Annotated in this window: 189 protein-coding genes, 3 tRNA genes and 1 pseudogene (1 of these 193 only partly in view); 90 read left to right on the forward strand and 103 right to left on the reverse strand. The window is 32.7% G+C overall.

Annotated features, from left to right (window positions below; genetic code table 11):
- Positions 1-4,262, reverse strand: the 5' portion of a protein-coding gene (locus RG22_RS08960) for an alpha-2-macroglobulin family protein (RefSeq protein ID WP_034042588.1). The gene continues 1,309 nt to the left of window position 1, outside the view; only the first 4,262 of its 5,571 coding nucleotides appear in the window; the start codon lies at positions 4,260-4,262; its stop codon lies beyond the left edge, outside the window.
- A 209-nt stretch (positions 4,263-4,471) separates the two neighbouring features.
- Positions 4,472-5,524, reverse strand: a complete 1,053-nt coding sequence (locus RG22_RS08965) for an isoaspartyl peptidase/L-asparaginase family protein (RefSeq protein ID WP_034042590.1) — start codon at positions 5,522-5,524, stop codon at positions 4,472-4,474.
- 121 nt (positions 5,525-5,645) lie between these two features.
- On the opposite strand from RG22_RS08965, the gene amaB reads away from it, so the two are divergent.
- A complete protein-coding gene (gene amaB / locus RG22_RS08970; protein ID WP_034042593.1) occupies positions 5,646-7,199 on the forward strand; it encodes an L-piperidine-6-carboxylate dehydrogenase in 1,554 nt (517 codons plus the stop codon).
- Positions 7,200-7,403: 204 nt separating this feature from the next.
- Here the strand turns inward: amaB and RG22_RS08975 are convergent, their stop codons facing one another.
- Together RG22_RS08975 and RG22_RS08980 are read right to left on the reverse strand one after the other, a co-directional pair.
- Positions 7,404-8,537, reverse strand: a complete 1,134-nt coding sequence (locus tag RG22_RS08975) for an ATP-binding protein (protein ID WP_034045909.1) — start codon at positions 8,535-8,537, stop codon at positions 7,404-7,406.
- Positions 8,538-8,579: 42 nt separating this feature from the next.
- Positions 8,580-9,332, reverse strand: a complete 753-nt coding sequence (locus tag RG22_RS08980) for an SDR family NAD(P)-dependent oxidoreductase (RefSeq protein ID WP_034042594.1) — start codon at positions 9,330-9,332, stop codon at positions 8,580-8,582.
- A gap of 286 nt (positions 9,333-9,618) precedes the next feature.
- On the opposite strand from RG22_RS08980, the gene RG22_RS08985 reads away from it, so the two are divergent.
- The 14 genes from RG22_RS08985 (at position 9,619) to RG22_RS09050 (ending at position 24,848) form a co-directional block, all read left to right on the forward strand.
- Positions 9,619-10,620, forward strand: coding sequence for an AAA family ATPase (locus tag RG22_RS08985; RefSeq protein ID WP_034042596.1), 1,002 nt, complete (start codon positions 9,619-9,621; stop codon positions 10,618-10,620).
- A gap of 78 nt (positions 10,621-10,698) precedes the next feature.
- Positions 10,699-11,565, forward strand: coding sequence for a DUF58 domain-containing protein (locus RG22_RS08990; protein WP_034042597.1), 867 nt, complete (start codon positions 10,699-10,701; stop codon positions 11,563-11,565).
- A gap of 74 nt (positions 11,566-11,639) precedes the next feature.
- Positions 11,640-13,274, forward strand: a complete 1,635-nt coding sequence (locus RG22_RS08995; RefSeq protein WP_052143837.1) for a hypothetical protein — start codon at positions 11,640-11,642, stop codon at positions 13,272-13,274.
- A complete protein-coding gene (locus tag RG22_RS09000) occupies positions 13,274-14,278 on the forward strand; it encodes a vWA domain-containing protein (protein ID WP_034042598.1) in 1,005 nt (334 codons plus the stop codon). The genes RG22_RS08995 and RG22_RS09000 overlap by 1 nt, the downstream gene beginning before the upstream one ends.
- A gap of 109 nt (positions 14,279-14,387) precedes the next feature.
- On the forward strand, positions 14,388-15,422 hold the full coding sequence (locus tag RG22_RS09005; RefSeq protein ID WP_034045912.1) for a vWA domain-containing protein: 1,035 nt from the start codon (positions 14,388-14,390) through the stop codon (positions 15,420-15,422).
- A 61-nt stretch (positions 15,423-15,483) separates the two neighbouring features.
- A complete protein-coding gene (locus RG22_RS09010; protein WP_034042599.1) occupies positions 15,484-16,317 on the forward strand; it encodes a tetratricopeptide repeat protein in 834 nt (277 codons plus the stop codon).
- A gap of 94 nt (positions 16,318-16,411) precedes the next feature.
- Positions 16,412-18,184 (forward strand): BatD family protein, encoded by a 1,773-nt coding sequence (locus RG22_RS09015; RefSeq protein WP_034042600.1) that lies wholly within the window; start codon positions 16,412-16,414, stop codon positions 18,182-18,184.
- 1 nt (position 18,185) lies between these two features.
- On the forward strand, positions 18,186-18,944 hold the full coding sequence (locus RG22_RS09020; protein WP_034042601.1) for an SH3 domain-containing protein: 759 nt from the start codon (positions 18,186-18,188) through the stop codon (positions 18,942-18,944).
- A gap of 60 nt (positions 18,945-19,004) precedes the next feature.
- Positions 19,005-19,289 carry a hypothetical protein gene (locus RG22_RS09025; protein ID WP_034042603.1) on the forward strand — a complete coding sequence of 95 codons (285 nt, stop codon included), beginning with the start codon at positions 19,005-19,007 and terminating at the stop codon, positions 19,287-19,289.
- Positions 19,290-19,382: 93 nt separating this feature from the next.
- Positions 19,383-20,951, forward strand: coding sequence for a SulP family inorganic anion transporter (locus tag RG22_RS09030; protein WP_034042605.1), 1,569 nt, complete (start codon positions 19,383-19,385; stop codon positions 20,949-20,951).
- Positions 20,952-20,983: 32 nt separating this feature from the next.
- On the forward strand, positions 20,984-21,613 hold the full coding sequence (locus RG22_RS09035; RefSeq protein WP_034042607.1) for a carbonic anhydrase family protein: 630 nt from the start codon (positions 20,984-20,986) through the stop codon (positions 21,611-21,613).
- A gap of 15 nt (positions 21,614-21,628) precedes the next feature.
- Positions 21,629-22,312, forward strand: coding sequence for a DUF2490 domain-containing protein (locus RG22_RS09040; RefSeq protein ID WP_052143688.1), 684 nt, complete (start codon positions 21,629-21,631; stop codon positions 22,310-22,312).
- 34 nt (positions 22,313-22,346) lie between these two features.
- Entirely contained in the window at positions 22,347-24,209 is a 1,863-nt protein-coding gene (locus RG22_RS09045; protein WP_034042609.1) for a SulP family inorganic anion transporter, read from the forward strand.
- A gap of 12 nt (positions 24,210-24,221) precedes the next feature.
- Complete coding sequence (locus RG22_RS09050) at positions 24,222-24,848, forward strand: carbonic anhydrase (RefSeq protein ID WP_034042610.1); 627 nt, start codon at positions 24,222-24,224, stop codon at positions 24,846-24,848.
- A 42-nt stretch (positions 24,849-24,890) separates the two neighbouring features.
- Here the strand turns inward: RG22_RS09050 and RG22_RS09055 are convergent, their stop codons facing one another.
- Genes RG22_RS09055 through RG22_RS09065 form a run of 3 tightly spaced genes read right to left on the reverse strand, consistent with a single transcriptional unit; the run spans position 24,891 to position 28,085 of the window.
- On the reverse strand, positions 24,891-25,340 hold the full coding sequence (locus RG22_RS09055) for a DoxX family membrane protein (RefSeq protein WP_034042611.1): 450 nt from the start codon (positions 25,338-25,340) through the stop codon (positions 24,891-24,893).
- Position 25,341: 1 nt separating this feature from the next.
- The gene (locus tag RG22_RS09060) at positions 25,342-25,980 is read right to left on the reverse strand and encodes an HmuY family protein (RefSeq protein WP_034042613.1); all 639 of its coding nucleotides are present in this window, start codon (positions 25,978-25,980) and stop codon (positions 25,342-25,344) included.
- Between the two features lie 20 nt (positions 25,981-26,000).
- The gene (locus tag RG22_RS09065; RefSeq protein ID WP_034042615.1) at positions 26,001-28,085 is read right to left on the reverse strand and encodes a TonB-dependent receptor plug domain-containing protein; all 2,085 of its coding nucleotides are present in this window, start codon (positions 28,083-28,085) and stop codon (positions 26,001-26,003) included.
- A 104-nt stretch (positions 28,086-28,189) separates the two neighbouring features.
- On the opposite strand from RG22_RS09065, the gene RG22_RS09070 reads away from it, so the two are divergent.
- The gene (locus RG22_RS09070) at positions 28,190-29,080 is read left to right on the forward strand and encodes a DUF6607 family protein (RefSeq protein ID WP_034045916.1); all 891 of its coding nucleotides are present in this window, start codon (positions 28,190-28,192) and stop codon (positions 29,078-29,080) included.
- A 35-nt stretch (positions 29,081-29,115) separates the two neighbouring features.
- A complete protein-coding gene (locus RG22_RS09075) occupies positions 29,116-29,472 on the forward strand; it encodes a hypothetical protein (RefSeq protein ID WP_034042617.1) in 357 nt (118 codons plus the stop codon).
- On the opposite strand, the gene RG22_RS09080 is transcribed toward RG22_RS09075, so the two are convergent.
- Positions 29,469-29,987 (reverse strand): CvpA family protein, encoded by a 519-nt coding sequence (locus RG22_RS09080; RefSeq protein WP_034042618.1) that lies wholly within the window; start codon positions 29,985-29,987, stop codon positions 29,469-29,471. The two genes, RG22_RS09075 and RG22_RS09080, sit on opposite strands and share 4 nt — an antisense overlap.
- Positions 29,988-30,178: 191 nt before the next feature.
- On the opposite strand from RG22_RS09080, the gene RG22_RS09085 reads away from it, so the two are divergent.
- From RG22_RS09085 to RG22_RS09095, 3 genes are all read left to right on the forward strand, one after another.
- Positions 30,179-30,535: a hypothetical protein gene (locus RG22_RS09085; RefSeq protein WP_034042621.1), complete on the forward strand. Its 357-nt coding sequence runs from the start codon at positions 30,179-30,181 to the stop codon at positions 30,533-30,535.
- Between the two features lie 223 nt (positions 30,536-30,758).
- Entirely contained in the window at positions 30,759-31,778 is a 1,020-nt protein-coding gene (gene pheS / locus RG22_RS09090) for a phenylalanine--tRNA ligase subunit alpha (protein WP_034042623.1), read from the forward strand.
- Positions 31,779-31,901: 123 nt separating this feature from the next.
- Complete coding sequence (locus RG22_RS09095) at positions 31,902-32,297, forward strand: hypothetical protein (RefSeq protein ID WP_034042625.1); 396 nt, start codon at positions 31,902-31,904, stop codon at positions 32,295-32,297.
- Between the two features lie 15 nt (positions 32,298-32,312).
- Here RG22_RS09095 and RG22_RS09100 read toward each other — a convergent pair whose 3' ends face one another.
- A complete protein-coding gene (locus RG22_RS09100) occupies positions 32,313-33,527 on the reverse strand; it encodes a glycoside hydrolase family protein (protein ID WP_034042626.1) in 1,215 nt (404 codons plus the stop codon).
- Between the two features lie 2 nt (positions 33,528-33,529).
- Positions 33,530-34,531 carry an NAD(P)H-dependent glycerol-3-phosphate dehydrogenase gene (locus RG22_RS09105; protein WP_034042627.1) on the reverse strand — a complete coding sequence of 334 codons (1,002 nt, stop codon included), beginning with the start codon at positions 34,529-34,531 and terminating at the stop codon, positions 33,530-33,532.
- Positions 34,532-34,662: 131 nt separating this feature from the next.
- Between RG22_RS09105 and RG22_RS09110 the strand changes: the two genes are divergently transcribed.
- Together RG22_RS09110 and lysM are read left to right on the forward strand one after the other, a co-directional pair.
- On the forward strand, positions 34,663-35,601 hold the full coding sequence (locus RG22_RS09110) for a hypothetical protein (RefSeq protein ID WP_034042629.1): 939 nt from the start codon (positions 34,663-34,665) through the stop codon (positions 35,599-35,601).
- A gap of 174 nt (positions 35,602-35,775) precedes the next feature.
- Positions 35,776-36,261, forward strand: a complete 486-nt coding sequence (lysM, locus tag RG22_RS09115) for a peptidoglycan-binding protein LysM (RefSeq protein WP_034042630.1) — start codon at positions 35,776-35,778, stop codon at positions 36,259-36,261.
- 84 nt (positions 36,262-36,345) lie between these two features.
- Here lysM and RG22_RS09120 read toward each other — a convergent pair whose 3' ends face one another.
- A complete protein-coding gene (locus RG22_RS09120) occupies positions 36,346-36,756 on the reverse strand; it encodes a BrxA/BrxB family bacilliredoxin (protein ID WP_034042631.1) in 411 nt (136 codons plus the stop codon).
- A 258-nt stretch (positions 36,757-37,014) separates the two neighbouring features.
- Between RG22_RS09120 and RG22_RS09125 the strand changes: the two genes are divergently transcribed.
- Positions 37,015-37,791 (forward strand): TerB family tellurite resistance protein, encoded by a 777-nt coding sequence (locus tag RG22_RS09125; protein WP_034042632.1) that lies wholly within the window; start codon positions 37,015-37,017, stop codon positions 37,789-37,791.
- Positions 37,792-37,822: 31 nt separating this feature from the next.
- On the opposite strand, the gene RG22_RS09130 is transcribed toward RG22_RS09125, so the two are convergent.
- Together RG22_RS09130 and RG22_RS09135 are read right to left on the reverse strand one after the other, a co-directional pair.
- The gene (locus RG22_RS09130) at positions 37,823-38,536 is read right to left on the reverse strand and encodes a hypothetical protein (protein WP_034042634.1); all 714 of its coding nucleotides are present in this window, start codon (positions 38,534-38,536) and stop codon (positions 37,823-37,825) included.
- Positions 38,537-38,716: 180 nt separating this feature from the next.
- Positions 38,717-39,733 carry a S66 peptidase family protein gene (locus RG22_RS09135; protein ID WP_052143689.1) on the reverse strand — a complete coding sequence of 339 codons (1,017 nt, stop codon included), beginning with the start codon at positions 39,731-39,733 and terminating at the stop codon, positions 38,717-38,719.
- A gap of 201 nt (positions 39,734-39,934) precedes the next feature.
- Here RG22_RS09135 and metG point away from each other — a divergent pair, with 201 nt between their 5' ends.
- From metG to RG22_RS09150, 3 genes are all read left to right on the forward strand, one after another.
- Positions 39,935-42,019, forward strand: coding sequence for a methionine--tRNA ligase (gene metG / locus RG22_RS09140; RefSeq protein ID WP_034042637.1), 2,085 nt, complete (start codon positions 39,935-39,937; stop codon positions 42,017-42,019).
- 206 nt (positions 42,020-42,225) lie between these two features.
- Positions 42,226-42,693 carry a lipocalin family protein gene (locus tag RG22_RS09145; protein ID WP_034042639.1) on the forward strand — a complete coding sequence of 156 codons (468 nt, stop codon included), beginning with the start codon at positions 42,226-42,228 and terminating at the stop codon, positions 42,691-42,693.
- A 9-nt stretch (positions 42,694-42,702) separates the two neighbouring features.
- On the forward strand, positions 42,703-43,410 hold the full coding sequence (locus tag RG22_RS09150) for a YiaD family glycine zipper/OmpA-like lipoprotein (protein WP_034042641.1): 708 nt from the start codon (positions 42,703-42,705) through the stop codon (positions 43,408-43,410).
- Positions 43,411-43,470: 60 nt separating this feature from the next.
- Here the strand turns inward: RG22_RS09150 and RG22_RS09155 are convergent, their stop codons facing one another.
- The gene (locus RG22_RS09155; protein WP_052143838.1) at positions 43,471-43,941 is read right to left on the reverse strand and encodes a hypothetical protein; all 471 of its coding nucleotides are present in this window, start codon (positions 43,939-43,941) and stop codon (positions 43,471-43,473) included.
- A gap of 66 nt (positions 43,942-44,007) precedes the next feature.
- Here RG22_RS09155 and RG22_RS09160 point away from each other — a divergent pair, with 66 nt between their 5' ends.
- A complete protein-coding gene (locus RG22_RS09160; RefSeq protein WP_034042643.1) occupies positions 44,008-46,155 on the forward strand; it encodes a Tex family protein in 2,148 nt (715 codons plus the stop codon).
- 52 nt (positions 46,156-46,207) lie between these two features.
- Here the strand turns inward: RG22_RS09160 and RG22_RS09165 are convergent, their stop codons facing one another.
- Positions 46,208-46,639: a tellurite resistance TerB family protein gene (locus tag RG22_RS09165; protein ID WP_034042644.1), complete on the reverse strand. Its 432-nt coding sequence runs from the start codon at positions 46,637-46,639 to the stop codon at positions 46,208-46,210.
- A 229-nt stretch (positions 46,640-46,868) separates the two neighbouring features.
- Between RG22_RS09165 and mfd the strand changes: the two genes are divergently transcribed.
- Together mfd and RG22_RS09175 are read left to right on the forward strand one after the other, a co-directional pair.
- Positions 46,869-50,285 carry a transcription-repair coupling factor gene (gene mfd / locus RG22_RS09170; RefSeq protein ID WP_034042645.1) on the forward strand — a complete coding sequence of 1,139 codons (3,417 nt, stop codon included), beginning with the start codon at positions 46,869-46,871 and terminating at the stop codon, positions 50,283-50,285.
- Positions 50,286-50,316: 31 nt separating this feature from the next.
- Positions 50,317-51,645 carry a TlpA family protein disulfide reductase gene (locus RG22_RS09175; RefSeq protein ID WP_034042647.1) on the forward strand — a complete coding sequence of 443 codons (1,329 nt, stop codon included), beginning with the start codon at positions 50,317-50,319 and terminating at the stop codon, positions 51,643-51,645.
- 69 nt (positions 51,646-51,714) lie between these two features.
- Here RG22_RS09175 and RG22_RS09180 read toward each other — a convergent pair whose 3' ends face one another.
- The 7 genes from RG22_RS09180 to RG22_RS09210 form a co-directional block, all read right to left on the reverse strand.
- Entirely contained in the window at positions 51,715-52,074 is a 360-nt protein-coding gene (locus RG22_RS09180) for a YraN family protein (RefSeq protein ID WP_034042649.1), read from the reverse strand.
- A 10-nt stretch (positions 52,075-52,084) separates the two neighbouring features.
- The gene (locus tag RG22_RS09185; protein WP_034042651.1) at positions 52,085-53,245 is read right to left on the reverse strand and encodes a metal ABC transporter permease; all 1,161 of its coding nucleotides are present in this window, start codon (positions 53,243-53,245) and stop codon (positions 52,085-52,087) included.
- A complete protein-coding gene (locus RG22_RS09190; RefSeq protein ID WP_034042653.1) occupies positions 53,238-54,365 on the reverse strand; it encodes a metal ABC transporter permease in 1,128 nt (375 codons plus the stop codon). The genes RG22_RS09185 and RG22_RS09190 overlap by 8 nt, the downstream gene beginning before the upstream one ends.
- 351 nt (positions 54,366-54,716) lie before the next feature.
- Positions 54,717-55,454: a metal ABC transporter ATP-binding protein gene (locus RG22_RS09195; protein WP_034042656.1), complete on the reverse strand. Its 738-nt coding sequence runs from the start codon at positions 55,452-55,454 to the stop codon at positions 54,717-54,719.
- Between the two features lie 180 nt (positions 55,455-55,634).
- Positions 55,635-56,546, reverse strand: a complete 912-nt coding sequence (locus RG22_RS09200; protein WP_034042657.1) for a metal ABC transporter solute-binding protein, Zn/Mn family — start codon at positions 56,544-56,546, stop codon at positions 55,635-55,637.
- 3 nt (positions 56,547-56,549) lie between these two features.
- Positions 56,550-57,347 (reverse strand): transporter, encoded by a 798-nt coding sequence (locus RG22_RS09205; RefSeq protein WP_034042659.1) that lies wholly within the window; start codon positions 57,345-57,347, stop codon positions 56,550-56,552.
- Entirely contained in the window at positions 57,334-57,993 is a 660-nt protein-coding gene (locus tag RG22_RS09210; protein ID WP_034042661.1) for a metal-dependent transcriptional regulator, read from the reverse strand. Before RG22_RS09210 ends, RG22_RS09205 begins: the two co-directional genes overlap by 14 nt.
- A gap of 122 nt (positions 57,994-58,115) precedes the next feature.
- Between RG22_RS09210 and RG22_RS09215 the strand changes: the two genes are divergently transcribed.
- Positions 58,116-60,143, forward strand: coding sequence for a S9 family peptidase (locus tag RG22_RS09215; RefSeq protein WP_034042663.1), 2,028 nt, complete (start codon positions 58,116-58,118; stop codon positions 60,141-60,143).
- A gap of 255 nt (positions 60,144-60,398) precedes the next feature.
- Here RG22_RS09215 and feoB read toward each other — a convergent pair whose 3' ends face one another.
- From feoB to RG22_RS09230, 3 genes are all read right to left on the reverse strand, one after another.
- Complete coding sequence (gene feoB, locus RG22_RS09220) at positions 60,399-62,498, reverse strand: ferrous iron transport protein B (protein WP_034042664.1); 2,100 nt, start codon at positions 62,496-62,498, stop codon at positions 60,399-60,401.
- A complete protein-coding gene (locus RG22_RS09225; RefSeq protein ID WP_034042666.1) occupies positions 62,491-62,727 on the reverse strand; it encodes a FeoA family protein in 237 nt (78 codons plus the stop codon). Before RG22_RS09225 ends, feoB begins: the two co-directional genes overlap by 8 nt.
- A gap of 72 nt (positions 62,728-62,799) precedes the next feature.
- Entirely contained in the window at positions 62,800-63,468 is a 669-nt protein-coding gene (locus RG22_RS09230) for an SCO family protein (RefSeq protein ID WP_034042668.1), read from the reverse strand.
- 185 nt (positions 63,469-63,653) lie between these two features.
- Here RG22_RS09230 and rseP point away from each other — a divergent pair, with 185 nt between their 5' ends.
- Entirely contained in the window at positions 63,654-64,994 is a 1,341-nt protein-coding gene (gene rseP / locus RG22_RS09235) for an RIP metalloprotease RseP (protein WP_034042670.1), read from the forward strand.
- A gap of 72 nt (positions 64,995-65,066) precedes the next feature.
- Positions 65,067-65,140, forward strand: a tRNA-Asn gene (locus RG22_RS09240).
- A 62-nt stretch (positions 65,141-65,202) separates the two neighbouring features.
- Here the strand turns inward: RG22_RS09240 and RG22_RS09245 are convergent.
- Positions 65,203-65,556, reverse strand: a complete 354-nt coding sequence (locus RG22_RS09245; RefSeq protein ID WP_034042671.1) for an arsenate reductase family protein — start codon at positions 65,554-65,556, stop codon at positions 65,203-65,205.
- Between the two features lie 107 nt (positions 65,557-65,663).
- On the opposite strand from RG22_RS09245, the gene RG22_RS09250 reads away from it, so the two are divergent.
- Positions 65,664-66,128 carry a DinB family protein gene (locus RG22_RS09250; protein WP_034042674.1) on the forward strand — a complete coding sequence of 155 codons (465 nt, stop codon included), beginning with the start codon at positions 65,664-65,666 and terminating at the stop codon, positions 66,126-66,128.
- On the opposite strand, the gene RG22_RS09255 is transcribed toward RG22_RS09250, so the two are convergent.
- Positions 66,108-66,827 carry a DUF3298 and DUF4163 domain-containing protein gene (locus RG22_RS09255; protein WP_034042676.1) on the reverse strand — a complete coding sequence of 240 codons (720 nt, stop codon included), beginning with the start codon at positions 66,825-66,827 and terminating at the stop codon, positions 66,108-66,110. The genes RG22_RS09250 and RG22_RS09255 overlap by 21 nt on opposite strands.
- Positions 66,828-67,024: 197 nt before the next feature.
- Here RG22_RS09255 and RG22_RS09260 point away from each other — a divergent pair, with 197 nt between their 5' ends.
- Entirely contained in the window at positions 67,025-68,164 is a 1,140-nt protein-coding gene (locus RG22_RS09260; protein WP_034042678.1) for a cystathionine gamma-synthase, read from the forward strand.
- 74 nt (positions 68,165-68,238) lie between these two features.
- Here the strand turns inward: RG22_RS09260 and RG22_RS09265 are convergent, their stop codons facing one another.
- On the reverse strand, positions 68,239-69,066 hold the full coding sequence (locus RG22_RS09265; RefSeq protein ID WP_034042680.1) for a THC0290_0291 family protein: 828 nt from the start codon (positions 69,064-69,066) through the stop codon (positions 68,239-68,241).
- A 200-nt stretch (positions 69,067-69,266) separates the two neighbouring features.
- Here RG22_RS09265 and gdhA point away from each other — a divergent pair, with 200 nt between their 5' ends.
- The 4 genes from gdhA (at position 69,267) to RG22_RS09285 (ending at position 76,201) form a co-directional block, all read left to right on the forward strand.
- Positions 69,267-70,610 (forward strand): NADP-specific glutamate dehydrogenase, encoded by a 1,344-nt coding sequence (gene gdhA / locus RG22_RS09270; RefSeq protein WP_034042681.1) that lies wholly within the window; start codon positions 69,267-69,269, stop codon positions 70,608-70,610.
- A 123-nt stretch (positions 70,611-70,733) separates the two neighbouring features.
- Complete coding sequence (gene porZ / locus RG22_RS09275; RefSeq protein ID WP_034042683.1) at positions 70,734-73,067, forward strand: type IX secretion system anionic LPS delivery protein PorZ; 2,334 nt, start codon at positions 70,734-70,736, stop codon at positions 73,065-73,067.
- Positions 73,067-73,786, forward strand: a complete 720-nt coding sequence (recO, locus tag RG22_RS17875) for a DNA repair protein RecO (RefSeq protein WP_034042685.1) — start codon at positions 73,067-73,069, stop codon at positions 73,784-73,786. Before porZ ends, recO begins: the two co-directional genes overlap by 1 nt.
- Before the next feature lie 3 nt (positions 73,787-73,789).
- Entirely contained in the window at positions 73,790-76,201 is a 2,412-nt protein-coding gene (locus RG22_RS09285; protein WP_034042688.1) for a TonB-dependent receptor, read from the forward strand.
- A 170-nt stretch (positions 76,202-76,371) separates the two neighbouring features.
- On the opposite strand, the gene RG22_RS09290 is transcribed toward RG22_RS09285, so the two are convergent.
- Positions 76,372-78,852, reverse strand: coding sequence for a T9SS type A sorting domain-containing protein (locus RG22_RS09290; RefSeq protein WP_081997698.1), 2,481 nt, complete (start codon positions 78,850-78,852; stop codon positions 76,372-76,374).
- A 106-nt stretch (positions 78,853-78,958) separates the two neighbouring features.
- Here RG22_RS09290 and RG22_RS09295 point away from each other — a divergent pair, with 106 nt between their 5' ends.
- The gene (locus RG22_RS09295) at positions 78,959-79,432 is read left to right on the forward strand and encodes a regulatory protein RecX (protein WP_034042694.1); all 474 of its coding nucleotides are present in this window, start codon (positions 78,959-78,961) and stop codon (positions 79,430-79,432) included.
- Here RG22_RS09295 and RG22_RS09300 read toward each other — a convergent pair.
- The 12 genes from RG22_RS09300 to RG22_RS09355 all read right to left on the reverse strand — a co-directional run bounded on the left by RG22_RS09300 (position 79,422) and on the right by RG22_RS09355 (position 90,475).
- Positions 79,422-80,294 carry a cupin-like domain-containing protein gene (locus tag RG22_RS09300; RefSeq protein WP_034042697.1) on the reverse strand — a complete coding sequence of 291 codons (873 nt, stop codon included), beginning with the start codon at positions 80,292-80,294 and terminating at the stop codon, positions 79,422-79,424. The two genes, RG22_RS09295 and RG22_RS09300, sit on opposite strands and share 11 nt — an antisense overlap.
- A gap of 191 nt (positions 80,295-80,485) precedes the next feature.
- A complete protein-coding gene (gene bioB / locus RG22_RS09305) occupies positions 80,486-81,580 on the reverse strand; it encodes a biotin synthase BioB (RefSeq protein WP_034042700.1) in 1,095 nt (364 codons plus the stop codon).
- 57 nt (positions 81,581-81,637) lie between these two features.
- A complete protein-coding gene (locus tag RG22_RS09310; RefSeq protein WP_034042701.1) occupies positions 81,638-83,071 on the reverse strand; it encodes a flotillin family protein in 1,434 nt (477 codons plus the stop codon).
- Complete coding sequence (locus RG22_RS09315; protein WP_052143690.1) at positions 83,040-83,672, reverse strand: hypothetical protein; 633 nt, start codon at positions 83,670-83,672, stop codon at positions 83,040-83,042. Before RG22_RS09315 ends, RG22_RS09310 begins: the two co-directional genes overlap by 32 nt.
- Positions 83,673-83,890: 218 nt before the next feature.
- Entirely contained in the window at positions 83,891-84,991 is a 1,101-nt protein-coding gene (locus RG22_RS09320) for a serine hydrolase (protein ID WP_034042703.1), read from the reverse strand.
- 31 nt (positions 84,992-85,022) lie between these two features.
- Entirely contained in the window at positions 85,023-86,177 is a 1,155-nt protein-coding gene (locus tag RG22_RS09325) for a beta-ketoacyl synthase N-terminal-like domain-containing protein (RefSeq protein ID WP_034042706.1), read from the reverse strand.
- 90 nt (positions 86,178-86,267) lie between these two features.
- Positions 86,268-87,533 carry an adenosylmethionine--8-amino-7-oxononanoate transaminase gene (bioA, locus tag RG22_RS09330; RefSeq protein ID WP_034045926.1) on the reverse strand — a complete coding sequence of 422 codons (1,266 nt, stop codon included), beginning with the start codon at positions 87,531-87,533 and terminating at the stop codon, positions 86,268-86,270.
- 91 nt (positions 87,534-87,624) lie between these two features.
- Positions 87,625-87,849, reverse strand: coding sequence for a GIY-YIG nuclease family protein (locus RG22_RS09335; protein WP_052143691.1), 225 nt, complete (start codon positions 87,847-87,849; stop codon positions 87,625-87,627).
- Between the two features lie 36 nt (positions 87,850-87,885).
- A complete protein-coding gene (bioD, locus tag RG22_RS09340; protein ID WP_034042708.1) occupies positions 87,886-88,494 on the reverse strand; it encodes a dethiobiotin synthase in 609 nt (202 codons plus the stop codon).
- 40 nt (positions 88,495-88,534) lie between these two features.
- Positions 88,535-88,948, reverse strand: coding sequence for a putative signal transducing protein (locus RG22_RS09345; RefSeq protein ID WP_034045928.1), 414 nt, complete (start codon positions 88,946-88,948; stop codon positions 88,535-88,537).
- A gap of 153 nt (positions 88,949-89,101) precedes the next feature.
- Positions 89,102-89,278 (reverse strand): GIY-YIG nuclease family protein, encoded by a 177-nt coding sequence (locus RG22_RS09350; RefSeq protein WP_244462136.1) that lies wholly within the window; start codon positions 89,276-89,278, stop codon positions 89,102-89,104.
- 42 nt (positions 89,279-89,320) lie between these two features.
- Positions 89,321-90,475: an aminotransferase class I/II-fold pyridoxal phosphate-dependent enzyme gene (locus tag RG22_RS09355; protein ID WP_034042710.1), complete on the reverse strand. Its 1,155-nt coding sequence runs from the start codon at positions 90,473-90,475 to the stop codon at positions 89,321-89,323.
- A gap of 381 nt (positions 90,476-90,856) precedes the next feature.
- Between RG22_RS09355 and RG22_RS09360 the strand changes: the two genes are divergently transcribed.
- Together RG22_RS09360 and RG22_RS09365 are read left to right on the forward strand one after the other, a co-directional pair.
- Positions 90,857-91,288 (forward strand): deoxycytidylate deaminase, encoded by a 432-nt coding sequence (locus RG22_RS09360; RefSeq protein WP_034042712.1) that lies wholly within the window; start codon positions 90,857-90,859, stop codon positions 91,286-91,288.
- Positions 91,288-92,877, forward strand: coding sequence for a S41 family peptidase (locus RG22_RS09365; RefSeq protein ID WP_034042713.1), 1,590 nt, complete (start codon positions 91,288-91,290; stop codon positions 92,875-92,877). Before RG22_RS09360 ends, RG22_RS09365 begins: the two co-directional genes overlap by 1 nt.
- A gap of 4 nt (positions 92,878-92,881) precedes the next feature.
- Here RG22_RS09365 and RG22_RS09370 read toward each other — a convergent pair whose 3' ends face one another.
- From RG22_RS09370 to RG22_RS09380, 3 genes are read right to left on the reverse strand one after another with little or no spacing between them, the layout of a single operon-like run.
- The gene (locus tag RG22_RS09370) at positions 92,882-93,484 is read right to left on the reverse strand and encodes an FAD-dependent oxidoreductase (protein WP_034042714.1); all 603 of its coding nucleotides are present in this window, start codon (positions 93,482-93,484) and stop codon (positions 92,882-92,884) included.
- Entirely contained in the window at positions 93,484-93,687 is a 204-nt protein-coding gene (locus RG22_RS09375) for a hypothetical protein (RefSeq protein WP_034042715.1), read from the reverse strand. The genes RG22_RS09370 and RG22_RS09375 overlap by 1 nt, the downstream gene beginning before the upstream one ends.
- A 57-nt stretch (positions 93,688-93,744) precedes the next feature.
- On the reverse strand, positions 93,745-94,332 hold the full coding sequence (locus RG22_RS09380; RefSeq protein WP_034045930.1) for a MarC family protein: 588 nt from the start codon (positions 94,330-94,332) through the stop codon (positions 93,745-93,747).
- A gap of 191 nt (positions 94,333-94,523) precedes the next feature.
- Here RG22_RS09380 and RG22_RS09385 point away from each other — a divergent pair, with 191 nt between their 5' ends.
- From RG22_RS09385 to RG22_RS09405, 5 genes are all read left to right on the forward strand, one after another.
- Positions 94,524-95,087, forward strand: coding sequence for a DUF3109 family protein (locus tag RG22_RS09385; protein ID WP_034042716.1), 564 nt, complete (start codon positions 94,524-94,526; stop codon positions 95,085-95,087).
- Positions 95,088-95,378: 291 nt separating this feature from the next.
- Positions 95,379-96,359: a ribonucleotide-diphosphate reductase subunit beta gene (locus tag RG22_RS09390; protein WP_034042717.1), complete on the forward strand. Its 981-nt coding sequence runs from the start codon at positions 95,379-95,381 to the stop codon at positions 96,357-96,359.
- Positions 96,360-96,556: 197 nt separating this feature from the next.
- Positions 96,557-99,049: a ribonucleoside-diphosphate reductase subunit alpha gene (locus tag RG22_RS09395; RefSeq protein WP_034042719.1), complete on the forward strand. Its 2,493-nt coding sequence runs from the start codon at positions 96,557-96,559 to the stop codon at positions 99,047-99,049.
- A gap of 135 nt (positions 99,050-99,184) precedes the next feature.
- Positions 99,185-99,712 carry an RDD family protein gene (locus RG22_RS09400; protein WP_052143692.1) on the forward strand — a complete coding sequence of 176 codons (528 nt, stop codon included), beginning with the start codon at positions 99,185-99,187 and terminating at the stop codon, positions 99,710-99,712.
- 21 nt (positions 99,713-99,733) lie between these two features.
- Positions 99,734-100,171: a nucleoside deaminase gene (locus RG22_RS09405; protein ID WP_034042720.1), complete on the forward strand. Its 438-nt coding sequence runs from the start codon at positions 99,734-99,736 to the stop codon at positions 100,169-100,171.
- A 6-nt stretch (positions 100,172-100,177) separates the two neighbouring features.
- Here the strand turns inward: RG22_RS09405 and RG22_RS09410 are convergent, their stop codons facing one another.
- Entirely contained in the window at positions 100,178-100,897 is a 720-nt protein-coding gene (locus RG22_RS09410; RefSeq protein ID WP_034045934.1) for a DUF6503 family protein, read from the reverse strand.
- A gap of 138 nt (positions 100,898-101,035) precedes the next feature.
- Here RG22_RS09410 and RG22_RS09415 point away from each other — a divergent pair, with 138 nt between their 5' ends.
- On the forward strand, positions 101,036-102,808 hold the full coding sequence (locus RG22_RS09415; protein ID WP_034042722.1) for a Na/Pi cotransporter family protein: 1,773 nt from the start codon (positions 101,036-101,038) through the stop codon (positions 102,806-102,808).
- A gap of 52 nt (positions 102,809-102,860) precedes the next feature.
- Here RG22_RS09415 and RG22_RS09420 read toward each other — a convergent pair whose 3' ends face one another.
- Positions 102,861-105,212 (reverse strand): inorganic phosphate transporter, encoded by a 2,352-nt coding sequence (locus RG22_RS09420; protein WP_034042725.1) that lies wholly within the window; start codon positions 105,210-105,212, stop codon positions 102,861-102,863.
- Between the two features lie 69 nt (positions 105,213-105,281).
- Entirely contained in the window at positions 105,282-106,472 is a 1,191-nt protein-coding gene (locus tag RG22_RS09425) for a porin (RefSeq protein WP_034042728.1), read from the reverse strand.
- Between the two features lie 396 nt (positions 106,473-106,868).
- Here RG22_RS09425 and RG22_RS09430 point away from each other — a divergent pair, with 396 nt between their 5' ends.
- Positions 106,869-107,192 (forward strand): toxin-antitoxin system YwqK family antitoxin, encoded by a 324-nt coding sequence (locus RG22_RS09430; RefSeq protein WP_034042729.1) that lies wholly within the window; start codon positions 106,869-106,871, stop codon positions 107,190-107,192.
- Positions 107,193-107,260: 68 nt separating this feature from the next.
- Here the strand turns inward: RG22_RS09430 and RG22_RS09435 are convergent, their stop codons facing one another.
- The 3 genes from RG22_RS09435 to RG22_RS09445 all read right to left on the reverse strand — a co-directional run bounded on the left by RG22_RS09435 (position 107,261) and on the right by RG22_RS09445 (position 112,001).
- Positions 107,261-108,478: a hypothetical protein gene (locus RG22_RS09435; RefSeq protein ID WP_034042732.1), complete on the reverse strand. Its 1,218-nt coding sequence runs from the start codon at positions 108,476-108,478 to the stop codon at positions 107,261-107,263.
- A 39-nt stretch (positions 108,479-108,517) separates the two neighbouring features.
- The gene (locus RG22_RS09440; protein ID WP_034042734.1) at positions 108,518-111,361 is read right to left on the reverse strand and encodes a TonB-dependent receptor; all 2,844 of its coding nucleotides are present in this window, start codon (positions 111,359-111,361) and stop codon (positions 108,518-108,520) included.
- Between the two features lie 253 nt (positions 111,362-111,614).
- Positions 111,615-112,001 carry a carboxypeptidase-like regulatory domain-containing protein gene (locus RG22_RS09445; RefSeq protein ID WP_034042736.1) on the reverse strand — a complete coding sequence of 129 codons (387 nt, stop codon included), beginning with the start codon at positions 111,999-112,001 and terminating at the stop codon, positions 111,615-111,617.
- Between the two features lie 160 nt (positions 112,002-112,161).
- Between RG22_RS09445 and RG22_RS09450 the strand changes: the two genes are divergently transcribed.
- On the forward strand, positions 112,162-113,502 hold the full coding sequence (locus tag RG22_RS09450) for a deoxyguanosinetriphosphate triphosphohydrolase (protein WP_034042738.1): 1,341 nt from the start codon (positions 112,162-112,164) through the stop codon (positions 113,500-113,502).
- Positions 113,503-113,550: 48 nt separating this feature from the next.
- Here the strand turns inward: RG22_RS09450 and dxs are convergent, their stop codons facing one another.
- Complete coding sequence (gene dxs / locus RG22_RS09455; RefSeq protein ID WP_034042739.1) at positions 113,551-115,317, reverse strand: 1-deoxy-D-xylulose-5-phosphate synthase; 1,767 nt, start codon at positions 115,315-115,317, stop codon at positions 113,551-113,553.
- Positions 115,318-115,380: 63 nt separating this feature from the next.
- Between dxs and RG22_RS09460 the strand changes: the two genes are divergently transcribed.
- Positions 115,381-115,830: a nucleoside deaminase gene (locus RG22_RS09460; protein ID WP_034042741.1), complete on the forward strand. Its 450-nt coding sequence runs from the start codon at positions 115,381-115,383 to the stop codon at positions 115,828-115,830.
- 172 nt (positions 115,831-116,002) lie between these two features.
- On the opposite strand, the gene RG22_RS09465 is transcribed toward RG22_RS09460, so the two are convergent.
- The 3 genes from RG22_RS09465 to aspS are packed head-to-tail and all read right to left on the reverse strand — an operon-like array spanning position 116,003 to position 119,874.
- Positions 116,003-116,239 (reverse strand): hypothetical protein, encoded by a 237-nt coding sequence (locus RG22_RS09465; protein ID WP_034042743.1) that lies wholly within the window; start codon positions 116,237-116,239, stop codon positions 116,003-116,005.
- Positions 116,240-116,284: 45 nt separating this feature from the next.
- Positions 116,285-118,072: a chloride channel protein gene (locus RG22_RS09470; protein ID WP_034042744.1), complete on the reverse strand. Its 1,788-nt coding sequence runs from the start codon at positions 118,070-118,072 to the stop codon at positions 116,285-116,287.
- A 47-nt stretch (positions 118,073-118,119) separates the two neighbouring features.
- On the reverse strand, positions 118,120-119,874 hold the full coding sequence (gene aspS, locus RG22_RS09475; RefSeq protein WP_034042746.1) for an aspartate--tRNA ligase: 1,755 nt from the start codon (positions 119,872-119,874) through the stop codon (positions 118,120-118,122).
- Between the two features lie 172 nt (positions 119,875-120,046).
- Between aspS and RG22_RS09480 the strand changes: the two genes are divergently transcribed.
- Positions 120,047-122,626 (forward strand): carboxylesterase family protein, encoded by a 2,580-nt coding sequence (locus RG22_RS09480; RefSeq protein WP_034042747.1) that lies wholly within the window; start codon positions 120,047-120,049, stop codon positions 122,624-122,626.
- An 80-nt stretch (positions 122,627-122,706) separates the two neighbouring features.
- Here the strand turns inward: RG22_RS09480 and RG22_RS09485 are convergent, their stop codons facing one another.
- Genes RG22_RS09485 through RG22_RS09505 form a run of 5 tightly spaced genes read right to left on the reverse strand, consistent with a single transcriptional unit; the run spans position 122,707 to position 129,825 of the window.
- Positions 122,707-126,240: an efflux RND transporter permease subunit gene (locus RG22_RS09485; RefSeq protein ID WP_034042748.1), complete on the reverse strand. Its 3,534-nt coding sequence runs from the start codon at positions 126,238-126,240 to the stop codon at positions 122,707-122,709.
- A 13-nt stretch (positions 126,241-126,253) separates the two neighbouring features.
- Entirely contained in the window at positions 126,254-126,637 is a 384-nt protein-coding gene (locus RG22_RS09490; RefSeq protein WP_034042750.1) for a four helix bundle protein, read from the reverse strand.
- 40 nt (positions 126,638-126,677) lie between these two features.
- On the reverse strand, positions 126,678-127,847 hold the full coding sequence (locus RG22_RS09495; protein WP_034045936.1) for an efflux RND transporter periplasmic adaptor subunit: 1,170 nt from the start codon (positions 127,845-127,847) through the stop codon (positions 126,678-126,680).
- Positions 127,848-127,879: 32 nt separating this feature from the next.
- On the reverse strand, positions 127,880-129,217 hold the full coding sequence (locus tag RG22_RS09500; RefSeq protein WP_034042751.1) for a TolC family protein: 1,338 nt from the start codon (positions 129,215-129,217) through the stop codon (positions 127,880-127,882).
- A gap of 2 nt (positions 129,218-129,219) precedes the next feature.
- Complete coding sequence (locus RG22_RS09505; RefSeq protein ID WP_034042753.1) at positions 129,220-129,825, reverse strand: TetR/AcrR family transcriptional regulator; 606 nt, start codon at positions 129,823-129,825, stop codon at positions 129,220-129,222.
- A 125-nt stretch (positions 129,826-129,950) separates the two neighbouring features.
- On the opposite strand from RG22_RS09505, the gene RG22_RS09510 reads away from it, so the two are divergent.
- The 6 genes from RG22_RS09510 (at position 129,951) to RG22_RS09535 (ending at position 134,295) form a co-directional block, all read left to right on the forward strand.
- Complete coding sequence (locus tag RG22_RS09510; protein WP_034042755.1) at positions 129,951-130,922, forward strand: polyprenyl synthetase family protein; 972 nt, start codon at positions 129,951-129,953, stop codon at positions 130,920-130,922.
- Entirely contained in the window at positions 130,922-131,269 is a 348-nt protein-coding gene (locus tag RG22_RS09515) for a hypothetical protein (protein WP_034042756.1), read from the forward strand. The genes RG22_RS09510 and RG22_RS09515 overlap by 1 nt, the downstream gene beginning before the upstream one ends.
- A 69-nt stretch (positions 131,270-131,338) precedes the next feature.
- On the forward strand, positions 131,339-131,773 hold the full coding sequence (locus RG22_RS09520; RefSeq protein WP_034042758.1) for an RrF2 family transcriptional regulator: 435 nt from the start codon (positions 131,339-131,341) through the stop codon (positions 131,771-131,773).
- Between the two features lie 51 nt (positions 131,774-131,824).
- A complete protein-coding gene (gene ric / locus RG22_RS09525) occupies positions 131,825-132,556 on the forward strand; it encodes an iron-sulfur cluster repair di-iron protein (RefSeq protein WP_034042760.1) in 732 nt (243 codons plus the stop codon).
- A gap of 157 nt (positions 132,557-132,713) precedes the next feature.
- Positions 132,714-133,862 (forward strand): hypothetical protein, encoded by a 1,149-nt coding sequence (locus RG22_RS09530; RefSeq protein ID WP_244462137.1) that lies wholly within the window; start codon positions 132,714-132,716, stop codon positions 133,860-133,862.
- Positions 133,834-134,295: a hypothetical protein gene (locus tag RG22_RS09535; protein ID WP_034042764.1), complete on the forward strand. Its 462-nt coding sequence runs from the start codon at positions 133,834-133,836 to the stop codon at positions 134,293-134,295. Before RG22_RS09530 ends, RG22_RS09535 begins: the two co-directional genes overlap by 29 nt.
- 17 nt (positions 134,296-134,312) lie before the next feature.
- Here RG22_RS09535 and RG22_RS09540 read toward each other — a convergent pair whose 3' ends face one another.
- The 21 genes from RG22_RS09540 to RG22_RS09640 form a co-directional block, all read right to left on the reverse strand.
- Positions 134,313-134,549, reverse strand: coding sequence for a cytochrome C oxidase subunit IV family protein (locus RG22_RS09540; RefSeq protein WP_034042766.1), 237 nt, complete (start codon positions 134,547-134,549; stop codon positions 134,313-134,315).
- A gap of 87 nt (positions 134,550-134,636) precedes the next feature.
- Positions 134,637-135,218, reverse strand: a complete 582-nt coding sequence (locus RG22_RS09545) for a cytochrome c oxidase subunit 3 (protein ID WP_034042767.1) — start codon at positions 135,216-135,218, stop codon at positions 134,637-134,639.
- Between the two features lie 24 nt (positions 135,219-135,242).
- Positions 135,243-137,018: a nitric oxide reductase activation protein NorD gene (locus RG22_RS09550; RefSeq protein WP_034042769.1), complete on the reverse strand. Its 1,776-nt coding sequence runs from the start codon at positions 137,016-137,018 to the stop codon at positions 135,243-135,245.
- 74 nt (positions 137,019-137,092) lie between these two features.
- A complete protein-coding gene (locus RG22_RS09555; protein ID WP_156113370.1) occupies positions 137,093-137,866 on the reverse strand; it encodes a CbbQ/NirQ/NorQ/GpvN family protein in 774 nt (257 codons plus the stop codon).
- A 157-nt stretch (positions 137,867-138,023) separates the two neighbouring features.
- Positions 138,024-139,364 (reverse strand): cbb3-type cytochrome c oxidase subunit I, encoded by a 1,341-nt coding sequence (locus RG22_RS09560; protein WP_034042773.1) that lies wholly within the window; start codon positions 139,362-139,364, stop codon positions 138,024-138,026.
- A 16-nt stretch (positions 139,365-139,380) separates the two neighbouring features.
- Positions 139,381-139,815: a c-type cytochrome gene (locus RG22_RS09565; RefSeq protein ID WP_034042774.1), complete on the reverse strand. Its 435-nt coding sequence runs from the start codon at positions 139,813-139,815 to the stop codon at positions 139,381-139,383.
- Positions 139,816-139,957: 142 nt separating this feature from the next.
- Positions 139,958-140,674 (reverse strand): SCO family protein, encoded by a 717-nt coding sequence (locus tag RG22_RS09570; protein ID WP_034042777.1) that lies wholly within the window; start codon positions 140,672-140,674, stop codon positions 139,958-139,960.
- A complete protein-coding gene (locus RG22_RS09575; RefSeq protein ID WP_244462138.1) occupies positions 140,671-141,369 on the reverse strand; it encodes a formylglycine-generating enzyme family protein in 699 nt (232 codons plus the stop codon). Before RG22_RS09575 ends, RG22_RS09570 begins: the two co-directional genes overlap by 4 nt.
- A 97-nt stretch (positions 141,370-141,466) precedes the next feature.
- A complete protein-coding gene (gene nirK / locus RG22_RS09580) occupies positions 141,467-142,933 on the reverse strand; it encodes a copper-containing nitrite reductase (RefSeq protein ID WP_034042781.1) in 1,467 nt (488 codons plus the stop codon).
- 182 nt (positions 142,934-143,115) lie between these two features.
- Positions 143,116-145,113, reverse strand: a complete 1,998-nt coding sequence (locus RG22_RS09585; RefSeq protein ID WP_034042783.1) for a TonB-dependent receptor plug domain-containing protein — start codon at positions 145,111-145,113, stop codon at positions 143,116-143,118.
- A gap of 120 nt (positions 145,114-145,233) precedes the next feature.
- Positions 145,234-146,076 (reverse strand): hypothetical protein, encoded by an 843-nt coding sequence (locus tag RG22_RS09590; protein WP_034042785.1) that lies wholly within the window; start codon positions 146,074-146,076, stop codon positions 145,234-145,236.
- 106 nt (positions 146,077-146,182) lie between these two features.
- Positions 146,183-146,581 carry a hypothetical protein gene (locus RG22_RS09595; protein WP_034042788.1) on the reverse strand — a complete coding sequence of 133 codons (399 nt, stop codon included), beginning with the start codon at positions 146,579-146,581 and terminating at the stop codon, positions 146,183-146,185.
- A gap of 54 nt (positions 146,582-146,635) precedes the next feature.
- Complete coding sequence (locus RG22_RS09600) at positions 146,636-147,073, reverse strand: hypothetical protein (protein WP_034042789.1); 438 nt, start codon at positions 147,071-147,073, stop codon at positions 146,636-146,638.
- Positions 147,074-147,094: 21 nt separating this feature from the next.
- Positions 147,095-147,877: an ABC transporter permease gene (locus RG22_RS09605; protein WP_034042791.1), complete on the reverse strand. Its 783-nt coding sequence runs from the start codon at positions 147,875-147,877 to the stop codon at positions 147,095-147,097.
- Positions 147,870-148,577, reverse strand: a complete 708-nt coding sequence (locus tag RG22_RS09610; protein ID WP_034042793.1) for an ABC transporter ATP-binding protein — start codon at positions 148,575-148,577, stop codon at positions 147,870-147,872. Before RG22_RS09610 ends, RG22_RS09605 begins: the two co-directional genes overlap by 8 nt.
- The gene (locus RG22_RS09615; RefSeq protein WP_052143693.1) at positions 148,571-149,806 is read right to left on the reverse strand and encodes a nitrous oxide reductase family maturation protein NosD; all 1,236 of its coding nucleotides are present in this window, start codon (positions 149,804-149,806) and stop codon (positions 148,571-148,573) included. The genes RG22_RS09610 and RG22_RS09615 overlap by 7 nt, the downstream gene beginning before the upstream one ends.
- 4 nt (positions 149,807-149,810) lie before the next feature.
- Entirely contained in the window at positions 149,811-150,248 is a 438-nt protein-coding gene (locus RG22_RS09620; protein ID WP_034045938.1) for a nitrous oxide reductase accessory protein NosL, read from the reverse strand.
- 61 nt (positions 150,249-150,309) lie between these two features.
- Positions 150,310-150,894 carry a hypothetical protein gene (locus RG22_RS09625; RefSeq protein WP_034042796.1) on the reverse strand — a complete coding sequence of 195 codons (585 nt, stop codon included), beginning with the start codon at positions 150,892-150,894 and terminating at the stop codon, positions 150,310-150,312.
- A gap of 138 nt (positions 150,895-151,032) precedes the next feature.
- Positions 151,033-153,000 (reverse strand): Sec-dependent nitrous-oxide reductase, encoded by a 1,968-nt coding sequence (gene nosZ / locus RG22_RS09630; RefSeq protein ID WP_052143694.1) that lies wholly within the window; start codon positions 152,998-153,000, stop codon positions 151,033-151,035.
- 27 nt (positions 153,001-153,027) lie between these two features.
- Positions 153,028-153,603 (reverse strand): fasciclin domain-containing protein, encoded by a 576-nt coding sequence (locus RG22_RS09635; protein WP_034042799.1) that lies wholly within the window; start codon positions 153,601-153,603, stop codon positions 153,028-153,030.
- 23 nt (positions 153,604-153,626) lie between these two features.
- A complete protein-coding gene (locus RG22_RS09640) occupies positions 153,627-154,130 on the reverse strand; it encodes a c-type cytochrome (RefSeq protein ID WP_034042800.1) in 504 nt (167 codons plus the stop codon).
- 120 nt (positions 154,131-154,250) lie between these two features.
- Between RG22_RS09640 and RG22_RS09645 the strand changes: the two genes are divergently transcribed.
- Positions 154,251-154,607, forward strand: a complete 357-nt coding sequence (locus RG22_RS09645) for an RrF2 family transcriptional regulator (RefSeq protein WP_244462139.1) — start codon at positions 154,251-154,253, stop codon at positions 154,605-154,607.
- Between the two features lie 75 nt (positions 154,608-154,682).
- Here the strand turns inward: RG22_RS09645 and RG22_RS09650 are convergent, their stop codons facing one another.
- Entirely contained in the window at positions 154,683-155,207 is a 525-nt protein-coding gene (locus tag RG22_RS09650; RefSeq protein ID WP_034042801.1) for a hypothetical protein, read from the reverse strand.
- Positions 155,208-155,373: 166 nt separating this feature from the next.
- On the opposite strand from RG22_RS09650, the gene RG22_RS09655 reads away from it, so the two are divergent.
- Positions 155,374-158,118 (forward strand): 2-oxoglutarate dehydrogenase E1 component, encoded by a 2,745-nt coding sequence (locus RG22_RS09655; RefSeq protein ID WP_034042803.1) that lies wholly within the window; start codon positions 155,374-155,376, stop codon positions 158,116-158,118.
- A 43-nt stretch (positions 158,119-158,161) separates the two neighbouring features.
- On the forward strand, positions 158,162-159,373 hold the full coding sequence (gene odhB / locus RG22_RS09660) for a 2-oxoglutarate dehydrogenase complex dihydrolipoyllysine-residue succinyltransferase (protein WP_034042805.1): 1,212 nt from the start codon (positions 158,162-158,164) through the stop codon (positions 159,371-159,373).
- 61 nt (positions 159,374-159,434) lie between these two features.
- Here odhB and RG22_RS17635 read toward each other — a convergent pair whose 3' ends face one another.
- From RG22_RS17635 to RG22_RS09680, 4 genes are all read right to left on the reverse strand, one after another.
- A complete protein-coding gene (locus RG22_RS17635; protein WP_204244199.1) occupies positions 159,435-160,337 on the reverse strand; it encodes an IS3 family transposase in 903 nt (300 codons plus the stop codon).
- The gene (locus RG22_RS17990) at positions 160,301-160,735 is read right to left on the reverse strand and encodes a transposase (protein ID WP_034040217.1); all 435 of its coding nucleotides are present in this window, start codon (positions 160,733-160,735) and stop codon (positions 160,301-160,303) included. The genes RG22_RS17635 and RG22_RS17990 overlap by 37 nt, the downstream gene beginning before the upstream one ends.
- Before the next feature lie 525 nt (positions 160,736-161,260).
- Positions 161,261-161,893 carry a response regulator gene (locus RG22_RS09675; protein ID WP_034042806.1) on the reverse strand — a complete coding sequence of 211 codons (633 nt, stop codon included), beginning with the start codon at positions 161,891-161,893 and terminating at the stop codon, positions 161,261-161,263.
- Positions 161,894-161,958: 65 nt separating this feature from the next.
- Entirely contained in the window at positions 161,959-162,399 is a 441-nt protein-coding gene (locus tag RG22_RS09680) for a retropepsin-like aspartic protease (protein WP_034042810.1), read from the reverse strand.
- A gap of 85 nt (positions 162,400-162,484) precedes the next feature.
- On the opposite strand from RG22_RS09680, the gene RG22_RS09685 reads away from it, so the two are divergent.
- The 8 genes from RG22_RS09685 (at position 162,485) to RG22_RS09720 (ending at position 167,707) form a co-directional block, all read left to right on the forward strand.
- The gene (locus RG22_RS09685; RefSeq protein ID WP_034042811.1) at positions 162,485-163,252 is read left to right on the forward strand and encodes a TatD family hydrolase; all 768 of its coding nucleotides are present in this window, start codon (positions 162,485-162,487) and stop codon (positions 163,250-163,252) included.
- A 5-nt stretch (positions 163,253-163,257) separates the two neighbouring features.
- Entirely contained in the window at positions 163,258-164,289 is a 1,032-nt protein-coding gene (locus RG22_RS09690; protein WP_034042814.1) for an asparaginase, read from the forward strand.
- A 77-nt stretch (positions 164,290-164,366) separates the two neighbouring features.
- Positions 164,367-164,454: transfer RNA gene (locus RG22_RS09695), tRNA-Ser, on the forward strand.
- A 75-nt stretch (positions 164,455-164,529) separates the two neighbouring features.
- Positions 164,530-165,306, forward strand: a complete 777-nt coding sequence (locus RG22_RS09700) for a MotA/TolQ/ExbB proton channel family protein (RefSeq protein ID WP_034042815.1) — start codon at positions 164,530-164,532, stop codon at positions 165,304-165,306.
- A gap of 21 nt (positions 165,307-165,327) precedes the next feature.
- Entirely contained in the window at positions 165,328-165,762 is a 435-nt protein-coding gene (locus RG22_RS09705; RefSeq protein ID WP_034042818.1) for a hypothetical protein, read from the forward strand.
- Between the two features lies 1 nt (position 165,763).
- Positions 165,764-166,390, forward strand: coding sequence for an ExbD/TolR family protein (locus tag RG22_RS09710; protein WP_034042819.1), 627 nt, complete (start codon positions 165,764-165,766; stop codon positions 166,388-166,390).
- 26 nt (positions 166,391-166,416) lie between these two features.
- Positions 166,417-166,896, forward strand: coding sequence for an ExbD/TolR family protein (locus RG22_RS09715; RefSeq protein WP_034042820.1), 480 nt, complete (start codon positions 166,417-166,419; stop codon positions 166,894-166,896).
- Between the two features lie 118 nt (positions 166,897-167,014).
- Positions 167,015-167,707, forward strand: coding sequence for a porin family protein (locus RG22_RS09720; RefSeq protein ID WP_034042822.1), 693 nt, complete (start codon positions 167,015-167,017; stop codon positions 167,705-167,707).
- A gap of 35 nt (positions 167,708-167,742) precedes the next feature.
- Here the strand turns inward: RG22_RS09720 and RG22_RS09725 are convergent, their stop codons facing one another.
- From RG22_RS09725 to RG22_RS09740, 4 genes are all read right to left on the reverse strand, one after another.
- The gene (locus RG22_RS09725) at positions 167,743-168,351 is read right to left on the reverse strand and encodes a hypothetical protein (RefSeq protein ID WP_034042824.1); all 609 of its coding nucleotides are present in this window, start codon (positions 168,349-168,351) and stop codon (positions 167,743-167,745) included.
- Entirely contained in the window at positions 168,348-169,808 is a 1,461-nt protein-coding gene (gene rpoN / locus RG22_RS09730; RefSeq protein WP_034042827.1) for an RNA polymerase factor sigma-54, read from the reverse strand. The genes RG22_RS09725 and rpoN overlap by 4 nt, the downstream gene beginning before the upstream one ends.
- Positions 169,809-169,889: 81 nt before the next feature.
- Entirely contained in the window at positions 169,890-171,323 is a 1,434-nt protein-coding gene (gene asnS, locus RG22_RS09735) for an asparagine--tRNA ligase (protein WP_034042828.1), read from the reverse strand.
- 40 nt (positions 171,324-171,363) lie between these two features.
- Entirely contained in the window at positions 171,364-173,763 is a 2,400-nt protein-coding gene (locus tag RG22_RS09740) for an efflux RND transporter permease subunit (RefSeq protein ID WP_034042829.1), read from the reverse strand.
- Positions 173,764-174,102: 339 nt separating this feature from the next.
- Between RG22_RS09740 and RG22_RS09745 the strand changes: the two genes are divergently transcribed.
- The 4 genes and pseudogenes from RG22_RS09745 to RG22_RS09760 all read left to right on the forward strand — a co-directional run.
- Positions 174,103-177,468, forward strand: a complete 3,366-nt coding sequence (locus RG22_RS09745; protein ID WP_156113371.1) for an RHS repeat domain-containing protein — start codon at positions 174,103-174,105, stop codon at positions 177,466-177,468.
- Between the two features lie 11 nt (positions 177,469-177,479).
- Positions 177,480-181,529, forward strand: coding sequence for a DUF6443 domain-containing protein (locus tag RG22_RS09750; RefSeq protein ID WP_162183645.1), 4,050 nt, complete (start codon positions 177,480-177,482; stop codon positions 181,527-181,529).
- Complete coding sequence (locus RG22_RS09755; protein ID WP_034042834.1) at positions 181,519-182,151, forward strand: hypothetical protein; 633 nt, start codon at positions 181,519-181,521, stop codon at positions 182,149-182,151. The genes RG22_RS09750 and RG22_RS09755 overlap by 11 nt, the downstream gene beginning before the upstream one ends.
- Positions 182,152-182,258: 107 nt before the next feature.
- Positions 182,259-182,576: pseudogene (locus RG22_RS09760) on the forward strand (IS982 family transposase); the annotation flags it as partial.
- 173 nt (positions 182,577-182,749) lie between these two features.
- Here RG22_RS09760 and RG22_RS09765 read toward each other — a convergent pair.
- The gene (locus tag RG22_RS09765; RefSeq protein ID WP_156113372.1) at positions 182,750-184,078 is read right to left on the reverse strand and encodes a DDE-type integrase/transposase/recombinase; all 1,329 of its coding nucleotides are present in this window, start codon (positions 184,076-184,078) and stop codon (positions 182,750-182,752) included.
- 188 nt (positions 184,079-184,266) lie between these two features.
- Here RG22_RS09765 and RG22_RS09770 point away from each other — a divergent pair, with 188 nt between their 5' ends.
- Positions 184,267-184,632: a hypothetical protein gene (locus RG22_RS09770; protein WP_034042836.1), complete on the forward strand. Its 366-nt coding sequence runs from the start codon at positions 184,267-184,269 to the stop codon at positions 184,630-184,632.
- 75 nt (positions 184,633-184,707) lie between these two features.
- On the opposite strand, the gene RG22_RS09775 is transcribed toward RG22_RS09770, so the two are convergent.
- The 9 genes from RG22_RS09775 to RG22_RS09815 all read right to left on the reverse strand — a co-directional run bounded on the left by RG22_RS09775 (position 184,708) and on the right by RG22_RS09815 (position 194,559).
- Positions 184,708-185,937 (reverse strand): hypothetical protein, encoded by a 1,230-nt coding sequence (locus tag RG22_RS09775; RefSeq protein WP_156113373.1) that lies wholly within the window; start codon positions 185,935-185,937, stop codon positions 184,708-184,710.
- 99 nt (positions 185,938-186,036) lie between these two features.
- Positions 186,037-186,594 (reverse strand): ribosome recycling factor, encoded by a 558-nt coding sequence (gene frr, locus RG22_RS09780; RefSeq protein WP_034045944.1) that lies wholly within the window; start codon positions 186,592-186,594, stop codon positions 186,037-186,039.
- Between the two features lie 43 nt (positions 186,595-186,637).
- On the reverse strand, positions 186,638-187,345 hold the full coding sequence (gene pyrH, locus RG22_RS09785; protein ID WP_034045946.1) for a UMP kinase: 708 nt from the start codon (positions 187,343-187,345) through the stop codon (positions 186,638-186,640).
- 177 nt (positions 187,346-187,522) lie between these two features.
- Entirely contained in the window at positions 187,523-188,497 is a 975-nt protein-coding gene (gene tsf / locus RG22_RS09790; protein WP_034042841.1) for a translation elongation factor Ts, read from the reverse strand.
- A gap of 83 nt (positions 188,498-188,580) precedes the next feature.
- Complete coding sequence (rpsB, locus tag RG22_RS09795; protein ID WP_034042842.1) at positions 188,581-189,402, reverse strand: 30S ribosomal protein S2; 822 nt, start codon at positions 189,400-189,402, stop codon at positions 188,581-188,583.
- A 202-nt stretch (positions 189,403-189,604) separates the two neighbouring features.
- Positions 189,605-189,991, reverse strand: coding sequence for a 30S ribosomal protein S9 (gene rpsI / locus RG22_RS09800; RefSeq protein ID WP_034042843.1), 387 nt, complete (start codon positions 189,989-189,991; stop codon positions 189,605-189,607).
- Entirely contained in the window at positions 189,991-190,446 is a 456-nt protein-coding gene (gene rplM / locus RG22_RS09805) for a 50S ribosomal protein L13 (protein ID WP_034042845.1), read from the reverse strand. The genes rpsI and rplM overlap by 1 nt, the downstream gene beginning before the upstream one ends.
- A gap of 150 nt (positions 190,447-190,596) precedes the next feature.
- The gene (gene polA, locus RG22_RS09810; RefSeq protein WP_034042847.1) at positions 190,597-193,443 is read right to left on the reverse strand and encodes a DNA polymerase I; all 2,847 of its coding nucleotides are present in this window, start codon (positions 193,441-193,443) and stop codon (positions 190,597-190,599) included.
- Positions 193,444-193,563: 120 nt separating this feature from the next.
- Entirely contained in the window at positions 193,564-194,559 is a 996-nt protein-coding gene (locus tag RG22_RS09815; protein WP_034042848.1) for an isoaspartyl peptidase/L-asparaginase family protein, read from the reverse strand.
- Between the two features lie 101 nt (positions 194,560-194,660).
- On the opposite strand from RG22_RS09815, the gene RG22_RS09820 reads away from it, so the two are divergent.
- The 3 genes from RG22_RS09820 (at position 194,661) to RG22_RS09830 (ending at position 197,153) form a co-directional block, all read left to right on the forward strand.
- On the forward strand, positions 194,661-195,383 hold the full coding sequence (locus tag RG22_RS09820; protein WP_034042849.1) for a copper homeostasis protein CutC: 723 nt from the start codon (positions 194,661-194,663) through the stop codon (positions 195,381-195,383).
- Positions 195,384-195,486: 103 nt separating this feature from the next.
- Positions 195,487-196,716, forward strand: a complete 1,230-nt coding sequence (locus RG22_RS09825) for a metallophosphoesterase (RefSeq protein ID WP_034042851.1) — start codon at positions 195,487-195,489, stop codon at positions 196,714-196,716.
- Positions 196,717-196,856: 140 nt separating this feature from the next.
- A complete protein-coding gene (locus RG22_RS09830) occupies positions 196,857-197,153 on the forward strand; it encodes a thioredoxin family protein (protein WP_034042853.1) in 297 nt (98 codons plus the stop codon).
- A gap of 105 nt (positions 197,154-197,258) precedes the next feature.
- Here RG22_RS09830 and RG22_RS09835 read toward each other — a convergent pair whose 3' ends face one another.
- Both RG22_RS09835 and RG22_RS09840 read right to left on the reverse strand, forming a co-directional pair.
- The gene (locus RG22_RS09835) at positions 197,259-197,963 is read right to left on the reverse strand and encodes a polysaccharide deacetylase family protein (protein WP_034045948.1); all 705 of its coding nucleotides are present in this window, start codon (positions 197,961-197,963) and stop codon (positions 197,259-197,261) included.
- A 19-nt stretch (positions 197,964-197,982) separates the two neighbouring features.
- Positions 197,983-201,294, reverse strand: coding sequence for a protein O-mannosyl-transferase family (locus RG22_RS09840; protein ID WP_034042855.1), 3,312 nt, complete (start codon positions 201,292-201,294; stop codon positions 197,983-197,985).
- A gap of 214 nt (positions 201,295-201,508) precedes the next feature.
- Here RG22_RS09840 and RG22_RS09845 point away from each other — a divergent pair.
- Positions 201,509-201,581 (forward strand) — tRNA-Gln (locus tag RG22_RS09845).
- 47 nt (positions 201,582-201,628) lie between these two features.
- Here RG22_RS09845 and RG22_RS09850 read toward each other — a convergent pair.
- Positions 201,629-202,453, reverse strand: a complete 825-nt coding sequence (locus RG22_RS09850; RefSeq protein WP_034042856.1) for a universal stress protein — start codon at positions 202,451-202,453, stop codon at positions 201,629-201,631.
- Between the two features lie 136 nt (positions 202,454-202,589).
- On the opposite strand from RG22_RS09850, the gene rimP reads away from it, so the two are divergent.
- From rimP to RG22_RS17640, 4 genes are all read left to right on the forward strand, one after another.
- Complete coding sequence (gene rimP / locus RG22_RS09855) at positions 202,590-203,051, forward strand: ribosome assembly cofactor RimP (RefSeq protein ID WP_034042858.1); 462 nt, start codon at positions 202,590-202,592, stop codon at positions 203,049-203,051.
- 9 nt (positions 203,052-203,060) lie between these two features.
- Complete coding sequence (gene nusA / locus RG22_RS09860; RefSeq protein WP_034042861.1) at positions 203,061-204,293, forward strand: transcription termination factor NusA; 1,233 nt, start codon at positions 203,061-203,063, stop codon at positions 204,291-204,293.
- A 63-nt stretch (positions 204,294-204,356) separates the two neighbouring features.
- On the forward strand, positions 204,357-207,125 hold the full coding sequence (gene infB, locus RG22_RS09865; RefSeq protein WP_034042863.1) for a translation initiation factor IF-2: 2,769 nt from the start codon (positions 204,357-204,359) through the stop codon (positions 207,123-207,125).
- 176 nt (positions 207,126-207,301) lie between these two features.
- Entirely contained in the window at positions 207,302-207,703 is a 402-nt protein-coding gene (locus tag RG22_RS17640) for a phage tail protein (RefSeq protein WP_034045949.1), read from the forward strand.
- Here RG22_RS17640 and RG22_RS09875 read toward each other — a convergent pair.
- Positions 207,700-208,092: an SPOR domain-containing protein gene (locus RG22_RS09875; RefSeq protein WP_034042865.1), complete on the reverse strand. Its 393-nt coding sequence runs from the start codon at positions 208,090-208,092 to the stop codon at positions 207,700-207,702. The genes RG22_RS17640 and RG22_RS09875 overlap by 4 nt on opposite strands.
- 214 nt (positions 208,093-208,306) lie before the next feature.
- On the opposite strand from RG22_RS09875, the gene RG22_RS09880 reads away from it, so the two are divergent.
- From RG22_RS09880 to RG22_RS17995, 9 genes are all read left to right on the forward strand, one after another.
- Entirely contained in the window at positions 208,307-209,602 is a 1,296-nt protein-coding gene (locus RG22_RS09880; RefSeq protein WP_034045952.1) for a c-type cytochrome, read from the forward strand.
- Positions 209,603-209,672: 70 nt separating this feature from the next.
- Complete coding sequence (locus RG22_RS09885; RefSeq protein ID WP_034042866.1) at positions 209,673-212,768, forward strand: TAT-variant-translocated molybdopterin oxidoreductase; 3,096 nt, start codon at positions 209,673-209,675, stop codon at positions 212,766-212,768.
- A 28-nt stretch (positions 212,769-212,796) separates the two neighbouring features.
- Positions 212,797-214,521, forward strand: coding sequence for an NrfD/PsrC family molybdoenzyme membrane anchor subunit (nrfD, locus tag RG22_RS09890; RefSeq protein ID WP_081997702.1), 1,725 nt, complete (start codon positions 212,797-212,799; stop codon positions 214,519-214,521).
- 9 nt (positions 214,522-214,530) lie between these two features.
- Positions 214,531-215,067 (forward strand): DUF3341 domain-containing protein, encoded by a 537-nt coding sequence (locus RG22_RS09895; RefSeq protein ID WP_034042868.1) that lies wholly within the window; start codon positions 214,531-214,533, stop codon positions 215,065-215,067.
- Positions 215,057-215,620, forward strand: coding sequence for a c-type cytochrome (locus tag RG22_RS09900; RefSeq protein ID WP_420804773.1), 564 nt, complete (start codon positions 215,057-215,059; stop codon positions 215,618-215,620). The genes RG22_RS09895 and RG22_RS09900 overlap by 11 nt, the downstream gene beginning before the upstream one ends.
- 13 nt (positions 215,621-215,633) lie before the next feature.
- Positions 215,634-216,986, forward strand: a complete 1,353-nt coding sequence (locus tag RG22_RS09905) for a hypothetical protein (RefSeq protein WP_034042870.1) — start codon at positions 215,634-215,636, stop codon at positions 216,984-216,986.
- Positions 216,987-217,016: 30 nt separating this feature from the next.
- Entirely contained in the window at positions 217,017-218,087 is a 1,071-nt protein-coding gene (locus RG22_RS09910; protein WP_034042872.1) for a cytochrome c oxidase subunit II, read from the forward strand.
- 27 nt (positions 218,088-218,114) lie between these two features.
- Entirely contained in the window at positions 218,115-219,908 is a 1,794-nt protein-coding gene (locus RG22_RS09915; RefSeq protein ID WP_034042874.1) for a cytochrome c oxidase subunit I, read from the forward strand.
- Between the two features lie 210 nt (positions 219,909-220,118).
- The coding region (locus RG22_RS17995; protein ID WP_204244181.1) for a hypothetical protein at positions 220,119-222,493 on the forward strand (2,375 nt) is incomplete at its 3' end.

The raw sequence follows: 222,493 nt of genomic DNA on the forward strand, positions 1-222,493 counted from the left end.
TGCGGAAATACGCTCGATGTGGTTTGCTCAACACAACCATGTGGATACTGAATTAAGTATTGCAATCTACGAGAAAAATCCATTGGTGGTAAGGTTGAAAACTCTAAGGTTGCTGAATTTGTTCCAGCAACACCGAAGGTTGAAAATGATAAATTTTCAGTAGCATTTGCAGCTAATGTTTTATCAATGGCTTTTGAGGTAATAGGATTAGGGTTAACCACATCCAACTCTACTTTATACGATGATTTTTCACCGTTTCCAGAAGCAATAACTTCAACCGTATTAATGCCTTTTGCTTTACTAACATCCAATTCAAAATACGTCATTTGCTCGTCAGGTTTCACAAAGCTTAAAGCTTTTGTTTTTGCGCCAACAACCGAAATGCCATCACTTAGTTTCAAGCTAATATTCACGTTTTTCACTTTAGGTTCCATTGCAAAAACGGTTACCGGAAGCGTTACTTTTTCACCTGGGCTTAATTTCCGAGGAAGCGTAGCTAAAACCATTAAGGGCTTTTTAACTTCAACAGATTTATCGGTGCTTCCGTAAGCTTCATTTTTATTGTCGCCCGCAATAACCATAGTACGTACTGCGCCAATGTAGTTTGGTAGTTTTATGGTATGCGATTTTTGTTCGCTTGCATTTAAATTAAAAGGCCCTAAATAAGTAACTACTGATTTAAATCGGTTTGCTTTTTTGTTTTTTCCACCAGCGGCATTTCCATCACCACCAATAGCAAATACTTGATCGATACTACCCGAATATGCGCCAATAACAGCATCAAAAACATCCCAAGTTTTTACACCTAAAGCTTCACGTTTGTAAAACTCATTCCAAGCATTGGGGGTTTTAAATCGGGTTAAATCTAGCAAACCTTCTTCAACCACAGCAATGGTATAGGTCATGGCTTTATTGTTTTTTTCTGAAATATTGACTTTAAAGGTTTCTTTAGGACGCAATACATCTGGCATTTTTAGTTGTGGTTCTAATTTGGTGTTTGGATCTTCCACCATGATAGGAATAACGCCAAATAAACGAATTGGTAAATCGTTTGCCGAAATAGCATGCGGTTGTAAAAGCGAAATATTTACAAACACATTTGGTGCCATTTCTGAAGTGATTGGCACATTAACCGTAGTTTCACCTTGTTGTGTTTTTACCCATTTATAGTCTAAAACTTCGGTGCCATTTTCAATACTTACTAAAGCACGACCTTCGCTACCAGATTGAAAGGTGATTTTTGCGGTTTCACCAACGTTGTACTTTTCTTTATCTGCTGAAAACACCAACATTTTTGCAGCTTCTTTATCTCCAGAACTAGAGTTGCCCCACCAATTTTTATAAAAATAAGCGGTTCTCCCTGTAGCGTGACCACTCTCAGGATCGATAATTCTGATGAGGTAACGACCGCGATCATTATCTGGAATATTTATTTTGAATGTGCTTTTTCCGTTAGTATCAGTGTTTATTTTTTGGCTTAAATATGGTCTGTGGTAGCTGCTAGACACATAACTTGATAGGTTATCGTAAGAGGAATTCCACCACCATCGCCATTCAATTTTATAGACTTTTACTTCAAGGTTGTCTCGTTTTACAGGTTTCCCTTTCGCATCAACCACAACCAAATCAAAGGTTTGGTTTTCATCCGTAAAAAACGAACCATAAGCATTTCCTTCTGGAGAACGTAAACCAACGAAAGATTTGTAAGGGGCGTATTGTTTAGTGAAAGCATCCATTGAGAAATCACCACCATTTTCGAAAGCGCGAACCAAAAATTGAGCATTTAGCATCCCCGGAGCATTTTTGCCAACATTTAATTTATTATTGATTTTTGCTAAACCATCAGCATCAACTTTACCTTCAAAAACATTAATTTCTTCAGTATTAAATTTACGAGTAGGGTCGTTAAAGATGTAATTTTTATAACCTTTAAAGCTGGTGTAAGACGGTGTGAATTTCGCTTTAATTTCTGCTTTTAAATTCTTTCCTGCTGCTCCATGAAGCCATTTTACATCTAATGTTCCTTTTAATGGTTCTGTACTAGTTAGGATGTCGTTTTCAAAATCTACTTTAATTTTTAATCGGTTTGGTTTAACAGTTTCAATTTTTAAACCTTTATAAAATGTAGCACCACCAACCGAAACTTTAGCGTTATAGTTTCCTGTTTTATCTTCTTGAGACGTTGGCACAGTGAATTTGTAAAAATTATTAAGATGATCTGCAGTTACCTTTTTATAAAGTAATTTTCCATTTGGGTTAGTGATTTCCATTTTAACAGGATGTCCTTTTGGTAGTTTATTGTCGGTATCGTTTAACATAAAAGTTAAATGCAAAGTATCTCCTGGTCGCCAAACACCACGTTCGCCATAAATGTAACCTTTAAGTCCGCGTTGTAAACGGTTTCCAGAAACATCAAACTTGCTTAGTGATAACGAATTACCATCGTAAAGTTTAACGTAGGTTGTGTTTTGTCCTTTTGTAACAATAGCAAAATTTGCATGCTTGTCAGAATCAATGGTGATTAAACCCTGCTCGTCAGTAGTTCTACTAGCCAATTCTTGCTGTTGAAAATTAAACAGCGTCACCTTTGCACCAGCTTCTGGATTCGTATTTAAAATGCTAGTCACTGCAAAATAATAGGAGTTGTTAGTACCTCGTTTTGCAATGACACCAAGATTTGATGCCAGTAGGTTTTGAGATACTATTTTACGTTCGTTATAATACGCATCGTGGCAGGGGTTGTTTTCTTCACGCCAATTGTAGTTGTAGTTTTTGTAGCGATATATTAAATTATCCCAGTATTGTTCTTCGCGTAAATCTTCATCTTCTGATGATATTTCGTCTAAATCATTTTCATAATTATCGTCTTCGTAATATGCATCGTATTCATCATTTTCGGTGTTTGTAATATTTGAGTTCGCTTCGCAATCATATAAAGAATAACTCTTATTGTAGCTTAATTCTATACGATAAATAGCACCAGCATCAGCTTTAAAAAACTTAGATAAATCTATACTGTAAGCTTTCCATTTACCCGTATTTTCTGCTGCTGTTTGGAGTTGAATTGTTTGTTTTGCAATACGACGCCCCACTTTTTTAATATCATATCTATTATCACTATTCAAATTGTTATCTTGTAAAAACTGAAGCACATTATCTTCAAAAATTTTGATAACCCTTACATCAACAGCACTTAAATTAACAGCTTCAAAATTGAATTTTAATTCTTGAGAATTTGGTAAAATTGAACCATTACTAATTAAACGTACTTGTGGTTTTAAGTCTTCAAAAGCAATAGTTTCAGAAAAGGGTTTCTTCAACTTATAATTATCGGTATTTTTTATGCCTTGAAAAACATCAACCTGAATATTGCCAACCAATTTACTATCTGGGTACACTTTTAGCACATTTCCATCTACGATATATTTTGGGTTTTTAACCTTTTGAATAGTAACTAAACCCTCAAAATTTTGCTGTTTTTTAAGTGGATCTGAAAAGTTGATCGATAGATGTTGTTCTGGCGACTGAATAACATCTACATCCACAATTGTAAAATTATTTATTCCAGGAATGTTAATGGTGTTTTTACCTTTGTTTGGTGCTTTTATAGGTTTCCCATTCCACTTTATATCAATGTTACTGTCTTCTATTTGTCGATTGATACTATCAATTTTAAATTCAAAATATTTAGAACTTTCGTTGGCTTCATTAAAAACGAGATTCAGGTTTTTACCGTTTTGAGATGCTTCAACTAAAGTTTTAGCATCGGCAATCGATATTACATCAGCAGATTTTATAACGCCTTCAAGGTATTGCCAATTTTTACTGTAAGATTGTAAATGATTGGTAACTACATTAAAATTGGGCGTGATGGTTTTAAACTGAAAGGTGTAATCTTTAAAACCATCGGGCATGTTTTTATAAATTGCCCCAAGCTTTACGATAACGGTATATTCGGTATTAGGTTCTAAATATTCATCTGGTGTAAAAACTAGTGTGTGTTTATTGGACGCAGTTAATTTGCCTTCAACATGTGGTTTTATGCTTACTATCTTATCTGTAATTTCCGCACCCATTTCCCAGCCTTCAACATCGTTAGCCAAATTAATTTGAACAGGACTAGCAACCGATGTCATTCCCGAAGTGGTATAACTTATATAGTCTCTAAATTTGAAAAGATTATCGGTTTCTGTTACTTTCTTTTTACAGGAGGCTACTAACGTAATAATCAAAACGAAAGTAAAAAGCTTTTTTAATGGCATAGATTGATGGATTTTAAATGAACAAAATAACTGAAAAAGAAAGCGTAGGTAGTTTCATTTGTAGATTTCTATTAATTTTATCTGTCAAATGTAACATCGAAATAGCTTTGTAGGAGAAAGATATTTTTATACACGATGTTTCTCGTTAATAAAAGTACGTTCAAGTTTTTACGTTTAGACTTAGTAGTTTTGTTAAAGTGTTCTTAAAGTTATTCCTCATTGTAAATCCCAATAGTCAACTCACCTTTATCATTCATAGTCGCTCTATACATACCAGCCGTATTAAATTCGGCTACCATATTGCCGTTCTTATCAATAGCAACAATACCACCAGTACCACCAAGATTGGTTAGCTTATTTTGAATGACTTCTTTTGACGCTTCTTTAAGCGATAATCCTTTGTATTCCATAAGCGCAGAAATGTCATAGGCGACCATGCCACGAATAAAGTATTCGCCCCAACCTGTGCTCGATACGGCGCAAGTACTGTTATTAGCATACGTACCAGCACCAATAATAGGCGAGTCGCCAATGCGTCCCCAACGCTTATTAGTCATGCCGCCCGTTGAGGTTCCAGCAGCTAAGTTTCCGTTTTTATCGAGTGCTGCACAACCTACCGTTCCAAATTTTGAATCCTTAATACCGCTATCATAAAATGAGACTTTAGTATCATGATCTAGTTCTGTATGTTCTTTTTCTTTTATGTTTTGAAGTGATTTATAACGTCTTTCAGTGTAAAAATAATTCGGGTCAACAATTTGTAAACCCTGTTCTTTGGCGAATGTGTTTGCTCCTTTTCCAGATAGCATCACATGAGGCGATTTATCCATAATCGCTCGTGCTAAATCAATAGGGTTTTTAACCGTTGTTGTTCCTGCGGAAGCACCAGCATTTAAAGTTTCTCCATCCATTATGGAGGCATCATGTTCGTTAGTTCCTTCATTTGTAAAAACAGCACCTTTTCCCGCGTTAAATAGTGGAGAGTCTTCCATAATATTTATGGTTTTAGTTACTGCTTCTAAACTTGTTCCTCCATTTTTTAAGATATCATAACCTATTCGAATAGCTTCTTCTAATTTTTGTTTATAAGCGGTTTCCATTTCAGAAGACATATTCTTTTTTAAAATAGTGCCTGCGCCTCCGTGAATAATTATGGAGAACTCTTGCTTAGGAGTTTCTGTAGTTATTTCTGTATTATTTTCAGCATTTTTACAAGCACTAAAAAGGAATAAAACGCATAATAAAAAGATGTTTTTTTTCATAATAAATTAATAGGTTGAATAGTTTTTAAAGATAGTATTTTAATGTAAAATTGAGAAAAATAAACACTATAAATTAGTATATTCGCAACAAAATTGAATAATAATATTAAAACAAAAATATATGGAAACGGTGACAACTGATTTCGGAATACAAGAAGCTTTAGAAGCATTGGGTGTAAAGGCTGTTAATGAAGGCACTTCAACAGGTTCAAACAATTTTTCTAATGGAGAAATTATAGAATCCTATTCGCCAGTTGATGGAAAATTAATTGGTAAAGTAAAAACGACTACCAGAGCAGATTATGACAAAGTAATGGAAACTGCTACAAAAGCATTTACATCTTGGAGAGATATTCCTGCTCCTCAACGTGGAGAAATTGTTCGTCAATTTGGAAACAAATTAAGAGACTTAAAAGAGCCATTAGGGAAATTAGTGTCTTACGAGATGGGTAAATCTTTACAAGAAGGCTACGGAGAAGTTCAAGAAATGATTGATATCTGTGATTTTGCTGTTGGATTGTCAAGACAACTAAACGGGCAAACCATTCCATCTGAAAGACCAGGGCACGTTATGAGAGAACAATGGCATCCAATTGGTGTTGTTGGTATTATTTCGGCATTTAACTTTCCAGTTGCAGTTTGGGCGTGGAACACAGCTTTAGCTTGGATTTGTGGCGATGTTTGTGTTTGGAAAGGTTCTGAAAAAGCACCGTTATGTACTATTGCTTGTCAAAATATTATAGCAGAGATCTTAAAAGAAAACAACTTGCCAGAAGGTATTTCGTGTATCATTAATGGCGATTATAAAGTTGGTGAAATGATGACTACAGATTCTCGTATTCCTTTAGTTTCTGCTACAGGGTCTACAAGAATGGGACGTATTGTTGGGGCAACTGTTGCTGAACGTTTTGGAAAATCTTTATTAGAGTTAGGAGGTAATAACGCCATCATTATAACTCCAACTGCAGACTTAAAAGTGGTAGTTCCTGGAGCTGTTTTTGGTGCTGTTGGTACTTGCGGACAACGTTGTACTTCTACAAGGCGATTAATTATTCATGAATCTGTTTACGATAAAGTTAGAGATGCCATTGTTGGTGCTTATGGTCAATTGACTATCGGAAATCCATTAGATGAAACCAATCATATAGGGCCATTAATTGATAAAGATGCCGTTAACACCTACTTAGCTGCTATCGAAAAAGCAAAAGCAGAAGGTGGAAACGTATTAGTTGAAGGTGGTGTTTTAGAAGGTGAAGGTTACGAAAGTGGATGCTACGTTAAACCAACAATTATCGAAGCAGAAAACCATTTTGAAATTGTACAGCACGAAACTTTTGCTCCTATTTTATATTTGATGAAATATTCGGGCGATGTAGAAAATGCTATTGCTAAACAAAATGGTGTAGCTCAAGGCTTATCGTCTGCAATTATGACCAATGAAATGAAAGAAGCAGAGAAATTCTTATCGTATGCAGGTTCAGATTGTGGAATTGCGAATGTAAACATCGGAACTTCTGGTGCTGAAATTGGAGGTGCTTTTGGTGGTGAAAAAGAAACTGGAGGTGGACGAGAGTCTGGTTCTGATGCTTGGAAAGTATACATGAGACGTCAAACAAATACAATCAATTATTCTGATGAGTTGCCATTAGCTCAAGGAATTAAATTTGATTTATAAGAATAAGATTTGAATTATATTTATTAAGCCACATCTTTTTGTGGCTTTTTTATTTAAAAAAACCTTGTCTCAAATTCCAGAAATGTACTGGCAGAAACAAGGTTTATATCTAATAAAAGATTAATAGCGATGCAAAAATGCTTATAATTAATGTGTTATGCAATAGTTGAAGGTTAAATTAACATTAATTTTATCAACAAGTAATCAACTGTATTTCACTTTTCTTAAAATACGTAATGCTTCTTTGTAAAGATTATATAATTCTTCACTGTAATGTCGCAAATAAGGTTTGGCTTCATTTAGCCTGTCTATAGCATCATGAAAAAGATTGAGATAACAAATTAAATACGTTACCGGTAAGTTTTTTAAATCTTGCTCTTCGTTTTTTGTAAAAGGAAGTCCCTTTTTGAGTTTTTCTAAAATAGCATTGTTAGAATTATAAATGTGATGTAGTATTTTTTTATCAAATTGAGGGGGCTCAAATAATAGCTTCGTTTCAATATTATAATTGGCATTATCTTCAAAACTAATGATGGTTTCTTCTAACGGATAATATTTATTGGTGTTTTGAAGCCCAAGGTTTACATATTCAATAATTTTAAAACAATCGTCATTAATGGATATTGAAACCTCATCTAAAGCCGAAAAAAACAAACGTACCTGTTCGTTAATCAATTCTATATCAACTCTAGAAAAAAAGGTTTCACCTTTAACTATTTTTTTTTGACCAGACCAACACACCACAAAGTATTCTTTAAAAACTTTATATTGCGCGTTGTAATCTTTACGGGTATTCATAAAATGAAAAACGGAATCAAGTGTGTGTTTAATATTGTTTTGCGCATGGTTTTCAATGGCTTCAACAATTTTAGAATTGATATCTTTTATTTCAATATCGAACACTTTTGGCATGCTCATACTGCCATCTCTAAAAAATACCGAGCCACCATAATATTTCCAAATGTTTTTTCTTAACGATGTTATTTTACCTGTGGGACGAATGGTTACTAAACCCACAACTTTATCGTCTGGTAAATGCGGAAACGGAATGTTTTCGTACTGTACAATGGGCGGATGACTTAAATAGGCGTTAATGAGGTTTTGAATTTTACTATCGTCAAAAAAATCGACCCCAATGATGTTATTATCCTCGTCTTCAACACCAATTACGATGTACGAGTTGTTTTTTGGATTGCTATTTGAAAGCGCACAAATATGTTTTAAAAACTTAGCTTTTCCTTCTTTTTGACTAATATCTATTTTGCGCTTTTTATCATAAAAACTGTTCTCATCGTTGTGAGCTAAAAGGTGTTTTATAAGTAAGCGTTTGTTAATCATAGCTTTCATTCCTGCGAAAGCAGGAGTCTCCTGGTTTTAAGTTTAAAATTCTTTTTTCACAATAGATGAAGATGCCTGCGCAGTCGGAAACACCAATAAATCGGCAATATTAACATGTGGTGGACGTGAAATAGCAAAATAAATAATCTCCGCAATATCTTCGGCTTGTAAGGCTTTAAAACCTTTGTAAACGTTATCGGCAATAACATCGCCTTTAAAACGCACTTGCGAAAATTCGGTTTCTACCAAACCTGGATTGATGGATCCTACTTTTATCCCAAACGGATTCAAATCAATACGCATGCCTTCAGTAATAGCTAAAACAGCGTGTTTACTAGCGCAATATACATTGCCTTTTGGGTACACTTCTTTCCCAGCGGACGACCCAATGTTTATAATATGACCAGATTGTCGTTCAGTCATTTGCGGAATAATAGTTTTACTCACATAAAGTAAGCCTTTTACATTAATGTCCATCATAGCATCCCAATCCTCAATACTTCCAGTTTGTATTGGGTCTAATCCGTGAGCATTTCCTGCGTTATTAATTAAAATGTCAATGTTTTCAAAATCTTTTGGAAGTGAAGCAATAGCTTTTAAAGTTTCTTTTTTGTCACGCACATCAAAATTTAAAATATGTACATTGGTTAACCGCTCTAAAGCTTTTTGTATGGTTTTTAGGCGTTCTAGTCGCCTTCCGCAAAGCACTAAATTAATACTATGTTTTGCAAGTTCGTAAGCGGTGGCTTCACCTATACCGCTTGTTGCACCTGTAATTAGGGCTGTTTTTGTCATTTTACTTATTTATTAAAATGGTGTTTGATTTTAATTCATCAATAAAAATACTTAAAACAGATTTAATATGCTTTAATTAAAAAATAGTATGTTATTAATTTTAAGATTTGTGTAGTAGAAAACGTCAATTATGAAAAACCAATAATAAATTTTTGTTAAATGGCGATTTTATTGATGTTGCTATTTATTTTTAACCAATTTTTAACAGCTTTACAATAAAAATTTTAACAATTTGCAATGCTCAAAATAAGAGTAGTATATTCGAGTTTTTTAAACAATAAAAATAATGGAAGAGACAGGTACAATTGATATTAAGACAATTAACGAGAAAATTGAAAAGGAAAGCGCTTTTGTTGATTTACTAATGCTAGAGATGAATAAGGTCATCGTAGGTCAAAAACACATGGTAGAACGTTTATTAATTGGCTTACTGGGTCAAGGACATATTTTACTGGAAGGTGTTCCTGGTTTGGCAAAAACATTAGCTATTAATACATTGGCACAAGCGGTTGATGGAAGTTTTAGCAGAATACAGTTTACACCAGATTTATTGCCAGCCGATGTTACAGGGACATTAATTTATAACATGAAGGTTAGCGATTTCTCTATTAAAAAAGGACCAATTTTCGCCAATTTTGTTTTGGCGGATGAGATTAACAGAGCGCCAGCAAAAGTGCAATCGGCATTACTAGAAGCGATGCAAGAAAAACAAGTAACTATTGGTGATGAAACGTTTATTTTAGATAAACCATTCTTAGTAATGGCAACCCAAAATCCTGTAGAACAAGAAGGAACGTATCCGCTACCAGAAGCGCAGGTTGACCGTTTTATGTTAAAAACCGTTATCGATTATCCTAAATTAGATGAAGAACAATTAATAATGCGTGCTAACTTAAAAGGTGCTTGGGATAAAGTAAATCCAGTAGTTTCTGTAGCACAAATATTAAAAGCACAAGAGGTTGTTCGTGAGGTTTATATGGACGAGAAAATTGAAAAATATATCCTCGATATTATATTCGCTACACGTTACCCAGAAAAATATAAACTAGCCGATTTAAAACCATTAATCTCTTTTGGGGCATCGCCTCGTGGGAGTATAAATTTAGCTAATGCTGCAAAATGTTATGCGTTTATTAAACGTCGTGGTTATGTAATTCCAGAAGATGTCCGTGCTGTAGTTCAAGATGTTTTAAGGCACAGAATTGGTATTACTTACGAAGCTGAGGCTGAAAATGTAACTTCAGAAGATATTATTAGCAAAATTGTTAATGAAATAGAGGTACCATAAATAGTTGGCAGTAGCTTGCTCGAATTCTGATTTTGTTTTGACTGCTTACTGAAGACTGCACACTGCATACTTAAAAAAATGGATACTAAAGAATTACTAAAAAAAGTACGAAAAATTGAGATTAAGACTCGCCGTTTGTCTGATCACATTTTTGGAGGTGAATATCATTCAACCTTCAAAGGACGTGGTATGACTTTTTCTGAAGTACGTCAGTATCAATTTGGAGACGATGTGAGAAGTATAGATTGGAATGTAACTGCTCGTTATAACGAACCTTATGTTAAAGTTTTTGAAGAAGAACGAGAACTTACCATGATGCTTATGGTTGATGTTTCTGGCTCTGAATTATTCGGAACAAAAGAGCAATTTAAAAATGAAGTGATTACTGAAATCGCTGCAACTTTAGCGTTTTCGGCAACTCAAAACAACGATAAAATCGGACTTATTTTATTTTCAGATAAAGTAGAATTATTTATTCCACCAAAAAAAGGACGCTCTCATGTGTTACGTATTATTCGCGAACTTATAGAGTTTCATCCAGAAAGTAGACAAACCAATTTAGCTGAAGCTTTAAAGTTCTTAACGAATGTGATGAAAAAGAAAGCGATTGTATTTGTAATGTCCGATTTTATTGCAGATGATTATCATCAAACCATGAAAATTGTATCAGGAAAACATGATGTTACGGGCATTCGGGTTTACGATAAACGTGAAGAACAAATTCCAAATTTAGGGATGGTTCAAATGGAAGACGAAGAAACTGGTGAATTGATGTTGGTTAATACATCTTCTAAAAAAGTAAGGCTTAATTATGGTAAGTTTTATCAGGAAAAAGTGAATTACTACAAAGATAGTTTTACAAAATCTGGAGCAGGAAGTATAGATTGTCGTGTTGACGAAAGTTATGTAAAAAAATTATTGGGCTATTTTAAAAGAAGAGGATAATGAGCACGAAGTGCGAAGTTAGAAGTATGAAGAAACCAAAAATGGAAAGTAAAATTAAGAGAAGTATTAAAGATATGAGTAAGAAAACTTTAGGTTTCAGGCTGCGGGCTTCAAGCTTTCTTTTCTTTTCTGTGTCTTCCTTCTTGTCTTTCGCTCAAGTCACTTCAGCAATCGATTCAACATCTATTAAAATTGGAGAACAAATAACATATCTTATTCAAGTAGAAACTGATACAACAAGTTTAGTGGTGTTCCCCGAAGGGCAAACTTTTTCGCCTTTAGAAATGATTGAATCGTATAAAGTTGATACATTAAAAAATAACGATAGATATAATCTTATTAAAAAATACGGCTTAACTCAATTTGATTCGGGAGCGTACACCATTCCAAGGCAAAAAGTTATTATTGGGAGCAAAACCTTTTTTACCGATTCTCTAAAAGTTGAGGTTAACAATATTGTGGTAGATACTACAAAACAAGGGTTGTACGACATAAAACCCATTATTGAAGTTAATAAAAGTGGAAGTAATTGGTGGAAATATGTGTTACTAACACTTTTAATAATTAGCGTTGTTGGATTTTTAATCTATTGGTTCATTTGGCGAAAAAAGCCATTAACAGAAGAAGAACAAATTGCTTTGTTGCCACCATACGATAGAGCAAAATTGGCATTAAAAAAGCTAGATGAAAGCCATTATTTAGAACACGAAAATTTAAAGGATTACTATTCAGATCTGACATTCATTATTAGAAAATATCTTGATGAAAGGGTTTACGATCGTGCTTTAGAAAGTACTACAGACGAATTGATTAGCAGATTAATATTGCTTAAAGAAGGCAATCAAGTCGATATAAGTAAAGAAGATATAAAAAACCTAGAAAGTATTTTAAAACGTGCCGATTTGGTAAAATTCGCAAAATCTGCTCCAGATGTTGAATTGGCAAAACTTGATAGAAATACTATTGATATAGAAATTGACCACGTAAAAGAAGCCTTACCAGAACCAACCGAAGAAGAAAAGCTTTTAGATATTAAATACAAAGCTGAGCAAGAACGTAAAAAGCAACGTAAAAAAGTTATTATTACAGTTGCAATAGGAGTATTTTTGTTGTTAGCAACCTTTGTTGGTTTTGGTGTAAAATATGGTTTTAGTTATGTTAAAGACACTATTACTGGGCACGAAAGTAAAGAGCTTTTAGAGGGTAATTGGGTAACTAGTGCTTACGGATTTCCGCCAGTAACTATTTCAACACCCAAAGTTTTAAAGCGTACAGATTTGCCTATTCCAGAAGAGATGAAAGCCCAAGTAAGCATGACATCTTTTATGTATGGTACTTTGTTGGATGTTTTTAGTGTGGGCATAACAACCTCTACCTATCAAAATATGGGTGAAAATAAAATCGATTTAGAAAAATCTTCTGAGAGAAGTATAAAATCGATGGAAGCTATGGGAGCAAAAGACATTGTCGTATTAAGAGATAAGTTTGTAACGCCAAATGGAGCAGAAGGATTAAAAACTTCAGGAACGTTAAAGGTACCTAGCTTAACTTCAAAAGAGTTTAAAGAAGCCAATTATGTGTTGCTTCAATTTACTTCAGATAATGTGTTGCAACAAATCATTGTTACTAGTCCGAAAGACGATACGTATGCAGATCAAATGGTGGAGCGTATTTTAAATTCAGTAGAACTTAAAGAAGCAGAAGAATAATGTTTGAAGGGATTCAATTTCTAAATAAAGAATTGTTTTGGTTAATGTTATTGTTGCCATTAGCCATATTGTGGTATGTATTAAAACATAAAAAGCAAACAGCAGAACTTAAAATATCAAGTTTAAAAGGTTTTAAAATAACGAACTCATGGTTGCCAAAAGTAAAGCATTTATTATTCGCTTTAAGACTCATAGCCTTAGCATTATTAATAACAGCTATTGCAAGACCTCAAACCGTTGATGTATCATCAAAAACAAAAACCACGCGAGGTATAGATATTGTCATGGCTATTGATGTATCGGCAAGTATGCTGGCTAAAGATTTATCACCAAACCGTTTAGAGGCCTTAAAAAAAGTAGCAGCAGAGTTTATTAAAGGTAGACCAAACGATAGAATTGGATTGGTTGAATACGCTGGTGAAAGCTTTACAAAAACACCAATAACTAGCGATAAATCTATTGTATTGCGGTCTTTAAAAGATATAAAGTACAATACTATTATTGAAGGCGGAACAGCAATAGGCATGGGTTTAGCGACTTCGGTAAACCGTTTAAAAGACAGTAAAGCTAAGAGTAAAATTATTATATTATTGACAGATGGGGTTAATAATTCTGGGTTTATAGACCCAAAGATTGCTAGTGAATTGGCTTTAGAATATGAAATAAAAACCTATACTATTGGTTTAGGAACTAATGGAACGGCACTTACGCCTGTAAGTGTATTGTCAAATGGTAATTTTCAATATGCAAGAGCACAGGTCGAGATTGATGAAGAATTGCTAAAAGAAATTGCTGAAGTTACGGGTGGAAAATATTTTAGAGCAACGAATAACAAAAAGTTAGAAGAAATTTATAACGAAATAAATAAGCTTGAAAAAACAGAAATTGAAGAATTCAAATTCTATAATTACGAAGAAAAGTATCGATCATTAGTGCTATTAGCAGGATTATTATTGCTTTTAGAATTACTATTACGCTATACTTTCTTTAGAAGTTTTGTCTAAAAAAGATAAATAATATATGTCACACTGAGCGCAGTCGAAGTGTTTTTTATAATAAAATATTAGTGAATTTGTGGCAGAAACAAATCCACGACAAACAAATAAACAATTAATGCAGTTAGAAGAAAAAATATGGTTTTGGGCATTGGGAATTATCCCAGTAATAATCCTATTCTTTTTGGTGCTTCAAATTTGGAAACACAAAGCACAAAATAAATTTGCCGATAAAAAGCTGCTTAAAAGATTAAGTCCAAACAGATCGTTATTCAAATCTATTTTAAAAATAGGAGTTCTAAGCTTAGCTTTTGCTTGTTTAGCAATTGCCTTAGTAAATCCAAAAATAGGAACTAAATTAGAAACTGTAAAGCGAGAAGGTGTAGATATTGTTTTTGCTATCGATGTTTCAAAGAGTATGCTTGCCGAAGATATTGCGCCTAACCGATTGGAAAAATCGAAACAGCTGGTTACGCAAATCATCAATAATTTAGCAAGTGATCGTGTGGGTATTATTGCTTACGCAGGAAAAGCATTTCCGCAATTACCAATAACTACAGATTATGCATCGGCTAAAATGTTTTTAAATAGCATGAATACAGATATGCTATCATCGCAAGGAACTGCTATTAACGAAGCTATTAAATTATCTAAAACCTATTTTGATGATGAAGAGCAAACCAATCGTGTGCTTATTATTATTTCGGATGGAGAAGACCATAGCGAAGATGCTGTTGCACTAGCAGAAGAAGCTAACGAAGAAGGAATTCGGATTTTTACCATTGGTGTTGGCGATGTAAAAGGTGGCCCAATTCCAGAAAAACGTAATGGCATTGTTTTAAATTACAAAAAAGATAACCAAGGCGAAACAGTAATAACACGTTTAAATGAAGAAACGCTAAAGGGTATTGCCGAAGAAGCCAATGGTGCGTATATAAATGGAAAAAGCACGAGCGATGTAGTTGAAAGCATCAGGGAGGTATTAAACAAGATGGACAAAACTGAATTTGAAGCAAAACAATTTGCAGAATATAAAGATCAGTTTCAATGGTTTTTAGGATTTGGCATATTCTTTTTACTCTTAGATATTTTTCTTTTAGAACGAAAAACGGCATGGTTAAAAAAGCTGAATTTGTTTAACGAGAATTTATAAAATTTTTAACGGACATACATTGAAAGGTTTTCTATATTAGAATTTAGAATTAATAAATAGAATGAAAAACATATTAATAATCATATTAACTTTATTTACTGCCTTTTCTTTTGCACAAGAAAAAGAGCAGTTATTGGCATTAAAAAAAGCTAATAATTATGTATATGAAGGTAATAGTTTAGTAAACGAAGACGATTTTGTTTCGGCAGAAATGGCATATAGAAAAGCCATATCAGAGCAACCAACCAGTATAGCAGGGATTTATAATTTAGGAAATTCATATTACAAAAAAGGAAATTACGAAGAGGCATTATATCGTCATCAACAAGCGGCAAAAAACGCAGTTTTAAAAACTCAAAAACACAAAGCATTCCATAATATTGGCAATATTTTAATGCAAAACAAAAAGTGTAAAGAAGCTGTTGAAGCTTATAAAAATGCATTAAGAAATAATCCTACCGATGATGAAACACGTTATAATTTAGGACTAGCAAAGGCATGTGCGGAGCAACAAAAAGATCAAGAAGATCAAAATAAAGACGACGAGAACAAAGACAATAAAGACGACCAAGAAAATAAAGAAAACGAGGATAAAAAGGATAAAGAAGGCGAAGACAAGGAAGATAAAAAAGACGAAGGCGATAAGGATAAAAAAGAAGGTGACGATAAAAAGGATGAGGAAGGAAAGCCTAAAGATGAAAAAGAAGATAAAGGAAAAGGAGAAGATGATAAGAAAAAAGATCAGCAAAAACCTAAACCACAACCTGGACAATTATCACCTCAGCAAATAAAAAGTTTGTTAGAAGCTATGAATAATCAAGAAAAAAAGGTTCAAGAAAAAATAAATGCAGAAAAGCAAAAAGGCGTGAAAATAAAAACAGAAAAAGACTGGTAAAATCTAAGATTTAAGAGAAAAGAATCAATAACAAAGACTTAAAAAATGTTTTTGTCATTCCAGCTAAAGCAGGAATCCATTTTTGAAAAGATAAATGAAATTTAAAAAACACATATCCATTTTAATACTAATGCTTGTAACAAGCTTTGCCTTTTCGCAGGTGAAATTTGAAGCTAAGGTTAGCAAAAAGAAGTTGGGAATAAATGAACGTTTACGTGTCGATTTTGAAATGAATCAAGATGGAGATAATTTTAATCCACCTAATTTTAATGGATTTACAGTTGTTGGCGGTCCAAATCAATCGGTAAGCAATTCATGGATTAACGGTGTCCGATCATACAAGAAAACATACAGTTATTTTTTAGCACCTAAAAAACAAGGTAACTTCACAGTAAGTCAAGCAACCATTTCTGTTGATGGCGAAACCTATAAAACCTTACCAATAAAAGTATTAGTTACCGCTGCAGTTGATAAGCCAAAAGACCCAAATAACCCTGATTATATTGCTTCAGAAAATATTCACTTAGTTGCTGAAGTTTCAAAAACAGACCCGTATTTAAATGAGGCTATTACTGTAGTTTACAAACTATATGTGTCGCCAAATACAGGTGTAAATAATTGGAGAGAAATTGATACCCCAAGATATAACGATTTTTGGAGTCAGAATATAAATATGAAAGGGCTGAAGCAGGAAAACGGAACTTATAAAGGTGAAGATTATAGATATGTGATTTTGCGAAAAACAGTGTTATATCCGCAAAAAACAGGAAAATTAAATATAGAACCATTAAGCTTAGATCTTACCGTACAAGTACCAACAAATAGACGCGATATTTTTGGAAGTCGTTTAATGACACGTGTTAATAGAACCGTTTCAGCTGGTAATAAAACTATTAACGTAAAACCTTTACCAGAAAAAGGAAAGCCAATAGATTTTACTGGAGCTGTGGGTGATTTTAATTTTAATGTATCGGCATCAAAAACCGAATTAGATGCTTCAGAATCGCTTCAAGTAAAAGTTGGTGTTAGCGGAAAAGGCAATCTAAAATTGTTTAAATTACCTAAAGTGTCGTTACCAAGCTCGCTAGAAGTATACGAGCCGGAACATACTGAAAACGTTAAAACAAACTTAGCAGGTATGCAGGGTAATATTTCAGATAGTTATACCGTTGTGCCTCAGTATAAAGGCAAATATCCAATACCTAGCATTTCGTTTTCATATTTCGATTTAAAGACAGAAAGTTATAAAAGATTGTCGTCTGATGAAATAGTAATTGATGTTTTAGATGGACCACTTAATAATGATTCAAATTCAAATACAACTAATACTAATTCAGGAAAGCAACGTGTTGTTTTAAATAACGACCAGTTTACATTTATAAAAACGAAAACAAATTTTTCATCAATAAATTCATCATATTTCTTTAAAACACCATTGTTTTGGAGCGTTTTATTATTACCATTTTTAGCCATTCCGTTAGCTATTGTTATTAGAAAGAAAAAAGCAAGTAGAGATGCCGACGTTTATGGTAATAAAATTAGAAAAGCTGATAAATTAGCTAAGAAATATTTAAGCAATGCCAAAAAAGCACTAGGCAAAAAAGAAGCCTTTTATATCGCTTTAGAAAAAGCGTTGCATAATTATTTAAAAGCCAAATTACATATAGAAACGAGCGATTTAAGTAAAGATAAAGTGGTTAGTTTACTTAAAGATAAGCAGGTTGATGACATCGCGATTTCAGATTTTGTAAGCATTATTAAAAATTGTGAATTAGCACGCTACACGCCTATTACAAATGTAGAAATGCAACAAGATTATGAAAAAGCAGCAAAAACAATTTCGTTAATAGATAAACAAGCACGTTAAAATGAAGAACATAATATACATTTTAGCATTTTTATTTAGCACTGTAGTTTTTCCTCAAAACGAAATGCTTTTCGAGCAAGCAAACACTTTATATAATCAAGGAAAATATGCTGAAGCTATAGATAAGTATACAGCTATTTTAGATACAGGAAATCATTCTACAGAATTGTATTTTAATCTAGCCAATGCACATTATAAATTAAATAATATAGCACCAAGCATTTACTTTTACGAAAAAGCATTACAATTATCTCCAAATGATAAAGAGATAAAAAGCAATATGGCATTTGCGAAAAACATGACTATTGATGCTATTGATGTTATTCCAGAAACAGGATTATCTAAATTGATTAAAAACATTACTAATATGATGAGTTTTGATGCTTGGGCAAAAACTGCTGTTGCTTTTGTATTGTGTTTTGTCATATTATTTTTAATTTATTATTTTGCTTATTCAACTATAAATAAACGACTCGCTTTTATAGGCAGTTTAATAAGTTTGCTATTATTATGTGTTTCTTTGGGCTTAGCATTTCGTAAATTTAGCATTGATAAACAAAATAAACCAGCTATTGTTTTTGCCCAAGAAAGCAAAGTAAAGAGTGAGCCAAATTACAGAAGCGAAGAGTCTTTTCGATTACATGAAGGCACGAAAGTTCAAGTACTGGATACAGTAAATAGTTGGAAAAAAATAAAACTAACAGATGGTAAAACAGGATGGGTGAATTCTGACGACATTAAATTGTTATACAATTTTTAATATATATTAAACAAAACAGATTAAAAATATTATATTTGCCCGCATAAAACGATAAAGTAAATGTCAAAAAAAAGAGTATCTATATTTTTTTCAGTAATCTTTTTACTGTTTATAGCTGCGCCAACTGTTATATTAATGGTTGATGATACAATTGATGTTTCTATAATTTTCTCTACTTCTGAAGAAGAAGAAAAGGGGTTTAAAATTGCATTTTCAAATGAAAAAGCTAATGAATCAGATTTAGCTTTAACTTTCACTGAAAATAACTTAGGATATTTTTTTAAAAATTATCCTAAACCACACTTAAACCTTATTTTCCCACCTCCCGAACAAAACATATTATAAGTCGGTTTTTTTGGCTATTAAGTTAGCCTTGAATTTATTTAAAAAATACTTTTAATCTTCTTTTATGATTAAGAGCTTAAGCGAATTTATTATATGTTTAAAACTATTAAGAATGACATACCAGCGAGTATTGTCGTATTTTTTGTTGCATTGCCATTATGTTTAGGTATTGCATTAGCAAGTGGTGCACCACTTTTTTCAGGATTAATTGCAGGAATTATTGGAGGAGTTGTTGTAGGGAGTTTAAGTGGTTCAAAAATTGGAGTAAGTGGGCCAGCTGCAGGTTTAGCAGCCATAGTATTAACTGCTATTGGAACTTTAGGAAGTTATGAGAACTTTTTAGTTGCAGTAGTTTTAGGAGGAATTATTCAACTTGTTTTTGGAATTTTAAAAGCAGGAATTATTGGATATTATTTCCCATCCTCAGTTATTAAAGGAATGCTAACAGGGATAGGAATTATCATTATTTTAAAACAAATTCCTCATTTTTTTGGTTACGATAAAGCATTTACTTTATTTAAAGTAGATGGAGAAAGTACAACTACACAAATATTAAACATTTTTGATCATATTCAACTAGGATCAACAGTAATAGGGATTATTGGATTAGCTATTTTGTTACTTTGGGACAAGGTGTTATCTAATAAAGGGAAAATATTTCAGATTATACAAGGACCATTAGTAGCGGTTGCAATCGGAATCATTTTTTATGTGTTAACACAATCTAATGATGCTTTGGTAATAACAAAAACACATTTAGTAAGCGTTCCAATACCAGAAGATGTAACATCATTTTTAGGACAATTTAGTTTTCCAAACTTTAAAGTGATTTTAAATCCAGAAGTCTGGATAGTAGCATTTACTATTGCTTTAGTAGCAAGTTTGGAAACGCTTTTGTGTGTAGAAGCTACAGATAAGTTAGATCCACATAAAAATGTAACACCAACTAACAGAGAATTATTAGCTCAAGGTACAGGTAACATTATTTCTGGAATGATTGGAGGTTTACCAATAACACAAGTTATTGTAAGAAGTTCTGCTAATATTCAATCTGGAGGAAGAAGTAAAATGTCTGCAATTATTCATGGCTTTTTATTATTAATATCTGTGATGATAATCCCTAGATTATTAAATATGATTCCGTTATCCGTTTTGGCAGCGATATTATTAATTGTTGGATACAAGTTAGCAAAACCAGCATTATTTAAAAAAATGTATATTTTAGGTTGGAAACAATGGGTACCATTTAACGTAACTGTTTTTGGAATTGTATTTATTGATTTATTATACGGAATCGGTTTAGGGTTAGCTGTTGGCATTGTTGTTATACTTATTAAAAGCTATCAAAACTCACACTTTTTGCATAAAGAAGGAGAAGGTGTTGACGATGGTAAAATAAAAATGACCTTAGCAGAAGAAGTAACATTTTTTAATAAAGGTGCAATCTTAAAAGAATTAGATAAACTTCCTAAAAATTCATTCTTAGAGTTAGATGTTAGAAAAACAAGATATCTAGATAACGATATTATAGAAATTTTGGATGATTTTGCGTTTAAAGCAAAAGAACGCAATATCACAATAAAATTAATTTCAGAACGTGGAATTATTGAAAACCCACCAAGTTATATCGAGTTTTTTAAACTAAGACCAAAATCAGCATAATTGTACAATTGTAAATTTAAAAATATAAACAAATGAAAGCACACACAAGAGAAACACAGGCTACAATGACTCCAGAAAAGTCATTACAATATTTAAAAGAAGGAAATGTAAGATTTCAAAACAATTTAAAAGCAAACAGAAACTTACTAGAACAAGTAAACGATACCAGCGATGGGCAGTTTCCATTTGCCACAATACTTAGTTGTATAGATTCGCGCGTATCAGCAGAATTAGTTTTCGATCAAGGTTTAGGCGATATTTTTAGCGTTCGAATTGCAGGAAATTTTGTAAACCAAGATATTTTAGGGAGTATGGAATTTGCATGCAAACTAGCAGGAACAAAGCTTATTGTAGTTTTAGGGCACACAGCTTGCGGCGCAGTAAAAGGCGCTTGCGACGATGCTAAATTAGGTAATTTAACAGATATGTTAGCAAAAATTAAACCAGCTGTAAAAGCGGTAACCGAACCTAAAGATGCAAGCTTAAGAAACTCTTCAAATTCTGATTTTGTAGATAATGTTTCTGCTAAAAATGTACAACTTACTATAGATAGGATTGTTGAAGAAAGTGATGTTTTAGCCGAAATGCAAACCAATGGCGAAATAAAGATAGTAGGAGCCATGTACGATATTAATACAGGTGCCGTCAATTTTTATGAGTAAACAATAAAACTTTCTATGAGAAATATTTATATGAAAAAGAAAGCAAGTTTGGTAGCATTAATCATTGTATTAATGCTACCTGTTTTTGCGCAAAGTCAAGAGAGTGATTTTGGTAATTGGCTTATTTATATTGGTAACAAAAAGTTAAACCAAAAATGGAATATACATAACGAAGTACAATACAGAAATTATAATGCTATTGGCGATCTTGAACAATTATTATTACGAACAGGGTTAGGGTATAGTTTTAATGAAAATAAGAATAATATATTACTTGGTTATGGTTATATTCTGTCTGAAAATTATGTGGGCAATACAGATGAAAAAGTGTCAGTAAACGAACATAGAATTTTTCAACAATTCACATCAAAACAAAATGTAGGTTTAGTAAAACTAAATCATCGTTACAGGTTCGAACAACGTTTTGTAGAAAATGATTTCAAAATGCGCTTTCGTTACTTTTTAGGACTAAATATTCCCTTAATTAATAAAGAAAAAGACAAAAACAACTATTATCTTTCAGCTTATAATGAGATATTTATAAATTCTAAAAGCTCAGTATTTGATAGGAACAGAGTATATTTAGGTTTAGGGTATAATATCAATAAAAATTTAAAACTCGAAGCTGGTTACATGAATCAGTTTTTTGAAACATCTAGTAGAGATCAATTTAATATAATTACGTTTTTTACTTTTTAGTAAAAACGCAAGTGTCTAATAAAAACTTTAAACTATGAAAAATTTATTTTCAAATATAAAAGGAGATGCCTTTGGGGGTATTACCGCAGGAATTGTAGCATTACCCTTAGCTCTAGCTTTTGGAGTGTCTTCAGGATTAGGACCAACAGCAGGATTGTACGGAGCTATCTTTATCAGTTTTTTCGCGGCACTTTTTGGAGGTACAAACACACAAATTTCTGGACCAACAGCTCCAATGACAGCGGTAAGTATGGTTGTTATAGCAGGAATTATTGCTACTAACGATGGTGATGTAAATAAAGCTTTACCAGTTATTTTAACGGTATTTCTACTTGCAGGATTAATGCAAATTGGTTTGGGAGCTTTAGGTTTAGGGAAGTACATTAGATATATTCCATATCCTGTAGTTTCAGGATTCATGACTGCTATAGGAGTTATTATTTTGTTAACTCAAATATTACCATCATTGGGATATTACCCTAAAGAAGATATGGAGTTTGTAAGCCAATTTAAACCACAAGCAGAAGAAGTTATACTTGAAAATATTTTAAAAGAGGAAGCTGGCGAAGGCATTTTAGTACTCGAAGATTTTAAAGAAACCATAGCTAGAGCAGATGAAGTTTCTCAAGATGCTATTTTAAAAGAATCACAAACACTTGCTGCTAAGGAAGCATCAGGAGCATTAGGTGCAATTAAAGCTTTCCCTCGTGCGCTTCAAAATATTAATTGGTTAGAGTTGATTCTTGCTTTAGGTACGATTTTTATTATCTATGGTTTTAAGCGTATTACAAAAGCGGTTCCAAGTACGTTGGTTGCATTAATTGTTATGTCTGGAATTGCGGTAGGTTTCGGTTTAGATTATAGACCAATTGAGGAAATTCCAAGTGCTCTTCCTATTCCAAACTTAGAAATATTCACAACTTTTAATCTTAGTAGTATTACACCTTACATTTTTACAGCACTAACATTAGCACTATTAGGAGCAATCGATTCATTGCTTACAAGTGTGGTTGCAGATAATATGACAAAAACTAAGCATAAACCTAACAAAGAATTAGTAGGACAAGGTATTGGTAATAGTATTGCAGCAGTTTTTGGAGGAATTCCAGGAGCAGGAGCTACGATTAGAACTGTTGTTAATATTACATCTGGAGGAAAAACGAAGCTGTCGGGTATGATTGCAGGTGTTATGTTACTTATTATTTTATTAGGTCTAGGTCCAGTTGCTTCACAAATTCCAGCAGCAGTATTAGCAGGAATATTAATTACTGTTGGTATTGGTGTTATGGATTATAAAGGCTTAAAAGCTATACCAAGTTTACCAAAAGACATGAAATTAGGACCATTAAAACTAAGCTCAGAGGTAGTAATAATGCTAATAGTATTGTTGCTTTCAACATTTTGGAATTTAGTATATGCAGTAGGAATTGGGTTGGTTATTGCATCGTTAATGTTTATGAAGAAAATAGGTGATTTAACTGCAGGAAGAAGTGACGTGAAAACATTAAAAGAAGAAGCTTGGAAAGACGAAATAGATTTCCCAGAGCACTTAAAAGAAGAGGTGTTTATTAAACATTTAAAAGGGCCTTTATTTTTTGGTTCTACAAGTGAATTTCAACAACTTACGTTACAAATTCCAGATACAGCATCTTATGTTATTATGCGTTTAGGACGTATGCAATATATGGATCAATCTGGGCTTTATGCGATGGAAGATATGTTACAAGATTTAAAAAAGAAAGAGATTGAAGTGCTTTTTGTAGGATTGTTAAAACAACCTAGGTACATGATGGAGCGTATTGATATTATTCCAGATTTTATCCCTGAGGAGCATATTTTCACTAAATTTGATAGTTGTGTAAAATGGATTAAACAACACGTTAACGACAAGTATTAAACTGTTAAAATTATGAATTTAGACAAAGTATTTGATAATAACGAAAAGTGGATTAAAGATAAACTAAAAGTTAAAGACAACTACTTTGAAGAACTAGGCAAAGGTCAAAACCCAGAACTATTATACATAGGCTGTAGCGATAGTCGCGTAACAGCAGAAGAACTTATGGGTGCAGAACCAGGTGAAGTTTTTGTGCATCGTAATATAGCTAATATGGTTATTAGTATAGATTTGAATGTAATGTCTGTTCTAAACTATGCAGTTGACCATTTAAAAGTAAAGTACATTGTTGTGTGTGGCCATTATGCTTGTGGAGGTGTAAAAGCGGCGATGCAATCAGCAGATTTAGGTATTTTAAACCCTTGGTTACGTAATATTCGAGATGTGTATCGGATACATAAAACGGAATTAAACACTATTGAAGATGAAGACAAGAAGTATGATAGATTAGTTGAGCTTAATGTAAAAGAACAATGTGTAAACCTCATAAAAACTGCAGCAGTACAAAAAGCTTACAGAGAAAGAGGTTTAAAAGTCCATGGTTGGGTATTCGATGTACATACAGGAAAGTTAATTGATTTAAAGATTAATTTTGAAAAATACCTAAAAGATATTATGGAAATTTATCATTTAGACTAAATAAAAAAGCCACTTAATTGAGTGGCTTTTTTATTGACTAACCTAAATAGGTTTTATCCAAAGTAAATGTTTCCATTTTTCTTTTTCACGTAATATTAAACCAATATTTATTGCAAATAATACTCCTGTTTGTATGAGTTCTCCAATATCATCGGATTCTAAAAACAAATGAAATAAGAAAATATGTAATGTTATAGGTAACAAAAATAATGCACCAATAAAACCTGTACCTTGAACAATTAAAAGTAATCCAAACAATAACTCACAGATTCCTAATACTTGCCAAAAATAGCCTGTTTGTTTCGTACCACTTATATATAGGATTTTTTGTAAGGTGTTAACTTTTTCAGGCGATGCAAATTTTTGAGCTTTCTCTACAACTTCAATAGGTTCGGGAATTGGTTTTTTGAATTTCTGAATACCTCCATAAATCATAAATCCACCTAAAAAAAGGCGACATACAATAAATAATACACCAATTGATTTTCCCATATTAAAAAGTTGTAATACCTATATTTGGTTGATAAACGTAGTTAAATGTATAGTATGGAGTTTCATCAACAAAAGCATCAGGATTTACTGGGGCATTTTCGTAGTAACTTAAAATTTCAACTTTTGCATAAGATCCATTTCGTGTTTTAAATATAAATATTTTACCTGGTATTGGCGTAATTAAGTGCGTTGGAGGTCCAGCATAAGAGTACCATCCATTATCACTTCCAGTTGGGATTGCATAACCTGTATCTGAATCTTGTGTAAATAATGATACATCAACACTAGTAACTGATGCCATAGTTCCATTTGCTATATAAACAGCAGCACCACCTGTACGATTTGGTTCATCAGTTGTTCCTAATGTTGTTCCTCCATTTACAATGATAGATGTTCCTCTAAAAGCAATATCCCAATCTGTATCACTTGTTGTTATCTGACCCGTTGCGAAATCAAACTTTACAAATACTCCTGAAACAGGTTGCCCTTGACCTCCTGTTTGTGGTGCATGTAAATTTGATACAGTTTCTGACTCTATTTCTAATAGAGGTGTAGAATTATCATCATCACTACTGCAAGAAGTAAAACCTATAAATAGTGCTGCTAATGTTAAAAATTTAATTGTTTTGATTGTTTTCATTTTGTTTATTTATTAAAGTATTAAAATTGAATATTAAGTTTTCCATATATAATTCGACCAGCTATATTGCTGATATTTTGTGTGTCAGTAAAATCAAATAGATTATCAATTCCGAAGCCTAATTGATAATTTTTATAAAACGTTTTATTAATTGCAAAATCAATAATAGTATAGCCATCGACAAAGTCATCGTAAGTATCTAAATAACTATTTCCGTTACTATCTAATAATCCATATTTACTTCGATAAGTACTTCTGATGTTGGTGTCTAAATCCCATTTAGGAATTGTATAGAATACTTTTAAATTTGCCATGTGACGAGACCGATTAAATAGCCCGAAATAATCATCCTTTTTAAGCTGAAATGATGGAGAACTTGGGTTTTCTCTGGCAAATACCTCTCCGTTTTTAAATGCATTTTCTGCAGCTGCATCTTTTGCAAATAAAAGTTGATAGCCTCCAGATATTTTAAGGCTATTTGTTGGTTTCCATATAATATTAAACTCTAACCCTTGTGTATATACCTCATTAACGTTATAGTAGCTAAATACATTTTGACCGTTGGTTTTATTAGCTATAATTCTGGTATCAATTAAATTGCTAATATTATTTCTAAAAAGATTTAAATCTAACTTTAAAGTAGATGAAAATTTATAGTTAAACCCAATATTAATGCTAATAGAATTTTCTGGGTTTAATTCATCTTCAAATTCAGATACAGGAACAATAATATTCGCTATTTGTCCTTGTGTTTCTAATTCTGGAATTGCTGTAGAAACTGCATTGTACCCTAAAACAGTATAACCTACTGTTGCATTTGTAAAATCGAAATATAATTGTCTAAAATCAGGTGCTTTAAAACCATGACCAACAGAGCCTTTTATAGCAAGTTTATCGTTTAATTGATATCGAATAGCTGCTTTAGGGCTAAACTGAGATTTATACTTATTATGACTATCAAAACGTGCTCCAATAATCACATTAAGCATTTCTGTTAGATTACCATCGTATTGAAAATAAACGTAAGGTGAGTTAAATTCTGGTTGAATAGTAAAATCTGTTCTATCTAAAGTTTCATGATTAAACCCTATTCCTCCTATTAAAGCGTCCTTATCATTAGGATTAAAAGTGCCTCGAATTTCTGGACGAATCAATAATTGATTATAATAACTATTACTAAATCGAGAGCCATTTTCATCATCTAAATAATCTTTTGCTTTATACCTTGTGGCATAAAATTCAAAATAACTACTCCATTTTTCAGAATATTTATGACTCAACTTTAAATGCGAATTCCACTCATTAATATCGCTTTCGCCTTTTAATGTTGATGAAGCGATATAATCTTGATTTTGAGTGTAATATTTCCCTGAGGTAAAGAGCTGAGTTGCATCAGAAAAATCATAAACAACCTTTGTATTAAAGGTGTAATTACTAAAAGGGTCAACTGTTTTCAATTCATCGGTTTTATTTAAATCATAGCCATCGCTATTATATCTATTAAAAAAAGCAGTAACCCCCAGTTTTTTCTTTTTATAATTAAGAGTTGTACTTAAATCGTTAGTATTAAATGCACCAATTCTAAAATTTGTGTTTCCATTAAAGCCATATTTTGGTATTTCTGTAATAATATTTATAACACCACCAAGAGCTTCATTACCGTAGAGGCTAGAAGAAGCGCCTTTAACGACTTCGATTTGTTTAATATTCCCAACAGTTATTCTACTAATATCTAAAGTGCCAGATGAGCGTCCAACCAAAGGAACACCATCTACAAGAATTAAAGTATACTGTGAATCTAATCCTTGCAATTGAATGTCTTCTCCGCCACCAAAATCTGGAATAGTAATTAGCCCTGTTTGTTCATTAAGAATATCATTTAATCTAATTGAACTTGAACGTTCTATATCTTTTTTAGATATGATTTGAGCTGGTAGAGGTAAAGACGATAATTGCCTTATAGTTCTAGTTGCAGTAATAATAACTTCATCTAAATTTTCTGTTTTAGTTGAATCCGTTGTTAATACCTTAGTTTCTTGCGAGAATGAATGGCAAATAAAAAAAAGTGAAAAATAAATACAGAAATATTTTTTATTTAGAATCATTCTTAATTAAATTTGTTGCAAATATATAAGTTATTTTAATTCAGTCTAAATAAGAATAAATAAATTTTAATTTTTTTTTAATTATGAAAAACAAACCTTTAAAAATGAAACGATTAACACTTTTACCATTATTAATTTTAATATTTTCAGTAATTGGGCAGGCTCAAAACAAGAAGGAACAAGACCAAAATGCCATAAAGGATATGTGTGGGTGCTATGAAATTAAGTTTAAATATGCTGAAACATTTTCTCCAGATATAGCTTATGAAAAAGCATATGATTATAGAGCTTCAGCTTTAGAATGGGCAGAATTAGTTACAGACAAAGATGATGAAATAACCATTCAACATCTATTGGTTGTTAACGATACTATGGTTATAAAACATTGGCGACAAGATTGGGAATTTGAGAACCAAAATGTATTTAATTATGAAGCTAAAAATACGTGGAGTGTAAATGAATTTTCCGAAGAAAATGTAAAAGGTCAATGGGCTCAAAAAGTATATCAAGTAGATGATAGTCCGCGATATTCAGGCTCGGCAACTTGGGTTCATGTAGATGGAAAGCACTTTTGGGAAAATAAAACCGATGCACCACTTCCTAGACGTGAATACTCTAAAAGAAGTGATTATAATATTATGGCAAGAGGCAATACCGTAAAACTCACAGATTATGGCTGGTTGCATGAACAAGACAATGACAAAATCATTAGGGAAACAGGTAAAGAAGATGTGCTTTTAGTGCAAGAAAAAGGATATAATGTTTACAAAAAAGTAGCAGACGAAAAATGTAAACTCGCGAGAAATTGGTGGAAAGAAAATGATGAAATTTGGAAAAAAGTAAGGCAAGAATGGGATAAAGTTTTTGCTGAAAACAAAGAAGTAAAACTTAAAGAAAAAGTTGATGATAAAAGATTGTATCAACACTTATTTACTTTAGATAATAAAGCCAGCAACAAAGACATTAGAGCTATAATTAATAAGTTTTTGAATTAGTTTAATTAAATCTTTAACAGCATATTTTTTGTATTATGGAAGATATATATACCATTTATTATAACAGTTTTGGAATAGCTTTTCAATGGAAAAGATGTGCTGTTAAAGATTTAAAAAAAATACAACTTGTTTTTAGAAATACTGGATTGTTCTTAACCCAAAATGAATTAATTCAGTTTTCTAAAAACATAAAAAAGTCATTAAATCAATCTTTAAAATGTGAAGATTGTAACAATCAAAATTCGTGTAAATCTATTTTGTTAGAAGCACCAAATATGCAAACAAGCTTTGCAATGAATTATAACGAATTAAAAGAAATTGACGATTTAGTCAATGGGGCGTGCTTTCAGTTAAATTTAAATAAACTACTAGAAAAGCTTATTATTTCTTAGGCATCATCATTTTCAGAAGAGATATTTTCGTCCTTAGGAGCTAATATATTAGGGAAAATCGTGGGTATTAAAGACTTTACAGGCTTGTAAAGTACGGTATCATTTATATCCTTTTTATCAACAAATGTAATAGTGCTGTTCATCTTGTCAAAAATATTTAAAACGACACTTAAAATAAGGGCGATTTTTAAAGCCCCAAAAACACCACCTAAAAATTTATTTATAATTCCCAATGCAGCAAAATCTGCTAATTTAGTAAGTGCTTTTCCGGCAAGAGCAATAGCTAAAACAATAATTACAAAGGTTACTGCAAATGCAGTAATATTAATAGTTTTCTCATTCCAATCCACTTTACTCTGTAAAAAATCGGCAGCAAAATTACTAAAATGTATAGCGCCATAAACGCCAGCAATTAAAGCAATAAGAGATGCTACTTCAACAAAAAGCCCTTTCATAAAACCACGAATAAGGCCAAATAAAATTAAAGCAGCCAAAACTATATCTATAACATTCATAATTAAACAATTTAAACAAATATAAAATAATAGTCACACTTAGGTTTATTAACTTTGCAACTTTAAATTAGTCAAACTAATATTAATAAGCGTTTATTGTATAATTAATGTTTTGGGTTGAACTAATCCCAAATTCTTATGCTGAATTTATTTCAGTATAAATTGGGTATCATCTATTTATATCATATTTAATGTCAAGAGACGAACAATTAAAAGAACGCTGGAGTTTGGTAGTTAATAAACTATCCGACCAATTTGCAGATGGAGACATTTTAGATCTCGACGCCATTATTTATTTAATAGGTGTGCAAGAACTTGGGCAGTTGAACAGAACTTATAAAAAAGACCAAAAACTAGATTTAATGCATATTGCCATTTGTAAACTACTCGTGCCTTATGGTTATTACGAACTCGATTTTGTAGATAACGATGGCTGGCCACACTACAAAGCATTAGAAACTTTACCACACTTAAAAGCAGGCGAACAAAGTATATTAATGAAAGAAGCCATTGTAAACTATTTTTTAGAAACCGATTATATCGTATAAATAATTTTGGCATTACCGCAAGGGTCGGGCTTTCACTAGTCGCTCTCTACAAGGAGCTCAAAGATGCCGTTCAACCCTTAACGTAATTCGCTTTTTACGTCATTGTGAAGCAAAAAAATTATTTGCTGTGGCAATCTGTTTCTTCTAAAAAGATTACTTCGCCGTTTACTCCTCGTAATGACGATATTTTGATTAAATTTGCATTCATTTTTTAAATGACGTTATGATAGATAAGATAAAAGAACTTATAGCCGAAGCCGAAGCCTTTAAAGCACAATCTAAAGAAGAAGTTGAAGCATTCCGTATAAAATATTTAGGTAAAAAAGGATTACTAAACGACTTTTTTGCTGAGTTTAAAAATGTAGCAAACGACCAGAAAAAAGAATTTGGTCAAACCATAAACAAGCTTAAAAAAACTGCTGAAGATAAAGTAAACGCTTTAAAAGCAGAACTAGAAATTAAAGAAGAAGTAAAAGGTGTTTTTGGCGATTTATCGCGCCCAGGCGAACCTATTCAAATAGGTGCACGCCACCCTATTTCTATCGTAAAAAATCAAATTATAGATATATTTTCGGGTATTGGTTTTAATGTAAGCGAAGGCCCAGAAATTGAAGACGATTGGCATAATTTTACAGCATTAAATTTACCAGAATATCATCCAGCACGCGATATGCAGGACACCTTTTTTATTCAAACCAATCCTGATATTTTACTGCGTACACATACCAGTTCTGTGCAAGTGCGTTATATGGAAAATAACAAACCACCTATTCGTACAATTTCTCCAGGTAGAGTATATCGTAACGAAGCTATTTCGGCACGTTCGCATTGTTTTTTTCATCAAGTAGAAGGGTTGTATATTGATAAGGATGTTAGTTTTTCAGACTTAAAGCAAACCTTACAATATTTTACAACTGAAATGTTTGGTAAAAGTAAAATACGTTTACGCCCGTCGTACTTTCCATTTACAGAGCCAAGTGCAGAGATTGATGTGTATTGGGGTTTAGAAACCGAAACCGATTACAAAATAACCAAAGGAACCGGTTGGCTGGAAATTGGGGGTTGCGGTATGGTTGATCCAAACGTATTAACCAATTGCAGTATTGATGCCGAACAATATTCAGGATTTGCATTTGGAGTTGGTATCGATCGAATTGCGATGTTGTTGCATCAAATAGGCGATATTCGTTTGTTAAGTGAAAATGATGTGCGGTTTTTAGAGCAGTTTAAATCTGCACTTTAATTCAAACGTCATTGCGAGAAAAGAAGCTACGTGGTAGTTTCTTGAGATTAAACTATAATTAAACAGGTTCTCACAACTTTTTTTAAAAAGCTTCACAACGACTTATCTTTTCAAATAATCAAAATGAAAAAAGACATCCAAATACCAAAAGTTGAAAACGTATACATAGCTATTGTAAACGAATATAACGATATATATAAAACCCAAGATTGGAACGCCTATATTATCAACGATAAAAATGTTGATTTAGAAATGGTACTTATTGTAACCAGTGGTTATTCAGAAGATAAAATAACATCTAAATTCAGAAAAAAGTTAGATACACTTCCTAAAAAAAGTTATGCTAAAATAGAATTAATACAAGAAGATTTATTTGAATTAAATAACACTTTTAAAGTGTCTTTTTTTGAAGGTAATGCTATGTTTGATAAAACCTATTTGTTTAGAAAAAACACCATTAATCTTAAAGCATTACAACCTATTCCATTAATGCAAGCTAAAGGCATTTTGGTAAAGTAACAATTTTCTAATAAATTACTCAAAATCTGCAATATTCAACGGAATTTGCACATTAAAAGACGTGCCATCTTTACGTGGACTAACGTTTACAATAGATGACGCACAATATAAGGTTATTGGGTAGCCTTGATTGTCAATTAATAACTGTGGACGCTCTAAACGGTTAGCTTTAATTGTATCTCCATTTTTAAGAATTAACTCTTTTTTCATAAAAAATGAGTTTTGTGGCTTAGTCCATACAATCCCATCTTTAGATTTTAAAATAGCCAACCCTGGCTTGTTTTTAGTTATTATTCCCGAAAAGTCCTTTAAAACAACATAAAATTGTTTGTGTGATTGATGATACCAAACAAAAGGATCTTCAGCCGAAGCTATAGAGCCATCGTCCATTTTTATGTCAAAAACATAATCATTTGTAGGTGTAAAAGGACCGTTAGGGTTGTCAGAAATAGCAACTCCATGTACACCCCTCCAATGTGGAGTATATATGTTGCCTTTAAAGTATAATAAAAATTTACCATCAAAAGGACGTTGTACAACGGAAGGATTTACAACAATTAAATTATCGGGTTTTGTAATGGTACCTTTTGGAGACGGATTAATAACATCATTAGGTTTTACACGCGTTCTTGGTGTTATTAAAGGGTTGTCTGGTCGCTTAAAATTGCCCGCTATTAAATTCTCAAAACTATCAAATTCGATAACACCTATTTTTTGACTTTGCTGTACCCTATTACGCTTATTAAGATTAAAACCCGAAACTCCTTCTAAGGGTTTCCCAGGGTCTTTTGAGCCAATATAATACAGGTAAAATTTGTTATTAAACTTTTTGATATGAGGGTTATGAACCATTTGGGCATCCCAAGCTAAGGAGTCACCAGAAAGCGTTCTGCCTTCAAGAATAATTTTTTCAAATTCAAACCCCTTGTCAGGAAAATCAGAGGTTGCATACGCTATTTTAGAATGCAATACCCAAGAATCACCAAATGCAGGAAGAGAATCTCCACATTCCCAAGTACTGTAAAGCATATGGTATTTACCGCCATCTTTAATAACACTTGCTCCCCAAACAAACCTGTCTGGATCATTTAGTACTGAAGGACCAACCAAAACATCACCTTTTACATAAGCATCGATTGGTTTTGCAGTGACAAGAAGTGATTTTTCATTTGATGACTTACACGCTAAAAATGCTATGCTCAAGCATAAACTGATAAGACAAGATTTCATTATTAGTCCAATTTATCTGTCAATTTTTTAAACACTTTTTTAGGATCTTTACCTTCGTATAAAATATCGTAAACCGCATTAATTATAGGTAATTGTGTTTTCTTTTTGTTCTTTTCGTTAAGTAAATGAGCACTTTTTGTTGCGTAATAACCTTCAGCAACCATACTCATTTCCATTTGTGCAGATTTTACGGTATAGCCTTTACCAATCATATTTCCAAACATGCGATTTCTAGAAAAAACCGAATAACCAGTAACTAATAAATCACCCAAATAAGCCGAATTATTAATATTACGTTTCATTTTATGCATCTTCTTAATAAAACGTTTCATTTCACGGATGGCATTACTCATTAATACACTTTGGAAATTGTCGCCATAACCTAAACCATGGGCAATTCCTGCAGCAATAGCGTAAATATTTTTTAGCATTACAGCATATTCGACACCAATAATATCATCACTAATTTTAGTTTTTATGTAACGGCTAGCTAAAGCATCTGCAATATATTGTGCTTTTTTAGCATCAGAACAGGATACTGTTAAATAAGATAAGCGCTCTAAAGCAACTTCTTCGGCATGACAAGGGCCAGCGATAACCGCAATATTATCAAAAGGAATTTTATAAACATCATGAAAATGCTCACCAACCAATAAGCCAGTTTCTGGCATAATACCTTTTACTGCGGAAACAATAATTTTATTTTCAATATTAGCCGTTAATTTTTCTAATTCGGAGTGCATAAAAGCCGATGGAATTACAAATATTAAAACATCAGCATAATCAGCAATTTCATTAATATCATTACTTATTTTTAATTGCTCTAAATGAAACTCAACCGAACTTAAGTAGTTAGGATTGTGCTGTTCTTTTAATAGATGCTCTTTAGTGTAAACACTTCGCATATACCAACCAATTTCATCTAAATTCTCACAAAGCATTTTTACAATTGCTGTTGCCCAACTTCCTGCACCAAAGACCGCATATTTTAAAGGTTTATCCATAAAAGCATAAATTATTTGAATACCAAAAATACATAAAATATTAATCAATGTTAAGTCAAAAAAACATTACCATATCTTTTTTGGCACGCGTTTTGAAACCCTGTAAATAGAAACCCTAAAAATGTTTGATTATGAAGACTGTAAAAATACTTTTAAGTTTTGTCTTAACAGCAACTTTGTTTACATCATGCTATGTAGAAACAAATATAATTGATGACGAACCAACAATTTCAATAAACCAATTACTAAGCTCTTACGAGATATGGTATGTAGATATTAATAGTACCAGTGGTTATGGCACAACGCCATTTTTACAAAAAGCATTTACCATATCGTTTAGAAATGGTGTTATGTATGCAAATAATAACTTAGTTGGTATTGGTAGTAGCGGCAATGGCTATGGTATTGCAGTTGCAGATTACGATGCATATAACATGATTCTAGATATAACGCACGATGTAGATGGTTTCGAAACTTTTGATGTTTTTCAAATAGATAATAATACTATTGAACTATATAACCCAAATAATGATACATCGTACTTTTTAGATGGATATCAACGTAGTAATTTCGATTACGATTTTGTATTCTATGATAATATTCATTATTTCTTGCAAGAATACGAAGCTTGGGAAAAGACATATACGAGTGAGTTTGGAGCGATAAACGAATTTGATAACGAAAATTATTTACAGTTTTTAGCTGGTGGAGATGATGAAACTTTTAGAAGTTCACAAGATGAAAACGGAACAAGCGTAAGTAATCTTATTTGGGATTACACAGGTGTTTATGGTGTTGGAAATATAACAGGAAATACAATGCTTAAAACTTTAACATTAGATTATGACTTTTTTGACAATGAATATTTTGAATTAAGCGTTATAAATGATGGAAAGATAGAGTTGTATCACCCAACATCTGAAACCGTTTACGAGTTTGAAGGTAGAGGATACATTCAGTATTTAAAAAGCAGTGATGCAAAAAGAAAAGCTACAGTTAAAAGAAACGAAATGCGTAAGCATAGAAAAAATAAAGTAGACAACCCAAGAGAGAATACTAGGGTTAAATAAAAGTTTGGTTGGTTATTTAGTTTAGAAACTGTCTAGAGCAATATGCTTTAGGCAGTTTCTTTTTTCAAAATATGTGACTATTAAATTCTTTTGTGTCTAAACTTATGTATCGATAAAATAACGTATTTTAACCCATACAAAAATTAATCAGTAACCCTTAAAAATAAAACAAAAATGGGACTATTTTCATTCATTAAAAATGCAGGAGCCAAAGTATTTGGTATAGGAAAAACAGATGCTGAAGAGGCAGCAGAAGCAGCAGAAGCTAAACTTAAAGCTGAAGCAGCAGCAGCAGCAAGTTTACAAGAAACAGTTGGAGATTTACAATTACAAGTAGAAAACCTTAATATTCACATTGCTGGTGATGCAGCAACAATAACAGGATTGGCTTACGACCAAGCAACAAAAGAAAAAGTAGTTTTAGTTGTAGGTAATTCAAACGGCATAGCAACTGTAGATGATCAAATGACAGTTGAGCATGCTGAGCCAGAAGCACAATTTCATACTGTTATAAGTGGTGATACTTTGGGAAAAATAGCTAAAAACTATTATGGGAATGCTATGAAATACCCAGTAATTTTTGAAGCAAATAAACCAATGCTTACAGATCCAGATAAAATATATCCAGGACAAGTATTACGTATTCCTGCTTTAGACTAAATTTAAAGCATCTACTTTATATGAAAAAGCCAACTTAAACAATAAGTTGGCTTTTTCATTTTTTAAGAGAAAACAGTTGAGCTTTTAACAATGCTCGTTATAAGCATCAACTAAGTTTTCAGCAATTAATTCTGCTGGTCTGCCCTCAATGTGGTGACGCTCTAACATGTGCACTAATTCACCATCTTTAAATAAAGCCATACACGGTGAGCTTGGAGGAAACGGAATCATATATCCTCTCACTTTGTCAACAGCTTCCTTATCAACACCTGCAAAAACAGTTGTTATATTATCAGGGCGTTTAGCATTTTGTAAACTCATTCTAGCACCTGGGCGTGCATTTGCTGCGGCACAGCCACAAACCGAATTTACAACCACTAAAGTTGTTCCTTCTTTTGCTATAGCAACATCAACAGCCTCGGCAGTATGTAATTCTTCAAAACCAACATTGGTTAAATCTTCGCGCATTGGTTTTACTAATTCTGCTGGATACATATCTTAAATTTTTATGTTTTAATTAATACGCTGCAAAGTTAATCAAAAAAGGGATAATTATTATTAGAGCGTTCCCTTAAAACGCTTATGGCATTATAAGGTTAGGCTATCCGCTATATCTTTTGCAAAAAAGCAAAAGGATAAGTTTATCCTGAGCGTAGTCGAAGGTCTTCTATCCTTAACGCGTTGCAACTGTAACAAAATCGTAAAAAATTAAACTAACAATAGTATATTTACGCTTTAATAAACAATAAACACATGAGTTTTTCAAAATGGATAGGTGCCTCATTAGGCTGGTCGTTTGGTGGTCCAATAGGTGCTATAATTGGGTTAGCATTAGGGAGTATAGTTGATGCTATGGCAGATGGGAAAAATAGTCCGTTTTTAGGGCAAGGTAACCCACAACAAAGCAGGCGGACCACTTACAGAACACGCCAAAGACAGCGCCCACAAACTCAATCGGGTGATTTTGAAGTGAGTTTACTTGTCTTAGCCTCGGTGGTTATAAAAGCCGATGGCAAACAAGACCAAAGTGAGTTAGATTTTGTACGTCAACAATTTGTAAACATGTATGGTAAAGAAAGAGCAAATCATGCCTTTAAATTGTTTAAAAATATAAGCAAGCAAAACATTTCTGTAAGGCCAGTATGCTTGCAAATTAAGCAAATGATGGATCACCCATCTCGCCTACAACTTATGCATTTTTTGTTTGGTATTGCTAAAGCAGATGGTACAGTAACCAGTGATGAAGAACGCCAAATCTATACCATTGCGGGTTATTTGGGTATTAGTTCACGTGATTACGAGAGTATAAAAGCCATGTTTTATAATAGTCAGGAAAACGCCTATAAAATTTTAGAAATAGATAAAAGCGCTACTAACGATGAGATTAAAAAAGCCTACCGTAAAATGGCTAAAAAATACCATCCAGATAAAGTCATTCACTTAGGTAAAGAACATCAAGAAGGTGCCGAAGAAAAATTTAGGCAAGTGCAGGCGGCTTACGAGCAGTTACAGAAGGAGCGTAGGTTTTAGTGTTTTTGTCATTTCTGCGCAGGCAGGAATCTTATTTAGAATGATGATATTTTTTTAAAAAATCATGTTTTGTCAAAATAATTATTTCAAGCACTAGGTTTTCATATTTATTTTTCTCAGAATAAACCCTATATAGATTAAATTTATCATTTTTTAAGCTTAAATTCCCATTATCAACATATACATTTTTGATATATATAATTCTATGAAGAAGGTCTATAAATAGTGGTTTTGATATGTTAATGAGATATTTTTTAAAATCCCAACTTTTATTAGTTTTAATTTTCCCAAACGGATTTATTTGAAGATAAAAGGAATCATTAAGAATTTTTTGATTTATAATGCTGAAATCAAAAATCCCTAAATAAGTAGAATTAAATATCCAAATTAAGTTTTTGAAAAACTCTTCTCTTTTTTTTATTTCTTCAGAGGTTAATTTTTCGTCTTGAAATTTTAGAATTACATTATTAGGTAGTTTTATATTTGCTATATGCATGTCATTATCATTTAAGATAATAACCTCTTGCCATTCGATAGGAAAATTAGAGATCCACTCAAATTGCCACTCGGAAACTGAATTATACCATTTATCATAATTTGTGTAAGCAGATTTATGATGCCAATAAAGAATAGAGGAAAGGTTTTTAGTTGTAATTAATGGTGATTTACAAAATTGACAAATAGCGGTTTCTCCTAGTGTATTTGCTTTGACTTTTTTATTTTCTTCGTTTAGGGCAAAAATCATAGTATTTATAATTCAAATCAATAAACTCAATAGCTTCTTATTGCGAAAAAACAGCAAACTTTTTATAACAGTTATGTATATCAAGAATTCCATCTAAAGCTTTTTCCGCAAGCGGTTGATTTTCCCAAGTATTAAGATCTGCAACTATACTTTTATTTGGTAAAACATAATAAGTTATAACTATTCTTCAAAAACAACCGTACTTTTATTTTTAGCAACGGTCAATTTAATAGCACGCCCTAAAATTAAAGCACGATTATCATCCTCGTGTCCAGCAGGCATATTAAACGCAATGGGGAAATCATAATCAGCAAGAGCATCTAAAATGAGTTGCTCAATTGAACTTCCCCAAGGCGTTGTATTTTTTCTCATTTTATTAATATCTCCAACAATTACACCTTGGCAATTATCAAAATATCCAGCGCGTTTTAAGCTTTGTAACATGCGGTCTATATGGTATTTGTGTTCTCCAACTTCTTCAATAAAAAGTATTTTTCCAGAAACATCAATACTAGTTTCAGAGCCCAACATAGTATGCAGTAAAGTCAAGTTTCCGCCAACAAGTTGTCCAGAACTTGTGCCAGATTTATTATATTCAGAACCTTCTAAAGTATAGCTTATAGGATTCCCGAAAAGAGCATCTTTAAAGGTTGAAATGGTTTCTTTAATGGCTTCTAAATCATCAATCATACTGGTACACATCATGGCATGCAAACTTTCAAAGCCTTCATTATGAAATTGATTGTGTAAAGCTGTAATATCAGAATATCCAATCAGCCATTTGGGATGATTTTTAAATGTTGTATAATCTAGTTTATCAAGAATTCTAACCGTTCCGTAGCCACCGCGAGCGCATAAAATGGCACTAATTGTAGGATCGTCTAAAGCTTTTTGAAAATCTTCACAACGTTCATTATCGGTTCCTGCAAAATGGTTTGCTTGATTATAAACATGGTCGCCAATAACGCTATGCAATCCCCAACTTTTAAGAAGTGCTCTGGTTTGCTCTATAGCTTCGTTTTTATTTTTTAAAACACCAGAAGGGGCAACAATAGCAACCGTGTCACCTGCTTTTAAATAAGGTGGTTGTATCAATTTACTGGTTTTATTTGATATTGTATTTTGTGCAGAAATGGTTTCTTTTCCAAAGAAAAAAAGAGCGCAACTTAAAACGATAATTAAAATATGTTTTGTCATAATGTAAATTTACATTTTTTTTCTAAATAGGTAGCAAAATGTGTACTTTTACGGCTTTAAAATGATACGTCATTCCGAGCGTGTTACACTGAGCTTGTCGAAGTGAAGCGAGGGAATCTGTTTAATTTAGTTTCCTGTTCATGAGATTGCCACAGTCGTAACCTCCTTCGCAATGACGATTAAAATTTAATTTTTAGATTGATGAATCAACCAAAACGACATACCATTACCGCAGCGTTACCTTATACTAACGGTGCTATTCATATTGGACATTTAGCAGGAGTTTATGTGCCAGCCGATATTTATGCACGCTATTTACGTTTAACAGGAAATGATGTGCTTTTTGTTTGCGGAAGTGACGAACATGGTGTGCCTATTACTATTAAAGCAAAAAAAGAAGGTGTTTCTCCGCAAGATATTGTAGATAAATATCACGCCATAATTAAACAATCTTTTGAAGAATTTGGAATTACGTTTGATAATTACTCACGTACATCGGCTAAAATTCATCATGAAACAGCATCTGAATTTTTCACAACTTTAAATGATAAAGGGGAGTTTGTTGAAGAAACCACTGAGCAATTATTTGATGAAGAAGCTAACCAGTTTTTAGCAGATCGTTTTGTTGTTGGTACTTGCCCAAAATGTGGAAATGAAGAAAGCTATGGCGACCAATGTGAAAACTGCGGAACAAGTCATAATGCAACAGATTTGATAAATCCAAAATCGGCAATTACAGGAAATGTACCGACATTAAAACAAACAAAACATTGGTTTTTACCTTTAGATAAACACGAAGAATTTTTAAAAGAATGGATTTTAAAAGGGCATAAAAAAGATTGGAAACCAAATGTTTATGGACAAGTAAAATCTTGGATTGATGATGGTTTACGTCCGCGTGCAGTTACCCGCGATTTAGATTGGGGTATTCCAGTTCCAGCAAAAGGAGGCGAAGGCAAAGTATTGTACGTTTGGTTTGATGCGCCTATTGGCTATATTTCTTCAACAAAAGAATGGGCAGCTCGTGAAGGAAAAGATTGGGAACCCTATTGGAAAGATAAAGACACCAAATTGGTGCATTTTATAGGTAAAGATAATATTGTATTTCATTGTATTATTTTCCCAGCTATGCTAAAAAGCGAGGGCTCATATATTTTACCCGAAAATGTGCCAGCAAATGAGTTTTTAAATTTAGAAGGTAATAAATTATCAACCTCTAAAAATTGGGCAGTTTGGTTACCAGAATATTTACAAGATTTTCCAAATCAACAAGATGTGTTACGCTATGTTTTAACAGCAAATGCCCCTGAAACGAAGGATAACGATTTTACTTGGAAAGATTTTCAAGCACGAAATAATAACGAATTAGTAGCCATTTTTGGCAACTTTATTAATCGTGTAGTTGTACTTACTAATAAATATTATAGCGGAATTGTGCCTGCTCCAAATGAATTGACTCAAATAGATGAGGAAACACTAGCCACTATTAAAGCCTATCCAGATGTGATTGCAAGTTCTATTGAGCGTTATCGTTTTAGAGAAGCAGGGCAAGAACTTATGAATTTAGCACGATTAGGCAATAAGTATTTAGCCGACGAGGAGCCATGGAAAGTCATTAAAGTAGACGAAGCTCGCACACAAACTATTATGTATGTGTCATTACAAATAGCATCAGCCTTAGCGACTTTAAGTGAACCTTTTTTACCATTTACATCTAATAAATTAAAAGAAGTTCTTAATGTCAGTTCGAGTGATTCGACAGCGGAGAATCGTATCGAGAACACATGGAATGATATCAAATCAAAAAATACTTTAATTCCAGCAGGTCTGCAAATAGGAAAAGCAGAATTATTGTTTTCAAAAATTGAAGATGACACCATTCAAAAACAATTAGACAAACTAGTAGCTAGTAAAAAAGCTAATGAAATTGCTAATGCTGTAGTTGAACCACAAAAAAAGACTATTACTTTTGAAGATTTTACCAAATTAGACATTCGTGTTGGGACTATTTTAGAAGCCGAAAAAATACCAAAAGCTAAAAAGCTTTTAGTTTTAAAAGTAGATACAGGAATTGATGTACGTACAATAGTCTCTGGAATTGCAGAAAGTTTTACTGCGGAAGAAGTGGTAGGAAAACGAGTAACCGTTTTAGTTAATTTAGCACCAAGAGCATTGCGTGGTGTAGAAAGCCAAGGTATGATTTTAATGACTGAAACTCCCGATGGGAAATTGGTATTTGTGAATCCTGATGATGCTAATATTGATAATGGTTTACAGATAAGTTAAACACTTATTTTGAATACAGATACTTTTGTTAATTCATTGTTAAATATTTACTTCTAAAAGAGTCTTTATTACATGTTTAACCTTTTGTTTTTTAACAGATTACAAGGGGTTAAAATCAATTTGGCTTATTAACATATAAATTGTCCTAACATCTACCTAGGGTAGCAAACTCGTATATAGTATGTTATTAATTAAAACAACTAAATATGAAAAGAATATTCTTATTGCTTATTACAATTAGTGTTTTGTCTTGTAGTTCATCAAAAACCGTTAGAGATTCTAAAAAGGTATTAAAAGGAGAATGGACTTTAAATAAAATAGATTATAGTGCACTAGGGACTTACAATGTCACTTTGTTAAACGATGCCTCAAAAGCATGTTTTGAAGGTAGTATATGGCGTTTTATTCCAAACAATAATACGGGAACATATAATATTAATGATGCCAATTGTTCACCGGGAATGCGCTATTTTAATTTTACTATTCAAGAAATAGATGAACAAACTGGATTGTATGGTTTTCTATTGAAACCCACAAGTGAAAAAGGAAAATCTGATACAAATCAAGGCTTTCGTTTAACCTTAAAATCTTTATCAGATACAAACATGCAATGGCAACAAACCGTATATGTAGATGGAAAGCCATTTATAATTAATATGAATTTCACTAAATAATAGACAACTATGAGAACTTTTATAAATAAAATAGGAATAATACTATTCACGGGTGCTTTAACAATAAGTTTAATGAATTGTAAAGCAGTTCAAAACGCAAACAATAAACAAAAAGGAGCTGTAATTGGTACTACTGGTGGCGCTATTTTAGGAGCTATTATTGGTAACAATGTTGGAAAAGGAGGTAATGGCGAATTAGGAGCAGTTATTGGTGGTGTAGTAGGTGGAACGGCTGGAGTGCTTATAGGAAATAAAATGGATAAGCAAGCTCAAAAAATAGAAGAGGAAATTCCTGGAGCAAAAGTGGAACGAGTAGATGATGGTATTGTGGTGACTTTTGATGAGGGTAGCGGTGTATATTTCTCAACTAATAAATACAATATTAACGATGCGTCTCAAACAACTTTAAATAAACTTACTAATGTTTTTAAAGAATTTCCAGATACTAATATTCTTGTAGTAGGTCACACAGACAGTGTTGGAGATGCTAATTATAATATGACGCTTTCTAAAAACAGAGCGTATGCTGTAACTAATTATTTTACGCAAAACGGAGTAAGCTCTGGTCGTTTAACCACAAATTGGTTTGGTGAGACTCAACCTATACACGATAATACAACGGCTGAGGGTAGAGCTAAAAACAGACGTGTAAATGTGGCTATTTTACCAAATGAAAAAATGGTTGATGATGCAAAAAAACAGGTTGGTGATAATTAGCCTTTTGTTTGATTGATGATTAAAACAGGGGTATATCTTTTTAGATATATCCCTGTTTTTTTATTGCGTTATATTCACTCTAGTAGAATGCATCATTTCTAACTTCCATGTGCTATCCTTTTTAATAGCCACAATACTTTCTAGCCATTGTAATTTGCGCTCTAAACTATCAGATTTTATGGTAGCATAGTTATGGTATGCCATCCAAATACGATTATCTTCTTTTTCTGCCTTAAAAAAATCAAAACTATTAATACGTTTTAAACCGGTGTCTCTTAGTTTGGCACGCTTGCACCAATTGGCAATTGTATCATTAGTCCAAACCTCACCATGTTCTAAAAGTATAAAATCATCAGTATGATATTTAGTGAGCAGTTCTGCCTTCTTATCACTCCAAATATCATCAAATACGCCTTGTACAACTTGTTCAACAGCTTTAAAGTCGGCAGAATCATCAATTTTTGTTATCGCTTTTTGGCAACTTGTAAAGGTTACAATAAAAATTAAAATCACTTTAAATAAATGTTTCATGGTATGCTGTTTTTTTAAATTTAAATGACACATAAACCTTATTTTTGCTTAATAACTTAAAGGCAAATGTTGGGACAACTAAAATACATAATTTCACATACACAACTACCAGAACAATCGGTAAAAAATACAATTCAATTATTGGATGAAGATTGCACTATTCCTTTTATATCGCGTTACAGAAAAGAGCGAACAGGCAATTTAGATGAGGTACAAATAGGCGAGATAGTAAAATTTAAGGAACAGTTTGAAGCTTTACAAAAACGCAAAAAATCAATCTTAAAAACACTAGAAGAACAAGAGCTTTTAACTTTAGAATTGCAACAAAAAATTGAAGCTACTCAAGATTTAACGACACTTGAAGATTTATACTTACCATACAAGAAAAGTCGAAAAACAAAAGCTGAAAAAGCACGACAAAATGGACTGGAACCATTAGCAAAAATTATAATGAGTCAGAATGCAAATGATTTAGAATCTATCGCATTAAGATATGTAAAAGGTAAAGTTAATTCGATTGATGATGCTTTAGAAGGCGCAAGACATATTATTGCAGAATGGATAAACGAACGTACCGATATTAGAACGAATATTCGTCATCAATTAGAGCGTTTCGCTATGATTTCCACAAAAGTAGTAAAGGCAAAAGCCGATACTTCGACGGCGCTCAGTGCAAGTGAAAAAGCTCAAAAATTTAGAGATTATTTTGATTGGGAAGAATCGTTAAGCCGGATACCATCACACCGCTTATTAGCTATTTTAAGAGCTGAAAGTGAAAGTTTTATTAGAGTTAAAATTAGTATAGACGACGACCGCGCTTTGGGCAACATAGAAAGACGCATTATTAAAAGCAATAACGCTTGCGCGGAACACATTCAAATAGCTATTCAAGATGCTTATAAACGTTTGTTATTTCCATCGTTAAGTAACGAAGCTTTACAGATAGCTAAAGATAAAGCCGACGAGTCTGCAATAACTGTTTTTGCAAAAAACTTAAAGCAATTGTTATTAGGTTCGCCATTAGGAGAAAAACGTATTTTAGCTATCGACCCAGGGTTTAGAACAGGTTGTAAAGTGGTATGTTTAGACGCACAAGGGCAATTAAAATATAACGAAACTATTTATCCGCATCCTCCAAAAAACGATAGTATTGCTGCCATGAAGAAGATAAGCTCTTTAGCCGATGCTTATAAAATTGAAGCGATTGCTATTGGTAACGGTACAGCATCGCGAGAAACCGAAGCATTAATTAGAAAAGTTCATTTTAAAAATAATGTACAAGTTTTTGTAGTAAGCGAAGCTGGAGCGAGTATTTATTCAGCATCAAAAATTGCACGAGAAGAATTTCCTAATTACGATGTTACGGTTCGAGGTTCGGTTTCTATTGGTCGTCGTTTACAAGATCCGTTAGCAGAATTAGTAAAAATTGATGCCAAATCTATTGGTGTTGGACAATATCAACACGACGTCGATCAAGCTAAACTTCAAAAAGAATTAGATGTTGTGGTTGAAAATTGTGTAAATGCCGTTGGTGTAAACATTAACACAGCAAGTAAGTCGTTATTGAGTTATGTGTCGGGAATTGGGCCAAAACTAGCCGAAAATATTTTTAATTTTCGAAATGAAAAAGGCATTTTCACATCAAGAAATGATATTAAAAAAGTACCACGTTTAGGAGCAAAAGCTTTCGAACAAGGGGCAGCTTTTTTAAGAATCAAAAATGCTAAAAACCCATTAGACGATTCTGCAGTACATCCTGAAAGTTATGTTATTATTGCTAAAATGGCTAAAGATTTAGGGAAATCGGTTGCCGAATTAATTAGAAATAAAGATGTGCTTCAAAAGATAGATTTAAAAAAATATTGCACAGAGTTCATTGGATTACTAACACTTGAAGACATTATTAAAGAACTAGAAAAACCAGGTTTAGATATTAGAGAACAAGCTAAAGTTTTTACATTTAATCAAAATATAAAAACGATTAACGATTTAAAAGAAGGACAATTACTTCCTGGAATTGTAAATAACATTACTAATTTTGGCTGTTTTGTAGATGTTGGAATTAAAGAAAGCGGCTTAATTCATGTTTCTAATTTGTCTGATAGTTTTGTAAAGGATGTAAATGAACACGTAAGTCTTCATCAACAAATTATTGTAAAAGTTTTAGAGGTAGATGTTCCGCGAAAGCGTATTCAATTAAAATTACACAAATAAAAAATGCGAACTAAAAAGTAGTTCGCATTTTTTATATTAAAACAAAAACAGATTATCTGTTCATGTTTTTAATTTCGTTTATAAAAGTATCTAAATCAACACCGTTATTTACTAGCGTTAAAGCCTTGTCAGCAATATATTTTACGTTTACAGCATGAAAACCAAGTCCAACACCAATTTTATTTAAAAGTTTATGTTCTGGATCTCCATTAATTTGGTCTACATGTACCATACGAACCAAGTCGTATAAACGCTCTAAACGTTTATCGTAAGACATAGGGGGGTTTATTGGGTGCGATTTATAATCCTTTAAAATTATTTTATAATCCCCTTCACTAATACTTAAATTACGAGCTAATCTATCTAAAAATGCTTTCTCATCATCAGTAATAACTCCATCATCCATGGCTATTCTAACAATTGAAGCAAAATGATCTTCATTACGCTTTTTAAATCCACTATCAAATAAATCTGAAAACGACATATGTTTTTGTTTTTTTGTGCTGCAAATATAAATAAACTTCAAGCCTTTTTAAATTAAAAATTAGCTTTTTTTGAGCATTTCATTTTGTAAACAAAATGTTTATCTTGAGCGGAGACGAGGAGGTGCAATCCTTAATGCTAAATAAAAATAAACATTCTTGAATTTCTTATAAATCTACTTAAAAATAATTCTAAAGCGTATCTTTGCAATCTTAAAATTTAATAATTAGGTGAGTAAATCTATCCTCTCGCAAACCTATGCACAGACTTTGCAAACGCAAAATCTGCAAACTGCTATTGCCCAAACCGGAATTAAAACACATGTAAAAGGACTCGTTGGATCATCTTTTTCCTTTGTCATTTCAAGTATTTTTAAACAAGCCGAAAAACCTTTTCTAATTGTTTTTAACGATAAAGAAGAAGCGGCGCATTACCTAAATGATTTAGAACAGTTGTGTAACGCCAAAGATGTGTTGTTTTATCCTGGTAGTTACCGCAGGCCTTATCAAATTGAAGAAACCGATAATGCCAATGTATTGCTCCGTGCTGAGGTTTTAAACCGTATAAATTCACAAAAAAAGCCAGCTATAATTGTTACGTATCCAGATGCCCTTTTTGAGCAAGTGGTTACTAGAAAAGAGTTAGAACGCCATACTTTAAAGGTGTCTGTAAACGATAAAGTTTCTATCGATTTTGTAAACGAAGTCTTGTTTGAGTATCTATTTAAACGCGTCGACTTCGTTACAGAACCTGGTGAGTTTTCGGTGCGTGGTGGTATTGTGGATGTGTTTTCGTTTTCGCATGACGAACCGTATCGTATCGAGTTTTTTGGCGATGAGGTTGATAGTATTAGAACCTTTGATGTAGAAACGCAACTATCTATCGAGCAGGTTAAAAAAATAAACATCATTCCTAATGTTGCAAATAAATTATTGGATGAAAGTAGACAAAGCTTCTTAAAGTATATTGCTCAAAAAACAGTGGTTTGTTTTAAAAATGTTGATTTATTCTTTTCAAGAATAAACGATTTTTATGAAAAAGCAGAAGATGCTTTTAAAACGCTTTCAACAGATATTAAACATGCCGAACCTAACGAGCTTTTTTGTAATGCAACGCTATTAAAAAAGCAATTGTTAGATTTTTCAATTATTGAGTTTGGAACGACATCGGTTTTTAATAATAACGTCATTGCGAGTGAAGCGGTGCAATCTGTTTCAATTGGAGAGATTACCACGTCGCAAGCTCCTCGTAAAGACGTAAACGAAATCACTTTCAGCACCACACCACAACCATCATTCAACAAACAATTCAATCTTTTAATAGAAGACTTAAATAACAATCACGAAAACGGTTATACTAATTACATTGCTTGTATAAGCGAACAGCAAGCCAAACGATTCCATGATATTTTTGACGATTCGAATCTCGATGTTAAAGCATATCAAACCATAATTTTATCATTGCATCAAGGGTTTGTAGATCATGATGGCAAAATTGTTTGTTATACTGATCATGAAATTTTTGAACGCTATCATAAATTTCATCTTAAAAATGGCTATGCAAAAAAGCAAGCCATTACGTTAAAAGAACTTACAAGTTTAGACATTGGCGATTATGTAACCCATATTGATCATGGTATTGGGCGTTTTGGCGGACTTCAAAAAATAGATGTAGAAGGCAAAAAACAAGAAGCTATAAAATTAGTTTATGGCGAGCGTGATGTCTTATATTTAAGTATTCATTCATTGCATAAAATTACCAAATTTAATGGTAAAGACGGTAAGCCGCCCAAGATTTATAAATTGGGGAGTAATGCGTGGAAAACCCTTAAACAAAAAACAAAAGCACGTGTAAAACACGTTGCGTTTAATCTAATAAAACTTTACGCAAAACGTAAAACACAAAAGGGCTATCAATATAATCCAGACAGTTACATGCAACACGAGTTGGAAGCCTCTTTTATTTACGAAGATACTCCTGACCAAAGTACCGCAACAGCAGATATTAAAGCCGATATGGAAAGCGAACGCCCCATGGATCGTTTGGTTTGTGGCGATGTTGGTTTTGGTAAAACAGAGGTTGCCATTCGAGCAGCTTTTAAAGCAGTTGATAATGGAAAACAAGTGGCTGTTTTAGTGCCAACCACTATTTTGGCTTATCAGCATTCTAGGACGTTTCGTGAACGTTTAAAGGATTTTCCCGTTACGGTAGATTATGTAAACCGATTTAGAACTGCTAAAGAAAAACGAGAAACTTTAGAAGGTTTAGAAAAAGGAAATGTTGATATTATTATTGGCACACATCAACTCGTTAATAAAAATGTAAAATTTAAAGATTTAGGTCTTTTAATAGTTGATGAAGAGCAAAAGTTTGGAGTTGCCGTAAAAGAAAAATTAAAGACTTTAAAGGATAATGTTGATGTTTTAACGCTAACCGCAACGCCAATTCCGCGTACTTTGCAGTTTAGTTTAATGGCAGCACGAGATTTATCGGTAATTACAACGCCGCCTCCAAATCGTTACCCTATAGAAAGTCATGTTATCAGATTTAATGAAGAAACCATTCGTGACGCAGTGAGCTATGAGATTCAACGTGGCGGACAAATATTCTTCATTCATAATCGCATAGAAAACATTAAAGAAGTCGCTGGTATGTTGCAGCGTTTGGTACCTGATGCTAAAATTGGTATTGGTCATGGGCAAATGGAAGGCAAAAAATTAGAACAATTGATGCTGGCATTTATGGATGGTGAATTTGATGTTCTTGTAAGTACAACTATTGTAGAAAGCGGACTCGACGTACCAAATGCAAACACTATTTTTATAAATAATGCCAATAATTTTGGGTTGAGCGATTTACATCAAATGCGTGGGCGTGTTGGGCGAAGTAACAAAAAAGCTTTCTGTTATTTTATAACGCCAGAGTATTCTGCAATGACCGATGATGCCAGAAAACGAATCACCGCTTTAGAGCAGTTTACAGAACTAGGAAGCGGTTTTAATATCGCTATGAAAGATTTAGAAATTCGAGGAGCAGGCGATTTATTGGGTGGAGAACAAAGTGGGTTTATAAATGAAATTGGGTTTGATACCTATCAAAAAATACTGAATGAAGCCATTGAAGAACTCAAAGAAAACGAGTTTAAAGAGTTGTATAATGAAGATGAAGTCGATAAAGTTTATGTAAAAGAAGTAACGATTGATACCGATTTTGAATTGCTTTTTCCAGACGATTATGTAAATAATATTGCAGAACGATTAAACTTGTATACACAGCTTAATAATTTAAAAACTGAAGAAGAATTACAAAAATTTGAAACTGAACTTGTAGACCGTTTTGGAGAATTGCCAACACAAGTGACCGATTTGTTAAATAGTGTCCAAATAAAGTGGATTGCTACCAAATTAGGGTTTGAGAAGATTATTATGAAGCAAGGCAAATTTATTGGGTATTTTATAAACGATCAACAAAGTAATTTTTACCAAAGTAGTAATTTTACTAAAGTGCTTCAATTTGTTCAAACAAATCCAAATATTTGTAAAATGAAAGAAAAGCAAACTCGTAATGGTTTACGATTATTACTTACTTTTGAATCTATTAAATCTGTAAAACAAGCCTTAGCAGTTTTAAAACCTATAATGGCTTGATTATTGTTTTATTAAAATTAAATTAAAACTCATGTTAAAACGAATTGTTGCTTTAGCAGTTCTACTGCCAAATATTTTTTTTGGGCAACACACTATTAAAGGCACATTTTCTCCAGCCGAAGATTACAATATTGCACTGTTGTATAAAGTCACGCCAACAGTTTCAGAGTACTTTACAAACTCTGAAATTAAAGATGGAATTCTCGAACTTAAATTAGATTCTACAGCAACAAAAGGCATGTACAGAATCGTTTATGCCATTCCGCAAGAAGACTATAATTTTGATGTTATTTACAACGGAAAAGAAAATATAGAATTTACGTTTAATTCTGAAACTGGTGTCGATTTTCAATCCTCATCAGAAAACAAATTATTGGCATCTTACAAAAATAGTATGTCGATGATAACGCATAGTATCGGTAATTTTTATAGAGAAGAAAGTAAAGATACTCTAGCTTTAAAGTCTATTTTTAAAACACAGCGTGAAGCACAATCTAGTTTTGAGGCCTTAGCCAAAGGCACTATAGCGTTGCAATTTATTAAAGCAAATAGACCATATATTCCTAAATCATTCGAGGATGTAAAAACTTATATAGGTCATTTAAAAACTCACTATTTTGATTATGTAGATTTTAATAATGAAACACTACAAAGCTCTAATTTTTTTGATGAACGGATGCTAAATTATGTGTTCGGAATGTCGTCTGAAGATGTAGACGAAGTCACAAATTATAAAAACAATATCGATGTTTTTTGCAATGCTATGAAAAATGCACCAAATGAAACTAAAAGGGTTCTATTGGTAGATTTATGGCAACAAATGATAGATTTAGGATTTGAAAATGTAGCAAATTATATTTCAGAAACTTACTTAGTGGATGTTGCTAAAAAGTTAAATGATGAAGAATTAGTTAAAGGGTTAATACTGTTTAAAAACACTTCTATAGGAAGTAAAGCACCAGATTTTTTGTTTGAAACTGAAAAAGATTCTAAAAAAATCACTAAAAAGTTAAGCTCGTTAAATATTGCTGAAAATTATGTCGTTGTGTTTTGGAGTAGTACATGCTCGCATTGTTTAGATGAAATCCCTCAATTACAAGCTTTTTTAAAAAAACAAAAAGAAGGTAGAATAAAAGTAATTGCTATTGGGCTAGAAGAAGAACCTAATGAATGGAAGGTCTTAACAAAAAAATATCCTGAGTTTATTCATGTTTACGGTGAAGGTAAATGGGATAATAAAATAGGGAATGACTATGCTGTAACAGCAACACCAACTTATTTTGTTTTAAATAAAGACAAAAAAATTATTGAAAAACCAGAAGATGTCGAGGCTTTAAAAATATTTTTTACTGAAGAATAAAATAAACGTCATAACGAGGAGCGAAGTATTAGCCTGTGCTTAGTGTGATGGTTTAGGATGATAAAAACATTAAAAATGATAAAAAGCATTTTCTAAATGCTCAATATTATACTTGTTCTTTTCTTTAACAATAGCGACAATATCAAAACGTACTTCTACATCCAAATCATTTACAGTAACATATTCATCAACCGCTTTTACGAGTCGTTGAATTTGTTTCGGTTTTACAAAATCTTGCGGATTTCCAAAATCGGTTGTCGATCTTGTTTTAACTTCTACAATAGCAAGTACCTCTTTCTTTTGTGCAATAATATCAACTTCGGCTTTATCAAAACGGTAGTTGCGTTCAATGATGTCGTATCCGTTTTTCAACAGAAAATCGACTGCTAATTGTTCGCCTTTTTTACCGAGTTCGTTGTGCTGTGCCATGGTTAATTATTTACCCTCTAAACAAAAAGAAATCGTCTTTCATGTGCTCAATTTCAGCATCTTCGTTGGTAATAATATAATCAATAGCTTGAGAGGTAAAATCGTCTCCTTTTTCGGTTAAGGACACAATGTTATTTTCAATTGAAATCATATTATTTTTAATGGCCAATTCTAACACGGTTTTAGAGCGTACTTTTTGCCAATTAATATGTTCGTTTAAATGATTTACGTGACGCTCTTCTTCTTCGTTATGATTTTTTAAATGCAGTAAAAAAGTAAGTAATGATACTTCGGTACGCTGTTGTTTTTCTCTGTAAAGTACCGCAATAATACCTTTGCTTGGTGCAAATAAATACACAACTAAAAAGAGTAATCCTAACATGGTTGTTATGGAGCCAGCAATTGAGGCATCGAGCCAATGCGCAAACCAATAGCCAGAAATGGCACTGAAGACTCCAAAAGTTATGGCAAGAACGAGCATTTTCTTTAAATTGGTTGTTAAAAGATATGCGGTTGCCGCTGGTGCAATCATAAGTGCAACTACTAAAATTGCGCCAACAGCATCAAAAGCACCAACGGTTGTTACTGACGATACCGACATCAAACCGTAATGAATAACCGCAGGTGAAAAACCAAGCGACGCTGCTAAACCTGCATCAAATGTGCTTACTTTTAATTCCTTGAAAAAAGCAATTAATAATGTAATGGTAATAACTAAAATACTGCCTATAATCCATAAAGATTTTGACCCAACATCAACTCCAGAAATCAGTAATCTGTCAAAAGGGGCAAAAGCCAATTCACCTAATAAAACGGCATCAACATCCAAATGGACATCGTTGGCGTTTTTTGCTATCATAATAACACCAATACTAAACAAAGCTGGGAACACTAAGCCAATGGCTGTATCTTCTTTTACCAACCCTGTTTTTTGAATATATTCAACTAAAACTACCGTAATAATCCCTGTAAAAGCAGCTAATAAAATTAATAAAGGTGAATTAAGATCTTGTGTAATAAAAAAGCCAATAACAATTCCTGGTAAGATGGAATGGCTAATAGCATCGCTTATCATTGCCATTTTTCGAAGCACTAAAAATGTGCCTGGAATAGCGCAAGCCATAGCCACTAAACTAGCAATTAATTGTATTTCAATTTGAGCACTATTCATCTTGAGTTATTTGTTTAGTATATAGATTTGAAGCAGTTTCAAAACCAGTCTTTGTTAAGCTCCACATAGATCCATCAAGTATCACAAAATCTTTCTCTACTAGCTTTTGAAGTGTTTTTCGAGTGAAACCTTGAAAATTATTTAATAACTTAATAGCATGCGGGTGTGAAATATTTTCATGTGTTTCAGCAATATGATACATAAAAGCCAACGTTTTATGAAGCTCTAAATCGCGTCTGTTTTTTATAAAACGAATTTGCTTAAATAATAGACCACGACTTGGAGAGAATATAAACGAAAACACTACAAATACAGCCGCAACTAAAACAATAACAGGCCCTGTGGATAGGTTGTTTTGACTGGCACTAATTGCGGTTCCGAAAACCCCTGAAAAAGCTCCAAAAATAGCAGCAAGAAAAACCATGGTACTCAAACTATTTGTCCATTGTCTCGCAGCTGCTGCAGGTGCTAATAACATCGCGCTCATTAAAACTACACCAACAGTTTGTAAGCCTAAAACGATGGCTAAAACAATAAATGTAGTAATTAGTATATCAATAAATTTAGTATTGAATCCAAGTGTTTTAGTGTAATCTGCATCAAACAATAGGAGTTTAAACTCTTTCCAAAAAAGAAGTAAAACAATTAGACATATTCCCGTTATTATTGCCATAAGCCATACATCACTTTCAACCAATGTTGCGGCTTGACCAAATAAATATTTATCTAAACCTGCTTGGTTTGCATTAGGTTGTTTTTGAATGAATGTAAGTAGTAACATTCCAAACCCAAAGAATAAAGAGAGTATTAAACCTAGCGCCGTATCTGATTTTAAATGTGTTTTGGTGATGATTCCTCGAATCCAAAATGTACCAATTAGTCCGCTTACCAAAGCTCCTAAAAGCAATGTATTGCTATCTTTTGCGCCTGTAATTAAAAATGCAATTGCAATCCCTGGTAAGGCTGCGTGCGAAATAGCATCGCCTAAAAGGCTTTGTTTTCGGAGTACTGCAAAACTACCAAGCATGCCAGTTACTGCACCTAAAATAGCTGTTCCGAGTGTGATGGTTCGTAGTGTGTAATCACTAAATACTAAAGAAAAATATTCCTGTAAATTCATTTTGCCATTCCTGCGAAGCAGAAATCTATTTAATTAATTTTTAATCTTTTTTGAATTTATTTTTGTTCATTTTGTCTTGATACAAAACCCTTAGACTGCGCTCAGGATAAACCAAGCCAAAAAATCAAGTTCAAGCTGAGGAATTTTTCAGTAAAAACTGAAAACCGATTTGAAAACTCCGCGTCGAACTTTTGTTCTCCTGCTTTTCTTCATCTATTCTGCACCTTGACAGTCAATTCTGCGAATTGATTTGGGACTTTTATTTTTTTGCGATGTTTGTGTTTCTTAGCTGTGTTATTTTTTGTTTTTACTATTTGAGTAAACACTGTAAACTGTGACTGCCAACTCAATTTACTCTTGAATACTTACTTTATAGTTAATACCATAAGTTTTGGTTAAATTATCATCGTTAAAAATATCTTTAACTGGTCCAGTTGCAATTTTCTTTACATTTAAAAAAGTAACCCAATCGAAATATTCGGGAACGGTTTGTAAGTCATGATGAACAACGATTACCGTTTTTCCTGCTTTTCGTAATTCTTTTAAAATATTAATAATGGCAATTTCGGTTGTGGCATCAACGCCTTGAAATGGCTCATCCATAAAATAAATTGAGGCATTTTGGACTAATGCTCTAGCTAAAAAAATGCGCTGTTGTTGTCCCCCAGAAAGCTGACTTATTTGTCGGCTTTTAAAAGCTAGCATGCCTACTTTTTCTAAAGCTTCAAGGGCTGCTTTTTTTTCTTTTTGGCGAGGGCGTTTTATCCAACCTAAACTGCCGTAAGTTCCCATCATTACAACATCTAAAGCGGTGGTTGGAAAATCCCAGTCCACACTTCCTTTTTGTGGCACGTAAGCGACTAATTTCCGCTGTTGCTTATAAGGTTTTCCGTAAATACTAACGCTTCCAGCTATAGGTTTTAAAATGCCTAGAATAGCTTTTATTAGTGTTGATTTTCCTGCGCCATTAGGCCCAACAATTGCCATAAGTACACCTTCAGGGATTTCTAAATCGATGTCCCAAAGTACGGGTTTGTAATTGTATGCAACGGTTAAATCGTCTACTTGTACTGCGATGTTCTGTTTCATCTTTTATATCTTAATGTTCATTTTGTTTTGATACAAAACGAACCAAAATTAAATCAAAATCAGGAAATTATTAAAGCATCATTCGGTTTCGAGATTTCGTGCTTTAAGGTGTGAAGCGTAGCTTCATATCTTCACTCATTATTTCTGAATTTTTGATATTTTCCGACTGCGACGGAAAACCTATTTTAATGCATTAACAATAGTATTTACATTATACTCAAACATTCCAATATAGGTTCCTTCAACTGTTCCATCGTTTCCTAAAGCATCAGAATATAGTGTGCCGCCAATTTTTACGTTATGCCCTTTTGAATTTACTGCGGCTTGTAACGCTTCAATAGTGCGCTTCGGGACAGAACTTTCTACAAAAATAGCTTTCACATTTTTTTCAATAATAAATTTAGCTAATTTCTGAACATCTTTAACACCAGCTTCGGTTGCTGTTGATAAACCTTGTAATCCTACAACTTCGAAACCGTAATTTTTTCCAAAATAATTAAAGGCATCATGTGCTGTGACTAATATTCTTTTTTCTTTAGGAAGTGTTTCAATGATACTTTTAACTTTATTTTGAAGGACATCTAATTTCGCTAAATACTGCTTCTCATTTTCAGTATAATTAACTGTATTTTTTGGATCTTTTTCTGATAATATGGTAGTTGCTTTTTTAGCAAACAGTTTAAAATATTCAATATTAAACCACACATGAGGATCGTAATTTGATGCAAAATAATCTGAGCCAATCAAGGTGGTTTTATCAATTTCTTCAGCTAACGCAATAGGTGTTTTTGTTTTGCTTCCCATTTTTTCAAACACTTCAACTAACTTTCCTTCAAGATGTAATCCGTTATAAAAAATAATGTCGGCATTTACTAGTTTAGATACATCGCCTTCACTTGCTTTATACAAATGCGGATCTACACCGCTTCCCATTAAACCTTGTAAATTAACAAAATCGCCACCAATGTTTTTTACCAAATCTGTTATCATTGTGGTTGTGGTTACAATATTGAGTTTTCCGTTTTCTTGTTTATTGTTTTTACAGCTAAAAACAATTGCTATTATAAGAATTAAAAGTATATTTTTTTTCATGTTTTAATTTTTATTTGAAGGTATTCTGAAACTTACTCCAGCACTTAATAATATGTCTTGCCCTTTTGTGATGCTTGACCCAACAGTGGCATCTAATTGCACATTGTTGTTTATCAAATAGGTTAAACCAGCATCCCAAAGATGGTTGGCTTTATTGTTTTCTGGCAAGTCTCCGTACAATTCCGCATAAGCGCCTAACTTATCAGTAATGCTGTGTCCGTAAGCAATGGTGTAAACATAAGAGGTTTCGGGGGAATCATTTCCCCAAGCCGCACCAAGATTGTATGATAAACTAGCGTTTTCATTTAGTGTATGTGCAAATGCAAATCTAAAATCAACACCTGTAGTTTCTGGCTTATAATCTGTACTCGCTGAAAAAGGTAAATATAAATGACCTAAAAAACCTATTTCGGGAAAACAACCATTTTCTTTTGCTATACCTGTTTTGAAACCTAATAATAACGGATTGAATCCACTTGAAACATTGTTTAAAGTATTTCCGTTAATTTTAGTCTTGCCCTCTACAAAATCCCAGCCTAAACGTAATTCTAGGTTATCTAATAAACCGTATCGAATTAAGGTTGTATTAAAAGTGAAATCTTCTGTTTTAATATTATTGTTTTCAAAAGATTCATAAAAAGCACCAGTTTCTATTTGTAAAAATCCTTTAGGCATTGCTGTAGGAGATTCGGTAGCATCTGGTCTATCTGTAATAAGCGCACCAAGAGTGGTTTCTTCTTGTGCAAGAGTTGATAGTGAACTTACTAATAAAGTAAGAAATAAAAATTTAGTTAGTTTCATTGACGTAAATAATGTTTGTAAAATCTTCATTTAAAAGAATAGTGTTATTGTTTATTAAAATTTGAGTCATTTTATTTTTGCTGAATTGTTTGGTTACCACAACAGTATTACCATATTTCAATCCGTTTAAAGCACAAAAATCAAAAAACTCTTTGTCATCACTCATTAATCGTGATATGGTATAAGTCTTTCCTTCTTTCGAATTAGACAATGCAATTGATGTGTCTTTCGTAGTGATTTCTCCTTGTGCATTTGGAATTGGATCTCCATGCGGATCGAACTTAGGATTGCCTAAGTAGGCACTAATTTTATTTGCTAAAAAATCGGATGTTTGATGCTCTAATAATTCAGATTCTCTATGAATTTCGTGTAAAGACATATCAAACATTCTAAACAATAAAGATTCCCATAGCCTGTGTTTTCGCACTACATTAAGTGCCATTTTTGTGCCTTTTTCAGTAAGTTTTAATTCTTGATATTTCTCGTAATGGAGCAAGTTTTTAGTCGCTAATTTCTTAGCCATATCTGTAGCAGCCGCGTTAGATATACCAAGCTTCTTAGCGATGTTTCCAGGTTTGGTATCGTTACTGTCATTCTTATCGTTTTTGTAAATGGCTTTTACAAAATTTTCTACTGCTATCGACATTGTTGCTTGTTTAATTAAATATTTAAGCTTGCTTAAATATTTTTCAAATATAACTAAAAAAATTAATTCTCAAACCAAACACTATAATTATTAACTTTAAGCTTTTTAATAAAAACTTGTATATGAATCGTTTCGTTGTTTTTCTAGTATCAGCAGTATTTGTCAATACTGTATGTGGTCAAATTAAGAAAGAACCTTTTAAGCCGTTGGATGTTTTTCAGCTAGAATGGGTGTCAGATCCCCAAATTTCTCCTAATGGAACACAAATTATTTACAGAAGAAATGGATTTGATATTATGAAGGATAAGGCTAAGGGTAATCTTTGGATTACAAATACAGATGGCACTTCACATAGAAAATTAACCTCAAGAGAAGTTAACGAATCACAAGCATGTTGGTCGCCAAATGGAGATAGAATTGCATTTGCAAGCTCAACAGAAGAAGGCTCTGAATTATATATGTTTTGGGTTAATTCTGGACAAATCGCCAAACTATCTCAGTTAGAAAAATCTCCAGCATCATTAACTTGGTCGCCTGATGGAAAACAGCTCGCATTTACTATGTTTGTTTCGGAAAAAGCACCAGTAGTTATAAAAATGCCTGCCAAACCAAAAGGTGCAATATGGGCTAAATCAGCTAGAATAACTGACCGATTGAAGCACGAAGCAGACGGAAAAGGCTATATGGAACCTGGATTCACTCATATTTTTACAATTCCAGCTGATGGTGGAACGCCAAGGCAAATTACTTCGGGTAATTATAATCATAGCGGAAATTTTTCTTTTTCTCTTAACGGGCAAACTATTTATTTTTCAGCTAATAGAAGCGATAATTGGGAATATGAGTTTAGAAATAGCGAAGTATATAAAGTAGATATAAGTACAAAAAATATTAATGCGCTTACTACTCAAAATGGACCAGATTACTCGCCAAAAGTATCGCCCGATGGAAAAACAGTTGCTTTTTTATCGTATAAAGACAAAGTACAAACGTTTCAAACCACGCAATTAAACATAATGAATTCTGATGGGAGTAAAAGGCGAATTATTTCTTCAAATTTAGATAGAAGTGTGTCTAATATTTCTTGGGATAACTCAGGAAAAGGCTTGTATTTTACTTATGATGATAAAGGAAATTCTAAAGTTGCTCATATAACTATCCCAGGGGAAATAACAAAACTTGCAGATAATTTAGGAGGAACAACTATTGGACGCCCTTATGCTTCTGGCACCTATTCGGTTTCAAAAAATGGCGATATTGCTTTTACGCAATCTACTCCAAACCATCCTGCAGATTTAGCTGTTATTCAGAATAAAAAATCTATAAAGCGTATTACAAATTTAAATGAAGATGTTTTAAATTTTTGTGAATTGGGACAAACCGAAGAAGTTTGGTATAAATCATCTTTTGATGATAGAGAAATTCAGGGTTGGATTGTGAAGCCACCTTTTTATGATGCATCAAAAAAATATCCTTTATTGGTTGAAAATCATGGTGGACCAATCTTAAATTATGGCGATAGGTTTACAGCAGAAATTCAATTGTATGCTGCCGAGGGTTATGTAGTTTTTTATCCAAATCCACGTGGAAGCACAAGTTATGGCGAAGAATTTGCAAACTTATTATATAATAATTATCCAGGAGAAGATTATAACGATGTTATGGATGGTGTTGATTATTTGGTTGAAAAAGGCATCGTAGATAACAATAAACTTTTTGTTACCGGCGGAAGCGCAGGCGGTATTATGACGGCGTGGATTATTGGAAAAAACAACCGATTTAAAGCTGCTGTAGTTGCTAAACCTGTTATGAATTGGATTAGTAAAACGCTAGTTGCCGATAATTATTTTGGCTATGCAAACTCGCGTTATCCGGGGCAACCTTGGGAAAATTTTGAAACCTATTGGAAATTTTCGCCAATATCTTTAGTTGGAAATATTGAAACACCAACAATGGTAATGGTTGGGATGAATGATTTACGGACACCACCAAGTGAAGCTAAACAGCTTTATCATGCTTTAAAGTTACGAAAAATTGAAACTGTTTTAGTTGAAATTCCTGATGCTTCTCATGGTATTGCTAGTAAACCAAGTAACTTAATTAGTAAGGTAGGACATACTTTGGCATGGTTTGATAAGTTTAATGAATGATTTAATGGCACCCACAGCCATCATCAGTTCCGCAAGCTTTGGAGGTTTTTTTCTTTGGTTTCCAAATGAATTTTTTTACTATAAAAATTAATGCAAAAGCAAGTACTGTAAAAGCTAATATGTTCTGTATAATAGTATTCATATTTCCTTGTAAACCACTCCTAAAATAAATGATTTTTTAGAATGTATTAAATTAAACAATTTTATTTAGATTTAAAAGATTGCCACGTTGCAAAAGCTCCTCACAGTGACGATTTATTTCAAAATCTGAAATGCAATTAAAGCTACTATATAAGCAAAAGCACTCATAATAACGAGCTGTAGGGTTGGCCATTTCCAGCTATTAGTCTCTCGTTTAACAATAGCAAGCGTACTCATACATTGCATTGCAAAAGCATAAAATAATAATAATGAAATACCCGATGCAAAGTTAAATAATGGGCCGCCTAAAATAGGATTAACTTCTCCTGCCATTCGGTTTTTAATGGTTTCTTCTTCGTCGCTTCCAACGCTATAAATAGTTGCTAGTGTTCCCACAAACACTTCACGAGCAGCAAAACTACTAACGATGGCAATACCAATTTTCCAATCGTAACCCAATGGCCGTATTGCAGGTTCAATAGCTCTTCCTGTAATGCCAATAAACGAATGTTCTAACTTATGTGATGCTATGTGTTGCTGTAATTCGTCTTCACTTAAGTTTTGCGACGCGTATTCAGTTTTTACAATGTTTTCAGCATCATTAAATGCTTTTCCAGGGCCGTAAGATGCTAAAAACCATAATACTACTGATATGGCAAGAATGATTTTTCCAGCTCCAAAAACAAATGATTTTGTTTTTTCTACAACAGTTAAGGCTACATTTTTAATTAACGGAAGTTTATAATTTGGCATTTCAACAACAAAAAACGATTTGCTTTTTATTTTTAATATTTTGTTTAGAATATAAGCTGAAATTACTGCAGCACCAAAACCAATAAGATACAAGAGCATTAGTGTTAATGCTTGATAGCCTAATCCTAAAAATCGTCCTTCAGGAATCACCAAGGCAATAATAATTAGGTATACAGGAAGTCTTGCTGAACACGTTGTAAAAGGTGTTACTAGAATGGTAATTAATCGTTCTTTCCAACTTTCAATATTTCGTGTTGCCATAATAGCTGGAATAGCGCAAGCTGTACCAGAAATTAAAGGCACTACACTTTTGCCACTTAAACCAAAACGACGCATAACTCTATCCATTAAAAAAACCACACGACTCATATAGCCGCTTTCTTCAAGTACAGCGATGAATAAAAATAAAAAGGCAATTTGTGGAATAAATATAACGATACCACCAAGACCTGGAATGATTCCTTCGGCAAGTAAATTGGTGAAAGCGCCTTTAGGTAATTGCGTTTTTGTCCATTCGCTTAACGATGCAAAAACACTATCGATAAAGTCCATAGGGACGCTAGACCAATCGTAAATAGCTTGAAAAATAGTTAGTAAAATAACAAAGAAAATAAGATAACCCCATATTTTATGGGTTAAAACTCTATCTAGTTTTGCCCGCAAATCTTTTGCTTGAGAGGCATCAATAGTTTGCCCTTTTTTAAGTATGTTGTTTATAAACTGATAACGCTTAATGGTTTCTTTTTGCTGTAAACGTTTTAAATCACCTTTGCTTTTTGTTTTAAAGTCGGTAACGTCATCAATTTCGTTTCTATCGGTTTTTCCAAAGTTTACATCTTGTGTAATAACTAGCCAAAGTTTGTATAATAACTGATTTGGAAAGGCTTTTTTTAAGTTGCCAAAATATTCTGCATCAATTTCAGAAGCATCAATGCAAGGTGTCACAGAGATGTCTTTATAGTTAGCAATTAAATCTTTTAAATGATCTATACCTTGATTTTTTCTTGTGCTTACTAAGGCTATTTTGGTTTCTAAATGCTCTTCTAAATAAGGTATATCTAAAGAAATTCCTTTATAATTCATACGATCTGCCATATTAATAACTAGTACCGTTGGAATTTCTAAATCTTTAATTTGAGTAAAAAGCAGTAAGTTTCTTTTAAGGTTTTCTACGTCACTAACAACAACAGCAATATCAGGAAAATCCTTATCGTTTTTATTAAGAAGTAATTCAATAACAACGTTTTCATCAAGTGATGAAGCATTTAAACTATAAGTTCCGGGTAAATCAATAATATGGGCTTTAACACCACGAGGTAATTTGCAAACACCTTCTTTTTTTTCAACTGTAATGCCAGGGTAATTACCAACTTTTTGGTTTAAGCCTGTAAGCGCATTAAAAACAGAGGTTTTTCCTGTGTTTGGGTTTCCTATTAAGGCAACGTTTATTTGCTTACTCATGTGCTATTTTGTCTATTAAAATGTGAATAGCAGTCTCTTTTCTTATTGCCAAATGCGTACCATTAATATTTAAATACATAGGGTCTTGAAAGGGAGCAAGCTGTAAAAGTTGCACAGAATTTCCTGGTAAACACCCCATTTCTAAAAGTTTTAAAGGAATATGAATGGATGAAACATCAGTAATAATGCCTCGTTCTCCACGTTTTAAATTTGCTAATGTCTCTTGCAAGCTTATTTAGATTGATTTTAAAGAAGCAAAAATAAGGTAAAAATTTAGGCTAAAAAAATTGAAACTTAAAAACTATTTTTGATATTCTTTTTTTAGGATTTTAATATCAGCAAGTAAGCGCTCAATATCTTCTTTATTTGTACCATCGTAAAACCCTCTAATTTGTTTTTTCTTATCAATAAGCATGAAATTTTCGGTATGAATCATATCAAAAGCATCACCATTATCCTTAACAGCTAAGTAGCTTTTTCTAGCTAGCTCATAAATTTGCTTTTTATCACCAGTTACCAAATTCCATTTGGCATCATTTACATTTTTTGATTTTGCATACCTTTTAAGTTGTGCAACTGTATCAATATCTGGAGTTACTGTATGCGAAAGCAACATAATATCATTATCGTTTATAATCTCTTTTTGAATTTGAGCCATATGCCCTGTCATAATCGGGCAAATAGTTTGGCAGGTCGTAAAAAAGAAATCGGCAACATAGATTTTATCCTTATAATCGTTTTGAGTAATGGTTTTTCCGTTTTGATTTATAAGTTTAAAATCGGCAATTTTATGATATTTTTTTTGATGTTGAATAGTACTATCTACCAACTCTGTACTAACCATGGCAGGTTGGTAAACAGGAAGCGGTTTGTAAACATTTAGAGTGTTGTAAATAATTACAATTATAATGATTGAAATAATAGCAAAAACAACGGCAAACTTTTTGTATTCTTTAAAAAATGAAAACATCTATAGTCATTAAAAAATTGATTGTTACAAAAATACAATGAATCAATCGTGACTAAAAATTTATAGTATTAAGATTTTGCTTAAACTTAAATTCATGTTAAAAAAAGGGACATTAAATATTAGTCTTTTTAAAGTTGGTTTAAAAGCTTACTTTTGTGCGATTATAAAAATCTGACAGAAGACATATGGAGTTTGTTATTAAAATATCTCAATTTTTATTGAGTCTTTCATTATTAATTGTTTTGCACGAATTAGGTCATTTTATTCCAGCAAAAGCATTTAAAACTAGAGTAGAAAAGTTTTATTTATTTTTTGATGTAAAATTTTCGCTATTTAAAAAGAAAATAGGTGACACTGTTTATGGTATAGGTTGGTTGCCTTTAGGAGGTTATGTGAAAATTTCGGGTATGATTGACGAAAGTATGGATACCGAGCAAATGGCACAAGAACCACAACCTTGGGAGTTTCGCTCTAAACCTACATGGCAACGTTTAATTATTATGTTGGGAGGGGTAACAGTAAATTTCGTGTTAGCTTTAATCATTTATATTTTTGCATCATTTTTTTATGGTGATACCGATATTTCTGCGGCAAGTTTTCAAGATGGATATCACATACATAACCCATTGTTAAAAGATTTAGGTTTTAAAACAGGTGATAATGTTGTTGCTGTAGGGGATGTTAAAGTTGAAAACTATTTTGATATAAAAGGGAATATTATTGGTGCAGAATCTGTGACAATTAAAAGAGATGGTGTTGAAAAAACAATTCAATTTCCTGAAGACTTTTTAGGGCAATTATCAACAAGTAAAGACAGAAGTCTTTTTGAAATAAGAAGACCTTTTATTTTTGGTAAAGTAAGAGATTCTTCATTAAACAAAAATACAGATTTAAAAGAAGGGGATGTTATTACGGGAGTTAATGGAGAAAAGATAAAATATTTTGATCAGTTTAAACCTGTTTTGGATTCATTAAAGGGTCAAGTTGTTACTGTTGATGTTTTAAGAGGAAAAGAAGAATTTAAAACTAAATTACAAATTGATGATAAAGGAGAGTTTGGTTTTATTGCTACTGGTTCGTATAACATGTATGAAGAGCTAGGGTATTTATCTATTACTAGAAAGAAGTATTCTTTTGGAGAGAGCTTTGGTGTAGGTTATAACAAGTTTATAAACCAAATCACGTCTTATTGGGATCAATTAGGCGCCATTTTTAGCCCAAGTACGGGAGCTTATAAAGGAGTAGGTGGCTTTAAGGCTATTTTCGATATTTTTCCAGATACCTGGAGTTGGGAAGCTTTTTGGGGTATTACAGCTTTTTTATCAATTATGTTAGCTGTTTTAAACCTATTGCCAATACCGGCTTTAGATGGTGGTCATGTTATGTTTTTATTATATGAAATGATTTCTGGAAGAAAGCCAGGAGATAAGATTATGGAGTATGCTCAAATGGTTGGTTTCTTTATATTGATTGCATTAGTTTTATTTGCAAACGGAAATGATATTTATAAAGCTATTTTTAATTAATTTTTTTAATTATTATATTTGCTGTAATTAAAAAATAATATATATTTGCGCTCGCTAACGCAGAAAAAATATTCCTTCTTAGCTCAGTTGGTTAGAGCATCTGACTGTTAATCAGAGGGTCCTTGGTTCGAGCCCAAGAGAAGGAGCAAAAAAAGTCTAACATTTATGTTAGACTTTTTTGTTTTTCATGATTTTATTTAAAATTTAATTATTTAGATAAATGTGTTTTTACCGTTTCAACAACTTTTTTAGAATTCCCTATAAAAATAGCATCATCAATAATAATTACAGGTCTGCTTAAAAAGGTGTAATGATTTAAAATATAGTGCTTATAATCGCGCTCTTCAAGTTGTTGGTTTTTTAAATCCATTTCCTTGTAAAGTTTAGCACGCTTACTAAAAAGCGCTTCGTAGCTTCCTGCAAGCGCTTTCATTTGCTCTAATTGTTTAACTGTGATGTCTTCAGTTTTAATATCCTGTAAAACAAATTCAGAAGACAAGTTCAAATCTTTTAAAATTCTAATGCAAGTGCTACAGGTTTTTAAATAGTATACTTTTTTCATGATTATTTGTTTTTTTATTTTCTTGAAAAAGGAAATCTAAAGAATTTCAATAACAAATAAAGGCAATTATAGTATAAATACTATATTTATCGAAAAAAATAAATAATATGGATTTTACATTTCAGGTTATAAATAATATACGAACTATTTTTAGTAAAATAATCGATGAGAATACTTTAGAAGATTTAAACAAAGTACCAAAAGGGTTTAATAATAATATTATATGGAATATTGCCCATGTTGTAGTTTCAGAGCAATTATTGGCCTATAAGTTGTCGGGTTTACAATCGGTACTTTCAGATGAGATGATTAATAAATATAGAAAAGATACAAAGCCAGAAAACGATGTAACTCAAGATGAAGTAAACGACATAAAACGTTTGTTATTTTCTACATTAGAAAACACAAAAGCGGATTACAACAACAACGTTTTTAAGACGTATAATACATATACGGTATCTACAACTGGAAATACTTTAAATAATATTGATGAGGCGTTACAATTTATACTTACCCACGAAGGCATTCACTACGGGTACGTTTTGGCGCTTTTAAAAGCTATTAAAAACTAAGTAAGGATTAGCTTCTTCAATAGGAATACTAAATTCTATAATACCAGTGGAGTAAGGTGCAATTTCGTAGGTGTTGTAAAGTAAAATAACACCATCGTCGCTAAACCCAATATTTTCAGGAAGTTGAAAATTTTCACTGTCAAAAAGTAGGTCTTTGCCTTCTGCTGATGCATCAAAATATTTTTTTACAATGGTTTTAAACCCTTCAATATCTGTAAATAATTTATCATTATCGATTATTTTTCCTGTTGACGCATCAAAATTTAAAAATGAAATATTTAAATTACCGTGAGCACCACCAGTATTCGTGTAAGATGTTAAAGAAACACTTATAATGTCTTGTGTTTTTAAAATGACTTCACCATCAATTTGTGCTTCCCATTCTTGAGTGCTTTCAGGAAAATCGTTTATAAAATTGTTGTACTCGTTATTAAAATTTTTAATACTTTCTTCTACAGATTTTGAACTTGAATTATTAGGCTCTCCAATTTGTAATGCACCGATTACATAGTCTTTAATAGACAAATTAATTGATTTAGCTATATCATTATTTTCGTCTGTTAATGGAATATTTACATCAACAATACTGTTATTTTCTGAAGTGAGTTTTGTTTCTGAAAAAACAATTGACATATCCTTTTTACAGCCTAAAAGCAAACAAAAAAAGAAGACAACTAAAAGCGGTTTAAGTTTAAGCATAAGTATAATATAAACTAGTGTTAAAGGTAATTATTGCATTTGAATTGAAAAAGAATTCCTCGATAGATTATCGAGGTATCAATTAAAATTGTCATGCTCGCGAAAGCAGGAGTCTAAGTAAAAAGTCAGATATAGAATCAATAATATTTTTTACTTCAACGAATTAAAAGTTACATTTGTAACAAATAGAATAAACAATGAAATTTAATACAAAAGTAATACACGGCGGGCAAGAGCACGACCCAGCTTACGGTGCTGTAATGCCTCCAATATACCAAACAACAACGTATGCGCAAACTACTCCTGGAGGCCATAAAGGTTACGAATATTCAAGATCGCACAACCCAACCAGAAATGCTTTAGAAAATGCTTTTGCAAGTATTGAAAACGGAAACTACGGACTTGCTTTTGGGTCTGGCCTTGCAGCAATTGATGCAGTTATTAAACTTTTAAAACCTGGAGATGAAGTGGTTTCTACTAACGATTTGTACGGTGGTTCGTTTAGGTTGTTTACTAAAATATTTCAAGATTTTGGCATCAAATTTCATTTTATAGGCATGGAAAATGCTTCGAATATTGAGTCTTATATCAATGCCAATACAAAACTTATCTGGGTTGAAACACCAACCAATCCAATGATGACTATTATAGACATAAAAGCGGTATCTGCAATAGCTAAAAAGTATGATGTTTTGTTAGCTGTAGACAACACGTTTGCGACACCTTATTTACAACAACCATTAGATTTGGGAGCAGATATTGTTATGCATTCGGCAACCAAATACCTTGGCGGGCATAGCGACGTTGTTATGGGTGCACTTGCTGTTAAAAATAAAGAATTAGCAGATAGATTATATTTTATACAAAATGCAAGTGGTGCTATTTGTGGACCTCAAGACAGTTTTTTAGTGTTAAGAGGTATAAAAACATTACACGTAAGAATGCAACGTCATTGCGAAAATGGTAAAGCTGTTGCTGAATATTTAGCAAATCATCCTAAAGTTGAAAACGTGTATTGGCCTGGGTTTGAAAATCATCCAAATCATCATATAGCAAAATCTCAAATGAAAGATTTTGGAGGTATGATTTCATTTACCTCAAAAGGAAACAATTTTGAAGAGGCTATTAAAATAGTTGAAAACTTAAAGGTTTTTACTTTGGCTGAGTCGTTAGGCGGTGTTGAATCTTTAAGTGGTCATCCAGCAAGTATGACGCATGCAAGTATACCAAAAGAAGAAAGAGAAAAAACAGGTGTTGTAGATTCTTTAATCAGATTAAGTGTTGGTATTGAAGATATTTATGATTTAATTGCCGATTTAAAACAAGCTTTGGGTTAAAAATAAAAACGAATATAAAAAACCCATAATTGAAATTTCAATTATGGGTTTTTTATATATTAATAAATGTTGTTTTAATCTAAATAATAAATGTAACCAACATTAACCCATAAAAGCCAATCGTTATGCTTATTATACTCTAACTTATGGTTTAAACCATCAACCCAATCACTAAAATAATATTGAAATCTAAAATCTAGCATCAAATCAGATAATTTATCAAGCTTATAACGGACACCTCCACTTGCAACCATAGACCATGTACTGCCTCCGTTTACATTAATAGGATATGGTTCTACAGTTGGATCAAAATTATCAAACCAATGTGAATAAATATTGGCAGGATCAAAAACACCTCTATAATTGGGGTTGGTAGTATCACCATAAGTTGTACTCGCTTTTGGGTTAAAAGACGTGTAATGAACACCTAAGCTTGCAAAAGGGGCTACTCTGTAACTAAAAGATTGAAAGTCACGAATACTTCTAGGGAAAAACTCAAGTTGAGTTCCAATATCTAAGTTTTGAGCAACACCAGAATGTGCTCGAAGTCTTTGTGCATCTTGAGAAGTTTTACTAGGGTCTACCCATCTTCCATGATGATTTAAATTGGTTTTATTCCAAGAAATTTCGTTTCTTAATTTAAAATGATCATTCCAATACGTATCGGTTGTATAGCAATTACAATCTGCTCTATATGAAAAATTGATGTAATGCACTATTCCTATACCAAACCCTGAATTACCAAAGTTAGTTTTTTCGTCATCTCGACTACCAAAATCCGATCTAAATTCTACAGGACCAGCAATAACGCCTATTTCGTGCGAAAAACCTAATTGAGAGTATGCGGTTTGATAAATAACAAACAAGCAAAAAGCTGAAGCTAAATGTTTCAAGTTAAGCATAATAAGGTTGTGTTTTTTGAGGCATTATTACAACAAATATATAAAAACTCGATTAACAAACAAATATTTGTACGTTTTGAGGAAAAGCCTAAAAAGTATTAGTTACGAATTTCAAAAAAAAATGATGTAATTTTTAAAGATAACGTATATTTGTGCCTTTAAATTATATTGTTCATAATTAAGTAATACAATTCGTATATATGAAAAATAATATTGATGCATTTTTAGATGAGGTAAAAAGACGTAATGGACACGAACCAGAGTTTTTACAAGCTGTTGAGGAAGTAGCAGAAACAGTAATTCCTTATATTGTTAAACACGACATTTATTATGGAAAAAACATTCTTTTAAGAATGGTAGAACCAGAACGATTAATTTCTTTTAGGGTTTCTTGGGTAGATGACCAAGGAGAAATTCAAGTAAACAGAGGTTATAGAGTTCAAATGAATTCTGCAATTGGACCTTATAAAGGCGGTTTGCGTTTTCACCCTACAGTAAATGCTAGTATTTTAAAGTTTTTAGCTTTTGAGCAAGTGTTTAAAAACTCTTTAACAACTTTACCAATGGGTGGAGGAAAAGGAGGTTCGGATTTTGATCCTAAAGGCAAATCTGATAACGAAATTATGCGTTTTTGTCATGCTTTTATGAGTGAGTTATTTAGACATATTGGTCCAAATACCGATGTTCCAGCAGGAGATATAGGCGTGGGAAGTAGAGAAATTGGCTTCATGTTTGGGATGTACAAAAAGTTGAATAACGAATTTACAGGAGTTTTAACTGGTAAAGGTCAATCTTGGGGAGGCTCATTAATTAGACCAGAAGCTACTGGGTATGGAAACGTATATTTTGCTCAAAACATGTTAAATACAAAAGGCGACTCTTTCGAGGGTAAAAAAGTAGTCATTTCTGGATCGGGTAATGTTGCTCAATACGCTGCTGAAAAAGCAATTGAATTAGGAGCGACTATATTGACAATGTCAGATTCTACAGGATATATTTTAGATGAAGACGGAATTAATGCTGAGAAACTAGCTTTTATCATGGAATTGAAAAATGTGAAAAGAGGAAGGATTAACGAATACGTTGAAAAATATACAAATGCAAAATTTTTCAAAGGAGAAACGCCTTGGTCGGTAAAATGTGATATCGCATTGCCATGTGCAACTCAAAATGAGTTGAATGGAGATGATGCTAAGAAGTTAATAGCAAACGGGTGTATTTGTGTTTCTGAAGGTGCTAATATGCCATCAACACCAGAGGCAATTCATAAATTTCAAAATGCAAAAATCTTATTCGCACCAGGAAAAGCTTCTAATGCAGGTGGTGTTGCAACATCTGGTTTAGAAATGAGTCAAAACTCGCTTCGCTTAAGTTGGTCTCGCGAAGAAGTTGATATGCGATTAAAAGATATCATGGAAGATATTCATGATTCTTGTGTTGAATATGGTAAAAATGATGATGGATCTATAGACTATATTAAAGGAGCAAACATTGCTGGATTTGTTAAAGTAGCTGATGCTATGTTGGCACAAGGCATCGTTTAGTATAACCCTTATAAATATTGAAAAGCTTCCTAAAATTCTAGGAAGCTTTTTTAGTTTAAATTATATTATTTTAAAGTAAAATCCGTTAGTTATAAATATCTTTAGCCTTTAGAAAGCATACTTATGATTAAAAGACTTGTTGTACTAATAATATATTGCATGCCTCTTTTGCAATTTGCTCAAGATTTTTCGGCACTTTGGGAAGACCATTTTTCATACAATAATATAAAAGATGTTGTAAAAGGGAATAACAAAATTTATGCGGCATCAGATAATGCTGTTTTTAGCTTGGATCTGCAAACCAATGAGCTAAACGAACTTACTACAGTAAACGGTCTTTCGGGAGAAGCTATATCAACAATATATTATAGTGATACTTATGAGTTGTTGCTAATTGGTTATGAAAATGGATTAATAGAAATTGCTTTTGAGAATGATGACGACATTCTCTCCATAGTCGATATTATTGAAAAATCTACTATCCCAGGAACAGATAAAAGAATAAATCATTTTGGTGCTTTTGAAAATGTAGTTTATATAGCAACCAACTATGGAATTTCAGTATTTAATTTAGAACGATTGGAATTTGGAGACACTTATTTTATAGGAAATTTAGGCAGTCAAACACGAGTTAATCAAACGACTATTTTAGGTGATTATATTTACGCAGCATGTTTAGATGGTAGTGGATTGAAAAAAGCTCAAGTATCTAGTCCAAATTTAATTGATTATCAAAATTGGCAAACCGTATCTAATGGCGATTTTTTAGCAGTTCAATCTGTAGAAAACCAATTATATACCATTAGAACTAACAGAAGAATTTATCAAGTTGTAAACGATGTTTTAACCGAGTTGTTTCAATATGCAGATACACCAGTAGATGTTAGGGCAACAGATAACAGATTATTGGTAACTACAAAAAACAGCACTTTTGTTTACGATAGTAATTTTAATTTAATAGTTCAAGCGAATGTTGATAGTGCTTTTGATACCGCATTTACTTCTGTAACTGTTGATGTTGATTCAATTTTTATTGGAACTAAAGATTTTGGTGTTTTAAAAACATCGATATCAAATCCAACAGAATATGAAGAAATTCATCCCGAAGGGCCATTGTTAAATATACCATTTTCAATTCAAGCAGGACAAAATGATTTATGGGTTACTTTTGGAGAGTACAGTTTTTTTTACAACCCTTACCCTTTAAATAACAGAGGCATTAGTCATTTGAAAGATGATGGCTGGATAAATACACCTTATGAAGAGGTTTTGGATGCTAAGTGTTTAAATGCAATTTCAATAAATCCAAATAATAACAACCAAGTATTTATAGGTTCTTTTTTTAGTGGATTATTAGAAATAAATGATGAGATTCCAAGTGTGTTGTATAATGAAACCAATAGTGGTTTAGAGTCTTTAGTGTTGCCTTCAAACCCAAATTATGTAGATATAAGAGTTGGGCCATTTGCTTTTGATAGAAATGGTGTTTTATGGACACTTACAAGTCAAGTTGAAAAACCTTTAAAATCATTTAATCCAAGTAATAACCAATGGCAATCCTATGATTTTACACAATTTAAAACCGAATTGGGTTTTGGTAATATTGTTGTTGGGAGCGATAATACCAAATGGATTGCAGGATACTGGAATGGTGTTATAGGGTTTAATGAAAACAACGGAACCCCTTTGTTAAAAAGCATTAGCAGCGAAGAAGATAACATGCCTTCTCATATTGCAACTGCAATAGCTATTGATAAAAGAAACCAATTATGGGTGGGTACAGATAGAGGCTTAAGAGTTATTTATAATACCTCTAATTTTTTTACTGAAGCAAATATTCGAGCCGAAGAAATAATTATAGAAGAAGGCGGCATAGCTAAAGAGTTACTGTTTGAACAATTAATTAAAGATATTGAAGTAGATGGTTCAAACAATAAATGGATTGGAACTGCGGATTCTGGACTATTTTATTTTTCTGCAGACGGACAAAAAACCATATTCCACTTTACAAAAGATAATTCACCGTTGCCATCAAATACTATAAATGATATTTCTTTAGATGATGCTAATGGCATTGTTTACATAGCAACAAATAAAGGCTTAGTCTCTTTTCGCTCTGGTGGTTCAAGCCCTTTAGACGATTTAGAAAGCGCATATGTCTATCCAAACCCAGTAAGACCAACCTTTAATATTGTTGATGAGAAAGTAAAAATTAAAGACATTTCTGAAAATGTAAATATAAAAATAACAGACATTGAAGGTAATTTAGTTGCAGAGGCACAATCAAGAAACAATCTGCGATACAGAGGTTATAATCTTGAAATTGATGGAGGGACAGCCTATTGGAATGGGAAAAATCTAGCCAACAACGTAGTAGCTTCAGGTGTGTATCTTGTGATGTTATCAGATTTAGATACCTTTGAAACCAAGGTGCTAAAATTAATGGTTGTTAGATAATGTTACTTACCACAAATGCTATTGTTTTATCTAAACTCAAGTATCGCGATAACGATTTAATTGTAAAATGTTATACCGAGCAATTAGGTGTTGTTAGTTTTTTGCTAAGAGGTATTTTAAAAAGCAAAAAAGGAAACTCAAAAATCGCATATTTTCAACTATTATCCCAATTACAATTAGAAATTATATACAAACAGAACCGCTCTTTACAAGTTATAAAAGAGATTAAGTTAAATCATCTATATACGAGTTTACATTCAAATATTTTAAAAAGCTCAATTGTCATGTTTTTGGCAGAAGTTCTAGCCAATACTTTAAAAGAAGAAGAACAAAACAACAACCTATTTAGTTATATAGAAACCACATTATTATGGTTAGATACACACTCAGAATACTCAAATTTCCATTTACTTTTTTTACTTAATCTAACCAAATATTTAGGCTTTTACCCAGAAGAAATTAATACAGCATACAATTACTTTAATTTATTAGATGGCAAATTTGAAACAAAGCAACAAGGTAAATACACTATTTGTGGAGAAAATTTAACATTGCTAAAAACCTTATTGGGCACAACATTTGATGCCTTATCTTCAGTGAAAATTAATGCGAGACAAAGACAATCATTTTTAAGTATGATTTTGCTTTATTTTGAATTACATTTGGGCAGTTTTAAAACACCAAAATCACTCCAAATATTTAATCAAGTTTTTAGTTAAAGTATGAAACTTTGTTTTACCATTTTTTTATTGTTTTTTGCATCCAATGTGTTAGTTGCACAACAAATAAAAGTTTTAAATAAACTTACCCAAGAACCTATTTTTGGTGTTGCGATTTATAATGCAAATAAAACTAAAAGTGTTATAACCAATTTAAATGGTGAAGCAGATTTAGATAAGTTTTCAGATACAGAAACTATTTATTTTCAACACTTATCACATCTTTTAAAAATACTAAAAAAATCTCAAATTAATATATTTAATATAGTTTATTTAGATGCGAATACTCAGGGGTTAGAAGAAATAGTTATTTCGGCTTCAAAGTTTGAACAAAGTAAAAAAGATATTCCTCAAAAAATCATTAGCCTAAATTCAGAAAGTATTCAATTTATAAATCCGCAGACTAGTGCAGATTTATTGGAAACTACTGGACAAGTTTATGTTCAAAAAAGTCAATTAGGAGGTGGGAGCCCAATGATTCGAGGGTTTTCTACAAACAGACTATTAATTTCAGTAGATGGTGTAAGAATGAACAATGCCATTTTTAGAGGCGGAAATTTGCACAATGTTATAGCTGTCGATCCATTTGCAATTCAGAATACTGAGGTAACTTTGGGTTCGGGTTCAGTTATTTATGGTAGTGATGCTATTGGAGGTGTTATGAGCTTTTATACCTTAAAGCCAAAGTTATCAAAAACCGATACGCTTTTATTTCAATCTAACGCTATTGTTAGATACGCCACAGCTAATGAAGAAAAAACGGGACATTTCGATTTTAATTTAGGCTACAAAAAGTGGGCGTTTTTAACGAATGTGAGTTATACCGATTTTAATGATTTAAGAATGGGAAGTTATGGTCCTGATGATTATTTAAGACCAGAATTTGCATTAACAACAAATAACGGCGATGTAATTATTGAAAACAACAATTCTTTAAAGCAAAAGTATTCAGGGTATAACCAAATAAACTTGATGCAAAAAGCACATTATCAACCTTATGAAAATTTAAGTTTCAATTTAGGCTTACATTATACTACAACTTCAGATATACCAAGGTATGACCGATTGATACGTTATAAAAATGATGCCTTACGTTCTGCCGAATGGAATTACGGACCACAGCAATGGTTTATGTCTAACTTTCAAATTACCAAGTTAAGTAGTCGATCTAATTTATACAATAAAGTTAAAGCAACATTAGCATATCAAAATTTTCAAGAGAGTAGAAAAGACAGAGGTTTTCAATCGGACATAAGAAGTATAAGAGAAGAAGCTGTTGATGCCTATTCTTTTAATTTAGATTTTGAAAAAACTTTGACTCCAAAAACTCAATTTTTTTATGGATTTGAGTATGTTTACAACAAGGTGATGTCGCATGGTAAAGAAGAAAATATTATAAACAATACAACGTTTCCAACAGTATCAAGGTATCCAAATGGAGCGAGTTGGCAATCGGCAGCTCTATATTCGAGTATTAAATATAAACCAAATTCAAAATTCGTTTTTCAATCGGGTTTACGTTTTAACCATATTGTATCTAAAGCTGATTTTAAAGCTAATAACGCATATTTGAATTTGCCTTTTGAATCTTCAGAAAATAAAGCAGGAGCATTTACAGGAACAGCAGGAATTAGTTGGTCGCCTAATAAGATTTTACAATGGAAATTAAATGCATCATCAGCTTTTAGAGCACCAAATATTGATGATATTGGTAAAGTATTTGATTCTGAACCAGGATCGGTAGTTGTACCAAACGAAAATTTAAAACCAGAATATGCTTATGGTGGCGAGTTAGGTTTGAAATTAAGTTTTAGTGATGCTTTTATATTAGATATGAGTTCGTATTACACCTATTTGAATAATGCTTTGGTACGACGTGATTACAACTTAAATGGTGAAACGCAGATTATGTACGACGGCGAATTAAGTAATGTGCAAGCGATACAAAATGCTTCAAAGGCATGGATTTATGGTTTTGAAGTGGGTTTGAATATGCGTATTATTAAAAGCCTCAAACTAACATCTCAGTATAGTGTTATTGGCGGTACCGAAGAAGAAGGAAATATTGAAGTTCCAATTCGACATGTAGCACCTAGTTTTGGAAACACCCATTTAGTTTGGAACTATAAAAATTTAAAAGTTGATGTATTTGCTAATTATAATAACGAATTAGCGTTTAATCAGTTAGCACCTTCTGAAATAGGAAAAGATTATATTTATGCAAAAGATGAAAACGGAAACCCTTATTCGCCTTCATGGAGTACATTAAATATAAGAACTCAATATCAAATAAATAACTCAACAACACTTACTGCTAGTTTAGAAAATATAACAGACCAGCGTTATAAAACCTATTCTTCGGGTATTGCAGCTGCAGGCAGAAACTTTATTTTGGCTTTAAAATATAGTTTATAACGTCATTACGAGGACGAAGGACGTGGTAATCTTTCTAATTGAGATTCTGCCAACTAAAACAAATACGTCATTGCAAGGAGGCACGACGTGGCATTTTTTTTGATAGAAGTTCAAAACTTAAATAAACAATTGCCAATCATACAAAAAGGTATAATTCACAATAACAACAATTATCTCTTAATCGCTTTTTTAGTAATAATCGTGCCATTTGATAGCGTCACTTTAGCAATATAAACCGTGCTTTTTAAGTTTGAAAGTTGATAAGTTTCAGAACTATTATTACCTTTTAAATTGTAAAGTTGTCTCCCTAAAAGGTCGTAAATCGCTATCGTTTTAATGTTTAAATTATTTGAGGTTTTAAAACTTACAAAGTTGTCATTTAATTCAATGATTTTAAGACTATCGTCATTTAAACTGATACCGTCTACAGACAATGCTTTAGCACTAAAAGCAATTTGAAAACGCGAGTTAAACTCACCAACTTCGGATGTAAATGTATAATCAGAATCAGACAGATTATGTATTTTATTAAGTAAATTATCTTTTAAATATAAGGTATTGTTATTTAAGTAATCGCCTTGTAATTGAGCAATTGATAAAGTATATAACGTTGCAACGTCAATTGAGGTTTTAAAACCTAAATCAATAATTTCGTTTTCATTTAAATCGCTTGGAGCTTTTCCTTGAATGGCGAATTTTTTATCTAAATTTTCTATTGATGTATATAGTACAGCGGCCACATTTGATAAAAGTTTTGGTGCATCATAAGACATGCCATCGTTTCCTTTTGTTGCACCATCTACATAGGCTACTAATATTTGATTAAACACGCCATCATCAGACGTTAGGTTTACCCATAATTTATTAGCTGTAACTCCTCCAGTATTCTTTTTTGAATTTGAACCTTTAAAAAATTGAGTGTTGCTTGTTGCATCTGCCATACGCATAGCGTTAGTAAACGTAACATTGTTATTGTCTAGACCTGCAACAAAGAAGCCTTGAGCTGAAGGAATGTATTGAGTAGGTATATCTGGACTACCACCAGCAACTCCTCCAGACCCAACAGTAAATACGGCATAATCATTTTGGTTAAAGTTCAGTACTTGATTTCCTGGGTTTGTATCAAGAGGAGGTCTTGCTTGCGACCAAAAGTAAGCCGCACCATCAATAATACTAGAATTTGCAGCTTGCAACGCAATAAAATCCATAGCGCACGGATATGGGTTACCGATAAAATTCCAGCTACCAAGTGTATTTAATGCATTATAAGAAATTCCTGTTGTTATGTCGCCTGTATTGAAAGGGCCAATAAAATCGGCACTATCATTTCCTCCAGGTATATGAAAAGGTCCTGCGGTAGCTGCATAACCCATTCCAGGAATCATTGTATCTGTACCAGAAGCTACAACCCAATCATCACCATTATCGTCAATTTCGTCTGAAATACCATTGGTAGTACCAACTGTATGTTCATCTAAATAATTTGCAGCATTAAACCAAAAACGTCTATCTGCATCAGTATCAGGAAAAGCACCAGCAATAGTTTCACCGCTTACTGGAGAACTCCAATAGGTATAGTAATACCAATCTTGTTTGGGAGGAGTAACTTTATTTACAGATGCCGTTCCAGATGCACCGAGTGTAAAAGTGCCAGAGCTATCGTTTTGTACAAAATTACCTTGGGTTCTTACCCTTATTTCACCATTGTTAACCAACACATCGTTTTCAACTTCTATAAAAGTGTTATTGCTAACTCTTAAAATAGCACCGTTATTGATGGTTAATCTACATGCCTTAAAACTTATTTCGCTTCCGCCATTTCCAGTATTATAATCAGAATCAATAATAACCTCAGTGGTTAAATCGGGTGTTCCGCCAATCCAAGTTGTACCATTCCATGTTGCAGTTGAGGCACAGGAAGCAGCGGCAACGCATGTATATGAGCATCCACCCAAAACAGGTCTATTAGTTACAGTATTTGAGTTAGTTTGATACCAATTAGTGATATTTACGGTTGCTACTGCTTCCAAAATTAAAGCTTGATTACTTGTAACAGTGCAGAGATAATTACTATTATCATTATCTCCTAAGTTTATTGCGTTAACACCTTCTGTTAAACCAGCTGGAACTGCACTATTGTACATGTCAGTCGCATCAGTCCATCCGTTTGCATTACCAAAGTGAACTGCATATAAAAAGGTAGGTTCAGTAAGGTTGCCTTGGTATGCTATAAGTTGGTCGCCAGGGCCACCGCTATTGCTCGCAAAAGAAAAACCACCTTCTGATTCAGTAGCATTCCCAATAGTAGCAGAATATGTGTTAGATCCCATATCCGTAATTATTATTTCGGTGCCGCAAGATAAATTACTATCTGCTGTCCAAGTAACAATACCTTCGGGTACTGGATTACCAAACGAATTTAATAGCCAACCTCCTGTTGTAAACCAACTTTTGTCGGTAAAATTAATAACAGTATTGTTAGAAACATCTGTTAGTAATACAAACGAAAATTGATCGGGGTTATCAGAATTCACTCCTGTAATGGCTATGTCTCCTTCTGCAAGTGTTGTCTGCCCATACCCAAAACCAACCACGCCTAAAAAAGTGATTAATAAAATAAAGGATTTTATATTAGTAATTTTTTGCATCATACTAAGTTTTTATAATCTATACTTTGCCTGCGCTTAGTATAGTAGATTTGGTTTTTATAAATTTTATTCTTTTTGTTAATTTATCTATTGCTATTTTTGACAACCAATGCAGCCAAAAAAAACATATACGCTACAAGAAGCCACCAAAAAACTAGAGCATTATTGTGCGTATCAAGAACGATGTCATCAAGAAGTTAGACAAAAACTAGAAGGTATGTATATGATACCTGAAGCTATAGATGTAATAATAGTACATCTACTAAAGCATAACTTTCTTAACGAAGAACGTTTTGCCAAAACATTTGTAAGTGGTAAGTTCAGAATTAAGCGTTGGGGACGCCGTCGTTTAACTTTAGAATTAAAGAAAAAAGACATTAGCAAAGTTAATATAAATCAAGCACTTAGCACTATTGAAAATGGGGAGTATATCGAGATTTTCAATAGTTTAGCCGAAAAAAAAGTTAATTCTATTAGAGAAACTAACATCTATAAGAAGCGAAAAAAATTAATCGATTATTTGCTATATCGTGGTTGGGAATCGCATTTAGTGTACGAAAAAGCTAACGAAATTATAAAATAAGTCCGTTTTTTTCGTGGGTTTTTACAATAGCTTGTTCATTCTTCCAATCTATCCATTTCTGTCCTTTTAAGCGTCGCATAGCATTATCATAATTTCTCATGATTAAAAGGTTATAAACAGCTTTACTAAAGTTTTTTGGATTTCTGGCAATAGCACGTAAACTCATTGAAAAGCCTGGTGTTATATAGCGCATATAATGCCAATAGCCTTCGGGCATGTACAACACTTCGCCATGATTTAATTCTGTTTTAAAACCTTTAGCTTTTTTAAGCATAGGCCATTTTTCAAAATCAGGGTTATTAAAATCAATATCTTCTCTTGTTATTAAAGAATGTGGGATTTTATATAAATAATTATTCTGTTTTTGGTCAAATAAAATAACCTTTTTTTTACCTTCAAAATGAAAATGAAAAATATTAGCCAAATCAATATCGTAGTGCATAAATGTGTGCGAATCTTTGCCACCAAAAAATAGCATGGGTAAGCCTTTCATAAGACGTAACCCAAAATCTGGATAGCTAAAATCGTTTTGTAATTGAGGCACTTCTTTTAAAATATTCCATAGAAAAATTCTAAATTTTGTAGGCTTTTGCTTTAATAAATCTACATACTCGCTCATTTTCATTTTGGCATGTGGCTCATTAAAACCATCTTTATAATCCACAGGTCGGTCGTCGTAAAGCGGTACCATTTTATCGCCAGCAACGGCTTTCATGTAATCTAAATCCCATATTGTGTAAGCAGGCCAATGCTCAATAAAACGCTCAATAACCACAGGTTTTTGTGGTTTAAAATAGTGTTTTAAAAAACCTTGCTTAGTAATCGTTTTTACACGAGGAATATCTTGTAAATTTAGTTCCAATACTTAACTTTTTATTAAATCAAAGTTAATAAAACGTTGCTAAAATTAAAATAGTGTTTTGGGCGTTACCCAAAAAAAAGGGGTCGGGCTTTACGTTATAAGTCCTCGCACCAAAAAAGGTGCTGTGGGCTTTCCACTGCAATCCCTAACGCGGGCATGCCATTAAAGGTCATTTTTATAAGCTATGGTTATTATTTAACCGCTTTTGCCTTTTCTTTAGCAGCTTCGTTGCGTTCAATAGTATGTTTAGGTCGTGTCCATTTAGGTTTTTCACCTAAAGCTTCAAACTGAGATTCGGCAGCTTCAACCGTTTGTGGTTGTACCTTTTTAGTAAAAGGTTTTTGCGGATTTAAGCCTAACATTTTAAACATTTCCATATCCTCATTTACATCAGGATTTGGTGTTGTTAAAAGTTTATCGCCAGCAAAAATAGAATTTGCACCAGCAAAAAAGCACATGGCTTGTCCTTCGCGAGTCATTTGTGTTCGTCCAGCACTTAAACGTACTTGAGTTTCTGGCATTACAATACGTGTAGTAGCTACCATACGTATCATTTCCCAAATAGAAACAGGTTTTTGATCTTCTAATGGTGTGCCTTCAACAGCAACTAATGCATTAATAGGCGTCGATTCTGGTTGCGGATTTAAGGTTGATAACGCTACTAGCATACCAGCTCTATCTTCAACGTTTTCGCCCATACCAATAATACCACCACTACAAACCGTTACATTGGTTTTCCGCACATTATCAATAGTATCTAATCGGTCTTGATAACCACGCGTAGAAATCACTTCTTTATAATATTCTTCAGAGGAGTCTAAATTATGATTGTAAGCATATAAACCAGCTTCAGCTAAACGTTGTGCTTGATTTTCGGTAATCATACCCAAAGTACAGCACACTTCCATGTCTAATTTGTTTATGGTTCTAACCATTTCTAAAACCTGATCAAATTCTTCGCCATCCTTTACATTTCGCCATGCAGCTCCCATACAAACCCGCGAGCTTCCAGTAGATTTTGCACGTAAAGCTTGAGCTTTTACTTGTTGAATCGTCATTAAATCGTTACCTTCTATATTCGTGTGGTAACGTGCTGCTTGTGGGCAATAGCCGCAATCTTCAGAACAACCGCCAGTTTTAATAGATAACAATGTAGAAACCTGCACCACATTTGGGTCATGGTTTTTTCTATGAATTGTAGCAGCTTCGTAAAGCAACTCCATTAAAGGTTTGTTGTATATATCTAGAATTTCTTGTTTAGTCCAGTTGTGTTTGGTTACGCTCATAGTGTAAAATATAGGTGTAAAAGTAAAAAATTCCGCTGTAAAAGCGGAATTTTAATTTTATTCTTTGTTCTCAGAACTATCTATTTCCTTTTTATTGGAATCATCGAGCTGTTCAGATTTTACATCTTTTCCTTTTAAATATTCAGGTAATTGCATTCCAGCCATGTTAAACATTTCTTGCAAAGGTGGTACAGATTGATACATACCCGAAAGGAAGTTCGCCGTTGAGGACTTTCCGTCTTTTCCGCCGCCATTTTCCCAAACGGTAACTTTATCAATTTTAATGTTTTTAATCGCTTCGGCTTGTGTTTTAACTAATTCAGGTAATTTATCAGCTATCAACAATAACACCGCATCTTTTGAATTGTTGCCAGCAGCCTTAACGATTTGATCTAAACCTGCGGCTTGTTTGGTTAGTACTTCATACAAACCTTGAGCCTCTGCTTGCGCTTTAAATAAAATCGCATCAGCTTGACCTTTTGCAATTCTTCTAATGTTTTCTGCTTCAGCTTCAGCGTCAATTTCTACTTTTCTTTTATCAATTTCAGCAGGTACAATAATATCTGCCATTTGAGATGAACGTTCTCTTTCTGCTCTGGCTGTTTCTGCTTCTTTTTCGGCAGCATACGATTCTTCTAAGGCTTTTGCACTCTGTACTTTCTCAGATGCAATCGCTACACGTTCTGCTTCTGCTTCGCGTTGACGACGTAACGAATCGGAATTAGCAACGGCGATTTTTGCGGTATTTTCTCCTTCTACAGCTTGCGCATTAGCAGCAGCAACTTGAGTTCTTTCGTCTTGAACTGCATTCGCTTCACCAATAGATCCATCTCTAGTTTTTTCGGCAACCGATTTACGTGCTGCATTTATAGCATGTGCCGCAGCTTCTTTACCTAAGGCTTCGATGTACCCGGATTCATCAACAATATCGGTAATGTTTACATTAATTAGTTTTAAACCTACTTTCTTTAATTCGGTTTCTACGCTTTGAGAAATGTTAGTTAAGAATTTATCGCGATCATTATTAATTTCCTCAATGTCCATCGAGGCAACTACTAAACGTAACTGACCAAAAATAATTTCTTTTGCTAGTTCCTGTACATCTTGCGCTCCCAAACCTAATAAGCGTTCTGCAGCATTTTGCATAACACCAGGTTCTGTTGAAACACCTATAGTAAAACGCGATGGTACATTTACACGAATATTTTGTTTAGATAGCGCATTAACAAGATTAACTTCTATAGAGATTGGTGTTAAATCTAAAAATTCATAATCTTGAATTACTGGTATTATAAATGCAGCGCCACCGTGAATACATTTTGCCGATTGTCCGCCGCCAACTTTACCATAAACGACTAAAATCCTATCAGATGGACAACGTTTATAACGTCTTATTAATACAATTAGAAAAAGAAATATAAATAATACGCTAAAAATTAACGCCATTGGGAGTCCTAAATTAAATCCCTCCTGAATTATCAGTAATTTCATAAGTGTGTGGTTTTATTGGTTCTATTGGTTTTATTGTTTGATCTACTATTAATATACCATTATTGGTAACATCAATTACTTTTATAATGGTTCCAGATTTTAGTGCTGTTAAGGAATCTGTAAGTGCATCTAGTTCGCGTAAAGAGCCTTGAACGTTTACACTAACTTTCCCCATTTTAGATCGGTTAGATCCAATAGTCAAATACACTTCTCCAATAGCACCAATAGCATTTTTGTAGTTTAGAGTACCACTGTCAGTTAATTTTCGCATCAAATAAAACATAGCTGCCATTATAATCATCATAACTATTCCGGAGAAAAGAGAAATGATAATTGTTAATGGTTTTGATAGTCCAGTTTCAATACAAGCAATACCACTCCATCCAAAAATGGTAAAAAATCCTACTAAATTTTTAAAAGTTATAAATTGAAACCCAATACCTGCGTCTGCATCTATTTCAGAATCTAAATCTTCAAATTCATCAGCGTCACCTCCAGTAAATGCTAGAATAATTACAATAGTAAAAACAAGCGATCCTAAAATGGCAATTAGCCAATATATTTTTAATAGTAAGCCTAAATTTGAAAACCATTCTGCCATTGTGTATGAGATAAATATTACGGAATAAATATACAACCTTTATAAAGTTTTTCAACTTTATCTCTAAAGAAAACAAGTATTATGTTTTTAACTAAAATCTATATAAAATATAAACCTATTTTCTATTTATTAGTAGCTTAAACTTTTGTTTTGTTACAATAGGGTTTAAACTTTGAAGTATTTCTTTTAATAACCTCTAGAACTTTTACTTAAAATATTTACTCAATTAATTGTCTGCCCAATTCTGCTAAAAACGGAAAACCAACAGTATCATATTCGTAAACATTATCGTTAAAAATTTGGTTTTTATTAACGTGAATTGTTGCCGTTATAATGTATTCTTTTTTAGTTTGTTCATTTAAAATATAGGCGCAATCTGTTAAGTAGCCATAGGCATTACCTACTTTGTTGTATATTTTTATGTGTTTTGGAATGGGTTTTTTTGAGTCGCCAAAAACTAAAAACTTAACATAGCTTTCGTGATATTCATTTGATGTGTAACCTGCTTCATGAGGTAGGATTTTCATGGTATTTATTAAAAACTTTCTATCGTTTGGTGTTAAATGAAATTGTTTGTTTTTCGGATATAATTCAGGAAACATAAGCTGTTTCATTATTTGGTGTAAAGCGGTTACAGGCAAATAATTTTTTAATGAAAAATCCATAGGATTGTTAACCAAGCTGTCACCAATCATATACCCTTTTCCTTTTTTAATTTTGTTTAGATTTAAAGGTTTTATAGGTTGGTTTATAACAGAATCAGTCTTAAAAACAACTTGATTTTGATAGTAAAAAATAATTGGTTTTGTTTTTAAATGGGCAGAATTATCAACCGATAATCTATGAGAAATTCTAGTGTTTATGCCTTTTTCTTTAAGTTTCTTATTGATGAAATCTTTACCTAAATATTCGTATAATCTGTTATAAGCACCGTTATCACTTACTGCAAATATTTTTTTAATGTCGTTAGATAAAGTTGTTTTAACACTATCGCCTTCTATATTAAATATTGAATTTCTATCAATGAGATTGTTTGTCCTTATTTTTTCTAAAGCCAGTATAGCAATAGGGAGTTTTACAGTGCTAGCAGGATAAAAATATGTGTTATCATCAACTTGAAAACTGTGGTCTTCAAAATAAACGGAGTCTTTTACTTTTTTAACTTCAGTAAATAAAATTTGAACTTCATGGTTTTCAATAGAGTCCACAACCGTTTTAATTTTTTTACTATCAGAATGCAGAATCCTTTCAATAGGATTTACACTTTCGTTTTTACAACTTGAGAATACGATAATAGCGACTAAAATAAAAAATCTCATTATAGTAATTGGTTTTAATAAATATAACAATTTATTTTTTTAATAGTATTGAAACGGCATTTCCTCCAAAACCAACAGCGTTAACAAGAATATGTTTAATTTTTTTAGGTGTTTTTTGATTTTCTAAATAAGGAATACTAATAAATTTTTGATGTTGTAGCATTAAAACAGCAAGCTCAATACTTAAAGAACCAGATGCTCCAAAGGTGTGTCCTATCTTCCATTTGTTACTAGTTAATGCTGGAAGATTATTATTGAAAATAGATTGAATGGCTTTATATTCTGAAAGGTCGCCTTTTATAGTTCCAGGGGCATGCATTACAATAATATCTATATTATCTGGATTTAGATCGCCTAAAGCCATCCGCATTGATTTTTGAAAACATTTTGCATCGGTAGAAATAGAGATATTGTGTTCTAAAATTTCAGTAGCGTAACCAATACCAGTAATGTAAGCCAAAGCATTTTCTTTTTTACCAGATTCTAAACAAGCCATTGATGCGCCTTCGCCTAAAATCATAGTGTTTTGTTTTTTAGATAAATCTAAAGCACGACTCGGAAATTCATTGTTTTGGTTAGCATAAATTTTTAACGCTTGCATTTGCGCTATGGTAAACGGTGTTAAGGGGGCTTCGCTACCACCAACTAAAAATTTGTTGCACATACCAGAATTTATCCAAGCAATACCATTTAGCATCGAGTGTAATGCTGTGGAACAAGTTATTGAATGACTTATTTCTGGACCTTGGGTCTGTAAATCATGGGCTACCCAAGATGATATATTTCCTAGTGTTGTGGTTGGTGAACTTAAGGTTTTTGCTTTGTTGTTTTTTAGAAAATCCTTGTGGTAATCCTCGAAAAGTTGCGTGGCGCCACGAGAAGAACCAATGTTAATACCAAAGTTATTTGAAGCATTCCAACGGGCATTTTTTATAGCTTGTCTTGACGTATAAATAGCATACAAAACGGTGTTGTCTAGTGATTTATATTTGTTGTCTGATAGTCTTAAAGTTTCAATGTCTTGTTTGGCCTCTAAAGGAATTTCGGCAACCAAAACAGATTCGTTTTTGATCTTTTTTTCAGTAATGTAGTGCTGATTGTTTTGGTAGTTCTTCCAAATTTCATCTAGTGATTTTCCCAAAGGAGAAATGGAAGCAATGGCAGTTATTGAGATTGGTTTTTGCATAGTTTTTCGTCATGCTGAATTTATTTCAGCATCTCATAATATTAGGATGTGAATCTGAAATAAGTTCAGATCGACGTTCAGCTTTCAAAGTTAGACTATTTCTAAAGCATCCTCAATAACTTGATACACTTTTTCTAGCTGTTTTTTAGTAATTACATAGGGTGCTTGAATATAAATGGTATTGCCTAACGGACGTAAAAACACGCCATTATCCATAAAAAATTTAAACAATTTATCGCGTAAATTGCCATAGCGTTCCATTTTTACATCTAAATCGAGAGCGAAAATGATTCCTAATTGTCGTGTAGATTTTACTTTAGGATGATTTTTAATGTGATTACCAAAAACTTGATGAGACGCAGTAATAACTTTAATGTTGTTTTGAATGTCTTGAGATTGGAGTAACTCAATACTCGCTAAAGCTGCAGTACAAGCTAATGGATTTGCAGAATAGGTATGCCCGTGAAATAAGCCTTTACTAATATCGTCACTATAAAAGGCATCGTAAATTTTTTGAGAGCATGTAGTAAGTGCCATAGGTAATAAACCACCAGTTAATGCTTTACTTAGGCATATAATGTCTGGTTTTGTTTCCATGTAAAGCGATGCAAAATGTTTGCCTGTTTTTCCAAAACCTGTCATAACTTCGTCGGCAACGGTAATGATGTTGTGTTTTTTACAGAATTTTAGAATTTTATTTAATCCTTCGGCATTATGCATTTTCATTGCTGCTGCCCCTTGTACCAAAGGTTCGTAAACAAATCCTGCAACTTTATTATTTGAAACGATTTCTTGTAATGCTTTTAAAACAGTATGATGATTTTTTCCATTTGGAATAGGAATTCGTTTTACATTTAAAAAAAAATCTTCAAAAGGGCCGTTATAAATTGAAAGCCCTGAAACACTCATCGCTCCAAAAGTGTCACCATGAAACCCATCTTCAAAAGCAATTAAGGTATTTCGCTTTTCGCCGGTATTAAAATGATATTGCAATGCCATTTTAATACCGATTTCAACAGATGTTGAGCCGTTATCGCTAAAGAATATTTTACTCTGATTTTCTGGTAGAATTTTAATAAGTGCTTCGGATAATTTTACAGCAGGTTCGTGCGTAAAACCACTAAATACTACCTGATCTAGCTTTTGCATTTGGGTAGAAACACGACTTGTTATATAATCGTTGCAATGCCCATACATACATGTGTACCATGAAGCAATGGTATCAATGTACTCGTTACCATCTTCATCGGTTAACACACATTCCTTAGCTTTGGTTATGGCAATAGTTTCTGGATGCAATTTGTGCTGCGTTAATGGATGCCATAAGTGTTTTTTGTCTCTTTCTTTTAAGCTCATATTCGTCATGCTGAACTTGTTTCAGCATCGCATTTTATTAATAATCCAAAGTTTTAAAAGTTGGATTTGTTATCTTAATTAAATTCAATTTCTATTCTTTGTGCCAATTTTTTAATTGTTTTTCTCTAGCAATTGCTTGTTCAATATTTGAAAATATTTCAAAATAAATTAAATCTTTTATATTATATTTTTCAGTAAATTTTGATGCAGTTCCATCATAATGTTTTTCTAAACGGTTTGAAAGGTTTGCGGTAACACCGATGTAAAAAGTTGTTCTATATTTATTTGTTAATATGTAAGCATAACTTGATTTCATTTCTTGATGTGACCCTGAAACGAGTTCAGGGTGACGTTACAATTTGTCTTTAAACAATTCAGCATATTCTTTTACAACATTTTTATCAAAATAAGGTTCTTCATCAATTCTACCAATCACAGGAACATTTGTCATTTTTTTAATAATATTTTCGGTTGTTTTGTGTTCGTTTCCACTAAAAATTAGCGATACATCAAAACCTTTTTCTTTTAAAGTATTAACGGTTAAAAGGGTGTGATTTATACTCCCTAAATAATGTCTAGAAACGACAATAACTTTATAGTTAGGTTTAATTAAATCGAAAATAGTTTGTGTATCATTTAAAGGCACAAACAATCCGCCAGCACCTTCAATAACTAAATGGTTATTTGTTTTTGGAGCTCTAATTTTTTTAATATCAATAGAAATACTATCAATTTCTGCCGCTGCATGCGGACTCATGGGTGTTTGCAGCACATAGGTATTTGGGTGAAATTTTGATTTTGAATTCGAAACCAATCGCTCCACTTTTTTAGTATCACAGTTATCTAGTTCGCCAGCTTGCACGGGTTTCCAATAATCGGCTTTCAAAGCTTCGGTTACTATGGCTGAAGCTATGGTTTTACCAACATCGGTAGAAATGCCTGTGATGAAATATGTTTTCATGTGTTTGTTTTTATTGCTTTTTAATGGTCACATGTAGGTTTCATTCTAAATCGAATTCTGTTTTACAATCTTCGCATTTATATTTATGTTTTGCATGCAAAGGCAGTGTTCCAAAAAGAAAGCCAAAGATAAAAGCAAAAAAGGATTTAAAATCTTTTATTGTAGAAAACAACTCTATTTTTTCGCTTCTGCAATTTGGGCAATTAATAGTATTTCCTTCATCATCAATAGAGTATTTTTTAATGGTATCTAAAATATGTTGTGCTTCAATAGCTTGAGTAGATAAAACTTTTAGTTTAACACCTCCAATAGCATTACTAACTAAAGGATCAGTGTCTATTGTAAGATTATCAGATAGGAATACTTGAATGCCTTCAGCTTCTAGTCTGCCTTTAATGATTTGCGCTTCAGCCGAATATTGAAATTTGGCTATTGTTTTAAAAGTGTCGCTCATATAATATTTTTCGTTTTCGTCATGCTGAACTTGTTTAAGCATCCCGTTACCCTAATATTCTAAAGTTTTTAAAGAGGGATTCAATGTCTTAATTAAATTAAGTTTCTATTTTTTATGTCAATTTTTTAATTGTTTCTCTCTAGCGATTGCTTGTTAAATATCTGAAAATTCTTCAAAATATATTAAATCTTTTGTATTGTATTTTTTTGTGAATTTTGAAGCAGCTTCATTGTAATGTTCTTCTAGTCGTTTTGATAAATTTGCTGTAATTCCTATGTAAAAAGTAGTTCTATATTTATTTGTTAGTATGTAAATGTAACTTGACTTCATAATTTTGATGCGACACTGAAACAAGTTCAGTGTGACGAGTGCTTACTTTACAAAAGTAGCTAACAACTTTAAAACTTCTGTAATTTCTTTTTTAGAATTATAACTATGCAAGCAAAAACGTAAACGTTCTTCTTTTTTTGTAACTGTTGGCGATAAAATGGGCTTTAGATTAAAACCGTGTTTTTGAAGGTTTTTAGCAATTAATTTTACCTTTTTGTTTCCTGAAATGATGCAACAATGTATAGGAGAATCACTTTTAATAAAATGATTTTGAAGATTGTTTTTGATAATTTCTGCTTTAAAATATTGAATATTTTTATGTAGTCTCTCTCTGTTTTTTGTTGTAATCAATTCATTATAAGACGAATGAATGGTTGCAAGCGCATGAGGAGGTAAAGCAGTTGTGTAAATAAAACTTCGAGAAAAATTAATGAGATATTGTTTTAAAGTTTCATTTCCAAGAATAGCAGCACCGTGACACCCCATAGCTTTTCCGTAAGTAACTAAACGTGCAAAAACATCTTTTTCTAGATTTAATTTTTGAACTAAACCAACGCCACGTTCGCCAAAAACGCCAATAGCATGAGCTTCATCAACAACCAAAAAGGCATTATATTTTTTGCTTATTTGGCATATTGCATCCAAATTTGGTGAGTCGCCATCCATTGAAAATACTGATTCTGTAACAACGTATATATCTTGATGAGATTTTGAAACAAGTTCAGAATGACGAAGCAATAATTTGTCTAAGGCGTCCAAATCATTATGCTTAAACTTATAAGTTTTTGCATTTGAAAGTTTAATGCCATCGCGAATAGAAGCATGTATATACTCATCATATAAAATAACATCATCACGTTGTGGCACACTACTAAAAAAACCAATATTGGCGTCGTAACCGGAATTAAAAACTAGTGCCGATTCGCTATTATGAAAATCGGCTATAATGTTTTCTACAATATTGTATAAATGATGATTTCCAGAAAGCAAGCGTGAACCTGTTGCTCCATTTTGTTTAATATTATGACCAATTAAAAACTCATGTATGCTGTTAAAAATAGCTTCAGATATAGCAAACCCTAAATAATCGTTTGATGAAAAGTCTATTAAAGCATTTTGTGAATCAAGTTGACGTAACGCATTATTTGCTTTACGTTCTTCAAGTTTTTGCTGAAGTTTTTTTGGAAATTGATTCATAAAACAAAAGTAGGGAGTTAATTTGAATATACAATTTTACTAGTTTCTTGTAGAGGCTTTTATTTAATATAAACTTATTTTAAGATTAAAACATTTTTTGAATGATACACCCTCAAATCGAATTTTCGGAAAAGTTTAACGAACTTACGTTGTAATTAAAATACGAACCGAGTATATTCGTTATAACAATTGTTTCGCGTTAAGGATTGTAGTGAAAATCCTTTTTTATGTCAGTTCGAGTGTTTCGATTTTTTTTAATCGAAATGTATCGAGAACTTTAAAAAAGATTGAAACGAAAAGCCTGCCCCGAATGACTTAAAGTTTTTAATACTAATCTTGAAATTTTAAATGAGGGTAACGCCATAATTATAAAATAAATTAATGCCAGAACATAAACAACTTAAGTACGATAAGGCTTATTTAAGAATTGCTAAAGAATGGGGGAAATTATCGTACTGTAAGCGTAGGCAAGTTGGCGCGCTTATTGTAAAGGATAGAATGATAATATCTGATGGATACAATGGTACACCATCGGGATTTGAAAATTTTTGTGAAGATGAAGAGGGTTACACCAAATGGTATGTGTTACATGCCGAGGCTAATGCCATTTTAAAAGTCGCAGCATCTACACAATCAGCAAAAGGGGCAACGTTATATATAACCATGTCGCCTTGTAAAGAGTGTAGCAAGCTAATCCATCAAGCCGGAATTGTAAAAGTGGTTTATAACCAAGCGTACAAAGACGATTCTGGATTACGTTTTTTAGAAAAAGCAGGTATAGAACTTAAATTAATTGAAGCCATAGACGAATAATGGGTTATCAAAAAAAATACTTACCATTAGTTTTAGGAGTTGCTATTGCAGCAGGCATTTTTATTGGCGGAAAGTTGAATTTTTCCGATTCGCCAGATCGCCTATTTTCTACAAATAGCAAAAAAGATAAGCTTAATAGGCTTATTGATTATATTGATTACGATTACGTAGATGAAATAAATACAGATAGTATTGTAGATGTTACGGTTAATGGTATTTTAGATAATTTAGATCCACATTCGGTATACATTCCAAAAGAAGATATGGAGCGTGTTGCCGAAAACATGAAAGGTGATTTTGTGGGTATTGGCGTTAGTTTTTATACCTATAAAGACACCATTACAGTTATAAGGCCTATAGAAAATGGTCCGAGTGCTAAAGCTGGCATAAAAGGTGGTGATCGTATTATTATGGCTAATGGCGATTCGCTTTATGGAGAACGCTTAAACGATGGCGAATTGGTTAAAAAACTTAAAGGGCCAATTAATAGTAAAGTGAAATTAAAGGTATATAGAAAAGGCGAACCAAAGCTTTTAGATTTTACCGTTAAGCGCGGTACCATTCCTATAAAAAGCGTTGATGCCGCTTACATGCTAACCGAAAAATTGGGTTATATAAAAATTAATCGCTTTGCAGAATCTACATACAAAGAGTTTAAAGCAGGGTTAGAAAAACTTATTAGCCTTGGTGCTACTGAAATGGCTATTGATTTACGCGATAACCCAGGTGGGTTTTTAGGTATTGCCGAACAAATTGTTGATGAGTTTTTAGAAGATGATAAGCTTATATTGTTTACAAAAAACAAGCGAGGTAATATCGAAAAAAGCTATGCAACAAGTAAAGGTAAATTTGAAGAAGGCAATGTTTATGTGCTGATTGACGAAAACTCTGCATCGGCTAGCGAAATTGTAGCAGGCGCCTTACAAGATAACGATAAAGGTACTATTATTGGACGACGCTCGTACGGAAAAGGACTCGTACAACGCGAAATGGATTTGGGCGATGGTAGTGCAGTACGTTTAACGGTGTCACGTTATTATACGCCAACTGGTCGCTCTATTCAACGTCCATATAAAAAAGGGCATAAAGATTATTACGACGAGTATTTTGATAGATTAGACAGCGGCGAACTTCTCGATCCTGAAAAAATTAAAGTTGCCGATTCGCTAAAATTTACCACACCAAAAGGTAAAATTGTCTATGGTGGTGGCGGGATTATCCCCGATGTATTTGTGCCAATAGATAATAGTATGCACAACGAAACACTTACCTTTTTGCAACGCCGTGGGTTTATTGGTTATTTTGTGTTTGAAGAATTAGAAAAAGACAGACACCTTTATGACGATATTTCTAGGCAAGAATTTATTGATAGTTATGAGGTAGGCGAAGATTTGGTATTTGCTTTTCAAGATTACTTAAATATAAGAACAGATTCTAAAATAACTTTTGTGGCGTATCACGAAGAAGTTAAACAATACATTAAAGCCACTTTAGCCGACCAACTTTATAGCAATGGCGCTTTCGAAGAAGTATTCAATCAACGCGATATTATGATTGATGAGGTTATTAAGTTGAGTGATGGGGAGTAGTTTTCTAAACCTTATCATGTACCTTAACATGCTTCCCGCCATTCCAAAGCGTTAAAATATCTGTTGCTACATGGGCTCCACTACCAGAAGCTATGGCAAACTGACTGCGCCAACCAGCTAATGTGCCAGCAACATATAAATTATTTTCAATTAAATGATTGGTGTTTTTTAACCAAATACGATTTTTTTCAATCGCAGCTCTAGGGTGAGGTTCTATATATGGATACAAGCCTTTAATAGTCATTAAATTAGTATACCCAACAGCAATAACAACGAGTTTAGATTCGTAAATATTTTTATTAGTTTCAACTTTAAAACCGTTTATAGATTTAGAAATTACACAAACTTTTTCGTTTTCAATTTGCTCAACATGCGGATATAAATCGTGTAATTGCTTTTTACCACTTTCTAAAATAGAAGCTCCTGTAGTTTCAGGTTTTAAACCCAATACATTATTAAATAAAGCCATTTGTAAATGTGATGTTTTTTGATGCGTTATGATGGCAATGTGCTTGTTTTTAGCAAAGGGTTTGTTTTTTGCAGACCCTAAAACCAAAGCACAAGATAAACCTGCCGCACCACCACCAATAATTAAAGCATCAAGCATTACTTGTTTTGTTTTACCTTTTGTTCAATACGTTTTGAGGTTCTTAAAATAGCCATCATTATAATAACACAACATGAGGCTACAATAGTAATTAAAGCAATCATGCTATCATCTTCAAAAGGCGCATTAAAATCTACTTTTGTAAAGTTAAAAATAATAAGCCCTAAAGCAATTATACTAAGTAATATGGTAAATAGTTTCATGTGTTTTAAATTTTATTGTTTTGCAATACATTGTTTGTTAAACACTCATTATAGGCTTTAAGCAATGTCAAACAGGGCTTTTATATTATGGGCAAATAGTTTTACAGCAATTGCTAATAATACAACACCAAATACTTTACGTATAATATTAATACCATTTTGCCCAATAAGGCGCTCTATTTTCGACGATGTTTTAAGCACAACATAAATAATAATAACATTCATTAAAACAGCTACAATAATATTTTCTATTCTAAATTCTGCTCTTAAAGATAATAAAGTAGTTAAACTTCCTGGGCCAGCAATTAGCGGAAATGCTAAAGGAAAAACTGCAGTAGTCATAGAAGTGTTTTCTTCTTGCTTATAAAGTGTAATACCTAAAATCATTTCTAAAGCAATAAAAAACAAAATAAAAGCACCAGCAACTGCAAATGAGTTTACATCTATACCAATAAGGTTTAAAATACTTTTTCCTAAGAATAGAAATACGATTAAAATAACTCCAGCAATTATTGATGCTTTTTCGCTTTGTATATGCCCTACTTTTTTACGTAAATCAATAACAATAGGAATATTGCCAACAATATCAATTACGGCAAATAGCACCATAAAAGCTGTGAATATTTCTTTAAAATTAAGTTGCATTTTTAAAAGGTTTAAATTCAAAAATATCTCGCAGCCTGCTGCGTTTCTAATCATTTGTCATTCTCGCGAAGGCGAGAATCTGAAAAATTAAAAATCTCTAGAAATAGAGGTTCTTAATTTTTCGGCAAAAGTAGATGATTATTACTAATTTATAACATTAATTTAAGCTAAAGTTTCTCTATTTTTGTGACATGTTTCAATTAGGAAAAACCATAGTTTCAGAAGATATAATAGAAAAAGATTTTGTGTGTAATCTGTCAGCATGCAAAGGCGCATGTTGTATTGATGGCGATGCTGGGGCGCCACTTGATAAAGACGAAACTCAAATCCTAAAAGATATTTACCCAAAAGTAAAACCTTTTTTACGACAAGCGGGTATTGATGCTATTGAGAAACAAGGTACACATATTACTACAGATTTTGGAGATTTTGAAACTCCTTTAATTAATAATGCAGATTGTGCTTATGTTATTTTCGATGAAAAAGACACAGCGCTTTGCGGTATTGAGGAAGCCTATAACCAAGGTGAAATTTCTTGGAAAAAACCAGTGTCTTGTCATTTGTATCCTATTCGTGTTAAAGAATATTCTGAATTTTCGGCGGTAAATTATGATAAATGGGAAATTTGCAATGATGCTTGCTCACTTGGAAAAGAATTACAAGTTCCTGTTTATAAATTTGTAAAAGAAGCACTAATACGTAAGTTTGGTGAAGATTGGTATAGCGAATTAGAAAAGGTTGCTAAAACTTTTTAAAACCCTTAAAAAAATCTTTTAAAACATCAATGAAATAAGGTGTTTGTTAGTTTGTAATCTTTTATTTTTGTGTCAACATTTTTTAGTCTTAAAAAAATTAAAACACTTAAAATCAGTATATTATAAAATATTTTTGTAAACTTCTAATAATCAAGGCTATTATTTGTTTGTTAAAAACTTGTTGACAATGTTTATAACTATGCCTTTCATTTACGGTTACATTTTCCAATCTTTGTTAACCCGAAATAAAAGTAAATTATCGTTAAATTTTTATAAAAACTAAAAAAAACAATGTCTCAAGCCATCGAACCCATTTTACAAGAAAACAAAGATCGTTTTGTTATTTTTCCTATTCAACATCATGATATTTGGGAATGGTATAAAAAGCAAGAGGCAAGTATTTGGACTGCAGAAGAGATAGATTTACATCAAGATCTTAACGATTGGAATAATAAATTAACTGATGACGAGCGTTATTTCATCAAACATGTTTTAGCATTTTTTGCAGCTTCAGATGGCATTGTAAACGAAAATTTAGCAGAAAATTTCGTATCTGAAGTACAATACTCAGAAGCTAAATTCTTTTATGGTTTTCAAATTATGATGGAGAATATTCATTCTGAAGTATATTCATTATTAATTGATACTTACGTAAAAGACGATAAAGAAAAAGACGCATTATTTAATGCTATTGAAGTATTTCCAGCTATCAAAGAAAAAGCAGATTGGGCACTTAAATGGATAGATTCTCCAAGTTTTGCAGAACGCTTAATTGCATTTGCTGCGGTTGAAGGTATCTTTTTCTCTGGGAGTTTCTGCTCTATTTTCTGGCTTAAAAAACGTGGATTATTACCAGGATTAACTTTTTCTAACGAGCTTATTTCAAGAGATGAAGGTTTACATTGTGATTTTGCCGTGCACTTACACCAAAACCATATTGTAAACAAAGTGCCAAAAGAAAGAATCACTAAAATATTAACAGATGCTTTAGATATTGAGCGCTCATTTATTACCGAATCACTTCCAGCAAGTTTAATTGGTATGAATGCTAAATTAATGACTCAATATTTAGAGTTTGTAACTGATAGATTGTTGGGTGAATTTGGATGCGATAAAGTTTACAACTCAACAAATCCTTTTGATTTTATGGATATGATTTCTTTACAAGGAAAAACTAATTTCTTTGAAAAACGCGTGTCTGAATATCAAAAAGCAGGTGTTCTTAATAAAGAAGAAGACAAAGATAAATTTAGTTTTGATGCCGACTTTTAATTAAGAAAGCAAGCAACAATAAAAAGGTTTCGTAATCTCTTAAATTCATAGAGAAAAACGATTTTCAATAAATAATTAACTATTAAAGAGAACTATTTTAAGGCTAATTAACCACTAGCCTTGAACTATAGAATAAATAACTAACCATTTTTCTGAATTTGGTGGTTCAGAAAGAAACTTAAAAACGTGTAAAAATTATGTATGTAGTAAAAAGAGACGGCAGAAAAGAACAAATAATGTTCGATAAAATTACCGCTAGAGTAAGGAAATTATGTTACGGATTAAACGAATTAGTAGATCCTTTAAAAGTAGCAATGCGTGTAATTGAAGGGCTGTACGATGGTGTTACTACTAGCGAGCTTGATAATCTTGCTGCAGAAGTTGCTGCAACCATGACGACTGCACACCCAGATTATGCACGTTTAGCAGCTAGAATTTCGGTTTCTAATTTACACAAAAACACAAAAAAGACATTTAGTGAGGTGATGACAGACCTTTACACCTATGTAAACCCAAGAACCAATAAAAAAGCACCATTGTTATCTGATGAGGTTTACCAAGTAATTATGGATAATAAAGATAGATTAGATTCTACAATTATCTATAACCGCGATTTTGGTTACGACTATTTTGGGTTTAAAACTTTAGAGCGTTCTTACCTTTTAAAGCTTAACGGAGAAATTGCTGAACGTCCGCAACACATGCTTATGCGTGTTTCAATAGGGATTCATTTAAATGATTTAGATTCAGCTATTGAGACCTACGAGTTAATGTCTAAAAAATATTTTACACACGCTACACCAACCTTATTTAATTCAGGTACACCAAAACCGCAAATGTCATCTTGTTTCCTTTTAACAATGAAGGAAGATAGTATTGATGGTATTTACGATACATTAAAGCAAACGGCAAAAATATCACAATCTGCAGGAGGAATTGGGTTAGCAATACACAATGTTCGCGCCACAGGTAGTTATATTGCTGGAACAAACGGTACATCAAACGGAATTGTTCCTATGTTGCAAGTATTTAACGATACAGCACGTTATGTAGATCAAGGTGGCGGAAAACGTAAAGGAAGTTTTGCTATTTATATTGAAACTTGGCATGCCGATATTTTTGATTTTTTGGATTTAAAAAAGAATCACGGAAAAGAAGAAATGCGTGCACGTGATTTATTTTATGCGATGTGGACATCTGATTTATTTATGAAACGTGTGCAAGAAGATAGCGAGTGGACTTTAATGTGTCCTAACGAATGCCCAGGATTAGACGAAGTACACAGTGAAGCTTTTGAAGCGTTGTATACTAAATATGAAGCCGAAGGAAAAGGACGTAAAACAATTAAAGCACGTGAGCTTTGGGAGAAAATTTTAGAATCTCAAATTGAAACAGGCACACCATATATGTTGTATAAAGATGCAGCAAACCGTAAATCTAATCAACAAAATTTAGGAACTATTCGTTCGTCAAATTTATGTACAGAGATTTTAGAATACACATCTCCAGACGAGGTTGCTGTTTGTAATTTAGCATCAATTGCTTTACCAATGTTTGTTAAAAATGGAGAATTCGATCATAAAGAATTATTCCGTATAACTAAACGTGTCACTAAAAACTTGAACAGAGTAATCGATAGAAATTACTATCCTGTAAAAGAAGCTGAAAACTCTAATATGCGTCATCGCCCTATTGGATTGGGTGTTCAAGGATTGGCAGATACCTTTATTCAATTGCGTATGCCTTTTACAAGTGATGCCGCTAAAAAATTAAATCAAGAAATTTTTGAAACGCTTTATTTCGCTGCGGTAACAGCAAGTATGGAAGAGGCAAAAGAAGATGGCCCTTATCAAACATACAAAGGTTCGCCTATAAGTAAAGGTGAGTTTCAACATAACCTTTGGAATATTAAAGATGATGAATTAAGCGGACGCTGGGATTGGGAAAAACTACGCAAGCAAGTAATTAAAAACGGGGTTCGTAACTCCTTATTAGTAGCTCCAATGCCAACAGCATCAACGTCTCAAATCCTTGGGAATAATGAGTGTTTCGAACCATATACGTCTAATATTTATACCCGTCGTGTGTTATCTGGTGAGTTCATCGTAGTTAATAAACATTTATTAGAAGATTTGGTAGAGTTGGGTCTTTGGGATGATAATTTAAAGCAAGCCATTATGAGAGCAAATGGCTCTGTACAACATATCGATATTATTCCTCAAGATATTAAAGACTTGTATAAAACCGTTTGGGAGCTAAGCATGAAAGATATTATAGATATGTCTCGTCAACGCGGATATTTTATAGATCAGTCACAATCTTTAAATCTATTCTTAGAAGGTGCGACTATGGCTAAATTAACATCAATGCATTTTTACGCATGGAAAAGTGGCTTAAAGACAGGCATGTATTATTTAAGAACAAAATCTGCTGTTGATGCTATTAAGTTTACTTTAGATACTAAAAAGAAAGAAGAACCAGTTGCAGAAACTGTAGAGATTAATAGTGTTGTTACACAACAACAAGAAGAGGCTAAGAAAAAGAAATTAGCAGCACAAAATGCCGCTAAATTTGCACAACAAAATAAGTCAGAAGTAGAAGTTGAACCTATGAGTGCTGATGAAATGAAAGCACTCATTGCTCAAGCCAAAGCTGCAGAAGGAGACGATTGTTTAATGTGTGGATCTTAAATCAGTTATTGGGTAGTTCCCTCGAAAGAGGGAACCCCAAATTTTTAAAAGCATCTCGAAAGAGGTGCTTTTTTATTTGTGGCATATTAGTTAAAAAAACTATTTTTAAACTTTAATTTAACCAACCAACTACTTATGAATAATCAAAATTTTAGAATTACTCCAGATTTATATGCAACTAAAGGAAACCGTTTTGCAAATTACATTATTGATAAAATTATATTTTATGTTTTAATATTTGGTTTAAGTTTTCTTATTGGAGTTATTGTTTATTCTTTTTTTACAGATACTACAGCTTTTGATAAACTTTTATATGATATTGAAAATATGGGTACACTAATGGATAGATTGCTAACAAGTATAGTCTTTATTATTTTTTATATGATTGCTGAAATTATACTTAAAGGTAAAACAGTAGGAAAGTATATAACAAAAACATTGGTGGTTATGGAAGACGGATCGAAACCAAAAGCATCAGATATTGTTTTACGCAGTTTATGTAGATTAATTCCTTTCGACGCTTTTTCATTTTTAGGAGCAGAAGGAAGAGGGTGGCACGATTCAATGTCAAATACATATGTTGTAGATGAGAAAAAATTTAAAGCCAAAAAGAATGCCCAAAATGAATTAGATCAAATTGGAGTAGTACAAGAAATAGAATAAGTTTGAACTTTACAACAACAAATGGATGAATTTTTAGAAGCAGCTATTGAAGAAGCAAAAAAAGGGTTGAGTGAAGGCGGCATTCCTATTGGTTCTGTTATAACCTACAAAGGCAAAATAATAGGTAGAGGCCATAATAAAAGAATACAAAACGGAAGTGTAGTATTACATGGCGAAATGGATGCTTTTGAAAACGCAGGACGACAACCAGCAAATGTTTATAAGGCATGCACATTGTATACCACATTATCTCCTTGCTCGATGTGTTCTGGAGCTATTTTGTTATACGGCATTCCAAAAGTTGTTATTGGTGAAAATAAAACGTTTCTAGGCGATGAAGCCTTATTAAAATCTCGTGGTGTAACTGTAGAAGTTGTAAGTAATAAAGTCTGTATCGATTTAATGGAGTCTTTTATTTCAAAAAACCCAGAATTATGGAATGAAGATATTGGAGAGTAAATAACCTTAGTCTAAAATATCTGTACCTAAATAATCATCATTTTTATTATAATACCAAGCTCTATTTTTTGGCATTTTTATACCATTTATAATTTCTTCCTCTGTCAATAAAATATATTCTCCGCTATCTTTTTTAATAGCTCCTTTATCATCCGTTTTATAAAATTGATAGACTTCCATAGCGTAGTTTTTAGGGTTGAAATAAAAATACCATACATCCTTTCCAACTTCAGAATCGTAGTTTACTTTTAAAACTAAATAATCTTTTCCTTTAAATGTTTTGCGTTCAACATTATCATTAATTATAGTGCCTTCATCCTTAAGTTTCATTGGTAATCCGTATAAATAGGTGTAGTAATTTTTATAAAGATTTGCCCTATCACAACTTAAATTATTAGTTTTAAGCACATGATCCGATAAATTCATTTTTCCGTTTAAAGTAATCAAACATTCATCTTTTTTTAAATTGTATTCGGTTACTAAAGTATCCTTTTCGGTTTTTAAATAGAATTGTTCTTCGGGTAAATTAATAATGATTTTTGAGTTTCTATTCGAATTATTTGGTGTTTCCATGGCAACGCTTAACGTATCGTTAAATGTTTTCCATGAATTATTTGGGTCATGATATTTAATACTCTTGTCAAGTAGGTCTAATCCAGTTATTTGTTGACTAAAGGATATTAGGTTTAACAACAAAAAAGGAAAAGTAGTGAATAAAATTCGCATGTTTTTTGTGTTAAAATACAAGTTTTTTTTGAAGCTTATCTAAAATACTAAAACTTCTTTTTTGGTTTTAAATTCAGAATAAATTAATTTAACAAAATCTTTAAATATTTATTATCGACAAACTAAATTATAGCATACATGATTAGAAAAACAACATTCTTTGTGCTTTTAATCGTGCTAGCTGTTCTCCTTTTCTTAAATCCAAATTTTAAAACTATTTCGGCTGGTGTTGCAATTTTACTTTTTGGGATGATTATGTTAGAAGAAGGGTTTAAAACTTTCACTAAAGGGCCGCTTCAAAATATATTAAAAAAAGCAACCGACAAACTTTATAAAAGTATTACTGCAGGAGCTTTTATTACGGCTTTAATTCAGTCTAGTTCGTTAGTTTCGGTTATTACTATTTCATTTATTAGTGCAGAATTAATCACTTTAGCTGGAGGCATTGGGTTAATATTTGGATCTAATATTGGAACTACAGTTACAGCGTGGTTAGTGGCTGGGTTTGGATTAAAAATTAAGGTTTCTGCATTAGCAATGCCCATGCTAATTTTTGGAATAATTTTCTCATTTCAAAAAAAACCAACGCTAAAAGGTATTGGGAATGTTTTGGCTGGTTTAGGTTTTTTCTTTTTAGGTATTCATTACATGAAAGAGGGGTTTGATGTTTTTAAAGACTACCTTGATTTATCTCAATATGCAGTTTCAGGATTTTTAGGCGTAATTATTTACTCAGGATTGGGGATAATTATTACCACTATCTTACAATCTAGTAGTGCTACTTTAGCTTTAATTTTAACGGCTTTAGCGGCTGGACAAATAGAATACGAAAATGCCCTAGCATTAGCTATTGGGGCAAATATTGGCACTACAATTACTGCTGTTTTAGGATCTTTAAGCTCTAATGCAGCTGGCAGAAGATTAGCTGGAGCACATCTTATTTTTAATGTTATAACGGGGTTAATAGCTGTAGCATTTATTTTTCCTTTAGCTAGATTAGTTAATAATTTATCTGAAGTTATGCAAATAGCAAATAATAATTACACACTAAAACTAGCATTGTTTCATACTATTTTTAATGTTATAGGAGTGGTTGTGATGATACCTTTTATTAAAAAACTGGAATGCTTACTATTAAGGGTAGTTAAAGAAAAACCAAACACAGATAAAGATGTTGATGAGCCAAAATATTTAAACTCAGCAGTATTGAAATTTCCTGCGGCAGCAATTTCGGCATTAATTAACGAATCGAAATATCTTTATAAGAATAGTATTTTTGAAATTGTAGCACATGCTTTAAATATTCATAGAGAGGACATAAAATCTGATGAAAAAATAAAAAAGATTATAAAAAAATCTAATATAGATTTTAAAACTGATGTTGAAGAGTTATACTATACAAAAGTAAAAATTATTTATGGTGAGATAATTGGATACGCAGCCACAGCACAAAGTGATCTAAAATTAAATAAGAAGCAAACTAAAACTGTTTCTGATATTAAAATTGCAAATAGAAAAATGGTTGAAATCGTAAAAGAAGTTAAAGAACTAAACAAAAATATTACGATGGCTTCTGCATCAGATAATAAGTATATGCAGAATGAGTATAACGGTTTCAGAAAAAAACTAACAAAAGTATTACGAGTTATATATTTGTTTAGAACAGAAGCTGATTATGAAGACTATGCGCTTAAACTTAAAGAATTAAAAAAAGAAGCAAAAGCAAATATTAGACATAGTAATAAATCTATAGATAAATTAATAAGAAAAAATTTAATAACGGCAGAAATGGCGTCGTCATTATTTAATGATTATACCAATGTAAATGATATTATAAATAAATTAATTGAAATTGCTGAACTCCTTTATGGTAAAAAGGATACTCTCATTGAAAATAGAGACTTGAAATAATAAAAAAACCATCTCTAAATGAGATGGTTTTTAATATTGAAAATCTTAATGTTTATTTTTTATCATTATTTGAAGAACCTCCATGTTCTATGGTCTCATCTATAACATTAATGGTTGCAGGTTCTACGGAGGCATCATGGGAATTATAATACTCTTCTAAAAGATTCATTGTTGCTGTTAATAAATCTTTAGTTTCTAATAATAAACTAAAATATAAAGTTGTGTTTTTCGGGCTAGATTCTTCTGTTCTAGTTCTTGCAACTTGCTTAGCAATTTTATCGGTTACTAAAGCAAATACTTCTTTTTTGCGAGTAATAATTTCTCCTATTTGCTCGAAAGAATGTGAGTCGAAAGCGGCTTTAGTATCATTAAATAATGTTTCTAACGCTTCATCAACTTCTTTTAACTCCTTAATTTGACTAAACTTAAGTTTTTTATGGTTATTGTTAATGTGTTTATGACTCACTTTCGAAATGTATTCTAAAGATTGTGTCATATCCTGTAAATACCCCAAAATGTTTATATAAAAACTACTAGCGCGTAAACTTGTTTCGTCTAAATTTTTAATAAAATAGAAAATATTATCTCTTAACTCGTCAACCTCAGCTGCTAACTTGCTAACTTGTTTTTTGTTCTTTTTAAGTAATGTTAAATCTTGTTTAGCTAAGCCTTTTACAGCATTACTATAAATTCTATTTCCACGTTTTACAACATTAGCAATGTTACTTGCGCTTTCTAGAATAACACCTTGAACTGAGCTACTCCCTGTTTTTTTCAGGCTATCTTCTGCAGCAACTTCTTTAGATTTGTTATTGTGCGCTACCGTACTTCTTATTAACAAGCCAATTGCAGCTAATAATAAAATAGGAAACATAACTTTTATGTTTAAATTTAATAAGTAAGCTACTAAAGCAGCAGCAGTAAAAGCACTAAAGGCAGTAAAAAACCAACCGCCAATTACGTTTAATACACCAGCAACACGATATACAGCACTTTCTGCACCCCAAGCACGATCTGCTAAAGATGTACCCATTGCCACCATAAAGGTTACATAGGTTGTAGATAAAGGTAATTTATAAGACGTTGCTATAGAAATTAATACTGCCGCAACCATTAAATTAACAGCAGCTCTTACTAAATCGAAAGCAGGTAGGTCTTTTGCTTTGTTTTTTGATACCTTAACTGTTGGAGCTTCAAATTGTTTTTCAATTTTATCCTGCCATGATTTAGGTAACATGTAAGCCGACATTTGAGACATTAACATTGCAGACCTTACAAATCCACGAGACATAAAGTTAGGTTGAAAACGTTCTTTTGTTTCACCTTGACTTGCCAAGTCTAAAGAGGTTTTTACAACATCTTTGGCTTTGCTAGAAAACCATAATGTTAATACCATAACCATCCCTGCTCCTAATAGTAACCAGTTGTTTGTTGGTACTTTTTCGGCAAGTATTTCCATAGAAAACTCTGTTGCTAAAGTGCCAGTACTTAAAAAGGAAGCACTCCAAGCTTCATAAGCATTGTAAGCAGCTATTGGTACACCTATAAAGTTTACTAAATCGTTACCAGCAAAAGCTAGGGCTAAAGCAAATGTGCCTACTATAATAATTAGTTTGTAAATATTAGTCTTAAAAAAACTAATTAGCACATAAGATAATAATGACCAAAAAACAGAACTTACTAAAACAATAGATAATACTTGATGTTCTAAAAAGTCTTTCATCGTTTCGCCACCAAGAATATTAAACGATTCTTTAGCGTAAGATGTACCTTTTAATCCTTTCATAAAAATAAAGTAAGTAATAGCCGTTAATGCTAAACCACCAAATAACGCACCAACCCAAGATGCTTTCTTTTCAAAATTATAAGATAATAATAATCTTGAAACCCATTGCACAAAGGCACCAATGGAAAAGGCGACGACGACTGAGAGTAAGATTCCGAATATAATTTGGGACGCTTTTGATGTGTTTATATAATTAACAACGTCGCTAAAACTACCGCCATCGGCACCAATTTTAATTAACGCCATAGCAACTGCAGCACCCAATAATTCGAATACAATAGAAACGGTAGTTGAAGTTGGCATACCCACAGAATTGAAAAAATCCAATAAAAGAATATCTGTTATCATTACTGCCATGAAAATTATCATGATTTCATCAAACATAAATTCTCCAGGGTTAAATATCCCTTTTCTTGCTACTTCCATCATACCACTAGAAAACACTGCTCCAACTGCAACACCAACACTGGCAACAATCATAATAGTTTTAAAGGAAATAGCTTTAGAGCCTATAGCAGAATTTAAAAAGTTTACTGCATCATTACTAACGCCTACAACCAAATCAGCAATGGCTAAAAGGGCTAGGGCAATAATCATATATAAGTATATATTTTCCATAATTTAATTTAAAATAGTTTGCAAATATCTTTAGACTTTTGAGTTATAATGTTATCTAATTGTTATGTTTTAAAAATGAATATCGAACTGTAATCGCCACATTAATTCATTGTTTCCATTTTTTACTTCTAAATGACTTATATCGGTTTGAATTTTTAAACTATGTCCAACAATGTACTTAGAAACTCCTAATGTATATTGACTTTCAGGATTTTTTTTCGTAATGTTTTGGTCTAATTCTATATTCGTGTAGCGTCCAGAAATCTCCCAATCGTTTTTTAATAAATATCCAGTTTGTAAGTTTAAACCTTTACCTACTTGGACTTCGTCTCCTGTTAAAGAACCATCAGAGTTTTTAGCAAAAGGATCTTTAGCATCTCTATCGGCATATTCTGCCATAAAAGAAAAGCCTTTGTACTTAAACATGGCATCAATAAAAAGTGTGTTAATATTAGTTTCGTAAAAACCAGTATCATTAATCATATAAGAGCCTTGGTTACTTCTATTTTTAACCGCGTTATTATTGTGGTCGTAACTTACGCCTAAAGCTAATTTTGGTAATTGTTCTCTTTTTAAATCAGAACCAGAATAATCACCTTTACTTGCAAAGTTCCCAAAAGGTAATAATTCTACACGACCAGTATATTGATGACCGCCTAAATTTCCAGTAGTTATATTTCTTCCTTCGCCTTGAGCGATAGAAAGGATTTCTTTTACAACAAATTTATCAGACAAGTTAAATTTATGTCTTAATTGTACGCCTAAATCTCTATCAATATTAAAACGACTGTTTAAAAGAGAACGATCTACTTGTTGAAGGTTTGCTGATGAAACAACACGTTCTCTATTCCCAGGAAGTTTAGTTTGACCAAACCAAAGCTCGAAACCTGGAGCAAAATTCCATTTCATTACAGCGTCTAAAATATATCGAGGTGCATTACTTGAAAATTGTGAAGCTCCTGAAATATCTCTGTTAGATAAACCCAGCTCTAATTTATATTTAAGTTTAGGTGTAAATGCGTAACCGTCAAATTTTAAACGCGCACGTCTTACTAAAAAATTAGATTCGTTATTTTGCCCATCTTCCCAATTAGAAATAGCTAAAAATTGCATTCTGGCACCAATTTTCATGGTCCAACTACTGTCTTGTCCTACAAGGTTAAAAAGACCTTTTCCAAATTTGGGAGATTTAACTTCTTGCGAATGAGATAATAATATTGCAAAAAAGCAGAGTGCAATACACGTAATTTTAAGTTTCATTATAATGTTTTAGTTTTTGTCGCTGCAAAGAACTAAAATCAATGTTAACTTAATGTTTCCTAATGATTAAATTTTAACCAAAAAAGACTGCCTTGGCCTAAGGCAGCCTCATTAGAAATCATAATAATGTAGTCGACAAAAACTAATAGATTATATGAAATACTAATTGTTTTGTCTTAAGACATGGCAAATATCATGGTTTAAGTTGATGTGAATGTAACCTTAGTATTAATTAATTATTAAGCTTTCCAATGTTAAATCTTTACAAGTAATAAGATTGTAATGTGTTGATTTTAAAGTCTTTATATTTTTAATGTTAAGCTAACGTTAATTTATGATTGCTTTAATGTTATGTAATTTGTATATTTGAAGTATAATGTTTAAACCCCCATAATTATGAAGAAATCAATTTTATTTGTTTTTGCCTTTTTAATTACTGTGGTATCTTTTGCTCAAGACAAGCAAAAGAGAGATTTAAAACTTAACAAAGACACAAACTTAATTGATGTTGTTTATTATCATGACAATGGTGTTGTAAGCCAAACAGGTTCTTACACAGTAGATGGTAAATTACAAGGTGAATGGTTAAGCTTTAACACAGCAGGTAAAAAAATCGTTTCTGCAAATTATGATAATGGAAAAAAAGTCGGCAAGTGGATTTATTTAATAGATGGAGCTTTGAAAGAAGTTGATTACACTAAAAATGTAGCTTCACTATAAAAAAATACAAGTTAAAACAAAAAGCATCCTAAATTTAGGATGCTTTTTTTATGAATTAAAATGTTTGATTAGTTTCCTACTGTCCAGCTTGCTCCCCAAGTTGTGTAGTCTGTACCGGTTCCGTTACCATCACCAGTAATAAAATCTGCTTCAGTAAAAGTATCGCCAGTATCGTTTTTCATTTTTGTAGTTACATCTGTAAAGGTTACGTTTGTAATATTTAAATCGCCATTAATTACTCCAGTACCAGTTGGGTTATCGCTATCGGCCCCAGCATCTCCATCAAGATCAAAACCTTCTTCAAAACCTTCAATTAAAATATTGTCAAAAACACCTTGAGTACCTGCTCTTAATCTAATAGCTTCATTTCCTGTTGAAGCACCTAAACCAACAATTGTTGCATTAGTTACCGTAGGTTTAGACCAAAATTTAGGATTAGAAAGATTTCCTATATCTGTATTGTAGCCATCACACTCAAAACCTTTATCATGATCTGCTCCGTGTTTAACATAAGCATTAGTAATAGAGCCCGCAAAACCTTCTGTCCAGTCTATAGAATCATCTTGACAATTAATTACAACTGCATACGATACTTTTGCAGTTCCTCCAAAAAATTCAATGCCGTCATCAGCACCTTCATAGGCTTGAATATATTCAATAGTTGTTCCTGCACCAACACCGTAAAAAGAAAATCCATTGTTTTCTGAAGAGCCATCAGCTGCACCTCCAGAATATTCAACACGTACATAGCGTAAAACACCCGAACTGTCTGCAGCATCTGTTCCGCCGTAAGGCAAACTTCCAATTTCTGAAGTTGATGTTGCGCTACCTGTAACAGAGTTAATAGGTGCTTTTCCTAATAGTATTAATCCGCCCCATTGTCCTGCAGCAGGGTTTGCATTTCCAGACGTCATTACAATAGGTTTTGTAGCTGAGCCATTCGCTATAATTTTTGCTCCTTGCGAAATAGCAATATAAACGTCTGCCCCAGTAGCAACAGCTTTAATTATAACGCCTTCGTTAATGGTTAACGTTGCGCCGTCAGTCATAATTACAGGACCACTTATAGTGTAAGTTCTATTAGCTTCCAATATTAAGTCTGAAGAGTATTCAGCGGCACTAATTGCAATTTCTTCATCAGTGTTTCCTGTACCACCACCATTGTTGGTAGTTGTGTTGTTTGTTACGCTATTATCAGTGATATTAATGGCTGCAGTATCATCTGTTGAGCAAGAGTTAAAAAGCAATGTCGTAATTGCTAATCCTAATAATAAATTATTTTTCATCGTTTCTAAGTTTAATTTTTATTTGTTTTTTAATTGTGTTTAAAATTTATATTTTAATTGTAATCCTATGTTCATTCCTTTTTTATAATTTGAAACATCTTTTCCGTTAGGAGATGTAACTACTATATCGCCTTGTGTTGTTTTTCTAATGTATTTTACGCTAGGATTTAAAAGGTTTTTTGCAGCTAAGTTTATTTCAAATTTTTCGCCTATTTTATTTTTTAATATGAAGTCTAAAGTTGGAATGCCTTTTTCAATTACATTTCCTAATTGCCCAGAGCCTAATGCGTCAATTCTATCTGAAAAGTAAGAGAATGATAAGGTTGCGTTGGGTTTATAGTGTTCAGAAAATATTGGCGAATAGTTAATATCTGCATTAACAATTAGTGGCGAAGCACCTTGTAGTTCTTCTTTATTATTTACAAAGCTTACGTTGAAATTGCTACCAACAATATCTTTGTATAAATCTTGTTCGGTGTGCATGTAAGTAGCATTAAATCCAACCGAAAGTTCTGATTTATCATCTTCGTTAGTAATTATGTTTTTTCTAATTTCTGCTTCAATACCATAGATTTGAGCTTTTTTTCCAGTTCTGAAAAAACGTTGTGTTCCTGTAGCATCAAAAGCTACAACTTGGTTAATAGGGTCTTTAATTTGCTTGTAAAATGCACCAAGTGATATTAATTCAGATTTTGTTACAAACCACTCATATTTTAAATCGATGTTTAAAATTTTAGAGTACGATACATCTTTTACATTAGTATATGTTTCTCCTATTTTTTGTCCCAATAAATCTGGATTTCCACCAATGCGCTGCGATACACTTTCGTAAACAAAAGGAGCAACTTCTTTAAATTCTGGAAGAGAAATAGTTTGACTTGCTGAGAAACGCAGATTTTGGTCTTCGTTTAATGCATATTTTAAACTTAAACTTGGTAAATACAATACGTCTGATGCTTCAATATTATCATTCCCATTAACCCCTAAGTTAATCACGTTGTATTCAATATATTGCTTAAAAGATTCAACTCTAACACCAGGTACAATAAGCCATTTGTCACCTAAATTAATTTCAGCATTTAAGAAACCAGCGTAAATATCTAATTTACCTTTATAAGTGTTTTCAGATAAGCCTGGTCTGTTTGTATTGCTTAAATTTGGATAAGGCCTAATAACTTTAATTTCGTAAGTCCCTTCATTACTTGATAGGTTTAAGTTATCTAAAGAGAAAAAACTGTTTAGATTATTAACGTCAGAAATACCACTATTATCAATAATATCGTAACCATATCTAATATTATCAAAACGACGTTCTTTAGTTCGCGCATTATAACCAACATTAATTTTAATGTTTTCAGAAGGCTTGTAAGCTAAGTTTAAACGACCGTTTAATTCTTCATCTTGTATGTCTTGAAAGTAACGCTGATTATCAAAATCTACATTGCTATAAAAAATAGTATTAGTATTAGCGTCATTATCTAAAGCATATTGATAGTTCTCAAAACTTAAACGTTTTCTATCTGGCTCATGCGCATTAACAAAGTTGTAACCGAACCCCCAATCTAAATCAATCTTATCAAATTTATGAGCTCCTATAAGTTGATTAACATAAATGAGGTTTTCATTAAATTGAATATTTTGCTGATAAAAACCTTCGTCTGTATTGGCAATAGCATCTCTATTTCTTCCCTTACCATCAATTCCAAAATATCCTATTTTATCTGACGAGCTGTTTACAAATAAAGAGTTGAATTTAAGTGTATTACTAGTATCAATTTTATAAATAATTGATGCCATTGCTGTTGTGGTGGTTCCGTATTCAAATTCTTCGGCTTGCTCGAAAGCTTTTTTCTCAACATTGGTGTAATCTATTGAAGATCCTTTTCTGTATTGGTAGTCGTTTTCAAACGAACCCGTAGCGTAAAAGCTAAGTTTTGATCCGTTTTCAAAATTAAATGACTTCCCAAAAGCACCACCAAAACTTGTGTTTATTGGCGTGCCAGCGTTAACAGGATCGAATCCATGAGATAAAATAACTGCAAAAGGATCATGCGCATATCTGTTGTAAAACCCAAAATGACCTGTGCCTTCACTTCTTACAAAATCTTTACCTATGGCATTGGTGTTAATTTCGGAGCCGATTCCAAAATCAAAGAAACCAGCACCCTTATAATCTTTTGATGAAATATCTACATTTCCAGCAGCAAAATCGCTATAGAATTTTGAAGAGTATGCTTTGCTAATCGATACGTTCTCAATAACATCAGAAGAGAATAAATCTAAATCGATATTCTTTTTACTTACATCATTGGATGGTAACGACAAACCATTCATTGTGGTGTTCAAATACCTATCCCCTAAACCACGCACATAAACATTACTTGAACCTTCTTGTTTTGATACTCCAGAAATTTTAGCAACTGCACCAGCAGCATTGCTAACACCTTTTCTCGATAATTCTTCAGCACCAATACTTTGTTTAATTTCAACCGCTTTCTTTTGTTCTAAAAGTAGTGCGGTTTCACTTTCACGTTTTGTAGTAGTAGTAATAACAACTTCGTCTAGTGTAGCTGCGCTTGCAGACATTACTACATTTACTTCAGTTGCTTTTCCAGCAATAACATCTACACTTATTTCTTGTGTTTCGTAACCTACAAAACTAAAAACCAAAGTATAAGTTCCAGTATCTAAATTTTCAAAAGTATATAAGCCATCAAAGTCTGAGGTTGTTCCTGTAGTTGTTCCTTTAATTAAAACATTAGCAAAGGCTAATGGCTCATTGTTGTATTCTTTATCTGTTAATTTTCCAATAACCGAACCTGTACTTTGGGCATATGAAAATGTTGTTATAAACAGTATAAATAATAGTATTATTTTTCTCATTAGTTTTTTAATTTCTTGCTGCAAAGAAACGTAGCGTGTGTGAAGATGAGGTTACCTAAGGATTAAACAACCGTAATAAAAGCGTTAGGAAAACGTTATGGAATGATACTTTAAAACTTAATTTGAAAACAATTTCTTAACATGAATTCTTTTGATTTTTAAAGAATATGAAATAAAAAAAAGCGACTTTCGTTTTTAAGATAAAGTCGCTTTTTATGAAATATTTAAACTTTTATTTACATATTATTAATACTTATTTATTTAAAGATGGTGAGGTGTTTTCTTTATCAGCACTAGCGAAAGTTAGCATTAATTCTTCAAGAGAAACAGAACTTGCTCCTAAAGATATTTTAACTTTAATAGCTTTTCCAGATTCTACTTGAACCTCTAATGCTTTAGTTTCATGGCCAACAAAACTACTTACTAAAGTATAGTTTCCGTCTTTTAAGTTTTCGAATTTAAACAAACCTTTTTCATCAGATAAAACTTCAGATCCAGTTTCTTTAATTAAAACTTTTGCATAAATCAAAGGTGCATTATTCGATTCGTTATCTAATACATATCCGGTTACAGAACCCGTATGTTGCGCAAAAGAAAATGCTGTTACTAAAAAGATGGCAATACATATAATATGTCTCATAAATAAACGCAATAAATTCTATACAAAGAAAACCATAAACTATATTTAGAATGTTATGTAAATATTAAACAACAGTGATTAAAATGTTACGGTAATGTTATCAAATTTTAGGTTTGCTTTTATCGAATTTACTTATCTTGCTTGTTCTTAAAAATTTAAAATGAACTGGGAACAATTACTATCCTTAAAACGTTTTGGCGACACTAATAAACGCATAAGAAAAGAACAAGATGAAACCCGTTTGGGTTTTGAAGTAGATTATGATCGCATTATCTTTTCATCAGAGTTTAGAAGCCTTCAAGATAAAACACAAGTCATCCCGTTATCCGAAACCGATTTTGTACACACTCGCTTAACCCATAGTTTAGAAGTTAGTGTAGTAGGACGTTCTTTAGGTAGGCGTGTAGGTCAAAGATTATTAGAAAAACATCCGCATTTACAAAGTATTCATGGGTATCAAACTAACGATTTTGGAGCCATTGTAGCGGCAGCAGCTTTGGCTCACGATATAGGAAACCCTCCCTTCGGACACTCTGGGGAAAAAGCCATAGGCGAATTTTTCAAAACAGGAGAAGGAAAACAATTTAAAAGCCAACTAACTGATAAAGAATATCAAGATTTATGCGATTTTGAAGGGAACGCTAACGGATTCAAAATCCTGACCGAAAGCAGAGCAGGACGAGAAGGTGGCATCCGATTAAGTTACGCCACCCTTGGTGCATTTATGAAATACCCAAAAGAATCACTTCCTAAAAAACCAACAAAGCATATAGCCGATAAAAAATATGGTTTTTTTCAGAGTGAAAAAGGAGCGTTTCAAGACGTGGCAAACGAGTTAGGATTGCTAAAACGTTCCGATACAGATGTTAGTTACTCACGACATCCACTTGCGTATTTAGTAGAAGCGGCAGACGATATTTGCTACACCATTATCGATTTTGAAGATGGTATAAACCTAGGATTAATTCAAGAAGAATTTGCGCTAGAATACTTATCAAAAATCATTAGAAACACCATTAAGCCCGAAAACTATTATGCACTTTCCACAAAAGAAGATCGCGTTGGGTATTTGCGCGCATTGGCAATTGGTACGCTAATTAATGAAGCAGTAGATATTTTTATGCAGCACGAAGATACTATTTTAAATGGCGATTTCGATTGCGCCCTACTAGATAAAAGTAAATACGAAGCTCAAATAAAAGATATTATAAAAATAAGTATCGAAAACATATACCAATCCACAGAGGTGATCGATAAAGAAATTGCTGGCTATGGTGTTATAAACACGCTTTTAAACACTTATACAAATGCCGTAAATAATAGCTTTAACAATACGGCTTCAAATTACGACAAACTTATTTTAAAAGGCTTGCCTAAAACTTTAGAAACCAATAATTCAAGCTTATATAGCCGTTTGTCAAGCGTGTGTTATTACGTGTCTTTACTATCCGATAGTAAGGCGATACTGGATTATAAGAAGATAAAAGGGATTAGTTTTTAAGGGAATTATTTGGGCGTTACCCAAGGGTCGGGCTTTCAAACATGCCGTTCAATCCCTAATGCAAAAACGTGTTCTTAAATAATTGGATAAACCCTCAACATCCAAACCAACAAACTCTTGAAGTTCATCTACACTGCCGTGTTCAATAAAAGCATCAGGAATGCCCAATATTTTAATGGTATTTTTATAATTGTTTTCTGAAGCAAACTCTAAAATAACGCTTCCAAAACCACCTTTAACAGTATGGTCTTCAACGGTAACAATAGTATCGTGAGTTTTAAAAATAGTGTGAAGTAAGTTTACATCCAAAGGTTTTACAAAACGTACATCATAATGCGAAACGTTTAAATCTTTAATGGCTTCAGTAACATTTTTTGCGATAGTTCCTATACTTAAAACAGCAAGTTTGTTTCCTTTTTTTAGAGCAACACCCTTGCCAATTTCAATTTTAGAGAACGGTTGTTTCCAATCCATGGTAACACCACGCCCACGAGGATACCGAATCGCAATGGGTTGCTTTAAACCAAGTTGTGCGGTGTGCATAATGTTACGTAATTCAATCTCATTTCGTGGTGCAAAAATTATGAGATTGGGAATGCATCTTAAATATGATAAATCGAAAACGCCGTGGTGTGTCGCGCCATCTTCTCCAACCAAACCAGCACGGTCTAAACAAAATATTACGGGGAGTTTTTGTAATGCCACGTCGTGTATTATTTGGTCGTAAGCACGCTGTAAAAACGTAGAATAGATATTACAAAATGGAATTAATCCTTGAGTTGCCATACCAGCAGCAAGGGTAACCGCATGTTGTTCGGCGATGCCAACATCGAAAGCACGATTAGGCATTTCAGCCATCATATACTTTAAAGAACTTCCCGTTGGCATTGCTGGCGTAATACCCACAATATTTTTGTTTTGTTTAGCAAGCTCTACAATAGTATGCCCAAAAACATCCTGATATTTTGGTGGCTGCTGGCTAGCCTCAGATTTGGCAATTAGTTCTCCTGTAGTAGCATTGAACTTTCCAGGAGCGTGATATTTTACTTGATCTTCTTCGGCTTGTTTTAAGCCTTTGCCTTTGGTGGTAATAACATGTAAAAACTTGGGGCCTTTTACTGTTTTCAATCGTCTTAACTCTGAAATAATAGCATCAATGTCATGTCCGTCAACAGGTCCAGAATAATCAAAATTTAAGGCTTCAAAAATATTGTCTTGTTTTTGAGTGCCTTTTTTAACGTTTGTTAAATACATTTTTAAGGCTCCAACACTTGGGTCGATACCAATAGCATTATCATTTAAAATAACGAGTAAATTAGCATTGGTAACACCAGCATGATTTAAACCTTCAAAAGCCATTCCGCTAGCAATACTGGCATCGCCAATAACTGCAATATGGTGTTTGTCATCACCTTTTAATTGCGATGCAATTGCCATTCCTAAGGCTGCCGAAATGGATGTTGAGGCATGCCCAACACCAAAAGTGTCATACTTACTTTCATCACGTTTTGGAAAACCGCTTATGCCATTGAGTTGTCTATTAGTTTCGAAAATTTCTTTTCTGCCAGTTAAAATTTTGTGTCCGTAAGCTTGATGCCCAACATCCCAAATAAGCTGATCTTTAGGAGTGTTAAATACATAGTGCAAAGCAATAGTTAATTCTACTACACCCAAACTCGCTCCTAAATGACCTTCTTTTGTGGCAACAATATTAATTATAAAGTCACGCAATTCTTTTGCAAGTTGAGGTAAGTCTTCTTGCTTTAAAAGACGAAGTTCTTTTGGGGAGTTTATGGTGTTTAAAAAGTTGTTCATTAAGATACAAATGTAGTATTTGAAAATGATACCATTATCATTTGAAATCGTATTTTTGTTTTTATGCTAGAACCCTTCGATGATACTTATTTTATGAAAAAAGCACTTCAGGAAGCTGAAGTAGCTTTTGAAAAAGGCGAAATTCCTGTGGGCGCAGTCATTGTTATTGATAATAAAATTATTGCTCGCGGACATAATTTAACCGAAACGTTAACCGATGTTACTGCGCATGCCGAAATGCAGGCCATTACCGCAGCAGCTAATTTTTTAGGAGGCAAATATCTTAAAAATTGTACGTTGTATGTTACTTTAGAACCTTGCCAAATGTGTGCGGGTGCTTTGTACTGGAGTCAGATTTCTAATATTGTTTATGGCACTAGAGATAAAGAACGTGGTTGTATTAATTTGAAAACTAAGTTGCACCCTAAAACAATTATTAAAGGCGATGTTTTAGCTGATGAAGCTTCTGAGATTTTAAAACGGTTTTTTATTGAAAAACGGAATTTGAATTGATTTTCGTCACCTTAAACTTGTTTCAGGGGGTCGCATTATATGTGTTCTGTGATTCTGAAACAAGTTCAGAATGACGTACATAACGCATTAGGGATTGGACGGCATGTTTGAACTCGCCGACGTGGGAGGAAGCGAGTAGTGAAAGCCCGACCCTTTTCGGGTAATGCCCAAATTATTTACGTTTATCGCCTTCGCGCTTGCGCATTTTATCAAGATTTTCTTTAGTAAGCATATAGTCTTGTACATTTTTGTCTTTCCAACGGTAATAAGAAAATAATGGAAACACGATAAAAAATAAGCCCATTACGCCAAAGCCAATACATTTTTGTGAGTATATGGAGTCTATAAAAAATCCAGCTAAAATGCTTCCAAAGGCTGCTAAAAACAAGATTAGAATAAGATATTTCATAAGTATATTGTGAGTTTGAATGTGGTAATTAAATAGCTCTAGGATTTATTTAGTAAAATTAATTAATTGCTGTCTGTAAGCGGTTAATAGTTTTGATTTTGAAATATATCCATAATATTTTCCGTCTTTAACTACGGGTAGATTCCACGCACCGCTGGTTTTGAATTTAGTCATAATGTCGTTCATAGAATCATCATTGTAATCAATAATACCAGCGTCGGCATGCATGAGACTTGATGCATCAACTGTATCGTAAAGTTCTGTATCAAACATAATATGTCTTACATCATCTAATCTAATAACACCTAAAAATTCATGATTATCGTTTACTACAGGAAAATGATTTCGTGAGGATTTTGCAACGGCTGTTTTTAATATATCGCCTAATTTCATGTCTGGTTTTAAAATAATAAAATTGGTTTCTATTACTTTATCAATATCTAAAACCATTAAAACGTTTTGGTCTTTATCATGCGTCATAAGCTCACCGCGTTCGGCAAGTTTTAATGTGTAAATAGAGTGCGATACATAATATTTTGTAATGGCAAATGATGTGGCAGCCACAATCATTAAAGGTACAAATAGTTCGTAGCCACCAGTAATTTCGGCAATTAGGAAGATAGCAGTTAATGGAGCATGTAATACACCTGCCATTAATCCAGTCATTCCAATTAAGGTAAAATTAGATTCTGATACATGAAAATCTAGCCCTAAGTTATTAATAATTTTTGCGAAGGCATTACCCAAAACACTACCCATTACTAGTGTAGGAATGAATACTCCGCCTACACCACCAGCACCAAAGGTAGTAGTCATAGCTATGGCTTTAAATACACCAATGCCTAGTAATAACGCAATAACAAGCCAGATGTTAGATAAATCTAAATTAAAAGGTGTTGTTCCAATCGCAGCTATGTGGTCACCTTTTAAAAGGTTATTCATAATACCATAACCTTCACCATAAAGCGGTGGAATAAAATAGAGCATGGTACCAATAGCTAATCCGCCAATAAGCAGCCTTAATGCGCGACTTTTAAATTGCTTAAAAAAATTTGTTATAGCAAAAAATACTTTGGAGAAATATACTGAAGCAAGTGCTGTTACCAAACCTAAAAGCGCATAGAATCCTATGTCGTTAACTTCAAAAGTATCTGTTAATTCAAAACGAAGTAAAACATCAGTTCCTAAAAACATATAAGATGTTACTACAGCAGAAACTGAGGCTAATAATAATGGTACTAATGATGCAAATGCAATGTCTAAACTAAAAATTTCTATAGCAAAAATGATGGCAGCTATGGGTGCTTTAAACATAGATGCCATAGCGCCAGCAGCAGCACACCCAATTAAAAGCATTCTAGTTTTTGTATTCATATGAAATAACCGCGCTGCATTTGACCCTAAAGCAGAACCTACGCTTACTGCAGGACCTTGTAAGCCCACAGATCCACCAAAACCTGCTGTTAAAGGTGCTGTAATTAAAGCGGCGTAAATGTTATATCTAGGAATAATGCCGTTTAATTTTGAAATGGCATATAAGGTTGAAGAAATACCATGCCCAATATGTTTTTTTAACCAGATTTGTTTTATAATGTAAACTAACAATAAACCAATCATTGGAAAAATGAAGTACAATGAATTTTGGTAGTTGTTAAAAAAATCTAATTCGAAAAGAAGTCTAATGTAGTGTGTTAAATTTTTAAGTGTTACGGTACCAATACCAGCTAAAAAGCCAACTAAAATGCTAAGCATATAAACAAACTGGCGTTCGGAAATATGTTTGTATTTCCAAATTAAGAATTTGCGCAACAGACTTTTAGTTGTAAGAGGCATTTTATAAAACTACTAAAAAATCCTGCAATTTGCAGGATTTTAATTGGTTATGATTTTAAATTAAGTTTTAAGCTTAATTCATTAAGTTGTTCGTCATCAATTGGAGCAGGAGCATCTATCATAACATCTCGTCCTGAATTGTTTTTTGGGAAGGCAATAAAATCACGAATGGTTTCTTGTCCGCCTAAAATGGCAACCAATCTATCCAGACCAAATGCTAATCCGCCATGTGGTGGTGCACCATATTCAAAAGCATCCATTAAAAATCCAAATTGCGCTTTAGCTTCTTCTTCTGTAAACCCTAAATGTTTTAGCATTATGGCTTGTGTTGTTTTATCGTGAATACGAATTGAGCCGCCCCCTATTTCATTTCCATTCAACACCAAATCGTAAGCATTAGCTTTTACTTCACTTGGTTTAGAATCTAATAATTCTATTTGTCCTGGTTTTGGAGAAGTAAACGGATGATGCATGGCGTGATAATGTCCAGTTTCTTCATCTAATTCTAATAAAGGGAAGTCAATTACCCAAAGCGGTGCGAAAATCTTAGGGTTTCTTAAGCCCAAGCGTTCTGCTAATTCCATACGCAACGCACTAAGTTGCGCACGTACTTTATTGGTTTCACCAGAAAGTACACAAACTAAATCGCCTGTTTTTGCGCCAGTTATTTCTGCCCATTTTGCTAAATCGTCTTGATTGTAAAATTTATCTACTGAAGATTTATAAGTGCCGTCATCATTACAACGTGAATATATCATGCCTAAAGCGCCAACTTGCGGACGCTTTACCCAATCTATTAATTTGTCTATTTCTTTTCTGGTGTAACTATTTCCTCCAGGAACGGCAATACCAACTACTAATTCAGCATTATTAAAAACACCAAAATCTTTATGTTGTGTCACAGCATTCAGCTCCCCAAATTGCATTCCGAAACGAATATCTGGTTTGTCGTTTCCGTACAAACGCATCGCATCATCATAAAGTAGACGCGGGAATTTATCAACTTCAACACCATTAACTTCTTTAAGTAAATGTCGCGTTAAACCTTCAAAAGCATTTAAAATATCTTCTTGTTCGATAAATGCCATTTCACAATCTATTTGGGTGAATTCTGGTTGTCTATCTGCACGTAAATCTTCATCTCTAAAACATTTTACAATCTGAAAATATTTATCCATGCCACCAACCATAAGCAACTGCTTAAAAGTTTGCGGCGATTGTGGTAAGGCATAAAATTGTCCTTCATTCATTCGACTTGGTACTACAAAATCACGTGCACCTTCTGGAGTTGACTTTATTAAATAAGGCGTTTCAACTTCAATAAAACCTTCATTAGATAAGTAATTTCGAACTTCTTGAGTGACTTTAGCTCTAAAAATTAAACTGTTTTTTACAGGGTTACGACGAATATCTAAATAGCGATATTTCATTCTAATATCTTCGCCACCATCGGTTTTATCTTCAATAGTAAACGGAGGCAATTTCGCTTCATTTAAAATATTTAATTCTGAAACTAAAATCTCAATATCGCCCGTTGGCATATTCGGATTTTTTGAAGCACGCTCAATAACTTTACCTTTAACTTGAATAACAAATTCTCGACCTAAATTTTGAGCTCGCTCGATTAATTCTTTTGAGGTGCGTTCTTCATCAAAAACCAATTGCGTAATGCCGTAGCGGTCGCGTAAATCTACCCAAACAATAAACCCTTTATCGCGAGATTTTTGCACCCAACCTGCTAGGGTAACTTCTGTATTTATATGCGAGGCGTTTAATTCGCCACAATTATGACTTCTGTACATGCTAGTGAAATTGAAGTGCAAATTTAAAGAAATAACAATGTACATGGCCAATTTTATCTGTCTTTTTTAAAGTTTTAAAAGTTCTTTATTAGTGACTTGTTGTTGTTGGTCGAAAAATATTTTTAGATGAAATTAAATGCCTAATTTTATTGAAAATTTAAATTGATTTGTAATGCAGTTAACCAGAATTAAAACAAGCGTCATCTTACTATTTTTGATGATTGGGTCATCAACCTTAATAGCACAGCAACGCACAGGAAATATTGTTGAATACTTCGGAAAAGAAAAAGTTAACGATATTAAAGAAGGGAAACTTTTGCACGTTTTTAAAACGGGATTAGCTTTAAAAATTCAGAATTTTAGGTTTAACTCATCCTCATTTCCTAAAGACCAGGTTTTTAGTCGGTTTTTAATGCAGCCCAATTACGAGCCTGAGAACGACGATATTTTCGATATTGATTTTACAGGCAGTGAATTAAAATGGAAAACCATTGCAACAGACACTACAAATAGTTTTAATGATAGAAATTTAAGATCGAGTTATGTGTATTTAAGTTATCAGTCTGACACCGAAAAAACAGTGCTTTTTGAAGCTTCGGGGCATTCGCTTATTTTGATAAATGGGTTGCCACATGAAGGCGATCATTACGATTTTGGATGGAATTTAATTCCATTAAAATTAAAAAAAGGATTAAATAAATTCGTGTTGAAAGTAGGGCGTTTTCCAAGAATTAGAGCCCGAATAATTGCACCGCAAACATCTATACAATTTACAACTCGAGATGTAACCTTACCAGATCTTTTGGTTGAAGAAGATCACACTTATTTAGGGGCTATTCGCGTAATAAATACGTCTGAAAATTGGGTTGAAAATCACACAATTACATCTGAAATTAATGGAAAAGTAGAAACACACGGAATTCCTAATATTCCACCTTTAAGTATTCAAAAAGTACCTTTTAAAATCGCTTCTGTTTTAGATGAAAAGCAACTTGTAAAAGCCGATTTAAAATTAAGTTTGAATGCTAAAAGCGGAGTGAAAATCAACTCCGTAACTATTCCTATTGAAATAAAATCTAAGTATAATCATCATAAACGTACGCTTAAAAGTAATGTCGATGGCAGTATTCAATATTATAGTGTAGCGCCGTCAAGCGATAAAAATTTACAAAAGGGGGCGTTGTTTTTATCAGTACACGGTGCTTCGGTTGAAGCTGTAAATCAAGCCAATGCTTATAAGAAAAAAGATTGGGGTAATTTAATAGCACCAACTAATCGTCGTCCGTTTGGTTTTGCTTGGGAAGATTGGGGGCGTATAGATGCTTTGGAAGTTTTGGCAGATGCTAAAAGTATTTACAAACCCGATAGTAAAAAAGTATATTTAACGGGTCATTCTATGGGGGGTCATGGTACATGGTATTTGGGTGCAACCTATCCCGATAAGTTTGCTGCCATTGCACCGTGTGCAGGCTATCCAGATTTACTTTTGTATAGAGATGGGTTTACAAAAAGGATGATAAATATGCCAGAAGACCAATTAAAACGTTTTGGAGTTACCCCAAGAATATTGGAGCGAATGACAACGGAACATGTTCCAACTGCAATTGAAAATATGATTCACAGAGCTGGAACTCCTAGTAGAACATTGCAACTTATTCGCAACTATTTACATCATGGGGTTTATGTGCTGCATGGTGAAATAGATAATGTTGTACCAACATATATTGCTCGTGATATGCGCGAACGTTTGGGTGAATTTCATCCAGATTTTACGTATTACGAATATCCAGATGGCACACATTGGTATGGAAACCATAGTGTAGATTGGGATCCTATTTTCAATTTTTTTAAACAGCGAACCATTAAAGATGATAACGCTATAAAAAAGTATGAATTTTTTACAGGTTCGCCTGGGGTTTCTGCATCGTCTCATTTTATAACGATTCATCAGCAAGAAAAATCTTTTGTTACTAGTTCTTTTAAATTTTTAAAAGAAGATGGTTATCAATTAAAAACAAATAATGTAGCTTTAATTGAAGTTGATTTTTCAGCTTTAGACGATTCTAAAACAAGTATTAAGATTGATGATACTTCATTAGAAATTCAAAATGATAAAAAAGTATTTTTTAAGAAAGTCGATGAAAAATGGCAAATAACATCATCTCCTAGTTTAAAAGAAAAAGGACCTCATAGAAATGGTGGTTTTAAAGATGCTTTTAGAAATAATGTTGTTTTTGTTTACGCTACAAATGGTACTGCAACCGAAAATGAATGGTATTACAACAGAGCACGATTTGATGCCGAAACGTTTTGGTATCGTGCTAACGGACATATTGAAATGGTAAAAGATGTCGATTTTTCTTTAAAGAAATATGCCGATAGGAATGTTGTGATTTACGGTAATGCAGATAATAATATGGCTTGGAACAAACTTTTAAAGGATTGTCCTATTCAAGTAAAGGATTACGGTGTGAATTTTAATGGCAAAGCACTATTTGGAAACCAATGGGGCATGTATTTTATTGTGCCAAGAAAAGATAGCGATAAAGCGAGTGTTGGCGTAGTTACTGCAACAGGAAGCAAAGGTATGAAAGCCGCTTATATGAACCATTATTTAGTAAACGGTACTACATTTCCTGATGTTTTACTTTTTGACGATGAGGTTTTGTTAAACGGGATGCCTGCTGTTAAATGTGCTGGTTTTTTTGGAAATGATTGGTCTGTTGAAACTGGTGATTTTGAGTGGAAGTAATCTAAAAAATAAGAAACCCCAAATTTTCAATTAAGAAAATCTGGGGTTCTGCCATTAATCGAATTAGTCGTCAATTAAAATTACTTATCTACTTTTTTATTCATAATTAATGCTTCTTGAGACAGAAGATTTTCATTTGTGTAAACTCTGTCTTTGTAAAGCCACATTTTAAATTTAGTTGCCAAATAGAATAAAATAGGAACAACAATTAAGGTTAAGAACGTTGCTATTAATAAGCCATATATAACAGTCCATGCTAATGGTCCCCAAAAAATTACGTTATCTCCACCCATATAAATATTGGCATCAAATTCACTAAACAATGTAAAGAAATTAATATTTAAGCCAGTTGCTAAAGGAATCAACCCTAAAATTGTTGTAATTGCAGTTAGCAATACCGGGCGCAAACGTGCTTTTCCTCCTTTTACTATAGCCTCTAAAAGTTCGTTATTTTCAATATATTGATTGTCTTCTAGATTGTGCTCTACCTTTTTTCTATCAATAAGTAATTGTGTATAATCAAGGAGTACAACACCATTATTTACTACAATTCCTGCGAGCGATATTATACCCATCATCGTCATCATAATAACAAAAGAGCTTCCTGTTATAACAATGCCACCAAAAACACCAATTAAGCTTAAAAAGATAGCTAGCATGATAATTCCTGGTTTAGAAACCGAGTTAAATTGGAAAATTAAAATGAAAAATATAAGCCCCAAACCAGTAAGGAATGCTCCGTTTAAAAAGTTTTGTTGTTTCTCTTGCTCTTCAATTTGTCCAGTAAAATCAATTTTTACACCATCGGCTACTTCGTTTTCTATAAACGTTTTTGTTTCGTTTTCAATTTGAGATACAATAGCCCTAGCATCAATAAAACCAGGTGCCAATGCAGAATACAGCGTTACCACACGTTTTACATCTCTATGTTTTATAGCACTAAAACCAGAGTTGTTATTGTGTTTTGCTACAGCTGATACTGGAATTTCTTTTATTTGTCCAGATGCCATATCTCTAAATGTTATTTTCTGATTAAAAATAGCACTAGTATTGTATCTGTTTTCTTCATTAAAACGTACATAAATATCATAATCTTCGCCATCTTTTTTGTATATGCCAGCTTTAGCACCAAAAATAGAGTTACGTAATTGTTGCCCAACTTGTCCTGAAGTAACACCTAATTCACCAGCCTTTTTTCTATCAACAAGAACTTGCATTGTTGGTTTAGATTTATTTACATCAATTTTTAACTCATCAATACCTTGAATGTTTTTAGAGTTAATTAAATCACGCATTTTTTCTGCGGTAGCAATAAGTTGTGAATAGTCTTCGCCTTCAAGTTCTAAGTTTATCGGATAGCCAGCAGGAGGACCAACAGGATCCTTTTCAACAGAAATACTTACTCCAGGATAAATTCCTTTTAAGTCTTCTTGAATTTTTTTAAGGAGTTCGTTACTATCTGCGCCTTTTCTAAATTTATATTCGCGCATGGTTGCTGTTATTTTACCACGATGTGGCATTTCTGCAGCAGAACCACCATCGGTTTGTGGGTTACCAGCACCTTCACCTACTTGAGATACTGCACTTTCAGTTAAGAAATTGAAATCACCTTCAAAATATACAGGGTCATTTATAATTTTATAAACACGTTTTTCAATATCATTTGTAATGGCATTAGTTTTTTTAATATCGGTACCTTCAGGATACTCTATATATACAATAATTTGATTAGGTGTGTTATCTGGAAAGAATTCTACTTTTGTACGCTGACTTCCAACAGAAGCGCCAAAACCCATAAAAGCAATAAAAAGAAGAATTATAGTTCCTATAGTTATAATTGCTGGCATTTTTCCACTTAAAGCTTTACGGAGTGATTTTTCATAAAAACTTTCCCATTTTGGTAAGATTTTATTTTGAAATCCGTTAGCCCATTTTCTTAAGAATAACCTATAAACCCAAAGCAATATAACAGTCACAATCATTAATGTACCTAAACCACGATATGCTCCGCCAAATAAAAGAATCAATAAGCCTATAACTCCAAAAATCACTGATATTTTAATGATTTGTTTTAATGGCATGTTTTTATCTTCAGTAGTCATAAATTGAGACACCATTACAGAGTTAAAGAAAATAGCAACAAATAATGATGATCCTAAAACAACTGATAATGTTATTGGGAAATAAATCATGAATTGCCCCATAACTCCAGGCCATAATCCTAACGGAACAAAAGCCGCCACTGTTGTTGCAGTTGAAATAATAATTGGAAAGGCAATTTCGCCAATTCCTTTTTTTGCAGCTTCAACCCTGCTCATCCCTTCTTCACTCATTAAACGATAAACGTTTTCTACTACAACAATACCGTTATCTACCAGCATTCCTAAGCCCATAATTAATCCAAAAAGAATCATGGTATTCATGGTGTAGCCTAACATGTTCAAAATCATAAGGGACATAAACATAGACATAGGAATCGCAAACCCAACGAATAAGGCATTTTTAAATCCTAAAAAGAACATTAAAACGGTAACCACGAGAATAATACCAAAGATGATATTGTTTACTAAATCATCAACCTGACCAATAGTTTTTGATGATTGATCGTTTGATATCGTTATTTTTAAATCAGGTGGAAAAACATTTTCTATGGCGTCATTTACAATAACTTGAATTTGTTCTGCGGCATCAACCATATTTTTGCCAGCACGTTTTTTAACATCTAGCATAACTACAGGTTCGCCAAATTCTCTAGCATAGGTGGTTTTATCTTCGTCTTTAAAGGTTACAGTTGCAACATCTCTTAAATAAATAGGGTTGTTATGTTCAGACTTAACAACAAAACGCTCTAACGCATTAGGATTATCAATTTCACCTATAATTCTTATAGTTCGTCGTTGTCCACTAGATATTAAATTTCCAGCAGACATGGTCATATTTTCTCTATTAATGGTGTTAATAACATCATCAAAACTTACTTGGGCAGCCATCATTTTGTAAATGTCGACAGCGACTTCAACTTCTTTTTCCTGAGCACCTCTAATGTCTACTTGTTTAATTTCTTGCAAGCTTTCAATTTCATCTTCAAGATATTCGCCATATTCTTTTAACTTATCAACAGGATAATCACCAGAAATATTAATATTTAGAATAGGAATTTCTTCAGACATACTTAAATCGAACACATTAGGCTCTACTTTAGCACCATTAAAGGTTGGCCAATCTTCACCAGAAGTTTCAGAGTCTACTTCATCTTTTACTTTTTGTTTTGCAGCTTCAACAGATATATTTTCATCAAACTCTACAATAACAATGGAGTAATCTTCTTGCGAGGTTGAGGTAATTTCAACCACATTACTTACGGTTTTAAGCTTATCTTCTATGGGGTCTGTTATAAGTTTCTCAATATCTTCTGCAGTATTTCCTGGGTATATAGAGCTTATATAAATTTTGGTTTCTTTTATCTCTGGAAAACTTTCTCTAGGCATACTAAAATAGGCCTTAGCTCCGAGGAATAATATCAACGCAATCAACACATACATAGTCGTTTTGTTATTGATAGCCCAAGAGGATAAACCAAACTCTTTATCTACTTTTTTCTTTTTATTTGTCATTAGTTGTTAGTCTTTAGGCGTTAGTGTTTTTGTCATTAGACTTCAAATATTTTTGAAGACCTGATGTCATTTTTGACAATTCTTCAAGTCGTAATCTGTTATTATAGTCATCATCTTCACTTAAATAATTTAATCTTTTAGCAATAGTTGAACAGACAACACATTCTTTTATGGAGCCATTGGAAATATTTAAAAACCTGTTGAATTGTGCATTGGTGTCTCCCGAACCTTCTGCTATATTCAATGCAATAGAAATTGATGCTCTTTTAAATTGTGAGCTTAAAGCGTAATCTTCGTTTTTAGGAAAATTATTTGTTGCCTTATATGTAATATCAATAAAATCTAATGCTTTTTGATATACTTTTAAATCTTCGAAACTGAATTTAATCTCTTTCATAATTTTTAGTATTATTTTTCTACAAACTAAAGTCTAAAAACTAATTACTGGTTAGAATTTTAACTTCTTGACCATCTTTTACGCTACGAGCACCTTCGTCAATAATTTCTTCATCATTTTCAATACCCGATAGTACTTCAATATAATCACCTTGTGTTCTACCGGTTTCAATAATTTCGCGTTTTACTATGCCTTTATTGCCTGATTTATCAATTATGGTGTAAACATATTGTTGACCTTCAGCATTTTCAGAAATAATACTTAGCGGAATTAATAAAGCATTCTCGCTTGTATAATCGTTAATTTTAAGTTTAGCCGTTAGGTTTGGTTTTATGTTTTTATCTTTATTAGGTATGGCAACTTCTATTTTAAATGTTCGGTTTGCAGGATTAATAAAGTTTCCTGCTTGTCTAATTTTTGCATCTATAGTTTTTCCTAAAATGGGAAACTCTACTTTAACACTTTTATTTACCGTTACATTAGTAATATAGCTTTCTGGCACATCTGTTTCAATATACATATCATCAAGATTTACAATACGCATTAATTGCGATTGACCTGCGCCAACAACACTACCTTGTTCTGTAATAACATCGTCTATAGTTCCAGAAAATGGAGCTTTAACAACCGTTTTCGCCATTTGTTGTTTTATTTGACTTACGGCTTGTGCTTGTGCTTCGTAATTAGACTTTGCTTGTAAATACTGGATTTCGCTACCAATTTTCTGATTCCATAAACGCTCTTGACGCTCAAATGTAGTTTTAGATAAATCGGTTTGTATTTGTGCTTGTGCTAATTGTTGACTCAATCCGCCATCATCAATTTTTGCTAATATTTGTCCTTTGTTTACGCGTTGTCCTTCTTTTACATACACTTTGGTAAGTACACCACTAAATTCTGGATATATTACTAAAAGATTTTTGGTACTAACATTACCTTGTAGTTCTAAATAATGTGTAAACACTTCTTGTTTTGCCTTAAATGTTGTAATTAAAGGCACTTTTTTTGTAGTGTCTAAAACAGCAATTCTGTTGTCTAATTGTTTTAATTGTTCAGCAATTTTTTGTTGCTCTACAACAACTTCTGCTCTTTTTAAGCGGATATTTTCTAAGTTATCTGAAGCAACTACAGCTTCAACAGATTGCTTTTTGCCTTCTCCACATGAGGTTAAAAGAAGTGTAACGATTAGTAATGAATAAATATATTTCATGTTTAGTGTTTTTCTGATTTGTTGATTGATTTTCATATTTGATTTAATACTGTTTCTAGCGCCGCTTTTTTGTTAACTACATCAAGCATAGCTTGTAAAAATTCTTGTTGCGCTGTGTATAATTGAGTTTGAGCTTGTCTTAATTCAAAACTAGTAGTAATACCTTCAAAAAACTTGGTTTGATTTTTTTGTTCAATACGTTCAGCGAGATTTAAATTTTGTTTTTTATTATCATAATCTTCAATAGCAAATTGATAATCACTTTTTGCCGATGCTATTTGAAGCTTTAATTTTTGTTCGGTTTCAGTTAAAGTTTCTTTAGCTTTTTCAAGGTTTATTTTGGCGCGTTGTGTTGCTGCACTCCTCCCACCTGAGCTAAAAATAGGAATGTTCATGCTTACACCTAACAATGATGAGCCAAACCATTTTTGGTCATGCTTTAAAAAATCGAAATCCTCATTATTTCCAGAATAACCCGCATTAACAAAGCCTCTTAAAGTTGGTAGTGCTTTACTCTGTTCAAGTTTTACAAGAAGTGTTTTGGCTTTTTCATCATTTTTAGAAATCTTATAGTCAATAGTGTTTTCAATATTTTCTTCAGCATTAAGCAATTCTAAAACCATATTTTGTGCTGTTAAGGTTTCTAGATTATCCGTTAATATGGTGCTAGCATTTAAATCAGTTCCCAACGTAATATTTAACATTTGATATGCCAAAGTTTTTAAACGTGATGTATTTTTTAAGTTGCTCTCTACTCCAGAAAGTGTAATTTGTAACTGCTCTACACTTTCTTCGTCACCCAATCCGTTTTCGTAAATTTTAGTTATTTCATGAAGATTTTTCTTTAAAACGGTAATATTGCGTTCTAAAATTTTCACACTTTCTTCGGCAAGAAGTACATTTCCGTAAGCATTAATAACCGCTTTTCTAACCTCTAAATTGGTTTTCTCTTTTGCGTTTTTTGAAATTTCTAAAAATACTTTAGCTGATTGTAAACCAACAAGATAAGAGCCATCAAAAATTAATTGTTCTAACTTAACAGTACCATTCATGGTTTGCTTCGTGCCAAAAGTAACTTCGGCAAACTCGCCAGCATTGCCTCCAAAAAACTCTGCTGGTATTAAAGATACTTGTTGTTTTAACCAATTATTATAATCTATACTGGCACTAATTTGCGGTAACCCAATAGTTGTGGTTTCCCATTTCTGTTTTTCTGCAGCTTTAATATCTAGTGCTGCCATTTTTGAAGTTCTATTATTTTCTATAGCATAATCTATAGCCTCTTGTAAAGAAAAACTAAGCACATTCTCTTGTGAGAATATAGTAATAGAATAGAATAAACTAAAAATTAATATTAGTTTGTTTTTCATTTTTATGATTGATTTGATGTTATAAATTGATTTAATATATCTAGACCTTTTGGAGTGCAAATACCACGTAAATGGTATTCTAAATAATTACTCATAAGCATATTCATTGAAAATTTTTTAAAAGGAAACAAGTCTTTGTCTTTAATAGCTATCATGTTATTAAAATATATTCTTGCTATAAAATCTACATCAATAGTATCTCGATATAAACCTTGTTCTATACCTCTATTTAAGTTTTCTGTAACACAGGTTTGCATGACTTCAAACTGTTTTATTTTTAACGAATTAAATATTTTTGGATAATATTTTTGTAGTTGATATTGAGGAGACGATTTTTCATCTTTTAAATGCTCCATAACAAATTGTTTAATACAATAAATTTCCTCTATCGGATTTTTTTCTAATGCACAAATATGGTCAATACCACAAGAAATAGATTCAAATAGGTTAAGTGTAGTAGTCTCAACTAGTTTTGTTTTATTATCAAAATGTTGGTAAATGGTTTTTTTAGACACACCCAAAGCATTAGCAATATCATCCATTGTCACGCTTTTAAACCCATAGTTTAAAAACAAATCTGTTGCTCCTAATAATATTTTATCTCTCATAATTGGCAGCAAAATTACAACAGGAAACTTTAAAAACCTAAAAAGTTTCCTAAGTTTTAATCTTTTTTTAACATATCCTTTACATTGAAGTTTTTAATTATGATGAATTACTCTATTTTTGTTTGATGCTTTCAATAGAAAAATACCAAAATGAGTTTGTTGATTTTTTAGAAGAATATTCAACTGTAAAAGAGCCTCAAACCTTATATAATCCAATTCAGTATATCCTAAGTTTAGGAGGCAAAAGGCTGAGACCCGTTTTAACATTAATGACTGCTGATATTTTTAATAATGATTACAAAAAAGCATTAAATGCTGCGTTAAGTATAGAGGTGTTCCACAATTTTTCGTTAGTACACGATGATATTATGGACGATGCGCCATTGCGTCGCGGACAAAAAACGGTGCACGAAAAGTGGGATGTAAACACTGGTATTCTCTCTGGCGATGCGATGCTAATTATGGCGTACCAACTCTTTGAAAATTATGAGGCTAATACGTTTCAAGCTTTAGCAAAACTGTTTAGTAAAACAGCTTTAGAGGTTTGCGAAGGCCAGCAATACGATGTAGATTTTGAAACTAGAGGAAATGTAACCGTTGCCGAATATTTAAAAATGATTGAATATAAAACAGCTGTTTTAGTTGGTGCTGCCATGAAAATGGGAGCCATTGTTGCAAACGCTTCTACAGAAGACCAAAACAATATTTATGAGTTTGGTAAAAATTTAGGTATTGCTTTCCAATTACAAGACGATTATTTGGATGCCTTTGGCAATCCCGAAACCTTCGGCAAACAAGTTGGAGGCGATATTATTGAAAATAAAAAAACCTACTTGTATATTAAAGCACTTGAATTTTCAAATGAAAATGATAAAGCACAATTGCAAAAATTATTTAGTAATTCTGGTGCATCAGAAAATAAAGTAGAAGTAGTAAAACAGCTTTTTAAAGTCTCTGGTTCTGCTGAAGCTACAAAAAAAGCCATAGAAGATTATACGAAAAAGGCATTTTTGGTTCTAGAATCGTTGAATATTTCTGATGATAAAAAAACACTTCTTAAAAACTTTGGAAATAGTTTAATGAATAGAAACGTATAATGCAATTACCAACTACTTTTAATGACTTAATTGAAGAAGCAAATCAATTAAATCTGTATGATAAATTGGTAAATCAACTTAATAAAGATTTTTTATTGGCTAATGTTGATTTAGATTTTCATGAAGACATTTTACCAACAAGTTTAAAACTACTATTACACGAAACCGTTTATAAACTCATTCAAGAAAAATTTACAGAATACTTAAATTTACTATACATTATTGATGTTCCTGAAAAAGCGGTTAAAGCTTTAAATGGAGAAGATGTTCTTAAATTAGCTGAAGACGTAACGTTTTTAATTTTAAAAAGAGAATGGCAAAAAGTTTGGTTTAAAAATCATTATTAAAATTTAATTAAGATAAATTTATCCTAATTAAAATATCTTTGTATCTTTGTACAGAAATAGAGAAGTTATATGTTTTCAAAAGCTTGTGAGTATGGTATTAAGGCAGCAATATTTATTGCAATAAAATCTTATGAAGGTAAACGTGTAAGTCCTAAAGAAATAGCTTTAGAGATTGACTCTCCCCAAGCATTTACTGCTAAAATATTACAAGCATTAGTGAAACATGATATTGTTTGTTCTATTAAAGGAGCGCATGGCGGATTTGAAATTGACAGGAGCAGCATTAGTAAAATCAAGTTGTCACAAATTGTTAATGCCATCGATGGAGATAGTATATACAATGGGTGTGGTTTGGGTTTACAAAAATGCGATGAAAATCATCCTTGTCCTGTGCATGATAAGTTTAAGGGAGTGAGAGATGAATTAAAATCTATGCTAGAGAACACAAGTTTAGAAGAATTGGCACTAAACATAAAATCGGGTGCTTCATTTTTAAAAGTTTAAAAAAAATTTGAATATAAATAGGATAAATTTATCCGATATAAATAATTAATCATGGTAACATTACAAAAAGATTCAGAAAAACAAATCGGGCAATTTGTAGCCGAAGATTATAGAACAGCAGCAGTTTTCTCAAAATACAAAATAGATTTTTGCTGCAATGGAAATAGATCTATAAATGAAGCTTGCGAAAAAAAAGGAATAGATAGCAATATTTTATTAGATGAACTACATAGTGTTTTAAACAATAAGGGAGGAGAATCTATAGATTATAAATCGTGGCCATTAGATTTATTAATTGACTATATTGAAAAAAAACACCATCGTTATGTGGAAGAAAAAATTCCTGTATTGCGTCAATTTTTAGATAAATTATGTCGTGTACACGGAGAGCGTCATCCAGAATTATTAAAAATAAACGAACTGTTTACAGCATCGGCAGGAGAGTTGGCAGCACACATGAAAAAGGAGGAACTTATATTATTTCCTTTTGTTAAAAAAATGGTAAATGCTACATTAGAGCAAGGCGCTGTGCAATCTCCACAGTTTGGAACCGTTGAAAACCCAATTGCAATGATGATGCAAGAACACGATAACGAAGGCGAACGTTTTAGACAAATTGCAGAACTTACAGATAATTATAATCCGCCAGCAGATGCTTGTAACACTTATAAAGTAACCTTTGCTATGTTGGAAGAATTTGAACAAGATTTACACTTACACATACATTTAGAAAATAACATTTTATTCCCTAAGGCAGTAAAGCTAGAGCAGCAATTTGGTTAGTATAGTTGCATCTAGTTTTATTAATTAAAAATTCCAGAAAGCTTATAAATCTTTCTGGAATTTTTAATTTTAACAGCTCGTAATTAACATCACTATGTCAAAAAAACATGTCGTTACATGCTTGATTAATTTTTTAATAGCCGCTTTATTGGGGCTCATGCTACGTTACATATTTGTTGGAGAACTCAACATAAACTATAGGTTTTTAATACATGCCCATTCACATATTGCTATGTTAGGTTGGCTGTACTTAATGCTGTATGTGCTTATTGTACATTATTTTGTACCAGAACAGAAGCCTATATTTAAAACACTGTTTTGGATTACCGAATGTGCTGTTATTGGTATGATGCTTAGTTTTCCGTTTCAAGGGTATGCGGCTGTTTCCATAACGTTTTCAACATTGCATATTTTTTGCAGTTATTACTTTGTTTATCTTATTTGGAAGCATCTTAAAACAGAATTAGTCGTTACGCGTAGATTACTAAAAGCTTCATTGTTGTTTATGCTAATATCTACTATTGGTGTGTGGTGTTTAGGTCCTGCAGTGTCTATGCTTGGGCAAGCTTCAGCATTTTATCAAATAGCGATACAGTTTTTTTTGCATTTTCAGTTTAACGGTTGGTTTTTAATAGCAGTTATTGCTATATTTTTTCATGTGTTTAAGTTTGAAGATTCAAAGTTGTTCAAGATTTTTTTCAAACTATTAATTGTATCAATCATACTTACTTTAGCATTACCAATTCAATGGTTTGCACCTCATAATTTACTACTTTATATTAATGGTTTTGGTACGATACTTCAACTTATAATGGGTTATTTCTTTTTAAAATTAATCCAGCCGAAATTTTCTGTGGTATTAAAACAACAATCAAGACTTGTTTTATATCTGTATAGGTTTTCAATTTTCTGTTTTGTTTTAAAAATAGGCGTGCAATTATTGGCATTGTTTCCAGAGTTTTCGCAAATAGTTTATACACACAGAAACTTAGTTATTGGGTTTATTCATCTTTTAATGCTTGGCGTTATTACTGGTTTTTTGTTTTCGTTTATTTTACAAAGCGCATTAGTAACTTACACTAAAAGTCTTTATTTTGGTGTTTATACTTTTATTTTTGGTTTTATTTTAACAGAATTATTACTAGTAATTCAAGGTGTTAGGTTTTATTTTGGTAACGGATTGCTTCCAAATTACTACCTATTACTTTTTCTTTTCAGCATATTATTACCTTTAGGAATTGGCTTTTTATTATTCAATATTATAACACATAAAAATTATGCATCGCAAACCACAAAAACGCCATAAAGCATTACAACCATTAAGCAGAGAGCACCATCATGGATTGCTTTTATCTTGGAAAATAAGAGCCGGATTTAGTAAAAATATTGAACCAAAACGGATAAAAGTTTATGCCGATTGGTTTTTTAAAACTCATTTAATCCCTCATTTTGAAATGGAAGAAGCGCATATTTTTACCATTTTAAATGAAGACAACAATCTTATTAAAAGAGCCTTGGCAGACCACAGACGATTAAAACGTTTATTCACAGAACATGATGATGAGACAAAAACTTTAAGTAAAATTGAAGAGGAGTTAGATAAACATATTCGATTTGAAGAACGTGTGCTGTTTCCAGAAATTCAAAAAGTGGCTACGGAAAATCAATTGGCTTTAATTGAAGAGATACATGAAGAAGGTAATTTTATAGATAAGATAGATGATGAGTTTTGGCGATAATTTTTTGCTTTCAGTCTTTAAATAACAACCAACAATCCAATTCCAAAAAATAAAATAAACCCAATAATAAGTATTTTCCAAAATACATGTGCTTTTTTTATTTCCATAAACTGAAAGGCTATTCCAAAAAATTTTAAAGCCGATAGTATTAATATAAAGAGTACAATATATTTGCTTTCTAATTTTGAAACCAAAGCAGAAGAGATGGTAAGCACCATTAAAATAATCCAAGTTATAGTTGCTGTTTTATTCATCTATTTAAAATCTGTAATTAACGGTTGTACTTTGTTTTAATTAGTTAAAATGGTATTAGTCTTTGATTGCCAAATGCCTATTATGGGCTAAAAGAGTAAATAAATTACGGGGAAAAGCATCATCCAAATTAAATCGCACATGTGCCAGAAAGCGCCACTTGCTTCAACATCTTCAATTTTTGTAGTTGAGTTTTCTATTTTTATTCCAAAATAAAGTGATGCTAAAATAACCAAGCCAACCAAAACATGAATCACATGAAACAAGGTAAGCATCCAATAAAACGTAAAGAATGTATTGTATCCTACAGTAATACCTTCATTGAGTTTTTCGATGTATTCAAAACTTTTTAAGCCTAGAAATAACAGACCAAATAACATGGTTAAAAGCAGTAGTTTTTGGGATTTAATTTTGTGCCCTTTTTTTAATTCTGATACCGAAACCGCCATGAAAAATCCACTTGTTAATAAAAACAAGGTGTTAAGCATCCCATAAGTGGTATTCAATTTCAACCTTGAATTATAAAATAATTCTGTCTCTTGATTACCGTAATATGCCATGGCTATAAGTGCAGCGCCAAAAGTGAACAGCTCAAGAAATATGATAATCCAGATGAGGATGCCTCCAGGCGGATACCAAATATTTTTATAATCAATTGTAGTTTCGTTCAATGTATCTAGGTTTAGTAAGTGTATTTATGATTGATGTTTAATTTTTTCATAGAGCTTTACTAACGATTGTAATAACTCAACAGGGTTGGTAAGTATTTGATAATGATTTTGGCCAAACATTTGCGGTAAATAATATTTCGCATTGGCTTCAATAGCTAATGCATACGAATTTATTTGACGCTCATTTAATTCCCGAAGTGCTTGTTTTACATCGTTAATACCATATTTACCTTCGTATTTATCATAGTCATTTGGTTTTCCATCCGAGATTAAAATAACCCATTTGTTTTTAGTATCGCGTTTATCCAACAATGCTCCGGAATGTCTTAAAGCTGTTCCAATACGGGTGTATCCGCTAGGCTCCACGCCACCAACTCGATATTTAGCGGTGTCCCAATTATCATCAAAACCTTTAATCGTTACATAACTCGAATGATTTCTTGTTTTTGAGTAGAAGCAGTCGATTGAAAAATCAATATTGAACTCATTTAAGATTTCTCCAAATAATATAGAGACCTGTTTTTCTACATCAATCACTCTATTTCCTGCTGCATAACCATCACTTGAAAGACTTGTGTCTAGAAGCAATAAAATGGATAAGTCCTTTTCTTTTTTGCGTTTGGATAAATATATTTTTTCAGAAGGCGTATGGCCCGTTTTTACATCAATAAACAAGTCTGTTATGGCATCAATATCAAATTCCTCGCCTTGTGTTTGTCGTCTTTGTTGCTGGTATTTGTTGTTAACCGTGTTTAGCATTTTACGCAAACCAACTAAGGTTGAACGATTATCGTTAAGTGTTTTTTTGTAGTACGCAACATCTAAAGTCGTTTGTGTTTTTTGGTACACTTTACAAAAATCTTCTTTATAAGCTCTGGTTTTGTAGTTCCATTCATCATAGGCGAGGTAATACCCTTCGCCTTCATGTTCTGAACTTTCAGCAATGGTGGTGTTTTCAATAAAATCAGCTTGATAAACAGAATGAGCGGTATCATCAACACGAACGGTGTGCTTCATTTTTACATCATCTAATGCGTTGGAGTGGTCTTCCAAATCATCATCGCCATCCATATCTCTAAAATTTCCACCAAATTCTTCAGCGGTTTCAACCTTTTCAAATTGATGTTGCAAAACCGCATCTTCCATTTGCTTCTGGTCAATTTGAACAGAAATGATTTCTTCTACGGCTTTTGATTTTATTGTGGTCTTTGGCTCTTCTTGATTGGCTTCTTTAACTTTGTCTGTAAAGTTTTTTAGTTGTTTTTTTGAATGGTTTTCGTGAGAGTTTCGCATCCACTTCCCATAGATAAAAGTAAAATCGGCAGGTTGTTTTGCAGTTGATTTTGATTGCTGATATGCTATGAATTTTTGATGATATTTTATGGTAATAGGGAACTGATCAAATAATGATTTTAAAACAGCATCAGAAGACTCCTGTGCTTTGGTTTGAGATTCTATTAAATCATGTTCTTGATTGTCATTCCAATTTAAGTTTAGATTTTTCTGAATAGACAGATATAAAACTCTAAATAGATAAAACGAAATGTTTTCTTCTTGGGTTTGATATTCATAATATTTAGTTGGCAAGAAGAAATTGTTGTTTCTGTAACCACCTTCTCTGTCAGCTTCAAAAATTTCTATAGATTCTCCAGTAATGGCGCGGGCAAAAATGGCTAACCGTGATTTGATATCGTTTAAATTTACCGCATGCTCAAGTTGTGCTTCCTTTTTCTTTTTTCTGTTCTTGAAGAAGAAAGCGAATTTGGTAAATATATATTCGTCTGGTTCGAATTCAAACATAGTTTTAAGTCTTCAGTTTTCAGTATTCAGGAGATTTGTGACTGCCAACTGAATACTGCCAACTGCTAACTGGATTAGATCATTAAATCACTTAAATCTTTCAGCGCCTGAATCACTTCTAAATCGTCTGTTAACGGCTCAATAACGGCAACATGCACCGAAAGTCGTTTAGGTAAACCAACATGAATAAGTTTTGCGGCATCTACCAATAATCGTGTGGATACCGTTTCGGTTAAACCAAGTTCTGTTAGGTTTCTAATTTTAGTAGCAATGTTCACTAATTTTTTAGCGGTATCTTTTTCTATTCCAGTTTCTGAAACTAATATTTCTGCTTCTAATTTTGCTTCAGGATATGCAAATGAAACGGCTACAAAACGTTGTCTTGTTGATGGTTTGAGTTCTTTAAACCCGCGTTGATATCCGGGATTGAATGAAGCCACTAGCATGAAATTTTTATGTGCTTTTACCGTTTCGCCTAACTTGTCAATAAACAACTCGCGTCTATGGTCTGTTAAAGAATGTATAGCAACAATAACGTCAGGTCTTGCTTCGGCAATTTCATCTAAATAGATGATATGCCCTTCTTTTACCGCTGTGGTTAATGGACCATCTAACCATAAAGTTTCGGCTCCTTTTATAATAAATCGACCTATTAAATCGGTTGATGAGGTTTCTTCATGGCAGGAAATGGTAATTAGTTTGGTTTCAAGCTTGTGTGCCATATATTCAATAAACCGAGATTTTCCAGTTCCTGTTGGCCCTTTTAGTAAAAATGGAATTTTACATTTGTAGGCGTGTTCAAAAACATCTATTTCTTTATGAATAGGTTGGTAGTATGGTGTGTTCATTTTGGTCATGCTGTATGTTAGCAAATGTGTTTAGCCCTGATTGAGGCATTTGTTGGAGCTCCTCAAAGAGAGCGACTGCCGAAAGCAGGAAATAGCTTCAAAAAAAACCAGAGCTGAAAATTTTTATAAATCAACTCTGGTAGAGTTAGTTTAGTTGTTAATCTGTAATTGTTTCTAAGGCTTCATCATTAGGTTTTCCGTGTTTATAGAAATCTATAAAATATAAGATGATACCTGTCATGAATAAGGTTGCGCAAAGAATAAGTACGATAAAATGGATTTCAATTTCTTTTTGAACTGCCATGAATTCCATTTTGAACTTACGCTCTAGATATACTTGTGCGACACCGGCGACACCAAAGGCGACCGTCATACCAATCATGCCAATATTTGACATCCAAAAGGCCATTCTGCCTCGAGTGCTTTCGTATAATTTTCTGCCTGTTAAATTTGGTAAACTATAACTTATAATGGCTAAAACAATCATAGCATAAGCGCCCCAAAATGCTAAGTGACCATGCATTGCGGTTACTAATGTGCCGTGTGTGTATAAGTTGGTTTGTGGTAAGGTGTGCGCGAATCCTAATAAACCAGCTCCTATAAATGATACGATTGCAGCACCAAGAGTCCAGTATAATGCTAAAGTATTTGGGTGTTTCTTTTCGCCTTTTCGATACATGTTAACAGCAAATAATGCCATAGCTAAAAATGCTAAAGGCTCTAATGCAGAGAAAATTCCACCTACGATTAACCAAATTTTGTTTACACCAATATAGTAGTAGTGATGCCCTGTTCCTAAAACTCCCGATAGGAATGTTAGTCCAACAATCACATATAGCCATTTTTCAATAACTTCTCTATCTACACCAGTTAATTTGATTAGTAAGAATGATAAAATTCCACCCATAATCAGTTCCCAAACGCCTTCAACCCAAAGATGAACAACCCACCATCTGAAGAAAGAATCTTTTACTTGACTATCAAATGGGAGCATGCCTGGTAAGTATAAAAGGGCAGCAAATAATAGTCCCATTGAAAGGACTAATGCTGTTGTGGTTCTTCGTTTTCCTTTGAATAAAGTTGTTAAAATTAGTCCTAAAAACAATAATACGTTTACAACAACTAAATAATCTAAAGGTCTAGGGATTTCTAAAAATTTACGTCCCTCCCAATAATTAAAATGATATCCAACAATGGCCGTAACGCCAACAAGCGCCAGACTTATTAATTGTACATAAGCTAGTTTTACACTTGCTAATTCGCGTTGTGCTTCTTCTGGGATAATATAATATGCAGCACCCATAAAACCGGATAATAGCCAGACTACTAATAAATTGGTATGTACTGCTCTGGCAGTGTTAAATGGAATAAAGCTGTGTAATCCATCCATTCCAGCATGGGCAAATCCCATAATAAAACCATATACTATTTGTAATCCGAATAATAACATGGAAAGGGCAAAAAACCAATACGCTACTTTTTGTGATTTATATTTCATTTTTCTCTCTTTTTAGTTAGTTATCGTCTTTTGCTAGCGGAGACACAACGGTATCAAATCCGTTTAAATCAATTTCTCCTATCCAATTAAAAAAGGCTATTAAATCGGCAGCTTCTTCTTGCGAAAAACCATAAGCCACCATTTTTCTTCCGTTAGGCGCCCAATCTACTGGGGTCATTAATACGGCTTTAACGTAGCCTTCGCCTCTTCGTTCAATAACCTTAGTTAGTTCTGGTGCGTAGTATGCACCTTCTCCCATTATGGTATGGCAACCCATACAGTTGTTTTCTTCCCAAAGGGTTTTTCCTCTTACAACAGCTTCTGTAATACCTTCTTCATTTGATTGGTCATTCGCTTTACTAAAAGAGTAAATAGTTAGACCAATAAATATCAGAAACGTGACTACTGTTCCGCCAAGAAAAAAAGCGCGTGCTTGTTTTTTTGATAACATATTTATTTAGTTTTGATTAGTATTCTGATTTTAGTGCATAACAAAATTGAAAATGTCACATTGAGCGCAGTCGAAATGCTAGTATTTTTTTGGATGTCTTCGACTGCGCTCAGACTGACATTTAGTATATTATTAATTTTTGTCATTTACTTGTTAATTCTAAAATGGTTTTAATTGTTTCTTTATTATCTACCCCTAAGCCTTCTTGTTGATGCATTAATTCGCCACCTGAATTAAACACACTTATAATATTGGAGTGTGAAAAATCCATAGGTGAAATTTGTTTGTATTTTACAGCCAAAACATTGGAAAATTCTCTAACACTAGTTACAGTCCCTTGTAAAAATGTCCATTGTTCTTCATCCATAAAGTTTTCTTTAGCAAAAGATTTTAAACGTTGTGGCGTGTCTGTTTCTGGGTCAATACTTACCAAGACAAAACGAAGGTCTTCAAGATTTTTTTTAGGAATTTGAGCTTCAATATTTCGCATATCGGCTACCAAACGTGGGCATGCTGCTTTACATGTGGTGTAAATCATGACCATGACTAAAGTTTTCCCTTTTAAATCTTCAAGTTGAATAGTTTCTCCTTCTTCGGTGTTCCATTTTGAAGTTAAATTGAAAATGGACTCTTCTGAGATTTCATTGTTTACGATGGTAGATTTTTGTTCGATTTGTTTTAAATCCATTTTACACACTGAACAACTCCCTGGTTCATTAAAAGTTTTCTCGCCTTCGCATTTCATCGGACATTGGTAGATAGTCAAATCATTAGTTTCTGAATTGGATTTCTCATTTTTGCATGCTATGAAAGACATCACAACACATAGGATTATAAAAATTGATTTTAATGTTTTCATTTCTCTAAATCTTTAACACATCTAAACCCTAAGTTTTTCATGGCATATTTTGCTTTTAAACTACCTCTGGTTGCGTATCGCATAAATGCGGCATAATTCATTAAATCGGTTGCGCCAATGGCAGCACTTCCACAGAACAGATTACTATCATTATCAACATCTTTTCTGGATTCGCCTGAAACCATAACTGAGTTAAAATCTAATGTCCATTCCCATACCAAACCGTGTAAATCATAAACGCCCCAATAATTCTTAAAGGTTGATCCAATAGGGTTATTGAAGGTTTTTGGCTTTTCGTACCAGCCTAAAATATATTTATTATACGTTTCTAATGTTCTGGCATCGGGCATGGTTTTGTTTGCCATGGCTACATATTCCCATTCATCAATGGTTGCTAATCTTTTATCTTGACAATCACAATAATCATTGGCCGCAAACCAAGAAATATTTGTAATGGGTGCATTTAAAGATTGATTTGTTCCTAATTCAGTATCAGAAGTCCAATCCCTTAAGTAATTACCATCTGCAAATATTTTTTTTACTTGAGAACGTTGCCATTTAGGGTGTTTTTTAACGAATTCTAAATACTCTTGATTTGTTACTGGATATACATCCATTTCAAAATCTGAAATAGTCACTTGTAAAGAGTCTCTTCCATAGAGTGGAGTATAAGTACCGCCTTTAATAAGAACCATTTTAGACTGACAATAAATTGTCGATAGGTATGAGATAAACAAAATTCTCGTTGCCAGCCTTAAAATAGTTCGCATTTTTTTAAATTATATAATATGATTAGTGACCGCTTTTAACAGCATCAACTTGAGCTTTCGTAACATTGGTTTTGTTATTGCCCCATGAGTTGTAAACATAAGTCATAACATCTGCTATTTCATCATTGCTTATAGACTGTCTAGTCATTACACTATTGTATTTTTGTCCGTTTACTGTAATCTCACCTGTTTTACCTTTAAGGACGATTTCAATAGCACGTCTTACATCAGCATTTAAGTAATCTGAATTTGCCAAAGGAGGAAATGCATTAGGAATTCCTTGTCCTTCTGCTTGATGGCAGGCAAAACAAGTTTGCATATAAATTTGTTTACCTGATTCCATTTTTTCAGCTAAGGTTTTATCAGTACTTGCAACTTTAACTTTTTTGTTTGAATCTACAGGCATTTCTTGAATTCCACCACCTTCAGGATGATAAATGCCTTCTTGTACAACACCAGAATAAATTTTCTTATTCTCTTCGCCTTCGACCTTTAACATGCCAAGAGCTCCTTTGTTGAATGCTCTGAATATGGAGTGGTCAACTAAAATAAAAGTTCCAGGTACGTCAACTCTAAACTCAACGATGGCTGCGCCACCTGCAGGAACTAATGTGGTTTGTACGTTTTCATTAATTAAGTCTCCACCTTCAACCATAACCTTGTCAAAGATTTCACCAATAACATGGAATGATGATACTAAGTTTGGGCCACCGTTACCAACATATAATCGAACCGTTTCGCCAACGTTTGCTGTAATGGCGTTATCACCTGTTAATGCTCCAACTGAACCGTTAAAAACCACATAGTCAGCATCTTCATCGACAGCTTTTTGCATGTCGAAAGCTTGAAGACCAGGATCTCCGTTTTCACCTTTTGTATAGAAATCACCTTGCATAATGTAATATTCTTTATCTACCTGAGGTAAACCACCTTCTGGCTCAACTAAAATTAAACCGTACATACCGTTTGCTATGTGCATACCTACTGGTGCTGTAGCACAGTGGTACACATACAAACCAGGGTTTAGGGTTTTAAAACTGAACATTTTTTCATGACCAGGAGCCACAAAAGAAGATGTTGCTCCACCTCCAGGACCTGTTACAGCGTGTAAATCTATATTATGAGGTAATTTATTATCTGGATGGTTAGATAAGGTAAACTCTACTTCATCACCAACCCGCGTTCTTATAAAGCTTCCGGGAACAGATCCACCAAAAGTCCAATAGTTATAGGTTGTTCCATCGGTCATGGTACCTTCTTGTTCAAGAATTTCCATATTTACTATGAGTTTTTTTGCTTTACGTCTTCCAACTGGAGTAGGCACATTGGGAGGAGAAGTCAATTCAGCAAGCATTTCTTTACTTACAGGAATGTCTGTAGCATCTGCATATTCTTTTTTTTCATTATCAATACAAGCTGTAAATGATAGGGTTAGCATTAATGCCATTAGAATATATGGCATCATCAATGGTTTTTGTTTTACCTTCATGATTTAGTTGTTTATGTAGTTATGGTTATTTTAAAAAAGACTTTTTTGTCTTTTTTGTGGTTATTCAAAAATAATTGTTATAACTGTTTTAAAACATGACATTTGTCATGTACATGTTTTTGTAGATATTTAAATAACCTTAAAAAGAACTTTAACTTTGAGATAAGCTATTATCCTTTATACTAGTAGATTACGAAGGAGATATTCATATAACAATTACGTCCTTGCCTTGGTATATTATTCCAATCTGCATAGGTAGAATAATGGGCGTCTAAAACATTTTCAACACCATATTTTAAAATCCATTTATTGTTATTGGTATAGAACATATTTCCTAAATTAATATTTAAAATACCGTATGCAGGTGTTTTGTCTTCACCATAAAAACTACTATAATTGCTTTGATTTCCGTTGCCTTCAAATTGAATAGCGGCATTAAATGTTGAAGTATTGTAGCTCGCTTCAGCCAAATAAGATAAAGGCTTTATTAGCGGTAAATTTTCATCGTTACTACCTTTTCCGTAGTTGTAACCAAGGGTTCCGTTTACTGAAAATGTTTTTGAAAATTTATAAGATGAATTCAAATACACATCAAAAATAGTGGCATTTGGTAAGGATTTGTAAATTCGAACCCCATTTGCACCAATAGTCATAGGACTTAGTGAAGCATCAACATCTCCAATAATATAATCCATAATATGAAAATAAGACGTTTCAATACCAATATGGAATTTACTATTATGAAAATCAGCCTTTACATTCGCTTCAATCGCTTTTTCATTTTTCAAGGTTGGATTTCCTATGTAATCATAATTATCAAAACTGTTGAAAAGAAAAAAACCGTAGCCTTCGCTAACTGATGGTGCTCTTTCGCCGTAACCCAAGCCAAAACTAACATCATAACTTTTCTTTTTAAAGGTGTAATCTGAAGCTATACTAGTTAAAAATCTACTTTTTGTATCACTAATTTCAGGGTAAAAAATTTGAAGACTTTCCAATCCAGCTTCTTTAGCAATTGTATTTTTATGATAACCAAACCTAACAGACATTGAAAGCGCTTCATTTTTATTTAAAGAAAAATCATCTTTAGCAAAAATTCCAGTATAAAGGGTTCTAATATCTGGCCATGTGTACATAAACATGGCAGGTTGATTGGGGTCGTTTGGATACATCGACATTTCTGCTAACGAACGGTTGTAAAATCCATTAAAATTTAATGCTAACTTATGTTTGTTAACTTGTGTTGTTGCTTTACTATAAAACCCGTAAGTATCACTCCACCCTGGCATATCCATACGAATAGGCACATCCAGACGTTTAGAATCGTCCATAATATGCGTAATGGTATTAAAATATAGTTTAGTTTCTATGGTTTGTATTAAGGTTGAATCGTTGGCGTAATTATGAGTTACCGAAGTGATTAAAGCTTCAGCTAAAGAGACATCCATGGGTAGTGCTGGATAGCCAACATCTGTGGCTCTGTCGTAAATCACGTTAGCATCTATAGCGTGGTTTTCTGATAGTTTATATCCCGTTTGAAGCGACACATTATATTTCTCAAACTGCGAGTATAGAATTTTTTTACTGTTTCCAGCATCGTAATTATCAGATTTTCTGTAGATACCATCGGCATTAACGTAAAATTTATTGCCTGAATATTCAAGATCTAAACCTCCTGTTTTGTAGTTTCCGTTGGTTTCGTAGCCTAAATCTACACTTGTTTTTAGTCCAGAATCGTTAAACTTACTAGATGGTAATTTTAAATCGATACCTCCACCAACGCAATGTCCATTTTCTACACCAGTTTGTCCAGAACCAACACTTACTTTTTCTAAATTGGACACGTCTACATACGATGTAATAGGATCCATTTTATCTGTACATGCACCAAAAATTTGCATACCATCAATGGTGACGTTTAACCTGTCGCTATTCATGTTATTTATAGTTGGTTCCCATGCGTAATTACCACGTTTTATCATAGTAACTTTATTGTTTTTTTCTAAATAATCATCTATACTAGACAAGGTTTTTTCTTGGCGATAGTTACTTAATTTACGTCTTCCTAAAACGATAACTTCGTTTAATTTAGTCGTGTCTTTTTTAGTTGCAATATTTTCTTGAGCAAAAATAAATCCGCTGATAAATAGGCATATACTATATATAATGAATTTTTTCATGTGATAGTTTTAGTGTTTTTTGAAAGGACTTGTTAAAAAGCAAAAAAAAAATTATCAGACTGAGCATAGTTTTACGCTAAAAAGGGCACCTCGACTACGCTCAGTGTGATAACTAATTATTTAAAATTCGAGTTCTAAATACAATGAGCTTTTTTCGTTAGTATCTGTAACATCTTCTCCTTTTAATACCTCGTCGTGTTTGTTAACTAGTTTTAAATTGAGCACCCAATACCCTGTCATAGTTAACGATAAATCACCATGATACATGTGGTCTTCTTTATTATAACTTAAATCGGTGTTGTTTGGTGAACTATGATTGCCCATTCCTGGCATTCTAGGATCTAGTGTAATGGTGTAATCTTCAACCACAGGAAAAGTCATCATATTTTCCATTTTAAAAAGGCCAACTTTAAGATTGTTAATTGCAATTTTTGGTTCGCTTGGTTCAATTAAGGCAATAATATATCGACTATCATCGCTTCCCATAAAACTAGTAGTATTTTGTTTTTCTGACTGTAAAACTGTAATAGTATTAGATGCCGTATAATCTGTTCCATCAATATTATAATTAATGGTTAAAGACCAACCGGAGCCATCGGCATTCGTCATTTGATAGATGATAAAACCTTGGTAAACGGTTTCTTTATCTATGGTTTTTGTGATTTCAGATTTAGGACACGAATGCTGCATTGTTGGCATTTGCATCATGGGCATCCAAGAAAGTGTTGCGTTTTTTATATAACTACTTGTTTCGTTATCTTTTATTCTAATACTTACATTATTATAGCCTGTTTTAAAATCTCCAGTGGTATTAAACAGCTCTATGGTATGTGTGGTATTAGCTATTTCCTGTATTTTTATAAGATCTTCAACTTCGTTTATTATTGGTGTTTCGTTATCTGTTGAACAGGATATTGCAAAAATTGCAATAGATAGGATAGGTAATAAATATTTAAAATTCATTTTAGTTTATTTTTGATGTTCAAAATAAGTCTGAAAACCTCCTGCTCGCTTAACAAAATAAGCAAGACATAGAAGTAAAATCTAAGTGATTTTATAAATCGAAAAACTAACTAAAATTTGGTGGAGGTGTATCTATATCTAGATACATGTTATTAATTTTTGGAGTTTTAAAAGTTGTATTTTGCTTAAAGGTACTTGAAGAAACAAATACACTTTTAACGGTGTTTATAGTTAATAAGCAAAACATATCTAAGGCAATACGTTTACTTTCTTGTAAAGGATTATCTGAGTTGTTAGAATCTCCATTATTTTCAGAGAGTTCTTTGCGTAATTGACATTTACCATTACAACCTTTTTGCTCTTCTTTTTGAATACATAATGTCTTTGCTATAAAGTCTTGATTAACAATAAAATCTCCAACAATAACAAGCGTGTTTATATTATGTGCGAATAATATAAAGACTAATATAAAAGCAGTTATGTTACGAGTTATTACTTTTAGCATGATGCAAATTTATATGAAACGAAGTAAAGTAAACATGATTATTGTCACTAATTTTTATAATTTAAAATAATTAAAATAATTAAAATAAGTTTTAATTAAGGTTTCTAATTCTATTAAAGTTTTACTAGATTTAGTGTTGTTATTTGATTCTTTTATGGTTGAAATCTTATCTAACATCGGTATTAAAACCACGTGTAGCTGATTATGTGGTTCGCCTTTCATTGAGCAGTTTTTAATTATATAACTAGTTTGTTCTGAAAGGATTTCGCCTAAATTCGTATAATCTTTTTGTTCCCTTTTTTTAAAATCAGAAATAATAGAATCCATAATTTTAATACCTTTATGGGTTTCAAGGTTTGCAATCCATTTTTCGCCATTGTTTAAATTAAGTTCTAAATTATCTGCTACTGAAATTTCTTCAGCTTTTGTTGCATTTTTACAACTTAGTGTTACAATTAAAATGAGTATTAAGGATAAGGTTTTTATTTTCATAATTTAATGTCAATTATTGGCTTAAAAATCTTTCTTTTTAGATTTGAATATAATTCTTAAAACTGGTAAAATTACCCAAACAGTTAGCATTATAAAAGATACAATTAATCCGAAATTAGTACCAAAAAATTGCTTAAAAACTGCTCCTGTGTACCCTAATAATGCCGAAATATCTAATTTTAAAAGAATGAGTGTTCTTGATAAATCTATTGGATTGAGCATCGTACCAATTAACGATACTTTGTCTAACGGATAATCTTCAAACATAATTAGGGTCATTAAAAACAAACCATCATAAATTACTGCTAGGAATAACCATAGTAAAATGGCATACCCAAAACCTTTTATCTTATTTTCGTTTGATAGTGCAATATTAAAAGCTAAAGCTGTGAATATTAATGTTAAAAAAGTTCCTGTAATTAGTAGTAAAGAAAAATCCCAAATGGCACTACTTTCAAATAGACCATAAAAAACAAACGGAATGCCTAAACCTAAAATTAAACTCATAGAAAGTGATAAAGCAACACCTAAATATTGCCCTAAAAATATAGATGAACGTTTTAAAGGCTGGGCTAATAATAACTCTGTGAATTCTTTGGAATTATAGTAGTACATTACGCCAAAAATAGTTCCTATTAATGGTACTAAAACGATAATAACATTCATTAAAGTAATGACTGCTTTTGAAAGGTCGTTGTTTAAAAACAAGAGTACAATACCTAGCAATAAATAGAATGCAAAATACACGTAACTCCAGCGGCTACGCATTAAATCGTAAAAACTATATTTTAATATTTTAAACATGATTTTCTGTAAGTATTGATGCTATGGCGTGTTCGAAATCGGGTTGATTGGTCTTATTTTTTAATTCTGAAATAGTGCCTTTAAAGTATATGTTTCCTTCTAATAAAAACACAATTTCGTCTGAAACTTCTTCAACAAAACTCATAATATGCGAGGTTATTAAAATGGTTTTTCCTTTAGCTTTTTCTACTTGAATTAAACCTTTTAATCTGATTAGTGAAATAGGATCTAAGCCTGTTGTTGGTTCATCTAAAATAATAAGCGGACTATCAAACATAAAGGTTAGTACAAGGTTTACTTTTTGTTTTGTACCTCCAGAAAGATTGCCTAGTTTTTTATCTAAAAAAGGTTCTAGCTTAAAAAGCTGTATTAAGCGTTCATCTTCATCTGTATTTTGGCGTAAGTCCTTAATCATTTTGATTAATTCTTTCACTTTTAAATTGCTAGGAAAGTTGGCTATTTGAGGTAGATAATTAATTTTATGTCTGTAGTCTGAATTTTTTTTTATGTTTTCTCCAAGTACAGAAATGTCACCTTCATTCGGGATAACCATACCTAAAATAGATTTTATCAATGTTGTTTTTCCTGAACCATTTGGCCCAAGAACTGCAAAAATACCACCTTCGTTTATGGTTAAATATAAACCACTTATAACTTGGTTTTTGCCAAATTTTTTATGTAGATTTTTAATGTTTACCATGTTATTTGTTTTGTTAGTGGGTTGTTGTCTAGTAAATTATCTGGTGTAAATACTGGCGATACCTTTTCGGAAAAATCAATAATATCAATAAACATACTACGTAATAAAATAATAGTTTCTGGTGTGCGATTTACAATGTATGAAAATAACTTTACAGGTCTATATGGTACATCGCCAATACCATTTTTATCAAGATCGTAACCAGTGTAATTACTCCAGTAATTTCTATCAAAAACATTATCGTTAACCTTACTATTATAAGCAATATCAAAAGAATTATACAGAAAGTTGTTTTCTAAAAAATAATTGGTATAACAGGCACCACGAACTTTAATTGCCCAACCGTTGTTTTTAAAATTATTGTGTTTATAGGTAATACGGTTTGAGCCTTCAATGTTAATACCAATAGTATTTTCTTCAAAGGTATTGCCAATAATTTCGGCATCATTAATTTCTTTTAAAAGCATACCATAAGAGGCTGTTCCCCAATTTTCTTTAAAAATGTTGTTGTACATTTTTATGCGTTTTGAAAACATAACAGCAACTCCAGCACCGTTGTTTTCAAAGATGTTGTCTTGATAAATGTCATCATTAGAAAACATAAAATGCAAGCCATAACGTATATTTAAAGCGCTTACGTTGTTTTTAATAGTGCAGAAATTTGAAAACTCTAAATAGATGCCATCTCTAACATGCTGCACAAAATTATGTTCAATTTCAATATTTTTACTGTACCAAAGCTGAATTCCATTTCCAGAATTGTATTCTTCAACAGCATCACCAATAATTTTGTTGTGAAACACTTTCCCGTCCCTTGATTTTTCAATATAAATTCCAAAGAATAGCTTTTCTAAAACTAAATTTTGAATGATAAAATTTTTGCTGTTTTTTACACGAATAGCAGCATAATCTTCAGTATAACTGGTGCCGACATTTATAATAAATAAGCCATCTACTGTAACATTATCTGATGTTATGGTAATAATTTCGCCTTTTAACTCTCCATCTATTACAGGATAATTTTCACCAATTATAGTTAAGGATTTATTAACGACAATATTATGCTCTTTGTAAATAGCTTTTTTAACAATAATAGTATCAAAATCTTTAGCTTGAGTAATGGCTTCTTTTAATGTTGAAATTTTGCAATTACCACAAACCTCAATAGTTTTTGCCATAGTTTGGCTAGCCATTAAAATGGCTGATAAAAAAACGAGTAAATTTTTCATACTACTAGTCTTTTAAATGTGATAGTAATTCTGTCCAAGTATATAAATCGCCTCCTTTTTCAGACAGTGTTTTTTCAGCGTCAGCTTTATTTTTAAATGCTGATAAAAAAGCACCCATTGGGCTTGGTATGTTTTCGCTAATTAAAAAAGTAGCTTTTGTAGCATTAATTAAAACTTCTGGCTCTGTGTAGTTGTTTGATAAGTAAAGTTCAATTTCTGTAGTATCAAATTCATCCATAAAATTAATCATACATTCTGTAGCATCGAACATATATACTTTGCCTTTTTTGGTTACAATTTCTGCGGCGTGAACTTTATCAACAATTGTCATTTTACAAAAATGACAACCATCGCTTCCGTAATTTATTTTTTTTGGAGATATATTACAGCTGAAAGACAACAGTAATAATGAAATGATTGAATAGTGTTTTAGTGTTTTCATTTTTAGTGTTTTTCCAATCCTAATAATACTTTCCAAAAGGAAAGACTTAATTAAGAAGGGTTTAATTTTTTGTTTTTTTGCCCACCAAATAAGCTATAAATCCAGCAGTAATACCTGCCCCTAAAAATAGCGCACCCAATTGTGGGTAGGAATGTGCTCTGAAATTTAAAATATCCTTGCTTCCAAATAATGGAGGTTGAAAGCCCATTTGTGTTCCATCTGGATTAGTAAATTTCATAATGGCCTTTGGGTCTAAATTATGCCCATAATCATGTTCCCATAGATAAAAATCGTACATGCCTGCAGCACTCAAAATAATCATCAAAATAAACCATCCTAAAAACCATTTGTAATTTCCTATAAATGCTATTAAAAGGCCTATAACAGAGGTTATAATAATTCCTAAAGGAAAAATTTTAAATTCGGGAATTGCATCTGGGATATATTTCATGCCTACATAATGATTCATTAAGTTGATGTTTTTTATATCATGTGGATTAGCGTCCGAAAAATCGTTAATATGAATATACATGCCTAAAGGCGTTGGGTATTGTGGTGCTTCTAAAGTTATTTTCCATAAGGGAAATAAAAACAGTCCTAATGGCAACAATGCCGCAATGAGCATAATGATATTTGATTTTTTCATTTTACTAAAACTAAATGATTAAACAATTTTATGTTTATGAAATTTTTAGCGTTTTAAAAAGAAAGGCGAGAGCGAAATATCAACTCTCGCCTTGTATAGAGAAATAAACACTAAAACAAAATTCCTCTAACTTTTTTATTATTCAATATCTTCACCCATTGACCATTTTAATGGTGTGTTACTATTTGCAGGAGATACTCTAATATAGCCTTGCATTTCTTGATGTAACGCAGAGCAGAAATCTGTACAGTAAAATGGCCATACACCAACTTTGGTAGGCTTCCAAACAGATGTTTTAGTTTGTCCAGGCATAATTAATAATTCAGATGTGTTTTGTCCAAGTACTGCAAATCCGTGAGGTACATCAAAATCTTGTTCTAAATTAGTAACGTGGAAATATACTTTGTCACCAATTTTTATACCTTCAATGTTATCTGGAGAGAAATGGCTTCTAATAGTCGTCATATAAATATGAACTTCGTTTCCTTTTCTAACCACTTTAGTATCATCATCTGTAAAAGCTGCATAAGGATGTTTGTTATCTTCTAAATTATATATTTTTTGAGAACGTTCTTTAATTAAATCTGCTCGCATTGCTGCTGCATAATGAGGCTCTCCGTGTGTAGGGAAATCTAAAAGCAACTCCATTTTGTCTCCAGAAATATCATATAACTGTGCAGAGTGTTCTAATTCTGGACCCGTTGGCAAGTATCTGTCTTTTGTGATTTTATTCATTGCAAACATGTATTTGCCTTGTGGTTTTCCAGAGTTTCCTCCAGGAATTGTTAAGTGACCAACAGAGTAAAAGGTTGGTTGTCTATCAATGACTTCCCAAGTACCTAATTTCCATTTTACAACTTCAGAAGAAATAAAGAATGTCGTGTAAGCATTTCCTTTTCCATCAAATTCTGTATGTAATGGACCTAAACCTGGTTGCTCAACAGAACCTGCTAAAACATCTTCAAAATTTAAAATTGGAATACCATAAGCTTCACCATCAAATTTATCACCTTCAATTGCAGCTAGCATTTTAGTGAATGAGTGTACAGTTAAATTAGCAGAAAGTTTACCATTACCAACAATGTATTCTCCAGAAGGATCCACATCGCAACCATGTGGTGATTTTGGTGTTGGTAAGAAATATACAGCTCCGGGAACATCTATTGGATTAACAACACGTACTTCTTTTTTCATAGTAGAAGTTGCAGTATGTGTATGCTCATCATATACATTGTGTGCATAATCTGCTGGCATCATTGTGCCACCACCATTATTTACGTATTCTTCAATTTTTTTCCAGTTTATAGCTGCAATAAAATCTTTATCGTTTTGAGAAGCATTAACTTCTAATAAAGTACTTGCTTCTTCTGTATTATATGTTGTAAAGAAGAACCAACCATGAGATTTTCCTCTTCCAGGATGTGATAAATCATAGTTAAAACCAGGCATTAAAACTTGGAATTTTATAGCCATGTTTCCAGTTTCTGGAGCTACACTAATAAATGATAGCGCCCCTTGAAAATTACCTTTGTAATCTTTAATTGGCATATCACGTTGTGGAATTGGTACAGAAAAACGTGTACCTGCAACTACATACTCTGTATTTTCAGTTACAAAAGAAGAACTGTGATTACCTGCACTGTTTGGTACTTCGATAATTTCAGTTGTTTCAAATGTTTTTAAATCTATTTTAGCAATTCGTGGTGTATTATTTTCATTTATAAAAATGAAACGCCCATCAATTTCACCTGCAGTTTGTGAAATATCTGGATGGTGAGAATCTCCCCAAGGAATAAATCCATGTGAGGTATTTAGCATAGGTTTTGTTTCTTCAGAATATCCATAGCCAGAGGTTGGAAACTGTGAAAACACAGGAATTTCCTTAAACATTCTACCAGATGGTAATCCGTAAACGGTTAAGTTGCCACTATAACCTCCTGATATAAAAGCGTAAAATTCGTCATGCTCTCCAGGAGCTACATATACTTTTTCCGCAATATTGCTTGCTAAGGCACCAGATTTACCTGATTTCCCTGAATTATTACAACTTGTAAATGCTACTAAAACACTTAAAATTGCTAGGGTTGATTTTAATATATTTTTCATGTTATATAAATTTAATTAGTGTTTTTATTATTCAGTTGGTGGTAGTAAAACCTTATCGATAACGTGTACAATACCATTTCCTGCTTTTACACTTCCTAGTATTTTTGCTCCACCAATTAAAGGTTCGCCATCTACAACTTCTACTTTAACATAACCATTATTAGCTTGTCCTAGTTTTTTAAATTTCTTTAAAAAGTCTTTCGAATAGTTTCCAGGGGTTACATGATACTTTAAAATATTTGCTAAAGCATCCTTGTTTTCTGCTTTTAATAGATTTTCAACAGTACCTTTTGGCAATGCGTCGAAAGCGGCATTAGTTGGTGCAAAAACCATCAAAGGACCTGCATTTACTAAAGCATTTTCTAATTGTGCAGCTTGTACCGCAGCAACTAAAGTTGTATGGTCTTTAGAGCCAATGGCAATACTTAAAACAGTGGGTTTGCTTTCATCGTCTTTAATAAAAGCTTGTCCAGTTCTTTCTGTCGATTCATTTTCAGTCGCAGTAACTGTAGAGGTCGTTGAGTCTTTTTTGGTTTCATTTTTACAAGAGCAAATTAATGCTACAAAAGCAAAAAGAAAGAATAGTTGTTTAATAGTTTTCATTGGTTATTTTTTAGTTATGATGCTTATTTTAGAGTTCTAAAATATTCTAATACAGCTCTAGCATCTTCTTCTGATAGATTTTGATTTGCCATTGGAGAACCATTAAATTCTATTAAAAGCTCTTTTGCTAAAGGGTCTTTTTGAGTCATTTCTTCTGGGTTTAAAATCATGTTCATAACCCATTCTGGAGCTCTACGATCTAAAATGTTTTTTGGAGCTGGACCAATAAATTTTTTATCTGCTCTGTGGCAAGCTGTACACATTTTTTTAAATACATCTGCCCCATGAATTACCATTTTTTGGTCTACTTCAGTACCTAATGTTACAGACTTAATCGGACCAACACCTTTGTTGGTTAAGTCGATTCTTTTTGATGCTGGAACTTTTTCAGCTTTTTTTGGTGTAGTTTGTTCTGTTGGAGCTTTTTTTTGATAAGAGAATCCTTCTTTCTTTTTTTCTTCTTTGCCTCCACAACTTAAAAGTAGTGTTACAAATAAGGCAGTCATTAATTTTAGTGTTGTTTTCATATATATATTCAATTTAGGCTACAAAATTACAATCAAACAAGGGAGTAAAATATGATAAAAATCATATTTCGGATAAAAACATCTTTTTTGTGTCTAAATGAATTTTTTTATATTTAAAAAATGTTATCAAACTCATCAAAATATGCCATCAAATCTGTTTTATTTTTAGCTTTATGTTCAAGCGAAAACAATAAAATAATGGTAAAAGATATTTCTAAGCCCATTAATGTACCGCAAGCCTATGTTGCTAAATTGTTACAACAATTAGTTAAGGAAGGTGTTATATCCTCTACAAGAGGGCCAAAAGGTGGGTTTTACTTAAATGAGAGTAATAAAAGCAAACCAATTATTCGTATTTTGAATATAATTGATGGCGAAAAGCGACTTACTAGTTGTATGATAAGTTTAGAAAAATGTAATGAAAACATGCCATGTCCGTTACACAATATACTTAGTCCGTCTAGAAAAAAATATTAAAATTTTTAAAAGAAAAAACTATTAAAGAGTTGGCTTTAGATGTTAAAACAGGAAGTTCTTATTTGCCTTTGTAATTTAAAAATAAAACCTTACAAAAGGTATCCAAGCATCTGCATAAATGCTCTTATCAGAATCATATAAAACATCGTATCTAATACCAAAAGTTATATTGCCACTTCTGTAACCAGCACCAATAAATAAAGCAGGGACCCAATAGTTTTCCTTGTCTAAATTCAAATTAACATCGTAGGTTCTGTTTACGTTAAGTTCTTCTAACTCTACTGATAGTTGTAATTCATTTATAACATTAAATAATCCAATTAAGCTACCACCTAAAATGGTTGACTTGTAAGCTCTTTTTTGATTATTGAATGTGGCATTAAGTCCAATACCTAAGGCTAAACTTTTATCAAACTCATAAACAGCGCTTGGGGCAAGAGTACCACTAAAATAACCATCTCCAAAACTTAAGCCAACACCACCGCCATATCTAACTTGATTCCAAAAATTATTAGTTTTCTGCTGTGCAATTATAACATTAGCTGTTATAAAAAAGCATAAGAAAATTAAACTAGATTTTTTATTTTTAAATGAATGCATAATTCATGTAAAATTAGAAATAATCAAAAACTTAATACTAAACAACGACTTATTTTTTAAACAGTTAATAATTACTTATAAATATAGTAAAAGAAACACCTAATTTTAGTAAAAGTTGTATTTTTGAAAAATATTTTGACGAACCTTTACGGTATTAAAAATAATAATGGATAAATTTTCATTTTTAAACGCAGCACATACAGCATATTTTGCTGATTTATACGACCAATATTTACAAAATCCAGACACGGTAGAACCTAGTTGGAGAGCATTCTTTCAAGGGTATGATTTTGGTACAGAGAATTACGGATTAGAAGGCGAAATTATAGAAGGTGTTTCTACCCAAATTCCAGAGTATGTTCAAAAAGAATTCCAAGTTGTTAGGCTAATTGATGGCTACAGAATGCGAGGGCACTTGTTTACTAAAACTAACCCTGTTAGAGATCGCCGTACATACTCGCCTACTTTAGAGTTAAATAATTTTAATCTGTCTGAAAGTGACTTAGATACGGTTTTTAACGCAGGTGAAATTTTAGGAATTGGGGCTAAAACTTTACGTGAAATTATCACACATTTAGATAATATTTATTGTAGTTCTATTGGTGTAGAGTACATGTATTTGCGTAATCCTGAGGTTATTAAATGGTGGCAAGATCAATTAAATAAAAATGATAATCAGCCTAATTTCTCAGCAAAAACTAAAAAATATATACTTTCAAAATTAAATCAAGCCGTTACTTTCGAAAACTTTTTGCAAACCAAATATGTGGGGCAAAAACGTTTTTCTTTAGAAGGTGGAGAATCTTTAATCCCAGCTATAAGCAATATGCTTTTTTATGCCGTTGAAAAATATGGTGTAAAAGAATGTGTTTTAGGTATGGCACACCGTGGGCGATTAAGTACACTTGTAAATATATTTAGAAAACCAATGAATGAGCTTTTTAGTGAGTTTGATGGAAAAGATTTTGAAGACGAAAACATTGATGGAGATGTAAAATATCACTTAGGATTAACACTTGATAAAACTTACCAAAACGGAAAGAATATCAAGATGAATTTAGTGCCAAATCCATCACATTTAGAAACCGTTGCATCAGTTGCTGAAGGTATTACAAGAGCAAAAATAGATTCTGATTATGAAGGAGATGATTCTAAAATAATTCCAATAATTGTACACGGAGATGCCGCAATTGCTGGACAAGGTATTGTGTACGAAGTGGCTCAAATGAGTCAACTAAATGGCTATAAAACAGGAGGTACTGTGCATATTGTTGTAAATAACCAAATAGGTTTTACAACTAATTATTTAGATGCACGATCAAGCACTTATTGTACCGATGTTGCAAAGGTAACGCTATCGCCAGTTTTACACGTAAATGCTGATGATGCTGAAGCCGTTGTGCATGCCGTAGAAATGGCTTTAGATTATAGAATGCGTTATAAAAAAGACGTATATATAGATTTATTAGGATATAGAAAATATGGGCATAATGAAGGTGATGAACCTAGATTTACACAGCCTAAACTATATAAGAATATATCGAAGCATCAAAATCCGTTTAAAATTTATTCTGATAAACTGATTGCAGAAAACACAATTGATAAAGCATATTTAGATCAAATAGTTTCAGATTTTAAAGACACTTTAGAAAGCCAATATACAAAATCAAAAGAAGCAGAATCATCTAAAGTAAGAGAGTTTATGCAAGAACGTTGGACAGCGTTTGAGCGTCAAGGATTAGATGCGATGCTCGAATTAGTTGAAACAAATTATCCAAAAGAAAAGTTAGAACATATATCAAAAGTCGTTTCAACAGTGCCAAAAGGTGTTAAGTTTTTACGTAAAGCAGAACGCATTTTAGATGGTAGAGCAAAAATGGTTTTTGAAACCGATACGCTAGATTGGGGAATGGCAGAGACTTTGGCTTATGGTAGTTTGATGGAAGAAGGTTTTAATGTGCGTATTTCTGGACAAGATGTAGAGCGAGGTACGTTTAGTCATCGTCACGCTATTTTAAGAGACGAAATATCTGAAGAGCGTATAAATCTTTTAAATATAAACCCAGAAAGCAAAGGTAAAATGGATATTTATAATTCATTTTTATCTGAATATGGTGTGTTAGGTTTCGATTATGGGTATGCTATGGCAAACCCAAATACATTAACCATTTGGGAAGCACAATTTGGAGATTTTAGTAATGGAGCTCAAATTATTTTCGATCAATATTTATCGGCAGCAGAAGATAAATGGAAATCACAAAATGGGATAGTTGTATTGTTACCACATGGTTACGAAGGACAAGGATCTGAGCATTCATCGGCAAGAATAGAACGTTATTTACAGTTATGTGGTGAAGATAATATGATAGTTGCAGACTGTACAACACCTGCAAATTTCTTCCATTTATTGCGTCGTCAAATGAAACGTGATTTTAGAAAACCTTTAATTGTATTTACACCAAAAAGCTTATTACGTCATCCCAAAGCGGTTTCATCTATAAAAGATTTATCAACAGGAGCTTTTGAAGAAGTTATAGACGATACAGTAAATCCAAAAAATATAAAAAAATTAGTATTCTGTACAGGTAAATTCTATTACGATTTATTAGCTGAAAGAGAAAAACTAAATAATGATACTGTGGCATTAGTGAGAATAGAACAATTATTCCCATTGCATTTAGAAAAAATTCAACAAGCAATTAATCGTTATCCAAACGTTGAAAATTATGTTTGGGCACAAGAAGAACCTAAGAATATGGGAGCTTGGAGTTATATTATGCAACGTATGGATTTGGTTAAGCTAGAAGTTTGTTCAAGACCATACAATTCTGTTCCAGCACCAGGGTCTAGTACTCGAGATAAAAGAAGACAACAACGTGTTATAAACGCTGTTTTCAATATAGAAAATTAAAAATGATATTTATAAAATTCATATACAATTAAAATTATAGAGCATGATTTTAGAAATGAAAGTACCATCACCAGGGGAATCTATTACAGAAGTAGAAATAGCAACATGGTTAGTTGAAGATGGCGATTATGTAGAAAAAGACCAAGCTATTGCTGAGGTAGATAGTGATAAAGCAACTCTGGAGTTGCCAGCTGAAGCTAGCGGAACAATTACGCTTAAAGCGGAAGAAGGTGATGCCGTTGCGGTTGGAGCAGTAGTATGTTTAATTGATACTAGTGCTGAAAAACCAGAAGGTGGGGCAGATGTAAAAGAAAGTAAAAAGGAAGATACACCAAAAACCGAAGCGCCAAAAGCTAAGGAGACTGAGGCTAAAACATATGCTACAGGAACGGCAAGTCCCGCAGCTAAAAAGATTTTAGCTGAAAAAGATATGGATGCTTCATCAATTTCTGGAACAGGAAAAGATGGTAGAGTAACTAAAGATGATGCTGTAAATGCAGTACCAAGTATGGGAACACCTACAGGTGGAAGCAGAGGAACATCACGTAGTAAAATGTCTATGCTGCGCAGAAAAGTAGCAGAGCGTTTAGTTGAAGCTAAAAACACAACAGCCATGTTAACTACTTTTAATGAAGTAGATATGTCACCTATTTTTGCATTACGTTCAGAATATAAAGAAACGTTTAAAGCAAAGCATGGTGTTGGTTTAGGGTTTATGAGTTTCTTTACTTTGGCTGTAGTTAGAGCATTAAAAATGTATCCTGCAGTGAATTCAATGATTGATGGCAAAGAAATGATTTCTTACGATTTTTGTGATATTAGTATTGCAGTGTCTGGGCCTAAAGGTCTAATGGTTCCTGTAATGCGTAATGTAGAAAATTTAAGTTTTAGAGGTGTTGAATCTGAAGTAAAACGATTAGCTATTCGTGCTCGCGACGGACAAATTACTGTTGACGAAATGACAGGAGGAACATTTACTATCTCTAATGGAGGTGTTTTTGGAAGCATGCTATCTACACCAATAATTAACCCGCCGCAAAGTGGTATTTTAGGGATGCATAATATTGTGGAGCGCCCTGTTGCTATTGATGGTAAAGTTGAAATTCGTCCAATTATGTATGTGGCGCTATCATACGATCATAGAATTATAGATGGCAAAGAATCTGTTGGATTTTTAGTAGCTGTAAAAGAAGCTTTAGAAAATCCAATTGAATTATTAATGGATAACGATATTAAAAAAGCATTAGAATTGTAATAACAAATTTTGTCTAGTCCTAAATAATCGATACAGATTAATAAAGGATTAAATTTATAAATTAAACCTGAACAATATTACTATTGTTCAGGTTTTTTGATTTATATCGTTTTGGTTTTAAAGTGTTTTGTTGATGCATTTGTATTGGAGTTAACATGTTGTTAGACCAATGCGGTCTTTTTTTATTGTAAATTTTTATTGCATTTTTAATTAAAATGATCCTTAGCTTTAAATCCACATTGTGTTTCGCTATACCAAATTCTTGTTTTAAAATACCATTTATACGTTCTGCGATAGCATTTTCATAAGGATCATATTGTTCAGTCATACTTGGTTTTATAAAGTTATCTTTTAGTTTTTCTTGATAGTCATCAGAACAGTATTGTAAACCTCTATCAGAATGATGAATCAAACCTTTTTGTTTATATTTTCTGTTTTTAATAGCCATTTCCAAAGCTAATATAGAACCAGATGCATTTAAACTGTTAGATACATTATACCCTACAATCTTCTTAGAATAAGCATCTGTAACCAAAGCGAGATAAGATGGATTTTTTCTGTTTCCTGTGTATGTGATATCACTAACCCAAACTTGTTCTGGTTTTTTAATTTCTAAAGTACTTATTAAGTTTTTGTGTTTTCTAAAACGATGATGTGAGTCTGTTGTAACATGATAACTTCGTTTTGGTTTTATAAGTAAATGGTTTGCTCTTAGTATTCTAAAGAGTTTATCTCTACCAATATTTAAAGCTGTTAATTGTGTTTTCAGTATATGATAAAGCTTTCGAGTTCCAAGATTTGGCATGGATATGCGAACGGATTGCACTAGTGCTATTACTTTTTGGGCAACACTTTGTTTTTGTCTTTTGGATTGTATCGACCTATAGTAAACCTGTCTATCAATCCCGAGTAAATAACAGGTAGAAACTACTGTTTCTTTGTGGGCTTCTTTGAAGCGGTCAATAACTCGGGATTGTAATTTTTTCTAACATCAATATTATATTCCTTTTCGACCATATCAACCATCATATCAAAAAGAATCACTTTTTTATCTGCGCGTTCTGCTAGATATTCAGCTCTTGCTTTCTGCTTTTCTAATAGTTTTACTTGCTGTTCTAATTCTAAAATACGTTGCTCGGGAGTTGTAGACATACTGGTGGAGATTTGTTCTTGCCAGTCAAAGTTACCATATTTTTTTAACCATCTGGTAATGGTCGAACCAGCTTGAATGCCATATTTGTCACGTGCTTGGCTTCTAGTTAGAAATCCTTGCTCTATTTCTTGGACAACTTCTAGTTTAAAAGAAAGGGAGTAATCTTTTTGGGTACGCTTAACGTAACCTGTGTTTTCTGATGTTTTCATTACACTAAAGTTTTAGTGTATCGCTATTTCAGGACGGGACAACATAATAATAAAAAAAAGGAGCTACCAATATTGGTAGCTCCTTTTTTTTCAATAATAACTTTTCTAAAGACAAACTAAAAAAAAGCAACAAGTATATTAATTGAAATAATGATAAGAACTAAAATAATTAATCCTACTGCAAAGTATTTGTCAAGACTGTTGTTTTTTTCCATTTTTGTATATATAAAAGTAGGTTTGAGGTTATATTAATCCTTAATTGAAGACTCTGCATTTAAAAACACAGAGCCCTCATAAAATTCTCCCTAATAAGAATTAATTAATAGCACTGTAAAAGTATAGTATAGAGTTGATTTAAAAAATACGTACTTCTACGTATTTTTACATAAAGATTGTTTTATAAACAAAGAAAGCTCTAAATCATTACAATTTAGAGCCTTCAATAATTCTCCCTAAGAACTAATTAATAGCACTGTAAAGGTATGTTATAGAGTTGATAAAAAAAATACGTACTTCTACGTATTTTTATAAAAACCCTTTGTTTAAATTTGCCCAAATTGAAAGTGAAGTAGGTTTATTGTCTAATCCTAATTTTGAAACAATATTACTTCTGTGTTTATCTACAGTTCTTATAGATATTGTAAGTTCTTCAGCAATATCGTTACTTGTTTTGTTTTCAGAAATAAGCTTAACTATTTTAAGTTCAGATTTACTTAGTAACTCTAAACCTTTAGGCTTTTGTTCTAAATTATTATGGTTTAAATAAGATGCAATTTCTTCACTAAAATAAGATTTGTTATTTACAACATGGGCAATGCAAATTTCAATTTCTTCAACAGCAAATTCTTTTAAAATATAGCCGTAAACGCCAAATTCAATAGCTTTATCATAAATGGCTTCTTCTTTATCAAAGGTTATTAATATTACTTTAGTGGTGAGATTGTTTTTTTTACAAGCTTCAGCAATTTCTAATCCCGTTTTATGAGGCATCCTTATATCTAAAATAGCAATTTCTGGTTTTAATTTTACTATAAGATTATAGGCAGTATTACCATCTTGGGCACTACCAACAATATTAAAACCTTTTGAGGTTAAAAAATCGGATAAGCCTCTTAACATAAGCGGATGGTCGTCCGCAATTACAATGCTATTGTTCATTAATTATTAGGGATTATTTTGCTATGTAATTACAGTATAAATGTAATAATTATAATTGTGTATTGTTATATTTTTAGATATAAATATTTCTTTTCGTAATCAATTATTGCTTTTGCCTTTTTTAAAATATCTGCGCCAATAATGCCATCAACAGGTTTTGAGTTATGTTTAACGAGCGCATCGTTTACATGAGAAAGGTTAAATAAAACTAAAACAATTTTATTATGTTTCCATTTACCTATTTTTACCTTATTCTTTTTAGCCATTTTAGTATCCATATCTGTGGCACCAGCACCTGCAGCTTTAACTAAAGAGTCTTCGGCTAGTAGATTAAAATTTTCAACAGCCTCAAAACCTAAGCAAGAACTAGAAGCTCCTGTGTCTAAAATAAAAAGCCCTTTCACATCGTTTATAGTTGCTTTAACCTCAAAATGATTTGTTTTAGTTAGCTTCAATTTTACTTTTGTATAGCCTTTATCTAGTAGAAATTGTTGATGAGTTTGCATCTAATTTAGTTTTAAACAAAGATAGTCCTATAAAACAATTATTTTTACAAAATAGTATGGACATTCATTTTAAAAACCTTAAAGTTTGATAATTACAGATACACATACCCATTTATATAGTGAGGCTTTTGATGAAGATAGAGATGATATAATTACTCGCGCTATAAAACAAGGGGTTACCCGTTTTTTTATACCGGCCATAGATTCTACGTATACAGAATCTATGTTTCAACTTGAAAAAGATTATCCAGATTATGTGTTTTTAATGACGGGATTGCACCCTACACATGTAAAAGATGATTATAAAGACGAGTTAAACCATGTTGAAGAGTTACTTACAAGAAAATCATTTTATGCTATTGGTGAAATAGGTATTGATTTGTATTGGGATAAAACGACTTTAGAAATTCAAAAGAAAGCTTTTAAACACCAAATTAAACTTGCAAAACAATATAAATTACCAATTGTTATTCATTGTCGCGACGCTTTTAATGAAATATTTGAAGTACTTGAAGAAGAGAAGAGCGATGATTTATTCGGAGTTTTTCATTGTTTTACTGGAACATTAGAACAAGCACATCAAGCTATATCTTATAACATGAAATTAGGTATTGGTGGAGTAGCTACTTTTAAGAATGGGAAAATAGATCAATTTTTAAATCAAATCGATTTAAGCCACATTGTATTGGAAACTGATTCACCCTATTTAGCACCAGTGCCATTTAGAGGCAAACGAAATGAAAGCGGTTATATAATTAAAGTGTTAGAAAAATTATCCTATATATATAATAGGAGTGAAGAAGACATAGCAAAAATTACAACCGAAAATTCAAAAGCTATTTTTAAAATTTAAAAACTATGGGAAACACTAAACCTAACATATTACTTATATATACAGGCGGTACCATAGGTATGGTGAAAGATTTTAAAACAGGTGCACTTCGAGCTTTCGACTTTAAAAATCTTTTAAAACGTATTCCAGAATTAAATCTGTTAGATTGTAATATAGATACCGTGTCGTTTAAAGAACCTATAGATTCTAGTAATATGAATCCTAAATATTGGATTCAAATTGCAGAATTAATTGAAAAAAATTATGGGAACAATGATGGATTTGTGGTGTTGCACGGAAGCGATACCATGAGTTATACCGCATCAGCATTAAGTTTTATGTTAGAAAATTTAGCAAAGCCGGTGGTGTTTACGGGGTCTCAACTTCCCATTGGGGATTTACGGACAGATGCCAAAGAAAATTTAATAACAGCTGTTCAAGTAGCATCGTTGCAATATCGAAAAAAACCAGCTATTAAAGAAGTCTGTTTGTATTTTGAATATAAATTGTATCGTGCCAATAGAACCACAAAAATTAATGCAGAACATTTTGAAGCTTTTGCTTCTTTAAATTATCCAGATTTAGCAGAATCTGGAGTGCATTTAAAAGTGAATAAGGAGTATTTATTTAAACCTAATTTGAAGAAAAAGTTAGTAGTTCATAAAAATTTAGATAAAAATATAGCACTCATAAAGTTGTTCCCAGGAATTTCAGAAACTGTATTGCAAAGTGTTTTTAATACGCCTAATTTAAAAGGTGTTATTTTAGAAACCTACGGAGCAGGTAATTGTACAACTGAAACTTGGTTTATAAATTTGCTTAAAACAGCTATTAAAAAAGGGATACATATTATTAATGTAACACAATGTTCTGGCGGAAGTGTTATCATGGGGCATTACGAAACCAGTAATCAGTTAAAAAAAATAGGTGTTATCTCAGGAAAAGACATCACAACTGAGGCAGCAATACCTAAATTGATGTATTTGTTAGGTGAAAATATTTCAGGTAAAGCCTTTAAAATCAGCTACGAAACAGACTTGAGAGGAGAAATATCTTAAAATTAACTGTTAAAATTTTAACAGCTTATTTTTTTTTTGTTATTTGAGCCACCGTAATTAAAAGTATTGTAAAATACAGAGAGGTGGCCGAGTGGCTTAAGGCGCACGCTTGGAAAGCGTGTATGCGTTAATAGCGTATCGAGGGTTCGAATCCCTTCCTCTCTGCTGTTATTTTTTGTTTTTAATTACTTTATTTTTTATATCTTTAACACTTTAACTAATAAAATTAAGATCGAGAACATGAAAAGATTATTTTCTATCCTAGCCATTACAGGAATGATGGCTTTCGGAACTGTTAATGCAACTACAAATGCAAACGCAACTACAGCAACAGCAACTACTGTAGCAAGTATGACACAAGAGCAAGATGCAGCACCTGCTGAAGAACTTGGATTTCATCAAGAACTAAAAAAGAGGTTCGTTGAAGGAGGTCCAGGATTTATGGGTATTGTATTATTATGTTTAATTTTAGGTTTAGCAATTGCTATCGAGAGAATTATCTTTTTAAACCTTTCTACAACAAACACAAAAAAATTAACTCAAAATGTTGAGGATGCATTAGCATCTGGTGGAGTTGAAGCAGCAAAAGAAGTTTGTAGAAATACAAAAGGACCTATTGCTTCTATATTCTATCAAGGATTAGATAGAACAGACGAAGGTATTGAAGCTGCTGAAAAAGCTGTTGTGGCTTACGGTGGTGTTCAAATGGGACAGTTAGAGAAAAACGTTTCTTGGATTTCTTTATTTATTGCACTAGCTCCAATGCTTGGTTTCATGGGTACGGTAATTGGTATGATTCAAGCCTTCGATAAAATTGAAGCTGCTGGAGATATGAATCCTTCATTAGTAGCCGGTGGTATTAAAGTAGCACTTTTAACAACGGTATTTGGTTTAGTTGTGGCAATTATACTTCAAATTTTTTACAATTATATTATTGCAAAAATTGATAGCATTGTTAACGATATGGAAGATGCTTCTATTACGTTAATGGATATGCTAATAAGACAAAAAAAGTAATAATTTAAAATTGTAAGTATTATGAAAAAAGTATTAACCATATTGTTAGGTATAGTAGGAGTACTTTCTATTGTATTTCTAGCAATGATAATATCAACAGGCGACGAAGCTATTAAGCTAGGTGAATCTAGTGGTACCGTAAATACGTTTATGTACATAGGTTACTTAGTTTTGATTTTAACTTTAGCATTTGTTGTTATATTTAGTTTAAAAAATATTTTTAGTGATTCTGAAACCATGAAGAGCACCTTAAAAGGTCTTGGAATATTTGCTTTGTTAGCAGCTATTTGCTATTTCGGTTTTGCTAAAGGTGTAGAAACACCATTAAAAGATGGCGATATGTTATCTGCTGGAGGCTCAAAATTATTAGGAGCAGGATTATATTTATTCTATTTCCTGTTAGCTATTGCAGGGGCATCAATGTTGTTTTTCGGAATTAAAAAAATGATAAAGTAATATGGCAAAACGAGCAGCACCAGAAGTTAATGCAGGCTCAATGGCCGACATTGCTTTCTTACTATTAATTTTTTTCTTAGTTACTACAACTATTGAAAAGGATTCTGGTATTAACCGTAAACTACCTCCTATTGATGATAGTGAAGTAGAACCGCCAATTATAAAGCAGAAAAATATTTTCACTGTTTTATTGAACAAAAACGATCAGTTATTGGTTGAAGATGAACCCATGCAAATTAAAGATTTACGAAAAGCAGCTGTTGAATTTTTAGATAACGGAGGAGGAACTGATAATAATGGCAATACATGTGATTATTGTCAAGGGAAGAAAGATCCAAATTCATCTGATCACCCAGATAAGGCTATTATATCTTTAAAGAATGATCGTGAAACATCTTATGCAGCTTATATAGCCGTACAAAACGAATTGGTTGCAGCTTATAATGTATTAAGAAATAGAAGAGCTCTTGAATTAGGTCCTCAAAAAGGATTTAATGATATGGATTTTATTAAAATGCAAAACAACCAAAAGGACGTTAGGTGGACTGGTAATAAAGAAAAGTTAAAAGAGGTTATCGATCAAATTAAGTTAGAAATACCTCAAAAACTTTCGGAAGTTGTAGAATAATTTAGAATTAAAGAAGATTAAAGATTATGTCTAAATTTAAAAAGAAAAAAGATGGAGGATTACCTCCTGTTAACACAGCATCATTACCAGATATTGTATTCATGTTATTATTCTTTTTTATGGTTGCTACCGTAATGAGAGAAGATACACTCTTTATACAAAACCAATTACCACTTGCAGATCAAGTTGAAAAGCTTGATAAAAAATATCCAGTTAGTTATATTTACATGGGTAAGCCAAGTGAAAACTATAAAAAATTTGGTACTGTTGCAAGAATTCAGCTTAATGATAAATTTGCTGATGTTTCTGAAGTTGGAAGATTTATTGAAGCTGAAAGGCTAGCTTTAAGAGAAGAGTTAATACCGTTTTTAACAGTATCTTTAAAAGTTGATAAAGAAGCTAACATGGGAATTGTTGGAGATGTAAAACAAGAATTACGTAAAGTAAATGCATTAAAGATTAACTATACTACTGGTATTGGAGATGCGTTAAGCAACATAAAATAAAACAATCTTAATTTTATACTATAAAAGCGTTTTGTTAATTCAAAGCGCTTTTATTTTTTATTGTGAGTACAATTTTAATTATACTTGTATAGTTACTATAAAACAGGCATTTGGATAAATGAAAAATTTCTTTTTTATTTTACTTTTTATATTTGGCTCTTATTTGGGGTTTTCTCAAGAGACTCAAAGTAAAGCTGGAGATTCTCTTTATAAAGAAGATCAATTTTATGTAGGCATTACCTATAATTTATTAGGAAATATACCAAGTAACCTATCGCAAAGTGGATTTTCAACAGGCTTTCATTTAGGGTTTATTAAAGACATACCAATTAACAAAAGACGAAATTTAGCCATTGGTATAGGTGTTGGATATTCTGCAAATTCTTTTAATCAAAATCTACTCGTTAATAAAGATAGTTTTGGGAATTTTGAATATAGTATTTTAAGTGATAGCGATACGTATTCTAAAAACAAGTTTTCGATGCATTTGGTTGAGTTGCCCATTGAATTTAGATGGCGAACATCTACCGCAACCGATTACGCTTTTTGGCGTATTTATACAGGTTTTAAGCTTGGATATGTATTTACAAATACAACTAAACATGTTGGAGATTTGGGGGCTTTAAAATATAACAATGTTAACGAATTTAATAATTTTCAATATGGATTAACTCTAAGTGTTGGTTATAACACTTGGAATCTTCATTTGTATTATGCTTTAAGCTCTATATTTTCTAATGACGCTAAACTAAACGGCGATAAAATAGAGATGAACGTTATTAAAGTAGGTTTGATGTTTTATATCTTATAAATAATTTTTTCATTACTCTACAGTAAAAGAAGTATTTAGAGCCAATAGTTCACTAAAATTAATTGCGGAAACATACCTACAAAAAAACCAATAATTAATTCTTTATAAGTGTGAGCATTTAAGTGTAATCTTGAAGTTGCAACTGCTCCAGTAATGATTGACATTAAAGCTAATGTGCCATTTATATTTATGTTAAAATGAATACTTAAAGCTATAAAAAACATAAACACCCCAGATACAGAAATCATATGTATACTTGATTTGAATTTAAAAATTGCTAAAATTAAACAAGCTAATGTTGAAATTAATATACCTACAAAAAAGAAGTATAGCTCAATAACTTGACTTGGAGTAATTATACGCTGTAATACTAAAATAATAACGATACAATTGAGTAAAAGCGGAAAAATACGCTCTCTTGTACTTTCTAAATAAATAGATTTTACTTTGCCCAAAGTTTTTAATAAAAAGAATAATAATATGGGTAAAATAACGGTTAAAATAAAGAGTGAAATTAATTTAGCTTGAATAACTTCATTAGGAATAAATCTAGGCGATTTTGCAAAGTAAAACGCAACACCAAACAAAGGCATTAATAAAGGATGGAAAATAAACGAGATACTTTTTAAAATACGATCTATCATATTTTTTTACGTAATCGTGCTACTGGAATATCTAATTGTTCTCTATATTTTGCAACAGTCCGTCGTGCTATAGGGTAGCCTTTTTCTTTTAAGATTGAAGCTAAAGCTTCGTCTGTTAATGGTTTACGTTTGTCTTCTTCTTCAATAACAGTTTCTAAAATTTTCTTTATTTCTCTTGTTGAAACATCTTCACCTTGATCGTTCTTCATCGATTCAGAAAAGAACTCTTTTATCAATTTAGTACCATAAGGTGTATCAACATATTTACTATTAGCTACTCTTGACACTGTAGATACATCCATAGAAATTTCATCTGCTATATCTTTTAAAATCATCGGTTTTAAGTTACGCTCATCACCAGTTAAAAAATATTCGCTTTGATAATGCATTATAGCACTCATCGTTACAAATAATGTTTGTTGGCGTTGTTTAATAGCCTCAATAAACCATTTTGCAGCATCTAGTTTTTGCTTAATAAAAATAACAGCATCTTTTTGAGAACTCGATTTTTCTTTACTGTCTTTATAACCTTTAAGCATATTGTTATACTCTCTGGATACATGAAGTTCTGGAGCATTTCTGCCATTAAGTGTTAATTCTAATTCCCCATCAACAATTTTAATAGCAAAATCAGGAACTACATGCTCAACAATTCTATTGTTTCCAGCATAAGAGCCACCTGGTTTTGGGTTTAAATGTTCAATTTCTGAAATTGCATCTTTTAATTGAGCTTCAGAAATATCAAATTTTTGAATTAACTTTTGATAATGCTTTTTAGTAAACTGATCAAAGGCATTATCAATTATATTTATCGCTAATTCACAATCTGGTGTTTTTTCTTTTCGATGCAACTGAATACTTAAACACTCTTGCAAACTTCTGGCACCTACGCCTGCTGGGTCTAATTGATGCACAATACGCAAAACGGATGCTACTTTTTCTTCATCGGTGTATACGTTTTGCGTAAATGCTAAATCGTCTGTAATATCTGATAGCGAACGCCGTATATAACCACTTTCGTCTACACTTCCTACTAAAAACTCTGCAATGTCACGTTCTTCGTCAGATAGTCTATACGTGTTTAATTGATTAATTAAATGCTGTGTGAATGATGTTCCTGCAGCATACGGCATTGTTTTTTCTTCATCATCGCTACTGTAATTATTTACTTGTGTACGGTAATCTGGAATTTCATCATCACTTAAATACTCATCAACATTTATATCTTCGGTATTTATAGTTTCATTATCATTAAAATCGTCTGTAGAATTATCTAAATCAGAATCGTAATCGCTGTCATGTTCTTCTTTACCACCTTCAAGCGCAGGGTTTTCTTCAAGTTCTTGCTTTAAGCGTTGCTCGAAAGCTTGTGTAGGCAACTGTATCAATTTCATTAATTGAATTTGTTGCGGCGACAACTTTTGCGATAATTTGAATTGTAAATATTGTTTAAGCATATTACGATTTGGTTTAAGATAAAAGTAAAAAAAACTTTTATCTCTTAGTTACCAACTAACAATTCTTTTTAAATTGATTTATTAAAATTCTGCATTTTGTGGTGTTCTTGGAAACGGAATGACGTCTCTAATATTACTCATTCCTGTGGCGAACATAACTAAACGCTCGAAGCCTAAGCCAAAACCAGAATGTACTGCTGTACCATATTTTCTTAAATCGAGGTACCACCATAATTCTTCTTCATCAATATTAAGGGCTTTCATTTTTTCTTTTAAAATGTCTAAACGCTCTTCACGCTGAGCGCCACCAACAATTTCTCCAATGCCCGGGAATAGAATATCCATAGCACGCACGGTTTTCCCATCTTCATTTAAGCGCATGTAAAAGGCTTTTATATTTGCTGGGTAATCAAACAAAATTACAGGGCATTTAAAATGCTTTTCTACTAGAAAACGCTCATGTTCACTTTGTAAATCTGCACCCCATTCGTTAATGATATATTTAAATTTCTTTTTCTTATTTGGTTTACTGTTTCGTAAAATATCAATGGCTTCGGTGTAGCTTACACGTTTAAAATTATTTTCGGTAACAAATTTTAATTTTTCTATTAAAGTCATGTCACTACGTTCGGCTTGTGGTTTTGTTTTTTCTTCGTCAAATAAACGTTTGTCTAAAAATTCTAAATCTTCACGATTATTTTCTAAAACATAGCTTATTACAGATTTCATGAAATCTTCGGCTAAATCCATATTACCTGCTAAATCCATAAAAGCTACCTCTGGTTCAATCATCCAGAATTCAGCTAAATGGCGTGATGTATTTGAGTTTTCAGCCCGAAATGTTGGCCCAAAGGTATATACTTTGCCTAAAGACATGGCATAAGTTTCTGCTTCTAATTGTCCAGAAACCGTTAAGTTGGTTTCTTTTCCGAAGAAATCTTCTTTATAGTCAACTTCACCTTCATCATTTAATGGCGGGTTTTTAGCATCTAAATTGGTAACTCGAAACATTTCGCCAGCACCTTCGGCATCACTACCAGTAAGAATTGGTGCGTGCATATAGTAAAACCCGTTTTCATTAAAATATTTATGAATAGCAAACGATAGTGAAGAGCGTAATCGCATAACGGCACTAAAGGTATTGGTTCGTGTACGTAAATGCGCATTCTCTCTTAAAAACTCAAACGAGTGTTTTTTGGGTTGAATTGGAAAAGTTTCTGGATCAGAATCTCCTAAAACTTCAATAGAGGTTACGTTAATTTCAACGTTTTGTCCCTTACCTTGGCTTTCTACTAACTCACCTTTTATATGAAGTGCAGCGCCTGTAGTAATGCGTTTTAAAATGGATTCAGATGTGTTTTCAAAGTCTACCACACATTGTATATTATTTAAAGTAGAACCATCATTTAAAGCTATAAAACGGTTAGCTCTAAACGTTCTAACCCAACCTTTAACTTCTACTTCTGGCAAGGTAATATCTTGTGATAATAATTCTGAAACGGTACGTAATTGCATGTGTATTAAATTTTAAAGTGCAAAGATAATTTTTTATCTCTTATTCATTAGTGTTTTCGTCATCATCTCCTTCAGGTATAATATTTATTGAAGGCTCTTTTAATACTTCTTTGTTAGCAATACTGCGTTCTAAAGACAGTAATAACGATGGCAATAATAAGAGGTTTGAAAGCATTGCGAAAAGTAAAGTCGCCGAAACCAATGCGCCTAAAGCGACAGTTCCTCCAAAACTTGAAATGGTAAACACAGAAAAACCAAAGAATAAAACGATGGATGTATAAAACATACTTACACCAGTTTCGCGTAAAGCGGCATAAACAGATTTTTTAATTTTCCAATGATTTGCAAGTAACTCCTGTCTGTATTTTGCTAAAAAGTGAATGGTGTCATCTACCGATATTCCAAAAGCAATGCTAAACACTAATATGGTTGAAGGTTTTATGGGTACACCCAAATACCCCATTAAGCCTGCTGTTACTAATAGTGGCAGTAGATTTGGTATGAGTGATACAATAATCATTCTTCCAGATCTAAACATATAAGCCATAAATAATGAAATAAGAAAAATGGCTAATGATAATGAAATAGCTAAGTTTTTTACTAAATATTTTGTGCCTTTTTGAAACACCAATGCTTTACCAGTCATGGTTACGTTGTACCTTTCTTTAGGGAAAACTTTATCTATTTTATTTTGAAGATTTTCTTCAATACGTTCCATTTTATCGGTGCCAATATCTTTCATAAAGGTTGTAATACGAGCATATTGCCCCGTGCTATCTACAAAGTTTTTAAGCAAATCGACATGTGATGTTGAATTTTTTGCATACGATAAAATAAAACTATTTTCTTGAGATGTTGGTAATTGATAATGTTTTGGATTGCCATTATAGTAAGCTTGTTTTGAGTATTTTACAAGACCAACTACCGAAATGGGTTTTGATAATTCGGGTGTTTCAATAATTAAATCTTCTAGCTCGCTCATGCGCTTTAAAGTAGATAGTTTCATAACACCTTTTTTGCGTTTGGTGTCAACCATAATTTCTAAAGGCATAATACCATTAAATTCATTTTCAAAAAACCGAATATCGTTTACAAACTCTGAGTTTTGTGGCATATCTTCAATTAAACTACCAGAAATTTTAATTTGATAAATGCCAATTATACTAGCTATTAGTAAAACGACCGATGTCGCATAAATAGCAATACGTTTTTGCTTTACCATGCGTTCCATCCAGTCTACAAAACCACCAATCCAACGCTTATTTAAGTGCTCTAAATGACGGTCTTTTGGGTAGGGTAAAAAGGTGTAAATAATAGGGATTATAAGTAAGCACAAAATAAAAATGGCTAAAATGCTTAAGGAAGCCACAATACCGAACTCTTTTAAAAGCTTGCTTTCTGTTAAAATAAATGTTGCAAACCCAGAGGCTGTAGTAACGTTTGTCATTAACGTAGCGTTTCCAATTTTGGTAATAACACGTTGCAACGATTTAACTTTATTGCCATGCAGTTTTACTTCGTGCTGGTATTTGTTAATTAAAAAGATGCAGTTTGGTATACCAATAACTATTATTAAAGGCGGAATTAAAGCTGTTAAAACTGTGATTTCGTAATTTAATAAACCAAGAATACCCAAAGTCCACATAACACCAATACAAACTACAATAAGTGAAATAAAAGTGGCTCTAAACGATCTGAAAAATAAAAAGAATATTAGCGATGTTACTAATAACGCAGCACCGATAAACTTGCTAATTTCGTCAACTATAAGTTGAGCGTTAAGGGTTCTAATATAAGGCATTCCAGACACTCTAACATCTAAATTGTTGGTAGTTTCAAAGGCTTCAATAGTTGGGTTTAAAACATTAATAACAAAATCCTTTCTTGCTGAAGTGTTAACAATATCTTTTTTTAAGTAGATTGCAGTTCTAATCGTTTTACTTTCTTTATTAAACAGGAAATTATCATAAAACGGATACTTGTTAAAAAGCTCATCTTGAAGTATTTCTATTTGTTTTAAAGATGAAACAGAGTCTTTTATGAAAGGTTCAAGAATGAATTTTTCATTAGTATTATCTTTAACAAGCTTTTGTAAATCTTTAATAGAAACAACTGTTTCTACACCTTCAGATTGCTTAAAATTTTCTGAAAGCTTATTCCAAGCATTTAATTTTTCAACTGTAAAAAAGGAAGAGTCTTTAACACCAAGAATAATTAAATTCCCTTCTTCTCCAAAGGTTTTTAAAAAATCATTATAAACAACATTAACTTCATGGTTGTCTGGTAATAAATTAGCTTCGGTATGCGAAAAGCGCATATTTTTCCACTGAAAGCTAAAAAGTATAGTAGTAGCAATTATAACAACAAGAATAGCAATTTTATTGCGTAAAATAAGCCTTGCAGTTAGATCCCAAAAATTTGCTGTAAATAGTTTAAACATACTATGTTTTAAAGATGCGCAAAGGTAGAAAAAACCAATATATAACTAGCTTTAATTGGCCTATAATGTTATGTTAAAGGTAAATTTTAAGTTTATAGTTATTGTGAATACTATAAATCTTGCATCTTGAATAAAACCAAGTTAAAAACATGTCATTTCTTATACAAAATATTTTTGAAATATCAGTAAGCCTTTACCTTACATTAAGTAAGCTAAATTAGATTTTAACCTTATTATTAATAATCTTTTTGCTTACCAATAGTAAGGTTTTAGCTTACTCCAAATCCAAAACGTCTTTCTAATTTTATAAGCACATTACAAACCATAAATAATGTTCTTATGAATACACGATTTTTAACCCTTACGATTCTTTTGTTAATATCAAGAAGCTTGTTTTCACAAAATTTGCCAAATATTATTCCTCCCAGTCCTGAAGCATCATCATTGTCAAAATTTGTAGAAGTTCCTGTATCTAATTATACTGGCTTGCCAAATATTAGTGTTCCATTTTATACAATTGATTTAGATGGCTTAAAAATACCTGTTAGCCTTTCTTATCATGCTAGAGGGATTCGAGTTGAAGAATTAGCTCCAAGAGTAGGAATAGGCTGGGCTTTAAATTATGGTGGCATTATTTCAAGACAAACTAGAGGTAAATTAGATGACAAGAACACAAGTAGCAGTAAAGGTTATTTAACCCAAAACTATTATGACACTTTTGAAAACAATGAATCCATTAGAGCAAGTGTGTATAATGATGATATCAATAATAAAGCTGATTTAGTTCCTGATCAATTCATGTTTAATTTTTTAGGATATTCAGGGAAGTTTATTTTTGACCAAAAAACAAAGCTGCCTTTATTACAAGATTATGCAGACTTTAAGATTGAACCTATCTATACTAATCCAATAAATTATATTGGAATTAAGGCTTGGGTAATTACTAATGAAAGCGGATTTAAATTTTATTTTGGTCAATACAATACTTCTACCATTATTGCTAATTATGACGATACAGAGGCTTCCTATGCATACACTACTAATGGATTACAAGATTTTGGAAACCCTTCTTCTTCGATTGATTACAATAGCTGGCAATTAGTTGCGATTATAAGCCCTAAGGGTAATAAAGTAGAATTTGATTACGAATTAGAAAGTACAGTTTATCATAAACGTTCTTATGATAAAAAAGAAACAGACGGAAGCTATTCATCTTATTTTTCAAGAATTCGATCAAAAGAATATAAAATAAAAGAAATTACATTCAATAAAGGCAGCGTTGAATTTATAAAAGACAGTGTAGAGAGACAAGATGTAAACTATGGTTATAGCTTAAAAGAAATTATAGTAAAAGATTTAAATGCAACTTCTACGATAAAATATAAACTTAATTATAGTTACACTTATGATAATAACCCAAGTAATATAAACCCATTTTTACTAAGTTATGACCCTAAGGCAAAAAAACGATTATTCTTAGATAATATAGAAAAAACAGGAACTTTAGGTTCTATTCACCCTTATTATAGCTTTGAATATATTGATAAACAAGAGTTACCAAATAGGTTTTCTAATTCACAAGACATATGGGGCTTTTATAACGGCAAAGCTAATGGTGAGTTTTTAACATTCTTTAATTATGGAGCTAATATTATAGATCGTACGGTAGATACTATTTTGGCTCAAAAAGGGCTTTTAAATAAAGTTGTACTTCCTACAGGTGGAACAACTGAATTTGAATTTGAAGCTAATAAAGCTAAAGTACCCACCTATTTTAAAGATTTGTTTTTTAAAGGGATTAACCCAACTACAGCAAAAACAGCAGGCATTATAAAAGATTTTCCTTTTTATGTGGGCAATAAGCGATATGAAACACTATTCACAATTGAGAATGATGTATTTGGATATTTAAAAACAGTAGTACAGTTTATGGGTGATTTTGGAACCTGTAGTACAACGCAACCATTATCTAGTTGTAAATATAGAGTAACTATACAAGGTGTAGGAGCTAGCTATTATGTTCAGATTTTTATGGGAGTCCATAATAACATTATTGCACCTCCACCTGGTAATTATAAAATTGTTGTTGAACAATTGTCAGGAGTAGACGATCCCAGTGACTTTGAAAATGGATTTGCAGTTAACCTATCATGGAAAGAATCTTTAGATGAGACTGAGGCCATATATAGCGGAGGTAATAGAATAAAGAAAACTATTTTAAATAGTAATGAAAATGGTATAATAGAAAAATCATATGAATATTTAACAAATTTAAATGAACATAGTGGATTACTTTTTTCTTTACCTAGCTATTATTTTATAAAAGATATAGTTAATGGAGCACCAGTTTTAGATGCTTATGGAGCCCGACCAGGAAGCCCTCTTTCTTATGAACAAGGAAACCATGCAGGCTACAGTCATGTTACTGAATATATTAATGGTAGTACTATGGGTGATGGAGGAAAAAATGAATATAGCTTTACAGCTATACCAGATACAGGATATTTTTATGAATTTCCCTATACTATTCCTATGGACAATGAATGGATGAGAGGTAAACTGCTATCTTCAAAGGTATATAAGAAAACGACAGGAGGATATGAACTTTTGAATAAAGTTGAAAACATATACAAATATGCAAATAACCTTGGATATTTTTACATAACAAATCCATTATTACCTCCACAGGCAACAAATATGTACTACAAAAAGGATGATTTTCAATTTCATATTCCATTGATTATTTTTAAACTTAATGAATCTAATCCAGCTGACACTAATCATAACGACTATAAGATTTATAACCTGTCAGGTGGTACACAACATTTATATTCTAATAAAACAACATCATATTACAATACAATACCTGTAGTAACAGAGACTAAGTACTACTATGATTATATAAATCACAATCAACTAAACCAATCCAACTCGACCACCAGTGATGGTAAGTCCATTGTGTCAAAAACCATTTACCCAGATGATATAAAAACAGCTACAACACTGCAAGATGATAGTATTATTAGCGGAGGTGCATTAAGTACAACAGCTTTTAATGCAGCTTACAAGATGAAAGAAGGTAATTTACATCAAATAGCAACACCTATTCAAATAGAAACTGTTGTAAAGGATGGTGCCACCATATTATCTCAAACGATACAACGTACTAACTTTTCAGAACCTCATACAAGTATAATTGAACCAAAAGACATCCAATTCTTAAAAGGGACTTATAATGCCAATACAAATCCTTTAGAAAACCGTATTGAATATCTTGATTACTACGCTAACGGTAATATAAAAGAAGTTTCAAAATCAAACGGCACACATATAATATATGTATGGGGCTATAATGAACAATATCCTATAGCAAAGATAGAAAATGCCACATTTACAGGTTTAGCTACAAATATACAAACCGCTATTAACAGTGCAGTTACAGCATCAAATAATGATATTGATACACCCACAGAAGACAATTTAAGAACCGCTTTAAACAATCTTAGAGGCCTATTTCCTAACGCTATGGTAAGCACCTACACCTACGACCCATTAATAGGAGTCACCAGTGTCACCGACCCTAAAGGCTATACGATGTACTATGAGTATGACGAATTTGGAAGGCTAGAAAGGGTTCGGGATAAAACGGGTTATATACTTAGCGAAAACGAATATAATTATGCATTACTAAACAATAATAATTAAAAAAGATGATTATGAAAAAGCTACTATTCACCTTAGCAACTTTGTGTATATCATCTATAATGATAGCACAAACAACAACAGAAAATTATGTGCATAATACCACATATAGAACAGCAACCACTACAGGCAGCGTTTCAAATAATGATAAAATTGAAAGTGTTACCTATTTTGATGGATTGGGAAGACCTATGCAGAACATTGGCATTCGAGCAGGAGGCAACAGCGAAGACATTATTACACACATTGATTATGATGCCTATGGTAGACAAAATAAAGACTACTTACCATACACATCTAATTTAAATATTGGTAGTTACAGAACTAATGGTTTAAGTGCTACAAATACGTATTATGATGCTATAAAATACGAAGCCGATTTCCCAAGTGTATCGGTTAATGATATTAATGCGTATTCTCAAAAAGAGTTTGAAGACTCTCCGCTTAATAGAGTATTAAAACAAGCAGCACCAGGAAAAGATTGGAAGCTAGGTAATGGGCATGAAATTGAGTTTGAGTATGCAACTAATACAGCAAGCGAAGTTCGGTTTTACGAGGTTAGTTTAGCTTTTGCAAATAGCACCTACACACCTACCTTACAAGGCGGAACTACATATTATGGCGCAGGCACATTATACAAAACAGTAACTAAAGACGAAAACCATGATGGGACAAGCACTAAAAATCATACTACTGAAGAGTTTAAAGACAAACAAGGGCGGGTTATACTAAAACGAACCTATAACAATAGTGTGGCACACGATACGTATTATGTATATAATGATTATGGTAATTTAAGCTATGTATTACCACCTAAATCTGAACCTCAAACAGCAAAACCAGATGCTACAGCACTCTCTGAGCTTTGTTACCAATATAAATACGACTACAGAAATAGACTGGTAGAAAAGAAAATCCCAGGAAAAGGTTGGGAATATATTGTTTACAATAAGTTAGACCAACCTATAATGACTCAAGATGCTAATCTGGATGCTCAGAACAAATGGGTGTTTACTAAATATGATGCTTTTGGTAGAGTAGCATATAAGGGTATAGCTACACTAGCAATAGATAGAGTACAAGCACAAAACAATGCTAATGCAACAGTAGCTCAATATGAAACCCCAGAGAATGGGTTTTATACAATGAATACTTACCCTTCAATAGCAACTACAGCTCATGAGCCACTTACTACTAATTACTACGATAATTACAATTTTCCGCTTAACGGATATACTATACCTACAACGGTATTGGGACAAACCGTTTCTCAAAGTGTTAAAGGATTGCCTACTGCTAGTGTTGCACGAGTTTTAACAAGCGGAACGTATAAATGGGTATATAATATAACGCTTTATGACATCAAAGGACGTGTTATCCTAGAAGGATCAGAAAATGAATACTTGACAACGACTGATATAGTAGAGACCGAGTTGGATTTTACAGGAAAAGCAAAAAAAGTAAAAGCGACACACCTTAAAGGCACTAACCCTCCTATAATAACTGAAGATGTTTTTACATATGACCATACAGGGCGTTTAATATCTCAAAAACAAAAAATAAACAATTTAGATGAAGAAACTATTGTACAAAATACTTATGACGATTTAGGGCAGCTCATAAGCAAAGGCGTAGGAGGTAAATCTTCAAACGCAACAAGACTTCAAGAGGTTAATTATGCTTATAATGTAAGAGGTTGGTTAAAACAGATAAACAACCCAGCCACTTTAGGTAATGATTTGTTTAGTTTTAAACTAAATTATAATACAAACAACCATGGAGGAACAAATCTATTTAATGGTAACATCTCTGAAACCGAATGGAAAACAGCCAATACCGATAATAGTTTAAAATGGTATGCCTATAGTTATGATGCACTGAATAGAATAAAAACTGGTTTGAGTGATAATAATGGTAGGTATGACTTGGGGAGTATTGCAGAGCCTATTACTTATGATAAAAATGGAAACATAACTTTTTTAAGAAGACAAGGACATGTTGTGGCTAATCCAGATGAATCAAATACTAGTCATTTTGGAGATATGGATCACTTATATTATTATTATGAAACCAATAGTAATAAGCTTAGAAAGGTTACGGATTTTAAGAACGACGATTTTGGGTTTAAAGATATTGATATAGTAGGAAATGATTATATTTACGATGCAAATGGAAATTTAACTTCTGATGTGAATAAAGGGATTACAAATATCACATATAATCATCTTAACTTACCTAAATCAATTACTTTTGGAAATACTGGCTATATTATACACTATACATATGACGCTCTTGGTAACAAATTACAAAAATCATCAGCTGATTATAATGGACCCGCTCCATTTGGAGGTTCCTTGAAGGTTACTAATTATGCAGGGAACTATATTTATGAACTCGAAGGAGGTTCAAATGGATATTATGCTCTAAAATTTTTTAATACCTCAGAAGGATATGTTGATGTTGAGGATTGTAGATTTGGAAATTGTCAGGAAAATAGAATAGATTTCAGTTATGTATATCAATACAAAGATCATTTAGGGAATGTGAGGTTGAGCTATAACGATATGGATAAGAGTGGGGACATCACGGGTGAATATAATTATGTGACCGTTTTTAGCGATGGGTTTGAGTCCGCTTCTGGTTGGGATGGTACGGGACATACATGGGGTTGGGATGTAGATGAGTTTGATTCTTCATTTAAGTTAAACGGAAATTATTCTGCAAGGTTAGACACACACTCACACTGGGAAAACGTAGCTCACAGTAATGATTGGATACAAATAAATAATTCACAGGCAACAGATTATATTTATTCTGGTTGGGTATATCTTGAAGATGTGTCTGGAAATCAAGCTGATATTTTCTTATTCATGAATGAAGATACAGAAACAGGTTATTATACTGAAATCAGTTCAGTTAGCACATACAATAGGGGACAATGGGTTTACATAGAAAAGAAAGTTACTGTACCCGCTAATATAGATAAATTAAATATTAGGATTGATAATGACCATGCAGGCAAGGTGTGGTTTGATGACGTTAAGATAGTGCGTGTTGATCCTACAAATAATTCTGAAATTGTGGAGGAGAACAACTACTACCCCTTTGGTCTCAAACATAAAGGGTATAATGGGAATGTGGTTGGTGCTGACCATCCTTATGGATATTTAAATCAAGAAGAACAAAATGAGCTTGGTTTAAATTGGCTAACGTTTAGATATAGAAACTATGATGCTGCAATTGGTAGATTCTTTGGAGTAGACCCAATAGCTGAAGAATTCTTTACAATTTCTACTTATCAATTTGCACATAATAGTCCTATTTGGAAAATAGAAATTGAAGGTTTAGAAGGGGAAATATCTCCAGCTATACCAGGATCCGTTGATGTAATTAACCATGAACCTGTAGGAAACCCGTCTAGTAATTTGCCTATCCCTATTGGAGATGGAACAGGAAACCATGGAAGTGCTCCAGATAACACTACTTTTTCACAGGGTTGGAACTCAAAAGTTAGTAAATTTAATACAAGGTTTTGGGGAAGTTTTCAAGATTTCATGAATAAACCTTTGCATAGAGGTTCAGAAAAAATTAATGAAATGGGTCTGTCAACTGCTCAGCTAGCAGCTGATGCGACAGGTTTTTCCAACCTAATGGGTTGGGAAAATAAAACAGCAAACGCAATTGATGGTTTAGTTGAACAAATACAGAGCATTCCTGAAATGTCAAATGCAGAAAAAGGAGGACTAGCTGCTGGAATAACTATATTTGCGGCAGAAGCTGCTGTTTCAAGGAAGCTTCCTTCATCTACTTATATTAAATTACTTGGTGGAAAAAGTAGCGTAAAGAATATTGGAACAAATGTTAAATTTAATGATTTTGGAAAGAACTTGGAAGCGAATGGATTTACAAAAGCTGTTTCTAAAGACGGAAAGGTAATTAATTATACAAATGGAGATATAAAATACTCTTTACGAACTAATTCTCAATCAACAGGAGGAGCAACAGCGGACTATTATTCAGGAGATAAATTAAAGGCTAAAATAAGATTAGGGTATGAAGAATAAATCATCAATCTTTATAAGTAAAGAGGTTTTTAAAGACAGAAAGACTATTGTTGATAATATTTTAAACGGAGAATCACTTCCGAATAATATTTTTACTTCTGATTACAAATTCTTCAAATTTATAGAGTTTGATGAGCTTTTTACTGAACATTTTTACAAATTTTATTCAAATTATGTCTATCAACTAGGTCTTGATTATTTTACGTTTTACACATTAAACCCTAATCCTGAAGAATATTTTTTTAAATTTTTTAGCGAATATAATGTTATAGATTTTTCAGCTAAAGATAGTTTTGAATCTTTTTTAAATAAGTTAGTTTCTGAGCCTCATGATAGTCCTGCTGATGCTTTAAGGTATAACTCAAATGAAATATTAGTGTTCAATGAGAATCTAGATATTGTTATTTATGGGAATAGAGATGAGGAATTTGTAATTATTGCTGCTACTGGTTGTAAAGTTATGAATGAGTTTAATGAAAATTATCCTGAGAATTTGCTTTATGATGTCAATGAATATATTGAGAATTTATTACCATTAAAGTTTAGTAATTTTAAGTTTACTCAACAACAGTTAGTATTTTATGATAACTTGATTAACAATTATGGTCACTGTCCAAATTAACAGTTATTAAAGTTTATTACTAACCCGTTGTGCATTATGATTTAAAAGAAAAAAGTTGTCCATCTTACTGATAATCAGTAACTTGTTTTAGCGATAAAACATTAATTATGAACAACTTAAATGCAAATTACGAAAGAATATTGGAAGTATTAAGAAAAATATCAAAAGAGCAGCTTTTAGCTTATCAAAGACGACAACCCAAACTGAGTGATTTGGAGTTGGTAAGCCTAAGCCTTACATCAGAATATATGGGTATAGATAGTGAGAGTAACCTATTTAGACAACTTCCTGATATCATTTCATCAAAAATTAACCGCAGTGTTTATAATCGTAGAAGAAGAAAGTTAGCAAATCATATTGATGCAATACGTTTAAAATTGGCTACTCATTTTAATGAATTTGAAGACTATTTCATTGTAGATAGCAGTGCAATTCCCAAAGCGATTTTATAAAAAGGCATTCCTTATAAGGAATTTAGAGAATAAAAAGGTAATTGATGAAATTTTTAAAGAATTAATTGCATTTTAATAAAAAGAAAGTTAACAAGAGTAACTATTTAATTAGTTCCTCTTGTTGTTTTAGTCCTATTTTAAGACAATTATAAACATTGTTTACAAGCATTTTTTGTGTTTTGTAATATCCTAATGGCTTTTTGTTGCTTAAAATGTATTATGTATGTGCTAAAATTAATTGGTACACCATTAAAAGTTTCAAAAGGGGTGTTGCCGCCTAAACTCTTTTGCGGTTTTATTTTGTTGTATGTTGTAACCGATTCTTCAAGAATATTTAATAACTGGGTTCGAGAATAAATTTGTTTAGGAAATAAGAATTGATACTTAATCACTTTGTTCAAAGCTTCAATAGTGGAGTTGGAATAGAGCACATCCTTTTGGGCAATATTGTGTTTCACTTCAATAGCTAAACCATTTAAAAAACCAGAAACATTAGTATTTATGTTTTCAGCACCACCATCAGTAAGTAATTGCAAAGCGTTGGGTTTGTATTTTAAAGTAGCTTCTCTTAATAAACTTACTATGGCCTTACCAGAATTATGATTTTCTATGCGATACCCTAAAATAAGTTTAGAAAAATGATCCATTAAAAAATGAATGTAATGTTTAGAGCCATCTGCTGTTTTAAAAATGGTAACATCGGCACACCAAAGTTCATTTGGTTTTTCGGTTTTAACAGGTTTATAATTCAGATACTTTTTTTTAAGACGTTTTGTATTAAAACCAAGTAGCATGCAATATTTATAAAAAGTAGATAAAGAACATGATAAAGCGTCATCGTGAACTGCTTTTAGATATACTGATACTTTAGACCAAAACAAATAATCTTTATGAGCCATGTAACGTTTAATTGTTGTTACTTCAGAAACCAATAATTGATTCGGAAATCGTTTTGTGCACCATTTGTAATAAGAAGCTTCACATTTATAAATAACCCTGGCTTTATAGTTTTGGTAAGTCGTTCTTGATATATTAAAGACTCGAAGCGCATTGTCAATAGAAATATAACCTTTTACAGATTCAATAGTATTAACAACCAATTCTTTTTGCTCTTTAATGGTAGTTTTTAAGCCCTTGATATTAGAAATGATAATATGAAGCGTATCACATAATTTAAAATAGGCCTCAATGGTTTTTTGGGTTTTAGAGCTTTGCCCGATTCTTTTAATGAACTCTATTTCTTGATTTACAAAAGTAGCAACTTCGCAGCCCGTATATTTAGCTTCAGGTTCATGCCTCCAACGGTATTTGTTGGTATTGGATATTAACGCTTTTAATGATACAGGTAAATTATCTTCAAGCCCTAAACGATAATAATGTTTTACATTGGTGTCCCAAGATTTTCGCTTTGCAACATTACCATCAACTAAGTTGCAATGCGTATTAGAAATATGTAAACCTGCTGAAGATTGCAAAACGTACACTTTTTTATGCAAGCAAAACTATGCACAATGCTTCAAACCTAACTAAGCATTTATATTACTTTTAGTAAGCTTTTTAAAAATATTTAGAATAGCTTACTCTAAATTTTTAAAAAACAAGTATTTTTATTTTTTCAGAATCCTATGAAAATGAATAAAAATAGCTACTCATTTTATTGTTTGTGAGCTGTAAAACGCTTTCTATTCACCCAGAATCGCAAACAAAAACAATCGAGCCATTAGTGCTAGGAAGCATAGGCTCGGGAAAGGAATTTATTTTACAAAAGGGATTTAATGACGCTTCCTATCCAGCATATAAAAAGCCCATAAAAGTCACGATATTAAGAACGCCTTTTAATAAATCTACATACAAATCGTTTTTAAAAGTAAAACAATCGCAGTCTAAAGATATTAGTATTCAATATTTAGATTCCCCCGCTACCGCTAGTTTGCAACTAGTGGCATTAAGAGTAAGAAAATCATATATAAAAAGCTTTTACACAAACTGTAAAGGCTTTTTTGCTAAAATATTTCTAATTAGATTATGACCACTAAGTAAAACTTAGCAGTAGCAGTCAGTAATTTTTGTACAGCCCTAATAAGCGAGTGCTAGCAAGGTTTTTTTACAATGTTACATTAAAGGTAAATTTAAGAGCAACATTATCGGCGATTTCTGGTAAATGATACGCGCCATATCTATAAGTAAAGCTTAAGCCAAAGCCAAAGAGTAATTTGTTAAGCTCGAAACCAGATTCTGTATAGCCTTCTTTTAACGAATTAAAACTTACATTTTGATGCCTTTCTGGGTTTTTTATATTCCCAATAGCATAGCGTGTTATTAACACCAATTGAGGTTGATAACGTTTAGAAATTTTAAATGGAGCTATATAATGTTTGAGTTGAAACGTGGTGAATTTATCTGAAAAAAATTCGTTAAAAAACATGGTTTCAAAACTATTTAAACCTGCAACCGAAAAACGTTGCATAATGGTTTCTTTGCTAATATTATTTGGGTATGCATGATATAAATGCGTTAAGGGGGCATTTTCTGAAGTAATTCCAGAAACTAAGGTAATTTCTGAAAGTGCTTCGTTTTTATGCTGTATTTTATGAATGGTTCTAAAGTCTAGTTTTGAAAAATTGATATTGCTATTAAATAAATTTTTAAAACTATTTGTAAACTGAAGTGTGAATTTTGGATAGCTTTCTTTAGTTTCAACTAATTTATTTTCGACATATTCAAAATGGCTAAAAGGACTCCATTGTAATGCTAAAGTTATGGTGCTTAAATGAAATTCGCTAAGTGTATTGGTATTAAATACGTATTGATAGTTGTAAGTTGGGTTTATATTACTTACTGCAAATTGTGTTTCGGTTAATAGTTTTGGTGCTAATTGATGTTGCAAAGAAATAGATTTTGTAACGTGTTTATGAAACAAATCGATATTTAGTAAGCGGGGTTCGAAAAACTGAAAAAAACGTTTGTCAGTTAAAAATTTTGTGCTTCCGGTTTCCTGTAAATCGTTGGTATATGAAGCGTTTATCCAAGTGTTAGTTTTTTCGGCTAACCTAAAACCAGCACCAATACTATATTTAAAACGGTGGTCTTTAAAGCCGTAAACGGTATAACCATTAATTCGAAATTTCTCTGAAAAGGCATCATTAGTTATGCCACCAACACCAGTTCTAATAGCTTCGTATTGATTATATTTTATTAAATAACGTAAATCGAAATTAAAATATTTGGTTGGTAAAAAACCATTTCCAAGTTGCTTAACAAAAGCACTTTTTTTTATTGAATCTTGCTTAGGCTCAATATCATTATTAGAAAAGGATTGCGAATACGCGAACATTGTAAAAATAAAAAACAGGAAGGTTGTACAATGTTTTAACATGTGCGCGATAAAAGCTTATAGTTATAAAAAAAAGCGACGTTTTTGTCGCTTCTTAAATTATACGGTCATGATTTCTTTTTCTTTATTATCAAAGACGTCATCAATTCTTTTAACGTAACTATCAGTCATTTGTTGTATGTCAATTTCTGCGTTCTTTTTTAGATCTTCTGATATATCATCATGCTTTTTAACGTCATTCATAGCGTCTTTACGAGCAGTTCTAACACTGATTTTTGCGTCTTCAGCTTCAGATTTTGCTTGTTTTGCTAAATCACGTCGACGTTCTTCAGTTAATGGCGGCACATTAATAATAATAGTTTCTCCGTTATTCATTGGGTTAAAACCAAGATTAGCATAAGCAATACCACGCTCAATCTCTTGTAACATGCTCTTTTCCCATGGTTGAACCGTTATGGTTCTTCCGTCTGGTGTATTCACGTTTGCTACTTGACTTAATGGCGTTTGTGAGCCGTAATAATCTACCATAACGCTACCAAGCATTGCAGGACTGGCTTTGCCAGCTCTAATGTTTATCAATTGTTTTTCTAAATGTTTCATGGCATTATCCATGGATTCTTTAGCTGTGTCTAATATAAATTGTACGTCTTCATTCATATTTTTTAATTTTATATCAATAATTTCAAAAATTGCGCCAAAATTAAATATTGACTTCTGTACCAATCTTTTCGCCAGAAACAACTTTCATTAAATTACCTCTTGTATTCATATCGAAAACAATTATTGGGAGTTTGTTTTCCTGACTTAGTGTAAACGCTGTGGTGTCCATAACTTTCAATCCTTTTCTTAAAACATCCTCAAAAGTAATGTGGTCAAATTTTATTGCCGAGGTATCTTTTTCTGGGTCGGTATTGTAAATACCGTCAACACGCGTACCTTTTAAAATAACATCAGCTTCAACTTCAATAGCTCTTAAAACAGCAGCCGAATCTGTTGTGAAATAAGGATTTCCTGTACCACCACCAAAAATAACAACGCGTCCTTTGTTGAGGTGACTCATAGCTTTACGTCTTATAAAAGGTTCTGCAACTTCGTTTATTTTTATAGCGGTTTGCAAACGCGTTTTTACACCAGCATCTTCTAAAGCATTTTGCAGTGCTAAACCATTTATTACGGTTGCTAGCATGCCCATGTGATCACCTTGAACTCTGTCCATACCATTCATAGCTCCAGCTACGCCTCTGAAAATATTGCCGCCACCAATTACAATGGCAACTTCAATACCTTTTTCTGTAACGGCTTTAATATCTTGAGCATATTCTGCTAAACGTTCTGGGTCTATACCATATTGGCGATCACCCATTAAGGCTTCACCTGATAGTTTGAGGAGTATTCTTTTGTATTTCACGTTTTTATATTGATTTGTGAGATTTCCGCCTACGCGGAAACTAGAGTTTAGCAAAGCTACATAAATTTTTTATTTTTTGAATTTATATAAAACTTGAATTTTTGAATAAAAAAAACCACTATTCTTTTAAAGAGTAGTGGTTTGAATTGTATTTATTTTTGCTTTCGCAAGAGTTTGTTATCCTACTGTAGCACGTTTGAAACCTGAGATTTCAACTTCACCGTATGTAGAAACATAATCTGCAACAGTTTTCTTTTCATCTTTGATAAATTTTTGATCTAACAAACATTGTTCTTGATCTAATGTTGTGTTATCAGAAATGAAACGTTCCATTTTACCAGGTAAAATTCTGTCCCAGATTTGTTCAGGTTTCCCTTCAGCTTTTAATTCAGCTTTAGCAGCTTCTTCAGCTTCAGCGATAACTTCTGGAGTTAATTGCGCCATAGAAATATAGCTAGGTACGTTTTTAAGCGTTTTACCTAAGCGACCTAATTCAATATTGTCTTTTTCAATAACAGCAATTCTAGCTTCAGTTTCTGATGCTACAAAAGCAGGGTCAAAATCTTTGTAAGATAATGAAGTTGCTCCCATTGAAGCTACTTGCATTGCTACGTCTTTAACTAAAACATCAGCATTGTCAACTTTAGCAGTTAGTCCAACTAAAGCAGCAATTTTGTTAATGTGTACATAAGAACCAACATAAGCTGCTTCTAATTTTTCAAAAGCTGTAATGTCTAATTTTTCACCAATAACACCTGTTTGCTCAACTAATTTTTCAGCAACTGTCATGCCTCCAAAATCAGCAGCTAAAAAATCTTCTTTAGTATCAGATTTTAAAGCAATATCAGCTAAATCATTAGCTAGAGCTAAAAAGTTTTCGTTTTTACCAACAAAATCTGTTTCACATCCTAAAACAATGGCAACACCTTCAGTTTGGCTTGCGTTAATTTTAGCGACAGCAGCTCCTTCAGATGAGTCTCTATCTGCTCTCTTTTCAGCTACTTTTTGCCCTTTTTTACGAAGAACTGCGATAGCTTTATCAAAATCGCCTTCGGCTTCAACTAAGGCTTTTTTGCAGTCCATCATACCTGCACCTGTAGCTTGTCTTAATTTATTTACTTCAGCGGCTGTTATTTTTACTGTAGTACTCATAGTTATTATAATTTAAAAAAGTCGTTCAATATATTTTCAACGAAGAAAAAAACTAAACGACTTATTTGTGTTGTATTAATGTTTTATTCTTCTTCTTCAGCAACAGCTTTTTTAGCTGGTGCAGCTTTAGCTTTAGGAGCATCTTTCTCAACTACTGCTTCAGTTTTCGCTTTAGCTTTAGAAGATTCTTCTTTAGGAGCTGCAGTTGCATCTTTTTCAGCTTTACGTTCTGCTAATCCTCCAGATATTGCAGATGCTACATGTGTTAAGATTTTATCTATCGATTTAGAAGCGTCATCATTTGCAGGTATTACATAATCAACTTGACGTGGGTCAGAGTTGGTATCAACCATTGCAAAAATAGGAATGTTTAATTTTTGAGCTTCTTTAATCGCGATATGCTCACGCTTAATATCTACAACAAATAAAGCACCTGGTAAACGAGTCATGTCACTTATTGAACCTAAGTTTTTTTCTAACTTGGCTCTTAAACGATCTACTTGTAAACGTTCTTTTTTAGATAAGGTCATGAATGTACCGTCTTTCTTCATTCTATCAATAGAGGCCATTTTTTTAACCGCTTTTCTAATAGTAACAAAGTTAGTTAACATGCCTCCTGGCCATCTTTCAGTGATGTAAGGCATATTAATGTCTCCAGCTTTTTCAGCAACAATATCTTTTGCTTGTTTTTTTGTTGCAACGAATAAAATTTTACGTCCAGAAGCTGCAATTTTTGCAAGTGCTGCTCCAGCTTCGTCAATTTTAGCCGCTGTTTTGTATAGGTTTATAATATGGATGCCGTTACGCTCCATATATACGTAAGGTGCCATGTTTGGATCCCACTTACGTGTAAGGTGTCCGAAGTGTACACCTGCTTCAAGTAATTCTTTTACTTCTACTGCCATTTTGTAATAGTTTACGTTCTGTTGAATTAGCAATGTTCCATTTGGCTTTTAGCTTTTTAGCTTTTGGCTTTTGGCTTCATTTAGATGCTAAACTAAATCCTGTTTTTACACTAGGACAACAATAACTGTTTTAATTTTTTTATTCAATTTCAACACGATTGAGAATACTGAAAACAGACGCTCAATTGTGTTGAAGATAATATTAACGTTTCGAGAATTGGAATTTTTTACGCGCTTTTTTCTGTCCGAATTTTTTACGCTCAACCATTCTTGGATCTCTTGTTAATAAACCTTCTGGTTTTAATGTTAGCCTGTTCTCTGCATCTAATTCGCACATTGCGCGAGAGATTGCTAAACGAACAGCTTCTGCTTGACCTGTAATACCTCCTCCAAATACATTTACTGTAATATCAAAGTTGCTATCATTGTTAGTCATAACTAAAGGTTGCTTTACTTTGTACTGTAATGTTGCAGTTGTAAAGTAAGCAGTTACGTCTTTTTTATTAATCGTGATGTTCCCTTTTCCTGGGGCTACATACACACGAGCAACAGCCGTCTTTCTACGGCCAATTTTGTGAATTACATCCATTATTTGAATTCGTTTAAGTTAATTGCTTTTGGTTTTTGCGCTGCATGAGCATGCTCTGAACCAACAACAACTGTTAGGTTACGGAATAAATCTGCACCTAATTTGTTTTTAGGTAACATTCCTTTTACTGATTTTTCTACTACTCTTGCAGGGTCTTTACCATACAATTCTGTAGCAGTTAAACTTTTTTGACCTCCAGGATATCCAGTGTGACGAATGTACGTTTTGTCGTTCCATTTGTTACCAGATAATGTGATTTTTTCTGCATTGATAATAATTACATTATCTCCGCAATCAACATGAGGTGTGAAGTTTGGCTTGTGTTTACCTCTTAAAAGTTTTGCAACTTTAGAACATAAACGACCAAGCGCCTGACCTTCAGCATCAACTAAAACCCACTGCTTATTTACAGTAGCTTTGTTTGCTGAAATCGTTTTGTAGCTTAATGTGTCCACACTTTAAATTTTTTCTAATTAAACATTCCTCTCTCAAAAAGAGTTTGCAAATTTACGATTATATATTTGATTACCAAATAGTGAAGGGAGATTATTTTATGTGTTTTTTTTATCCAAAAAATAAAAATAAAAACCAGAAGTTTTCAATATTTAATGCGCCTCCAACCAATTGTCGCCAATATCTAAATCGACATCTAAAGGAACTTCTAATTTATAGGCATTTTCCATTTCGGTTTTTACCAATGTTTTAATGGTTTCCAATTCGGGTTTATAAACATCAAAAACCAATTCATCGTGTACTTGCAGCAGCATTTTTGTTTTATAATTACCAGCTTGTAATTTCTCGTAAATTTTAATCATGGCAATTTTAATAATATCTGCGGCACTTCCTTGTATGGGTGCATTTACAGCATTACGTTCTGCAGCACCACGAACTATAGCATTACGAGAATTAATGTCTTTTAAATAACGGCGACGACCTAAAACTGTTTGAACATAACCATTATCGCGAGCAAAATCAACTTGATCATGTATAAAGTTTCGTAGTTTCGGATAGGTTGCATAATAAGTGTCAATAAGTTCTTTAGATTCACTTCTCGATAAATCGGTTTGATTACTTAAGCCAAAAGCTGAAACGCCATAAATGATTCCGAAGTTGACCGTTTTAGCATTGCTTCGCTGCTCACGAGTGACTTCGCTTAAAGCTACATTAAATACTTTTGAAGCTGTAGATGCATGAATGTCTTCACCTTTTTTAAAGGCTTCAATCATGGTTTCTTCTTTACTTAAAGCCGCAATAATACGGAGTTCTATTTGCGAATAATCGGCAGCTAACAACGTATAATCTTTATTTCTTGGTATAAACGCTTTTCGTACTTGCCGTCCACGTTCTGTTCTAATTGGAATATTTTGAAGATTTGGATTATTACTGCTCAAACGACCTGTCGCTGCAACGGTTTGCATATAATCGGTATGTACACGTCCTGTTGTTTCTTCAACTTGCAATGGTAACGCATCAACATAAGTACTTTTAAGTTTTGAAAGCCCTCTAAAATCTAATATATTTTGAATAATCTCGTGGTCTTTTGCTAAGTAACTTAAAATATCTTCTCCTGTGGCATATTGTCCGGTTTTTGTTTTTTTAGGCTTATCAACTAGTTTCATTTTGTCAAATAGAATTTCACCTAACTGTTTTGGCGAAGCAATATTAAATTCTTCTCCGGCAGCTTCATAAATTTTAGCTTCTAAATGTGTAATATCTTTGTTTAATTGTTCAGAAAGTGAATTCAAAAAACCTTTATCTAAATTAATACCTTCCAATTCCATTGCAGCTAATACACGTAATAGTGGAATTTCAATATCGTCAAATAATTTCTGGGTATTGGCTTCGCCTAATTCATTCTGAAAATGTTCTTTTAACTGCAACGTAATATCGGCATCTTCTACCGCATATTCGGTTTGCTTTTCTAACGGAACTTCTCGCATCGAAAGTTGATTTTTTCCTTTTTTACCAATCAATTCGGTTATGGAAATGGGTGTATAATTTAAATACGTTTCAGCAAGCACATCCATATTATGACGCATATCAGGGTTGATAAGGTAATGTGCCAACATCGTGTCAAATAATTTGCCTTTTACGGTAACATTGTATTTTGCAAGTACCTTAATATCATATTTTAAATTCTGACCAATTTTTTCAATGGTTTCGCTTTCAAAAAACGGACGTAATTGCTCAATGATTCCTTGAGCTTCACCTTTGTTTTCTGGAAAAGGCAAATAGAACCCCTTTCCAACTTCCCAAGAAAATGCTATGCCAACCAATTCAGCAGTTATCGGGTTTAATCCTGTCGTTTCGGTATCAAAACACACCGAAGTTTGGTTCATTAAATTTTTAATAAAGAGTTTGGTTGCTATTCCCGAGGCGACACTTTGGTAAAAATGCGACGATGTTCCCAAGGTTTTTCTTGAATTACTTGTTATCGCTTCCGCGGAATTGTCTTCTGCTCCAAATAGAGAAAATTGTCCAGCTCCAGCAGATTTAACTTCCTTTGGTGTTGTTTTTATTTCTGTTTTTTCTGAAGTTTTTTCGGTTGAAGTTTGAGCTGTTTCCGTTTCAGACGAAAACGTTTTTAAGAAATTATCGGTTAATCGTCTAAATTCTAATTCCTGAAAAATTTCTTTAACCTTTTCAACATCTGGATGATCGAGTTCAAAATCTTTCGCATTAAAAGTCACCGGAACATCCAACATAATAGTTGCTAACTTTTTAGAAAGCAGCCCAAGTTCTTTTGCACCTTCAACTTTCTCCTTCATTTTACCTTTAAGCTGGTCTGTATTAGCCAACAAACCTTCCATACTTCCAAATTGGGCAATGAATTTTTTAGCTGTTTTTTCACCAACACCAGGTAGTCCTGGAATATTATCGCTAGAATCGCCCATCATGCCTAAAAAATCAATCACCTGCATGGGGTCAGTCACTTCAAACTTTTTCTGTACTTCTGGTATTCCCCAAGTTTCGTAACCACCACCAAAAACAGGTCTGTACATAAAAATGTTTTCGGTAACCAGTTGTGCAAAATCTTTATCTGGAGTAACCATGTAGGTTTTGTAACCTTCTTTTTCCGCTTGACGGGAAAGCGTGCCAATAACATCATCAGCCTCATAACCTTCTTTAACCATTATTGGAATGTGCATGGCTTTAAGGATTTCCATAATATATGGTATGGCAGTTTTAATACCTTCTGGGGTTTCATCACGATTGGCTTTGTAGGCTTCAAACATTTCTACTCGGTCAGCACTTCCACCTTTATCAAAACAAACCGCTAAATGGTCTGGTCGTTCACGTTTAATAACATCTAATAACGAGTTCATAAAACCCATAATAGCCGAAGTATCTTCTCCTTTAGAATTAATTCTTGGATTTTTTATAAAGGCATAATACCCACGAAATATTAAAGCGTAAGCATCGACAAGAAAAAGGCGTTTTTGTTCTGACATTTTGTTTATTTTGATAGAAAATCAAAGCTACAAAAAGTTATTACTTAATTGAAATAATAAAGTTTAATGTTTTTAAGTCCTTTTAAAGAAGAAAGCTTATTTATGAGATGTAAGAATGTTCTATATTTTCTTTTTATAGAATGAATCTACTTGCTCATTTGTGTGTCCAGCTTCGGTTGCTTTGCGGTAAGTAAATCCTGGGTGTACACAATAGCCTCCAGTTTCTCCTTTTTTATTTAGTGCCAAAAAGCCAATTTGAAAATCTTCTCGTCCTTTGTTTTTAGTCATAATACGTTTTACGCCTTCTTCACAAGCTTCTTGAGGAGATTTACCTTGGCGCATTAATTCAACAATTAAAAAACTTCCTACCATACGTATTACTTCCTCTCCAACACCTGTAGCTGTAGCTCCACCAACCTCATTATCAACATACAATCCTGCACCAATTATAGGAGAATCGCCAACACGTCCACCAACTTTATATGCCATGCCGCTTGTGGTACAAGCACCAGCTATATCGCCATTCTTATCCATGGTTAGCATACCAATGGTGTCATGGTTTTCAATGTTTATTATAGTTTCGTATTTAGATGTTTTTTTCCATTCCAACCATCTACTTTTAGCTTCTTCTGTTAGTAGGTTGGTTTTTTTAAAGCCTTGTTCGTAAGCAAATTGTTCTGCGCCTTTTCCTGCTAAAATAATATGTGGTGTTTCTTCCATCACTTTTCTTGCTACAGCAACAGGGTGAGCAATATTTTGTAAATATACTACGGCACCACAATTACCATCTTTATCCATAATACATGCATCTAGGGTAACGTTTCCGTCACGGTCTGGTGTTGCTCCTATGCCAACGGTGGTATTTTTTATATCAGCTTCCTCTGCCATAGCACCTTTCTCAACGGCATCAAGAGCATTGCCTCCATTTGTTAATACTTCCCATGCTTTTGAATTTGCGTTTTCAAAATTCCATGTACAAACAGCTATAGGTTTAATTGTTTTTTTGTCTTCTTGTTTTGTAATCGTTTTTTTGTCTTCGCACGAGGCTAATAAAGAAGCGGAAATTAGACCTGCAGTGCTTAAAGATGTGTTTTTTATAAAGTTTCTTCTTTTCATCTAAGTTTTATAATTTTTTTCTTTTCCGCAAAAGCGGAAATCTTATTTAGTTTAAAAACATCTGCTAAATTATACTTAATTTAGACTTCTAATATACTAAAATGCTGCTAGAAATTTGTACCAATTCTTATCACTCTGCAATTCATGCTGAAAACGCTGGAGCTAACCGTATTGAATTATGTTCTGAGTTATCAGTTGGTGGCATTACACCGAGTTTTGGATTAATTAAAAAGGTAATTGGAACACTTAAAATTCCTGTATTTGTTTTAATACGACCAAGAAGCGGAAATTTCACCTATTCTGATGATGAATTTGATATTATTAAAAATGATATTATACAATGTAAAGCATTTGGTTGTAGTGGTATTGTGTCTGGAATTTTGAGTAAAAATAATACGATTGATATTGAAAGAACTAAAGCCTTAGTCGAACTTTCAAAACCAATGGCATTTACGTTTCATCGCGCATTTGATTGGATTGAAAACCCATTTGAAGCTATACAGCAACTTGCAGATATAGGTGTTGATAGAGTGCTTACTTCTGGACAACAAACTACTGCTGAAAAAGGTGTTGAGTTGCTTAAGCAACTAAAAGAAACAGCTAAGAATAAAATTATAATTCTACCAGGAAGTGGTATTAATTCACAAAATGCCATATTATTTAAAAATGAAGGTTTTGCCGAAATTCATTGTTCGGCTTCAACTAAAATTCAAGTTATAGAAACTCCTAAAATCTCAATGAATAGTGTTTCTTTATTTGATGAACGCATTATATCATTTTCAGATGAGAGACTTATTGCCAATATAGTCAAAGCTATTAGTTAGTCATTTTTTTTGATAAAGATTAATTATGTTCTTAACATACAGTTAAATGTGTTTTACTGGCTAAGTCAGAATTTTAAAATAAAGTATCTTTGAAAAAAAAGCTATGTTGCGTTGGGTTATTTTTGTGCTGTTCTATTTGTTTATATTATTCTATAGCTTTCAAGCTATAAAAACAGTTACTAAAAGTTCTTGGGTTTATTATGTGTTTTTTGGGATAGCCATAATAATTTTAGGTAACTTTTTATTTCAATTTTTATCATCTTCAGAAGGGCGTGTATTAAGCCCTACAAAAAGTTATGCTTTTGGGTTTTTATTAGCGTTTATGTCTTTTGGATTAGTTATTATTCCTGTGCTATTAGGTGAAGACATCATCAGATTCGTTTTAGGGCTGTACGATAAATTGGTAACTACTAAAGCGTCTTTTTATCTCCCATCTAGACGTAAATTTATTAGTCAAGTAGCAATAGGTTTGGCAGCAATTCCCTTTACATCACTTTTGTACGGTATGTATCGTGGAAAATATAGATTTAGAGTTTTAAATTACACCTTACACTTTGAAGATTTACCAGAGGCTTTTGATGGGTATAGAATCACGCAAATCAGCGATATCCATTCAGGAAGTTTTGATGATAAAGAGAAAATAAAATATGGTGTTAATTTAATAAAAGAGCAAAACTCGGATATTATTTTATTTACTGGCGATATGGTAAACAACAAATCCTCTGAAATGACAGACTGGAAAGATTTGTTTAGTACATTAAAAGCAAAAGACGGTGTGTTTTCGGTTTTAGGAAATCACGATTATGGAGATTATGTGGATTGGCCTTCACCAGATGCTAAAACTCAAAATTTAGAAGACTTAATTAAACTGCAAAAAGAAATGGGTTATGATTTGCTTTTAAATGAAAGTAGATTTATTGAAAAAGATGGGCAACGCATTGCTCTTGTGGGTGTTGAAAATTGGGGTGCAGGCGGATTTAAAAAAGCAGGTGATTTAAAAAAAGCAGCTCAAAATGTTGATAAAGATGATTTTAAAATTCTATTGAGTCATGATCCCTCGCATTGGGAACAGCAAGTTATTAAAGACGATTATCATTATCATTTAACATTAAGCGGACATACACACGGGATGCAGTTTGGTATAGAAATTCCAGGTTGGATAAAATGGAGTCCTGTAAAATGGCGATATAAATATTGGGCTGGTATTTATAAAGAAATGGGACAATATATAAATGTTAATAGAGGGTTTGGTTATTTGGGGTACCCAGGGCGTGTAGGGATTTGGCCAGAAATAACTGTTATTGAGTTAAGAAAAGGAGTAAAAGACGCATAAACGTTAGCAAATGTTGTAATTATTACAAAATTGTTTATATTTATAATTAAGTATTTCAGCTTGGTTTAAATGGTTGATTTTCAAACTAAATAAAAAATTGTAGGTTTGTAATACTTTAGATTGATTTAAAACATTAAGATATGTCAAAATTTGGGGAACTTATCGATGTAGATATTCCTGTTTTGTTAGACTTTTTTACAGAGTGGAATGAGCAATCTACAGCTATGCACCCTGTGCTTCGAGATGTTGCTGCTGCTTTAGGCGATAAAGCAAAAGTGATAAAAATTGATGTTGAAAAAAACGAAGAACTTGCTGAAGCTTTAAGAGTGAAAGGTTTGCCAACACTAATTATTTATAAAGATGGCGAAATGAAATGGCGCCAAAGTGGTGAGCAAGATGCTAATACACTTATTGGTATTATTCAGCAATACGTTTAATTAACTCTTTATTAATATTGATTTTTTCGTCATTCTGAACTTGTTTCAGAATCACATTTGAATAAATCATGAGACCTTGAAACAAGTTCAAGGTGACGAATATTTTTAATCTATAGATTCAAAACGATATCCTTTCTCACTAAAATATTCTAAAACCTTTGGTAAAGCATATTGCATATTTTTTGAAGCTTTAACACTATCATGGAAAACTATAATACTTCCGTTTGTAGTTTTAGAAATCACATTATTTAAGCAATTCTCATTAGAAACAGTAGCGTCCCAATCAAAAGACAACACATTCCACATTATTATTTTGTAACCTAATTCGATTAGTTGTTTGCCTTGTTTTGGTTTTATTTGTCCGTAAGGTGGTCTAAAAAGTTTTGGGTTCAGAATTTTTAGTTCTGCACTTCGACATGGTTTATCTTGAACGCAGTCGAAAGACTCAGTGTGACAAGTTTTAATTTGAGAATTTATAACATTTTGCGCTTCAAAAATATTCTTTAAATAATCTTTTGTTTTGGTTTTCCAACCCTTAATATGATTGTGTGTGTGATTACCAATAGCATGCCCATCATTTAATATATCCTGAAAAATATTAGGATGCTTTTCAATATTATTACCAATGCAAAAAAAAGTGGCTTTGGCATTGTATTGTTTTAAAACATTTAAAGTCCAATTTGTTATTTCTGGTGTTGGACCATCATCAAAAGTAAGGTAGATACTTTTGTTAGTTGTAGGGATGTCCCAAATATAATTCGGAAACATCCTTTTAACTAGTGTTGGCATTTTTACAGGTGTTAAGGTCATGCTCATGCCTTAATCCGAATTAATTAGCGGTATCTAGTTGTAAACTATTGCTATCTATAGGAATATCTAAATCAGTATGTTGCTGTTCTTCTTCAAGTTCATCGTCACCATAAAAATGTTTAAACAGTTTTAAGTAATTGTTAAAAATATCGCCTTCGGTTTCAGCAAAATCTATATCATATTCAACTAAAACATCAACAAGACCTTTATAGCGTTGAATGTCTGTATAAATGTCTTCAAATAAACGTTCTTGATTTTCAACTTTTAACCCACTGTAATAGTTTAAGTTTTCTTGATATTTATTTGCAACTTCTTTAAATAATTGTTGCGCTTTTTCTTTATTTCCTACTTCATAATATCCGCTAATATAAGGTTCTAAAAGTGTGTAAAAACCAAAGTATTCAACAGGCATATTAGTCATGGCTATGTCTGCAATTTCTTCAGCTTTATCTAATTTGTCTTCATTAATAAGTTGCTCCATCAAACGTGCTAAATTCCCTCGATACGTAATGGAGTTTTTACGAGTTTCTACATCATGGTAAATGTCTGAGCTACCACTATTCCCCCAATCCCATTTTTTAACTTTTTCGTACATAAAATCACTGTCAACTCTACCCATATCAAAGGGGTTTGCTCTATCAACAGGCGTTTTAATAGGTACTAATTTGTAGCACATGCCATCAAGTTGAAGGTAATCTTTCATCCAAATATAATCGTCTTCAGCAAAAGCACCTCCGGTGAAATATATAGGACGTTTCCATTCATTATTGGCAACAATATCGAGCATTAAAAGACGATTTTTGTAAATAGCACTTTCTTTTATTTTAATATCAATATAAGGCACGATTTTATCGGCATCTTTAGGTTTTACAATACCGTATTTTAAAGCGTTTGCTTTGTTAACAGGTATTCTTAAATTATCTGTTGGTAAATAATTAGCATTCAAATCTTGATTTCTTACTTGCGAAACATCTACTTCTTGTTGTTGAAGTATATACTTGTATTTTGATCTAGGATTATCACTAGCAATAAAGTTTAATGCTTCTTTTATTTCTAAAGTATCTTTTATAACAGCTTCTTTTATAACGTAATCGTTAGTGCCATATTTATAATCATTATGTGTTAATTGTGAAGGAATAGGGTCGCTTTCGTAAGCTTTACGTTTCATTTGGTCGATGTACCAATCGGTTTGAAATAAACTGGTGTTTACTACGCGTACATCGGTTCTGTAGCCTTCAATTTCTTGGGCGTACCAAAGGGCGAACGTATCGTTATCGCCAATAGTAAATAGTATGGCATTTTCATCACAAGAATCTAAATATTTTCTAGCCATAGATCGAGCAGTGTATTTATCAGATCTATCATGGTCGTCCCAATTGTTTGCAGCTAAAATTCCAGGGACTAAAATTAAACATGCTATAGTTATAACAGGTACTGCTAGTTTTGAAGGTAAATATTTTTTAAGCACATCGTAAATAGCATAAACCCCAAAACCAATCCAAATGGCAAATACATAAAATGAACCTACTACTGAGTAATCGCGTTCGCGAGGTTCAAATGGGCGTACATTGGTGTAAAACTGAATGGCCAACCCTGTAAACAGGAAAAATACGAGCATGATCCAAAAGGTTTTTTTGTCTTTATTAAAGAGGAAAAACATACCGATAAGCCCTAAAATTAAAGGTAAAAAGTAATAGGTGTTTCGAGCTTTATTGTTTTTTACATCGCTCGGTAAATTATCTTGCGAGTAGCCTAAATGCCATTTGTCAATAGGTTTTATACCGCTTATCCAATTGCCATGATTGTCGTAACGCCCTTGAATATCGTCTTGCCGTCCTGTAAAATTCCACATAAAATAACGCCAATACATATACCCGAGTTGGTATTCTAACATATAAAGAATGTTTGATCCCAATGAGGGTTTTTCAATATCGATGTAACTTTTAAATCGTTTTAAAAAATTGTTATAATCTTCGTAATCTACATTGCCTCGAGCAATATCATTTTTAAAATCTGATACCGCTTTACGGAGCTCGTTTTGCATTTGGTAATCTGGTTTTAGTTTAAAATCTAAAAACCCAGAAAACATCATGTAATTTTCGGCATGTTCTGCACTCCACATTCTAGGAAGAACAGCAGCATGTTTAGAATTGTAATTTTGCTTGGCGTTTTTATAGTCGTTTACAATAACGTATTCGCCTTTTTCTTTGTCTTTTTCGTATTTAGGTTTATCGTCCGTATACGGGTTGTTTTCATCCAAATAAGCGTATTGATCTGTAAATAATGGTCCATAAAACAAGTGTGTTTCTGGGTATTGTTCTAAGTTATAATAGGCTAATAATTCTCTGGCACTCGATGGGTTGTTTTCATTAATTACCACATTGGCATTGGCGCGAATAGGTAACATTAACCATGTGGAAAATCCAATAACAACAAAGGTTAAACAAAGTATACCTGTGTTTAAATGTGTGTATTGTTTTTGTCGCGTGTACTTTAATGCATAAAAAATAATAGCGACCAATAATAAACCTGCAATAACAGATCCTGAGTTAAAAGGAAGTCCGATAGTATTCACAAAAAATATTTCAAAAACACTAAAAATCTTAAGAATATTTGGCGCTAATAATTTAAAGACAAATAGTAAAATACCAACCGAAACCACATTAGCAATTATGAAATTTTTAACCGTAACCGTTTTATAATTTTTAAAGTAGTAAATAAGTCCGATAGCAGGAATGGTTAGTAAGCCCATAAAATGCACCCCAAACGATAAGCCAATAACGAAAGCAATTAAAATAAGCCAACGGTTTCCGCGTGGTTCGTCCATGTCTTGCTCCCAACGTAAGCCCAACCAAAATAACACTGACATAATTAAAGTAGCCATGGCGTAAACTTCGGTTTCAACAGCATTAAACCAAAACGAATCGGTAAATGTAAACGCTAAACTGCCTACTAAACCACTACCTAAAATAGCCATAGTTTGTTGTGAGTTTAAATCTTTACCGTTGTTAACAAATTTTTTCAACAGCAAAGTAATCGTCCAAAACATAAATAAAATAGTGAAAGCACTAGCCACAGCACTCATCATATTCATCATCCAACCTACTTGAGAAGGCTCAAAAGCAAACATAGAAAAGAACGCTCCCATCATTTGAAATAAAGGGGCCCCTGGTGGGTGACCAACTTGCAATTTTGCCGAGGTTAAAATGTATTCACCTGCATCCCAAAAACTTACCGTAGGTTCTACTGTTAAACTATATGTAATAAATGCAATTAAAAAAGAGAACCATCCTAAGATAGTATTCCATTTTTTAAAGTTTAAATGTGCCATAAAATCTATGTTTGTTTGCTTGGGCGAATTTAATAATAAATATGAAACGAGACATAACTATTTAGTTTGTCTTAACATAAAACAATAATACCGTTGCTGTTAAGTATAAAATGTAACTGTTTTTTTAGGGAAACGTTAAGTATTCAAAATTATTTTTTAAAAAATACTTGCGCAAAGCATTTATTGTATTAAATTTGCATCCTCAATACCAGAATGGCCTATGGTGTAACTGGCAACACGTTGGTTTTTGGTACCAAAGAGTCTAGGTTCGAGCCCTAGTAGGCCAACAAAAAAGTCTTCCTTTAAGGAAGACTTTTTTAGTTTTAAATGATTTCTAAATCTTAAAAGTAATTACAGGCCGTTTAGCATGATTAACTAAATCTTCACTAATACTACCATTGAAAAAATGAGAAATGCCTTGTCTGCCATGGGTACTCATGCCAATTAAGTCGGCATTTATAGATTGCGAAAAATTCATAACCCCTTTCTCAATACTTAAATCGTTATAAATATTGATGGTGTATTTAGAGAAAGCAAAATCTTCGGTAAACTTTTTCATTCTATTATTTGCCTTTGCCGATGTCACAAATTTATTAGGTGTATTTACCATAAGTAAATGCATTTTAGCACCTAAAACTTCAGCAAAACTTAGAGCTTTTTTATAAGATGTTTTGCTTTCATCTTTAAAATCGGATGCAAAAACAAAATCTTTAACCTTGAATTTTTTATGTTCATTTTTAATAACAAGCACTGGGGTTTCTGATGTGCGAACAACTTTTTCGGTATTACTTCCTACAAGCATTTCTCTTAAGCCACTTACGCCGTTAGAGCCCATTACAACTAAATCTATGTTGTGTTTTTTACACGTTTGAAAAATACCTTTAAATATTTCATGCAAATCAACATGCTCATGTATTACTAAGCCTTTTAAGTAGTCTTTTGTTTTTAATGCTTCAAACTGTTTATGAGCTAATTTCATAAAATAAACAGCTTCAGGCAAGTTGTTATAAGAGCTTAAAGCATCAACTTTATGCATTGGGATTTCTACTATGTGAAGCAAATAAATTTCGCAATTATGAGTCTTAGCTAACTGAGCAGCAACTTTTAAAGCGTTTTCAGCCTGTTCAGAAAAATCTGTAGGGACAAGTATTTTTTTCATGGTTTTTATATTTGAGATGCTTATAAATTTATAAATTAATACTTTATAAATCAATTAAAATATTATATATTTGCACCGTTGAAAGGCAAAATTAAGATAATGAGGGGACGGAAAGTCCCCTCTTTTTATACTAAAAATGTTTAAAAAAACGGTTACAGATTTACTTGAAACTGCACTAATTGAGAGATCAGATTTATTTCTTATTGATTTTTCTATTGATAGTAGTAATCATATCAAAGTCATTATAGATGGCGATAATGGCGTTTTGGTTGAAGACTGTATGTTTATCAGCAGAGCGATAGAGCATAATTTAGATAGAGAAGAACAAGATTTTTCTTTAGAGGTTATGTCTTCTGGTGCAACAGCACCATTAGTACATAATAGGCAGTATAAAAAAAATATAAATAGAACGCTAGAAGTAAGAACAAATTCTGAAAGAATAGAAGGAATTCTTGCTGAAGCTACCGAAGATGCCATTATATTAAAATGGAAAGTTAGAGAGCCAAAGCCAATAGGAAAAGGCAAAGTAACTGTAAAGAAAGAAGCAAATATTGCTTATAAAGATATTGTAGAAGCAAAAGTTATGATTAAATTTTAATTCAGATTTATGGAAAATGTAGCGTTAATTGAATCATTTTCAGAATTCAAAGACGATAAGTTAATTGACAGAGTAACGTTAATGGCTATTTTAGAAGATGTATTTAGAAGTGCCTTAAAAAAGAAATATGGAGATGACGATAATTTTGATATTATTGTAAATCCAGATAAAGGCGATTTAGAGATTTGGAGAAATAGAATAGTGGTTGCCGATGGCGAAGTTGAAGAACCAAATCAAGAAATTTCATTAACTGAAGCTCGTAAAATTGAGCCAGATTTTGAAGTAGGTGAAGATGTATCTGAAGAAGTAAAACTTATAGATTTAGGGAGACGTGCTATTTTGGCTTTGCGTCAAAACCTTATTTCTAAGATTCATGAACACGATAACACCATAATTTATAAGCAATTTAAAGATTTAGTGGGAGAGATTTATACAGCAGAAGTGCACCATATTCGTCACAGAGCTGTTATTTTATTAGATGATGATGGTAATGAAATTGTGTTGCCAAAAGACAGACAAATTCCTTCTGATTTTTTTAGAAAAGGAGATAATGTTCGTGGTGTAATTGATAGTGTAGAGCTTAAAGGTGCTAAACCAACTATTATTATGTCTAGAAGCTCACCTAAGTTTTTAGAAAAATTATTTGAGCAAGAAATTCCAGAAGTTTTTGATGGCTTAATAACCATTAAAAATGTAGTAAGAATTCCTGGTGAAAAAGCAAAAGTAGCTGTAGATTCTTATGATGATAGAATTGATCCAGTTGGAGCTTGTGTAGGTATGAAAGGTTCTAGAATTCACGGCATTGTTCGTGAGTTAGGTAACGAAAATATCGACGTTATAAACTACACCAACAATATACAATTATATGTAACCAGAGCATTAAGTCCAGCTAGAGTAACTTCAATTAAATTAAATGAAGAAACAAAACGAGCTGAGGTTATTTTAAAACCAGAAGAAGTAAGTAAAGCTATTGGTCGTGGTGGTCATAACATTCGTTTGGCGGGTCAATTAACTGGTTACGAGATAGATGTATTTAGAGAGGGTGCAGAAGAAGATGTAGAATTAAGAGAGTTTACTGATGAAATTGAAGGATGGATTATAGAAGAGTTTAGTAAAGCTGGACTAGATACTGCTAAAAGCATTTTAGAACAAGATGTAGTAGATTTAGTTAAAAGAACAGACTTAGAGGAAGAAACAATTAATGATGTTATTAGAATTCTAAGAGAAGAATTCGAAGAATAAATACCAATTTAATTTTATGATTGAATGGGTATAATATATATTTGAGTATTTTAAAGGCAATTTATGGCTGAAACAATTAGATTAAATAAAGTATTACGCGAGCTTAATATCTCTCTAGATCGTGCTGTGGAATTTTTAGATTCCAAAGGTGTAGAAATAGAGAAGCGACCTACTACAAAAATTTCTGAAGAGACGTATAAAATTCTTTCTGATGAATTTGAAACAGATGCTAGCAAAAAAGTAGCATCTAAAGAAGTTAGTGAAGCAAAACTAAAAGAGAAAGAAGTATTGCGAGAGCAACGCGAGCGCGAACTTGAAGAAAAGCAAAAAGTTACAGCCCAAAAAGAAGAAGTTGTTAAAGCAGCTAAAATACTTTCTGGACCAAAAACTGTTGGTAAAATTGATTTAGAGCCTAAAAAGAAGGAAGAAAAAGTAGTTGCTAAAAAAGAAGCAGATGTTATTGTTTCAGAAGCACCTAAAGAACCAGTTAAAAAAGAAGCTAAAAAGGAAGTTGAAGTAAAGGTTGAAGAGCCTCTAGAGGTTAAAATACCTAAAGCTAAAACGAAAGAAAAGGAAGAGGTTAAAGAAGTTGCTCCTAAAAAGGAAAAACTAAATGAAGATGGAGAGCTTGTTCCAGATGAAAAGGTAACGACTCAATACAAGAAGCTTACAGGTCCAAAAATAGCAGGTGATAAAATTGATCTATCTAAGTTTTCTAAGCCTAAGAAAAAGAAAGAAGAAAAGAAACCTGACGCTAAAAAAGGTGAAGGAACTGCAAACAAGAAAAAGCGTCGTCGTATTAGTAAAGCTGGAGCACCAGGGTCTGGTACAGCACAAAATAGAGGTGCCGGAAATAGACCAGGGGGAAACGATAGGTTTAAAGGAAAACCAGGTCAAGGCAGAAGAAACATTGTTAAAGAAGAACCTAGTGAAGAAGATGTAAAAAAACAAGTGCGTGAAACACTTGAAAAGCTTCAAGGTAAATCTAGCAAAGGCAAAGGTGCTAAATACAGAAGAGATAAAAGAGATCAACACAGAGAACAATCTGAGATTGATGAGCAAATAGAAGCAGCAGAAAGCAAAATCCTTAAGGTTACTGAGTTTGTAACTGCAAACGAAGTAGCAACCATGATGGATGTTGGCGTAACTCAAATTATATCGGCATGTATGTCGTTAGGAATGATGGTTACCATGAATCAGCGATTGGATGCTGAAACACTATCCATTGTTGCAGAAGAATTTGGTTATAAAGTAGAGTTTGTAACAGCAGATATTGAAGAATCTATAGAAGAAGTAGAGGATAAACCAGAAGATTTAAAACCACGTGCGCCAATTGTAACAGTAATGGGGCATGTCGATCATGGTAAAACATCACTTCTTGATTACATTCGTCAAGAAAACGTAATTGCAGGAGAGTCAGGAGGCATTACGCAGCATATTGGTGCTTACGGGGTGCAATTGGAAAATGGTCAAAAAATCGCATTTTTAGATACGCCAGGTCACGAAGCCTTTACAGCGATGCGTGCACGTGGTGCTCAAGTTACAGATATTGCAATTATTGTAGCGGCTGCCGATGACGATATTATGCCACAAACAAAAGAGGCTATTTCGCATGCGCAAGCAGCAGGAGTTCCTATTGTTTTTGCAATCAATAAAATAGATAAACCAGACGCAAATCCTGAAAAAATTAAAGACGGATTAGCTCAAATGAACTTACTAGTTGAAGATTGGGGAGGAAAAATTCAATCGCACGATATTTCAGCTAAAGTAGGAACTGGTATTAAAGAATTATTAGAAAAAGTGTTGCTTGAAGCTGAGTTATTAGAGCTTACAGCAAACCCAAATAAACCAGCACAAGGAACAGTTGTTGAAGCCTTTTTAGATAAAGGTCGTGGTTATGTCTCTACAATATTAGTACAAGCTGGAACTTTAAAAATTGGAGATTATGTTTTAGCTGGTCAACATAGTGGAAAAGTTAAAGCGATGCATGATGAACGTGGTCATGATGTTACTGAAGCTGGACCATCAACACCAGTATCTATATTAGGATTAGATGGTGCGCCTCAAGCAGGAGATAAGTTTAATGTATTTGAAGACGAACGTGAAGCTAAACAAATAGCAACTAAACGTGCACAATTACAACGCGAACAATCGGTTAGAACACAACGTCATATTACACTTGATGAGATTGGTCGACGTATAGCACTTGGTGATTTCCAAGAATTAAATATTATTCTTAAAGGTGATGTGGATGGTTCTGTTGAAGCACTTACAGATTCATTCCAAAAATTATCAACTGAAGAAATTCATGTAAACATTATTCATAAAGGTGTAGGGGCTATAACAGAAAGTGATGTATTGTTAGCAACTGCTTCAGATGCTATTATAATCGGATTTAATGTACGCCCTGTTGGAAATGCAAGAATGATTGCTGATAAAGAAGAAATTGATATTAGAGCTTACTCTATTATTTACGATGCTATAAACGATCTTAAAGATGCCATGGAAGGTATGTTATCTCCAGAACTTAAAGAAGAGATTACTGGAACTGCTGAAATTAGAGAAATGTTTAAAGTATCTAAAATTGGAACCATTGCAGGTTGTATGGTTACTAATGGTAAAATACTTAGAAGCTCTAGTATTCGTTTAATTAGAGATGGCGTGGTGGTTTATACAGGTGAATTAGCTTCTTTAAAACGATTTAAAGACGATGTTAAAGAAGTAAGTAAAGGTTATGATTGTGGTATGCAAATTAAAAACTACAACGATATTAAAGAAGGCGATATTATTGAAGCTTTCCATGAAGTTGAGGTTAAAAAGAAATTGAAATAATACTCAATAAATAAAAAATAAAAAGCGACTAATTTGGTCGCTTTTTTTATGAAGTTAATTTTTTTTTCTAAATTGTATTTGTAATTATAAATTAAACTACTCTTATGAAAACCAAGTGTTCAATTTTATTATTAATTTTTATATTATCTACCTCTATTTCTTTAGCCCAAGAGCCTATGATGGGGGAAATTAAAATGTTTGCAGGTAATTTTGCACCAAGAGGTTGGGCATTCTGTGAAGGACAATTACTTCCAATAAGTCAAAATAGTGCTTTGTTTTCTTTGTTAGGCACTACTTATGGAGGAGACGGAAGAACAACATTTGGGTTACCAGATTTACGTGGAAGAACTCCTATTCATAAAGGGCAAGGAGTTAATTTAAATAATGTAAGGCTTGGACAAAAAGGGGGTTCAGAAACAAAAGAATTAATAAAAGTGAGTGTTTTTGAAGATGCTTCAGGTAAATCAAATGAAATTTATACCGTTAAAAGTAGCAGCCCTAAGTTATATACAAGAGACCCATATATTGGAATTAATTATATAATTGCATTAGATGGTATATACCCTTCCAGAAATTAGCTTTTTTTCGGTTTAAAAATAAACGCGCTAGGAAAATTTCTTTTAATTCTTTTTAAAGCTCTATCAGCTTCTAAACGTGTTCTGAAATTACCAGCCCAAATTTTAAAGTTTGGCGTATCAAAAACAATTTTAGAGTGCCAATCACCATATATAGAATGAAATTCTTTTTGAGCTGAAGTCGCACCAGCACGATTACCATTAAAGATTTGTATTTTGTATCTATCAGAGGTATTTTCATCTTTATTAAGCTCTTTTTTAAGAGCTAATAATTTGGGTATACTCTTATCTTGATTTATAGTAACATGTCCTTGTTGTGCAAAGCAATTTGCAGAGATTAGCACAAAACATATAACAGAAAATAAGCTGGGTTTAAATTTTAATATGTTCATTCTTAAAATATTTTATACAAATGTATACGTTATTAACTTAATTATGGTTCTTTTTATTATTTAGAATCCCTCTAAATTATCAATTAACACTTCTGTAACATTTCTAAAATCGACTTTTAATATTACTTTTGCGAAAGATTTTTTTAACTGTATTTTTTTCTATTATTAAATGAAAAAATCATACCAAAGTTTAGAAGTTAATTTAACCAACAATATGATACAGGTAATTTACCGTAAACTAACCTCAAATATTTTTCGTTTCGGGTTCGTTATTTTACTAACATTTACAACAACTCTTTCGGCTCAAGAAGGAGATTCAGCAAAAGGAAAATCATTATTTAATGCCAATTGTGCTGCTTGTCATACTTTAGACAAGAAAATGACTGGTCCTGCCCTGCGTAATGTAGAGCAACGTTTAGCTGATGATGAAGGATTAGATAGAGAATGGCTTTATACTTGGGTAAAGAATAGCGCAGGTATGATTAAATCTGGTGATGCTTATGCTAACAAGATTTATAATGAGTATGGAGGTGCTGCAATGACCGCTTTTCCACAATTATCAAATGAAGATATAGATAATATTCTTGCTTACACGGCTGAGGAAAAGAAGGCTCCAACTCCAGTTCCAGGTTCGGAAATTACAGCTCAAACTACAGCAACAACTGGCGGTGTATCAAACGAAATAATATTAGGTGCTTTAGCTATTTTATTTATACTACTAGCTGCTGGTTTATTTTTAGTAAACAAAACGTTACGTCGTTTTGCTTCTGCACAAGGCATTGAAGTAGAAGAAGATTCAAAAAGCACGCCTCTATGGAAAGCTTTTATTAAGAATCAATTCTTAATGTTAGTTACTGCTATTTTCTTTTTATTAGCAAGTGCGTATTTTGCATTCGGTTATTTTATGCAAATAGGAATAGATCAAGGGTATCAACCTATACAAGAAATTCATTACTCGCACAAAATTCATGCAGGTGATAACGGTATAGATTGTAAATACTGTCACTCTTCAGCTAGAACAAGTAAAACATCTGGAATTCCATCTTTAAATGTGTGTATGAACTGTCATAAGTCTATTTACGAGGTGTCTCCAGAAACAGCTACAGCAGAATACTCTAAAGAATTTTACGATGGTGAAATTCAAAAACTTTATGCTGCTGCAGGTTGGAGTGATGAAGAGCAGAAATATGTAAATGAAGGTACGCCAGTTAAATGGACGCGTATTCATAATTTGCCAGATTTTGTTTATTTCAATCACTCACAGCACGTAACTGTTGCTGGTGTAGAGTGTCAAACATGTCATGGTCCTGTTGAAGAAATGGAAATCATGTATCAACATGCACCATTAACAATGGGTTGGTGTATTGAGTGTCACAGAACAACAAATGTTAATGTGAAAGATAATGCATACTACACTAAAATACATGAGCAGTTAACTAAAAAATATGGTGTAGATAAACTTACTGTTGCTATGCAAGGTGGTTTAGAATGTGGTAAATGTCACTATTAAATATGCGGTTTTTCCGCGAAAGCGTAAAAATTTTAAATAATAAAAACAAGAAGTAATTCAATTATATAATATGTCATCAAACAAGAAATACTGGAAAAGTGTTGAAGAGCTAAACGAAAATAGCTCTATTGTTGAGACGCTAAAACAAAACGAGTTTGTTGAAGAAATTCCTACTGATGAATTTTTAGGTGATAAAGATACATTAGAAGCTACTTCAACAACACGTCGCGATTTCTTAAAATATGTTGGTTTTAGTACTGCTGCAGCATCACTTGCTGCTTGCGAAGGGCCGGTAGTTAAATCTATTCCTTACGTAGTGCAACCTACAGAAATTATACCTGGTGTTGCCAATTATTATGCAACAACAATTGCTGATGGTTTTGATTTTGCAAGTGTTTTAGTAAAAACGCGTGAAGGTCGTCCAATTAAAATTGAAAATAATGCTTTGGCGACTACCAATGGTAGTGCTAATGCTAGAGTAAATGCGTCGGTTTTAGGATTGTATGATAGTTTAAGAGTTCAAGGTCCAAGAAAATCCGGAGAATCTATTGATTGGATTGATTTTGATGTTGAAATGAATTCTGGTTTAAATTTGCTTAAAGATTCTGGTAAAGATATTGTGTTATTAACACAAACTTTTGCAAGCCCTTCCACAAGCAAATTAATAGCTGAGTTTAAAGAAAAGTTTGGTAATGTACGTCACGTAGTGTACGATGCTGTTTCAGAATCTACGGCACTTGATGCTTTTCAAGCAAAATATGGCGAGCGCGGATTAGCAAATTATGATTTTTCGAAAGCGATGACTATTGTTTCCGTTGGTGCAGATTTCTTAGGAGATTGGCAAGGTGGAGGTTTTGATTCGGGATATTCTAAAAACAGAGTGCCAGATCACGGAAAAATGTCTCGTCACGTACAGTTTGAGTCTAATATGACTTTATCTGGTGCCAATGCAGATAAGCGCGTGCCTTTAACACCAAGTCAACAAAAAATAGCTTTAGCTAAATTATATAGTCAAGTAGTTGGTGGATCGGTTTCAGCAAAAGAATTACCTGCGCATATTGAAGATGCTATTAGTAAAGCAGCTTCTCAATTAAAGAAAGCGGGTAGTAATGGTTTAGTTGTTACAGGAATTAATGATGTAAACGCACAAACAGTTGCTTTAGAAATAAATGAAGCTTTAAACAGTAAAGCGTTTGATGCGGATACGCCTATTAAAACAAGACAGGGCAGTGATAAAGCGGTAGCTAAATTAATTGCCGATATGAAAGCTGGTTCTGTTGGAGCACTTATAATGAGTGGTGTAAATCCAGTTTATACTTTAGCTGATGCTTCAGGATTTGTTGAAGGATTAAAAAAAGTGAATTTATCTGTTGCGTTTTCAATGAAAGAAGACGAGACAGCTACATTATGTAAATATATCGCAGCAGCACCTCATTATTTAGAATCTTGGGGCGATGTTGAACTTAAAAAAGGACATTATGCATTAACGCAACCAACAATTCGTCCTTTGTTTGATACAAGACAATTTCAAGATGCTTTATTAAAGTGGACAGGAAACGATGTGTCCTATCACGATTATATAAAAGATGCTTGGGGAACTACTATTTTAGGTGGAAGTTCTTTTAACAAAGCGTTACACGATGGTGTTTATGTTGGAACTATTGCAACTGAAACTGAAGACACTGCTGAGACTGTTGAGGAAGTAGAAACTCCTTTAGGAAATGCAGCTAGAACTTTAGCTGCATCTGTAAAAACTGATTCAGAATTCGAATTAACATTATATACCAAAATAGGTATGGGTGATGGGCAACAAGCCAACAACCCATGGTTACAAGAGTTTCCAGATCCGCTTACAAGAGCTTCTTGGGATAACTATTTAACTATTTCTAAAGCTGATGCAGATGCATTAGGTTTAGTAAATACTCACGTTGCTACAGGAGCTTTAAATGGTAGTTATGCTAATGTAACTGTAAATGGTGTAACAATTACAGCGCCAGTAATGATTCAACCAGGACAAGCAAAAGGTTCAGTTGGATTAGCATTTGGTTACGGAAAAACGTTAGGCTTAAAAGAAGAGATGCAAACAGGTGTTAACGCCTATGCATTATATCAAGATTTTAACACTGTACAGTCTGTTACTATCGAGCCAACATCTGGCGAGCATGAATTTGCTTCTGTGCAGTTGCATAATACCTTAATGGGTCGTGGTGATATTATAAAAGAAACCACTCTAGAGATTTTCAATACGAAAGATAAGAAACATTGGAATGCCATTCCTATGGTGTCACTTAATCACGTTGAAACTCCAGTAACATCCCCAGATGTTGATTTATGGGATGAGTTTGATCGTTCTATTGGGCATCACTTTAATTTATCAATCGACTTAAATGCTTGTACAGGATGTGGGGCCTGCGTTATTGCTTGTCATGCAGAAAACAATGTGCCAGTAGTTGGTAAAGAAGAAGTACGTCGTAGTCGTGATATGCACTGGTTACGTATTGATAGATATTATTCATCTGAAGAATCTTTTGAAGGCGATAATACTAAAAAGAATGAAACAAAAGGATTAGCCATTACTACTGCTTTAGGAGAAATGGAAAATGCTTCAGCTAACCCTCAAGTAGCTTTCCAACCTGTAATGTGTCAGCATTGTAATCATGCACCTTGTGAAACAGTTTGTCCTGTGGCAGCAACATCTCATGGTCGTCAAGGTCAAAATCATATGGCTTATAACCGTTGTGTAGGTACTAGATATTGTGCAAACAACTGTCCTTATAAAGTACGTCGTTTTAACTGGTTCTTATATAATGGGAATGATGAATTCGATTATCATATGAATGATGATTTAGGACGCATGGTATTAAACCCAGATGTAGTTGTACGTTCTCGTGGTGTGATGGAAAAGTGTTCTATGTGTATTCAAATGACACAAAAAACTATTCTTGATGCAAAACGTGATGGACGTGAAATTAAGGATGGAGAATTCCAAACTGCATGTTCTGCAGCTTGTAGCAATGGCGCTATGACTTTTGGAGACATTAATGATAAGACTAGTAAAGTTGCAAAACTTAAAGAAGATAATCGTATGTATCACTTATTAGAAAGTGTTGGTACAAAGCCTAATGTGCAGTATCAAACAAAAGTGAGAAATACAACTGAAGCATAAATCTAATTAAAGAATCAATTATATAATTATGGCGTCTCATTACGAAGCACCTATTAGAAGACCTTTAGTTACAGGCGAAAAATCATACCACGACGTTACTGTGGATGTGGCTGCACCTGTAGAAGGAAAAGCAAATAAACAATGGTGGATAGTTTTTGGTATTGCACTTGCCGCTTTTCTTTGGGGTATTGGATGTATCATTTATACCATATCAACAGGTATTGGAACTTGGGGTTTAAATAAAACCGTAGGTTGGGCTTGGGATATTACTAACTTCGTTTGGTGGGTTGGTATTGGTCATGCAGGAACACTAATTTCTGCGGTACTTTTATTATTCCGTCAAAAATGGAGAATGGCCATTAACCGTTCTGCGGAAGCAATGACCATTTTCTCTGTAGTACAAGCCGGTTTATTTCCAATTATTCACATGGGTCGTCCATGGTTAGGGTACTGGGTATTACCAATTCCAAATCAATTTGGTTCGTTATGGGTAAACTTTAACTCGCCTTTACTTTGGGATGTATTTGCAATTTCAACATATTTATCGGTATCATTAGTATTCTGGTGGACAGGTTTATTACCAGATTTCGCCATGTTACGTGATAGGGCAATAAAACCTTTCCAAAAGAAAATATATTCTTTATTAAGTTTCGGATGGTCTGGTCGTGCAAAAGATTGGCAACGTTTTGAAGAAGTATCTTTAGTACTTGCTGGTTTAGCAACACCTTTAGTACTTTCTGTACATACTATTGTATCGTTTGACTTCGCAACATCAGTTATTCCTGGTTGGCATACAACTATATTTCCACCATACTTTGTTGCTGGTGCGGTATTCTCAGGATTTGCTATGGTAAATACACTACTTATTATCATGAGAAAAGTGTGTAACCTTGAAGATTATATTACAGTACAACACATTGAATTAATGAATATTGTAATCATGATTACAGGTTCTATAGTAGGTGTGGCATATATTACTGAGTTATTTATTGCATGGTATTCTGGTGTAGAATATGAACAATATGCGTTCTTAAATAGAGCAACTGGACCTTACTGGTGGGCATATTGGGCGATGATGACTTGTAACGTATTCTCTCCACAGTTTATGTGGTTCAAGAAGTTAAGAACAAGTATCATGTTCTCATTCTTTATCTCTATTGTAGTAAATATAGGAATGTGGTTTGAACGTTTTGTAATTATTGTAACCTCATTACATAGAGATTATTTGCCATCTTCATGGACTATGTTCTCTCCAACATTTGTTGATATAGGAATATTTATAGGAACTATTGGATTCTTCTTTGTCTTATTCTTACTATACTCAAGAACATTCCCTGTAATTGCACAGGCAGAGGTTAAGACGATTTTAAAATCATCTGGAGAGCGCTATAAGAAAATTAGAGAAAGAGGAGATAGCTTAGTTGGAACTGGTGTTGATGCCAGAACATCTGGAGGAACAGTATCCAAACTAGCCGAAACATCAAGTGATGATAATTCAGAAAAAGTAAGTAGCTTACTTGGAAGTATTGGCTCTTTTGATGCCGCTACACAAACTGCTGATGATTTAAAGAAAGTAAATGGTATCGGTCCTAAAATGGAAGAAGTATTAAATAGCATTGGTATTTATACGTTTCTTCAAGTTAGTAAGATGACTAAAAAAGAATATGATTTGTTAGACAGCATTACAGGCTCTTTCCCTGGAAGAGCAGAACGTGATGATTGGTCTGGACAAGCTAAAAAATTAATAAACTAAATATAGTCAATGGAAGCTTCAAAAGTTATTCACGCTATTTATACTGATGATGATGTATTAATGTCGGCTGTTAAAAAAGTTAAGGCAGAAAGACATCATATTGAAGAGATATATACACCGTTTCCGGTTCACGGATTAGACAAAGCTATGGGACTAGCTCCAACTCGTATTGCTATTACAGCATTTATATATGGGTTAATAGGTTTAACAGTAGCAATTGTTATGATGAATTTTATTATGATTGAAGATTGGCCTCAAAACATTGGAGGCAAACCAAGCTTTAGTTATATAGAAAATATGCCTGCGTTTGTGCCAATTATGTTTGAGCTTACTGTGTTTTTTGCAGCCCACTTAATGGTAATTACCTTTTACTTACGTAGTAGAATGTGGCCGTTTAAAAAAGCAGAAAATCCAGATCCAAGAACAACTGATGATCATTTCTTAATGGAAATTGCAGTTCATGGAAATGAAAATGAACTACAAAATTTATTAGCAGAAACTGGAGCAGTTGAGATTAATATTATTGATAAAGAAGATGGACATTAATATGAAAGGCTTAATTAAAATATTAGTATTAGCAGTTGTATTTGTAGCAGTATCTTGTAATAAAAGTACAGCACCAAATTATCAATTCATGCCAAATATGTATGAATCTGCTGGATATGAAACTTACGGAGAAGCTGCTTTTCCAAATGGGATAGAAGCACAATTACCAGTAGATGGATCTGTTGCAAGAGGACACATTCCTTTTGATATTGAAAACACAACAGAAGGTTATGAGTTAGCTAAAGCAACATTAATGAGTCCTTTAGACTCAACGCAAGTAGATTTAGAAAGAGGAAAAGAACTTTACAATATATACTGTGGAATTTGCCACGGGAATAAAGGTGATGGACAAGGTAATTTAGTGAAACGCGAAAAAATTCTTGGGATTCCGAGTTATGATGACGTTGGTAGAGCGATAACTGCAGGAAGTACTTATCATACTATTTATTATGGTAAGAATGCTATGGGGTCTTATGCTAACCAATTGAAAGAAGAAGAGCGTTGGCAAGTTGTTTCATACGTGTTGAAATTAAAAGCAGATTTAGAAAAGTAAGATTATATAAGATATGTACACATTTTCAAATAAATTAAAGACATTTTCTTTCATACTAATGATTTTAGGGGCATTAGGCGTTGGATATGGTTTTATGACATCTCATAAATCTTTTGAAGAAGTTGAGCACTTACTTGCAGAAGAATCACATGGTGGCGGTCACGGTGAAGAAGCTGCGCATGCTACACCATCTCATGATACAAGTGTCAATGATGACTCACATGGTGAAGAAGCGCATGCAGAAGTAGATGAACATAAAGAGCATGTAGAACATGTACAACACCAAATAGCAAATAGACCTTGGTCTGCACTTTATGTAGCGGCCTTTTTCTTTATGATGATTGCTTTAGGTGTTTTGGCATTTTATGCGATTCAAATTGCATCACAAGCAGGTTGGTCTCCAGTATTATTTAGAGTAATGGAAGGTATTACAGCTTATTTATTGCCTGGGGCATTAATTGTTTTAGGAATTGCTGTGGCTTCTGGTACTATTGGACATTACAATTTATTTATTTGGATGGATCCAGAAGTTGTAGAGCATGATAAGTTAATACAAGGTAAATCAGGTTTCTTAAACTTAACTGGATTTATTATTCGTGGATTGATATTTATTGCAGGCTGGAGTTTATACCGTCATTTTTCACGTAAATTCTCTATTGCTCAAGATACAGCAGAAGATAATAGTAACTTTAAAAAATCATTCCGTATTGCAGCAGGCTTTTTAGTATTCTTTATTTATACAGAATCTATGATGTCATGGGATTGGATAATGAGTGTAGACCCACACTGGTTCTCAACTTTATTCGGTTGGTATGTATTTGCTAGCATGTTTGTAAGTGGTATTACAGTTATCGCATTAATTTCTATTTACTTAAAATCTAGAGGGCATTTAGAGTTTGTAAATGAAAACCACTTGCACGATGTAGCTAAATATATGTTTGCATTCAGTATTTTCTGGACGTATTTATGGTTCTCACAATTTATGCTAATTTGGTATTCAAACATTCCAGAAGAGGTAACCTATTTTGTAACACGTTTTGCAGATTATCAATTACCATTCTTAGGTATGGTAGTGATGAATTTTGTGTTCCCAATTTTAATGTTAATGAATGCTGATTACAAACGAATTCCTTGGTTTGTGGTTATGGCAGGTTTAGTTATTTTATTTGGACATTACATAGATATTTTCAATATGATTATGCCAGCAACAGTAGGAGACAGATGGTTTATAGGTATTCCAGAAATAAGCTCTATATTACTATTTGCAGGCTTGTTTATATTTGTAGTATTTACAGCTTTAACAAAAGCACCATTGCTAGTAAAAAGATACCCTTTCAAAAAAGAAAGCGAAGAATTTCATTATTAATTAAGATATAAATAAAGACGAACGATACCAATGACTGCTTTATTAACAATTATAGTTTTAGTATTTATTTTAGTTGCCATTTGGCAAATGGTTAAAATTTTCGATTTAGCACAAGCTAAAAACGATAATATACCAGGAGTTGCTACAGATAAAGATAATACCATTAATGGATATTTAATGATGGGCTTTTTAGCTTTCATTTATATCATTACCATTGTGTGTTTTGTAAAATGGGGTGACTTGCCATTAATGTCTAATTCTGCTTCAGAGCATGGGCCAACTATAGATAATTTAATGATTATCTCTATGGTCGTAATATTTATAGTGCAAACGATTACACAATTTTTATTACACTACTTTGCATATAAATACAAAGGAGAAAAAGGTAAAAAAGCACTATTCTTTGCTGATAATAATAAATTAGAAGCTATTTGGACCATTATCCCAGTAATTGTTTTAGCAGGTTTAATTATATATGGATTAAACACTTGGATAAACATTATGGGTGTTGATGAAAGTGATGATCCGTTAATAGTAGAATTATATGCGCAACAGTTTAACTGGAAAGCAAGATACGGGGGGAATGATAATACTTTAGGTAAAGCTAATGTACGTTTAATAGATATTGATAGAGCTAACATTTTAGGTTTAGATGAATCTGATCCAAACGCACAAGACGATGTGATTACTACAGAGTTGCATTTACCAGTAGGCAAGCCCGTATTATTTAAAATGCGCTCTCAAGATGTTTTGCACTCTGCATATATGCCACATTTTAGAGCACAAATGAACTGTGTTCCTGGAATGATAACCCAATTTGGTTTTACGCCAACTGTAACTACTGCAGATATGAGACAAACACCAGAAATGCAGGAAAAAGTTGCACGAATTAATAAAATTAGAGTTGAAAATAGTAAGCCATTGATTGCTAAAGGCGAAGAAGCTTTAGAGCGTTATGAGTTTGACTATATACTACTATGTAATAAGATTTGTGGAAAATCACACTACAATATGCAAATGAAAATTGTAGTAGAAACACAAGAAGAATATGATGCTTGGATGAAAGAGCAAAAAGAATTTAAAAACTCTCTAATTAACTAATTAAAAAGATAAATACGATATAAGATTATGTCAGCACACGCAGATAACCACGCTCACGACGACGACCACGGACATCATCATAAAGAAACGTTTGTAACTAAATATATATTTAGTCAAGACCATAAAATGATTGCAAAACAGTATCTAATTACGGGTACTATTATGGGAGTTATAGGTGTATTAATGTCTATGATGTTTCGTATGCAAATCGCATGGCCAGAAGAACCAAATGTGTTATTTGAAGCCTTATTAGGTAAATGGGCACCAGACGGTGTTATGGATGCCGATATTTATTTAGCATTAGTAACTATACATGGTACCATCATGGTATTCTTTGTATTAACCGCAGGATTAAGTGGTACATTTAGTAACTTATTAATTCCGTTACAAATTGGTGCACGAGATATGGCATCAGGTTTCTTAAATATGGTATCGTATTGGTTATTCTTTTTATCGAGTGTAATCATGGTTATCTCGTTATTTGTTGAAGCTGGTCCAGCAGCAGCAGGTTGGACAATCTATCCACCATTAAGTGCTTTACCAATGGCACAAGGAGGTTCAGGTATGGGAATGACACTTTGGTTAGTGTCTATGGCAATATTTATTGCCTCATCATTATTAGGATCACTTAACTATATTGTTACTGTAATTAACTTACGTACTAAAGGCATGTCTATGACTAGATTACCTTTAACAATATGGGCGTTTTTTGTAACAGCTATTATTGGTGTAGTATCGTTCCCAGTATTATTATCGGCAGCGTTATTATTAATAATGGATAGAAGTTTTGGAACATCATTCTTCTTATCAGATATATTTATTCAAGGCGAAGTGTTGCATTATCAAGGAGGGTCTCCAGTATTGTTTGAACACTTATTTTGGTTTTTAGGTCACCCAGAAGTATATATTGTAATTTTACCAGCAATGGGTTTGGTTTCCGAAATTATGGCATCAAGCTCGCGTAAACCTATTTTTGGATATAGAGCGATGATTGCTTCAATTTTAGCTATTGCATTCCTATCTACTATAGTATGGGGGCACCATATGTTTATCTCAGGAATGAATCCATTCTTAGGCTCAGTATTTACATTTACAACCCTATTAATTGCAATACCATCAGCGGTAAAAGCATTCAATTGGATAACCACACTTTGGAAGGGTAACCTCCAAATGAATCCAGCTATGTTATTCTCAATTGGCTTTGTATCAACATTTATAACTGGCGGATTAACAGGAATTATTTTAGGAGACTCTGCCTTAGATATTAATGTACATGACACATATTTTGTTGTAGCTCACTTCCATTTAGTAATGGGTATATCGGCATTGTATGGTATGTTTGCAGGAATTTATCATTGGTATCCAAAAATGTTTGGTCGTATGCTAAACAAAAACTTAGGTTATATCCATTTCTGGATAACGGCAGTTTGTGCTTATGGTGTATTTTTCCCAATGCACTTTATAGGAATGGCAGGATTACCACGTCGTTATTATACTAACAGTAATTTTCCATTATTTGATGATTTAGCTAATGTAAATGTCATCATTACTATTTTCGCATTAATTGGAGGTATTGTACAAATAGTATACTTATACAATTTCTTTAGTAGTATGTTTTTCGGAAAGAAAACAGTACAAAACCCATGGCGTTCTACTACTTTGGAGTGGACTGCACCTGTTAAACATATTCATGGCAACTGGGAAGGTGAAATCCCTCATGTACATCGTTGGGCTTACGACTATAGTAAACCAGGACACGACGTAGATTTTGTTCCACAAAATGTTCCTTTAAAAGATGGAGAAGAGGAACTTCAACATTAGTTGATAATACATATCTTACATATTTAAAATGCCCACTTAGTAAGTGGGCATTTTTTGTTTAAAAACTAATTTTATCGATAAAACGTAAAATAAATACAAAAAAATCGATGAAATACAAAAAAATAGGTTAAATTGCGCAATGGTAATAAAATGCATGTCATATTTTATTACAAATGAATGTTATTAACTATAACTTAATTGACCAAATCTATGGAATCAAAAACCCTTTTTAGGTATGCAAAAAGTTTTGTTGCCTTTATAATGTTATTTCTCTGGAGTGTATTTTCATTACATGCACAGTGTCCTAGCATTACTCAACCCCCAACACCAATTAGTGATGCTTCTGGTTTAACATTTCTAGATCTAGATGCAATAGCATCAGCAGGGAGTGATGTTATTTGGTATAATGCTGCTACAGGTGGTACACCATATAATGATAATCAACTTGTGTATGAAGGCACTTATTATGCTGGAGATTCTTCAGGAACTTGTGGAGTTAGACAAGCACTAATTGTAGATTTTGAAGTTAATGATTCAGGAGAAAATCTAGATCGATTTTTTTGTAGCAATGATAACCCAACATTTCAAGATTATATAGATCAAGTTTTGCAACCATCCATTCCTTCAGGGGGTGATGTAGAAATATACTTAGACTTTGAATTAACTACCATAGTTAATGCTATAGATCCAATTCTATCTGGACCAGCAGATTATTATATTATATTTATAAATAGTTCGGGAGACAGAAGTCAAATAGAGATAGGTAGTATAGCTGTAATAGCAGCGCCAGCAAATCCGACACCTACAGATTCTCAAGAATTTTGTTCAGATACTAATCCGACTATAGCGGATTTAAATCCAGGAACTATAGCAACTAATTATAGTTGGTATAATAATATTGATGGATCAGGTAATACAATCCCTCCAGCTCTTTCAGCAGGAACAGCATTGGTAGATGGAAACACATACTATATAGAAATACAAGGGTTTTGTAAGAGTGAGCCAGTACCTGTTACCGTAATAATAAGTACACCTGTAGATGCAGGAACTGCATCACCAGCCGAATTTTGTGAAGATGATTTAATAACTAATTCGCCTTTGGATTTATTCGGACAATTAACTGGTGAAGATGCAGGCGGAACTTGGACTGATGACAATACAACAGGAGCATTAACAGGAAGTGATGTTAATTTAACAATATTACCATTGGGAACTTCTGTATTTACATATACTGTATTAAGTAACAATGCGTGTCCAGATGCTACGTCTGCTGTATCAATAACAGTTTATGAAACATTATCATCAGGAACACCATCAGCTTTAAATCCTGCTTCTTTTTGTGAAGCAAACCTACCTGCTTCTTTTGATTTGTTTACACTGATTGAAAATTACGATCCAAATGGTCAATGGACTCAAGGAACAACTAGTACCGATCCAGTTGTTACATCTCCAATTGATTTAACAGGTTTTACACCAGCAACATATAATTTTACATATACTCAAAACGTATCACCTAACCCTTGTCCAGAGGAATCTACTACGGTACAAGTTATAGTGTTACAAGATCCAAATGCGGGAATACAAGTAATACCAGCAATAGAATTTTGTGAAAATGATTTAGCAGCAAACTCACCTTTTGATTTATTTGATGCTCTAACAGCTCCTTATGACAGTGGAGGAACTTGGACAGATTCTAGTAGTGCAACCGTTTCAAACAATATAGATATTACAGGGTTTACGATTACGGGTAGTCCTTATGAGTATACATACACTGTTGATAATGGAACTTGTACAGATGATGAAACCATTTCAATTACAATATTACCTGCACCAGAATCTGGAACAGCAAATCCCCCAGCCGAATTTTGTGAAGATGCTGCACCAGCAAACTTTGATTTATTTACTTTATTAGAAGGAGAAGATCAGACTGGAACATGGAATGATGATGATGCTTCTGGAGCATTAACAGGTAATACAGTTGATTTATCAGGGTTAACACCAGCAACTTATAACTTTACATTTGATGTAGATGCTATAGGGAGTTGTGATGATGTTTTGGTTACAGTAAGTGTAACAATCAATCCGTTGCCTAATACTGGTACACCAATGGCCGCTACATTTTGCGAAAATAATTTAGTTGCAAATTCGCCTTTAGATTTATTAGGACAATTGACCGGAGAAGATGCAGGAGGAACATGGACAGATGATAATACATCAGGAGCTTTATCAGGAAGCGATGTTGATTTAACACTACTAACTATTGGTTCTTACAATTTCACTTATAGTATTACTGATGCAAACGGATGCTCAAATAGTAGCACCGTTACTGTTATAGTTGAAGATGCACCAGAATCAGGTACCGCTAACACACCAGCAGAATATTGCGAAGGTTCAGCACCAGCAAACTTTGATTTATTTACTTTATTAGAAGGAGAAGATCAGACTGGAACATGGAATGATGATGATGCTTCTGGAGCATTAACAGGTAATACAGTTGATTTATCAGGGTTAACACCAGCAACTTATAACTTTACATTTGATGTAGATGCTATAGGGAGTTGTGATGATGTTTTGGTTACAGTAAG

The sequence above is a fragment of the Wocania ichthyoenteri Th78 genome (assembly GCF_000789235.1).
Taxonomy (GTDB): Bacteria; Bacteroidota; Bacteroidia; order Flavobacteriales; family Flavobacteriaceae; genus Wocania_A; species Wocania_A ichthyoenteri.

What these genes read in the sequence shown, in the direction of transcription:
- RG22_RS09895 (WP_034042868.1), top strand. Translation starts at nt 214,531, where the DNA reads ATGGAAGCTTCAAAAGTTATTCACGCTATTTATACTGATGATGATGTA.
- RG22_RS08990 (WP_034042597.1), top strand. Translation starts at nt 10,699, where the DNA reads ATGGATACTAAAGAATTACTAAAAAAAGTACGAAAAATTGAGATTAAG.
- RG22_RS09835 (WP_034045948.1), bottom strand. Translation starts at nt 197,963, where the DNA reads ATGACCTTAACACCTGTAAAAATGCCAACACTAGTTAAAAGGATGTTT.
- RG22_RS09675 (WP_034042806.1), bottom strand. Translation starts at nt 161,893, where the DNA reads ATGAACAATAGCATTGTAATTGCGGACGACCATCCGCTTATGTTAAGA.
- RG22_RS09050 (WP_034042610.1), top strand. Translation starts at nt 24,222, where the DNA reads ATGAATTTAGACAAAGTATTTGATAATAACGAAAAGTGGATTAAAGAT.
- RG22_RS09405 (WP_034042720.1), top strand. Translation starts at nt 99,734, where the DNA reads ATGGATGAATTTTTAGAAGCAGCTATTGAAGAAGCAAAAAAAGGGTTG.
- RG22_RS09310 (WP_034042701.1), bottom strand. Translation starts at nt 83,071, where the DNA reads ATGAAATTACTGATAATTCAGGAGGGATTTAATTTAGGACTCCCAATG.
- RG22_RS09490 (WP_034042750.1), bottom strand. Translation starts at nt 126,637, where the DNA reads ATGAAAGAGATTAAATTCAGTTTCGAAGATTTAAAAGTATATCAAAAA.
- RG22_RS09775 (WP_156113373.1), bottom strand. Translation starts at nt 185,937, where the DNA reads ATGTTCGCGTATTCGCAATCCTTTTCTAATAATGATATTGAGCCTAAG.
- RG22_RS09440 (WP_034042734.1), bottom strand. Translation starts at nt 111,361, where the DNA reads ATGAGAAAAATAATACTATTATTTATACTGTTTATAACAACATTTTCA.
- RG22_RS09710 (WP_034042819.1), top strand. Translation starts at nt 165,764, where the DNA reads ATGGCAAAACGAGCAGCACCAGAAGTTAATGCAGGCTCAATGGCCGAC.
- RG22_RS09470 (WP_034042744.1), bottom strand. Translation starts at nt 118,072, where the DNA reads ATGCCTCTTACAACTAAAAGTCTGTTGCGCAAATTCTTAATTTGGAAA.
- tsf (WP_034042841.1), bottom strand. Translation starts at nt 188,497, where the DNA reads ATGAGTACTACAGTAAAAATAACAGCCGCTGAAGTAAATAAATTAAGA.
- RG22_RS09915 (WP_034042874.1), top strand. Translation starts at nt 218,115, where the DNA reads ATGTCAGCACACGCAGATAACCACGCTCACGACGACGACCACGGACAT.
- RG22_RS09335 (WP_052143691.1), bottom strand. Translation starts at nt 87,849, where the DNA reads ATGAAATCAAGTTATGCTTACATATTAACAAATAAATATAGAACAACT.
- RG22_RS09215 (WP_034042663.1), top strand. Translation starts at nt 58,116, where the DNA reads ATGAATCGTTTCGTTGTTTTTCTAGTATCAGCAGTATTTGTCAATACT.
- ric (WP_034042760.1), top strand. Translation starts at nt 131,825, where the DNA reads ATGGTAACATTACAAAAAGATTCAGAAAAACAAATCGGGCAATTTGTA.
- RG22_RS17640 (WP_034045949.1), top strand. Translation starts at nt 207,302, where the DNA reads ATGATGGGGGAAATTAAAATGTTTGCAGGTAATTTTGCACCAAGAGGT.
- RG22_RS09000 (WP_034042598.1), top strand. Translation starts at nt 13,274, where the DNA reads ATGTTTGAAGGGATTCAATTTCTAAATAAAGAATTGTTTTGGTTAATG.
- RG22_RS09680 (WP_034042810.1), bottom strand. Translation starts at nt 162,399, where the DNA reads ATGCAAACTCATCAACAATTTCTACTAGATAAAGGCTATACAAAAGTA.
- RG22_RS09255 (WP_034042676.1), bottom strand. Translation starts at nt 66,827, where the DNA reads ATGCTTAAACTTAAACCGCTTTTAGTTGTCTTCTTTTTTTGTTTGCTT.
- nrfD (WP_081997702.1), top strand. Translation starts at nt 212,797, where the DNA reads ATGGCGTCTCATTACGAAGCACCTATTAGAAGACCTTTAGTTACAGGC.
- RG22_RS08985 (WP_034042596.1), top strand. Translation starts at nt 9,619, where the DNA reads ATGGAAGAGACAGGTACAATTGATATTAAGACAATTAACGAGAAAATT.
- RG22_RS09180 (WP_034042649.1), bottom strand. Translation starts at nt 52,074, where the DNA reads ATGGCACAGCACAACGAACTCGGTAAAAAAGGCGAACAATTAGCAGTC.
- RG22_RS09080 (WP_034042618.1), bottom strand. Translation starts at nt 29,987, where the DNA reads ATGAATGTTATAGATATAGTTTTGGCTGCTTTAATTTTATTTGGCCTT.
- RG22_RS09320 (WP_034042703.1), bottom strand. Translation starts at nt 84,991, where the DNA reads ATGAGATTTTTTATTTTAGTCGCTATTATCGTATTCTCAAGTTGTAAA.
- RG22_RS09535 (WP_034042764.1), top strand. Translation starts at nt 133,834, where the DNA reads ATGCATCGCAAACCACAAAAACGCCATAAAGCATTACAACCATTAAGC.
- RG22_RS09570 (WP_034042777.1), bottom strand. Translation starts at nt 140,674, where the DNA reads ATGAAAACATTAAAATCAATTTTTATAATCCTATGTGTTGTGATGTCT.
- RG22_RS09480 (WP_034042747.1), top strand. Translation starts at nt 120,047, where the DNA reads ATGCAGTTAACCAGAATTAAAACAAGCGTCATCTTACTATTTTTGATG.
- odhB (WP_034042805.1), top strand. Translation starts at nt 158,162, where the DNA reads ATGATTTTAGAAATGAAAGTACCATCACCAGGGGAATCTATTACAGAA.
- RG22_RS09415 (WP_034042722.1), top strand. Translation starts at nt 101,036, where the DNA reads ATGATTAGAAAAACAACATTCTTTGTGCTTTTAATCGTGCTAGCTGTT.
- RG22_RS09350 (WP_244462136.1), bottom strand. Translation starts at nt 89,278, where the DNA reads ATGAAGTCAAGTTACATTTACATACTAACAAATAAATATAGAACTACT.
- RG22_RS09905 (WP_034042870.1), top strand. Translation starts at nt 215,634, where the DNA reads ATGTACACATTTTCAAATAAATTAAAGACATTTTCTTTCATACTAATG.
- RG22_RS09020 (WP_034042601.1), top strand. Translation starts at nt 18,186, where the DNA reads ATGAAGAACATAATATACATTTTAGCATTTTTATTTAGCACTGTAGTT.
- nirK (WP_034042781.1), bottom strand. Translation starts at nt 142,933, where the DNA reads ATGAAGGTAAAACAAAAACCATTGATGATGCCATATATTCTAATGGCA.
- RG22_RS09885 (WP_034042866.1), top strand. Translation starts at nt 209,673, where the DNA reads ATGTCATCAAACAAGAAATACTGGAAAAGTGTTGAAGAGCTAAACGAA.
- RG22_RS09040 (WP_052143688.1), top strand. Translation starts at nt 21,629, where the DNA reads ATGAGAAATATTTATATGAAAAAGAAAGCAAGTTTGGTAGCATTAATC.
- RG22_RS09750 (WP_162183645.1), top strand. Translation starts at nt 177,480, where the DNA reads ATGAAAAAGCTACTATTCACCTTAGCAACTTTGTGTATATCATCTATA.
- RG22_RS09610 (WP_034042793.1), bottom strand. Translation starts at nt 148,577, where the DNA reads ATGGTAAACATTAAAAATCTACATAAAAAATTTGGCAAAAACCAAGTT.
- polA (WP_034042847.1), bottom strand. Translation starts at nt 193,443, where the DNA reads ATGTCAGAACAAAAACGCCTTTTTCTTGTCGATGCTTACGCTTTAATA.
- RG22_RS09055 (WP_034042611.1), bottom strand. Translation starts at nt 25,340, where the DNA reads ATGGGAAAATCAATTGGTGTATTATTTATTGTATGTCGCCTTTTTTTA.
- RG22_RS09285 (WP_034042688.1), top strand. Translation starts at nt 73,790, where the DNA reads ATGAAACTTTGTTTTACCATTTTTTTATTGTTTTTTGCATCCAATGTG.
- bioA (WP_034045926.1), bottom strand. Translation starts at nt 87,533, where the DNA reads ATGAGCTTAAAAGAAAGAGACAAAAAACACTTATGGCATCCATTAACG.
- RG22_RS09155 (WP_052143838.1), bottom strand. Translation starts at nt 43,941, where the DNA reads ATGAAACATTTATTTAAAGTGATTTTAATTTTTATTGTAACCTTTACA.
- RG22_RS09650 (WP_034042801.1), bottom strand. Translation starts at nt 155,207, where the DNA reads ATGCATTCATTTAAAAATAAAAAATCTAGTTTAATTTTCTTATGCTTT.
- RG22_RS09510 (WP_034042755.1), top strand. Translation starts at nt 129,951, where the DNA reads ATGCTTTCAATAGAAAAATACCAAAATGAGTTTGTTGATTTTTTAGAA.
- infB (WP_034042863.1), top strand. Translation starts at nt 204,357, where the DNA reads ATGGCTGAAACAATTAGATTAAATAAAGTATTACGCGAGCTTAATATC.
- RG22_RS09195 (WP_034042656.1), bottom strand. Translation starts at nt 55,454, where the DNA reads ATGAAACAGAACATCGCAGTACAAGTAGACGATTTAACCGTTGCATAC.
- recO (WP_034042685.1), top strand. Translation starts at nt 73,067, where the DNA reads ATGTTACTTACCACAAATGCTATTGTTTTATCTAAACTCAAGTATCGC.
- RG22_RS09025 (WP_034042603.1), top strand. Translation starts at nt 19,005, where the DNA reads ATGTCAAAAAAAAGAGTATCTATATTTTTTTCAGTAATCTTTTTACTG.
- RG22_RS09045 (WP_034042609.1), top strand. Translation starts at nt 22,347, where the DNA reads ATGAAAAATTTATTTTCAAATATAAAAGGAGATGCCTTTGGGGGTATT.
- RG22_RS09690 (WP_034042814.1), top strand. Translation starts at nt 163,258, where the DNA reads ATGGGAAACACTAAACCTAACATATTACTTATATATACAGGCGGTACC.
- RG22_RS09495 (WP_034045936.1), bottom strand. Translation starts at nt 127,847, where the DNA reads ATGAAATATATTTATTCATTACTAATCGTTACACTTCTTTTAACCTCA.
- bioD (WP_034042708.1), bottom strand. Translation starts at nt 88,494, where the DNA reads ATGAAAACATATTTCATCACAGGCATTTCTACCGATGTTGGTAAAACC.
- RG22_RS09515 (WP_034042756.1), top strand. Translation starts at nt 130,922, where the DNA reads ATGCAATTACCAACTACTTTTAATGACTTAATTGAAGAAGCAAATCAA.
- RG22_RS09840 (WP_034042855.1), bottom strand. Translation starts at nt 201,294, where the DNA reads ATGGCACATTTAAACTTTAAAAAATGGAATACTATCTTAGGATGGTTC.
- RG22_RS09355 (WP_034042710.1), bottom strand. Translation starts at nt 90,475, where the DNA reads ATGAATCAATTTCCAAAAAAACTTCAGCAAAAACTTGAAGAACGTAAA.
- RG22_RS09165 (WP_034042644.1), bottom strand. Translation starts at nt 46,639, where the DNA reads ATGTCGTTTTCAGATTTATTTGATAGTGGATTTAAAAAGCGTAATGAA.
- RG22_RS09365 (WP_034042713.1), top strand. Translation starts at nt 91,288, where the DNA reads ATGGGTTATCAAAAAAAATACTTACCATTAGTTTTAGGAGTTGCTATT.
- RG22_RS09130 (WP_034042634.1), bottom strand. Translation starts at nt 38,536, where the DNA reads ATGATTTTTGCCCTAAACGAAGAAAATAAAAAAGTCAAAGCAAATACA.
- rimP (WP_034042858.1), top strand. Translation starts at nt 202,590, where the DNA reads ATGTTTAAAAAAACGGTTACAGATTTACTTGAAACTGCACTAATTGAG.
- RG22_RS09010 (WP_034042599.1), top strand. Translation starts at nt 15,484, where the DNA reads ATGAAAAACATATTAATAATCATATTAACTTTATTTACTGCCTTTTCT.
- RG22_RS09825 (WP_034042851.1), top strand. Translation starts at nt 195,487, where the DNA reads ATGTTGCGTTGGGTTATTTTTGTGCTGTTCTATTTGTTTATATTATTC.
- RG22_RS09375 (WP_034042715.1), bottom strand. Translation starts at nt 93,687, where the DNA reads ATGAAACTATTTACCATATTACTTAGTATAATTGCTTTAGGGCTTATT.
- dxs (WP_034042739.1), bottom strand. Translation starts at nt 115,317, where the DNA reads ATGAACAACTTTTTAAACACCATAAACTCCCCAAAAGAACTTCGTCTT.
- feoB (WP_034042664.1), bottom strand. Translation starts at nt 62,498, where the DNA reads ATGAGTAAGCAAATAAACGTTGCCTTAATAGGAAACCCAAACACAGGA.
- RG22_RS09370 (WP_034042714.1), bottom strand. Translation starts at nt 93,484, where the DNA reads ATGCTTGATGCTTTAATTATTGGTGGTGGTGCGGCAGGTTTATCTTGT.
- RG22_RS09095 (WP_034042625.1), top strand. Translation starts at nt 31,902, where the DNA reads ATGAAAAAAGACATCCAAATACCAAAAGTTGAAAACGTATACATAGCT.
- RG22_RS09725 (WP_034042824.1), bottom strand. Translation starts at nt 168,351, where the DNA reads ATGATAGATCGTATTTTAAAAAGTATCTCGTTTATTTTCCATCCTTTA.
- RG22_RS09160 (WP_034042643.1), top strand. Translation starts at nt 44,008, where the DNA reads ATGTTGGGACAACTAAAATACATAATTTCACATACACAACTACCAGAA.
- RG22_RS09500 (WP_034042751.1), bottom strand. Translation starts at nt 129,217, where the DNA reads ATGAAAAACAAACTAATATTAATTTTTAGTTTATTCTATTCTATTACT.
- RG22_RS09625 (WP_034042796.1), bottom strand. Translation starts at nt 150,894, where the DNA reads ATGAAAAAATCAAATATCATTATGCTCATTGCGGCATTGTTGCCATTA.
- RG22_RS09410 (WP_034045934.1), bottom strand. Translation starts at nt 100,897, where the DNA reads ATGCGAATTTTATTCACTACTTTTCCTTTTTTGTTGTTAAACCTAATA.
- RG22_RS09830 (WP_034042853.1), top strand. Translation starts at nt 196,857, where the DNA reads ATGTCAAAATTTGGGGAACTTATCGATGTAGATATTCCTGTTTTGTTA.
- RG22_RS09245 (WP_034042671.1), bottom strand. Translation starts at nt 65,556, where the DNA reads ATGAAAAAAGTATACTATTTAAAAACCTGTAGCACTTGCATTAGAATT.
- RG22_RS09085 (WP_034042621.1), top strand. Translation starts at nt 30,179, where the DNA reads ATGTCAAGAGACGAACAATTAAAAGAACGCTGGAGTTTGGTAGTTAAT.
- RG22_RS09190 (WP_034042653.1), bottom strand. Translation starts at nt 54,365, where the DNA reads ATGAATTTACAGGAATATTTTTCTTTAGTATTTAGTGATTACACACTA.
- RG22_RS09385 (WP_034042716.1), top strand. Translation starts at nt 94,524, where the DNA reads ATGTTTCAATTAGGAAAAACCATAGTTTCAGAAGATATAATAGAAAAA.
- RG22_RS09380 (WP_034045930.1), bottom strand. Translation starts at nt 94,332, where the DNA reads ATGCAACTTAATTTTAAAGAAATATTCACAGCTTTTATGGTGCTATTT.
- RG22_RS17990 (WP_034040217.1), bottom strand. Translation starts at nt 160,735, where the DNA reads ATGAAAACATCAGAAAACACAGGTTACGTTAAGCGTACCCAAAAAGAT.
- RG22_RS09145 (WP_034042639.1), top strand. Translation starts at nt 42,226, where the DNA reads ATGAAAAGAATATTCTTATTGCTTATTACAATTAGTGTTTTGTCTTGT.
- RG22_RS09110 (WP_034042629.1), top strand. Translation starts at nt 34,663, where the DNA reads ATGAAGACTGTAAAAATACTTTTAAGTTTTGTCTTAACAGCAACTTTG.
- pheS (WP_034042623.1), top strand. Translation starts at nt 30,759, where the DNA reads ATGATAGATAAGATAAAAGAACTTATAGCCGAAGCCGAAGCCTTTAAA.
- RG22_RS09035 (WP_034042607.1), top strand. Translation starts at nt 20,984, where the DNA reads ATGAAAGCACACACAAGAGAAACACAGGCTACAATGACTCCAGAAAAG.
- RG22_RS09015 (WP_034042600.1), top strand. Translation starts at nt 16,412, where the DNA reads ATGAAATTTAAAAAACACATATCCATTTTAATACTAATGCTTGTAACA.
- rseP (WP_034042670.1), top strand. Translation starts at nt 63,654, where the DNA reads ATGGAGTTTGTTATTAAAATATCTCAATTTTTATTGAGTCTTTCATTA.
- RG22_RS09005 (WP_034045912.1), top strand. Translation starts at nt 14,388, where the DNA reads ATGCAGTTAGAAGAAAAAATATGGTTTTGGGCATTGGGAATTATCCCA.
- porZ (WP_034042683.1), top strand. Translation starts at nt 70,734, where the DNA reads ATGATTAAAAGACTTGTTGTACTAATAATATATTGCATGCCTCTTTTG.
- RG22_RS09740 (WP_034042829.1), bottom strand. Translation starts at nt 173,763, where the DNA reads ATGTTTAAACTATTTACAGCAAATTTTTGGGATCTAACTGCAAGGCTT.
- nosZ (WP_052143694.1), bottom strand. Translation starts at nt 153,000, where the DNA reads ATGAAAAATATATTAAAATCAACCCTAGCAATTTTAAGTGTTTTAGTA.
- RG22_RS09655 (WP_034042803.1), top strand. Translation starts at nt 155,374, where the DNA reads ATGGATAAATTTTCATTTTTAAACGCAGCACATACAGCATATTTTGCT.
- RG22_RS09125 (WP_034042632.1), top strand. Translation starts at nt 37,015, where the DNA reads ATGAGTTTTTCAAAATGGATAGGTGCCTCATTAGGCTGGTCGTTTGGT.
- RG22_RS09485 (WP_034042748.1), bottom strand. Translation starts at nt 126,240, where the DNA reads ATGACAAATAAAAAGAAAAAAGTAGATAAAGAGTTTGGTTTATCCTCT.
- RG22_RS09185 (WP_034042651.1), bottom strand. Translation starts at nt 53,245, where the DNA reads ATGAATAGTGCTCAAATTGAAATACAATTAATTGCTAGTTTAGTGGCT.
- RG22_RS09175 (WP_034042647.1), top strand. Translation starts at nt 50,317, where the DNA reads ATGTTAAAACGAATTGTTGCTTTAGCAGTTCTACTGCCAAATATTTTT.
- RG22_RS09445 (WP_034042736.1), bottom strand. Translation starts at nt 112,001, where the DNA reads ATGAGACATATTATATGTATTGCCATCTTTTTAGTAACAGCATTTTCT.
- RG22_RS09590 (WP_034042785.1), bottom strand. Translation starts at nt 146,076, where the DNA reads ATGAATTTTAAATATTTATTACCTATCCTATCTATTGCAATTTTTGCA.
- RG22_RS09645 (WP_244462139.1), top strand. Translation starts at nt 154,251, where the DNA reads ATGTTATCAAACTCATCAAAATATGCCATCAAATCTGTTTTATTTTTA.
- RG22_RS09600 (WP_034042789.1), bottom strand. Translation starts at nt 147,073, where the DNA reads ATGAAAATAAAAACCTTATCCTTAATACTCATTTTAATTGTAACACTA.
- RG22_RS09260 (WP_034042678.1), top strand. Translation starts at nt 67,025, where the DNA reads ATGAAATTTAATACAAAAGTAATACACGGCGGGCAAGAGCACGACCCA.
- asnS (WP_034042828.1), bottom strand. Translation starts at nt 171,323, where the DNA reads ATGCAATTACGTACCGTTTCAGAATTATTATCACAAGATATTACCTTG.
- RG22_RS09210 (WP_034042661.1), bottom strand. Translation starts at nt 57,993, where the DNA reads ATGTCGATAGCAGTAGAAAATTTTGTAAAAGCCATTTACAAAAACGAT.
- RG22_RS09230 (WP_034042668.1), bottom strand. Translation starts at nt 63,468, where the DNA reads ATGTTTTCATTTTTTAAAGAATACAAAAAGTTTGCCGTTGTTTTTGCT.
- RG22_RS09555 (WP_156113370.1), bottom strand. Translation starts at nt 137,866, where the DNA reads ATGAACACACCATACTACCAACCTATTCATAAAGAAATAGATGTTTTT.
- amaB (WP_034042593.1), top strand. Translation starts at nt 5,646, where the DNA reads ATGGAAACGGTGACAACTGATTTCGGAATACAAGAAGCTTTAGAAGCA.
- RG22_RS09120 (WP_034042631.1), bottom strand. Translation starts at nt 36,756, where the DNA reads ATGTATCCAGCAGAATTAGTAAAACCAATGCGCGAAGATTTAACCAAT.
- RG22_RS09345 (WP_034045928.1), bottom strand. Translation starts at nt 88,948, where the DNA reads ATGAGCGACACTTTTAAAACAATAGCCAAATTTCAATATTCGGCTGAA.
- lysM (WP_034042630.1), top strand. Translation starts at nt 35,776, where the DNA reads ATGGGACTATTTTCATTCATTAAAAATGCAGGAGCCAAAGTATTTGGT.
- RG22_RS09605 (WP_034042791.1), bottom strand. Translation starts at nt 147,877, where the DNA reads ATGTTTAAAATATTAAAATATAGTTTTTACGATTTAATGCGTAGCCGC.
- RG22_RS09565 (WP_034042774.1), bottom strand. Translation starts at nt 139,815, where the DNA reads ATGTTATCAAAAAAACAAGCACGCGCTTTTTTTCTTGGCGGAACAGTA.
- rpsI (WP_034042843.1), bottom strand. Translation starts at nt 189,991, where the DNA reads ATGGATGTAATTCACAAAATTGGCCGTAGAAAGACGGCTGTTGCTCGT.
- rpsB (WP_034042842.1), bottom strand. Translation starts at nt 189,402, where the DNA reads ATGGCAGTAGAAGTAAAAGAATTACTTGAAGCAGGTGTACACTTCGGA.
- rpoN (WP_034042827.1), bottom strand. Translation starts at nt 169,808, where the DNA reads ATGCTTAAACAATATTTACAATTCAAATTATCGCAAAAGTTGTCGCCG.
- bioB (WP_034042700.1), bottom strand. Translation starts at nt 81,580, where the DNA reads ATGAGCGTAACCAAACACAACTGGACTAAACAAGAAATTCTAGATATA.
- RG22_RS09635 (WP_034042799.1), bottom strand. Translation starts at nt 153,603, where the DNA reads ATGAAAACTATTAAACAACTATTCTTTCTTTTTGCTTTTGTAGCATTA.
- RG22_RS09640 (WP_034042800.1), bottom strand. Translation starts at nt 154,130, where the DNA reads ATGAAAACAACACTAAAATTAATGACTGCCTTATTTGTAACACTACTT.
- RG22_RS09105 (WP_034042627.1), bottom strand. Translation starts at nt 34,531, where the DNA reads ATGGATAAACCTTTAAAATATGCGGTCTTTGGTGCAGGAAGTTGGGCA.
- nusA (WP_034042861.1), top strand. Translation starts at nt 203,061, where the DNA reads ATGGAAAATGTAGCGTTAATTGAATCATTTTCAGAATTCAAAGACGAT.
- RG22_RS09265 (WP_034042680.1), bottom strand. Translation starts at nt 69,066, where the DNA reads ATGCTTAACTTGAAACATTTAGCTTCAGCTTTTTGCTTGTTTGTTATT.
- RG22_RS09420 (WP_034042725.1), bottom strand. Translation starts at nt 105,212, where the DNA reads ATGGAAAATATATACTTATATATGATTATTGCCCTAGCCCTTTTAGCC.
- RG22_RS09450 (WP_034042738.1), top strand. Translation starts at nt 112,162, where the DNA reads ATGAACTGGGAACAATTACTATCCTTAAAACGTTTTGGCGACACTAAT.
- frr (WP_034045944.1), bottom strand. Translation starts at nt 186,594, where the DNA reads ATGAATGAAGACGTACAATTTATATTAGACACAGCTAAAGAATCCATG.
- RG22_RS09560 (WP_034042773.1), bottom strand. Translation starts at nt 139,364, where the DNA reads ATGAAATATAAATCACAAAAAGTAGCGTATTGGTTTTTTGCCCTTTCC.
- metG (WP_034042637.1), top strand. Translation starts at nt 39,935, where the DNA reads ATGAATCAACCAAAACGACATACCATTACCGCAGCGTTACCTTATACT.
- RG22_RS09910 (WP_034042872.1), top strand. Translation starts at nt 217,017, where the DNA reads ATGACTGCTTTATTAACAATTATAGTTTTAGTATTTATTTTAGTTGCC.
- RG22_RS09070 (WP_034045916.1), top strand. Translation starts at nt 28,190, where the DNA reads ATGAAACGATTAACACTTTTACCATTATTAATTTTAATATTTTCAGTA.
- RG22_RS09520 (WP_034042758.1), top strand. Translation starts at nt 131,339, where the DNA reads ATGTTTTCAAAAGCTTGTGAGTATGGTATTAAGGCAGCAATATTTATT.
- RG22_RS09465 (WP_034042743.1), bottom strand. Translation starts at nt 116,239, where the DNA reads ATGAAATATCTTATTCTAATCTTGTTTTTAGCAGCCTTTGGAAGCATT.
- RG22_RS09880 (WP_034045952.1), top strand. Translation starts at nt 208,307, where the DNA reads ATGATACAGGTAATTTACCGTAAACTAACCTCAAATATTTTTCGTTTC.
- RG22_RS09850 (WP_034042856.1), bottom strand. Translation starts at nt 202,453, where the DNA reads ATGAAAAAAATACTTGTCCCTACAGATTTTTCTGAACAGGCTGAAAAC.
- RG22_RS09150 (WP_034042641.1), top strand. Translation starts at nt 42,703, where the DNA reads ATGAGAACTTTTATAAATAAAATAGGAATAATACTATTCACGGGTGCT.
- RG22_RS09060 (WP_034042613.1), bottom strand. Translation starts at nt 25,980, where the DNA reads ATGAAAACAATCAAAACAATTAAATTTTTAACATTAGCAGCACTATTT.
- RG22_RS09595 (WP_034042788.1), bottom strand. Translation starts at nt 146,581, where the DNA reads ATGCTAAAAGTAATAACTCGTAACATAACTGCTTTTATATTAGTCTTT.
- RG22_RS08980 (WP_034042594.1), bottom strand. Translation starts at nt 9,332, where the DNA reads ATGACAAAAACAGCCCTAATTACAGGTGCAACAAGCGGTATAGGTGAA.
- RG22_RS09250 (WP_034042674.1), top strand. Translation starts at nt 65,664, where the DNA reads ATGGATTTTACATTTCAGGTTATAAATAATATACGAACTATTTTTAGT.
- RG22_RS09705 (WP_034042818.1), top strand. Translation starts at nt 165,328, where the DNA reads ATGAAAAAAGTATTAACCATATTGTTAGGTATAGTAGGAGTACTTTCT.
- RG22_RS09360 (WP_034042712.1), top strand. Translation starts at nt 90,857, where the DNA reads ATGCCAGAACATAAACAACTTAAGTACGATAAGGCTTATTTAAGAATT.
- RG22_RS08975 (WP_034045909.1), bottom strand. Translation starts at nt 8,537, where the DNA reads ATGATTAACAAACGCTTACTTATAAAACACCTTTTAGCTCACAACGAT.
- RG22_RS09755 (WP_034042834.1), top strand. Translation starts at nt 181,519, where the DNA reads ATGAAGAATAAATCATCAATCTTTATAAGTAAAGAGGTTTTTAAAGAC.
- RG22_RS08965 (WP_034042590.1), bottom strand. Translation starts at nt 5,524, where the DNA reads ATGAAAAAAAACATCTTTTTATTATGCGTTTTATTCCTTTTTAGTGCT.
- RG22_RS09700 (WP_034042815.1), top strand. Translation starts at nt 164,530, where the DNA reads ATGAAAAGATTATTTTCTATCCTAGCCATTACAGGAATGATGGCTTTC.
- RG22_RS09745 (WP_156113371.1), top strand. Translation starts at nt 174,103, where the DNA reads ATGAATACACGATTTTTAACCCTTACGATTCTTTTGTTAATATCAAGA.
- RG22_RS09575 (WP_244462138.1), bottom strand. Translation starts at nt 141,369, where the DNA reads ATGGTTCTTATTAAAGGCGGTACTTATACTCCACTCTATGGAAGAGAC.
- RG22_RS09615 (WP_052143693.1), bottom strand. Translation starts at nt 149,806, where the DNA reads ATGAAAAATTTACTCGTTTTTTTATCAGCCATTTTAATGGCTAGCCAA.
- RG22_RS09620 (WP_034045938.1), bottom strand. Translation starts at nt 150,248, where the DNA reads ATGAAAACACTAAAACACTATTCAATCATTTCATTATTACTGTTGTCT.
- RG22_RS09425 (WP_034042728.1), bottom strand. Translation starts at nt 106,472, where the DNA reads ATGAAACTTAAAATTACGTGTATTGCACTCTGCTTTTTTGCAATATTA.
- RG22_RS09875 (WP_034042865.1), bottom strand. Translation starts at nt 208,092, where the DNA reads ATGAACATATTAAAATTTAAACCCAGCTTATTTTCTGTTATATGTTTT.
- RG22_RS09400 (WP_052143692.1), top strand. Translation starts at nt 99,185, where the DNA reads ATGAATAATCAAAATTTTAGAATTACTCCAGATTTATATGCAACTAAA.
- RG22_RS09900 (WP_420804773.1), top strand. Translation starts at nt 215,057, where the DNA reads ATGGACATTAATATGAAAGGCTTAATTAAAATATTAGTATTAGCAGTT.
- RG22_RS09820 (WP_034042849.1), top strand. Translation starts at nt 194,661, where the DNA reads ATGCTGCTAGAAATTTGTACCAATTCTTATCACTCTGCAATTCATGCT.
- RG22_RS09540 (WP_034042766.1), bottom strand. Translation starts at nt 134,549, where the DNA reads ATGAATAAAACAGCAACTATAACTTGGATTATTTTAATGGTGCTTACC.
- RG22_RS09075 (WP_034042617.1), top strand. Translation starts at nt 29,116, where the DNA reads ATGGAAGATATATATACCATTTATTATAACAGTTTTGGAATAGCTTTT.
- RG22_RS09205 (WP_034042659.1), bottom strand. Translation starts at nt 57,347, where the DNA reads ATGAAACTAACTAAATTTTTATTTCTTACTTTATTAGTAAGTTCACTA.
- RG22_RS09715 (WP_034042820.1), top strand. Translation starts at nt 166,417, where the DNA reads ATGTCTAAATTTAAAAAGAAAAAAGATGGAGGATTACCTCCTGTTAAC.
- RG22_RS09290 (WP_081997698.1), bottom strand. Translation starts at nt 78,852, where the DNA reads ATGATGCAAAAAATTACTAATATAAAATCCTTTATTTTATTAATCACT.
- RG22_RS08995 (WP_052143837.1), top strand. Translation starts at nt 11,640, where the DNA reads ATGAGTAAGAAAACTTTAGGTTTCAGGCTGCGGGCTTCAAGCTTTCTT.
- RG22_RS09200 (WP_034042657.1), bottom strand. Translation starts at nt 56,546, where the DNA reads ATGAAAAAAAATATACTTTTAATTCTTATAATAGCAATTGTTTTTAGC.
- RG22_RS09395 (WP_034042719.1), top strand. Translation starts at nt 96,557, where the DNA reads ATGTATGTAGTAAAAAGAGACGGCAGAAAAGAACAAATAATGTTCGAT.
- RG22_RS09135 (WP_052143689.1), bottom strand. Translation starts at nt 39,733, where the DNA reads ATGACAAAACATATTTTAATTATCGTTTTAAGTTGCGCTCTTTTTTTC.
- RG22_RS09815 (WP_034042848.1), bottom strand. Translation starts at nt 194,559, where the DNA reads ATGAAAAGAAGAAACTTTATAAAAAACACATCTTTAAGCACTGCAGGT.
- RG22_RS09530 (WP_244462137.1), top strand. Translation starts at nt 132,714, where the DNA reads ATGCTACGTTACATATTTGTTGGAGAACTCAACATAAACTATAGGTTT.
- gdhA (WP_034042681.1), top strand. Translation starts at nt 69,267, where the DNA reads ATGAAAAATAATATTGATGCATTTTTAGATGAGGTAAAAAGACGTAAT.
- RG22_RS09505 (WP_034042753.1), bottom strand. Translation starts at nt 129,825, where the DNA reads ATGAGAGATAAAATATTATTAGGAGCAACAGATTTGTTTTTAAACTAT.
- RG22_RS09315 (WP_052143690.1), bottom strand. Translation starts at nt 83,672, where the DNA reads ATGGCAGAATGGTTTTCAAATTTAGGCTTACTATTAAAAATATATTGG.
- RG22_RS09065 (WP_034042615.1), bottom strand. Translation starts at nt 28,085, where the DNA reads ATGATTCTAAATAAAAAATATTTCTGTATTTATTTTTCACTTTTTTTT.
- RG22_RS09295 (WP_034042694.1), top strand. Translation starts at nt 78,959, where the DNA reads ATGCAGCCAAAAAAAACATATACGCTACAAGAAGCCACCAAAAAACTA.
- RG22_RS09435 (WP_034042732.1), bottom strand. Translation starts at nt 108,478, where the DNA reads ATGAAAAATAATTTATTATTAGGATTAGCAATTACGACATTGCTTTTT.
- aspS (WP_034042746.1), bottom strand. Translation starts at nt 119,874, where the DNA reads ATGTACAGAAGTCATAATTGTGGCGAATTAAACGCCTCGCATATAAAT.
- RG22_RS09100 (WP_034042626.1), bottom strand. Translation starts at nt 33,527, where the DNA reads ATGAAATCTTGTCTTATCAGTTTATGCTTGAGCATAGCATTTTTAGCG.
- RG22_RS09325 (WP_034042706.1), bottom strand. Translation starts at nt 86,177, where the DNA reads ATGCAAAAACCAATCTCAATAACTGCCATTGCTTCCATTTCTCCTTTG.
- RG22_RS09720 (WP_034042822.1), top strand. Translation starts at nt 167,015, where the DNA reads ATGAAAAATTTCTTTTTTATTTTACTTTTTATATTTGGCTCTTATTTG.
- RG22_RS09550 (WP_034042769.1), bottom strand. Translation starts at nt 137,018, where the DNA reads ATGTTTGAATTCGAACCAGACGAATATATATTTACCAAATTCGCTTTC.
- RG22_RS09460 (WP_034042741.1), top strand. Translation starts at nt 115,381, where the DNA reads ATGCTAGAACCCTTCGATGATACTTATTTTATGAAAAAAGCACTTCAG.
- RG22_RS09585 (WP_034042783.1), bottom strand. Translation starts at nt 145,113, where the DNA reads ATGAAAAAATTCATTATATATAGTATATGCCTATTTATCAGCGGATTT.
- RG22_RS09030 (WP_034042605.1), top strand. Translation starts at nt 19,383, where the DNA reads ATGTTTAAAACTATTAAGAATGACATACCAGCGAGTATTGTCGTATTT.
- RG22_RS09390 (WP_034042717.1), top strand. Translation starts at nt 95,379, where the DNA reads ATGTCTCAAGCCATCGAACCCATTTTACAAGAAAACAAAGATCGTTTT.
- RG22_RS09430 (WP_034042729.1), top strand. Translation starts at nt 106,869, where the DNA reads ATGAAGAAATCAATTTTATTTGTTTTTGCCTTTTTAATTACTGTGGTA.